Source organism: Actinomadura sp. 6N118 (assembly GCF_044326415.1).
In the GTDB taxonomy this organism is placed as follows: domain Bacteria; phylum Actinomycetota; class Actinomycetes; order Streptosporangiales; family Streptosporangiaceae; genus Spirillospora.
The window spans coordinates 1-229,752 of the sequence record NZ_JBIRAZ010000017.1 but is presented as its reverse complement, the minus strand read 5'-3'; the positions used below and the strand labels follow the sequence as shown (position 1 = coordinate 229,752).

Below are 229,752 nucleotides of genomic sequence, written 5' to 3'. Positions count from 1 at the left end.
GTCGCCGGTCAGGGTCTGCAGGTCGGCGATGACAGTGACCCGGGTGTCCCGGTGCCCGCCCGCCAGCACCGTCGACAACGCCGCCGCCGTCCGCTCAGCCAGATCGCGGCGGTCGCCGGTCCCCGCGGGTTTGGCCAACGGCGCGAGGGTGCCGTCCAGGATGGCGGTGTCTTCGGGGTTGAGCCACCCGTGCAGGTAACAGCCGCCATCCAACGACCGGCTCACGGTCACCCACGACCGCTCATACCCCCGCGCCGCATCCTCCGGCGGCTGATCGGTGCCGGTGAGTTCGGCGACCAGGTCATGGACTCTGCGGCCCAGCCGCGCCAGGTTCCGCGCCGACACCCCGCCAGCCACCGCGTCCAACAAAATGCCTTCGGCGGCGGCGCAGTCGTCATCGTTGAGGCGTTGTACGGCGTCGGCGATGGTGGCGGCGTAGCCGTAGGACAGGGCGCCGGTGGCCAGTTGCTGGTTCACGTGCTGCAGGCGGGGGAGTTGGCGGGCCAGGGTGAGGCGTTCTTGGGCGCGGCCCTCGCGCATCCCCAGCCGGCACCGCAACCACGCCTGAGTCGACGCCAGACCCCACCGCTTGGGTTCCCCGGTCCGGTCCACCACCGCGATCAACCCCGCCAGCACCTGCTCACCCTGATCCAACGCGGCAGCGAACTGTTCGGCCAGCTCCATGCAGGCGGTTCCGGAGTCGGGTGCCGATCGTTGGGCGAGTTGGGTGGTGATCGCGGCGGCCGCTTCCACCAAGTCAGCGGTGGAAGCGGAATCTAGACCCGCCACGATCGAATCCATGCTGTTATTCTATCGTCACGTTCGGTGATATTGCAAGGTGTTGAGTGCCGATTGCCGACGGTATCCGGCCACCTTTTTATGCCGGGTGCGATAGGTGACCGTCCCACGATTTCCGTTGATCAGGAGCGGTGAGCGGAAGGTTATGTCGACGTCATTCGCTGGGATCAGCGTGTCCGTTTGTGGTCGTCTTTGTGGGTGGTCGGGCGGGGGTGTTGTCCCACGGTCGTTGTCGGTTGCGGGCGGGTGGATCGGGGATTAAGTCGGCTGGTTTGGGTGGGTGGTTGAGCGGTGCCGAAATGACCGTTTGCGGGTTTGTGCGGCTTTGTCGTGTGTTGCGGTCACGTTGGTTGCGGTTAAGGGAGTCCAGCCATGCGCACAAGGGTGAGGGCGGGCCGCTACCTGGGGTTGTGGCACATCCCGCGCTCCGCGCGGGCTCAAGGTCGAACATCAGCCACCAGCAAACCCACACAACACCCACCAGCCGCACCACCGCCTACCTTCTTGTCGCCGCGCTTTTAGACCTTCAGCCCCAACCGACCGGCTGCCGGGCGGGGCGCGGAGCCAAGGGGGTGACCGCTGCCGCCAACCTCGCAGCGGCACGAAGTAGGCTGCCGCCCGGAAACCTGTGCGTACGCACCTGCCGCGCCCACCGCCTACCTTCTTGTCGGCGCCGCTTTTAGACCTTCAGCCCCGCCCCGCCCCACCCGCTGGCCGGGCGAGGTGCGAGCCAAAGGGGAGACCGCTGCCGCCAACCGCGAAGCAGCAAAGTGTAAGCCACAGATGCACAGGTAGACACAACACCCAAGCCCCCAAGCAATTTCTCTTCGCTGCCGACATTTGAAGTGAACCTGCGCCGATCTGCAGTCGGATGGCCGTGCCAGCCAAGGGGCGACCGTGCCGCTACTTTCACGTGAACTTCCTAGCGTGTCGCTTCCGGCTACTTCCCTTCCGGCATGGCTACCCAGGCCAGGACGAGCGAGCAGCCGAAGCGACTCGCGCGGGTCGTTCCTTAAAAGAGGATTTGGAAGCCGATGAAGACGGCCTCTTCTGACCTCCGACTGCCGGTTATGACGGCGCACTTGGGCTGATAGTGCCCTCTCCGCCCTGATCAGTTCAGCCGGTGACGTCCCAGCCTGTGGTGTAAGTGCTCGGTCTGTTCGGCGTGGTGACCACGCTGGGGAGAGCCATCGTGTGATGGTCAGCGAAACCCACGCCAATGGTTTTCGCGAGAAGGACACATCACACGATGGCTCTGGACCAGTCTGCCCTGCTGGAAGTACTTGAGGCACTCAAGGGCGCCGATGTCGAGGAACGGATCCGCCAAGCGGCCACGACGATCTACCAGGCTCTGATCGAGGCGGAGCTGACCGCGGTGATCGGTGCGGCGCCGCATGAGCGCAGCGATGCCCGGACCGGGCTGCGGAACGGTCACCGACCCAAAACGGTCAGCACGACCGCGGGTGATCTGCAGTTGCAGATTCCCAAGCTGCGTGCGGGGTCGTTCTTCCCCTCCCTGCTGGAGCGCCGCCGGCGGGTGGACCAGTCGCTGTTCGCAGTGATCATGGAGGCGTACCTGCACGGCACCTCCACCTGCAAAGTCGATGATCTGGTCAAAGCCCTAGGCGCCGACAGCGGCATCTCCAAGTCCGAGGTGAGCAGGATCTGTGCCGGGCTGGATGTCGAGGTCGCCGCGTTCCGTGACCGGTCCCTGGCCGACCAGCCGTTCCGGTATGTGTTCCTGGACGCCACCTACTGCAAGGCCCGCGTCGACCACCGTGTGGTTTCCCAGGCCGTCGTGGTCGCCACCGGGGTCGCCGCCGACGGACGCCGCGAAGTACTCGGCTTCGACGTCGGAGACAGCGAGGACGGCGCGTTCTGGACCGCGTTCCTGCGCACGCTCAAGACCCGCGGCCTGCACGGCGTGCAGTTGGTCATCAGCGACGCCCATGCCGGCCTCAAAGCCGCGATCGAGGCCGTGCTGCTGGGCGCGAGCTGGCAGCGATGCCGGGTTCACTTCCTGCGCAACGTCCTGGCCCAGGTCCCCAAAGGCCACGCCGAGATGGTCGCAGCCGCGATCCGCACCATCTTCGCCCAGCCCGACCCCGACCACGTCCGCGAACAACTCGACACCATCGCCGGCATGCTCGGACGCCAGCTCCCCAAGGTCGAAACCATGCTCCGCGAGGCCACCAACGACGTCACCGCGTTCGCAGACTTCCCCCTCTCACACTGGAAGAAGATCTGGTCCACAAACCCGCTGGAACGGGTGAACAAGGAGATCAAACGCCGCACCGACGTCGTCGGGGTCTTCCCCAACCCCGCCGCCCTGCTCCGACTCGCCGGCTCCGTCCTCGTCGAAACCCACGACGAATGGCAGGTCAGCGACCGCCGCTACCTATCCGAAGGCTCCATGGCCCTACTCGACCAGCCCACCGACAACCCCGAGGAGGTAGCAACACAAGCCCTACTCACGGCATGATCAGCACAACTCGCTGACCCGCACACGGTGACGACCATTTACACCAACAAGCGGGACGTCACCTTTCAGAGCCCGATTCAGCACCGGTTCCGCCAGCGGCAAACCCCTCGTCCACTCGACTTAGCAGACGGCAAAGACTGATTCGCAGGTAATCGACGAACTGGGCCTGACCTGTCACCCGTCGAGCCAATACGACCACAGGGCGGGTGCGGTGCCAGCCTGACCTATAGACCTTCCTGCCGGGAAAGGGTTATCTCAGGCCGGGTCTCCGAAGAACGGGGAGAGCTCACAGGTACGCCGGACAGCCGGGCGCACCAGACCACTTGGTGGCCCGAGCGAGCCAGTTGCGCTCAAGAGCCAGGAATGCCGGGGGGCCGACTCCGCCGGATCATCAGGCATGCCTGACCGAGCAGGCTAGGTGCGCTGGTCAGCCGGGGGCGCCAGATCCACCGGCGTGTCAGACCACCAGGCAGCAGCCTGGACATCAAATGCGCCAACAGGCCAGGCGCACCGGATCATCAGACGTGCCCGGCTGCCTAGCCGATCGAGCAAGCTAGATGCGCCGGACAGTCGGCGCGCGAGACCACCAGGCAGCCCGAGCAAGCCAAGTACTCCAACAGAACGGGCATGCGCCAGATCACCAGGCGTGCCCGACTGTCTGGCGGCGCGAGCAAGGTCGGTGCGTCGGATGGCTGGGCATGTCAGATCGTCGCGGTCGGTCGCATGCGCCGGAGGGGTGGCGCACCAGGAGACTGAATGTGCCAGACCGGCTTGGTGGGCCTGGCCATGTCGGTGTAGCGGCGGCTGAGGCATGGGGTGCTGGCGGGAGTCGTTTTCGCGGAATCTTGAGGTTACTGCGCGCGGTCGGCTGGTCTTAGGTGTTGTGCCATTCGCCGCCCTCGTACTGGACTAGGCGGGGGTGGATGAGGGTGTTGATGTCCACGTCGCGGTGGCGGAGGTCCTTGCCGAAGACGGTGGCGGCGCGGAGGACGTCGGAGTCGAGGAAGCGCAGGTTGGGGGTTTCGGGCGCCAGTTTGAGCTCGGGGCGGGTCGTGCCGGGCTCGGCTAGGACGTAGCCCCAGTCGCCGAAGCTCGGCACGTCCGCATGGTACGGGCTCGTGGCGAAGCCGGCCTCGCGGATGGTCTTCTCGATGCACCAGAACGACTTGGGCGCGAAGTACGGGGAGCCGGACTGGACGACCATGCGGCCGCCCGGCGCCAGGGCGCGCTTGACCAGGCCGTAGAACTCGACCGAGTAGAGCTTCGCGGTGGCGACGTCGTCCGGGTCGGGCATGTCGACGATGATCGAGTCGAAGCTCTCGGTCTGGCCGCGGAGCCAGGAGAACGCGTCGGCGGTGATCGTGCGGACTCGGGGGTCGTCGAAGGCTCGTTGGTTGAGGTCGGCGATCTCTCTGTAGGTGCGGGCCAGGCGGATCATCTCGGGATCCAGTTCGACCAGGGTTGCGCTGCGGACGTCCTTGTAGCGCAGCACCTCGCGCAGGGCCAGGCCGTCGCCGCCGCCCAGGATCAGGACCTTGCCGCGGGCTTCTGAAAGGGCCGGGTGAACGAGGGTCTCGTGGTAGCGATATTCGTCCACTGACGAGAACTGCAGGTCGCCGTTCAGGAAGAGACGGAGATCAGGCTGGCCCGAAAGCGCCATGCGGCGGGTGATGATGATCTCTTGGTACGGCGTTCTCTTGGCCAGGGCGATCGGGTCGCGGTAGAGCGCCTGGCGGGCGGAGACCTCGAAGCCGTCGGCCAGCAGGTAGGTGCCGGTGAGGGCAAAGAGGACGGTGGCCATGCCTGCCCACAGGCTGATGCGGGCGGCGCGGCCGATCTGGTGGCGGAAGAGCCACAACACGACGGCGATGCCCGCGACCGCGTTCACCACGCCGACCAGGAGCGCGCCCTTGATGTGCCCGAAAGCGGGCAGGAGGACGAACGGGAAGGCCAGGCCGCCGATCAGCGCGCCCACATAGTCGGCGGCGAACAGGTCGGCGACCGCGCTGCCCGCGTCCTGGCGCCGGATGCGTTGGAGCAACGTCATCAGGAGGGGGATCTCCGCGCCGATCAGCGCCCCGACCAGGAACGCCACCACGATCAGCGCGGGGACGTAGAGATTGAGCCAGGCGAACGCCGCGTACAGCGCAAGGACCGAGAGGCCCCCCATCAGTGCCAGGGCGCCCTCCACGATCGCGAACGCGGCGATGGGCCAGCTCTGCAGTGGCTTGGCGGCCAGCGAGCCGATGCCCATCGCGAAGACCATGACCGACAGGACGATCGACGCCTGCGTGACGGAGTTGCCGACGAGGTAGCTGCCTAGCGCCACCAGCGCCAGTTCGTACACCAGGCCGCAGGCTGCGCACGTGAAGACGGCCGCCAGGACAAGGGCCCTGGCGGCCCTGGCGGGCAGTCGCAACGACGACGGGTCGGTCGTGGTCTCCACCAGCGGACCGGTCGTGGTCTCCATCAAGGACCTCCCCCGGTGCGGTCCCTCGGCGAACTCAGGAAACGGCGCCCGCGACGATGGCGGCCACCGCGAGGTCGGCGGCGGCGACGACCCATCCGGCCGGGTGGATCGCCGTCCCCTCGACCAGGGTCGCGCCCAGCTTGCCGGGTGTGCTCGCATCGAGCAGGTAGAACGCGACGACCATCAGCACGATGCCGAGCAGGCCGAAGACCGTCGTGTCGATGAGCCCCTGCCCGAGGTCGTTGTCGCTGGTCACGATCGCGGTGGTGACGATCGCACCCACGCCGAGCAGCTTGGCCGACAGCAGCAGGGCCGCGCCGCGGTTGCCCTCGCTCCAGATCTGGTGGCCCAGGCGGCCCGGTGTGGTCACCTCCACGACCAGGTAGCCCAGGGCCATCAGGGCGATGCCGAGCGCGCCGAACGCCAGCGTGGCCCCGGCCTCCTCCAGGACGTCGTTCATCCGAAGCTCCTCACTTGCCTGATCCGGGTCCGCCGCCGCGGAAGGACGCGGTGCCGTTGCGATTCCAGCCGCCGCTGCCAGGACTCGTCCAGCGGGTGCCGATGTACGAGTGGTAGCGCCGGTAGCCCGAGTCCGGTCCGTCGACCGTAATCCGGCTGCCCGCGCCATCGGGCAGGATCCCGACAACCGTCTTGGGGTATTGCAGGAAGATCCCGCCCTGGGCCGCCACCACGTTCAGCGGGACGGCACGTCCAGCTTGGATGCTCACTGGGGCGTCCTGTGTGTCCACTGGGACGCCCTGAGCGCTCACGGGGACGCTCTGAGCGCTCACGGGGCTCTGAGCGCTCACCGGGGTGGCGGGCATGCCTTGCCCGCTGGCCAGCGCCAGCGCGTCCACCCGGTCGATCGGCTTGAACTTCTTCGCGATCTCACTGGCGACCTTCTGCGGGCTGTTTCCCGAACGGTAGGTGTCGACGCTGAGCTTGTTGTACTTCTTGGCGATCCAGCCGCCCGGGTCGTCGTCGCCCTTGACGAGGACGGCGATCAGGACGATCACTCCGATCACCGCGGCCACCACGCCGCCGATCAGCCATTTACGGTTCACGATTCGCTCACCAGCCGGCTTCGCGTCATGACGATCTCCCGGGTCTGCGGATAGGCATGCCAGGTGCGCCAGCCCAGCCCGTTGTCCGCCAGGGCGAGCGCGGTCACTGCATAGGGGGAGCCAGGGAAGGTCCCGGTCAGGGCGTCGGCCCGGTCGGCGAGGCGGGCGCAGAGGTCGTCGACGGCGGTGCCGAACGCGGCGTCGTCGTCATGGCTGACCGTCGTCGCGCCGAACTCGTACGACCAGCCGGGCAGCGCCTCGTTCACCTCGTCCGGCAGCGGTCCGGGACGGCCCGGCAGGCATGCGACGGTCTCGCTGACCGGGCCCACGAGCACCTGGTGGGACGCGCCGAGCAGCCGCAGTTCCACGGCGAGCCCGGCGCGTTCGGCTGGCAGCACGGCCAGCGCGTCGAGCGCGGGCAGGCCGAGTGCGAACGACAGCGCGTCGGCGCGCGTGTCGGTGTAGGGGGTCCGGAGGGTCGCGAGCAAGGGATCAGCTGCCCGGGTAGATGGTCAGGGTGCCGGTGGGCACGCGTTCGCCGGTGCCGAGCTCCCAGGGGCCGTCGCCGTAGCGCTCGAACGACAGGTAGCGCCCGCCGGAGCCCTCGTAGTCGACGTACTCGACCCGGCCGCCCTCGCCCACGCCGGTCGTGCCCTCGCTGCCGTAGTCGGCGGTGCCGTGCTCGTCGCGCCGGTATTCGACGCCGTCGACGACCAGCGTCTTCTGGTCGGGCTTGAGCTCCCCGACCTCGTGCTCGGTCCACCAGACGACCTCCAGGTCGGGGTCCTCCTCGACCGAGATCCAGACCTTCTGGTCGACGGTGTCGGCGTCCAGGAGGTGCTCGCTCCAGGTGAAGCCGCCCTCGCGCATGCGCAGCGAGCCACGTACGAAGTAGCGCACGCCGAGGTATTCGATCATGTCGCCGGCCTTGATCGTCCGCGGGTCGCCGCCCACCTCGTCCTCGGCGGCGAACGGATCGCGCGGCACAGCGCGTTCGGCGGCCTGCTCGGCGGCGCCCCCGCCCGCACGCCGGCGCAGCATGACCACAATGATCACGACGAGCGCGATCAGAATGAGCGCCAGCAGAACCGGTATGACCGCCCCGCTCATGCGTCCTCCATCGGTGCCTTGGAAACGCCGGTGTCCGAAAATGCCAGTGACCAGCGGATCTTACAGACATCCGGCGCCGCTGGATATGTGGATCTTCTACTGTCCGTTCCCGGCCGGTCCACCAGAGTGATCAACAGGCGTTCAGAGGCGGGCGGCGGCCTCGGCCACACGCTCGTCGGTGGCGGTGAACGCGATGCGCACGTGCCGCGCCCCGCCGGGTCCGTAGAACTCGCCCGGGCCGACGAGAACGCCACGTTCGGCCAGGTAGGCGACGGTGTCCCAGCATTCCTCGCCACGCGTCGCCCAGAGGTAGAGCGAAGCCTCGGAATGGTCGATCCGGAAGCCGTGACCCTCGAACGCCGCGCGCAGGACGGCACGCCGGCGGCCATAGCGCTCGCGCTGCTCGTCCACGTGTGCGTCGTCGTCGAACGCGGCGATCATCGCGGCCTGGATCGGGCCGGGCACGATCATCCCGGCGTGCTTGCGTACCTCCAGCAGCCGCTTGACCAGCGTCAGGTCGCCCGTGACGATCCCGGCGCGGTAGCCCGCCAGGTTGGACCGCTTGGAGAGCGAGTTGACGGCCAGCAGGCCCTCGTGCAAGCCCTCGCAGACGTCGGGGTGCAGGATCGAGACCGGCGGATGGTCCGGCTCCCAGCCGAACTCCAGGTAGCACTCGTCGCTCACGACGATCGAGCCGCGCTCGCGCGCCCAGGCGACGACCTTGCGCAGGTGCTCGGCGGGCAGGACCTTGCCGGTCGGGTTGGACGGCGAGTTCACCCAAACGATCTTGGGAGCGGCCGGGCCGAGGGACAGCAGGCCGTCGGTGGCGACCGGCTCGGCCCTGGCCAGCCGGGCACCGACGTCGTACGTCGGGTAGGCCAGCTCGGGGAAGACCACCTGGTCACCGGGGCCCACGCCGAGCAGGGTCGGGAGCCAGGCCACCAGCTCCTTGGTGCCGATCACCGGCAGCACGGCCGCCGGATCCGCACCGGTCACGCCGATGCGACGCCGCAGCCAGCCCGCGACCGACTCGCGGAGCTCAGGGCGGCCGTAGGTCATGGGGTAGCCGGGCGCGTCGGCGGCGGCGGCCAGGGCGGCACGGATCGGCTCAGGAGTGGGGTCGACCGGGGTGCCGACCGACAGGTCGACGATGCCGCCCGGGTGCCGGCCGGCCAGTTCCTTGTACGGCTCCAGCCGATCCCACGGGAAGCCCGGCAGCGTGAACAAACCCACTCCTCCTCAGACGAGACCTCCAGCAGAGGCCCCTGGATGAAGCCTCCAACAGGAGGCCCTTGGATCCTCCGGCAGAGACCTTGGACGAAGCCTCCGACAGGAGGCCCTTGGACTAGGCCTCCGGCAGAGGCCCCTGGACGAGGCCTCCAACAGAGGCTCTGACGACCTCAAGGCCGTGACCCGTCCATCACGGTGTCACGGCCTTGAGGTTACGCAACTGTGCCTCGGTCCCGAGCCGGTGGGACGTCGGTCAACCCGGTCAAACCCGGTCAGTCCCGAAGAGAACCCGGTCTCTTCGGGACTGACTCAGTCGTCCTGCGACTGCGGAGGCAGCGCCGCGACGATCGGGTGGTCCTTGTCGATCTTGCCGACCTTGGAGGCGCCACCAGGGGAGCCCAAGTCGTCGAAGAACTCCACGTTGACCTTGTAGAAGTCCTTCCACTGCTCGGGGACATCGTCCTCGTAGTAGATCGCCTCAACCGGGCAGACCGGCTCGCACGCACCGCAGTCGACGCACTCATCCGGGTGGATGTAGAGCTGACGCTTGCCCTCGTAGATGCAGTCGACCGGGCACTCTTCAATGCATGCCTTGTCGAGCAGGTCCACACAGGGCTGCGCAATGACGTAGGTCACGTTCGTGACTCCTCTCGGGTTTCCCGGCCCCGCCGTAGGCCACGGCTCACCGCAAGCTCGCTGTGAATAGTATTGCCACCACGGCTCAGTCGATTCGACATGGGGGTCCTCACATGTCTGGCCGTTTCGCCGCCCGGCTGGTCGTCTCGATCACCGCCGCAGACGTCGGCCAGCGGATCTCGCTGCGTCGCCGTCTGCCTACGGGAGAGTACAGCGACGTGGTCGGCGTCCTCGAATCGTGGTCGGACGGGACACTCCAGGTCCGCCGCCGCACCGGCGAGCTGGTCGAAGTACCCGAGGGCATCATGGTGGCCGCCAAGGTCGTTCCGCCCACCCCACCACCCCGACGCCGCCGCCGCACTGATGACTGACTCTACGGCTGGGCGGTTCAGGGGTTAGTTGAGTAGGGCGATGGCGATGGCGCCTATGAAACCCAGGGCCAGCGCGGTCTGCACCAGATAGGCCACCACGGCTTGGGCGGGCTCGGGGGTGTGGACAGGCACCGGCTCGCGACCGCCACCGGGCATGCGCGTGAGCTCGTCCAGCTGATCTCTGAAGCCCGGGCTGCGCATGATCAGGCCGGATCGCGGCGCGGCCAGGCTGATCCGGGCTCCGTCGCGCTCCTCCGCCTGAACGAGGCGGCCGAACACCGTCGGCACCACGACGAGCCGGACGACCCGTTCCCAGGTCACCTCCGCTTGCCGCCCGGCGAGCCGGTTGGTCAGCCCATCGGGCCACGCCTCCGTGACGCCACGGTTAAGGATCACCATGCTGCGCACCGCGCCGGCGGTCGCGCCGAACCCGGTGATCAGGGCGGTGGCCGAGGGGTCCAGAACGCCCGCGAGCAGCAGCACGGGCCCGGCGGCCAGCGCCGGGAGGGCGATGAACGGGCTGCGCCACTCCGGGCGCAGCCGGAGCACGGGTTCTCCGGAAATAGGGCCCATTTCCATCCCGATGATCGTCTTGAGGCAACCCCAGGCAAAGTCTTGGCGATAACTGATTGACGATGACTGGGCCGCCGTCGCAAGCCCCATGGTCGCCACCCCGACCGAGCTGCACAAGGTGTGCAGGCCCGGGCGCGGGTCGGGTCGGGTCGGGTCGGGTCGGTGTTACGCCGGGCTTGGGCGCAGTGGGGGCGGATGTCACGCCGGGCGGGGTGCGGCATGGGCTGGTGTCACCCTGTGGACGGACCGCAGTGCGGGTCGTCGTGGTGTCGGGCCGTGGCGGGGGTGGTCGGATAGGGCGCGGACGGGAGGAACCGCGCAGCGCTGTCTGGGAGCGGGCGCGGACGGGAGGAGCGGCGTCGCGCTGTTAGGAAGCGGGCGCGGATGGAAGGAGCGGGGTCGCGCTCCGCGTTCCCGGCGGTGACGGGTGGGGCGGGGTTCCGGTCGGAGCGCCGCTGGGGATCTCGCTTGGGGCGCCGCTCGGGGTGCTTGGGGCGCCGCTCGGGGTGCCGCTCGGAGCACCGGATGGGGTGCCGCTAGGAGCGGCTGGTTTGGGCTTGGGCAGGGGCCGCTCGGCCTGAAGGTATTGGTGGCCGGGCTTGAGCTTGTGCCCCTGGAAGAGCTGGGAGACGGTCACGAACGTGAAGCCTCGGCGTTTGAGTCCGGACAGCACGTGGGGAATCGCGTCCACGCTCGCCTTGTGAATGTCGTGGAAGAGCACGATGCCGCCGGTCTTGGGCTCGCTCGTTCCGATGCGGATGTTCGTGCTGACGCTGCGGTGCTGCCAGTCCAGCGAGTCGACGCTCCAGAGGATCTGCGGCATCGCCACGGCACGTCCCACTCGGGCATCGGTCGCCCCATACGGCGGTCGGAACATCGTCGGTCTGACGCCGGACGCCGCCTGGATGGCATCGTTGGTGCGCTGTACCTCCCAACGCACGGCGCCTGACGACAGTTTGGTCATCTGCGGATGCGACCAGCTGTGGTTGGCGACCTCATGCCCCTCCTGGACCATGCGCTTCAGCAACGCCTCGTTGCCCATGATGTTCTGGCCCAGCATGAAGAACGTGGCGTACGCTCCGGCCGCCTTAAGGCCGTCCAGAAGGCGCGCGGTGTATTCGCCGGGTCCGTCGTCGAAGGTCAGCGCCACACACCTGGCCCTCATGCAGTCGACCTGCGGCGCCGTCGGTTTCGGTGTCGGCGAAGGTCTCATCGTCTTGACCGCTCCCCGCTGCCGTGCCGTCTGCTTCTCCCGGCCGTTCGTGTCTTCGCAGGCGAGTACGGCCAGTATTATCCCGGCCGCGACGAGAACAACGGAATACCTGCTTCGCACCACGAACCCCCGAACGTGTCGCTCCGTGCGAGTGAATACCCTCCGTCGCTCTAGTCACACACATCCGCAAAACCCGTTCCGTACCTGCAGGGGCGATACGACCGCAGGGCGGGGCGCACAGGTGATCGGGTGCCGGGCGGCGGTTGTGGGGTCGGCTGCGTAGGCGCCCGGCGCCCGCTTCAGGCTTTATCGAAGCGGCCAGTCGGGTACTTCGGCAGGAAGGTCGGTGCTGACCCGCATCGGAAACTTCGCTGGGCGCTTCTCCAGGAACGACGTCACGCCCTCGTTCGCATCCGGGGCGCCCCCCAGCGCTGCCATCAGCCTTGAATCGGCGGCGTGCGCTTCCCACGGCGAGGAGGCTGACAGCCCCGACCACATGAGGCGCCGGATGGTCGCCACCGACACGGCCGACGTGTTGTCTGCGATCTCCCTGGCCAGTTCGTACGCCGCCGGGAGCAGTTCGTCCGGGCCGTACAGCCGCGACACGAGGCCACCGTTGAGTGCCTCTTGAGCGTCGAAGACCCGCCCGGTCGCGGCCCACTCCATCGCCTGGGCGATGCCGACGAGGCGCGGCAGGAACCAGCTCGACGCCGCCTCGGTGACGATGCCGCGCCGCGCGAAGACGAAGCCGAACTTGGCCTTCTCGCTCGCCAGCCGGACGTCCATGGGCAGCGTCATCGTCACGCCCACGCCGACCGCCGCGCCGTTGAACGCGCCGATGACCGGCTTGAGGCAGCGCGCGATCCGCAGCGCGACCGTGCCGCCGCCGTCCCGGGGCGTGCCGTCCTCCAGGACGTCGTCCTCCCCGGCGAACATGTCCTGCGACTTCTCCTTGTTGAAGGTGTCGCCGCCACCGCCGAGGTCGGCACCGGCGCAGAACGCCTTGCCCGCCCCGGTGACCACCACCACCCGCACGTCGTCGTCCGCGTCGATCTTGTCGAACGCGTCGAGCATCTCCGCGCGCATCACGTACGTGTAGGCGTTCATCCGTTGCGGCCGGTTCAGGGTGATCGTGGCGATCCCGTCCTGAACCCCGTACTCGATCTCGGTGTACGACACCTGCGACCCCTCTCGCGCCAACGTTTAGAACGACATTCTAGGAACAGTCGTCGGCCGGGAGTTCCGTCAGGTGGTGGCAGCGGGGAAGAGCCGCGCCAGGACATCGCGGCGCCACTCGTCCAGCGAGCCCTCGAAACCGTGCGGTGGCAGCGGGATCAGCTCGCCGTTCTCGACCTTGAGCTGGATCGTGACGCCCGGCGCCAGCTCCATTTGCTCGGGCACGTCCTTGCCGCCGGCGGCCAGGCGTTGCGCCAGCGCGCCCATCACCTGGGCCCAGCCCTGGCCGAGATAGGGCGGCAGCGCCACAACGCGGAGCTCCGGCAGACCACCCGCCGCCAGGCCGTGCGTACGCAACATCAGGCCGTCGTCACGCTCGATGCCCGCGACTCTGACCTCTTCTCGCTCGCCCATATCCGTGACCCTACGCCGAGCGGCGTTCGGGCCCGTCCCCGGGCTGAGCTGCGTGATCAACATCACCGGTGAACAAGCTGGATGGGCCAAGGTCGGGCCGGGGTGGCCCTTTGTCGGATAAATTACGACAGTGAATTGGGCCGTGACGACGTACGACTCCGCGTTCGGGTATGTATCCGCGCACGGCGCCCCGCTGGTCGATCTGCTCGATCCCCAACCGGGGGAACGGGTCATCGATCTTGGCTGCGGCACCGGCACGTTCAGCGCGGAGATCGCCGAGCGCGGTGCCGAGGTGCTCGGCATCGACGGCTCCCTCGAGATGGTCGCGCAGGCGACGGCCCACTACCCGGGCCTGTCGTTCGCCGTCGGTGACGCCCACAACTTCACCACGAGCGAGTCGTTCGACGCGGTGGCCTCCAACGCCGCCCTGCACTGGATGACGCGCGACCCCGACGCGGTGATCGCCAGCGTGCACGCCGCCCTCCGTCCCGGCGGCCGCTTCGTCGCCGAGATGGGCGGCGTCGGCAACTGCGCCGAGTTGATCGCCGCGATGCAGACCGCGTGGCGCGTCTTCGGGCTCGGTGAGCCTGAGTTGCCCTGGTATTTCCCGAGCCCCGCCGAGTACACCAACCGCCTGGAGGAGGGCGGCTTCACCGTCCGCCTCCTGGAGTACGCCGACCGCCCCACGCGCATGACGGAGGGGCCGAACGGCGCGGCCGACTGGGTCCGCACGTACGCCGCGGGTGCCCTCGCAGACGTACCGCCTGAGCTCGTCGATCCCCTCCTCGGCCGCATCAACGACCTCGCCGCCCCGGCTCTCCGGCGCGAGTCCGGCTGGGTCGCCGACTACGTCCGCCTGCGTTTCGCCGCCGTCCGCAAGCCGGACGGCAAGAGCCCTCTCGATGTCCTATGAAGCTGTACGACCATCGCACCGGCCAGGTCGAGGAACTTCCCCGCAGGCTGCACATACATGTGCCGTCCGGTGCGAGCCGGGTCCTCGTCGTGGCCGATCTGCTCCGCCGCGTGGCCCAGCGGGCCAAACACCGCCCAGTGACCGTGACCCGCGCTGCCGCCGTCCCCGTCGCCTCGGCCTTCAATGTCCCCGACCTTGAGATCGCCGCCGCCCCACCCGACGCGATCGAGGTATCCCCTGCCTCCGATACGAGTCTGGTCGTCCACGAGGCAACCCGCGAGCGGACCGCCGACCCTCTGACCATGCGCCTGGCCTGGCTCCGCATCCACCACCTCGCCCCGGACAACGTCGACCCCCACAAGGCCGAAAGTGACCTCGCTTCCTGGCGCAGATTGGTAGCCGACTGGGCAACCGCCCCCGGTCGTCCGTTGAACCGGGAGTACGTGGCGGAGGCCGAGACCGCGCTTGCGAACGACTTGGACAGCCCCACTGCCCTGGCCGTCCTAGACCGCCTGATCGCCGATCCCGACGTGCAACCTGGCGCCAAACTCGAAACGGTCATCCACCTGGACATGCTCCTGGCGCTGGACCTGGTCCGCGACATAGGCCGCACCTAACCACCCGCCACGTACCCCTGCCGGAAATGGCAGGGAAAACTGCGCGAAGCATGGGTGAACGAGCAGATCCGGATGTATCCCTGACTCCCCCACCGCCGCTCCCCGGCCTCGCTAGCGTGCTGCCGATCTGACAGCGTGGAGGAGGGCACATGAGGGGCACGCTGCTGCTGCCGTTCTTGCTCCTCATCAGCGCCTGCACAGCTCCCGCGGGCGCGTCGGGCACCTTCGAGCCCAGCGGCACCTACGAGCCCTCTCAGGCCGCGCCCCAGCCGCCGGGGAGCCAAGCCGCCCTAACGGCCTACCGCCGCTTCCACGAGGTCTTTGAGCGCGCTCTGGAGACCAACGACGCGAGCCGCATCCCCGAGGTAGCCGCCGGCCCTCAAGCAAGGCACCTACACAAGGTCATTCGCGCCAACCGCCGCGCCGGCCTGATCCAGCGCAGCCACGCCGTACCGCACCCTCGCCTAGCTGCCCTTCGCGGCCCCACTGCCCAAATCATCGACTGCGTCACAACATCCGGCCTGTGGACGTACCGAGCCCGCACAGGAGCCCGCGTAGGCGCCCCGCCCAAGCCGCAACGCAATCTCCTCTACGCGACCCTCCACCTGACCAACGGCACCTGGAAGGTCTCCAACATCACCCACCCGCGGAACCCCAAGTGCTAACCCACCCAAGCGCCACCCAATCAGCCCCGCAATTGCCCACCATCCAGGCCTCATCGTTCCGCCCCGACCTGGCACCCGCGTCGTTGCGCCCCGACCTGGCACCCGCGTCCCAGGCCCGCAGCCGGGTGGCGTGGGGTCAGCCAGTCGCGGCGGCCGGTGGCCCCAGGCCGACCAACCTCGATGTCAGCCCAACCCTCGGATCCCAACTGCCGCCGGCCCAGGTCCATCGTCATAGCCAGACACTCGGCCGTCGACCGCAAACTCTGAGACCAAGGCATGCCACGTTCTGCTCCACCGCCGCGCGAGCTTTGGAACGCAGGAAGCACATCCCACTCACCGCAGCGACACAAGCCGTAGTCGCAGCCGCACTCCTCATCGCAGCGACATTCTTCGTAGCGCCAACGTCAGCAGCCGCAGACGCCGGCTGCAGCCGCCCAGGTGGCGGCGACTGGCTCTGCAACATCTCCGCTGGCAACAACCACTCCGCTCCCAGAGGAAGCGGCAGTTCTCCTAGGGGAGGCGGCAGCGCCCCCAATAATGACGGCGGCCCCTCGATCGAGGTTCAGCCCATGTGCGCTCCCACAGGCGGCGCCGACCACTGCATAACGCTTCCGGAAGCGCCTCGTACGAGCACAGCCGATGTCGCGCAGATGGCCATGGACGCCATCGTCCTGCCCGCTCCGAGGCCGCACACGAGCCCGAGGGGCCGTACTTGGGTCGGCCTCCTTACGTTCCTTTGGATCGACCGAAACGCCTGGCGCCCCCGCCACGCCAGCGTCGCCGTAGACGGCCAAACCGTCAGCATCACCGGACGCCCCACCCACGTCGTCTGGGACATGGGCGAGGCCAGCATCACCTGCCAAGGCCCCGGCGTTCCCCACAAGGACACGTGCTCGTACACCTACCGCCGAGTTGCTTCACACCAGGTCAGCGCCACTGTCTACTACGCCGTCTCGTGGACCTGCGTGGGTGCGTGCGACACACCGGGCGGGACGTTCGGCCCGCTTCCGGCTACCACAAACCTCCGGCTAGTGATCGGCGAGATCCAGACTTCGACACGCTGATCGACCGGATCCGGCCGGAACCACCACCGTATTTTCGGACAAACAGCACCATCCGCCACCAGCGAGACATGCACCACTAAATATTGACCTTGACGCATACCTCCCAGTACCGGTTAGCTTTCCCGCTCGAACCCCCCTCAAAGCAAGCTCCTTTACGGAAGGCAGCAGGTTGCGTCTTTCATCCCCTCGAATTCTGATCGCGGGCGCCTCGGTTGTGGCACTGGCGGCTGCCGGCGGCGTGGCCGTCGCGGCCACCGGCGACACTCCCTCCAAGCCCGCCGCCAAGACGGGTGCCGCCACACAGGCGGACCCCAACCTGGCACTGACCACTTACACGGAGCCGACGTCCGAGAAGGCCCTCAAGGCCTACTGGACCGCGGCCCGCATCAAGTCGGCCAAGGCGATTAAGCCCGTCAGCATCGACGCCGCGCCGGCCACCGACAACCAGGTGTCCGCACTCGGCGCCGGTGAGTCCATCGAGGGCGCCCCGACCGAGCCCGAGGTCAAGGGCAAGGCCGGTAACGCCTCCGCGCAGGGACTGGCCTCCGCCCAGGCGGTCGTCGAGGCCCGTGTTTGGAAGAGGCACGGCGTCGCCCCGGCCAGGACGATCGGCAAGCTGTACTTCGACGTGCCGGGCGGCCGTGGCAGCTGCAGCGCCACTGTCATCACGGCCAAGAACAAGCGGACCCTCTGGACCGCTGGCCACTGCGTCCACGGCGGCAAGGGCAAGGGCTTCTACAAGCGCTTCGCCTTCATCCCGGACCTGCCGGCCAAGCGGACCGCCTGGAGCGTCAAGAGCATCGTGGCGCTCTCGGGCTGGACCAAGAAGTCCGACCCCCGCTACGACATCGCGGCGCTCGTCACCAACCGCCGGATCCAGTCGTCCACCGGTAGCCAGGGTTACGCCTTCGGCTACAAGGGCCGCCGGTACTCCATGTACAGCTTCGGCTACCCCGCCGACCGCCTCCCCGGTGGCAAGCGGTACGCGAACAACAACCTGCTGCGTTACTGCCAGGGCAAGACGTACCCCGTCAACTACGGCGGTGGCCACATCGCCCTCGGCATGAACTGCACCATGGGCCACGGCGCCAGCGGCGGCCCCTGGATCTACGGCATGAACCGCAAGGGCTACGGCCGCATCGCTGCCCTCAACAGCATGCACAGCCTCCGCACCAAGGCCATGTACTCCCCGTACCACGGCTCTGCTGCGGTTGCCGTCTACAAGGCAGCCTCCAAGAAGTAACCCAGCTCCACAAAAGGAACGCCCCCGCCGATCCGGCGGGGGCGTTCTGCCGTCCGAAACAATTCGATGTCGCTCTACAAGCTGATCTCGACAATCTCGCAGATCTGCCGTTTGCTCTTGTCTTGCGCCACTTGACCTGACGCCACGGCGAAGCCTCCTTCCCTGTCGGCGGGTCGTGTCATCCCCTCCGGCGCAAGGGCTCCGCCACCTCACGGGCAAGCCCGGCTCGATCCAGGCCGAATCTCGTCAACTGCTCGTCCAAGGCAAGGCTCGGTCTGCCAAGCGCTCCCAGCAACAAAGTCTCCACTGTGAAAAGGTCTTCGCGACGTGGGCTGTGCCCCAGGATCGTGGCGGCCCTGCGGTGCCCCTCCTTAACGACGGGCAGAAAATAGGTCGCGACGCGGCTCATTACAGGCGCGGGGAGGTCCGCCACAATTTCGGCGGTCATCCCGCTCTCCACGAGCGGGATGACCGCGGGAAAGCATGACTCCCACCCCGCTCCGAACTGCGCATCGTCAGCGCTCAATTCTTCGTAGACCGCGAGCATCGCGGCGACTATGTGCTCCGGTGCGGCGGTCGCGGTCCGCTCCGATGTCGCCGCGAGCAGCCCACTCCGCCAGGGCAGGTCTCCAGGGCGCCCGGGGTGTTCATATGGGCCGGCCCGCAACGCCCAGCGGAGGACGTGGCCCGCCGGACTCACACCGCCGTCAAAGGGCCCGATCGCCCTCGGGCCATCGGAGCCGTATGCCTCGGTGACCTCCCTAAGCAGCCGGTCCGGCGACACTCCCAGCTCGATCAGCGCCTCACGGGCCGTGCAGTCGGCATGAGCCAAGAGAGCCAGTAGCTGAGCAGCCCGACTATTGTGATCACTCAAGAGCACAGAACGCATCGCCGTCGTCCAGCGAGGCCGTGGCAGGTCGGGCGGATCCGGACGGCCAGGGGGCACGAAGAGGCCCATGAGCTTCCAGATAGGGCCCCGACGCCACGTGGTCGAAGCGGACGGGTGCCCTTGGAGTGATACGGCCGGGTCAACGGGCTCGGCGTGCTCTTCCAGCCATGATCCCTGTGACAACAGGGCGTTCAACGCCGCGTAGGTCACACCACTCTCAAGCAACGCACGGCTCCCGACAGGGTCTCCTTCCCCGACCAGCGCCAGCAATAGGTGCGCCGTTCCTACCTGGCTGTGGCCACGGCGCCAGGCATAGAGGAACGCGTCGTCCACGCACACATGGAGCCCGAACATCTTGGCATTCATCGCCGTCACCATTCTCGTCACCAAGTCAATGGCTAAAGAGCCGACATTATTGGCCGCATGTGATCTTGGGTGGGCCAACTAAAGATCAGTCAGGGCGATCTTTGACGCAAGGGGCTTGACCAGAGGCGGACAGGGCTGGTCACGGGCACGGCGGGCGGTATAGCACTCACCGAAGTACAACCGTTCGGCAACTGTCGCGGTCAAACATGACGCAGCGTTATCTCCGAAAACCAAAAAGTGAGCACTTCTAGTAGTTGCCTACCAGAAGTGCTCACTTTTGCGCGGAGGGTCAGGGGAGGTGGGGTGGGGGTGTTGGCATTTCTACGGGCTTTGCTTGGTCGCGGCGTTCTTGGGTCCAGTACTTCTCGGCGTCGGAGGAGTCGTTCTGGACCACGGGCTTGGTGGGGTTGTCACGCTCGGGCTCGGCGGAGCCCATGGTCGCGAAGCCCACGATGGCGGCCGCCGCGGTGGCGGTGGCGAGTCCTGCCAGGACGACGATGCGCCGTCGACTCATGCGCTTGCCTCCAAGATCGGAAGTTGTCCGAAACAGCCTAGAGGATTGACTCAATCGTGATCTGGGGTCACCAAGATCTCTTCAACCCCGTTCGCACTCCACATACAGGGAGTCTCTCTCCGTGACCCGCATGGGCCGTACGGCCGGAGTCCTGATCGCATGCGCCGCCGTCGTCGTTTCGGGGTCCGCCCCGGTGCAGGCGGTACCCAAGAAGATCAGCTGGAAGAAGTGTGCCGACGATCGGACGGCGCAGTGCGGCTACGTCAGCGTTCCCATCGACTGGGCCAAACCCAAGCGGGGGCGCATCAAGATCGCCGTGGCGCGGGTGAAGGCGAAGAATCCGAAGAAGCGGCTGGGTGTGCTGTTTGTGAATCCCGGTGGGCCTGGGGGGTCAGGGATCGACTTCGCCCTGGATCGGGCCGGGTTGTCCAAGCAGCTACGGGAGCGGTACGACATCGTCGGCTTCGACCCGCGGGGTGTCGGCCGCAGCCATGCCGTCAAGTGCGGGAAGGTCGGGAAGGCGCCGCGGAGATATCCGTGGAGTCAGAAGGACTTCGGGAAGCTGAAGGCGTTCCAGGGCAAGCTCTACAAGGCCTGCAGGAAAAAGACCGGGCTGCTCTATGACTTCCTGGGGGCGGGGAACGTCGCCCGGGACATGGACGCCATTCGGGCAGCGCTTGGGGCTCAGAAGGTTACGTATTACGGGCGCTCGTACGGGACGTGGCTCGGCCAGCGGTACGCGGAGATCTTCCCCAAGCGGGTAAGGCGCGTCGTCTTCGACGGCACCATGAACCACCAGGTGAAGGGCGCGCTGGCCTTTTCGGTGGATGAGGCCAAGGGACTTGAGGCTGGGTTTCTTCAGTTTGCCAAGTGGTGTCCTACGTCGAAGCACTGCGGGTTGAGGGGCAAGGACCCAGTCAAGGTGCTCGACGCGTTGATGCTGCGGGCCGAGAAGGGGCGCCTGCACGAGATCGGCGAGCCCAAGGTGCGGTTGCATCCACCCGAACTGGCGCAGATGGTCCGCAACTCGATGTACGAGCCGATCGCCTGGGCGCAGCTGAGCGAGGAGCTGAAGGAGCTCAGCCGGCAGAAAAGCCGGGTTGTGAAGGGGAACGCGACGAACGTCGATCCGGACGGGATGTTCGCGGGGATCCTTTGCTCCGACTGGTCGTTCCCGATCAAGAACTACAAGGAGCTCGCGGACGTGCGGGCCAAGACGCGCCGGGCCGCTCCGCACGTACGGCTCAATCCGCTGGGGTGGGAGGCCATCACGGCGTGCATCGGACGGCCGCGTGGCGCCTGGGACCCGCAGCGGCCGTACCGGATCAAGGGTGTGCCGCCCATCCTGGTGGCGGGCAACCTGGGTGACCCGGCGACTGTGTATCCGTGGGCGGTCGGCGCCCAGCAGGGCATCCCCAGGGCCTCGCTGCTCACATACGAGGGCGCTGGGCACGGGGCTTACGGACTGAGTGGATGTGCGCGCAAGACCATCGACACGTACCTGCTGAACGGAACGCAGCCCGCGCCGGGCGCGCGCTGCCCGGCGCGGATGCCTGACTTCAGCCAGACGAGCGTGGTGGAACGGCCACGCGACTCCGTTCGGCGATTCTGATGACCTTCCGGTATCTGTGGTGTCGCACAGGGGCGGGGTCGGCCAGGCGCAGGATCCAGGCGGCGACCTCGTCGGGTTCGCCGCCCGCGGCGGCCAGGGCCTGGCTTTCGGCCGGACCGGGAGCCAGGGCGTTGACGCGGATGCCGTCGGCGGCGAGTTCGACCGCCCAGCTGCGGGTGAGGCTGGCCGCGACACGGTCACGACCTGAGCCGCCGCCCAGGCGATGCAGTGCGTTGCCAGACAAGGTGGGTCAGCCCTCGTAGAGCGTTCCGTCGGCTAGGAGATCTGCGATCGAACGTGGGAAGACGTAGGCCGTGCCACCGCCAGGCTGGTCGAACCACGGCACCGCGATGCCTGTCAGCACCCGGCACGGTCGCTGCAGGCGGTAGGAGTGGTACGCGTGACTTGCCCACTCTGGCGGCAGGGATCGTTCGGCGAATGGCGTCCTTAGCGCGTAGGTGACGTTGCCTGTCGGTGCGCCGTAGCGGTCCACGATCGTGCCTGCCGGGAGCTCGATCTCCTGCCGGTCGCGGAAGAGGCTTAGCGGCGGCTCGCCAGGGAGGGGACTGATGGGTCCGGTGGCGGCGGAAGGCGCCTGCTGGTGCTGCTCGGCGGTCGGAACGAAGAGCAGCGAGCCGAGGAGGTAGGCGGCGGCCTTGTCCGCAGCGTCGAAGTCGGCTGACCGCGTGCGTTCACCGTTATGGAGGGCGAACACCGACCAGCGGTTCTCCTCGTAGACCATGCACCACACGCCCTCAGCCGCCTCCTGCAGGCGGTACGCGGTCGGCGGCACGGCCAGGTCGCCTAGCCGCTGTTCCAGACGGCGGAGCACCTCGGCGGGGCTGGCAGGTCGGTTGGGCGGCGGCGCTGTCTGTGGCTGAACGTGGGGTGCGGGCGCCGGACCGGGCGGGGGCGCAGGTGGCGGTGGCGGCATGACGGGCTCGGCCAGCGGCTCGAAGACCGTAGCGGCGGCGGCCGGTGGAGGCGGCGGCGGGGAAGGCTGCTGAACGGACTGCGCCACCTCGGCGGCGGGCTGGAAAACGGTGGCCGCGGCAGGCGTCTGCCCGGCCGACGGTGCAGCCGGTGGCTGTCCGGCCGACTGCGACTGCGCGGCGGGCTCGAAAACTGTCGCTGCGGGAGGGACCTGCGCGGCGGCAGGGCTTGGTGCGGGAGGCGGCGGCGCGGCTGAGGGTGCGGCGGCGGGCCAAGGCTCGCCGGAAGGCGGAGGTACGGGGGCATGCCCGGCAGGTGACGCGAAGGCAGCGGGCGGGGCGGAAGCCGCCGACGGCGCGGGCACGGCAGGCGGTGGGGGTGGAGGCGGGATCACGGGGATCGGTGGCGCGTCCGCGCCTACAGCTGGAGAGGGCCCAGCCGGAGGCGCGGCGACCGGGGGCGGCGGAGGTGCAGAGGGGGGCGGCGACGGGGACATGATGAGGTCGCTGGCGGCGCCCATGGTGTCGTTGTCGACCTCGGGGACCTGGAAGCCCATGGCGCGGATGTGTACAACCAGTTCGGGTTCCGGCGGGATGCCGTGTTCGCGCAGGTAGTAAGCCGTGCCGCCGGACCAGACCCAGGCGCCGTCGGTGTGGAAGGTGAGCGGCACCTTCTCCCCTCGCGACGGGTCGACCATGTCCTTGCCGTACGAACGGGCGGCTAGGACGACAGGGGCCTTCCGCAGGTATTCGACGACCTGCTCGACCTCCTCCGCCGGGACCGCGCGCCGGGAGACCGACGGCTGATCACCATTGGGCCCCATGTCGTCGAAGAGGCGCGCCTCACGCAGGCCCTGCGGCGCGCCGGGCTGGGGCGCGCCGGGCTGCGGCGCGTTCGGCTGCGGCACGTTCGGCTGCGGGGACTCGTTCAGGCGACGGGTCATCCACTCCGGAACGTCCGTGCGCGGGAAGCGCTCAAGCTCTCGCCGGACGTCCTCCGCGGTCGGCTCGGGGCTGAAGGCGGGTTCCTCGTCCCACGTGTACTTGGCCTGGCACGACACCTGCGAGTTCTCGAACACCACCTGGAAGTCGATCCGCGACCACGCACTCCCCCGGTTGTACATGCCGGCTCGCAGGCGGTCGAAGAGCACTCCGGCCGAGGTGGGCGGGGCCGGGAAGGCCATGGTGCCGTCGGACTTGTGCACCAGCAGCGGCGGGAACTGCACGTTCTCCCCCACCGCCTGGTAGTGCCCAGAGATCATCCGCCACAGCGGCGGTGCGTGGTCGGCGAGGACGAGCGAGATCTCGTTGGAGAGCAGTTCCATCTGCTCGATCGGGTTGAGCGGCTGTACGTTCTGGGCGAGCCCGTGGTCCGGCTCGCGTCCCTCCAGCCGTGCGCGCAACCAGTCCGGCGTGTACGGGGCGTCGCGCGGCAGCACGATCTGGTCGCGGCGCCAGGCGTCCTGCGGGATCGGCGGGTTCCACTCCGGGTCGTAGTCGAAGTTGTAGAGCCGCTGCGGCTCCGATCCAGGCTCGATCAGGAACAGCACTGAGAACCACGTGCCCCGCTCGGGAACGTAGTGCGCGCGGCGCAACTCCCCCAGCAGGTCGGTGAGCTCGGACGGCACGGACTCGGCCGTCGCGGCCTTGCCGTTCTCCTGGAGGATGGTCAGCGCGATGTCGTTCACCGCGACCGTGGCAAGGCAGTGCAGGTCGATGCGCTGCCAGCCGGGAGGCGCCAACTGGCCCCCGAACCGGATGATCTGATCTTCAAGCGCCGCGATGCGCTCGTTCCGCCCCGACACAGATATGTCCCCTTCGGCTCCCGATTCGTCGCGTTCGGCAGGGTATCGGCATCCGGGCCGACCAGGCCGCTACTCCCTCCCGATCAGGTCGCCAGTCCGTTTCTGAGCAGGCCGCCCCTCCACCAGGACGATCCTCCTTCACTCTCGCGGGGGAACATGATCACCCCGCGGTGGGAGTCCTGGCCGGTGGTCGCCGCGAGACCGTGAAGACGTCCGGGCGGCCCGCCTCGGGAACGCCGTTCGGGTGGCGCACCTCGGAACGCCATCCGGGTGGCGCGCCTCGGAACGCCGTCGGGGCGGTGCCTCGGACCACTCCCAACTCGGACTGCTACCACAGGGAAGGCCTGACATGACTCGTCTCGCACGTACCGCCACCGTGGCCGGACTCGCTGCGGCGCTCACCATGGGCACGCTGACCGCCAGCGCGGCAGCCGCCGGCACCGCGGCCGACGACGCACCGGTCGCGAAGCCCCAGAAACCAGGCTCGTTCATCGTTGGCTCGGCGGGCGGCAAGCTCGCGTGGGAGGGATACAAGGACCACCCGGTGCGGTTCTCGGTCAATGCCCGCACGCCGCCGGACGGCAACCCGCTCAAGGTCAAGGGCCGGTTCCGCGTGACTCACAAGACCGCAACCGGCGGGCCGTTCGCCGACTTCCGGGGAGAGATCGACTGCCTCGTGGTCGGCGGCAAGACGGCCGTCCTCACCGGCGTGATCAAGGACGGCGGCATCCCCGCCATGCCCGACGTCAACGTCATCGGCAAGCGAGTCGGCTTCACCATCAGCGACGAGGGCCGCCGCGACCGGATCGGCTGGAGCTGGGCGGTCGCCGGGTTCGAGAGCGTGCCGCAGTGTATGAGCACCGCGCCGTTCTTCCAGACCACGACGGGTGATTACCGCGTCGGCGGCAAGAGCCTCTGACCACGCGGCAAGGGTCTCGGCCCACACGGCAAAGAGGCCTCTGAGCCACCTAGATTCCGGCGGTCGCCGCTAACCGCCCGATACGGCGGCCGCCGGTTCCCGCTACTTGGTACCTAGGAGTGGGTGGCCTCCAATAACGTGATGCGTCGTGTCCAGTGATGCCACCGCCCCCGCTTCGGCGCCCGCCGCCGAGTCCCCCCAGCCGACCAAGCGACGCCGTCGCCGAGGCAGGCTGATCATCTCCGCCGTCGTGGCGCTCGTTCTCGTCCTCGGCGCGACGACCGCGGGCATCGGCTGGTACTTCTCCGGTGTGGCGATCGAGGTGAGCCACGAGGAGGAGTATCCGCTGACCATCCTGGACACGGCGCCGGGTTCGGTCACCCTCCCCAAGGACGAGGCGACGGCGCTCTCCGGAACGTGGGCGCTCGCCTGGGAGGGCGGCCGCGCGATGCTCGGGCCGGTGATCAGCAACACCGCCGAAAGGGTCGTACGGAAGGTCACCGCGGTCTCCCAAGGCACCCTCACCAAGGGCACCAAGGTCTACCTGGATCACTGGATCTACACCGGCGACCCCCAGACCGCACTCGGCCTGGACTTCCAGAAGGTCACCTATCCGTCGAAGCTCGGCCCCATGCCCGCGTGGCTGGTCCCCGGCAAGGCCTACAACTCCACCTGGGTGATCGGCGTCCACGGGCGTAACGCGGACAAGCTGGAGACCATGCGGGCCATCCCGGCCGTCCACCGCCTCGGCCTCCCCATGCTCTCCATCGCGTACCGCAACGATGTCGGCGCGCCCGCCTCGCCCGATCGCCAGAACCATCTGGGCGGCACCGAGTGGAACGAGGTCGCCTCCGCCATCGCCTACGCACGCTCACGCGGCGCGACCGGCGTCGTCCTGTACGGCTGGTCGATGGGCGGCGCCATGGTCATGACGACGCTCCGCAAGACCGCAGACCCCGCGTTCATCCGCGGTGTCGCCCTGGACTCGCCGGTCATGGACTGGAGCGCCACGCTCGACAAGCAGGGGGCCGAACGCGATCTGCCCGGCTTCGTGACCGACGCCGCCAAGCTGATCCTCCAGCAGCGCATCGGCATCGACCTCGACGACTTCGACCAGCGCCGGTACGCACGGCAGCTCAAGACCCCGACGCTCCTCTTCACCACGAACGGCGACACGACGATCGACAACGGCCCCTCCATCACGTTCGCCAAGACCGCGCCGCCCGGAATGGTCACCCACATCGCCACCCCCGGCGATCACACCGACGCGTGGAATGTCGACCCTTTGGCATACGAACGGGCACTCACGGGCTTCCTCGATAAAGTCCAATAGATGGAGCCGCTCACCACCCCTCGGCTGCTGCTGGATCCCTGGCGGGAACGCTACGCCGCCGACCTCGTCCGGATGTCGTCCGACGAGAAGGTCATGCGCCACATCGGCCAGGGCGTGTGGAGTCCCGCGTACGCCGCCCAGCGTCACGCCGCCGCGCTCGAACACTGGTCGCAGCACGGCTTCGGCTGGCGCGCCATCCTCGACCGCGCCGACCGTACGTTCCTCGGCCTCGCCGCCCTCAGTTGGCTCCGCGACCCGATCCCGGGCATCGGCATCCCCGCCGTGGAGATCGGCTGGTGGACCGAACCGCACGCGTGGGGCCGCGGCGTCGCCACCGAGGCCGCTGAGGCCTGTGTCAGCGACGCGTTCCACCGGGTCCAGGCCGAACTCATCGTGGCCCGCTGCACCCCCGACAACGCCGCCTCGCAGCGCATCATCGGCAAGCTGGCCATGACCCGCCACCCGCACGACGCCCACAGCCTCTACGGCGACCTCGTCCAGGTCTATACCCTGTCCAGCCCGTCCACCGGGGAATGATCTACCGCCTGGGGCGGGTTGGTACTGCTCGTTCATGAGGTCGGCAGGAAGAGGGGCAAGGATGGCGGGGCCGTCAGGTGAGGCGGGCTGCCTCGCCGAGGAGTTCGGTCTGGCGGAGGCGGTCCTTTGGGAACGGCATGCCGGTGATGCGATGTGCGCCGGCGGCGGCGAGCTCGGCGAAGTGTTCGGCGGCCTGGGCGGGGGTGCCGGTGATGAGGCTCGCGCGGGCGTCCGCCTCGGTCAGGCCATAGCCGGTGAGACCGCGTACCTGCGCGTCGATCTCCGCCTCCGTCACGTCGCCCAGGCCGATGCTGACGGAGACGGTGATGCGGGGCACCGGACGGCCGTGCTCGGCGGCGAGCTCGGCCAGCCGCCCGGACAGCTCGGCGATCTGACCGGGCGTGGAGAACGCGGGGTAGCACCCGTCGCCGTGGCGGGCGACGCGTCTCAGCATCGCCGGACCGCTGCCGGCGATCAGCACGGGCGGCATGGCGGCCCCCGGCGTGAGCGCGATCTCCACACCGTCGATCACGGCCGGCTTGCCTTCGACCAGGCCGGGCAGCAGTTCGAGCGCCGCGTCCGTACGCCGGCCACGTTCGGCGAACGGGACGCCGACCGCACGCCAGGCCACGTCGCCGTGCGGCTCGCCGCCTGTTCCGACGCCGAGCAGGACCCGGTCGCCGGACAGGTGCTGCAGGCTCGCCACCTGCTTGGCGGCCCATGCCACCGGGCGCAGCGCCAGCACCATGACGCCGAAGCCGACCTTGACGCGATCGGTCACGGCGGCCGCGGTCGCGAGGACGAGCGTGCTGTCGAGGAACGGCTTCACGGGACGCAGATGGTCGCCGACCCAGACCGATTCGAGCCCGGCCGCCTCGGCGAGCCGGGCGTGCTCGGCGACACCGGCCGTCTCGTCCACACCGAAGGAGGGCAGGTTGGCCCCGACGTGGATCACGAGTCCACCTCGAGCAGGGTCTTGCCGACGGTGGCGCGCGTCTCGATGGCCGTGTGCGCGTCGGCGGCGCGGTCGAGTGGGAAGCGCTGGCCGATCACGGGCCGGAGCCGCCCCGCCGCGCCCTCGGCGAGGGCCTTCTCGGCATAGCCGCGCAGCAGTTCTGGGGTGAACGTGGGCTGGATGATCGTCACGCCGCGTTCGGCCGCCGTCTCGGGGTCGATCCCGGCCCATTCGCCGCTGGCCAAGCCGAAGTTGATGATCCGCCCGCCCTCGCCGAGCAGCTCGAACGCGGCGCGCCCGATGTCGCCGCCCACCGCGTCCATGACGATGTCAACGCCACCGGTGGCCTGCTTTACCTGCTCAGTCCAGGCGGGGGCGGTGTAGTCGACCACGATGTCGGCACCGAGCTCGGCGGCCAGCGCCGTCTTCCGTTCGCCGCCCGCCACCGCGACGACCGTCAGCCCGGCCGCCTTGGCCAGCTGAACGAGCAGCGTCCCTACGCCGCCCGCGGCCGCCTCGATCAGGATTCGCTCCCCGGACTTCGGGGTGACCGCCGTGAGCATCATCATGGCCGTCCGGCCGTCGGCGAGCAGCGCGACCGCGTCGTCCAAAGCGAGCCCGTCGGGCACTTCGAGGAGCGACGCGGCGTCCACGACGGCCTTCTCGGCGTAACCGCCCTCGCCCCGCAGGCTGCTGATCACACGCTTGCCGGCCAGCGCCGCGTCCACGCCCTCGCCGACTTCGGCGACCACGCCGCCGACACCGTTGCCCGGGATCATCGGCGGCTGTGCCTTGAACGGCCCCGGCAACCCCCTGCGGAACTGCGTCTCGACGAAGGTGATGTTGGCGTACGCCACGTTCACCAAGACCTGCCCCGGGCCCGGCACCGGGTCGGGTGCCTCGCCCGCGACCAGCACCTCGGGTCCGCCGAACTCCTTCAACCACACAGCCCGCATCTCACCGCTCCTCAATCCGCGTCGCGCTTACGCGATCAAGGTTGCAACCTCAACTCATCTTGAGGTCAAGCGGCGATCCCGCCGGGCCCTCAGAGGGTGATCGTGTCGTACGCGGCGCGCAGGGCCGCCAGGCGTTCGGCGTCAAGCTCCTCGCCTCGCTCCAGCGCCCGGTGGATCTCGCGGAAGTAGTTCTCGTAGCCCGACGGAGTGAGCAGGAAGAGGCAGCGGGCCCAATCGTCGGAAGCGTTCCGGAAACCGTGCGGTGCTCCCTTCGGCACCGAGACCGCCCCACCCGCGCCGACCGCCACGGGACCGTCCGCCAGGTCGAACGTGACCTCCCCGTCCAGGACCTGGAAGTGCTCTTCGTGGCCGTGGTGGATGTGCGGGGACGCGCCGACCGCGCCGGGCGGGAACGTGTACTCGACCACGGCCAGCGAGCCGCCGGTCTGTTCCCCGGAGAGCCGTACGACGTACTCCCCCGCCGGAGCCCGCAACCGTTCGGCTCCATCGGGGGTGGTCAGCGCGATATCGGTCATACCGCGCAGTCTCCCATCCTGCGGCCCAGGCCCATCCGCCCGGTCGGCCCCCGGTCGGCCCCCCGGTCGGCCCCCCGGTCAGCCCCGGTCGGCCCCCGGTCGGCTCAGGTGATGTCGCGGCGGATGGTGGTGGCGGTGGCGATTGCGGCGAACGCGAAGCCGTATGCCAGCAGGACGAGCACGCCGCCCCAGGCGGGGAGCGTGGGCAGGTCCCCGGGGCCACCGAAGCCGCCCGTCGTGTGGGTGATCGCGCGTACCGCCCCGGCCGGCAGCCATTGCCCGACGTCCGGCACCGCGAACGTCAGGATGGCCTCGACCAGCTGCACCCAGGCGACGGCCACAATGATCGCCGCGATCTGGTTGCGGATCAGCGCCCCCAGGCCGAGGCCGACGAGTGCGTACAACCCCATGGCCAGCACCGTGCCGCCGAGGATGGTCGGCACGTCGTGGTCGAGCAGCGATGTCGAGCCGCCCTTGATGGCGAGCGCGGGCAGCGCGACCGCCACCGTGACGAGCACGGTCGCGAGACCGAACACGAGGCCGAAGAGGAAGTACGACACGAGCTTGGCGCCCAGCACCCGCCCGCGGCGCGGCGTCGCCAGGAACGCCTGAGTGATGGTCTGGTGACGGTATTCGCCGGTGATCCCCATGATGCCGAGGATCATCATGAAGAGCACGCCGGAGCTTGCGTTGGCGTAGAACGCGCGCACAGTGTCCGGTTCGGTTACCGGCGGGATCGCCGATTCCCCGTCGAACTCGGTGCCCGCCAGCGCGATCAGGAAGACCAGCCCCAGCAGCGCGAACCCGACGCTGAGCACCAGCATGCCGATCCACATCCGGGTCGATCGAATCTTCAGCAGTTCCGCCCTGACCAGCCGGATCATCGTGCACTCCCCGGCTCGTCGCCCGCCACCACAGAACCGCCCGTCTCCGCGCCCGCAGCGCCCGTCTCGGCACTTGCGGCCTTTGCCTCCGCGCTTGCGGCCTCCGCCTCTGAGCTCGCGGCCTCCGGTCCGTTCGGCGGCGGTGGTGGTGGCGGCGGTGGTGGCGGTGGCGGCGCGCTCAACTCGGCCATCGTCAGCTCCAGGAAGATCTTCTCCAGGCCGGAGCGTTCTTCGGTGAGTTCGGTCAGGACCGACTGGGTTTCCAGCGCAGCGCGGCCGACGGCGGAGGCGTCCAGACCGGTGACATACAGCCGGTCGTTCTCGTGGCGTACCGTGCCGCCCGCGTTCTCCAGCGCCGCGGCCAACCTGCGGGGATGCCCCTGATCCGCACTCTCCGCCGCCTCCGCCGCCTGCTCAACGCTGACCCGGAGCTCGTTCCTGTCGCCGACCAGCTCGGCCAGCGGCGCGTCGCGTACGACCTTGCCCCGCGTCACGATGACAACGTGGTCGGCGATCTGCTCCACCTCCGACAGGACATGGCTCGACACCAGGATCGTGCAGCCGATGTCGGCCAGATGGCGCAGCATGGCCCGGAGCCAGTGGATGCCCGCGGGGTCCAGGCCGTTCGCGGGCTCGTCGAGGATGAGCACGGGCGGCTCGCCGAGCACGGCGGTGGCGAGGGTCAGGCGCTGGCGCATGCCGAGCGAGTAGCCGCCAACCCGGCGGTCCGCGGCGTCGGCGAGACCCGTGAGTTCGAGAACGGCGTCGACCCGCTCCATCGGCAGCCCGGCGGCCATGCACGACACGCGCAGGTGGTCGCGCGCGCTGCGGCCCGGATGGAAACCGGTCGCCTCCAGCGCCGCGCCGACCTCCTTGGCCGGGTGTTCAAGCTCGGCGAACGTGCGCCCGTTGATGAGCGCCTTCCCTTCGGTCGGCCGGACGAGCCCGAGGAGCATACGGAGCGTGGTCGTCTTTCCAGCACCGTTCGGACCGAGGAACCCGGTGACCGAGCCCGCCTGCGCGGTGAACGTCATCCCGTCCACCGCCCGCACGGGGCCGAAGTTCTTGAAGAGACCCTCAACAGTGATCACAGGGCAGCATCATGACATTCGGAATGCCCGCGTTCAGCGGGAACGACCGAACGCGGCCAGGTCACTACTCGCTCCTGAACGCCCGTACACCCAGCGCATAACGCACCGTCTGCGGCAGCAGAAGCCTCCCGTCCACCGCGCACAGCACCTCGGCCGCCTCGCACGCCAAGCGCCGAGCCTCTTCACGACGATCTGCGGGGATGCGGTCCAGCATCCCGCGGTAGCCGCTCGCCCACATGTACCGCCACCACTCGTCCGGATCGGCTAGCCAGATGTCGAACGGCTCGTCCACCACCCTCACGTCCCCGAATCCGGCCTCGGTCATAAACTCCGCCAGGCGTTCCGCAGGGTCGAGCTCGACGACCGGTGGAAGCGTCGTCGCAGGGGCCATGAACGACTCCAGCAGGTCACGGACGGGCTCCCACTCGGATCCGAAGGTGGACGCATAGATCGTCGCGCCGAAGCGGCCCCCGGGTCTCAGGACCCGCGCGTACGAACGCAGCGCCGCCGCCGGATCGGGCAGCAGACGCAGGACGAAGCCCGACAAGACGGCGTCGAACGTGCCCTCGGGGAAATCGGGCGCTTGGGCATCCCCGACGTTCACAATGACGTCAGCGAGCCCTCGCCGTTCCGCGTCCGCCCTCGTCAGGCCCACCATCTCGGGCGAAAGATCGACGCCGACGACGCGTCCGCCCGGCATGACGGCCTTCGCGGCCGGAAACAAACACGCCCCGCGTCCGCACCCCGCATCCAAGACCTCCTCGCCCGCGGCGACACCTACCCGGGCCACGAGCCGCTCACCGTTCACGGCATAGAACGGCGGCCCGACCTGGTCATAGTCGGCGGCGGCGTCGCGATAGATCCTGGCCACTCTGGCTTGCTGCTCCTCGTACAACGAGTCCGCCCTTTGTATGCCGGAGCCGAAAAAACCGGATGTGGACCCTACCTCCGTGTCCATAAAATGGCGACATGTCCACGCCCCGGATCTCTTAGCTCAGGACCCGCTTCCACGCCACCCGTGTGTCCATAAGCTATTCCGGAGCGTCATTTCATGATTTCTTTCCGTGATGTCGACGTGCGCGCCGGCTCGCGTCTCCTTCTGGCGGGCGTCACGTCCCATGTGGCCCCTGGCGACCGCGTCGGGCTGGTCGGCCGCAACGGCGCGGGCAAGACCACGCTGATGAAGATCCTGGCTACCGGGGCTCGCTCGTGATGGTCACCCACGACCAGGACGCCGTGGAGGCGTTGCGGCCGGACCGCGTCCTGATCCTGCCCGACGCCGTCGAGGACCTCTGGGACGACGGCTACGCCGACCTGATCACTCTCGCTTGAGGACAAACCGCACCGCGGTGGCCGGAGATCAGCGGCTCACGGCCCCGTACCGTTGCGCAATGGCGGTCAAGGGCAGCACGATACAAGCGTGCTCCTTGCGGCGATGACGCCATGATGGCGGACCCACATCCACCTCCGGTGACCGACGCCCAGCGGGCGGCGCTGGCCGACGAACTGGAGATGCGCGGGTCGCCCCTGTGCGACTGCGCCGGCGCCGGCCCGCCTCCGATCAGCCCCGTGACCGGCGGCACCGTGGCGCACCACTGCGAGTGTGCGGCCGTACGGGCCTCCGCCCTGGTCCGGCGAGCCGCCAGCCGCACCCGTCACGCCGCCGAATGCGGCTGCGGGCTGGCCGATGAGGTCGCAGGCCGGTTCTGGGACAAAACCACCCTCGCCGAACGCCCCGGACCACGCGGCCCTGGCCTGGGCGCCTGCTGACGGCACCGACCCATAAATCAGTTGCCGCCACTCCCCCACCTGCCGCAGGATCTGGCGCCATGACCACGTTCTCGCCCTTGCTGCCGCTGACCACCGCCACCCTCCCGGTGCGCGGCCAGCAGCAGCCCGGCGGACCCTGGAGGCCGACGCTCTCCCGAACGTGATCGCCGCCCTCGTCGCAGGGCTCCTCGCCGGATATGGCATCGCCATGCCCGTGGGAGCGGTCGCGACATACCTGGTGGCTCTCACCGCCCGGACGACATTGAAGGTCGGCGTCTTCGCCGCCCTCGGCGTCGCCACCGCGGATGGCCTCTACGCCCTCATCGCCGCAGTGAGCGGCTCCGCGCTCCTCCCCGTACTGCAGCCGATCACCCAGCCCCTGCGCTGGTGCTCGGCCCTCGTCCTCATCGCCTTGGCGGTACGAGGCGCAGCCAAAGCACTCAAGAAGCCCGCCGACATCGAAGAGACCCCGGTCAGCCCCTCACGGGCGTACCTCACCCTTCTCGGCATCACGATGATGAACCCCACCACCGTGATCTACTTCGCCGCCCTCGTGCTGGGCGGCGGCACGACCACCGGCTACCTCGAACAGACCGTCTTCGTCACCGCCGCCTTCGCCGCCTCGGCCAGCTGGCAGTTGATCCTCGCCGCCGGCGGAGCCCTCCTGGGCCGAGCCCTGACTGGCCGCCGCGGGCAGCTCATCACCACCCTGACGTCCAGCGCACTCATCTCAGCCCTAGCCCTACACCTCGTCCTGGCCTAGCACCTCGGTGTTCTGGCAAGCCACCAACAGCCATTGCCCGTCTTCCTTGGCCATCACATACAAGGGAGTCCCGGGGTTGCCGATGAGTTGCCCATCAAGCGTGAGGAGCCGCGCATTCACCTTCACGGCCGCCACGTCAGGACGTACGAAGACCACGTCCACCACCTCGTACGTGGCGGTCGAGCCCTTCATCGCCCCCGGGAGCACCTTGTGCGTGAACGCCGAGATCTCATCCCGCCCGGTCAAACGCTTGCCATGCCCCGTCGTCCAGATCGCATCTTTCCTGAACAACGCCACGAACTCATCCGGCAACTCGTTCACCTGAGCGTGCTCAAGCCGCGCGACAACGTCCTCGATCGCGGCAATCTCGGCCGCCTGCGTCTCAGTCATGCCGCCACCCTGGCACCTCAACCAATCTTGAGGTCAAGCCTCGACTGGTAGATCCCCAAGGCGACGGAAGCCTTGCGGGTGAGAACCTTTCCGCAACGAATCTCTTTTCTCGCCACATTGACCTCTGTAAGCTTCCAGCCGTACTCGCCCCGTTGTCGGCTGGTTGATCAGGTAACGCGATGCACGCCCGGTTGGTACGTTCCGTCCCCCTTCCCGGGCCCCGCCGCGCGCTGACAGGAGCCGCCGCGGCCCTCCTGACTCTGACCGCCTGCGGCACCAGCGGCTCCTCCAGCGGCGACTTCAATCCCGACGGCGCCCCCTCCAATGCCCGCCCCGCCACCGACCCCACCCCGCAAGCCGTCCCGCCCCCCACGATGTCGCGCCAGCAGATCGACAAACTCGTCCTAGACCGCTACCGCGAATACCAACGCGTCTACAAGCGGGTGTACGAGACGAACGACCCGGCGCAACTCGCCACCGTCGCGATGGACCCGCTCCTCACGACCGTCACCGCGGATGTCGAACGCACTAAGGCGAAGGGCGTCATCTGGCGTTTCACCAACATCTCCAACCCACGCGTCTACGCGCGCTCCAAGGACGGGGCCAACGTGTACGTCGTCGATTGCATGCGGACCCTCGCCGGTTACCGCTTCTCGGCGAAGACCGGCAAGCGCACCGCCGGCGGCACTGGCTCGGCGTACCTCTACCGGACCGCCGTGACCTACAACGCCGGGGTCTGGAAGGTCTCAGACACCAAGCGGGACAACAAATGCTGACCGGCCGCTCGCCGCGCCGATCGGCGACACGCAGGGAAGGACACGAGATGCCACCATCGGTCGGGTTCCGAGGCTCGGTTCAAGTGGCTGCGATCGCAGGCGCCGCCACCTTGGCCGTCTCGTTCCTTGCGCCGCTTCCAGCAAGCGCCGATCCGTGCACGGGGCAGGGCCGTGACCTCAAATGTGCCGAGGAGGATGGCGGAGGCGGCAGCGGTGGAGGCGGCGGTGGATCCGGCGGCGGAGGTGGAGACGGCGGGATTCCCACCCTGCCAGGATTCGGAGGCGGTGGCCTTGGCGGCGGCAACGGAGGTGCTCCTCCGCCAGCGCCTAACACGATCGACCTGGCTCAACAAGCCAGGACGTCTGCCCAACTCCCCATCCCCAAGACGCACACAGCGCCCGATGGCAAGACTTATGTAGAAGTCCGGACCCGGCTGTGGGCTGAGGGCTTTGTGCAGGTATCCACCCCACCGCTCACCGTGGGTGCTCAGACCATCCAGATAACCGCGACACCGAGCAAGGTCGTATGGAACCTCGGTGAAAAGGCCCTGGAGTGCCTGGGGGCGGGGAGCAAGGACAGCGATTTCTGTTCCTATACCTACAAACGTTCCTCAGCCGGGCAACCTGGCGGTGCCTATCAACTCTCCGCGACCATCTCCTGGGACGTGGCTTGGACTTGCAACGGCGCGGACTGCGACGCGGGCGGCGGCACCCTCGATCCTCTGGAGTTGACTTCCGTTCCCGAACCTCTGGTGGTCGGCGAGATCCAGACCCGATCACGCCAATGAGAGGGGCTCCAGCTCAGCGGATGACTCCGAGTCGAGCAGTCGCGCTGCTCGGTACTGCGGCGATGCTTCTCGCAAGTTGTGGTGGCGAGGACAAACAATCACGCCCTTCAGCCACCCCTACTCAGAGTGCCCCGGCGGTCGCCCCTCCGCCTAACCTCTCGACGCAGCAGGTCAAGGCAGGACTGCTCTCGTCCCGGGAGGTCGGCTCGGAGATCAAGCAGACCGGTATCGCTGTTGAAGCCATCCAGAAGAAGCAAGCGCCGATGTGCTCGCTTTCCGGCATCAAACTGCCTGGGCAGCCTGAGACGACCATCCGCCAGTTCAGCAACCCCGCCACCGGGAAGGGCGAGGTCAAGTACGCGCAGCTAATCGCTCGCTATCAGGATGCCCCAGGTGCCGCCAATGCGTACGCGGCACTTCAGAAGGCCGCGCGTGCCTGCCCATCCAAACAACACGTCCCGCCCAAGAAGGTGAACGCGAACTTCACCCTGTTCGCACACGATGACACGTGGAGGGTAAGCGAAGACAGTCTGGCGGGGTGGACCCATCTCCGTGGATTCGAGCGGCAGAAGTACTCCGCCTCAGCGTCCAAAGAAAACATCTTCTACTTCACGTACGACTATGCGGTGCGCGGCAACCTCGTTATCACGACCCTCTATTGGGAGCGCACCTCGCCGTCCAAGCCATCGGACCCGATCAGCAAGCGAGCTGCCGAGCTTCTGGACAAGCAGCTGAAAAAACTGGGCTGACCGGGGCGGCTCATGACCTCAGACACTCCGTTGGCCAACTGGCGGATACCTGGTTATGCCGAGCTGCAGGAGTTGGGCGCGGGGGCTCAGGGACGCGTCGTTCTGGCTCGGCAAGTGGCGTCCGGGGCAGTCGTTGCGATCAAGTACCTGGCCCCGGAGCTGCTGGGTAACACTCATGCTCGCGTCACCTTCCGCGCTGAGGCGGAGATGCTCTCCCGCCTCGCCGACCCGCATGTGGCGCGCCTGCGCGGCTACACGGAGGCCACGGACGGCGCTGCGATCATCATGGAGGCGGTGCACGGGCAGTCGCTTCGCAGGCTGCTCGATGAACGCATGGCGCTCGTCCCCGAGGCCGCTCTGACGGTGCTGAAGGGTTCGCTGCTCGGGTTGGCCGCCGCGCACTCTGTCGGCGTGGTCCACAGGGACTACAAGCCCGCGAACGTCATGGTGCAGGACAACGGGCAGAGCAAACTGATCGACTTCGGCGTCGCCGTTCTCGCCGGCCAGGGCAGCATCGTGGGGACCCCGGCATACATGTCACCGGAGCAATGGCAAGGCGTGCCGGCGACCGCTGCGACCGACATCTATGCGGCTACCTGCGTCTTCTTCGAGTGCGTTGTGGGCGGGCGGCCATTCCAGGCGGACACCACTGAGGCGTGGCAGGCCGAGCACACCTTCGGCACCATTCCGCTGAACGCTGTGCCAGAACCACTACGTCCGCTAGTCCTTCGTGGGATGGCCAAGGATCCGGGTCAGCGCTTCCAGAACGCACGCGAGTTCGTTCACAGCCTTGAAGTCATCGCCACGACCGCATATGGCTCCGACTGGGAACAGAGGGGCTGGTACGCCCTCGGCACGGCTGTGGCCTTGTTCACGGCGGCGTTCCCTCTGACGTTGCTTGGCGGCAGCGGTGTAGCCGGTGCCGGTGCCGGTGCGGCCGTGACGGGGACCACGGCAGCCAATGCCGCCAACACCGTGGCAGGGACCACGGCTGCGCAGACGACCTCCGGGGTCGGCCACGCAGCTGGAGGCAGCGGTGTGATCAGCAAGGTCGGCGGCGTGAAGGGCGTCGCCGGAGCCGGAACGGCGGTCACCGGCGCGATCGTCATCGCCATGGTGCTCTGGCCTTCCGGCCCCACGGTAGGCGGCGAGTCCCGTGGTTCCATCCGCGCCTCCTTCACAAACCCGGGTGTGCTGTTGGGCCAGCCGAACATGCCGGCTTCCGAATCTCCGTACATGAAGCTGGACATCACCGTGTCGCCCGGGCGGATCAAACCCGGGACTCAGGTGCACGTCACCACCCGGTTCCAGGCAAGAACTCCGCAAGGCGTGAAGTACCTACCAGGTGGAACGCGTCAGTGCTTCGGCGAGAAAGCCAGGCGCCGAGACCTCAACAGCGGCTACAACTACTCGCTCGGTCAAAGCCCCACCGCAGCAAAGGAGGGCCAGGGCCAGGTTTGGTTCTACCGGACCGCCAAGTCCGGCAGTGCAGGACAGCCAAACCGCAACGGAACGTTCGTTATCACCACGTCAAAGACCACGGGCGAATCCCAGCCCTACGTGCCCGGAGAATGCGCCTTCATCAGCTCATGGACCGACACCCGGAGCTTCAAGATGCCGGACACCGATGAGCTGCCTCCAGGCCATTACTTGATATCGCCCTCAGACCCGCCCCGCCTCATGGAGGTCGAGAGGGACAACACCAAGATCTCCCTCGAGTCGGTCGGCCCGAGAACGGACGTGAGCCTGCCCAAGATCAGAGTCTTCTGGGACTGACGGCTCCTGGGTTGGGGTTGACGGGCTGGGTGGGTGGGGGGAGCGTCGCCTGTAGGTGGAGGCAGGCCGCTTCATCGATCCCCATCGGCTCAGCAGAGGAGCGGGCACGATGAAGATTCTGGTTTTCGGGGCGACGGGCGGTACGGGGCGGCGCGTCGTCGAGCAGGCTCTGGATCGGGGGCATGAGGTCACCGCGTTCGTGCGCGATCCGGCCAAGCTGGGCGTGGAGCATGAGCAGCTCAGGGTCGCGCAGGGCGATGTCATGGACTACGAGGCGATCGAACGGGCCGTGCAGGGGCAGGACGCCGTCGTGTGCGTGTTGGGGGCGCCGGCGCGGAAGACGGGGACGGTGCGGTCCGAGGGCACGCAGAACATCATCCGGGCTATGGAGAAGGCCGGGGTGCGGCGGCTCGTGGTTCAGTCGACCATCGGCATGGCCGACAGTGCTGAGATGCTGCCGTTCCAGTACAAGTACGTGCTTGTGCCGCTGATTCTGCGGTCGGCGTTCGCGGACACCGCGCGGCAGGAGGAGTACGTGCGGCAGAGCGGGCTGGACTGGACGCTCGTGCGGCCGGGTGCGTTGACCAAGGGGGAACGCACCGGCGCCTACAAACATGGGACGGGGGTGACCACGATCATCAAGTCGAAGCTCTCCAGGGCTGACGCGGCGGACTTCCTGCTGAAGCAGTTGCAGGATGACGCGTACGTTCGTGAGGCCCCGTACGTGTCGTATTAGGGCGGGCCTAGCTCGGCGCGGACCAGGGCGCCTCCGGATGGGGCTGTGCCCAGGGTGAGGTGGCCGCCTGAGACTTCGGTGACCCGGCGGACGATGTCCAGGCCCAGCCCGGACGAGCCGCCGCCGCTGCGGCCGCGCCGGACGCGGGTGTCAGCGAAGCCTGGGCCGTTGTCGGCCACCTCCAGCACCGCACCGCCACCGGGCTGCGGGACCAGCGTGACCGAGAAGTCCGTGCCGCCGGGCGTGTGGCTGAAGATGTTGGAGATCAGGACGTCGAACGCGTCGGCGAGTTCAGCGCTGGACGTGGCGACAGGGAGAGGGCCGGGGGTGATTTCGCCTCCGATCGAGCGCCCCTGCTCGGCGGCGAGGACCGACCAGAACTCCATACGCTCGGCGATCACCACCGTGGCGTCGCAGGTCCCCGGTCCGGTGTCCCCACTGCGGACGATCTTGATGGCGTCGGTGACCGTGCTCTCGACCTGGTCGATGGTGCGGTTCACCTTGGTGCGTTCCGTCTGGTCTTCGAGGAGGTCGGCTTCGAGGCGCAGGGCGGTGAGGGGGGTGCGGAGCCGGTGCGAGAGGTCGGCGATGCGTTCGCGTTCACCCTTGACCAGTTCGGAGATCCGGCGCGCCAGGGAGTTGAGCGCGGCGGCCACCTCGACGAGCTCGACCGCGCCTCCGCCGCGGGCCCGCGCGGCCAGGTCGCCGCGGCCGAGGCGGCGGGACACCTCCGACAGTTCGAGCAGCGGCCGCGTCAGCCGGGTGGCCAGAGGGAACGTGACGAGGACGCCGATCAACAGCAGGAGAAAGGCCAGCAGCGCGAGCGTGGCCAGCGCCACGTTCACACCCTCGTACATGACGGAGTCGCTCACGAACGCGCGTACGACGACCGGCCCGTCGTTGCGGACGATGACCGACAGCAGCACCTCGCGACCGCCCGGCACTTCGGCGACCAGGCTGTAGCCGCGCTCGGCGAGCCGGACAGCGTCGGAACGTGCAGCCGAATCACCGAGCACGCGACCGGACGGGAGGAAGACGGAGAACGTGTCGGCCTCCCTGGCCGCGAGGCTGTCGACGGAGAGCGCGAGCGTCTCGGTGTCCTCGCGCATGAGGATCGGGACGAGAGACTCGGCCTCGACCACCGTCTGGGCGACGCTCTCGTCGGCGGAGATGGAACGCACCGTCGCCACGAGCGGCAGGAAGAACGCGACGAGGACCAGCAGGATGATCAGGACGACCAGGGACATCAACTGCCGCCGGATGGTCGTGAGCGTCACGCCCCTTACCCTAGCTGACCTGCATTTTCATCACCGTGTGTTGACTCGGGGCTGACCTCTGGGATGCCACGCTTGCTCGCGTGACCGCGCGTACCGCCACCCTGGTCGGCATCTGGCTGGCCATCGCCGTGCTCATGGTCGCGGTGGGACTGGCCGCCGTACAGATCACCAACTGGATGCTGACGGGCGGCGTCGTCCAGCCGATGTCCAGTGGGGAGATCCAGAGGCGCCTCGACACCCAACCTGCGATCACCCCCGATCCGGAGAACTCCGTAGCGGGCGCGGGCGAACCGCGGGTTTTCACGAGCCCGGGCGGGCGAGTTCTCGCGGTGTGCGTCGGCCAAGACCAGGCGGCCCTCACCGGCTGGAACCCGGCCATCGGCTACCGTAGCCATCTCGTTCAGGACGGCCCCGCCCGGGAGGCAGTGGTCCTTTTCCGGCACGAGGACGGCGCCACGGTCAGGGCCGCCGTCCGCTGCACCGGCGGCTTCCCGAGGCTGCTTCCCTGAGGCCGCAGGTGCGGTGGCATTTCCCAATGCGGGCCCCGGAAAGCAAAAGAGGCCGTACCGATTTTGCTTCGGTACGGCCTCAGGTGGAGGTCGGGGCGCGGGGTCTGTCACGAGACGCGGCGCAGAGTCATGACCTTGCGGGGCCGTCGGCGGCGTTCCGGGATTCCAGGATCGCCTGCGGCCAGCAGCTGCTTGAGCGAACGGGGGACGATCTCTTCCGCGAGGTGCGTGTTCATGATGTTTCTCCTTCACAGGTGCCGGGCCGTTCACAGGTGTGGAGCCGCTGGTCACGCGGCGACGGCGAGGCCGAAGTAGGTGGTCTCGACCGCGTCGCCGAAGTACGCGGTCTGGATCGCGTCGAGCGCCCAGCGCATGCGGGCGGCGTAGGCCTCGGGGTGGTCGCCGGCCTCCTGGGCGACGCGGGCGAGGCAGGTGGCGCAGTCGTCGCCGCACTCGGCGAGCCGCGTGTCGACGGCGGCGCGGACCTGCGCGGAGGAGGGGCCTGCGGACGCCTGGAGCGGGGAGGTGAAGAGGATCTGGGCCAGTTCGGAGACGCTCATCGTGGTCGACATCGCGGGCCTTCTTCCTTGTTCGGCTCTGCTCTGAGCCTATCAGAACGGAATACTTTGTTCCATAGCCCGAGCCGTCGGATTTCCGGGAAAATCGCGGTGGTTCCGGCTGGTCGAGAGCCCTCCGCCGAGCCTCGCTGGTTCGTTGTCGTGCTCTCACAGAGGTAGACCACGCCCCCTCCGAGAACTCATCGCCTCCGGCGCCGAATTCTCAAAAAACTTCTGCCGTGGCCAGCGTGGGCGGACGGGAGCAGGCAGGGGCAGGCGGGGTAGCGGCTTCTGCCTTGGCGCGGCTACAAGCCGAGGCGGGCGGCGGCGACCTTCTTGGGCACGACCATGCGCCAGGCGTCGATGACCAGCTCGCGCATCTCGGGTTCGTCGAGCTCGGCGGTCCAGGCGTTCACCCAGTTGAAGCGCTGGTCAGAGAGGCGCGGCAGGTGGAACTTGGTCGGCTCGGACTCGATGAGCGCGGCGCGCTCCTCCTTCGGGAACGCGAAGCCCATGATCGTCTCATCCGCGGAGAACGCGACGTAGACGATCTGGCCGACCCGGAACTTCACGCAGTCCCTGATGAGGTGTTCCGACGTGCGGGGCAACGTCAGCGCCAGGCGCCGCACGTCCTCGACGGTGACCATCCCCCATTATGGCCATCCGCCCGGTACAGAATTGACGATCTTGGTAGATTGCGGGACAAAAGAACAGAGCAAAGTGCGTCGGGGAACGGGGTGCGCGTGGACGAACTCGTGCGATGGCAGACCGACCAGGGACCGGTGATCGTCGAGGTCGACACCCGGGAGCCGGGGTTCCAGTCGGTGTCACGCCCCGACCACGGACTCATCTTCAACGCCGCCGAGCGGCTGGAATCGGCCCTCGACCACGTGCGCGGCGCCGCCGAGTCCGCGCTCCGCACCCTCCAGGGCGGCAAGCTCAACCCGGACATGATCGAGCTGGAGTTCGGGGTCAAGCTGAACGCCTCGGCGGGCGCGGTCATCGCCAAGACCGCCGGCGAGGGCCATCTCAAGGTGAAGCTCACCTGGGGCGGCCCGGCCGGTTCCGGCCAGGCGTCGACCGAGGAGGAAGGCTGACCGCACCGTGCACGACTGGCAGTGGCGGGCCTGGGTGGGCGAGGCCTCTGGAGAGTCCCGCGCGTCGGCGTTCCTGATCACCCCCACCAAGCTGCTGACGTGCGCCCATTCGGTGACCCGCCGGAGCAGCACGTGGGTCGGCTTCCCGGGGCTGAGCGGCCCGCTGCCGGCCAAGATCGTGTCATGCGGCGACTGGCAGCGGCCGGGCGACGAAGGCGACGTGGCGGTGCTCGAACTCAGCACCCCGGTCACGTTCACCCCCGCCCGGCTCGCCGCGCCCGACATCCTGGACCGGCCGGCCCCGCGGGCTCCCCACGGACCCGTGCCGTACGGCGGGCAGCGTGTGCTCGGGACGTACGGCTTCCCCCATCCCCGCGAGCCGGACGAGCGGCACATCACCGTCACCACCGGGCCGTCGATGGTGCAGCGGCAGGAGTGGTGGCAGCTCAAGGCAGAGCCCGGCGACCAGATCCTGGAGGGATACAGCGGCGCGGCCGTGTACGACCAGTCCACACGCGAGGTCGTCGGGATGATCACCGACTCCGATCTGCGCGGCACGGACGGCGCGGTGGGCCGGATGTTGCCGCTCGCCGCCATCCGCCGCTACTGGGAGGAGCTCGACGACCACCTGCCCCTGACCTGGCTGACGCCGCCCGCGCGGCATTCGCTGAGGCGTCTGCTGACCGGCGCCGCCACCGCCGCGCCCCTCGCTGAGCTCGTCGCCGAGGCCGTCGGCCCCATGCCGGGGAGGCCCAGGTTCCGGTCGGTGTGGGATTCGGTCCGGAGCGTGGCCGAGGGCTGGCCGGACGACCCGGACCGGCTGGCGCGCTGGATCGCCGTTCTCCAGCGCCACCTGTCCGACCGGGATCTGGCCGGCTGGTCCCGGGCGCACCTGCCCCGCCCACGCGCCGGCACCACCCAAGACGGCACCGAAGACGGCACCGCCTCGGTGATCGTCCGGTTGGAACGCGTGACGCACGACAACGCCTACGACGTGACCGTGCACACCTGGATCGACGGCGCGGAGGGTGCCCGGCAGGAGACGGTCCGGGTCCCGGAACGGGCCGTACGGCAGGCGGCGGAGACCGGCCTGGCCAAGGCGCGCGGCGCGATGGTGGGCCGGACCGACTGGATGATCGAGTTCGCGGTGCCGGAGTCGTGGCTGGGCAAGCCCTTCGAGGAGTGGTACGTCGAACGCGAACACCAGCTGCCCATGGGCATGTATCCGGTCGTGGTGCGGGACGTCGAACGCCTCCGCCCCGACTCGATCCGCCGCGACCAGGCCCACCGCCGCTGGCGTGTGCTGCGCGAGCGCGGCAGCAGCGAGCCGGAACGCGTCGACTGCGGCAGACCGCGCGCCAAGAGCGCGTTCCAAAACTGGCTGATGGCCAACTCCGACGTCTGCGTCCTGGTCTACGGGGCGCGTCCTGCGAAGGCCTGGGTCACCGCCGCGCTCAACACCGGCATCCCGGTCATGGCCTGGCCCCGTACCCGCTGCACCCCCGGCTGCACCGGCCGGCACCAGGTCGACGACCTCGCCGACGCCCTCGCGGGCCACCCCGACCACCTGCCGGCGCGGGTGATGGAGCTGCGCAAGCAGGCCCTCGTCGCGCCCGCCCACGAGCCGCACTGCGGCCGTGAGCTCACCCTGCTGTGGGACGACCCGTCCCGTCTTCCTGATCCGCCCCTCGCTATGGAGGTATGAGGTGCCTGACTGGCTGCTGTACCGCGGGACCCGCGAGCCGCACGACGGCATCAACAGCCTCCCGCCACCCCCGCCGTGGCGTTCGTTCTCCGGCGGGCCGACGCTGGACATCCCGCCCGCGGGCCCCGCCGGACACCACCAGGCGACCACGTACCGCCCGTCGGACGACGCCGTGCAGCAGGTGAACGCGGCGCTCTACCTGCGCCGCCCGCTCCTGGTGACCGGCCCGCCCGGCACCGGCAAGTCCACCCTCGCGTACGCGGTGGCGCACGAACTCGGGCTCGGCTCGGTCCTGCACTGGCCCATCACCAGCCGGGTCACCCTGCGCGACGGTCTCTACCAATACGACCCCCTCACCCGCCTGTACGCCGCGAGACGCGAGGGCACCGTGAACGGGGGCGAGCCCACGCCCGACGACATCGGCCGCTACATCCGCCTAGGACCCCTCGGCACCGCGCTCCTCCCGTACGCCCGGCCGCGGGTCCTGCTCATCGACGAGATCGACAAGAGCGACATCGACCTGCCCAACGACCTGCTCACCATCTTCGAGAAGGGCGAGTACGAGATCCCCGAACTCGCCCGCCGCGCCGAGCCCACCGCCGAGGTGATGACCGCCGACGGCTCGGACGCCGACCGCGTCACCGTGACCCGCGGCACCGTCCGCTGCAACGCGTTCCCCCTCGTCGTGATGACCAGCAACGGTGAACGCGAGTTCCCGCCCGCGTTCCTGCGCCGCTGCATCACGGTCAAGCTCAGCCAGCCCGCCGACCAGGCCGAACTCGCCGCCATCGTCCGCGAGCACCTGGGCGACCTGGCGGACCGGAGCGACGACCTCATCGGCCAGTTCTTCGAACGGGCCAAACAGGGCACGCTCGCCACCGACCAGCTGCTGAACGCCGTCTACCTGTGCCGTTTCTCCGACGCGGCCGACCGCCGCGACCTCGCCGACCGCATCACGCCGTATCTGGCCGCCGGTCCAGATGAAGATTGAAAGACTCCACCAGGCCCTGGACTCGCTCGGCCAGCCCACCGACGCACGCGAGCTGAGCGAGATCCTCTGGCTCGCCTGCCACACCTCGTCCACCCAGACCGCCGAAGCACCGCCCGCGCCCGACACCACCCACGACGACCTGCCACCCCCCGAAGACATCTCCGAGAGCCCTCAGGCTCCCCATAGTCCGCCCCAACAACAGCCCGACCAACTCACCACCGAACTCCACCCGCGCCCTCCCGAATCCCAGAGCGGCAGCGACGCCAGGGAGATCCTCGTCCCGACGGCGCCGATGCTGACCAACCCCCTGGGGGTCCAGCGCGCGCTCCGCCCCCTCAAACGCCGAGTCGCATCTCCCCTCCGCACCGAGCTGGACGAGGACGCGACCGCCGCCCGCATCGCCGAGACCGCCCTGTGGGTGCCCGTCCTGACCCCAGCGCCCGAACGCTGGCTCTCCCTCAACCTGGTCGTGGACACCGGCCCGTCCATGAGGCTCTGGCAGCCCCTAGGCCGCGAACTCGCCGAGACGATCGTCCGCCAAGGCGCCTTCCGCGACCTACACCTCACCTACCTGAACGAGTCGGGAGGTATCTCGTCCTCCCCCACCGGTCCCGCCCGTTCCCCCACCACGCTCCTGGACCCCGCCGGACGCCACACAACGCTCGTGCTCAGCGACTGTTCCGGCCCGCACTGGTGGAACGGCCGCGCCCCGCGCGCTCTCCGCCGCTGGGCGCAGACCGGCCCGACGGCGATCCTGCAACCGCTCCCCGAACGTCTGTGGCGCCGCACCGCCGCCCCCACCACCCCCGGCCTCGCCTCACTCCCCCGCCCCGGCGCGCCTAACACCAAATTGGACTTCACCCCGTACGACGGCGAGGCCCCCGACGGCCTACCGATCCCCGTCTTGGAGATCGCACCCCGCTGGCTCTCCGGCTGGGCGAACCTGGTCGCGGGCGCAGGACCCCAACCCGCCGCCATGGCCACGCCCACCGCCACCACCGCCGCGCCCGTTCAACGCGAACGCGAACTCCCTCCAGAGGAACGTGTCCGCCGCTTCCTGGTGACCGCCTCCCCCGAAGCCGCCGAGCTGGCCGCCCATGTCGCGGTCTCCATCCCGCTCCTCCCGGTGATGCGCCTCATCCAGCATCGCGTCCTGGGCGAGTCCGGTCCCGGCCAGCTGGCCGAGGTACTCCTGAGCGGCCTCCTGCGCCCCGTCGACCACTCCATCGGCCATTACGAGTTCGTCCCCGGCGCCCGCGCGGCCCTCCTCGCCAGCCTCCCGCGCCCCGAGGCCTGGCACACCCGTCACGTCCTCGAACAGGTCTCCGCCGAGATCGAACCCCGCATCGGCTCGGCCGCAGAGACCTTCCGCGCCCTCCTCCCCTCCGCCCAAGGCGACCAAGCCCTCCCCGACCGCCCCTTCGCCCTCATCAGCCCGGAGGCAAGAGCCCTCCTAGACCGGACGATCACGCCCCCGCCGCCCCCCGCGCCCGCGGTCCCGCCATTCCCAAACATCGCGAGTGTCGCTTCCCAGCCGCCACCGCCACCGCAAGTCCAGGCTCCCCCGATCGCCGCTCGCCCCGCCGGTAGCGATGTCGTGCACTTGAGCGGCGTCCGCATGACCGATTACGTGGATGGCAAGCTCAGCGGCGAGGAACTCGTCCGCGCGCTCGCCCATCTCGCGGACTGCGATTCATGCCGCCAAGAAGCCGACGTACTGCGGCTTGTGAGGGATCGGGTGCGGGGCACGGCTAGTTCCCCGCCAAGCAACGCCGCTGACGATCGCCCGGAACCGGCGCCGGGGGGCCGGATCCGCCGCTTCATCAACAGGTTCCTGCCCGGCTCCGCCGAGGCTCCCTCGGATCGGGCTTCACTGTTCCAAACCCCCGCGCAACCGATCCCGGACTGGACGCGGCGGGTGGACGAGTGGGAGCCGGTCACCCTCGGGGCGAACGATGACGGGCCGGTCAGGCTCGACGTTATGGACGGCTTCATGCCCGGCCACGGCCTGATCATCGATCGGCAGCTGTCCGGCCGCTCTCAGCTCGTGCGGACACTCGTGACAGAACTAGCCGTCGCCCATCCGCCCGCGCAACTCAACTTCCTGTTGGCGGACTACTCGGCGGGCAGCACGTTCACCGGCGGGATTGAGGAGCTTCCTCACGTTGCCGACGTGATCACCAATATCGCGAATGAGCTCTCGCTGGCCGACCGGCTGGGCGAGGCACTCGTTCACGAGCTGGACCGGCGGCAGTCCCTCCTCGACGCGGCACGTTCGATCGCCTGGCACCACTACCAGTCGTCGGTGACGCAGGGCGAGCCGATCCCGCCGTTGCCAGCCCTCTTCGTGCTGGTGAACGCGGCTGACATGCTGTTCGTGGCCAAGCCGGAGCTTCAAGACGTGATCCGGCAGGTCGTGGAGCGCGGTCCCCTGCTCGGCATGCAGGTCACCATGATCTCCACCCGAAGGAGGAGGTTCAACTTCGACCATGCCCCTTCCTGGTACATCACGGTTTCCGCAGAAGGTTGCCGCCTGGACGTGGGCCGTGAATCCACCGAGTTCAAGCTGTTGCCCAGGACGAACGTGCGTGCACTGGCACGGACACTATCCGAACGCGAGCCGCAAGCGCATTGGCTGATGCCAAGGCGGCAGCCGGAAGCGGCGACCGTCGAGAGTGCTCCCGGAACCGATCTGCAGTTGCGGGATCTCGGACTCGGCGCGCCGCTGGGTACAGGCGGGATGAGCACCCTCTACTCGATGGTCTCGGTGAACGATGAACTGCTCTACAAGGAGTACCGAGGTCGGTTCGCCGAAACCGACGCCGACGCCGTCGCGCGTCTGGTGTCGTTCCCCGCCACTCTCTCAGCGGGCGAGAGAAAACTGCTGCTCAGTCAGACGGCCTGGCCAGTGGCGCGTGTGCTGGACGGTGACCGGGTCGCGGGTGTCGTCATACCGCGCGCTCCGGAGCGCTTCTACGGACGGTTCGGGCCGCGCGGCGCCGATTCGGTGCGCGTGCGTGAGCTCAGCTACCTGCTGTCTGACCGCCGGACCACCTGGGGCGAATCCGAGACCCCGCCGGAAGCCGGCGATCGGCTGGAGATAGTCCAGCGGATCGCGGCGCTCTTCCAACTGCTGCATTCACACTCGTTGGTCATCGGGGACGTGACGACACGCACCATTCTTTGGGCCTCACGACCTGCGGAGATCTATCTGCTCAACTGTGACGGAATGCGCTTTGCTGGGACGCCAATGGGCCAGGACTGGCATGATCCGCTGGGCGCCGATCAGGACGCGGATCCGGATGGCGATCGTTACAAGCTGGCGCTGCTGATCGTCCGCGTCCTCGCCCAAATCCCGCACCTGCGGCCGGGCGACAGGATCGAGTTTGTGGAGGGGATCCCGCCGCGCATCGCCGCGAGCGTCTCAGACCTCTTCCGGGAGGCTCGCGGGCCTGTAGGCACCCGTCCCACCGCTGACCAATGGGTGCAGGCGCTCGGCGTGGAGACGTAGGGCCTACCGTCAGCGCATGGCGGCGATGGAGGTGCGGAGGCGGCGCAGGTCCCGGATGCGGTGCTCGTACGTCGCGCCCGCGAAGAGCAGAGCCAGCCCCGTGACTGCGATCGGTGCCCAGCGCGGTCCCTGGCCGACGAGGTCGAACAGCGCCGGGCCCAGTTCGTGCGCCGCGTTCAACACCAGCACGCCGCCACCCAGCAGGAGGGGCGCCTGGAGCCGGGTCCACGCCCCTGCCAAGGTCGCGGTGAACGCGGCGACGCCCAGGAGAAGCGGGCGGGTCAGGCCCAGGTCGGTCCATGTGACGACCAGGCTCGGTACGAACGTCAACGCCAAAGCAGGCCCGTAGACCGCCCAAGAGGAGGTCGCGGGGCGGATCCAATGCGCTACGACGACGCCGGCAACGGTCAGCGTCACCGTGTAGGCCTCGGGCGCCGTCACGTCGGCCACGGCTAGGCGCAGCCACAGTGCCAGTTGGAGCAACGCCAGCCCGGCCCATGCGGCTTGCCTGCGATCGGGCCGCAGGGCAGTACCGAGGGTGATCAGGCCCGCGACCGCAAGGGCGAGGCTCGTCCAGGCGACGTCAGCTGCCGTCATCACCACCGCGACGACGCACAGCGCGTTCGCGGTGATCTCGACCGCGACCGTCCGGAGCTCGGCCGCCAGCAGGAGCGCGGCGGCCGCCGTGGCGAGGACGGCGAACGCGGCGTGCGTGGCCGAGGCCCCGGCCGCCAGAGAGGCCGCGGCGGAACAGCCTGCGACGGCCATGACCGCCACCGCCGATGCACCCTCGCGCACATATGAGCCGCGTGCGTACACGGCGCAGCCTCCGGCGAGGACAGCCAAGCCACCGAGAACGAGCAACGTCGAGACGCGGTCGGCCAAGGACCAGGCGATCGTGAGGGTCGCGAGCCATCCGGCCATCACGCCCGCGACGTTCGCGACCGGGCCGGTCGCACGGCACGCCTGGACGGCGAGCGCGATCACGAGAACGGCCACGAAGGCCGGCGCGAACGAAGGGCGGAGATGCGCTGCGAGGGGCAGGAGGGCAACTGGAGCGGCGATCGTGGCCGCGATGACAGCGTGCCCGGTCAGGACCCGGACCGAGGCGATGGCCGTTCCCGCGGCAAGCGCGGCCACCGCTGCCGCCACGGGTTCTCCCGGGTCGAGGTCTCGCGGGCCGGTCCAGACTCGGTCGATCCAGAGGTACGGCCCGACCATCGCCTCTGCGAACGTGGGCAGGTGGAGGAGCAGCGCCGTGGCAACAGTCAGCAGGCCCGCGACCTGCAGTCCTATCCACTTGTGGGAGGCCACCAGGGCGAGACCACCGGCGGCGAGCACGAGGGAGAGGGGCTCCGGATGCGGCACGGTCATGCCTGCGGAGACCACAAGCAGGACGGCTCCCGTGCCCAGAAGCGCGTTCCGCACGACGGCAGTGAGATGCCCGGCTGATCGGAGGACGAGCACTGCGATGGCCAGCACGACGAAGGCCGCGTACTCGCGCGGCAGCCCCTCCGACAACGCGATCGCGGCCCCCTCCGCACCCAGGGCGAGCGACGCGACGGCCGCCGCCACACCGGCTTCCGGGGTATGCCTGCCCCAGAGGGCGAACGCGGCGGCGATCAGCGCGAGCATCGCCAGGACCACCAGCGTGGCGGGCCGTTCGGCGAGGGACCATGACGCGGCGAGGGACGCCGACCAAAGCGTCGCCACCCCCGCCGGTCCTCGCGCGATGGCGGCCCAGCAGGCCAGGCCCGCAGTGACGGCGACCAGGAAGGCCAGCGCGGCCCAGTAGGGAAGATCGGCGGCGACGGGCAACGGCATGAGCACGACGGGGAGAAGCACTCGCGCGACGCCGGTCGCCGCCCGGCCGGCATGGGCGGCGACCGCGAGAACGGCGGCGGACGCGGCGAGCAGCAGGACCGGCACGAGCATCGGCTCCGGGTGCCAGGCGGGTGAGTCCGGAGACAACGCCGCTCGGGCGTTGTCGGCGGCGGCTCCGGCCCCGACTCCGTGCCAGCTCTCTCCCATCCAGGCGTACGGGCCGGTGAGGGCGGTGAAGAAGGCCTTGCCCAGCGGCAACGGCGCGCAGAAGGCCAGGGCGGAGGCGGCGATGACATGTACGAGGCGCAACGGGCCGCTGCTCGTCCATGCTCCGGCGGCCACCAGCACGGCGGCGATCGCCCAGGTGAGCGCGAGGAGCCCGCGATCGGCGGGAACGTAGAGGACGGCCGCCACGGTGAGCACCTCGGCCGCCAGGTGGAACGCGCGCACCTGCCCGGGCCGCCGCGATCTCCAGGCCGGGAGCGTCACGAGGGCGAGGGCGGAGGCTCGTACGGCGAGCAGCAAGAACGGAACCACCGCCGACCTGCTGTCAGCCGACTGCCAAGCCCAAACCGCCCATGCCAAGCCGCCCGCCGCGATCACCGCCCCGGAGGCGCCGGTCACGCGCGGAATCTCCGTACGAGCCAGAGCGGCGAACGCGATGAGAAGCACGAGCACGATCCCGACGACGAGCACCGTCGAGTCCTCGCGTACCAACGAACCAGCCACCGCGAGCAAGGCGGCGAACGCAACAACGACCGTGCTCGTCGCGGCCAGCCTCTCAGCACGGGTGCGCAATGCCACGATCGACAACGCCCATGCAAGCCCGAGCGGGACCGCGATGGCGGCGGCGTGTGACAGGTCTCCGGAGATCGGAAGCGTGAGCACGGCGACCGAGCCCAACACCAACGCCGCAGGCACCATGCCACGCCGCCGAACGGACACGACTCCGGCCACCAGAGTCGACGCGGCAAGGACCACCGGAACAGCCGGTGCGCCATGCCACATGAAGTCCGGCCAGGCCGTCTCACGAGCCCGGACAGGCGAACTCGCCCATATCGATGCCACCCAGGTCAGCGGACCGAAAAGCGCCGTCACGACGTACGGCGTCATCAGCAGCCCGGTCAGCGCGAGTGCGAGCAGGCCGGCGCCGACGAAACCCGGGCGCAGCCAGTCGGGTGCCGGCAGTACGCCAGCGGTCAGAACGACCAGGCATGCGGCTGCATACGCGGCCGGGTCCCAACCATCGGGCAAGACAGCTGCGACCGGTGCCGCCAAGGCCGCCACAAAGCAGATGCCGGAGACCGCCTGCGCCACGTACGAACGCGGCAAGCCCGGACCAAGGAGAAGCAAGCCTGGGCCAAGGTGACGTGCGGTCAACCCCGCCAGGACAGCGGCGAAGACCAGAACGGCGGCGACCCGCACAGCCCCTCCGCCCGAGCCCGGAACGAACGAGACGACCAGCGCGAGACCAACGCCTGCGCCCGCCGCCAGCACTCCGGCCACCGCGATGACGGTTCGCTCGACCTGTACGTGCCGAGGTGCCAGCGCGTGCAGAAGAAGGTCGAGCGCAGCGGTGGCGCACAGTGCGAGCGCCATCCCGGTCGGCGTGAGCCCGACGGCGAACGCGGCCAGCGGAAGCGGAGCCTGTGCCAGCACGATCGCCGTCGGGTACGGCAGCCGGAGCGGGGCGTACCTGCCGTACCAGGCCCATCCCGCCGCCATCAACGCCATGGCCAGCGACGCGCCCCAGAAGGTGGCGGCGTCGCCATCGGCGACTCCCCGCGAACCAGCGGGTGCCTCGCCGCCCCCCAGCGCCTTGCCGATCGCGACGGCGTCCAGGGGCACGAGCACAAGACCGATGAACGCGATCGTCTCGGCGGTCGCGGCCAGTCCCCGCCGCGCGAGCGGCCAGGGCACCGCGAGCGTGATCGCGGTGATCGTCACCAGGACACCCGCGCGGATGCTCAGATGTCCCCAGCTGACCACGGTGAACACGATCGCCGCGACGGCCAGCAGCAGGCCTCCGAAGAGGAGCAGCAGGTTCTGGACCGCTCGCTGGGAGACGTCGCGTCGCCGCCGCACCGGCTCGGCCGCGCGCGGCGCCTCCGGCCGATCCGGCAAAGGCGCCGTGAGCGTCGGAGGTGCCGAAGGTTCCGGAAGTGCCGAAGGTCTCGGAGCAAGGGCGGCGGCGGCCGCGTGCCGGGCGTAGTCGAGGCCTGAGAGCAACTCCCGCTGCCTGTCACACAGGTGTGCGCGTTCCTTCTCGATCTCCAGCAGGCGGGCGTTGATCCGGGCCAGCTCCGCGCTGACGGCCTCGGTGTCGGGGAGCGGCGGACCCCAGTGCCAGCCGGGATCGCGTCGATGGTCGGTGTCCATGGACCAATCTCTGTCGATCTTCAGGTGCGGTGCGGGCAGCGTATGACGCGGACGGCCGCCGGACCCATGAACGGCGTAAATTGGACAGGCCACGATTCCGTTTTGCACTGATCGATCCAAAACTGTTAAGGTCGGGCGCATGGCACGACCGAGGCAGTTCGACGAGGAGCGGGCGGTGGATGCGGCGATGCGCGCGTTCTGGACCGCGGGCTACGAGGGCACCTCGACGCAGGACCTCTGCGAGGCGACAGGGCTTGGGCGCAGCAGCATCTACAACACGTTCAAGAGCAAGCACGACCTCTTCGAACGGGCACTGCGCCGCTACATGGACGGCAAGAACGCGGCGATCTTCGAGCTCCTGGAGGGCGACACCCCGGCCAAGGACAAGGTCTGGGCCCTCCTGTGGCAGGTGATCGAGGCTCCGGCGGACGATCCGATCGGCTGCCTCGTGGTCAACTCGACCGTCGAGCTGGGCCCGCACGATCCGGCAGTCGTCGCCGTGCTGCGGAGGGATCTGGAGCGACGGCTCGACGCGTTGACGGCGACGATCGAGGACGGGCAGCGCCGAGGTGAGATCGGCACCGGCAAGGACGCCAGGGAGCTCGCCCATTTCGTCAACGCCACGATCAGCGGGCTACAGGTGGCGATACGCGGTGGCGCTGGGAGAAGCGCCCTGGAAGGGATCGCTCGCACCGCACTGAGCGCCCTTTGAAACTCAGCGCTCTTTGAAACTGAGCACCCTTTGAACGAGGCGGCCCTCAAAGCCGCCTTTTCTTCCGCGCAAATTTTGAACTGATCTATCCAAAACAGGAGGGCACACCGATGCCGTTGGCCATCTACATCCTCGGACTGTCCATCTTCGCCCAGGGCACATCGGAGCTCATGCTCGCCGGGCTGCTCACCGAGATGGCCACCGACCTGGGCGTCTCCGTCCCGCAGGCAGGCCTGCTGATCTCCGCGTTCGCACTCGGGATGCTCGTCGGCGCGCCGGTCTTGGCGGTGGTGACGTTGCGATGGCCACGCCGGGACGCACTGCTCGTGTTCCTGGCGGTCTTCATCGTGGCGCACATCGTGGGCGCACTGACGCCTGGATACTGGGTGTTGTTCGCGACCCGCGTCGTGGGCGCCTTCGTGTACGCCGGGTTCTGGGCGGTGGCGGCGACGACGGCGCTCAGCCTCGTTCCGGCGAACGCGCGTGGCAGGGCGATGAGCATCGTCGCAGGCGGGCTCACCGTGGCCACGATCGCCGGCCTTCCGGCGGGCACCGTCATCGGCCAGCACCTCGGCTGGCGTGCCGCGTTCTGGACGGTCGCCGCCCTGTCGGCGATCGCGATGGCGGGCGTGGCCGCCACGATCCCCGGCGGACGCCCGGAGGAGACGCCGGAGCTGCGGCGCGAGCTGCGGACGATGGCCCGGCCCCGGCTCTGGCTCGCGTACAGCACGACCGCTCTGTCCACCGGCGCCCTGCTCGTGACGTTCGGCTACCTCGGCGCGCTGCTGACCGAGACGACCGGCGTGGCGGACCGCTGGGTGCCCGCGGTGCTGGCGGTGTACGGGGCCGGCGCGCTCATCGGCATCACCACCGGCGGCCGCACCTCGGACGTGCACCCCTTCCGCACTCTGTTCGCGGGCGTCACGGGTCTGACCGTGATCTCACTTGCGCTCGCGCTGACAGCAGGGATGGCGATCCCGGTGGTCGCGCTGGTGTTCCTGCTGGGCGCGTTCGGGTTCGCCACCAATCCCGCGCTCAACACCCGGGTGTTCGCGCTGGCCGAGGGCGCTCCGACGCTCGCCGCCGCAGCCAATGTCTCCGCGTTCAACGTCGGCATCACGGCCGGCCCGTGGCTCGGCGGCCTGGCCATCGGCGGCGGCCTCGGCTACCCCTCGGTCGCCTGGATCGGGGCGGCGCTGGGCCTGGCCGCGCTCGGCACGGTGGCGTGGGCGGGCGCGCTCCAACGCCGTAGGGCCGGCACGAAGCAGGTTCACTCCGTACCGGCCCTCAGCGACGCATGATCAGCGCGTCAGCGGCAACCCTTGGCAGGCATGCCGTAGAGCACTCGCCCCTGCCACTTGCCGTTCTGCGTCTGCCGCTTCTCAGGATGTTCGGCGACGGTCCAGACCTGGTGCGTACCCCGGTAGCAGGACATGTCCTCCGGGCCGTACGAGATCGTCGACCTGGAGAGAACGGTGAACCCGCCTGCGTACTTCGCCCGGACGAGCTGGCCGCGGTTGCGCACGGTGCCAGGTTCGAGTGGCTTCTCCTGCTTGAACACGTTGCGGGTGAACCACCAGTTGCCGCGCGTCCCGACACCGCCCTGGACGTTCGTCACCGGCAGGTTGGCCACGTACGCGGGGTTGGCCCGCCCGTTCTTGTCCATCACCAGGTCGCTGCCGCCCTTGCTCCCGATGGGGAAGGCGGCGACACGTCCGCCCTCGCCCATGCAGAATTCGCCCGAGATGAGCTTGTCCTTGCCCGCGCGGTCGATGGCCAGCCACGAATGGTTGGGCGTGCCGGTGGCAGTGCAGGGCTTGCCGGAACGTGTGTTCGGCACGTACGAGGCGACCTGCGGCATCACGTAGCGATAGCCATGGCCGTAGTACGTCTTGCCGTGCAGGCCGATCAACTTGGGCTTACGGGTGGAGCCGTTCTTGCTCTTGCCCAGGTCGAAGATCTGCCGCATGTCGAAGACGCGGACGCCCGTGCTGGTGTCGGCGACGTAGAGCCTGTTGCCGTACCACGCGAGTCCGCCGGCGTGGATGCCCTTGTCGGTGCCGTGGGTGCCGACGGGCTCGTACGTGGGCTTGCCCTTGGCGTTCTTGTACGGCCAGACCAGGATCGCGTGGCGGTAGGTGTTGTTCTTGAGATTGATGAACGTCACCCGCGCGCTCTTGTGATAGCCGTCCTTGCGGTTGTCGTACCAGCTGACGAGCAGGGCTTTTCCGCCCTTGCCCCATGAGCCGCCGGCCTGGGCGTCGGACGTTCCGGTGACACCTTGCGGGTACCACTGGACGGACTTGGTGTCGGCCGAATTGAAACAGAACCAGTCACCCTGCTTGGGGGCCGCGGCCTTGGTGGCGCAGGCTCCCTTCCGGGAACCCTTGCGGTTGCCCGCCTTGTCGTTGAGCAGTGCGGTGACGCTGCTGGTCTTGAGGTTCTTCGCCATGCCGCCGAGGGCGGCGCCGGCCGGGGCCTTGCCGACCTTGAGCACGTAGGCGCTCTTGCTGGGCGTGGCCGCGGCCACGGCTTCGGCGTTACTTGCTTTATCTGAAGCCACGTAGGCGTATGTAGGAATACCGGCTGTCAGCGCCGCGAGGGAGGCGACGATGACGAGGGGGAGCCGGACATTCATGTGATCACCTCCAGGGGATCATGGAACGTAACATTCACCTACTCTCCGTTAAAAGATCACTAATCGTGTTAAAACGATCACTCTGGGAGAGATCGCCCAGGTCGGCGGCCGATCTTTGGCACGGTCCACAAATGCGCGCCGAACGTGAGGTTCCTAACAACGCACAAGGGCCGGTCCCGATCGGCACGATCGAGACCGGCCCTTACGCCGGTGATGCCAGTGCTGCGGACGAGTTGGACGTCCTAGCGGACGCGGCAGTTACCGGTGTCGACCTTGGTCGGGTCGCTCTCCGAGGTCGCCTTCAGCACGAGCTTGGCCTTGCGGTCGGCGCCGGGCGCCGCCTTGGCCCACACCTGCACCGTGGTGGTGCGGCCCGCCTGGGCGGTGGCCAGTGCGTTCGGCAGCACGGTCGTCCAGCCCTTGCCGGTCGCCGAGGCGCTCAGCCGGTAGACGTCGGAGCCGTGGTAGCCGGTGCCGCCCTTGCCGGAGTTGCGCAACGGCACGGTGCACTTGACCCAGCCGGAGCCGGCCGGACGTGCGGAGCCGTTGTCCACCTTCACGCCGCGGCGCTGCTTGCCGGCTCCGTCCAGCGAACGCACGGCGACGGTGTAGGACAGCACGCCCTTGCGGTCACGCTTGAGGTCGAGCACGTAGAAGTGGAGGCGGTTGGCCGTGTCCACGTGCTCGTACTCGCTGCCGGAGTTCGTGCCCGCGTGCATCAGCGCGTCCGACAGCTGCCGGTAGTCGCCGATGGTCATCTTGACCTGCTGGCCGTTCGGCAGCACGTAGTCGACCTTGTCGATGTCCTGCGGGTTGGAGTCCTTGACCCAGATGAACGGCGCGTCGTCGGCGTCCTTGGTCTTGGACAGCAGCACACCGGAGTCCGGCGTGAACGAGTCGAAGCCCATCCGGTCGACGACCTCGACCGTGTAGTTGTTGTACTTGCCGCCGTCGCACAGCGGGTCCTTGGAGGTGTCGCAGGGCGGGCTCAGGTCGGCCTTGTCACCCGCGCCCAACCGCACGTTGATGCCGGTAAGCCCGTCCTTGCCCGGCTGGACGGCGCGCGCGGTCACCTTGGCGACGGCGGTGCCGTCCGTCGGCAACGTCGCCCGGTCGAGCTGGAGCACCTTCTTCGTGTCGACGATGCCCAGCTTGAGCTTGTTGCGGAGCGTGTGCTGCGCACCCATCGACGCGCCGCCCGTCGCCGGGATCATCCAGCGGCTGTGCGGGCCGCCGGGGCCGTTGAAGCTGCCTCGGCTCAGCATCTCCCACGGGCCGGTGTACGCCCGGCGCGGCGGGTTGCCGTACGGGTTGTTGTAGTTGTCGAGGATCCCGAGGATGTGGCTGAACTCGTGGGCGAAGACCCCCATGCCGGAGCTCTCGGCCTGCGTCGAGCTCCGCGGCGGGGCACCGATCACCGCGTTCGGCCAGTGGTTGGACGCGGCCTGCCATGACGTCCAGGGCACATAGCGCGTGTTCGCCCAGTTGGGCATGGCCGTGTCCGGCGGGCCCCACTCGTCGGTCACGTCCTCCTTGGTCGGGAACTTCATCATCCCGAACTCCTGCCAGGTGGCCGACTCGTCCTGCCCGGCGGTGAGGAAGAAGACGAACTCGTACTGGCTGGCCACCTCCTCACCCACGTCGGCCACCCAGGCCGCCCGCGCGTCAGCACGGATGTCGCGACCACAGGTGTCACCGGACGGGCAGTCGCTGGCCTGCTGGAACTGGCCGATGCCGTACTCGTGGTCCTTGGCCTTCATGGTGTACGCGCCGAACGCCTTCAGGTCGACGCCGTACCGGCCGCCGGAGTCCTCCATCCAGTACTCATGGAGGGTGTGGCCCTTGTTGATTGTCTGGGGCTTGTTGAGGAAGTCCTGGTAGAACTGCGCGACCTTGTCGTTCGGCACGTTGCCGACAAGGCTCGGGTTGCCGTAGATGGTCGAGTTCTTGGGCTGGGTGACCACGAACGGCTGGTTCGGGTAGTCGACCAGGACCACGGCACCCTTGAAGTTCTTGATCGACCCCTTCTTGGCCGGATCGGACCACGTCGTGCCCGGGATCGGCTTGTAGTCGTCCCAGGTCATCGTGTCGGGGAGCTCGTAGTTCTGCGGGTCGATCGGCTTCGGGGCGCCCGGCGCCGCGAACGTCCGCGCCTGCTGGCCCTCCTGCCATGGCTGGGTCTGCGGCCAGTGCCGCATCTGCCAGGGGTTGGGGGTCGGTTTCGGGATGGGCGCCTTCGCCTGCGCGGTGGCCGGGGCGGCCGCCAGGCCCGCGGACAGCATCAGCGCTGCCACTGCGGGTGCCAAGAGAATCTTTTTGGCTCTCATGTCTCCCCTGTCTCAAATGTCATCCGAGACGGTAGAGACGGCCCCTTTCATGATCAAGGGCTGTTGTGGCCGACGTTCACGGTGGCGTGCTGGCAGGTGACGACAGCTCTGAGGAAGCTCTGCGGAAGCGTTGAGGATGCCCTGAAGAAGCTCCGACGAAGCCGTTCCAGCGGGCGTCAGCAGGGACGACGCCGGGTATCGATGCCGCATGAGCACCAAGACCGTGGCCGAGAAACTGGGCATCAAGCCCGGGCACGCCGTGCACGTGATCAACGCGCCCGGTGACTACGCGCAGCTGGTCGGCGGGCTGCCCGAGGGAGCGGAGGTCACCACGACCGTGCCGGCCGACGCGGTGCACCTCTTCGCGGAGGGCAAGCTCGAACTGGACGCCTCCATCAAGCAGGCCATCGACGCCGTGCGCCCCGGCGGCCTGCTGTGGGTCTCCTATCCCAAGGGCGGCGCGTCCGACATCAACCGTGACAGCCTCTGGCCCACGTTCACCCCGTACGGCTGGCGTCCCGTCCGGCAGATCTCGGTCGACGCGCGCTGGTCGGCCCTGCGGTTCCGGCCGGACGGCGACGTGCGCGGGACCGGCGACCGCTTCACATAAGAAAGGGCCTGTCAGACGAGCTTGCGGGCGGCCACGACGATGCCGTCCTCGTCGCTGTAGAGCCAGTCGTTCTCGCGAAACTCCACGCCGCCGAAGCTCACCGGCTCGTCCACCTCGCCCGCTCCGTCCTTGGCGCTCTTGCGCGGGTTGGAGCCGAGCGCCTTGACGCCGAGTTCCATCGTGCGGAGCGCCGCGACGTCCCGGACCGCGCCGTTGATGACGACCCCCAGCCAGCCGTTCTTCACCGCAGCCGCCGCGATCATGTCTCCCATCAGGGCGGACGCGAGCGAGCCTCCACCGTCCACGACCAGCACCCGGCCTTCGCCGGGCGTGTTGAGGAGCTGCTTCACCAGGCCGTTGTCACGGAAACAGCGCACGGTCGCGATCGGCCCGCCGAACGTGGTGTGCGCGCCGTACTGCCGGAACTGCGTCTCGCAGCTCTGCAGCTCGTCCCCGAAGTCGTCGATCAGGTCAGCGGTAGCGAAGTCCATGAGCGGATCCTACTCGCAGGTAACTCCCGGCTCCTGTGCCGGTTCGAGGGCTGAGGACCTGACAGCGGGTGCGGATGTTCGATAGAACCATGGACAAACTCCACCAGGAGGTCACAGATGGAGCCCGCTGCCCGGCCGACCCCGGCCTTCGCACCGCTCGAGGCGGGCGATCCGCCGCTCATCGGTGGCTACCGGGTGCTCGCCCGGATCGGGTCGGGCCGAGTGGGCCAGGTCTACCTGGCCACGACGCAGAGCGGACGGTGGCTCGCGATCAAGGTTGCGCATCCGGAGTTCGCGGGCGACGTGGAGTTCCGGCGGCGCCTCCAGGAGGAGATCAGGGCGGCGCAGCGAGTGGCACACCGCTACGTCGCCACGGTCGTCGACGCGCATCCGGACGGGCCGGAGCGCCCGTGGGTGGCCACCAAGCACGTGCCGGGCCCTTCACTGGCGCACGCCGTCGCCGAGCACGGCCCCCTGCCGACCGACACCGTCCGGGCCTTGATCGCCGGGCTGGCCAAGGGGCTCCGGAAATTCCATGACGCGGGCCTCGTCCATAGTGACCTCAAACCCTCCAACGTCCTGCTCGCGGCGCGCGGTCCCGCCATCGTCGACTTCGGAACGGCCCGTGCCGCCGCGGCGGTCCAGGCGACCGGCTCGCCGTTGTTCATGGCCCCCGAGCAGGTGGAGGATCATGATGTGACCCCGGCCGCCGACGTCTTCGCGCTCGGTGGCCTCGCGTTCTACGCCGCCACCGGACGCACCGCCTTCGAGCCGGCCGCAGACAAGACCATTGCCTACGACGAGCCCGACTTGGCGGGTTGCCCGAGCGTCCTGCGCGACCTGGTCCAGCGCTGCCTGGCGCCGAGCCCCGGCGACCGGCCGACCGTCGAAGCCGTTCTCGCCGAGCTGGAACAGGACCCGCCCGGCGAGGGCTGGCTCCCGGCCGCGGTGGCCGCCCAGCTGCCGCTGTACGAGGCGGACCCTCCGAAGCCGACCCCGCGACCGCTCCCGCCACCGCATTCGGCCGACTCATCGGAACCCCTCGTGACTGAGAAGGCGGCCCCCGGCGCCGTCCAAGTGCTGCCCCCTCCCCTGGCACGGCCGCAGATCCTGCCGCCGATCGAGGCTCCGGTCACACGCCCGGAAGGGGAGTGGCCCATGCAGGGCGCCGCACCGGCGTACGGGACGCCGCCATTTCAAGCGCCGTATCAGACGCTGCCGGTCACGCCCAGGCAGGATTCCACCGGACTGATGATCGCGATGACCGTGCTGGTCGTGGTCGGAGCTGTCTGCTCGTTCGTGCTGCTCGCAATCCTGCTCTGAGCACGGCCCGCTTGCATACGGCGTCAGGACGCGGGGGCGTCAATGGGACGGCCTATCAGCCGTGACAGGACGATCGCGGTCTTGGTCGCGGTGATGTTGTCCTCGCGGCGGAGGCGTTCCAGGCACTGTTCGAGATGCTGGATGTCGCGTACCCGGACGTGCACGAGGGCGCTGGCGTCACCGCTGATGGTGTAGGCGGCGACGACCTCCGGATGCTTGCGGATGCTGGAGTAGATCTCGTCCGGCGACGTCGCCCCCGTACAGAAGATCTCGATGAACGCCTCGGTCGTCCAGCCGAGCGCGGCCGGTTCGACGACCGCGGCGAAACCCGTGATGACGCCGTCCGCACGGAGCCGGTCGACCCGTCTTTTCACCGCCGGAGCCGACAGTCCGACGCGGTCACCGATCTGCGCGTAGGACGCGCGGCCGTCTTCGAGGAGCTGCGCAACGATTCGATGGTCAAGCTCGTCAATACGCAATGAATATCTCCCCCCAAGTTCTCTTTCGTCATTGGTCGTCGGTTAATCCCGAACATACGCTGGCCCCGGGACCGATGACCACCACCCCCGTCGGCCCGACCCCCGTCGGCACCGGGACACCCACCCGGTGTCACTAGCGACCCCGGCCGAGCCCCGGCCGGGCCGACCGGTGCAAAGGAGCGTCGTGAGCAAAGCCGACGAACTGCGGGCGATGTCTGAGGAGCACAGCGCGCACAATTACCACCCGCTCCCCATTGTGATCGCAGAGGCCGACGGGGCCTGGGTCACCGACGTGGACGGCAACCGATACCTGGACATGCTCGCCGCCTACTCCGCGGTCAACTTCGGCCACCGCAACCCTCGGCTGACCGAGGCCGCCAAACGCCAGCTCGATCAGGTCACGCTGGTGAGCCGGGCGTTCGACCACGACCAGTTCGGGCCGTTCGTCACCGAGCTGGCCGAGCTGTGCGGCAAGGACATGGTCCTCCCGATGAACAGCGGCGCCGAGGCCGTGGAGACCGCACTCAAGACGGCCCGCAAATGGGGTTACGAGGTCAAGGGCGTCCCCGCCGGCGAGGCCAACATCATCACGTTCGAGGGCAACTTCCACGGCCGGACGACCACGATCGTCAGCTTCTCGACCGACGCCGACGCCAAGGACTCCTACGGCCCGTACACGCCGGGGTTCCGGACCGTGCCCTACGGCGACGTCGAGGCGCTCAAGGCCGCGATGGACAGCTCGACCGTGGGTGTGCTCATCGAGCCGATCCAGGGCGAGGCCGGTGTGAACGTGCCGCCGAGCGGGTTCCTGCGCGCGGTGCGCGAGCTGTGCACGGCGAACGGCTCGCTGATGCTCGCCGACGAGATCCAGTCGGGGCTCGGCCGGACGGGCACCACGTTCGCGTGCGACCACGAGGGCGTCGTGCCGGACGTCTACATCCTCGGCAAGGCGCTGGGCGGCGGCATCATGCCGGTGTCCGCCGTCGTCGCCGACTCCGGCATCCTCGGTGTCTTCAAGCCCGGCCAGCACGGCTCCACGTTCGGTGGCAACCCGCTGGCGTGCGCGATCGCCCGTGAGGTCGTGGCGATCCTCAAGTCGGGCGAGTTCCAGGAGCGGTCGCGGGAGCTCGGCGCGCACATGCACGAGCGGCTCGGCCGGCTGCCGAACGACCTCGTGCGCGAGGTGCGCGGCCGTGGCCTGTGGGCCGGTGTCGAGCTGCACGGTAAAGCTCGTCCTGTGAGCGAGCGCCTCATGGAGCTCGGCGTACTGGCCAAGGAGACGCACGACACCACGATCCGCCTCGCCCCGCCGCTGGTGATCAGCCGCGCTGACCTGGACTGGGCACTGGACCAGCTGGAGATCGCTCTGAAGGCCTGACACTCTCCACGGCACACTCTCCACAGCACAGGCTCCCCTTCCACAGGGGACTGAACGAGGGCTTCCCACAACGGCGTGGGAAGCCCTCGTCGTCGTTTCGCCGCCGGGAAGGTGACAGCCTCGTCCATCTGGATTAGTCTGGATGGACTAATCCATATCGGACTAAGGCTGACATGTCATGGCACGACCCATCACACCCCTCGCGCTGATCGTGCTCAGGATGTTGCACGAGCAGCCCATGCATCCGTACGAGCTGCAGCAGCAGATCCGCATCCGCGCGTATGACGTGGCGGTGAAGCTGACCCATGGTTCGCTCTACAACACGGTCGAACGGCTGGCCGCCGCCGGGCTCATCGAGCCCATGGAGACCAGCCGTGAGGGCCGCCGGCCGGAGCGCACCGTCTACAAGATCACCGAGGCGGGGCGGGACGCGGCGTCCGCCCGGCTGACCGATCTGCTCGGCCGGTACGTTCCGGAGTTCCCGCTCTTCGGCGCGGGCCTGGCCATCATCACCCTGCTCCCGAGCGCCGAGGCGCTCATGCACCTGCGCTCCCGCTCGGTGCAGCTCGAGGCCATGGTGGCAGCCGAGCAGACGGCCTATGACGCCCTGCGCAAGCGCGGGCTGGAACGGTGCAGGCTGCTGGACGGCGAGCTGAAGATCGCCCAGCTGCGCACCGAACTGGAGTACGTCCAGGGCCTCGTCACGGACATCGCCGCAGGTCGGGTGGACTGGGAACCGGTCGTCATCAACAGCCGCATCGACAGCGTCGACACCGACAGCGACACCGGCGGCGATGCCGACAACGGTGCCGAACGCGAGACCAGCAGCGATGCAGACCGCGACGCCGACAAGGAGCACGCATGAGCAAGTGGCGCGGCAACCCGTGGGCGATCCTGCTCACGCTGTCCCTCGGGTTCTTCATGACCCTGCTCGATCTCACGATCGTGAACATCGCGATCCCCAACATGATCGACAAGCTGCCCGCGACGCTGGACCAGGTGTTGTGGGTGAACAACGCCTACATCCTCGTGCTGGCCGTACTGCTGATCACGGCGGGCCGGCTCGGCGACCTGTGGGGCAAGAAGAACCTGTTCATCGCGGGTGTGACGCTCTTCACGCTGGCGAGCCTGGCCTGCGGTATCTCCCAGGACCCGGCCCAGCTCATCGGCGCCCGCGCGATCCAGGGCCTGGGCGCGGCGATGCTGATGCCGCAGACCATGTCGATCATCATCGACACGTTCCCGGCCGAACGGCGCGGCACCGCGCTCGGCGTCTGGGGCGCGGTCGCCGGGGTGTCCACCATCGCCGGTCCGACCCTGGGCGGCCTGCTGGTCAGCACGCTGGACTGGCGGTGGATCTTCTTCGTGAACCTGCCCATCGGCATCCTGGTGCTGGCGATGGCGGTGCTGATCCTGCCCGCCAACGCGCGCACCGTCCGGCATCGTTTCGACATCGTCGGCGTGGTGCTCGCGTCGGCCGCGCTGTTCTGCCTGACGTTCGCGCTCACCGAAGGCCAGAAGTACGACTGGAACGGCTGGATCTGGGGTCTCTTCGGCGCCTCCGCCGCGCTCTTCGCGGTCTTCCTGCTGCACCAGCGCGGCAAGCAGGACAATGAGCCTCTGGTCCCGTTCGCGCTGTTCAAGGACCGCAATTTCTCGATCCTCAACTTCGTCGGCGCGACCGTCTCGGTCGGCATGGTCGGCATGTTCCTGCCGATGACGATCTACCTGCAGTCGGTGGAGGGCTTCAGCGCCCTGGAGGCGGGGCTGGTGATGGCGCCCTCGTCGGTGGTGTCGATGTTCCTGGCCCCGGTGGCCGGCCGGCTCTCCGACAAGATCGGCGGCAGGTTCATCCTGATGGGCGGGCTGACGTTGTACGCGATCGGCACGTTCTGGATCCTGTCCATCGCCGACGTCGACACGCCGTGGACCTCGTTCATGTTGCCGTTCATCCTCTGCGGCATCGGCGTCGGCGGGGTGTTCGCGCCGATGGCCACGGAGGCGACGCGGAACGTTCCACCGCGCCTGGCGGGGGCCGCGGCCGGGGTCAACAACACCGTCCGCCAGGTCGGCTCGGTGCTGGGCAGCGCGGCGGTCGGCGCCGTCCTGCAGAACCAGCTCGCGAGCGCGCTCAAGGACCAGGCCGCCGAACGTTCGGCGGCGCTGCCCCCCGACGCCCGGGCGCCGTTCGTGGACGGCTTCGCGCAGGCGGCAAAGGGCGGGCTCGAAGTCGGCGCGGGCCAGCACGGCGCGCCCCAACAGCTCCCGCCGGGCACGCCGCCCGATCTCGCGCAGCAGCTCCAGCAACTGGGCGAGGCGGTCTTCAAGCACGGTTTCGTGGACGCGATGAAGCCGACCATGCTGCTGCCGGTCGTGGTCGTCCTGCTCGGCGCGGCCGCGTGCTTCGGCGTCAAGCGCTACCGGGCACCGTCGGCGAGCTCGAGCGATCAGGCGAGCGAGCGGTACGTCCCGTCATAAAAGATCAGCGGTTTGCCGCTCGGGTCGGGGATGTCGAGATTGAGCACCTCGCCGACCACGATGCTGTGGTCACCGCCGTCGTGGACCGCGTGCGTGCGGCACTCCAGTGCCGCCACCGCGGCCGTGAAGACCGGCGCGCCGGTGATGGGCCCGCGGGTGTGCGGCCAGTCGTCCAGCTGGCCGTCCAGGACACGCCCGCGGGTCGCGAACCAGTTGGACGCGTCCCGCATCTCCTCGGCGAGCACCGAGACCGCCCAGAGCCCGCTGTCCAGCACGAACTCGTGGAACCGCGAGATCTTCTCGGCACAGAACAGCACGAGCAGCGGGTCCAGCGAGACCGAGGTGAACGCGTTCACGGTCATCGCGTGGTCGGCGCCGTCCGCCACGGTGGTCACGACCGCCACTCCGGTGGCGAAGCGGCCGACCACCTGCCGGTAGAGCGCCGGATCGACGTGGGGCTCGGGTCTCACGGTGCGCCCCGGCCCTACCCGCGGGTACGGCCGGGACCCCCGAGCAGCCAGTCGCCGGGCTGCCGCGGGGACGGCACCATCGAGATGGCGATCACCGCGGCCACCAGCCCGCCGATGAGGAAGACGTAGCCCGCCAGGCTGCCGGGAATGACCAGATCGCCCTCGGACCGCTGCTGCGACGCCATGAACACGACCGCGGTCCAGGTCAGCGTGGGGATGACCGCCCCCATCCGGCCGCCCATGGCCCAGCCCGCCAGCCGGATGAAGCCGAAGTTGAGGATCACGAGGAGGACCGCGGCGACCGGGACCGAGCCGATCGTCCAGTCCTGGAGGAACGAGCCGACCACGCCGAGCAGGGCTCCCAGCAGCCCGAGCGCCCCGTACGCGGCGCCGCCGATGAACGCCTCGGCTCGCGGCCCCAGAGCCGGGCCCGCTGTGGCCTCCGGATCGGCCGGGCCGGCCGGAGCCGGTTCGTAGCCCTCGATCGATCCCACGGGGAACTGCTCCGGGGGTGACGGGTCACCCGGCGTCGTGCCGGGCGGTGCGTCGCCGGGTGACGCGTCGCCGCGCGCGGCGTCCTTGGCCAGCGACAGCTGGGCGTCCTCGTCCTTGTCCACGGTCGTCAGGGTATCCGGGTGTGCAGCCGCTCAGCCCTGCCGCGTGGCGGGTCCGGCGAACAGATCGGTCTCCCGGCCGCCGGGAGCCGCCGGGCCGCGCTCCCCCGCCAGCAGGATGAAGAACTCGGTGCCGAAGGCCTGCTGGCCCAGGCCGTTGGACAGGGCGAAGAACGGCCCCACCTCGTCCGGCGCCACCACCACCTGGGTGCGGTGGGCGCGGAGGGCGGCCAGCTTCGCGGGCAGGTGGGGGCGGGCGTCGACCATCGTGGTGATCCGGTCGTCGGGAACGCCCGAGCCCAGTTCGTCCAGCCCGGCCACACGGTCGAACGGGAGCTTGGCCTCGCGCATCACCGCAATGGCCCGTGCCAAAACCGTGCGGGGCGTGGCGTACGCGTAGAACTTCGCCACCTGCCACGGCTCGCCGCCCACTTGGGCGGGATCCGCAGAGGCGGCGTCCACGGTAGCCGCGTCAGCGGAAGACGGGTCGGCGTAGGACGGGTCGGCGTAGGACGGGTCAGCGGCCAGTTCGAACGCCCGCCAGGCCACCCGATGGGCCTGGATGTGGTCGGGATGCCCGTAGTTGCCGCGCTCGTCGTACGTGACGATCACCTGCGGGCGCACCTCCCGGATGATCTTCACGAGCTCGCCCGCCGCCTCGTCGACGTCGGCGCGCCAGAAGCAGCGCGGGTCGTCGTTGGTGGCGCCGCCCATCATCCCCGAGTCGCGCCAGCGCCCCGCGCCGCCGAGGAACCGGTGGTCGGCCACGCCCAGGGCCGCGCACGCGTCCGCCAGCTCGCCGATCCGGTATTCGCCGAGGCGGTCCTCCTTGTCGGAGGCCAGGTGGCGCAACTCCTCGGGAATGATCTCACCCTCCTCACCCAGCGTGCAGGTGACGAGGGTGACATGGGCGCCCTCGGCCGCATATTTGGCCATGGACGCACCGGTCCCGATGGACTCGTCGTCCGGGTGCGCATGGACGAACAGGATCCGCGGCTGGTTCATAGCTAACGAGCGTACTAACGCCGCAGCCCCAAGCGGATGTCCGCCCTCCCGACCACCGTCCTCAGCCCCCACCTACCGCCGTCAGCCGGAACCGCCGCCCGCGTTGTTGCCGGTGCCCGTGCCGGTGCCGCCACCCCCACCGGGGTCGCCGCCACCGCCGCCGTTACCGTCGCCGTCACCACCACCATCGCCGTCACCACCACCGCCGCCGCCGGTGGCGGGCGGGCTGGAAGGCGTGGATGGCGGCGAAGGGGTCGGCTCGTCCGAGGTCGGCGGCGTGCTCGGCGGCTCCGAGGTCGGCGGCCGCTCGGTCGTCGGCTCGGTGGTCGGCTCCTGCGTCGGAGTGTCCCTGGTCGGCGGCGCCTCGGTCGTCTCGTCCTCGGTCGGCGAGACGGACTCGGACTCGCTGGTCCCGGGTGTCGCAGGGATTTCCGGCTTCTTGTCGCCGGTGGACGCCATCACCACACCGACGATGACCGCGATGAGGAGGATGGCCCCGACCCCGGCGACGATCGGCCAGGCGTTGCGTTTGCGCTCCGGTTGGTAGTAGCCCTGCCTGGCCGGCGGGATCGGCGGGGCCGCCCCCGGAAGCGTGGCGCCGCCCGCCGCCCCCATGCGCTGCGTACGCTGGTCGTAGGCCATCGTCTGATCCGCCGCCGACACCCCGGCGGCCCCGCCCGCGGCTCCCGCCGCGCCCGCGGCCATCATCCGCGTGGCCTGCGCCGCGTCGTCCATCCGGGTCTCCTGCGGCCCGGTGCCGATCAGCGTCATCATGATCTGCTGCGCGGTCGGCCGCCGCTCCGGCTCCTTGACCAGGCAGGCCGAGATCAGCCCGCGCAGGTCTTCGGGCACTCGGTCGACCGAGGGCGCCTCGTGCAGCACCCGGTTGATCACGGCCATCACGGTGTCGTCCCCGAACGGCGGCGTCCCGCTCGCGGCGTAGACCATGGTCGCAGCCCAGGCGAAGACGTCCACGGCCTCGGTCAGCGTGGCCCCGGCGACCTGCTCGGGCGCCATGTACGAGGGCGTGCCGATGGCCTTGGTCGCCGCGGTCTGGCCCGCGTCCAGCGCCCGGGCGATCCCGAAGTCGATCACCCGTGGCCCGTCTGGCGCCATCAGGACGTTGTGCGGTTTGAAGTCGCGGTGCACGATCCCGGCCTGGTGGATGGCCACCAGCGCGGTCGCGGTGCCGATCGCGAGCCGCTCCAGCGCCGCGCCGGCGATCGGCCCCTGCTCCTTGACCTGCTTGTACAGGCTGGGCCCGGGCACGTACTCGCTGACGATGTACGGCTGGTCCCCGACCATATCGGCTTCGATCATCTGCGCCGTGCAGAACCGGGCGACCTGCTTGGCCGCCTGCGCCTCCCGCACGAACCGGTGCCGCGCCGACTCGTCCTCGGTCAGATCGGCTCGCAGCAGCTTGATCGCAAAATCGTTCCCGGAGGCGTCCCTGCCGAGGTAGACGACGCCCTGGCCACCCTCTCCGAGGCGTTCGAGCAGTTCGTACGAACCCAGCCGCCGTGGATCACCCGGCTGTAGTTCCGGCATGGACCTTCTCCTCTGACGGTGACGTTGCGTAAAGCGGGAAGCCTTGAGCCTACGCGACCTTAAAACGCAATCATGGGTTGTTCCCCATCCACGGAGAACAACCCATGATCTTTAAACCGGTCCCTCAGGCCCCGTACTTCCAGATCACTCCGGTATCCCAATTCTCTCTGTTGCGCACCGCGCCGGTGGCCCACAACGAGCGTGTCCCGGGAATCCGCAGGAGGGAGCTGACCTGACCTTCCCCGGCCCCCGTTCCCGTTCCCGGCGCCTTGATCCGCGCGGTCACCTTGCCGCCCACATAGTGGAGGAGAACGGCATCCCAGGACTGCGCCCAGAAGCCGCTGCCGCCGTCGCTCTCGATGTGCCGCAGGCTGTCCTTGGCGTTGACCGGGGCCGGGGCCGGACGAATGATCGTCCGGCTGGGGTGATCGAGAACATTACCGGCGGATGCTGGTGAGGTGGACCGATTTTCGTGGCCGGACGCGCCGCGGTGGAATGACCACGAGGGGGCTGCTGGCACACTTCTGTGTCATGACCATCAGCTATCCGCGGCAGAGTGCTCGCACCCGCCGGTTCACCCTCGGGGTACCGCGGGCCTTCCAGGTCGCGGCGGACGAGTCGTACGCGGTGTTCCTGCGGACGAAGGCCGGGGACGACCCGGTCACCTGCCTGTGGACGCTCGACACCGCGACGGGCGCCGAACGGCTGATCGCCGATCCGACGGCGCTGGACGTGCCGGGCGAGGAGAACCTGCCGGCGGCGGAGCGCGCCCGCCGCGAACGGGCGCGGGAGCAGGCCGGCGGCATCGTCGGGTACGCGGTGGACCGCGAGGTGCGGCAGGCCACGTTCACGCTCGGCGGGCAATTGTTCGTCGCCGACCTGCGGGCCGGGACGGTGCGCGGCCTTGAGGCGCAGACTCCGGTGTTCGACGCGAGGCTCGATCCGAGCGGGCGCTGGGTGGCCTACGTCTCGGGTCGCACGCTGCGGGTCATCGAACTGGCCAGCGGCGAGGACGTGGCGCTGGTCACGCCTGAGAGCGACCAGGTGTCGTACGGGCTGGCCGAGTTCGTGGCCGCCGAGGAGATGGACCGGATGCGCGGCTACTGGTGGGCGCCGGACGGCGGCTCGCTGCTGGCAGCGCGGGTGGACGAGACCCCGGTGAACCGCTGGTCCATCGCCGACCCAGCCAACCCCGACCGGCCCGCGACCGAGATCGCGTACCCGGCGGCGGGCACGCCCAACGCGATCGTGTCGCTCGTCCTGCTCAAGGTGGACGGCCGGCGGGTCGGCGTGGCGTGGGACCGCGGCGAGTTCCCCTACGTCGTGACCGCGTCGTGGGACAGGCAAGGGCTCCTGATCGTCGTGCAGTCGCGCGACCAGCGGGTCCAGCGGGTCCTCAAGGTCGATCCGTCGAACGGCGAGACCGTTCTGCTGCACGCCGGGCACGACCCCATCTGGACCGACATCGTGCCCGGGCTGCCCGCCCGCACGGGCAACGGCGACCTGGTGTGGGTGTCCGAGGACCGGGAGACCGAGACTCGGCGGATCACCGTCGCGGGCAAGCCGGTCACGCCTGGCGGGCTGCAGGTACGGTCGATCCTCGGTGTAGAGGGCGACTCGATCCTGTTCACGGGGTCGGAGGAGCCGACCGAGGTGCACGTCTATGAGTCCGGCCCGGACGGCGTCACCCGGCTCACCGAGGGCCAGGGCGTCTTCAGCGGAACACGTTCCGGCGGGACCACCGTGCTGAGCGGCTCCCTCCTGGACCGGCACGGCGTCACCGTAGAGGTCCGCACGGCAGACCGAACACACAAGATCGAGTCCCGCGCCGAGACCCCGGTCATCAACCCGAGCGTGGAGTTGTTGCGCGCCGGAGAACGTGAGATCCGCACCGCGGTGGTGCTGCCGACCGGCTGGGAGCCCGGCCACGGGCGCCTGCCCGTGCTGATGGACCCGTACGGCGGCCCGCACGCCCAGCGCGTGCTGGCTGTGCGGCGTGCCTACTGCGAGGCGCAATGGCTAGCTGACCAGGGCTTCGCCGTGGTGATCGCGGACGGCCGCGGCACCCCCGGCCGCGGGCCCTCCTGGGACCGCGCGGTCCACGGCGACTTCGTCGGCCCCGTCCTGGAGGACCAGGTGGCCGCGCTGGAGGAGGCCGCCCGCCGCCACCCCGCGGCCCTCGACCTCGGCCGCGTGGGCATCCGCGGCTGGTCGTTCGGCGGCTGGCTCGCGGCCCTGGCGGTGCTTCGCCGCCCCGACGTGTTCCACGCGGGCATCGCCGGCGCCCCCGTCACCGACTGGACGCTGTACGACACGCACTACACCGAGCGCTACCTCGGCCAGCCCGACGAGGAGCCGGACAACTACAAGTCCAACTCCCTCATCGAGGACGCCGGGAAGCTCGAACGCCCACTGCTGATCATCCACGGCCTCGCGGACGACAATGTGGTCGCGGCCCACACCCTGCGCCTCTCATCGGCCCTCCTGGCCGCCGGCCGCCCCCACAACGTCCTCCCGCTCTCAGGCGTAACCCACATGACGCCGCAGGAAATAGTCGCCGAAAACCTCCTCCACCTGCAGGTTGACTTCCTCAAACGCAACCTGTCCTAAGCCGGGCAGGCGCCTGATTTTCCGGCGGAACGGATCATTACCCGCAAGGACCACATCGCGGACACATAGCCGTAAGACGCCCTCCGGGGATGCACAATCGTGATCTGAGACGCTATGGTCGGTGCAGTACGGAGCGACGTTTTCCGCTCCATGAGCCGGGAACCCCGGCGGCTAAGCAGCAGCCGCCTCCCCGGCGCGGTCCGTTCCGCCGGACTTGGCCCCGTGGGGGTCTCCGCAGCGGTCAGACCGTTGTGGGCGCCGAGCTTGCCTTGTCAACGATCGCCACCGCCATCCCAGCGAAGTCCGGAAACCGGTACCTCTGTGAGCACCATCAGCCATCACCCGCATCCCGTCGCCCAGGGCACCGAAGACAGGATCGACCTGCTCCTCATCGGCCACGACTCGGCCGACGTGTTCCTGGTCGAGAAGATGCTCGCCGAGACCGGCCTGACCGTGCAGATCACCGTCGCCGAGGATCTCACGGTCGCGCGCCGGAAGCTGACCCGCCGCACGCAGTGCATCATCGTCGACCTCTCCGCGCCCGGCATCAACCGCATCGAGGGCCTCCGCCACGTGCTCGCGCTGTCCGAACGGGCCGCGGTCGTGGTGCTGACCGGCATCGACGACGCCCATCTCGGTGTCCAGGCGGTCGCGGCGGGCGCCGAGGACTACCTGGTCAAGCAGGAGGTGGACGGGCCGCTGCTGGCCCGCGCCATCCGCTACTCCGTCGAGCGCAAGCGCGCTGAGGAGACCGAGCGGCGGCTCGTCGAGGCCCGCATCATGGGCCGCGAGAACGCCCGCCTGGAGCGCGGCCTGCTGCCCGTCCCGCTGATCGACGACCCGACGCTGCGGCATGCCACCCGCTACCGGCCGGGCCGCCGCCGGGCGCTGCTGGGTGGTGACTTCTACGACACGGTGCAGACCGAGGGCGGCGCGGTGCACCTGATGATCGGCGACGTCTGCGGCCACGGGCCGGACGAGGCGGCGCTCGGCGTCCAGCTACGGATGGCCTGGCGCACGCTGGTGCTCGCAGGGCACTCCGGCGAGCAGCTCCTGGGCACCCTCGACACCGTCCTCGGCCACGAACGGCGCAGCGAAGAGATCTTCACGACGCTCTGCATGGTCACGATCGCGCCGTCCCGCCGTACCGCCCGCATGCATCTGGCGGGCCACCCCGCACCGCTGCTGTTCAGGGCGGACGGCAAGGGCGGGCCCGAGGTCGGCGCGCTCCCGGAGTACGCGCACGGCCCGGCCCTCGGCCTGGTCCCCGGCGCCGAATGGCCCACGACCGAGATCGACCTGGGCGAGTCCTGGAGCCTGATGCTCTACACCGACGGCCTGATCGAGGGCCGCGTCGGCGACGGCGCCCACCGCCTCGGCACCGAGGGCCTGGTCGATCTGGCCGCGCAGGCCCGCGCCCGCGGCGCCACCGGCCGCAGCCTGATCGACGAGCTCGTCACCCGCGTCGAGGAGCTCAACGGCGACGCCCTCACCGACGACCTCGCCGTCCTGCTTGTCTCCAGGGAGAGATCGGCCTGAGGCCGGTTCGGAGTTCCTGCAGGTCGTGTGAGGTCTCTCACCTTTAGGGACGCCGGAGAACGAGAAAAGCCCGGCGCGGCACGGTTCATAGCCTGGGGCTATCGAAACGAGTGCGGTGATGACTTGGATCCGTTCCGCACGCCGGTCTTACCGTGCGAACTGTGGCTATAGCGATACCTGCGATCTACCGGTCGACCGTCGGGAAGAAGGCGGTCATGGCCGTCACCGGCGGCATCCTCGTGCTGTACCTGATCGCGCACATGGTCGGGAACCTGAAGATCTTCGTGGGCGCGGAGGACTTCAACCACTACTCCCACTGGCTCCGTACCCTCGGCGAGCCGGCGGTCCCCTATCGGACCGTCCTGACGGCCATCGAGGTCGTCCTGGCCGTCTCGATCGTCCTGCACATATGGTCGGCGATCTCGCTGGCCAAGCGCGCCGGGCAGGCCCGCCCCGTCAAGTACAAGTCGAAGAAGAAGTCGCACGCGCAGGGCTACGCGGTCCACACCATGCGGTACGGCGGCATCATCATCGCGCTCTACGTGATCTGGCACCTGCTCGACATGACGTTCCTCGTCGTGAACCCCAAGGGCAGGGACGCCACCCCGTACGAACGCGTGGTCGCCGACTTCCAGCCGTCCCACTGGTACATCACGCTCTTCTACATCGTGGCCGTCCTGCTGGTCGGGCTCCACCTCCGGCACGGGGTGTGGAGCGCGATGCAGACCCTCGGCCTGCGCTCCCCCCGCAACGACCGCGTGCTGCGCGCCCTCGCCGCCACGATCGGCGCCGTGGTGGCCCTCGGCTTCATCTCGGTGCCCGTCTCCGTCACCTTCGGATGGGTGGGCTGACCATGACCAACGACAGCTTTGAGAACAACGGCGACAACTTCTACATGAGCGGCGAGCCGATCGCCGACGCCAAGGCCCCGGCCGGCCCGGTCGAGGATCGCTGGACCACGCGCAAGTTCCAGGCCAAGCTCGTCAACCCGGCCAACAAGCGCAAGAAGAAGATCATCATCATCGGGACCGGGCTGGCGGGCGGCTCGGCCGGCGCCACCCTCGGTGAGGCCGGCTACCACGTCATCCAGTTCTGCTTCCAGGACAGCCCGCGGCGGGCCCACTCGATCGCGGCGCAGGGCGGCATCAACGCGGCCAAGAACTACCGCAACGACGGCGACAGCGTGCACCGCCTCTTCTACGACACGGTCAAGGGCGGCGACTTCCGCGCCCGCGAGTCGAACGTGCACCGTCTCGCCGAGATCTCCACGCAGATCATCGACCAGTGCGTGGCGCAGGGCGTGCCGTTCGCCCGCGAGTACGGCGGCCTGCTCGACAACCGCTCGTTCGGCGGAACGCAGGTGTCGCGCACGTTCTACGCCCGCGGCCAGACGGGCCAGCAGCTCCTGCTCGGCGCCTACCAGGCCCTCATGCGCCAGGTCGACGCCGGCAACGTCGAGCTGCACGCGCGGCACGAGATGCTCGACCTGATCATCGAGGACGGCCGGGCGCGCGGCGTCGTCGTCCGCGACCTGATCAGCGGCGAGGTCAAGAGCTACACCGCCGACGCGGTGGTGCTGGCGTCCGGCGGCTACGGGAACGTCTACTTCCTGTCGACGAACGCCATGGGCTCCAACGTCACCGCCTCCTGGCGGGCGCACAAGCACGGCGCGTACTTCGGCAACCCGTGCTACACCCAGATCCACCCGACCTGCATCCCGGTCAGCGGTGACCACCAGTCGAAGCTGACCCTGATGTCGGAGTCGCTCCGCAACGACGGCCGCGTGTGGGTGCCCAAGCAGCGCGGCGACACCCGCAAGCCCGCCGACATCCCCGAAGACGAGCGCGACTACTACCTGGAACGCATCTACCCCTCGTTCGGCAACCTGGTCCCGCGTGACATCGCCTCCCGCGCCGCCAAGAACGTCTGTGACGAGGGCCGCGGCGTCGGCCCCGGCGGCCTGGGCGTCTACCTGGACTTCGCCGACGCCATCGAGCGGCTCGGGCTGAAGGCGGTCGAGGCCAAGTACGGCAACCTCTTCGAGATGTACGAGCGGATCACGGGCGAGAACCCGTACGAGATGCCGATGCGCATCTACCCCGCCGTGCACTACACGATGGGCGGCCTGTGGGTGGACTACGACCTGGAGTCCACCATCCCGGGGCTCTTCGTGATCGGTGAGGCCAACTTCTCCGACCACGGCGCCAACCGCCTCGGCGCGTCCGCGCTGATGCAGGGCCTGGCCGACGGCTACTTCGTCCTCCCGACCACCGTCGGCAACTACATCGCCGAGCACAACCTCGGCGAGGTCGGCGAGCAGCCGGCGGCCGAGGCGGAGCAGCGGGTCAAGGACCAGATCGACCGGCTGCTCTCGGTCGACGGCGACCGCACCGTGGACTCCTTCCACCGCGAGCTCGGCCACCTCATGTGGGAGTACTGCGGCATGGAGCGCACCGAAGAGGGCCTCCGCAAGGCCCTGGACCTCATCCCGGCCCTCCGCAAGGAGTTCTGGGAGCGGGTCAAGGTCACCGGCAAGGGCGAGGAGCTCAACCAGCAACTGGAGAAGGCCGGCCGCGTCGCCGACTTCCTGGAGCTGGGCGAGCTCATGGTGATCGACGCGCTGCACCGCGCCGAGTCCTGCGGCGGCCACTTCCGCGCCGAGAGCCAGGACGAGGACGGCGAGGCCAAGCGCGACGACGCCAACTTCGCCTACGTCGCCGCCTGGGAATGGGCCGGGGAGGACGAGCAGCCCGTCCTCCACAAGGAGGCCCTCGAGTTCGAATACGTCAAGCCGAGCCAGAGGTCGTACAAGTAAATGAAGCTCAAGCTGCGCGTCTGGCGCCAGGACGGGCCCAAGGGCAAGGGCAAGATGGTCGAGTACAAGCTCGACGACATCTCCCCCGACGCGTCCTTCCTGGAGATGCTGGACGTCCTGAACGAGGAGCTCATCGCCAAGGGCGAGGAGCCGGTCGCGTTCGATCATGACTGCCGCGAGGGCATCTGCGGCATGTGCTCGCTGGTCATCAACGGCACCCCGCACGGGCCGGAGAAGATGACCACGACCTGCCAGCTGCACATGCGCAAGTTCAAGGACGGCGAAACCATCGACGTCGAGCCGTGGCGGGCCAAGGCGTTCCCGGTCGTCAAGGACCTGGTCGTGGACCGTTCGGCGTTCGACGACATCATCGCCGCCGGCGGCTACATCACCGCCCCGACCGGAACCGCTCCGGAGGCCCACGCCACACCGGTGCCCAAGCCGGACGCCGACAAGGCCTTCGAGGCCGCCGAGTGCATCGGCTGCGGCGCCTGCGTGGCGGCCTGCCCGAACGGCTCCGCGTCGCTCTTCCTCGGCGCGAAGGTGAGCCACCTCGGCCTGATGCCGCAGGGCCAGCCGGAGCGCTGGGACCGCGTCGTCAACATGCTGGAGGCCCACGACGACGCGGGCTTCGGTGGCTGCACCAACACCGGCGAGTGCACCGCGGCCTGTCCGAAGGGCATCTCGCTGGACTTCATCAGCCGCCTCAACAGCGACTACCTGAAGGCCACCGCGGGCGGCAAGAAGAAGTAACCGTCGCGATATGCGGAAGGCGCCCTGGACCGTAGCGGCCAGGGCGCCTTCTCGTGTCCGGTGGCTGTTACTCCAGTTCGTGGCCGTCGTGGGCGTGGCGGAAGGCGGTGGCGGCGGCGTCCTCGACTGTGCCTGGGAACTGCTCGAACGTGTCGGGGTCGAGGCCGTACACCTTGCCGGTGGAAAGGTCGTTCAGCATGTTGGTCAGGCCGGCGGTGACGGCGCGGGTGAAGCGCTCCGACATCTGGTGGCCCATCGTCTGCGTCTGGCCGCGCACCTCGAACAGGACGGTGCCGGTGCCGATCATCGCGAGCGAGCAGCGGGCCTGGCCGGGCAGGTCGCGCGTCGGCGCGTGCGGGTAGCGGGCGCCGATGTAGCCGCGCTTCTCGATGCCGCGGAACGCGCTGATGGCGAGTTGCTTGGAGAGCTTCTTCGCGTACGTCTTCGCGTACGGCGCGTACTTGCCGCCGGGCTCGAAGAACTTGTCAGGCAGCGGCGGGTAGTCGACCGCCACGTCGAGGAGCCGGTTTTGGGCGTCCTCCCGTACGCAGGCGCCTTGGTGGTGGAGGTCCACGTAGACATCGACCTTGCCCTTGCGCGCGCGCAGCTTGGTGTAGATGTCGCGCAGCGTCTGGGATTCGGGGTTGAGGAACCAGCCAGGCAGCGCCGACTCACCTGGCACGTCCGCAGCCTTGGGGACGTACTTGAGGTTCGGGTTGAAGTCGCGGTTGAGGTCGAACCCTGGGCGCTTGGTGTAGTCGTCGCCCTGGAGCGAGGTGTTGAGGTAGTTCCACGCGGGCGGGCGTCCGGCCAGTTGCGGGAAGTCCTTCTGGACCTCGGCCCAGGCGTTGTCGTTGCCGCGCCGGTCGAGCTCGGCGCCGTCCGGGTTGATCTTCGGTACGGCGACGAACGTGACGGTGCGGCGCAGGCGCTTGGCCTCGGGGGAGCTGGACGTGCCGAGCCACTTCAGGATGCGCAGCAGCGAGGTGGTCCCGGTCTTCTCGTTCCCGTGGATCTCGCTGGTGACCAGGAAGACCTTCTTGCCGGTGCCGACCGTGGCGGTGTAGATCGTACGGCCGCGGTTGGACGTGCCGGCGGCCTTGACGTCCACGCGCCCGCGGCTGATCCGTTCGATGTGGGCGAGTTCGCGGCGCATCTCCCTGTAGTCGATGAACTTCCAGGTGGGGAGATCGCGGGGGTCTTCGTTGCACTCTGGCGCCGCCCCAGCGCCCGTGGCCGGCGCAGAGGATGCGGCGGGCGTGGCCGAGGCGGGCGGTGCGATGAGCGCCGAGAGCGCGACGGGAGCGATCAGGAGCGGAGTCAGGCGGCGGAGGGGCGGATGCATGACGTCTCCGAGGGGATAGAGATCGTTTTGCGTACACGCCGGACACTAGGTGCGCAGGCCGGAGCGGGGGCCCGCAAGAAGCGCCGAGAGCCGCTGCCGAGAATCGGTGAAGCTTGTCGTTGACGGGCCTCAGGCAGAGGTCGTCGGGCGTCAGGCTGGGGTGGGCACCAGTGACTCGACCCCGGCGGGGAGGCTCCCGGCCAGGGCGGCCTCGACCAGGAAGGTCTCCAGCGTCTCCTGGAACGCGCGGGCGGCGTGGGTGAGGTCCACGTCCTTGCGGTGGGCCAGCGCGATCGTCCGGAGCAATCCTGGCCCAGGCTGGCCACGGCGGACGGCGGCCTCGTCGGAGTGCTCGGTCAGGACGAGCGGCGTGCCCCGCAGTCCGGGCCGGCCCGCCAGCACCATGCTCGGCACGACGGCGATCCCCAGTCCCGCCTCCACGAACCGCAGCACCGCGTCCATCTCGCCGCCCTCGACGGCGAACCTCGGCTCGAAGCCGGCCGCGCGGCAGGCCCCGATGGTCGCTTCGCGCAGGTCGTACCCCGGGCGGAACATCACCAGCGGCCGGTTTCGCAAGTCCTCGATGCGGAGATACGGGCGGCGGGGCACTCCCGAACCTCCCGCCGGGGAGGCCACGACAAGGTGCTCGCGCAGGATCGGCCTGGTCTCCAGAGGCGCGTCCCCATGCAGGGGCAGGATCACGAGAGCGAGATCCAGCGAGCCGCGCGTCAGCTCACGGACCAGGTCACGCGAGCCGCCCTCCTCGACCAGCAGCTGTACGCCCGGATACGTGTCGTGGAAGCGCCGCAGCACATCGCCTAGGAGGCCCGCGCACAACGAAGGCGTCGCCCCTAGCCGGACACGTCCACGCCGTAGCCCCGCCAGCTCCTGGACCTCTAGCCGAGCCGTGTCGACGTCCGCAAGGATCCGCTTTGCCAGCGGCAGCAACGCCTCTCCTGCCGGAGTCAGCGTGATGTTGCCCCGGGCACGGCTGAACAGCGAGGCGCCGAGTTCGGTCTCCAGTGCCCTGATCTGCTTGGAGAGCGACGGTTGTGCGACGCGCAGCAGCTCGGCCGCCTGGGTGAAGTGCCGGACCTCCGCGACGGCGACGAAGTACGCGAGCTGCTGCAACTGCACGCTTTATAGCGTACGGCTATCGAAAACGGCGCTCCTATGCCGCCCTGTCCCTTAGCGCGCGTGGCGCCGGAGGGCCTGCAGGTCGTGCACGATCACCCGTCGCCGGCCGGTCTCGATCCAGCCGTGCCTGCGGAGGGTGCGGAGGGCCTTGCTGACCGCCTCGCGGGAGGCCCCGACCCACCCCGCCAGCTCCTCCTGCGACAGGTTGAGGGTGATCCGGACGCTCTCCCGCTCGTGGGGGACACCGAACCGTTCGGCCAGCTCGACCAGTCGCTGCGCCACCCGGCCTGTCGCGTCGAACATCCCGAACTCGACCCGCTTGCGGTCGGCGTCGCGCCACCGCTGGCACAACGTCCGCATGATGAGGATCGACACCCGGCCGTGCGCCTGCAGGAACGCCATGAACTCGTCGGCGGTCAGCGCCACGGCCCGCGCCGGCTCCAGGGTGGAGACCGTGGCGGAACGCGGCAGCCCGTCGATCGCCGCGACCTCGCCGAGGAGCGCGCCGGGGCCGCGCACCGCCAGCAGCGCCTCGCCGCCGTGCTCGCGATAGGAGTACGCCTTGACCCGGCCGGCCAGCAGGACGGCGACCCAGGTGGACCGCTCACCCTCGGTGAACAGCACGTCCCCACGGCCGAAATCGCGCACCCGGCCGCGCGTTTCCAGATCGGCGCGTTCCACCGCCGTGAGTTCCGCGAGGAACGAATCCGGCTCGAGGGGGGTCATGGTCTCACGCTAGAGCGATCCCGACGGCTCGTAATCCTCTGCGGAATCACGAATGCATCACGCGTTGTGTGTACTTCTCCCTATTCAGGCCGCGACCGCGGGTGAAGGATGACCCCGGCGCGTGCGGCCGCGGGGGCCGCTCGCGCCTATGACGTTCACGGGGAACGGCGGTACGGCGGGCGGCGGTGACGGGGGCACGCCGCCCGCCGACGTACCCGCCGTCCGTCCGACGTACCCGCCGCCCGCCGTCGTACCCGCCGTCCACCGAGCGCCGTCCGGTCAGGCCCCGCAGGTCAAGCGGATGGGGTGTCCTGGCCCTTCTTGACGATGCCGAGCTTGGAGCCGAGCCAGACCACGGGGTCGTAGCGGCGGCCGACGACACGTTCCTTCAGCGGGATCAGGGCGTTGTCGGTGATCTTGATGTGCTCGGGGCAGACCTCGGTGCAGCACTTGGTGATGTTGCAGAAGCCGAGGCCGTGGTCCTCCTGGGCGATCTCCCGCCGGTCGGCGGCGTCGGCCGGGTGCATCTCCAGCTCCGCGATCCGCATGAGGAAGCGCGGGCCCGCGAACTCGGGCTTGTTCTCCTCGTGGTCACGGATGACGTGGCAGACGTTGTTGCACAGGAAGCATTCGATGCACTTGCGGAACTCCTGCGAGCGCTCGACGTCCACCTGCTGCATCCGGAACTCGCCCGGCTTGGTGTCGCCCGGGTCGAACGAGGGGATCTGGCGTGCCTTCTCGTAGTTGAAGGACACGTCGGTCACCAGGTCGCGGATCACCGGGAACGTGCGCACCGGGGTGACCGTGATGGTCTCCTCCGGCTCGAACGTCGACATGCGGGTCATGCACAGCAGGCGCGGCATGCCGTTGATCTCGGCGGAGCAGGAGCCGCACTTGCCGGCCTTGCAGTTCCAGCGAACGGCGAGGTCCGGCGCCTGGGTGGCCTGGAGGCGGTGGATGATGTCGAGGACGACCTCGCCCTCGTTCACCTCGACGGTGTAGTCCTTGAGCTCGCCGTCGCCGTCGTCGCCGCGCCAGACCCGGAACTTGGCCTCGTAGCTCATTCGTTCTCCTCGGTCTCAATCGCGTCGCCGCCGGTGTCCTTGACCGTGCCGGGCAGCTCCTCGGCGGTGAGGTACTTCTTCAGCTCGTCGGTCTCGAAGAGGGTGATCAGGTCCTCGCGCATCGGCTCCATCGGCTGGCGCTTGAGCTCCACGCGCGGGCTATCGGGATCGCCGGTGACGCGGCAGACGAGGTTGACCTTCCGCCAGTCCGCCGACATGCCCGGGTGGTCGTCGCGGGTGTGCCCGCCGCGCGACTCCGTCCGTTCCAGCGCGGCCTTGGCGATCGCCTCGGAGACCAGCAACATGTTGCGCAGGTCGAGGGCGAGGTGCCAGCCGGGGTGGTAGCCGCGGCCGTCGTTGACGGCGACCGGCTCCACGCTGACGTTGGCCACGCGTTCACGGAGCTTGTCGAGGGACTCGAGCGCCTGCTCCAGTTCCCCCTCCTTGCGGATGATCCCGACCAGCTCGTTCATGGTCTGCTGGAGCTCGGCGTGCACGGCGTAGGGGTTTTCGCCGCCCTTGCGCTCGAACGGGGCGAGGGCCTCGGTGGTCGCCGACGCGACCTCGGCCTCGGGAACGGCGGGGCGCCCCTCGCCGAGCGAGTCCACGTACTCCGCGGCGCCGAGCCCGGCGCGGCGGCCGAAGACCAGCAGGTCGGTGAGCGAGTTGCCGCCGAGGCGGTTGGAGCCGTGCATGCCGCCGGAGCACTCACCCGCGGCGAAGAGGCCCGGGACGAGCGCGGCGCCGGTGTCGGGGTCGACCTCGACTCCGCCCATCACGTAGTGGCAGGTCGGGCCGACCTCCATCGCCTCCTGCGTGATGTCGACGTCGGCCAGCTCCTTGAACTGGTGGTGCATCGCGGGCAGCCGGCGCCTGATCTCCTCCGCGCCGCCCGGCATGCGCCCGACGACGGTCAGGAAGACGCCGCCGTGCGGCGATCCGCGACCCTCCTTGACCTCGGAGTTGATGGCGCGGGCGACCTCGTCGCGCGGCAACAGCTCCGGCGGGCGCCGGTTGTTCTCCGGGTCGTCGTACCAGCGGTCGGCCTCGTCCGGGGTGGTGGCGTACTTGTCCTTGAACACCTCGGGGATGTATTCGAACATGAACCGCTTGTCGTCGGAGTTCTTGAGGATGCCGCGGTCACCGCGTACCGACTCGGTGACCAGGATGCCCTTCACCGACGGCGGCCAGACCATGCCGGTCGGGTGGAACTGCACGAACTCCATGTTGAGCAGCGTGCCGCCGGCGAGCAGCGCGAGCGCGTGGCCGTCCCCGGTGTACTCCCAGGAGTTGGACGTGACCTTGAACGCCTTGCCGATGCCGCCGGTGGCCAGCACGACCGCCGGGGCCTCGAAGACCACGAACTTGCCGGTCTCGCGGACGTAGGCGAACACGCCGGCGATCCGGTCGCCGTCGAGGAGGAGGCGGGTGACCGTCGTCTCGGCCCACACCTTGAGGCGGGCGTCGTAGTCGCCGAACTCCTTGTGGTCCTCCTGCTGGAGGGCGACGATCTTCTGCTGGGCGGTGCGGATCAGCTCCAGGCCGGTCCGGTCGCCGACGTGCGCCAGCCGCGGGTACTCGTGCCCGCCGAAGTTGCGCTGGCTGATCTTGCCGTCCTTCGTACGGTCGAACAGCGCGCCCCAGTGCTCGAGCTCCCAGACCCGGTCGGGGGCCTCCTTGGCATGGAGCTCGGCCATGCGCCAGTTGTTGAGGAACTTGCCCCCGCGCATGGTGTCGCGGAAGTGGACCTGCCAGTTGTCGTTGGGGTTGGCGTTCCCCATCGCCGCGGCGGCGCCGCCCTCGGCCATCACGGTGTGGGCCTTGCCGAACAGCGACTTGGAGATGATCGCCGTCTTCTTGCCCTGGAGGCGGGCCTCGATGGCGGCGCGCAGCCCGGCGCCGCCCGCGCCGATGACGACGACGTCGTACGAGTGCCTCTCGATCTCAGTCATCAGCCGGCTTCCTTAGTTGAAGATTCGCAGGTCGGAGATCGTCTCGCTGGCCACCAAGGCGACATAGAGGTCGGCGACGACCAGCGAGCCGAGCGTGATCAACGCGTACCGGCCGTGCTGCTGGTTGAGCTTGGAGACCTGGCCCCACATCCAGTATCGGACGGGGTGCTTGGAGAAGTTCTTCAGCCGCCCTCCGACGACGTGGCGGCAGGAGTGGCAGGACAGTGTGTAGATCCACAGCAGGATGACGTTCGCCCACAGGATGATCGTGCCGAGGCCGATGCCGAAGCCGCCGTCCTTGCCGTGGAACGCCAGGATCGCGTCATAGGTGTTGATGAGCGAGATGGCGAACGCGGCGATCCAGAAGTAGCGGTGCAGGTTCTGGCCGATCAGCGGGAAACGGCGTTCGCCGCTGTACTTCTTGTGCGGCTCGGCCACCCCGCACGCGGGCGGCGAGGCCCAGTACGAGCGGTAGTAGGCCTTGCGGTAGTAGTAGCACGTCAGCCGGAACAGCAGCAGGAACGGCAGCGACAGAGCCGCGAACGGGATCCAGCCCCTGGTCGCGGCCGGCAGGAACGTGCCGAACTCCGCCGCGTCCCCGGTGTGGCCGTTGACCGTGACGTTGTTACAGATCTCGTTCACACACGGCGAGTAGAACGGCGTGAGGTAGTGATACTCCGGGACGTAGAAGGCGGCCCCCCAGAACGCCCGGATGGTCGCGTACACAACCCACGCAGTGAAGATCACAACTGTGGTGATCGGATAGATGCGCCAGTTGTCCTTGCGGAGCGTACGTTCCTTGATCTGGGCGCGCTCCTTGCCGGGCGCCTCCACAGTGCTCATCGATCGCTCTCCTGAGCTCGGGTCATCGGGTCCCCGTACCACGGTCGGGCGCACGCATGCCGCCATGCCGCTGCATGCCGCCGATCGTCACCTGACAACTCCGCCACGGCCGGGGAAGCCGATCCGGTCGCCCGGTCGCGGCCGTCGCGGCCGTCGCGCTCCGGCCGCGGCAAGCTGGTGAGACAGGCGTCGAAGCAGACGGTGACGCCTCGTGTGCGCTTCTAGCGAAGCGACCCTACGCCACCAGCCTGGCACTGTGACATACATAACAGCCAGGCCCTCATGTGACCCTGACCACAGAGTTTGGACGGTCCCATCGTCCGAGTCATGGCTACGCAGCGGTTATGGCCGTGCGGAATCGAGACGAGCACGATATGGCATGGCGAAAGCAGGTCCAGGCGCAGATAAGGGCACCCTAACTACCGCCCCTCTGCCGATCATCGCCATCACGGCCGTCGCTTCGCAGGTGCAACGGGACGGATCGGTCCAAATTTTCCGCCGGACATGTCAACACATCGGGTGGTTCGCGCATCCAACATCAGAGGCCCCGCCACGCCGACCTGCCGCCGCTAGGCGCCACATAGCGCTGCATAAACTGGCAAACCCCGCCTACCACTGCAAACTTCGCCCCGTGGGGCCTGCCCGAGACGGAACCGGATGAGCGACAAAGACCCCCGCAGCGAAGACCTCACGGGGGACACCGCCGCCCACAGCGCACCCGTGGAGACCGCTCCCGAGCGACCCGGCCGCAAGCCGTGGACCCGCAAGCAGAAGATCCTGCGCGGCACGGCGATCGGCGCCGCGGTCGTGGTCCTGGCCGCCGGAGCGGGCGCGGCAGGGCTCTACTACGACCTCAAGGGCGACATCGACCAGAAGAGCGTCAAGGACCAGCTCGGCACGAACCGCCCCCAGAAGCTCAACAAGTCCCTCAACATCCTGCTGCTCGGCTCCGACACGCGGGAGGGCGACAACTCCCGCTACGGGGCGGGGATGCTCGGCGCCCGCTCGGACACCGCCGTCCTGCTTCACCTCTCGCCGAACCGGGACCAGGCCATGGGGATCAGCTTCCCCCGCGACTCGATGGTGAAGATCCCCGACTGCAAGAAGGAGAAGGGCGGCACGGTCCCGGCGCAGTTCGGGATGCTGAACGCCGCGTTCGCCTTCGCGGGCCCGACGTGCACCTGGAAGACCCTTGAATCGCTGACCGGCATCCACATCGACCACTTCGTCCAGGTGGACTTCTCCGGCTTCAAGCGCATGGTGGACGCACTCGACGGCGTGGAGATCTGCGTCGACAAGCCGGTGAACGACCCGCGCGCGGAGCTCTCCCTCAAGGCCGGAAAGCAGACCGTCAAGGGCGAGCAGGCCCTCGGCTACGTCCGCGCCCGGTACTCGCTGGGCGACGGGGGTGACCTGGGCCGCATCGAACGCCAGCAGAAGTTCATGGCGTCGGTCGTCGACAAGGCCACCAGCAGCGAGGTGCTCACCGACCCCGCCAAGACCTACAAGTTCCTCAAGGCCGTGACCAAGTCGGTGACCACCGACGACGAGCTCGACCTGTCCACGATGAGGAAGCTCGCTGAGGGCCTGAAGGGCATGAGTGCCGGGCAGGTGAGGTTCGTCACCGTTCCGGTGAAGGACTATGCCCCGGACCCCAACCGCGTTCAGTGGGACATGGACCTCGCCAAGCCCATGTTCGAGGCGATCCGGCATGACAACGATCTGCCCGCCGCTCCGCCGCAGAAGTCCGCCAAGCCCGAGCAGGCCGTCGCTCCGGGCAAGGTCAAGGTGACGGTCGTCGACGCGGGCGGCAAGCGGGAGCTCATCGACCGCATCGTCAAGCAGCTCGGCAAGCGCGGCTTCGACGTCGTCAAGAAGGTCGAGAAGGGCTCCAAGAGCGCCACCAGCCACATCGCTTACGCGCCCGCCGCTGAGGGCCAGGCCACGGCGCTGGCCCGCGTGGTGCCCAACGCGGAGCTGACCGCCGACGGCAAGGCCCCGGCGGGGGGCGTACGGCTCGTCATCGGCGAGCAGGGAGTCCGTCTGGCCCCCGACCCGGCCGCCCTCAACAAGATCCAGGGCGGCGTGAAGCCCGGTCAGAACCTCTGCAAGTAGTCCCGCTGGTCCCGCTGGTCCCGCGACGACGGTCAGCGCGAGAGGGCCTCGCAGCTGGTTTCGTCGGGGAGCAGGGGCCGTGCCGTGACACCGTACTGGCGCCCTTGGCTGACCCAGTGGGTGTTGGGTGAGGCGGACTCGAAGAGCTGGGCGACAGTCGCGGCCTCGGCGTTTGTGTGAAGGGTGCAGCCGCCGGACGACAGGGGCTGCAGCGGCCAGGGGCGGATCGGCGGGCTGGAGTCCGTGTTCTTCGTGGACACCTCGCGTGGCAGGAGGGCGACGCGGGTGGGCTCGTACGGGCGGGAAGGGCCTACCAGATCACTGCGGGGTGGCTCGCCCTTGGTCTTGCCGACGGCCAGGCGTTCCAGGAGCTGGTTGATCAACCAGACCCGCAGGCCGTCGGCTCCAGTGTGCAGAGTCGTCACGTGGTGCCGGCCCTTGGCCAGGAGCGTGATCTTTGTCAGGCCGCCGTCGAGGATCTGCACGTCGCTCTTGATGGCGCGGGCGTCGGCGAGACCGGCCAGCCGGGCGTCGCGATAGATCTCGCGGTAGGCCCGATCGGTGACGCGCATGTCCCTGACCAGCTCGCGCGCGGGAGCCTGGTCCAGGTCGAGTGACGTGATGATGAGCCGGCCGTCGCCGTACAGGGACAGGTCCGGGACCGGGCGTGCGTTCACGGGACCCATGCCTCCCACGAACTGCACACGCAGCACGAGCGAGTCAGGGTCGCGAGGCGGGTCGGGTGCCCACCACAGGCGTAGGTGGCCGAGCGCGAGGACCCCCGCCGCCATGAAGACGGCGAGGGCCCCGGCGATGATGGTTCGCCGCGTCCGCATTGACACGCGGCTTGGACGAGGTTTGGCGGGTGCTGGTTCCCTAACAGGTGAAATCGATGTCGAAGAAGCTTCGGTAGTGGTTGGCCGTGTAGTACATGCCGTTGTGGCCCTCGCTGCCGGACGTGACGATCCGGCGGGCGCCGCGCGTCTCCGAGCCGGGGGTCTTCACGGTGTACTCGCGGTAGAAGCCGCGCGGCTTCTGGGGCAGCAGGCCTTCGCGGTTCTGGAAGACCGTGCCGTCCTTCGGGTAGGGGTACGGACCGCCCTTGTCGATCAGGCGGATGGTGTCGCCGGCTTCCTTCGGGAGCCGCGATTCGCAGATCGGCTCGATCGCGGCGGCGGATGCCGGGGCGAGGGCGGCGGCAGAGAGCCTGCCGGCGGACGCCGCCTCCACGGCGGTGGCGGGGAGCCCGGAGGCAGACGCCGTTTCCACCACCGTGCCGGAGAGCCCGGCGGCGAGCCCTGCGGCGAGCAGGGGGACGAGGAGCCTTGAGCGGACAGGTTTGCGTGGGCGGGGGGTGACCATGTGTCGATCCTGTGCCGCCGGACCGCCCTCAGGTCAAGACAGGCCGGAACAATTCAGCAGATATTGATGATCTTGCTACCTGGATTTCGGCACGGTCGGCGCGGTCCACACGGTCGGAACGGTCCGCGCGGTCGGAACGTCGGCGCGGTCAGCGGACGCGGCGGCGGCCGACGATGAGGAGCACCTCGCGGAGGGCGTCGGCGGCCTGCCGCATCGTCTCCTCGGGGACACCCGCCATCACCTCCCGGTGAGCTCGGCCGGTGACCTTGAGGCCCGCCTCAGCCGCGCTCAGGCCCTCAGGGGTCAGCCGCACCCATCGACTGCGGGCGTCGTCGGGGTCCGCGTCACGTTCGACGTAGCCCTCCTTGGTGAGCCGCTGCAGCACGTTGCTCGTGCCTCCCGACGTCAGGAAGAGCGCGCGGGTCAGTTCGGTGGGCTTGAGGCGGTACGGGTCGCCCGCGCGGCGCAGCGCGACGAGCACGTCGAACTCGGCGTAGGTCAGGCGGAGCTCGGCCAGTTCGGCGCGCATCGCCTGTTCGAGCAGGTTGCTGAGCCATGCCGCCCGTTTGGTGAGTTCGAGGTTGGCGATCGCCGCAGACGACAGCCCGTCCTCTTTCCACTTGGGCACCAGCGCGTCGACGACGTCCTTGTTCTCGGCTTCCTGCACGTCCCCGAGGATACTCGGCAGATAGGTTGCTTTTTAGAAAGCTTCTTCTTAAGGTTTTCACTATGACATCCATCCTCCTCAAGGGCGGCGTCGTCATCGACACCGACCCGTCCCCCACCGTTCTCGGCGTCTCCGATGTCCTCATCGAGGACGGGCTGATCGCCGCCGTGGCCCCGGACCTGCCCGGCGAGGCCGGCACCGAGGTGATCGACGCGAGCGGCACGTACGTACTGCCGGGGTTCATCGACACCCACCGTCACACCTGGCAGGCCGGACTCCGCGCGATCCTGCCGGACAGCACCCTTCCGGTGTATCTGGAGCGGATCCTCTACGGCATCGCCCCGCGCTACGAGGCGCGCGACGTCTACGCGGGCGTGCTCGGCGGCGCCCTCGAATGCCTGGACACCGGGATCACGACGCTGCTCGACTGGTCGCACATCCAGCTCACGCCTGCGCACACCGACGCCAACATCGAGGCGCTCAAGGCGTCCGGCATCCGCTCGGTCTTCGGTTACGCATACGGAGGGGGGCGCGACCTCGACGCGATGGCCGCCGAGACCCGCCGTGTCCTCCGCGAGCACTTCGCCGGCGACCCGCGTTCCATGGCGCTCGCCGCGTTCGGCCCGGAGATCAGCGCCGAACGAGGCGTCGCCGAGTGGCGGCTCGCCCGCGAACTCGATCTGCCGGTCACCGCGCACATGGGCGGCCACGGCACCGAAAGCGCCGAGCAGGGCCTGGCCCTGCTCGAAGGCGAGGGGCTCCTCAGCCACACGGCGACCTACGTCCACGCCAACTTCTACACCGACGACGCGTTCAAACGGATCGCGGCGAACGGCGGCAGCGTCTCGATCACCCCGACCAGCGAGACGATGCTGAACATCGGCTACCCGCCCACCGGCCGCGCCCGCGCCGCGGGACTCCCCACCTCGCTGAGCGGGGACACGGTGACGACCGGGCCCGGCGACATGTTCAGCCTGATGCGCGCCGCGTACATGTTCGAACGCGTCCGGCCGGACGAGGCGGGCATGGGCTTCACGACACGGGACGTGCTGCGCATGGCGACCATCGAGGGCGCCGAGGCGCTGGGCCTGGCCGACATCACCGGCTCGCTCCGCCCGGGCAAGCAGGCCGACCTCATCATGCTCCGGACCGACACCCTCGGGATGGCCTCGGCACACGACCCGATCGCGGCCGTGGTCCTGTCCGCCGACACCAGCAGCGTCGACACGGTGCTGGTCGGCGGCCGGGTCGTCAAGCGCGCCGGCCGCCTCGTCCATCACGACGTTCCCGCCGTGCTGGCCGGCATCGCCGAGTCCGCCGCCCGCGTGAACCAATAGCCGTGAACCGATAGCCGTGGGCCGAACGGCGGTTGGCCAATAGCCGTGGGCCGATAACTCGGAGGTGACGGAGGGCGGCCGCGTGGCATGCTGGCGACGTGGACGACCTGGACGACAATCAACCAGCCGTACAGTTCGAGATCTCCGAAGAGCTGATGCCGTTCCTCCCCGCGTCGCGGCGGCGCGCACGGCAGCGGATCGCCTACGACGGAACGTCGACGATCGGTCACCTCGTCGAGGCACTCGGCGTTCCGTTGCCCGAAGCCGGGCCCATCACGATCGGCGGCACCGCTGCCGAGCCGTCGCACCGGCCTGCCGCGGGCGACGTGGTGCAGGTGGCGCCCATGCCCAGGCCGCAGCCGGTGCCGCTGGAGCCGGGACAGCACGCGCCGCGTTTCCTCCTCGACGTGCACCTGGGCACGCTGGCCCGCCGGCTGCGGCTGCTCGGCCTGGACACCGCGTACCACAACGACATGGACGACCCCGCGCTGGTCGTTCAGGCGAACGAGGAGCGGCGCGTCCTGCTGACCCAGGACCGCGGGCTGCTGCGGCGCCGTGCGTTGTGGCTCGGCGCGTACGTGCGCGGGTCGCGGCCGGACGACCAGCTCGGCGACGTGCTCGACCGGTTCGCACCCGCGCTGCGGCCCTGGACGCGCTGCACCGCCTGCAACGGCGTGCTCGTCACCGTCGGCAAGGCGGAGATCGAAGCCCAGGTCCAGGCGGGCACGCTGCGCAGCTACGACGTGTACGGGCGCTGCGCCGACTGCGGCCAGGTCTACTGGCGCGGCGCGCACGGCGGCCATCTGGAGCAGATCGTCGAGCGGGCCACCCAGGCCGTCGCGGCGTCCGGGGCCTGAATTGGCTCACACTTCACTCCTTCCACTCCATCCCGTCCGAGGAAGAGAGGGATGATTGGCCGGAGAGGTGATGACCATCAATGTTGTCGTAGGTGCCGCGATCATCCGGGACGGCCGCCTGCTCGCCGCCCAGCGGGCCGAACCCGCCGAGCTGGCGGGTGGCTGGGAGTTCCCCGGCGGCAAGGTCGACCCGGGTGAATCCGATGAGGACGCGCTGGTCCGGGAGTGCCACGAGGAGCTGGACGTCAAGGTCGCGCTGGGTGGGCGCATCGGCGGCGACTGGCCGCTCGGTGCGGAGAGCGTCTTGAGGGTCTGGACGGCCGATCTCGTGGAGGGCGAGCCGCAAGCGCTGGAGCATCTCGCGCTGCGCTGGCTGAGCCGCAACGAGCTCTACGAGGTCGAGTGGCTGCCCGGCGACCTCCCCGTAGTCGAGGCCATCGCTTCTTACCTGCGCTGATCTAACGCTTCTTACCTGCGCTGATCTAACGCCACAAGCGGCCGCAGAGTCCTCACTCCGCGGCCGCTCTCACGTTCAGACATCACGACTGGAACTGCTGCGGGTCAGGAGATGCGGTTGGCTCCGGCGTAGTCGGAACGCTCGGAGAGCTTGGAGATTTTGACTACGTCGCCTGTCTGCGGGGCGTGGAGGTAGTGGCCGCTGCCTACATAGATGCCCATGTGGTGGAGACCGCTGCCGAAGTAGACCAGGTCCCCGGCGCGCAGGTCGCCCTTGTCGACCTTGCTGCCGAGCTGGAAGAGGTCGCCGGTGTAGTGCGGAAGACCGGACTTGCCGACCTTCGCATACGCCCAGACGACCAGGCCTGAGCAGTCGAAGCTGTTCGGGCCCGCAGCCGCCCACACGTACGGGCTGCCAAGCTTGGTGACGGCCTTGCGGGTCATCTTGGAGGGCAGGTCGTTGCCCTTGATGACGGCGGTGAAGCCGGACTTGGGGTCCTTGACCTTGGTGGTCGTCAGCTTGTCGAGCTGCTTGGTGACCTCGCCCACCTTGGCCTTGGCGGCCGACCTGGCCTTCTCGGCCTGGGTGGCGGCTTGCTGGGCGGCCGTGTTCTTGGCCTGAGCGTCCTGCTGGGCCTTGGTGGCCTGGTCGATCCGCGCCTGCAGCGCGTTCACGACGGAGGCCTGGTTCTGGACCAGATACGCCGAGCTCGCCAGCCCTTCGGTGGTGTTGCCGGAGGCGGCCATCAAGTCGGGGCCGCCGGTCATGTAGTTGCTGGCGGCGAGGCGGGTGAGCTGGTCGCGGGCGGGGGCGGCCTGGGCCGTCAGGACGGCGGCCTGCCGGGTGACGTCGCGCAGGGCGTTCTTGGCCTTGCCGAGCTCGACCCGAGCCTTGTTGTACTGCTCGGTCAGCTTCTCGGCCTCGGTGTTGAGGGCGTCGAGCTGCTTGCGCAGCTCGCGTTCGGTGGGCTTCCCGGTCGTGCCGGGGGTGGGAGCGACGGCGGCGGTGCGTCCAAGGGTGGACGGCGCGGCCTGTGCGGGGGCGATGGTGGCGCCGATCGCGATCACCGCGGCCGCGGAGGCCGTGGCGGCGATGGGCACGACGAAACGGCGCCGCTGGGGGTCCGGTGCCAAGCCGGTGTTCTCCTCTCCTCGTCCGCCTACCGGGTTAGCTGACGGGCTCGGGCCAGGAGTCGCCCTACCGCGTCACGTGAACGCGGATTCGCCCCGGGGGGATGTGGGTCCCCGGCTCCCCCACGTGGGGGGACTCGGCGGTCCGGCCGCCGCCCTCGACAGGGCGTCGAGCAGCCGGATCCGCAGGAGCGTACAAAGAAATGGCAAAGTACGCCAAACGGGACAACTGTGGTGAGTGGGGCAGCAGCGAGACTTTCGCCACATCTTCCGTGGTCAGGGATGGTCACTCTCCGCTCACCTCGCACGCGTCGTTCGGGTGAACGACGTACAGCCACCTGGCGAAGAACGCGATGGCGACCGCAGCGGCCACGCCGGGCAAATGTCACAAAGGGCGCCAATCAGGGCGTAAGATACGTCGGTTGTGCGGCGACCGGCCGGTACTGGTTGGCGCGGCAAGTAGAATCGGTATGGCCGCACGTCTGCGGCGACCTCCACTCCTTCACCCAAGCGAGTTCGCATGCCCTTCTCCACGCGCGATGACCTGCGTAACGTCGCGATCGTCGCCCATGTCGACCACGGCAAGACCACCCTGGTCGACGCCATGCTCTGGCAGTCCGGCGCCTTCCGCGAAAACCAGGCCGTCGATGACCGCGTCATGGACTCCAACGACCTGGAGCGTGAGAAGGGCATCACCATCCTCGCCAAGAACACCGCGGTCCGGCACAACGGGATGACGATCAACATCATCGACACCCCAGGCCACGCGGACTTCGGCGGCGAGGTCGAGCGCGGCCTGTCCATGGTCGACGGCGTCGTCCTGCTGGTGGACGCCAGCGAGGGTCCCCTCCCCCAGACCCGGTTCGTGCTGCGCAAGGCCCTGGAGGCCAAGCTGCCGGTCATCCTGGTCGTCAACAAGACCGACCGGCCCGACGCGCGCATCGACGAGGTCGTGGACGAGACGTACGAGCTGTTCATCGACCTCGACGCCGAAGAGGAGCAGATCGAGTTCCCGATCGTCTTCGCCTCCGGCCGCGCCGGGCGCGCCTCGCTCAACAAGCCCGGCAACGGCGAGCTGCCCGACAGCGAGGACCTGGAGCCGCTGTTCGAGGTCATCACGAACACGATCCCGGCGCCCTCGTTCGACCCGGACGCCCCGCTCCAGGCGCACGTCACCAACCTCGACGCCTCCAGCTACCTCGGCCGGATCGCGCTCTGCCGCATGTACGCGGGCACGATCAAGAAGGGCCAGCAGGTCGCCTGGTGCCGCCATGACGGCAGCATCGAGCGGGTCAAGATCACCGAGCTGCTGATGACGGACGCGCTGGAGCGCAAGCCCGCCGACGAGGCCGGCCCCGGCGACATCATCGCGATCGCCGGCATTCCGGAGATCATGATCGGCGACACCATCGCCGACCCCGACGACCCGCGCCCGCTGCCGCTGATCACGGTGGACGAGCCCGCCATCTCCATGACCATCGGCATCAACACCAGCCCGATGGCCGGCCGGGAGAAGGGCACCAAGGTCACCGCCCGCATGGTCAAGGACCGCATCGAGCGCGAACTGGTCGGCAACGTCTCCATCCGCGTCCTCGCGACCGAGCGTCCCGACACCTGGGAGGTCCAGGGCCGCGGCGAGCTCGCGCTGGCCATCCTCGTCGAGAACATGCGCCGCGAGTCCTACGAGCTCACCGTCGGCAAGCCCCAGGTGGTCGCCAAGGAGATCGACGGCAAGAAGCACGAGCCGGTCGAGCGGCTCACCATCGACGTCCCCGAGGAGCACCTGGGCGCAGTCACCCAGCTCATGGCGGTCCGCAAGGGCCGCATGGAGCACATGATCAACCACGGCACCGGCTGGATCCGGCTGGAGTTCCTGGTCCCGGCGCGCGCCCTGATCGGTTTCCGTACCGAGTTCATGACCGAGACCCGCGGCACCGGCATGGCGCACCACGTGTTCGAGTCGTACGAGCCCTGGTTCGGCGAGCTGCGCACCCGCCCGTCAGGCTCCCTCGTGGCCGACCGCACCGGCCCCGCGACCGCGTACGCCATCACCAACCTGCAGGAGCGCGGCACCTTCTTCGTGGGCCCGACCACCGAGGTGTACCAAGGCATGATCGTCGGCGAGAACTCGCGTTCCGACGACATGGACGTCAACATCACCAAGGAGAAGAAGCTCACCAACATGCGTTCGTCCACCGGTGACGAACTCGAACGGCTCACCCCGCCGAAGATCCTCTCCCTCGAAGAGGCCCTCGAGTTCTGCCGCGAGGACGAATGCGTCGAGGTCACCCCGGGCGCCGTCCGGCTGCGCAAGGTCGTCCTGGACGCCAAGGACCGCGAGCGCACCCGCGCCCGTGCCAAGCGGTCCAGCTGACCGCATACTCTTAGGCACACCCTCCAGGGGTGTTTCGAAGCCCCGCGGGGTACTCGAACCCGCGTTACGGCGGACCGAACGCTGCGACCGACCGCGGCGGACCGAGCGTTACCGGCCGACCGAGCGCCAAGGGAACGGGGGCCGTCCCACCAAGGGACGACCCCCGTTCTCCTTTTCCAGGCTCAGGCCAGGCTTTCCAGGCTCAGGCCAGGCTTTCCGGGCTGGGCCGGCTTTCCGGGCTCAGGTCAGCTACCGGCCTCAGGTCAGCGGACGTCGACGAACGTCGACTTCAGCGGGAAGTCGTAGTAGTGCGTCGCGTTGCCCTCGTACCACCACTGGAAATAGGTGTCCTTGGAGACCCTGAAACGGGCCTTGAAGGAGCCCTTGGAGTTGGTCTTCGGGCGGGCGTACCAATACCACTTCTTCTGGCCCTTGATGCGGCCCACGATGTAGACCCGCTGCCCGCCGAACGGCACGTACTTGTTCTTCGGGTCGTGCGTGAGCACACCGCTGAACGTGACGTACCCGCCCTTGCGGAGCTTGCGCGGCGTCACCTTCCACTTCTTGGCCAGGGCGTTGATCCGGGTGTCGCGGACCACGGGGCTCACCGTGGGCTTGAGGACCGGGCCGCCGGCGAACCTGATCCGGTACCAGCCGTGCGCGAAACCCGCGTAGTACCTGCCGGAGAAGGCGCCGCCCTCGCGGGTCTTGAGCTTGATCGGCTTCGCCTTCTTGGACAGCGGCATGCGGTACCACTTGTTGGGCTTAATGGCTGGCGCGTTCTCGATGATGAGGTCCTTGCCCGCGCTGACCGTGCTGCCGTCGACGGCCGTCAGCCGTCCTGACACGGTCAGCCACGCGTCCTTGGTCGTGGAGACCTTGAAGTCCACGATCTTGCTGGCCGCCGGCTCAGCGGCCGCGTGGGCGGTGGCGGGCGCGACCAGCGAAGCAGCCAGCGTGGCGGCGCCGAGTGTGCTGAAAGTTCTGCGCATGAAGGTTCTTCCCCGGGGGAGTAGTGCATGCGCATCACGGTTGAGGCGCATGCACACAAGACGCCCACCCCGACCACGGGGTTGGCCCCCGGATGATCACGGAACCACAACGTCCCACAAGTCCAATGTCAGCTGGGTGAGAGCTGCCGACAGGCCGCGGCCGGCGGCCGAAGCGTGGAAGGGCGGCCAGCCGACGGCCGGGCCCCTGGAAGGGCTGTCAGCCGACGGCCGGGACGCTGAAAGGGCGGCCTCCCCGGTGGGAGACCGCCCTTGCGCTAGCCGGCTGTGCCGTCTAGTTGAGCTGGACGGTGCCTGTCACGTCGGCGGCCAGGCGGAGCTGGTCGCCGTCGCGGAGGGGGGCCTCGACGCCGCGCGGAAGGCGTTCACCGTTGACGAACGTGCCGTTGGTGGAACCCTCGTCCCGTACCCAGGCGGTCCCTGACGGGTCGAGCCAGACGGTGGAGTGGCGCCGTGACACGTTGTCGTACTGCGTGAACGTCGCTGCCACCGGCGACTGGCCTGCGTCGCGGCCGAGCACGAGGTGCTGCCCGACCGAGACCTTCAGCTCCCCGGTCGGGAAGTGCACGCGCAGAACGGGCGTACCCTGCGCCGGAAGAGGCCGCAGGCACGAGTCGCACTGTGAGGCACCCGGGTTGCTCAGCACCGCCTCGCAGTAGGGGCACATGAACGCCGTGTTGTCGGCTCCCGGCCGCGGGGGCTGACCTATCTGCTCGGGCGGGAGCAGGGTCTGCTCACGTCCGGGCGGCGGCGGCATGTGCTGCTGCGGAGGCGGCGGGAACGCGTGGTCGCCCGGCATGGGCGGCTGGTGCTGCTGGTCCGGCGCCGGCGGTGCACCCCAGCCACCCTGCACCGGCGGCGGGGGCGCGCCCCACTCCTGCTGCTGCTGCGGTGGTGCCGGAGGCGTGTGACCGCCCGGGTGGTGGTGCGGCGCCTGCTGCTGTGGCGGGGCCTGCTGCTGGGGCGCCTGCTGGTATTGGTCGGGCTGGTACTGCTCCGGCTGGTATTGGTCCGGCTGGTATTGGTCCGGCTGGTACGGATCCGGCGCCTGCTGCTGCGGCGGGGCCTGCTGCTGGGGGGCCTGCGGCATCGGCGCACCCCATTGGTCCTGCGGGGGCTGCTGGTGCGCGGGCTGCTGGTGCTGCTGCTGATCATGCTGCGGCGCGCCCCAGGGGTCCTGGGGCGGCGGAGCCTGTTGCTGCGGCGCCTGCTGCTGGTACGGGTCCGGCATCGACGGGGCCTGCTGCTGAGGAGCCTGCTGATACGGGTCCGGCGGCTGCTGCTGGTACGGCTGCTGAGGCGGCGCCTGCTGGTAGGGCTCCTGCTGGTAGCCCCCTTGCTGCTGGGGTTCCTGCTGGTAACCCTGCCCGTACTGCTGCTGCTGCGGAGGCTGCGGCCCCCCGTAGGGCGGCGGAGACTGAGGCATGGGAGGTCCTGGTGGCTGGTTTTCGTACCCACCCGGGCGGCGGCCGCCACCGGCGCGGGCCAGATTGGCTCCGCAGCTCAAGCAGACCAGATCGCCAGGCTGGAACGGCTCATCACAGACAGGACAGTTCAAGGTCGCCATGACACATCCCCGGCGCGCACCCCGGCGCGGTCGAGCGTCGATGTGAGGTGATCCATGTCACCCCTTCGCGGGATCCCGATGTAGTACACCCGCCTTCCCTCCGGCCCCTCGTCCACGGACACCTGAACTCGGGGTCCTGCGTGTTCCTTTTCCCTATCGCCGTCGGCGACCGCCCCGTACCGGCGGCGTCCCAGAGAGGACAGCGGCACGATCCGCTGGTTAGCCGACCCCTTCCAGAGTAGAGAGCCACTCTCAGGGTGTCGCCCCCCGGGATTGAGCCGGTCGACGTACGGCCCCGTTATGACAGCGTCACACATTTCCAGGATCTCGCGTGCCTGCGGGTCGCGCGAGAGCCGGGAGTAGACATATCCGCTGTAGACGAGAATGTCCAACCTAATCGTCTCACGTGCTGGGTCGTCCCGCCACGTACGGATTCCCGTGACCAGCGCCGCCAGGGCGGCCGGCTGCTGGAACGGTTCCCCGCCGGAGATCGTCACGCCGTCCACCGGGCCGGGCAGCGAGGCCAGCCAGCCCAGCACCGCCTCGACCGGCACGGCCGTGGCGGGGTCCGCCTCCCAGGTGTCCCTGGACAGGCATCCCGGGCAGTGAAGCGTACAACCCTGCATCCAGATCCCGGCCCGGATCCCGGGGCCGAGAGTGGTCACCGGATAGTGAGCCTTTGCGAGCAACATCACTTCCCCGCCCCCACTGGGGACTTCGGGGGGTGGAGTGGTCACTGGAGATCCAGGCTGACGATGCTGCCCTCGCGGTGGATTCCGGAGACGGTGACCTTCTCGTCGGGGACCAGTTCGCGGTCGAAGAGGGCGCGGGCCAGCGGGTTCACGAAGTACGCCTCCAGGGCCATCCCGATGCCCCGGCCGCCCTTGTCGAGCTCGCCGGTGCACCATTCGCGGAGCGTGGTCAGAGCATCACCCTTCACGGCCAGGACGAGCCGGTGCTCCTCAGTGACTCGCCTGCAGATGTTGCCGAACTGCAGATCGAAGATCTTTTCCGCGGCGGCGGCGGAGATGAAGTTGAACACCACGATGTTGTCGCCGAAGCGGTTGAGCAGTTCCGGCCGGTTGAGCACGTCGGTGAAGTGCTCGGCCACCGCGCCCTTGATCCGTCCCTCGACCTCGTCGTACGTCATGCCGGGTGTGATGTTCTGCACTCGGGTGGGCGCGGGGTGTGCGGGGTCGGGACGGACCGTGATGTCGCGTGCCTGGGTGTACATCCCGAGGTTGGACGTGAAGATCAGGATCGACTCGGAGAAGTGCACGGTGTTGCCGCGGCCGTCGGTGAGGCGGCCGTCCTCCAGGATCTGCAGGAACTTGTCCAGGATCCGCGGATGAGCCTTCTCGATCTCGTCGAAGAGGATCACCCGGAAGGGGTCCTCGCGGACCGCGTTGGTGAGCTCGCCGCCCGCCTCGTGGCCGACGTACCCGGGTGGCGACCCGATCAGCCGGTCCCCGGATCCCTCCCCGGAGAACTCGCTCATGTCGAAGCGCAGATACGCCGACTCGTCCCCGAAGACGAGCTCGGTGATGGCCTTGGCCAGCTCGGTCTTGCCGGTGCCGGTCGGCCCGGCGAAGAACAGCACGCCGCGGGGACGGCTCCCGGACTTGGTGGCCTGGGCGCCGGAGAGACCCAGAACGGCACGCTTCAGGATGTCGAGCGTCTTGGTGACGGCCTGCGGCTGGCCGATCACCCGCTCCGGGACGCGCTTCTCCCCTTCGAGGACACGGCGGCGCAGGTGGCCGCGGCTCCACGGGTTGTCGAGCACACCGAGCTTGTACGTACGTACCGCATCCGGAAGGTCTCCCAAAGAGACGTTGCGTTCCTTGGCGAGCCGGGTCACCTCGATCATCGACTGCAGGGTGAGCCCGTCGGCCTGCTCGGCGAACGCGTCGCACGCCTCGGCCGCGGCCTGGTCGGCACCCACGTCCGAGACCCCGAAGGCACGTGCCAGCAGCCGGGCCGTCTCCTGCCGGTCCCCCAGGTGCGGCCGGGGGATCGTGATCTCGCGGATGTTCTCGTTGTCGGCGGTCATCCAGGGCGGGAGGTCACCGGGCCGTTCCACCAGCCACAGGATCGGGTTGTAGAGCGGTTTGGGACGCGCGCCCACGACGCGTACGGGACGGGCGGACCGCGACAGCTTCGTGCAGATGCGGAAGAAGTCGCGCTCGGCCGGCTCCAGGTCGATGGGCGTCCGGGCGATCCGGGACGCCGAGTCGATCACGAACGCGCCACGGACGTTCTCCTCGGGGCGCGCCACCGACGCCAGGTGCTTGGTCAGGCCCTCCAGGGACGGCTTCTCGTCGGCCTTGAGCTTGCCGAGCAGCTGCTCGGCGGCCTTCGCGGCCTCGTCGCCGATCTCGTCGTCGGTGTCGGGCAGCACCTGCAGGCCGTCCACCGGGTCGTACACGATCATGCAGGAGAACCCGCTGGACCGCAGCGACTCCCACAGCAGGTCACGCAGCGGCAGCAGCCGGGCCGCCCCGCCGGGCTCCAGCGGAGGCGCCAGGAAGCTGTCATAGAGGTTGCCCGACAACACGTACTGGGAGTGCACCGACAACGTCGCGTCCAGTTCGCGGATGAACGGCGGCCAGCCCGGCAACCGCCCCCCGAGGGTCGGGGATTCAGTCATCACTCACTCCGCTCACGTTCCCGACGGCGTTCTCGTTGTTCGGCTCGCGTCCTAGTCTGCCGTGCCCCGGCGCTGACAGGCAGTTCCTGGACGCCCGGGTCGATCCGCCATGTCACGTTCGACCTGATCCCGGCTTCGGCCAGCTTGTCCCGGGCGGCCTCGAACGCCTCGCACCACTCCCGTTCGCGTTCGGCGTCCAGCCGCCGGTCGTCCTCACTCTCAGCTGGCCGTTCACGCCGCATCGCAGCCCGGATCAGCCGTTGCCGGGAACCTCCGCTGCCAGGATCCCCACCGCCAGCCTCACCACCGCCGCCCGGAACGCCACCGCTGCCGGGCACACCACCACCCAGGCTGGCGCCTCCGCCAGCCACCGCGCCCGCTTCACCCGTCTCGTCGATCCGCATCTTGACGCTGTGATCAGGCCAGGTGCCCTTGGTGAGAACGACCGTGCCGTCCTTGGCGGTCAGCGTCTCGAAGCCCGTCTGCACCTCGTATCCCATCTCCTCGAAGGCCGAGGTGACGGAGTCCAGCACGTACCGGCGTTCGGCCTCCGCCTGCTCGGCCGCCTCGCGCTCGGCGGCGTGGCGGCGTTCGGCGGCCCGGTGCTCCTCCGTACGGCGGTTGGCGTCCTGGATGCGCAGCCGTACCTCCGTGAGGATGCCCTCCGCCTCGGCCTCGCTGGGCGCCTCTGCGATCAGCTGGGCCGCCTCCGCGACCGTACGCCGGTCATCATCGGTGGCATCCGGCAGCAGCCGCGCCAACACACGTTCAAGCGTTTGCTGAATCTTCGTCAAATCGCGGTCGTACGCCTTCGGACCTCGGTCGTACGCCGCCGCGTCGGTCCGTTCCGGCCCCGGCGACGCGGAGGTGTCGGACGTGAGGCCTTCGGCGGGAACGGCGAAGAGCTGTGCGGTCACATCGGCAGCGAGGTGTTCGGAGATCTGGTGCTCGGCGGTGTCGAGGGCCGTGTCGGTGGCGGCACACCAGACGGTGAGCTCGTCGAGAGGCTGCTGCTCGTCCGGCGCCAGCGGTGCGGGCAGATCCACGTCGGCCCCGACCCGGTCACGCGTCTTGGCGAGCGCGGAGATGCGCGCATTGCGTTCAAGAACGGCACGCAACGCCTGGTCGTACGCCTCGATCTCGGCCAGCGCCGCAGCGCGCGCCTCCGCCTTGCCCGCGGCGAGGGCGGCAAGCGCCTCGGCGCCGCGTCCCGCGAGACCGGCGGTGCGCCCCAGCACTCGGTTCATCCCCAGGCTGAGGACGACCGCCGCGTCCAGTGCGATATCGGCCTCGACGCCGCTGCTCACGTGCCGCCTCCTTGGTCACAGGTCGTACGCATCGAACGTGCCACACAGCTCACCGGCTCACCGGCGGTCAACACCATCCTGAAGGGCCTTCTGCTTCTCCCCTTCGAGCGCCTGCCGCCAGCGGTGCAGCCGTACCCCCGCGCCGACCGCGTGCGCCACGGGTGCGGCGATCAGGAGCATCAACCAGAGCAGGCTCGCGACCGGGGTCACCGCGGCCAAGAGAAGGAGAATGATCAGCAAGGGAACTGTGACCGCGAGGAGCAACAACCCACAGCCACGTCGCCCAGTCCGTTGCGCTGCACCGGACAGCGTCTGCGAGGCCTTGGAGAGACCGCGTCCACCCACTCCGAGGAGCCGCGACATCAACGACCACGGCCCGTACGGCAGATAGTCACGGCCCTGTGCGCGCGCCAAAGCCACCTCGCTGCCGCATTGCACCGCCCAGGTGATGAACGACAGCACCGCCAACACAACGAACGGCACAACCGAGCTTTGCTGAACGCCGCCGACAGACTTCGTACCGCCATCGTCGCCGCCGAAGAGCTCCCCGACGATCCAGCTCCCTATGAGCCAGAACGCGAGCAACGGCAACGACCACGCCACGGCACGAGTCACGGCGGCTCCGCGACCTGCGAGCCGGGCGCGTTCCTTCTCGTCCCAGCGTGTCCGCAGCGCCTGCGCCTCTTGCTCGGCGGCATGGCGGCCCCGAACACGGGCCTCCGCGTCCACGACCGCCTCGGGCGCCGCGCGCACCACCGTCAGGAGACGCAACGGATCGTCTCCTGCGCCCTCCACCAGCCAGGTGAACCACGGCACCTGCTCGGGCACTGCTGCGCGCGCCCGTTCCGCCGCCTCACCCAGCGAACGCCGCGTCTCGGCAGGCCGCGCGGCCAGGGCGAGCAGCGTCAGCAGCACAACAGGTGGATCGTCCGCCACAACAGCGGCCTTCCCGGCGACGCGCTCATCAGCGAGCTCCCCGGCGTCGGGCAACCTGGAGGCCAGCCGCGGCGGTGTCGACTCGTGTTCGCGCAGCCACCCGGCGAGGCGGTTCCAGGACGCGACATGCGAACGCCACTGTTCGTCGATCCGCGTGAGGTCCCGGCCGCCCTCGAACCCGGACAGCACCTGCAGAAGGTGCTGGTCCCAGAGCTCCCTCCCCAAAAGGCACGCCGCTCGATGATCGGGATGCGCCGGGTCGTTCGCCAGGGCCGCCAGTCCCGGCAAATCCCCCGAGGTGACACGCCGCCCCAGAAAGTGCGGTGGCAGCGTCGGATCGAGCCACCGCACCAAGTGCAGCAGCTTCACGTCCGGCGCCAAACCCGTAGTCAGATAACCGTCGATCAGCCCAATGCGGCTGTCATCAAACTCCGACAGCCACTCCCGAAGCGTCCGCCAGGCCTCCCCTGCCTCGCCCCGCCCGAAGAAATACAGCGCCGCATAATCCCACTTGTCAATAAGCGCCCGCGCCAGCTCCGCACGTTCCGTATAGCGCTGCCCGTTGAACGGCAGCCCCACCCCCTCCGGCGCCGTTGGATGGGCCGGCTCGTGAGCGACCGCAGGCGCACCCCCGTTCAGCCACTCGGTGACCTCGGCGTCCGTCCACCTCCGGCGCGGATCCCGCGTAAGCAGTCCCTGGCACAACGACCGAAACCGGGGATCGGGCACTTCATCCGCAGGCACCGGCCGCGTCGCCAGGTGGTCCACGACCGCCGTCTCACTCAACCCCAGGAACGGAGGCCGCCCGGTAAGCAACTCCCGCACGATCATGCCCAGCGACCACCAGTCGCGAGCCGGCGACACCTGCCCCGACAACGACTCGGGCGCCGCATAAGCCAGCGTCCGCGACGACGAAGCGAACACCACGCTCTGGTCAAGCACCTTGCTCAGCCCGAAGTCAGTGATGGCCACCCGCAACGGATCGGCGCTCATTATGAGCACGTTCTCCGGCTTGAGATCGCGATGCACGATCCCCACCCCATGCAACGCCGCAAGCCCCGCCGAGAGCTGGCCAACGATCCTGGTCACCGCCTCCGCCGGCAGCGGCCCCGCCATCAACCCCCGCAGATTCCCATCCGGGGCATAAGCGGTGACCTCATAATCCCGCCCGTCCGCGTGCCCGGTCTCCAGAATCCGCACAACATTCGGCGACTCCAGCCCGGGAAGCTTGGCCCATACCTCCCGGTCGGCGTTGTAGCCCCGCCGGAAGACCTTGACGACGTGCTCCGCCCCCAAGGCGTCCCGCACCAACAGCAGATCCGACTCCGCCCCCTGAACCGGCAGCTCAGCGACCAGCTCAAAGCGCTCCGCCAAGCCGGACGGCAAACGCATAAGCGGCCCACCCGGCCGCCCCGGCTGATCCCGCCGAGTCTCCCCTGGCCGCGGCCCCGGCACCCCCGGATCCCGCCCCGTCACGCCCGGGTCCCGCCGTGTCTCCTGGAAGTCGGCCACCTGCACTGCCCCGTCTATATGTCCACGTGCCCCCGCGAGCCTAACGCCGCCGCCTAGATCTTGTCCTTGATCGCCCTGAGGTGCTCAACCCCCTTGAACCGCACCACCACCGCCTCCATGAAGATGCGCGCGAGGATGGCCTCGAACACCCAGATGACGGGTGAGGCACAGATGACGATCAACCCGAGGAGCCAGCCATTCCTCAGCTGAGCGATCCAGATGCCGGTGGCCAGCACCATCAAGGCGGACAGAGTGATCAGCAGGAGGGACAGCACGTACGAAGCCTTGATGAGCTTCGGCGTGACTAGGTAGTTGAAGTTGAAGTCGAACAGGGACGCCACAAGTCCCTTGCCCTCGACCGCAGCCGGCTCAGGACCCCATGGCGCCTGGCCAGGCCCACGCTGGGCCGCCTCTTGACCAGGGTGCGGCTGCTCTCCTGGCCCATGTAGCCGTGGACCAGGAACCTGCCCAGGCCGCGGCTCCCGCGGTCCCGGCTGACCGTACGGGCCGGGCGGCGGAGGGTACTGCGGCTGTCCGGGGTCGGACGGGTTCGTCATCGCTGTCTCCTGGGGGCTCATCTGGGGGCAGCCTTGCACAGCCGACCTTAGAACGATTCCCATCCCTGCGGCGTGCTCCACAGCCAGGGCCACAGCAGATAAGGGTCACACCGCCAATATCGGGTTTATGCCCCTGTCGGGTATTGCAATACGGCGTCCCGGGAACGCGCGGCGTTGACGCTGTGAGTCTGGTGCGCTAACTCTGGCGGTACGGGCGGAAGGGACGCACAGAAAATGGTCGCCATGCGGCGCTGCCGGGAGCCAGGGGCGGGCCGGTGAGCCGGGCGGAACAGGCGGCGGCGCAGTTGCAACGGGTCAAGCAACTGGCCGAAGAGCACGGTCCCGCCCTGAGACAGGCGTTCGCAGTGCTCCTGGAAGGTGCTCTGATCGGCCCTGCCGGTGCACGGCTCTTCGACGGCCTCGCCGAACGTCACCGTGGCACACGTTCAGACTTCTACGCCGCGTTCGACGCGGTAAAGGACCTCGCGGCCGAGGCCGAAGGCGGCCCACCACGCATCGGCGATCCATACATCCCCGGCCCACCTCGCGGAGGCCTCCGCTCCAGTGACGTACGAGGCGGCTCACCCGGCGCACTCCATCGCCTAGGGCAAGAGCTGGATCGAGCAGGGCGCGCCTGGCAGGAGACGGGTCAGATCCTGTCCAACATCCTCAGCGGCCTAGGCCTCAACACCTCTCCGGCCCAGAACATCACCCGCGCCGGAGGTTGGGTCGCCGGCCAGAAACACGACATCACCCGCCGCCGCGACGAACTCCTCAAGTCCGACCAGCAACAACTACTCCAAGCCACCTACGGCACTGTCCGCGGCCTAGCCCAAGCCCTGGGCCAAGACGACTCCAGGCCCCTGAGTAAGGCCTGGAACGACTATGCGCATCGCTACCTGCCGGGCCTATGGGAAGGCACCAAGGACATCGGGCTGGCTGGGCTGGCCACCAATCCATTCACTGCACCCGTCTATGCGATGGCCAATCCCCGCAGCTGGATACAACGCGGCCCGATCGGCCAGTTCAAAGGCCTAATCAAGGGTGCCCAACACCCCGTCGCCTTCGCCAAGGCAATGATCAACTGGGACCTCTGGAAAAGTGACCCGGTTCGCGCGTACGGCCAGACCGTCCCGTCCATCATCATCGGAGCCCTAACCCTGGGCACTGGCTCTGGCAGCGGCGCTGCCAGCCGCTTCTCCACCGCTCTCCGCCAGACCGGAAAAGCCAAGACCCCGACCGCCGACACCGGTGCCGCCGTCCGCGCGCTAGACGAGGCAGCCGACCAGGCGGGCAAAACAACCTCCCTCGGGAAACAGAACACCCAAACACCACCTCCCCCGCCCTCAGCCGCCAACAAGCCGCCCAAAACACCACCCACCGGCGACGCCGGGGACGTCAAGCTGGTCGGCAAAGGCGTGAGCCCACCTCGCCCCAGCCCACACCCCAAAGAGACCGTCTACACCACGCAGAAGCTCCGTGAGATCGCCGACTCAGTCGAAAGCTTCCAGGAGATGCTAGATCGGTATGGCGGCAACGCGACTGGGCAGGTCATCGGAGCCGACGCACGCAAACAACCGCCAGGTTCGCGCAAGATGCGGATACTCGAACGCCTTGGCGAGATTCGCGGCACGCAAGGCCAGACCGTGGAGGTTCTGCTCGCGGCTTCGAAAAGAGCCTTCAACAACGCGACCACAGTCAGACTCCCCAGCGGCGACGTCGCAGTCGTGCCCACCCAATTGCAGGTACTCGACACGTTCATCGTGTCGAGGGATGGCATAGTGACTGTGCGCAAGACCAGGCGCTGGTACGAAGGCGGGGATCTGAGAGTTGAATTCATCGATTAATCAGGAGCGAACGAACTGATGGGAGCCGTCACAGGACCGCGCGTCAGGGAGTATCAGCTCTATCTCCTGCGAACGATGACAGACGCACCGAGCGAGATGATCGACCGCGCGCTCCTGAGTCTGGGCTCCAGCGAGGAGGAGATGGAGACTGAGTTCGAAGAAATAAGTCGACTTACCGACATCGTGGTTCCTGGAACCAACCGACTTGCACCGGTCTTCGATACCATTTCCCAGATCTTGGCTCCGGTCGTCAACAAAGCCATCCGGCAAACCGAGCCCGGCGAGACCCGCGTCAACCTATACTCCCTCCCCATGTGGCCTCAGTTCTTGTTCGAAGTCTCGGGGACCGCCGAAGGCTACCTAGAAGGTTGCCGATTCGTGAGAGCACCCGGAGAAGAACCTCTCCAAGCAAGCAACCCCGCTCAACTCGGCGCCTGGATGGCCACCCAGGACGAGGTCGAGACCTTGTTCGGTCCCCTCCAGGAACTGGAAGTATGGCCCCCGTTCGAAGCCTTCTCCCTCATCCGCTCAGCACCGGACGGATCACCACAAACATACGAGTTCGTTTTCTCGTGGAAACTCCTCCAAAGCGTTCGACTTACCGAGACCTGAGCCTCGACATTTCCTGAGGCTGAGGATAGGGATTATCCTGTCATGTCTTCCCTTAAAGAGGTCACCCACGTCTGGGTGCCGGCCGCGGCTACCGGTGCCGTGCCGGTCTTGCACACCGACGATCGGCGCATCGTCGTTGCGTTCACCTCAGAGGAGAGCTTGCCGCCGGAGCTCCCACCCGACTGCGCCGAATGGCAACACCTGCCGGTTGAGCAACTGGCGCTGGTCTTTCCCGAGGACGTGGTGCTCTTTCTGGAGCCGGGCGGACACATCATGGACCTCGATGAGCCCCGGAAGCGGGCCACGGCCCTGGTGAACGCAGCCACGCAATACCTCGACAAGCAGATCAATGCCGAGGATCTGGTGGACGCCTTCCGACAGTCGATCGTCTACTGCCAGGCGGGGGACAAACCAGGGTTTCTCGCACACGCCGAGACGATCGCGGTCTTCAGCTCTCTGATCACTTTCACGGAGTCCCTCGGCGACACGGCCTGGTTCTCCACCACGGGACAGGACGTCCTTGACCAACTCGACGACAGGTATGAGCTGTTCCTCGACCCGTGGACACCCCACGCCACCGAGATCCCGCGAGTCGCGCAGTCAACGGAGACGTATCAGCAGCGGGCACCCGAGCGTTATCAGCCTCCGGTGGGGCCACCAGCCTGAGCTTGGAGTTCGGCCAGCTTCTTCTTGATGTCGGGGCGGGCCAAAGGACGGGTCGAGCCGACCCAGTCGGAGCGCTTGTAGGGCTTCACTCCGATGTTGGGCACGCACGTCGAGCAGCTGGCAACGATCATCTTGTTGGGGCCGATCACCATGCCGACGTGGCCAGGACGGTCCGCCGACGTGCCAGGGCCCGAGTTGAAGAAGACCAGGTCACCGGGCTGCTCGGTGCCCTTTACCACTCGTACGCCGAACGGCCATTGGCCCCAGGTGGCGGGTGGGATCGTGATGCCGACCTGACGGTAGGCGGCTTCGAGAATGCTGGAGCAGTCCCAGGCGTCGGGGCCGTTCGCGCCGAAGACGTAGCGCTTGCCGCGCTGTGCCATGGCGAAGGCGATGATGCGCTGCACGACGCCTTGGACGTTGGCGGGAAGGTTGTTGTCCTGGCACTCGACGCCGTTGGACTGCACGACCTTGAAGTCGCCGCCGCCGTACTTCTTGGCCCAGTCGAGGACGAGGTTCACGTAGTCCCAGGAGTGGTTGTACATGAAGAGCGCCGTGCGCATACGTTCTGGGGCGCCGTTGTGCTTCAGGTAGCGGGCGGCTGAGGGGATGGCGTCTTCAGGGTCGTAGCGGCTTTTCTTGGTGTCCTTGTTGCCATCTACTGCGAAGGCCTTGAACGTGGCCTCGAGGAACTGCATGGGCCCGCCTGCGCCCGCGTAGTTCTCGCCGCTGCTGACACCAGGGAGCTTGGACGTGCCGTGGCTGGTCTCGACCTTGCCGATACCGGCCAGGACGTTCCACGGGATGCGGTAGTCCGCGCCCGCCTTCTTGTAGAGGGCCAGGTAATTGGACGGGATCGCACGCGCGTCGACTGCGGCTGCCGGCTGGGCGCCTGCTTGCGAGACGTCGACACAGCCACCGCTGCCCGCACCGCCTCCTCCGTACATGAATTGGCTGGCGCCGAACAGCACAGGCAGGATCATCAGTGCGACGAAGAGCATCGAGACAGCGCCGATGGCGCCAACGAGGAGGAGGTTGCGGCGGTTCATCCCGTGTCACCTGCTTGCCCGGCATCGGCGGGCTCGAAGGCGTAGACCTTCAGGGAGGCGCCATCTCTCGCAACGGTGACCGCATATTGCTGACTGTCCGTGCTCTTCTTCCCGGATTTGGTGACCTGCTGTTTGCCGGTGACCAGGAAGATGATCGAGTTGTCCTCGATATCGCGGACACGGTCGAGCGTGGCGGTGCCCTCCGCGACGATTTGCTGCGCTCTGCGTTCATCAAGAATCCCGGGTGCGGCCGCACCGCGTTCGATCTCGCCTCGCAACTGGTCGGTGACCAGGCTTGCCAGGCGGGCCGTGAACACCTTGGGGTCCTCGTCGAAACGATATGTGCCCTGAGCCGCGATGAAGCGCTGCGCCAGGTCGGCTGCCGTGGTGAACTCACGCTGCGAGAACGGCAGCAGACGGTAGATGTCAAAGCCGCTCGGCGCGACGGCTCCAGAGATGCCCGGCGGCGGTGAAGCAGGTCCCGTCGGGCCGGAGGACGCCGCCGTTGTCGGGGTCGTACGAGAGGTCGCGCTGTCCGACGAGTCACGGTCAGGCGCGGCGACCGTCAGGTAGACGCCGACGACGGCGAGTGCCACCACGAGTCCCACGAAGAGGAGCTTGCGTTGGCGGTCCGTCAGGTTCATCACTCTTCCCGTTCTGACTCACGTTCGACCGGACGCAGCCAGAACGGTATCGGTGGGCCAGCCTCGGCACCACGCTTGCCCCACAGGGGCGGCGGCTCCTGCCTACTGCCCGAGCCACCAGATCCGCCCGATCCACTGGACCCGCCGGATCCGCCGCCAGTGCGAGGCTTCGGGACTCCAGAAGCCGGATCGGCCTTGCCCCTGGCTGGGGCACCGTTACCAGAGCCGCCGCCACCGTTCCGGCCGCGAGCTGGGCTGCCGGACGATCCGGCGCCGCCACCTGCTCGGCTACGACCTCGGCCGCTGCTTGCAGCTCCGCCGGACGAACGTCCGCTGCCCTTGAACCAGCCTCCGCCTGCCGCCGCAGCACCGCCTGCGCCTGCTCCGCCAGCGCTTGCACCTGCTCCGCCACCGCTTGCTCCGCCAGTTCCGGCGCCACCGGTACCGCCTGAGCTAGGTGCCCCTCCGCTCGAAGGACGTCCGGTCCACGAAGTCGGGCGGCTGATTCCGATGCCGGAACCGGCAGACTTCCTGCTGTCCCCGCCTCTCGTTCCACCGGCAGGCGGGCCGTCGGACCCTCGGGCCGTCGGCGCGCTTGAGCCCTCTCGGCGGGAGTCGCCTGCCACGCCTGCCCGGGTCGGCAGGTTGAGCGGCGGTGCGCCACGTCTCGAACGGCCCTGTGCGGCGGCCGCGCCACTGCGGGGCTTGGCGGCCAGCACCGGAGCGGCGTCTGGCGAGGCGCCTTCTCCCGCGCCAGCCGCGCCGATGGCGCTTCGCCGATCGGTGACGGCACCCGTACCGGCTGCTGAGGCGTCTGCGGTAGCACCAGCCTCGGCTGCCGCGTCACGCTTGCCCCAACGGGCGAGGCGATACCCAGCGGCGCCGGGAACGGCTGCTGTCGCCACCGCTGCGGTGCTCTTGCGAGCCTCAAGTATCGACTTGTCGAGTTGTGCCTCGCCCTTGTCACGCGCGCCCACCGCTGAATAGCCCACAGCAGAGAAGAGATGCTGGAACGGCTTGCGGTAGATGAACGCGGCGAACGTCACGAGTGCGATGAGCAGGATCTGCAGACCCCACGGCAACGTCTCGCCGAGGATCAACCCGTACGCCCAGAGCAACAACGACAGGACGCCGATGAGCGCCGCCTGTTTGAGGAGCATCGACAACAGCAGTTCGAGCCAGCGTATGGCGATCACCCGGCCTATGCCCGGATGGATGCCGATGCCCAGGAAGATCGGCCCGGCGACCAGCAACAGCAGGAACGCGATCTTCACCACGATGAGCGCGATCGCGATCACCATGATCAGCATGCCGGCGACAAGTGCGGCAAAGAGCCCGCCAAAGGACACAGCCAACCGGCTGGTCCAGTTCTTCCCCTGGAAGACCGGATAGACCCCTGCGTGGTTCTCCTTGATGTCCTTGGAGACGGCCTTGTACGCGTCGGCCTTCTTGCCCAGGTCGACCTTTTGACCTCCATGGGTCTCGGGCAAATCGACCGCCTGTGCCCAGAGAAGCTTGTCGGCGTTGTCCTTGACCACCTTGGCGTTGGGGTCGGTCGTGCCGAACTCGCCCATGAGCCACGGCTTACAGACCAGCGCTACCCAAAGGCCATTGGCGTTGCGCGTTGTGGCGTCGACTTCTGCCGACTTCAGCGGATCCGGCTGGCCTGGTGGTGTGGGAATGCAGGTGCCGCCCTTGGTATCGCTTTGTGGCAGGGCTGCGTTGAACGCGGCGCTGGTCGCTTCGGAGACCTTCGTTCCCAGCGTGGTGAAGTCGGCCGGACGGGCGACCAGCCAGATCAGGGCCACCATGGCGGCGACCATCCAGATGACGCCTTCGGTGACCTTGCTGGCCCGTTTTCGGACCAGCCCCCACCAGGCGAGCCACATCGCGCCGAGGATGACCACCCACGACCAGTAGCGCGCGTTGAAGGTCTTGCCGATCCCGGTGATGACACCGTCGACGGTGTTCTTGAGCCAGCTGAGGAGCGACTCCGACGCAGCAGCCTGGTAGACGCTGATGGTCGTACGGTCGATCGCCCGGACGAGGGTGAACGTGGTGTTGGCGAGGGCGTTGCCCATCATCGCCATGGCGTCCGAGCAGCCCATGTCGACCGCGTACCAACTCTGGCCCGCCGTCCCGTACCGGTCGTAGTACGTGAGGTCCTGGACCGGAGTGGTCTTCAGCTTCTGGTTCGGATAGTCCGGCGGCTTGATCAGCCCGTCCGTACCCGACCCGTACTGCTCGGGCGCGGGATTGTCCGCAGGGCGGCATGCATCCGTCGGGCTGGGCAGCGGAATGTCCGCCACCGCTGGCGAGACGGGGCTCAGCAGGAACAGCGACATCAGGACGAGCAGGACCGCCGAGCGGCGGTGGCGCCTTCGTCGCGGATGCACCGCAGCTCGGACTCGAGGTCGCCGGGGGCGGCCTGAGCGATCGAAGAGGGCGGACCTATCGAGGCCCTCCTCGGGCGACCGCTGGATGCGGACCTCCCGATGACGGGGTCGCCTCATCGATTGACCTCCTCGGCCTCGGTCCCCGCGGCTGTCAATTCCGACGACCCCGGATGAGACCGGGTCGGGTTGGTGTCGAGCCAGCGCTGCAGCTCTTCGGAGATCAGGTCGACGCCGATGCGCCCCGCTCGGCCGTCGAGATCGCGGAAGATGCATTCGCCGTTGCCCAGGTTGCGCAGCACGGCCTTGTGCTCGTCGGACGCCTCCACCCCCAGTAGCGACATCACGTTGCCGACCTCGACCCGTTCGGACGAACGGAAGGAGAACACCGAGGACAGGCAGTTGGTCACCTGTTCATTCAAGAGGTCTCCGGCGTTCTGCGAGACCAGGATCAACGCAGTGTTGCGAGAACGCCCCATTCGCGACACTTCCGGCACCAGCTTGGCCCCTTCCGGCGTCGATGTGATGGCCCAGGCCTCGTCCAGGAAAATCGCCTTGGGCAGGCGACGGTCGAGGCCGTGCATGAGGCGCCGCGCGAACTGCGACACCAGGTACATGAGCGCCACCGAGAGGCGCTGTTCGTACGAGTAGTCCTCGCGGCCGATCGCCACGTCGGGCAAGGTCAGGCCGCCGAGCGTGAAGACCGTCGTCCATCCTGCGGTGTCGATGCGTTCGCCGCCGGACGGGTCGAAGCACAGCCGCGCGAGCCGCATCTCGGACATCGACCGCAGGACGGCGCCGAGGTTCTTGGACGCCGGGTCGTCGGAGCCTTCGAGGTAGTCGACGACCCTCCCCAGCGACGGCCGGTCGGCATTGGCCACGGCGCCGACCGCCTGGATCATCGCGGACTCGCGTTCCTCCGACATCCTCGGCAGCAGCAGCCGCAGCGTCTCCGTCGCCATCGTCTTCTTGGCGGCCAGGTCGTCTCCGAACGAGAACGGATCCAGCAGCCCGGGCGCGGCTGACCCCAACGGGAGTATTCGTGCCTTCCGGCCCCGCGCCTTGAGCAGCTCCACCAGCGACTCGGCATCGCCCTTGGGGTCGATCGCCGCGATGGTGACCCCGCGCAGCGCCATCTGATAGAGCAGCAGCAGCGCCAGTGTCGTCTTGCCGCCGCCCGGCTCGCCGGTGATCGCAACGGCGGTGGGACGGTTGCGGGCGGCCGCGACCAGCGGGTCGAAGTGCACGATGGCGCGTGCCCGGCCCAGGGTCTCGCCGATGTACGGGCCGACCCAGCCTTCGGAGTTCTCGTCCGGCCGGTCACCCAGGTCGACCGTGGCGACGGGCATACCGCCCGCGATCGTCCGTAGCGGCTGGCGCTGGGCGTACGCGTTCAACCGGATGCGATCGCCGGGCAACGACTCCAGGAACAGCGAGAACTGGTCGCCGGTGGAGTTGACCACGTCGATGCCGATGTCGCGGTAGTGCTCCACGACCGCGTCCACCCGTTGCGCTAGCAGCTCCGCCGTGGGCGCCGACACGATCATGCGATGCCATCCGTACACGAACGGCAGCCGCTCTTTGGTGATGCCGTGCTCCAGCATCCGCGCCGCGTCGATCTGCTCGGCCAGCGCGATCGGCGCCTCGGCGCCCGCCTCCCGGATGTGCTGGTCCATGTCGCGCGCATGCGCCAGCTTGCGCGACACGTCCTTCGACGCCTTGGCCGGGGGGATCAGCTTCATGCGGGCGCTGATCTCGACTGGGAACGGCAGCGCGTCGGCGTAGTGCAACCACGGCTCGCCGTCCGGGAACGGCATCAGGTCCGGAAAGCGCGCGAACGACAGGTACGCCACGTACGACTGGGCGATCGGGCCTCCGCCGTTGCCGCTGGTGTTGGGCTGCTCGACCTTCAGGTACGAACGGCCGTTGTGGATCGCGCCCTCGACGAGCGCCTCGATCTCGCCCTTGCCCCACGTACGTCGCGCGACGGCCGACGGCGGCGGATCGGCGAGCGACGCCGTCACCGCGTGCTGGAACAGCCAGGCCACCTCCGTCGAGGCAGCATGCCTCGCGTACAGCGCCGACCCGCCCAGTGCCCGGCCGACCCGTTCCGCCTGCTCGGTCCAGCGCGCGATCTCCTTCTTGTCGATCGCGTCGTCCTCGATGCCCAGCGCCTGCTCGCTGCGCTTGTAGAAGCCGAGCAGCTGCGGCAGCACGCCGCCCGAGAGCTGGGCGCCCATGCCGCGCGGCCCTAGCCGTACGCCCAGGTAGACCTCCTTGGTCCAGAAGTCCTTGGCCCAGACGTGCGCGTACGTCTCCTCCAGATAGTCGCGCCACCCCGCGCCGGCGTCCGAGGTCTTGTCGAGCGCGAGCGCCCAGTCAGCCGCCGGATAGGTGCGGTGTGCGATCCGCAGGTGGACTTCGGCGTCCTGCATCCGGATGCCGGCCAGCGCGATGGTGATGTTGGTCGCGAGCGCCTCGCGTTCCTCGCCCGTCGTGAACTCGTACGACACCGTCGGCAACCGGAAGTACGCCCAAGCCGCGTGGTCGGTGAGCAACACCCGGTCGTCGAAGTACCGCACGGCCAGCCGGCTGGACCGTGCCTTCGATGCTCTGTTCATTGCCTCGCTCCGCTCAGCGGCTCGCACGCTGGGCGCAAGCTCCCGGCGCTCCTCGGTCCAGCCGCCGGGCGGCGGCTCGCGGGGCTCATCGAGTGGCCTCCTGCTCCTGCTCCTGAAGCTCCTGATAACGCTCGGGCATCACGGTGAAACCACCCGCGACAACACCGGCTAGAGCGAGGTAAGCACGCCGCGTCGGCGCCCGCAGCGACTTCAGCTCGTTACGGGGCGCGCGATCCATGCTGAGGTGATCGTCCCACGGGATCCGCACCAGGGCACGGCAACGGCCACGAGCGACGGCCTCGGCCTGCTCGACGTCGTCCATGCTGCGCCGGCTCACCCCGTTGATCACGGTGACGGCCCGGGATCTGAGCTCGTCATAACCATGGCCGTCCAGCCACTCGAACGTCATCGACACCGCCCGCGGCGCGTCCGAACTCGCCGGCGCGACGAGCACGATCTGGTCCGCGTACGGCAACACCCGCGCCACGACGGCCGCCGCCGTGTCGAGGAGCGTCACCGAGTAGAAGCGGTCGATCGTACGGATCGCCAGCGCGTAGTCCCGGTCGTCCAGCGCCTGCAGCGGATTGCGCCCGGCCGCGATCACATCCAGCCCGGACTTGGCCTGTGAGGTGTAGCGCCGCATCGCGGTCAGGCTGTTGACCTGGTCGGCCCGCGTGATGAGCCCGGTCAGCGTCTCGTTCGTCTCACTCCGCGTCCTGCGCGCGAGCGCACCGGGCCCGGGATTGACGTCGATCGCCACGACCGGCTCGCCGTTGTGCTGCGCGAACGTGTGACCCAGCATCAGCGCGGTCACCGTCTGCCCCGCACCGCCCGTACAACCGAGCACGACGATGTGCCGCGTTCCATGGAACGGCTGCTGCAGCCGCGCCTCGTACTCCGCGTCCGCCTCACCATGGCCGCCGCCGACAGCCTGGATGAGCCGCCGCAGACCGCCCGTGCTCACCTCGTGGTCGGGCCCTGGCGGTGTGATCGCCGGCTCGGAAGGGGGCGCCGCCGGAGGAGGCGGCAACGGCCGCGGCCGCACCGGTGACGCCGGCCCCGAACGAACCTCACGCGGCGGTGGAGTCTGCTCTGCCGGAACGACCGGCGGCTTGACCGGCGTCCCCTGCGGAGGCCGAGGCGGCGGCCCGGTGAACCGCTGCGGCGTCTCTGGCCCCTCGCGCCGAGGAGAAGCTCCAGGAGGCCACACCAACGCGTCCGTCGCCGATGCCCTCACCGGCTTCGACAGCCCCTTGGACCAAGGCTTGGGCGGCTCCCTCCGAGCCCCCTCACCCGTTTGCTCGTCCGCCGAAGCCGCAGGCATCTCAGGCTCAGCCTGTGCTCCCTGCCCCCATCGAGGCTGCTGCCCCCACTGCGGCTGACGACCCCGCTCAGGCACACCCTGCTCCGCCCCCGGACCCGACTGCCGCCCAGCATCCGACTCCTGCCGATGCGCACGCCACGGCCCCTGCCCAGCCTGCGGACCACCCTGCGCGCGCCCGGCCTGCCGATCTGCGTCCGACACGGCCCCAGACCGCTCGCCAGCCCGCGCCTGACCACGCTGCTGCGCCTGCTCCCGGCCAGCCTGCGAACCCTCGCCAGCCTGCGCCTGACCACGCTGCGGCATCTGCTTAGGCTGCTGCTCCCGGCCCGTCTGGGCCCCGGCCTGCACCTCGCCCTGCCCAGGCTGCTGCGTCTGCTCCCGGCCTGCCTGTGAACCCTCGCCAGCCCGCGCCTCGTCGCCGACCGGCTGTGACGGCTGGGCGGCCTGCGCATCTGGCACACCCTCGGGTCGACCACGTAGCGGGGCCTGCTCAGACCGCTGCTCCTGACCGACCTGCGGCTCCTCGGCCGACTGCGCCTCCTGGCCGGCCTCCGCTCCAGACGCACCCTCCGGTCGCGCACTCGGCGCCGCCTGATCCGGCTCCTGTCCCTGGGCCTGCTGCGGTTGCTGGACAGACCCTGCCTCCTGAGCGCGAGGCGGCTCTTGTTCGCCCTGCGGCTGCTGCGCACGGTGCGGCCAGGGGACTGCGCCGGGCCATCCCTCCGCGGGCTGTCCCTTGCGTGCTCGCCGTGAGGCACGTGCGCTTGGCGTTTCGCGAGATTCGCTGGCGGGCGTCTCGGGCTCCGTGCCAGCGGACTCTTCAGCCTGCGCCTGACTCTTTGCCGCCTCGCGGGCGCCGTCGTCCGACGCACCGGCATTGGGTGCGGCTGAACGTTCACCAGCGGTCTCACCCTCACGGTGAGGTCCCTCGTCACCTGCGGGCTGCGTAACATCGACCTGAAGCTCTTCCGCTGGACGTTCGGCTGCGGGCTGCTCCTTGGCAGGACGCCATTCGGTGTCGCCCTCGGCCGTCCCGGTGCCGAAGGCGCCAGGGACCTTGGGGATGTCGGGCCTGGTAGCGGGTGGCGTGGCTGGAGTTTGAGGAATGTCCGGCCGCGTTGCGGACGAACGTTGCTGCTGGATGTCGGGACGGGTGGCGGATGCGGGTGGGGTGGCCGACGCCTCGCCGGTCTGCGTCTCCGCGGGCTGGTTGATGGCCTTCCAGAACTCCGCTGCGGCACCCGGACGCCGGACACCTGAGGCGAGCGCGCGCTTGCCCGAGCCGACAGGTTCCTCGGCGGGCTGCTGTTCGTGGGCAGGAGGGACTTCGAGTTGAGGCGTCGCGGGAGGGCGGTCGATGTCCGCAGGCTCCTGCGCCACGACCTGGACATCGTCCTCATGCGCGATCTCACGGGTCGTACGACGCCAGGGCTTGGCCGTACGTACCGGCGCGCGCTCTGGGGCCGGACCCGCCACGCGCACGTCGTGCTCCGTGCCGAGCGTGCCTGGCGCGAGAGCAGGCTCCCGCTCTCCGTTTTCGGCAGCGGCCCGTCGCACACCAGTTCGCTGCGGCGCGCCCTCCGTGGCACTGACTCGCTGAGCATGCGGATCGGCAGTCTGCTGGACGGGCATCGGCAGCGCGGCCTGAGCGGGCGGAACGTGCTGAGCGTTCGGATGTTGCGCCGCGTACTCGGCAAGCGGCTGCGGTGCGTCGACTAGGGCTGGGCCGGGCAGCAGGGAGGCCGCAGTCGGCACGGTGACCTCTTGGACGACCGGCTGGGCGGTCTTCTTCGCCTTGCGGGCCTTCCGGCGGGACTTGATGGCGGCGCGTTCAGGCGCGGCCACCGGCGCCGGCGCCTCCGGACGCCGCCAGACGCGGGCGACGATGACGACTTCGCGTGGCTCCCGGATGGGCGTGAGCCGGCACCAGGTGCGCGGCTCCGCCACGTACCGCCCCTGCGAGATCAGCAGCTCGGTCAGGCGCTTGCCCTCGATGACCGGCCGCGTCGACAGCCAGGTCAGGACGCCCGGCGGCACAATGTAGACCACGTGCCAGGGGGACTCGAACGGGATCCCGACGAACAAGAGCAACAGGATCCACGGCACGAACACACCGGCGAACACGCCGATCTGGACCAGCGGCAGAGGCATCGGAAGCCGCAGGTCGTACAGCTTGTAGAGCCTCTTCTCAATGCGCCATATGTTCGTGTACGTGGGTAGATCCACGCCCCTACTCCCCTAACTGTGCAAGCACAGCGTCGCCTGCCGCAGCCCCGTACAGGGCCGCCCCGACCTCGGTGTCCGCCATCCGGGGGTCAGGTCACGTCCACTCCCAGGGCCTTGGCGATCGCTTTGGCCATGGTTTCGATGATGTTGGGCACGTAAAAGACCACTCCAATTCCGATCGCCAGAACGATGAATTGCACGAAACGCGTGATCTCGCGGGTGAACAGAAAAAATATCGCCACAATGGACACGATCACCAAGAACAACGGACCGAAGAACTGCCGCAGAAAGTCTGCGAGGTTGTCGGTTTTGAGCTCGTCGTTCGGCGGCGCCGCCAAGACCTCGTGGGGAATCGACGCCATGATGTGGTGCAGCATCGACCACTACCTTCCTAGGTCGGCGGGATATGAGGGGAAGACCAGACCCCGGGGTTGTCTCACGTCGCGGCCTCTCATGATGCGCCCTGTCCGGGTGTGCCGCGGATGTCTCTCACGAACCAGTTCGCGCCCTTCTTTACCATCTCGAGCTGGTATGCCTGCTCAAGCTCACCACCGTTGCCGGCTCCGGTGCCGGGGATCTGCCACACCACCGTCGCCGTGACCGTACGCTCGCCCACCGGACCCTTGGGTGCGATTACCTCCTTGACCTGGAAGTACGTCACCGAGCCAGCAAGACCCGAGAGCGCCTTGCCGTCGGCGTAGCGTGCCAGCGCCGCCGGCTCCCCCAGTGCGTAGGCCTGGAAGAACGGCCCCAGCACCTTCTGCAACTCGGCCTCCAGCGCCTGGTCACGATCGCGTACACCGGTCTGCGGGAGCGCCGCCCGCACAGGCGGCGGGAGCAGCGCCGGACGACCCGAGATCACCAGCGCGCCGTCCTTGGCATAGACCGGCACCGCCAAGCGGAACCACTTGTCCTGACTGCGGGCGAGGACGGTCACGGTCGCATTGTTGGCGTCCCGCGCGTCCACTCCGGCAACCTGCACTGAGTGAACCTGTAGCGTTCCGACGCCGTTCCAGCCGAATTGACCGTCCGCGCCCTCGGGGATGAACGCTCGTATTTGGGTCTCGCGCGCAGGCGCCGTCTTCTGATCGTAGTTGAGGTAGACGGTCGCGAACTGCATCGCGAACGCGCTCGCGGCACTGGCCGGGAACTGCGCGGCCTTGCTGGGCTTCGATGTTGTGGTGGATCCGGATTCGCTCGCGGTGAAGCGCTCGAATGGGGCCCTGATGCCGTTGAACAGGATGACGAGGATGAGCGCCCACAGGACCGCGCGTCCGAGCCAGACCCACCAGCGTCCACCCGAGCCACCCCAGCGACCGCCACCCCGGCCGCCGCCGTGCCGCTGCTTTGGAACGTCCCAAGGGTCGGCGGACGGGCCGAGGGAGGTCGCCGGGACCTCCTCGACAACAGCAGTCTCACGACCGTGTCTCACGGCCGACCTGCGAGCCATCACGCCTCCGCTCGCGCCTCGCCCCCGGTCGGCGCGTCGTCCTGTCCTGATCCTGTGCCGGTGTGGGTCATTCCGGACCCCACCACAGGCCCAGAGTAACCACGAGCGTCAATTGTTCCAGCGCATCGCGGCGAAGCACAGCCCCGGCACGCGGTTGTGGATAACGCAATCCACCTCAGTCCGAACCGGGAAGATTGCCAAACGGTGACGATCTCCTGTCCACCCGGGCGAAAGACGCGTCGCACTCCTATCCGCACAGGTACTCCGCCACGCCAGTTGCTTGTCGACCGGATGTCCATCCCGGACGACATCTCTTTCCCACCGAATCCGTCACTGTGTCGCTTTCGGGACAAACCTCCCTGCACACCCCGTACGCCACCCAACACCCCGCGTACAGAAACCGCTTAGTGGAACTCCATCCCCACCAACGCCCGAACGAGCCCGATACACGCGCGGCATGCAGCAGCGCCATACACGGATCCCCGCACAGACGTTGTATATCAGCGCTCCACACACACGACGCACGCACCCGCAGCACCCACCGCGCCCGAACAACGTCCAACCGCAGGTGACCTGCACCAAGCTGTGGGAGCAGAAGGCACACAGAGGGCCACCCGCGCTCAGGCAGCATGCGCGCGTGGAGGCCACGGCTGGTCGGCCCACAAGCAAAGGCCACACGAACGGAGAGATGCACGCGAGGGAAGGCTATGCGCACAAGAGCGGGCCACACACAGGCGGAAGGCCCACGAGAGTAACCGCACGCACGCTTGAAGGCCGCACGAGCACATGCGAGGAAGGACGACGCGACAGACGGGGCCACACGCGCGGGGATCGCACACCGTTGAGGGCCGCGCACGGGACACATGCGTGCACATGGCCTCGAGAACGGAAGGCGATACACGAGAGAGGCACCCCCGGCGGAAGACCGCACAGGTGGTGACACACGCGTAGGAAGCGACGCGCAGGCAGAAGGCCGCACGCGAGAGTAGGTCGCACGCGGGCGGGCCGCGCGTACGCGAGTGGGCCGCGCATGTGGGTGGTAGACGGCCTGTACGCGCGCATGCAGGCGTGTACGCGCGCATGCACGGGCAGGGGACCGCACGCGCGCATGCACAGGCAGAGAGCCGCACGGGCGCATGCACGGGCAGAGGGCTGCACGGGCACATGAGAGTGCTTCGCACGCGGGCGGGGCGGCGTGTATGGCGGTGGCTCGTACGGGCGGTTACGAGGCTGGGTTGCCGGGGTGGGTCGTGCGCATGAGTGAAGAGCTGCCTGGGGGCATGGGCGGTAGAACCTTGCGCTCGTGGACACGGGAGGCGTGTACACGGCACAGACCTGAACCACGCCGTTGGTGCAGAAGTGAGGCATATGAACGCTGTGCATCCAGCGTAGGCAGCGGCATACGGGAGTCATGTAGGCGACGCGTGCCTCAGGCTTTCCAGCACAACGGCACGCGACGGTCTTTGCCCGAGCCGGGATGGTGCGCCGAGCGAGATGTCAGCGCCTGGACATCGCGCGCTGAACTCAATGCTTGGCAGGCGGGCAGCACAACGCGGGGCCGCGTACGAGGTGAACGCCCGAGTCACACGAGCGGGACTGAGGGATAGCGGAGTAGCACGCAGCGGTGACATCCGGGCTCGTGGAGACCGTGCGGCCACGTCGTTAGACGTTGAAGCGGAATTCGACTACGTCGCCGTCTTGCATGACGTAGTCCTTGCCTTCCATGCGGACCTTGCCGGCGGTGCGGGCGGCGGCCATGGACTTGGCGGCCATCAGGTCGTCGTAGGAGACGATCTCGGCCTTGATGAAGCCGCGCTGGAAGTCGGTGTGGATGACACCGGCGGCCTCGGGGGCGGTGGCGCCCTTGCGGATCGTCCAGGCGCGGGATTCCTTGGGGCCGGCGGTGAGGTACGTCTGGAGGCCGAGGGTGTCGAAGCCGATTCGGACCAGCTGGGACAGGCCGGACTCCTCTTGGCCGAGGCTCTGGAGCAGCTCTAGGGCCTCGTCGTCGGGGAGTTCGATGAGTTCGGACTCGATCTTGGCGTCCAGGAAGATGGCCTCGGCCGGGGCCACGAGGTCGCGGAGCTTGGCGCGGAGGGACTCGTCGCTCAGCTCCTCCTCGTCCAGGTTGAAGACGTAGAGGAAGGGCTTGGCGGTGAGCAGGTGCAGCTCACGGAGGAGGTCCAGGTCGACCTTGTCTCCGGCGGCGAAGAGGGTGGTGCCCTCGTTCAGGATCTGCTGCGCGGTCTGGACGGCGTCGACTACGGCGAGCTGTTCCTTGTCCTTCTTGGTGCGGGCCTCTTTTTCGAGGCGCGGCAGGGCCTTCTCGATCGTCTGGAGGTCGGCGAGGATCAGCTCGGTGTTGATGGTCTCGATGTCGCGGGACGGGGCGACGTCGCCGTCCACATGGGTCACGTCGGGGTCGTCGAACGCCCGGATGACCTGGCAGATCGCGTTGGTCTCCCGGATGTTGGCCAGGAACTTGTTGCCCAGCCCCTGGCCCTCCGAGGCGCCCTTGACGATGCCGGCGATGTCGACGAACTCGATGGTGGCCGGGATGATCTTCTGGGAGCCGAAGACCCCGGCCAGTCCCTCCAGCCGCGAGTCGGGCACCCCGACCACACCGACGTTGGGCTCGATGGTCGCGAACGGGTAGTTCGCGGCCAGCGCGTCGTTCTTGGTCAACGCGTTGAACAGGGTGGACTTGCCTACGTTGGGCAGCCCGACGATTCCGATGGAGAGGCTCACGGCGGTCAAGTTTATTGGCCCGCCAGACCTCTTCCGCGCACGAACTCGGCGATGTGGCGGAAGGCCGCCTTGCCCTCGGGCATGTAGTCCGCGAAGACGTGGACCAGGCCGTCCCGCTCCTGGTAGACGGCCTCCACACCGGCGGCACGGGCTCGTTCGGCTACGTTCCGGGTGTCGTCGCGGAGGATCTCCGAGCCGCTCGTGCCTGCAGGCTCGGCGGGCGGCCGGCGATACTTCCGATTCACGGTCTTAGTAAACAGTGAGTCTAATTGTCGGGCGCGGCCGCCACCCTCGGCGCGTCGCGCGGATACTCCCCGTGTCCGCTGTCACGATGAACGGATGGATCTCGCGCTGCTCGTCGGCCTCGCCATCGGGGCGGCCTTCGGCGTGGTGGTCGGCTTCGCGCTCGCCACCGGGCGCCAGGGCGCCCTGATCGCGCGGGCGAAGGCGGCTGAGGAGAAGCTCGCCTATGCCGAGGAGCGCATGGCCGAGCACTTCGAAAGCCTCTCGTCCAAGGCCCTGGACGCCAGCAACCAGCGTTTTCTCGAACTCGCCGACGCGCGGCTCAAGGCCGCCGGTGTCGAGGCGGCGGGCGAGCTCGAACGCCGCAAGCTCGCCGTCGAGCACCTCGTCGCCCCGCTCCGCGAGACCCTGGCCAAGGTCGAGGAGCAGCTCCGCGAGGTCGAGACCGGCCGCCGCGAGTCCCATGCGATGCTCGCCCGCCAGGTGGACTTCGTACGGCAGAGCTCTGATCAGCTACGCGCCGAGACGCAGACCCTCGTCCGGGCGTTGCAGCGTCCCGAGGCGCGCGGCCGCTGGGGTGAGCTGCAACTGCGCCGGGTGGTCGAGCTGGCGGGCATGACCCACCACTGCGATTTCGACGAGCAGGCGAGCGCGGCGGGTGAGAACGGAACGGTCCGGCCCGACATGGTCGTCCGGCTGGTCGGCGGCAAGAACATCGTCATCGACTCGAAGGTGTCGCTCGCCGCCTACCTCCAGGCCGCCGAGACCGGTGAGCCCGTACGCCTGGACGCCCATGCCCGGCATCTCCGCGATCACGTCGAACGGCTCGCGGCCAAGTCGTACTGGCAGGCGTTCAGCCCCGCGCCCGAATTCGTCGTGCTCTTCATCCCCGGCGAGGCGTTCCTGGCCCCCGCGCTCGAACGCGACCCCAGCCTGCTGGAGTACGCGATGAGCCGGCGTGTGCACATCGCCACGCCCACGACGCTGATCACGATGCTCCGTACGGCCTCGTACGCCTGGCAGCAGGAGGCGCTCTCGCGGAACGCGCGGGCGGTGTTCGAGCTGGGCAAGGAGCTGTACGAGCGGCTCGGCACGATGGGCCAGCATGTGGACGAGCTCGGCCGCTCGCTCACGAACGCGGTCAAGTCGTACAACCGCACGGTGGGCTCCCTGGAGACGCGGGTGCTCGTCAGCGCGCGCAAGCTGAACGAGCTCGGCGTCGTGGAGACCACCCTCGACGGGCCGAGCCCGATCGAGGAAAGCCCTCGTTCCCCCTCCGCCGCCGAACTCTCCGGCGACCTCACCGCGGACCTCACCGCCGAAGAACACACCCATCTGGACGAGCTCACCACCAAGGAACAAGAACATCTGAACGCGCTCGCCACCAGATCCCGACGCTCCCCCCAGCCCTTCGACGACGGCGTTCCCGACGGCGAACACGCCGCCGGCGAGGCCCGCGAGGGCGAGCGACACCGACCCGGCTCAGGCTCGGAAACGGTAAGTTTCGGCGGACGGGCCATCCCCGAGCAGATTGATCGCAGGGAGAGGTGGCAATGAGTACATCGGTACGCGACGCGTCGGGTGACGCCTCGCCGGCTCCGGGGGGACCTGTGCGACGTGAGAGCCGCGCCTCGCGCTCCGCGGCCTCCGGAGGCGGGCCGATCGCCCTCACCGGGCGCGGCGGCATCGTGGTCGTGTTCGGTACCGGGCTGCTCGGGGCGCTGTTCGCCCGCTGGTTCGACCTGGCGATCCTGGCGGGCCTCGGGTTCACCGTCGGTTGCGCGCTCGCCGCACTCATGACCCGCCCGGCCGATCTGCTCACGCTCGCCGTCAGCCCGCCGCTGGTCTTCTTCGCCGTCACGCTCCTGGCCGAGGTCATCACCACGCTCGGCCAGGGTTCGCTGGTACGCGGCGTGACCGTCGGCCTGCTGACCACCTTGGCGGGCACCGCTCCCTGGCTGTTCCTGGGCACGATCCTGGTGATCGTCATCTCGGTCCCGCGCGGCCTCGTCACCGCGTTCAAGGACCTGCGCACCAAGCTCGCCGGTATCCGCCTCTTCGAGGAAGAGGAGAACGAGAACCCGGTCCGCTGGGACGAAACGCCCGCGACCCGCGGCCCGCGCCCGCGCCACGCGCGCAAGGAGGACCAACTCCCCCACAGCGAGGTCGACTAGACCCTGCCGAAACCCACTGAGGTAGGGCGGGTACGGAGGTCCCCTATGGGGTCAGGCGGCGCGGAGGTCCCTTACGGGTCAGGCGGTGCGGAGGTCCTTGCGGAGCTCGTGCGGGAGGGCGAAACGCATGCTCTCCTTGACGGACTCGATCTCCTCGGCGTCGCCGTAGCCGCGTTCGTCCAGCCAGGCCAGCACGCCCTGCACCAGCTCGTCCGGGACGGAGGCGCCGCTGGTGACACCGACCGTGCTGACGCCCTCCAACCAGGCCGGATCGATGTGCTCGGCGTAGTCGACCAGGTAGGCGTTGTCTGCGCCGTGCTCCTTGGCCACCTCGACCAGGCGCACCGAGTTGGAGGAGTTGGTCGAGCCGACCACGATGACCAGCTGGGCCTGGGCGGCCATCTCCTTGACGGCGACCTGCCGGTTTTGGGTGGCGTAGCAGATGTCGTCCGACGGCGGGTCCATCAGCTTGGGGAACCGCTCGCGCAACTTGGCGACCGTGGCCAGGGTCTCGTCCACCGACAGGGTCGTCTGCGACAGCCAGGCGACCTTCTCCGGGTCGCGGACCTTCACGTTGGCCACGTCGTCGGGCCCGTCCACCAGGTGGATGTGGTCGGGCGCCTCACCGCTGGTGCCGATGACCTCCTCGTGGCCCTCGTGGCCGATCAGGAGGATGTCGTAGTCGTCCTTGGCGAACCGTACGGCCTCCTTGTGGACCTTGGTCACCAGCGGGCAGGTCGCGTCGATCGTCTTCAGGCTCAGCCCGCGGGCCTCCTCGTGGACGACCGGCGCCACGCCGTGTGCCGAGAAGACCACGATGGACCCCTCGGGCACCTCCTCGGTCTCCTCGACGAAGATCGCGCCCTTCTCCTCCAGCGTCTTCACCACGTGCACGTTGTGCACGATCTGCTTGCGCACGTAGATCGGCGCCCCGTACTTCTGCAGGGCGATCTCAACTGCCTCGACGGCGCGATCGACACCGGCGCAGTAACCACGCGGCTTGGCGAGCAGGACACGGCGCTGGCTGGAGGAGGTCATGCCCCTATCGTACGAGGCGTCCCAGGCGACCCGCACCGCGTGCGCCATCACCCTCCCATGTCCCGGAGGCCCGGCGGACTAAGCTCAGGTGAAGCCCGCGATGTGACTCACTCCACGCCCTCTTTGGACAGATATCCATTAGGGCGGGGTGACCGGATTCGCACCTATGCGGCAAAGTGATGTTTGACAGACGGTGCCGAATCGACCCAGTCCAGTGATCAGGACAGCAGGGAGATGGAGAACGATGGTGAAATCGCCGCGCCGCCTCAAGCAGCAGGTGCAGGACACGGTGGGTGAACAGGTCCGTGACCTCCCGCTGCACGCGGTCCGGCTGGCCATGTTCGGCGTCGGCCGGGCGCTGCTGCTGAGCGACCGGGTGACCAAGGACTACAAGGAGATCACCGAGGGCGGCGGCGTCAAGCCCGTGCTCGGCAGGCTTCGCGACGATGTGCAGCACACCGCCGTGCAGGTGGTGGGCCGTGTGACGGAACGGGTACGCGGCACCGAAGAGCCCGATCCCGCACCGGCCAAGGCTTCCCGTACCGCAGTGACCGAGCCTCCGGCCCGTTCCAAGGCCACGGCGCGCACCGGCGGCTCGGAGATCGCGGTCGGCAAGCCGCAGACCGCCGCAAAGCCACAGGCCAAGCCCGCTACCGAGGCCAAGCCAGCCGCTCAAGCTAAGCCCGCCGCTGCGCCCAAGCCCACCGCTGAAGCTAAGCCCGCGGCTGCGCCCAAGCCTGCCGCTGAAGCTAAGCCTGCCGCTCAAGCCAAGCCCGCTGCCGCGTCCAAGGCCAAGCCGAAGCCCGAGCCCGAGTCGAAGCCTGCGCCGGAAGCCGCCACCGAGGCCGCTGAGCCGAAGGCCGAGTCCAAGCCCGAGTTCGAGCCGAAGCCCGAGGCCAAGCCCGCCGCGCCGGCCGAGGCGGAGAAGATCGCGGCTGAGCTGCCGGTGCCGAACTACGACGAAGCCACGCTGCCGCAGCTGCGCGCACGCCTGCGCGGGCTCTCGGTCGACCAGGTGAAGCTGCTGCGCGAGTACGAGCGCAAGCACTCCGCCCGTGCCGACGTTCTCAAGATGTACGAGAACCGCATCGCCAAGCTCAACGGCACCAGCTGACCGGCTGCGCTCAGGCACGACGAACGGCCTCCGGGAATCCGGGGGCCGTTCGGCTTTCTTCACACGATCACGGCAGGCGGGCGGCCCAGATGCCGCGTACGTGCCGGAGGTGATGGCGCATCAGTGCCTCGGCGGCGGCTGCGTCTCCGGCGGCGACGTGGTCGAGGAGTTCCAGGTGTTCGGCGGCCGAGGGCACCAGCTCGCCGCGTTCAGCGAGTGAGGGCACGCCGTAGAGACGCGAGCGGTGCCGCAGGTCCCTGACCACGCCGATGAGGTGGGCATTGCCGGCCAGGGCGAGGACCTCCAGATGGAAGGCCTGGTCAGCTTCGATGTACGCGAGGATGTCGCGGCGTTCGGCGGCGACGACGATGGCCTCGGCGAGCGGGCGCAGCGCGTGGACGGCCGAGACCGGCACCTCGGCGGGCACCGCGGCGGCGATCCTGCCGATCGTGGGCACCTCGATCAGCGCGCGTACCTCGGTGATCTCGTCCAGATCGCGTTCGGACAGCGCCGTCACCCGGAAACCCTTGTTGCGCACCGCCGTGACCAGGCCTTCCTTGGCCAAGTCGAGCATCGCTTCCCGCACCGGAGTGGCGGAGACGCCGAAACGTTCGGCGAGCGCGGGCGCGGAGTAGACGACACCCGGCCGCATCTCCCCCGCCACCAGGGCGGCGCGGAGGGCGTCGGCTATCCGTTCACGTACGTTCCGGCGCGCTCCGAGATCGGGCAGGTTCGGCTCGTCCCGTCCCGGCATGGCCGCTCCCTCGCTTCCCAGTCCCGTCGCCTCCCGGATGCCCGGCTCAGACACCGCCCAGATAGGCCTCCACCACGCGGGAGTCTTCGGCCAGCTCGGCCGCCGTGCCGTGCAGGACCGTGGTGCCGTTCTCGATCACGTAGGCGCGGTGCGCGATTTTGAGGGCGGCCTTGGCGTTCTGCTCGACCAGGAGGACGGCGGATCCGGAGGCGTTGATGTCGCGGATCACGTCCATCACTGCGGTCACGATCAGCGGCGCCAGGCCCATGGACGGCTCGTCCAGCATCAGCAGCCGGGGTCGCGCCACCAGTGCACGGCCGATGGCCAGCATCTGCTGCTCGCCGCCCGACAGCGTCCCGCCCTGCTGCCCGCGCCGCTCGGCCAGACGAGGCAGCAGCTCGTACACCTGGTCGATGCGCCGCCGCAGCTCACGCCCGTCCCGGACGAGGTGGCCTCCGAGCTGGAGATTCTCGTGAACGGTGAGAAGGCTGAAGATCCGGCGGCCCTCCGGCACGTGGACCACCCCGGCCGCGACCACCTTCGGCGCCGTGGCCTTCGTCAGGTCACGGCCGCCGAGCGTGATCCGTCCCGCCGCGGCACGGACGAGGCCCGAGATCGCCGAAAGCGTCGTCGTCTTACCGGCGCCGTTGTTGCCCAGCAGCGCGACGATCTCACCCTCGGCAACCGTGATGCTGAGGCCTCGAAGCGCCTGCACCCCGCCATACCGGACGTCGAGGTCGGTCACGTCAAGGAGGACCTGGTCGTCTGCGTGGGGCTGGTCGTCTGCCTTCAGGGACTGGTCGTCTGGCTTCACGGACTGGTCGTCTGGCTTAGTCGGTTCCACCGCGCACCTCCTCGCGGGCGGCGGCGAGTTCCTCCTCGTCGGCGTCCCGGCCCAGGTAGGCCTCGACGACCGCCGGGTCGCGGCGTACCTCGGCCGGGCCGCCGACGGCGATCTCGCGGCCGAAGTTGAGCACGACGACACGTTCGGAGACCTCCATGACCAGGCCCATGTCGTGTTCGATGAGCGCGATCGCGGTGCCCAGGTCGCGGATGCGCCGGATGAGGTCGAGAAGCTCGGCCTTCTCGGTGTGGTTGAGCCCGGCGGCCGGCTCGTCGAGGAGCAGCAGCTTCGGCCGCCGCGCCAGCGCCCGGGCGATCTCGACGCGGCGCTGTTCTCCGTACGGCAGGTTGCGGACGAGCCCGGCCCGTTCGCCGCGCAGCCCAACGAAGTCCAGCCAGCGGTGCGCCTCGTCCGTCGCCTCCTGCTCGCTTCGGCGGTAGCGCGGTGTGTGCAGCAGCGCGTCGAGGACGCTCTGCCGCAGCCACAGGTGCGTCCCGGCGCGTACGTTGTCGAGCACCGACAGCTCCGCGAAGAGCCGCGGGTTCTGGAACGTGCGGGAGACGCCGAGGGCGGCGATCGAGGCTGGACGGCGGCCCGTCACGGGCGTCCCGTCCAGCAGAACGCTGCCGCCGGTCGGCTTGTAGAAGCCGGTGACGCAGTTGAACGCGGACGTCTTGCCCGCCCCGTTCGGCCCGATCACCGAGACGATCTCTCCCGCGCCGACCTCGAACGACAGCCCGTCGATCGCACGCACACCACCGAAGGAAAGCCGCAGATCCGTCACCTGGAGCAGAGTCATGAGACGGGCTCCTTCGAACGAGCAGCAGTCCGCGCGGTCTCCTGCGACCGGTGCGGCCAGAGTCCCTGCGGCCGAACGATCATCACCAGGATCAGCAGCACGCCGAACACGAAGAACCGGTAGTCAGCCAGGTCGCGCAGCAGCTCCGGCGCCAGGCTGATGAACACCGCGCCGACGACCACGCCGGGCGTCGAGCCCATCCCGCCGAGCACCACCGCCATCAGCACCAGCGCCGACCACAGGAACGTGAAGCTCGGCGGCGAGATCGCGGTCAGGTGCGCGGCGAACAGCACGCCCGCCAGCCCACCCCACACGGCCCCGCCGATGTACGCCGCGAGCTTGACCTTGTACGTGTGCACGCCCATGGCCTCCGCCGCGTCCTCGTCCTCGCGGACGAACCGCCACGCCCGGCCCAGCCGCGACCGCCCGAGCCGTGCCGCGAGCAGCACGGCGACCGCCACGATGAGCACGGTCACGTAGTAGAACGCGGCGGGCTCGGTGAGGACGTCGTCGCCGAAGAGCCCCGGGATCCCGTAGATCCCCGACGGTCCACCGGTGATCTCCAGGTTGTTGGCGCAGATCCGGATGATCTCGCCGAAGCCGAGCGTCACGATCGCCAGGTAGTCGCTGCGCAGCCGCAGCGTCGGCGCGCCGATCACGATGCCCGCCACGACGGTCACGACGAGCACGGCCGGCACCGTGGCGATCAGCGGGATGTCCAGCTCGGCCGCCATGACGCCGCCGGTGTACGCGCCGACGGCGAAGAACGCGGCGTATCCGAGGTCGAGCAGCCCGCAGTACCCGACCACGATGTTGAGCCCGACCGCGAGCATCACGAAGATCGCGGCGCTGGTCATCACGTTCAGCGCGTACGGCGTCGCGATGATCAGCGGTGCGCCGAGCGCGATCGCCAGCCCGATCCAGCCCAGATACCGCGTCTCCATCAGCCGCGTGATGAGCGACGGCCCGCGCCCGCGCACCGGCTTGACCGGCGGCCCATGCTTGACCTGCGGCGTTTCGTCTTGCGACGCGTTCCCGGCGCTCATACGCGTTCCGTCACACGTTCACCGAGCAGGCCGGTGGGCCGCACGGTCAGGAAGAGGATCAGGCAGCCGAACGCGAACACGTCACGCCACTCACCGCCCAGCAGGTCGGTGCCGAACGACTCCAGCAGCCCCAGCACCAGGCCGCCGAGCATCGTGCCCTGCATGTTGCCGATGCCGCCGATGACGGCCGCGGTGAACGCCTTGAGCCCGATGATGAAGCCCATCAGGAAGTCGATCTTCCCGTAGTAGCCGCCCGCCATCACCCCGGCCGCGCCCGCCAGCGCCGACCCGATGAAGAACGTGCGCGCGATGACCGCGTTGACGTCGATGCCCATGAGCTGCGCGGCCTTGGGGTCCAGTGCGATCGCCCGCATCGCGCGCCCCTGGCGGCTGCGCATCACCAGCCAGTTGAGCGCGAACATCAGCCCGATCGCGATCCCGACGAGCACGAGCTGCTGCACCGTGATCCGAGCGCCCAGGACGTGGATCGTCGTGCCGCCGAGTCGCACCTGGTAGACCCGTGGATTGGGCCCGGCGACGATCCGCGTCCCGTACTCCAGCGCGAACGAGGCGCCGACCGCCGTGATGAGCAGCGACAGCCGGGGCGCGCCCCGGAGCGGCCGGTACGCCAGCCGCTCCAGCGCCACCCCGCCCATCCCGGTGACCGCCATCGTCGCGATCAGGACCAGCAGCAACGCCAGCAGCGACTGCGACTCGACGAGCCCGCCCATCGCGCCGAGCATCGCGAAGCCGGAGAACGCCCCGAGCATGTAGAGGTCGCCGTGCGCGAAGTTGAGCAGCTTGATCACGCCGTAGACCATGCTGTAGCCCAGCGCGACCAACGCGTAGAACGACCCGACGAACAACCCGTTCCAGACGAGCTGCGCCACTACAGCTTCTCCTGAAGCACGAACTTGCCGTCCTTGACGACCTGGATCTCGAAGCCGCCGACGATGGTGTGCTGCGGCGTGAACTTCAGCGGCCCGCTGAAGAGCTTGAAGCCGTCCATGCCCTCCAGCGCCTTGACGATCTTGTCGCTGTCGGTGCTGTCGGCCTTGGTGATGGCCTCGGCCGCCAGCCGGACGCCGTCATAGGCCTGGGTCGAGTACGGGCCGGGATCGGCGCCGAACTTGCTCTTGTACGAGGCGATCCAGCCCTCGGCACCCTGCAGGGTCGTGGGCGTCGGGGTCATCGTTGCGTACACGCCCTCCGCGTTCTTGCCGCCCGCGATCTGCGCGAACTTGTCGGCGACCGCGCCGTCCCCCACCAGGAACTTGCCCTTGTACCCCGCCTGCTTGAACTGCCGGACGAGCAGCCCGCCCTCGGAGTAGTAGCCGGTGAAGTAGATGTAGTCCGGCTTGCCCTTGAGCACGCTGGTGACGGCCGCCGAGAAGTCGGTCTCCTTGGGCGTGATCGCCTCGTTCGCGGTCTTGTCCGGCGCGCCCGGCTTGTCGAGCTCGGCGGCCGTACGGTCGGCGATGTCCTTGGAGTACGAGGTGTTGTCGTGCATCACCGCGACCTTGGTGGCGCCGTCCTTGCTGAGCCACTTGACCGCGGCGGCAGCCTGCTGGTCACCCGTACCGTTGATCATGAAGACGTGCTTGAGCTTCTGCGCCGCGAGCTCGGCGGAGTTGGCCACCGGGATGATCATCGGGATCTTCGCGCGGTCGAACACCGGCAACGTCGGCAGCGTCGCACCCGAGCAGTAGCCGCTCACCGAGACCTTCACGCCCGCCGAGACCAGCTTGTTGGCCGCCGCGACCGCGGTCTTGGGGTCGCACGCGTCGTCCTCGGCCCGCAACTCCAGCTTCCGGCCGCCGAGCACTCCGCCCTTGCCGTTGATCTCGTCGATCGCCAGCTGCGCGCCGTTCTTCATGTACGGCCCGATCTCGGCGCTGTCGCCTGACAGCGGGATGTCCATGCCGATGAGGATGTTGCCCTTGTCCTCATCGTCGCCGCCGCCCAGCAGTCCCTGCCCGCAACCCGACGCCGCCAGCCCACCGGCCAGCACGACCGCGAGAACGCTCCGACTCCGCTTCATGGGGATTCAGCCTCCTTGGTGAGATCCTCCCCCGACCTGACCCGGCGCTGTGCTGTGTGACATTGCACACAGGGACATTGATACCCCTCTCCCTGAATGCGGTCAATACCACAATCGCCACTCGGCCTGGCCGCAATCAGCCGTAGGCTTCCGCCATGGCGATGGAGACCTCTGCGGAATCACCCGTCCCCGTCCGGACCGTCCTCCAGGCCGTCGGGGGCTGGATCGGCAAGCTGGGCCGCATCTGGGTCGAGGGCCAGATCACCGACCTCAACGCCCGCGGCGGCACGGTCTACCTCACGCTCCGCGACCCGGTCGCCAACATGTCGGTCCGCGTCGTGGGCCCCCGCGCTGTCTTCGAAGCCGCAGGCCCAGCCGTCACCAACGGCGCACGCGTCGTCATCCACGCCAAGCCCGACTTCTGGATCAACCGCGGCACGTTCTCCCTAAGTGCCATCGAGGTCAAACCCGTAGGTGTGGGCGAGCTACTGGCCCGCCTAGAGCGCCTTAAACAGCTCCTGGCCTCCGAGGGCCTCTTCCGCCCCGAACGCAAGAAGCCACTCCCCTTCTTGCCCCACAAGATCGGCCTGATCTGTGGCCGTGACTCCGACGCCGAGCACGACGTCCTCAAGAACGCCCGCCGCCGCTGGCCGGCCGTCGCGTTCCAGGTGGAGAACACCGCCGTCCAGGGCCACTACGCCGTAGGCGAGGTCATGGAGGCCCTCCGCAAGCTCGACGCCGACCCCGACATCGAGGTCGTCATCATCACGCGCGGCGGCGGCTCCATGGAGGATCTCCTCCCGTTCTCCGACGAGGCCCTCATCCGCGCCGCGTCGTCCGCCCGCACCCCGATCATCAGCGCCATCGGCCACGAGCAGGACAGCCCGCTCCTGGACCTCGTAGCCGACGTCCGCGCCTCGACCCCCACCGACGCCGCCAAACGAGCCGTCCCCGACGTACGCGAGCAGCTCCAACTAGTCCGCCAGCTACGTGACCGAGGCCGCCGCTGTCTTTCCGGCAACCTGGACCGCGAAACAGCCTGGCTCACAGCGATGCGCTCCCGCCCCGCCCTAGCCGACCCCATCCGCGAGATAGAGCGCCAAGCCGAGCAGGCCGCATCTCTCCGAGACCGAGCCCGCCGCTGCCTGTCCTCAGCCCTCGACCGTTCATCCGACGAGCTCTCCCACACAAGAGCCCGGCTCCTGTCCCTCTCCCCCGCCGCCACCCTCAACCGCGGCTACGCCATCGTCCAGCGCGCCGACGACTCGGTCGTCCGAAGCAACACCGACGTCAAACCCGCCGAGCCCCTCCACATCCGCCTCGCCGAAGGCCACCTGAACGTGACCGTCACAGAGGAGCCATAAGGTAAACGGCGTGGCCGAAGAGAAGCTGACCTACGAACAGGCACGCGACGAACTAGCCGACGTCGTCCGCCGCCTAGAAGCCGGTGGCCTGACCCTGGAGGAGTCGCTCTCCCTCTGGGAACGAGGCGAAAAACTAGCCACAACCTGCGAAGAGTGGCTAGAAGGCGCAAGAGCCCGCCTAGCCGCCGCCCTAACAAAGCCCGCCGAAGGCGAAGAACCGCCCAGCAACGGCACCCCCTTCTGACTCCAGGACGGCGAACGGGCCGGTTCCCCTTCCGGGGAGCCGGCCCATTTCACTGTGTCTGTCGTGCTAGGTGCTTGCTAGGTGGCTATCAGCCGCAGTGCGACCAGCCGCTGTACCACTTGGTGTTGCCGATGGAGCCGCCCCACCTCACGCACTTCTTGCCCGCAGCCACCTTGACGGGGCCTGCGTACTGCGTGAAGTTGCCGGTGTCGGTCTTGGCCTTGCCGCCCTTGGGCTGGAGGAAGGCCGACATCTTGACCTTCTTGCCCTTGCCCTTGACGGTGATCACGCAGTTGTTCTTGTTGGCCTTGTTGTAGCCCAGGTAGACCCGGCCCGCCCTGCCCAGGGCGCGCGAGTCGATCTGCTTGAAGCCCTTGCCGCAGATCTTGGCGACGGGGCTGGCGGGCGGCGGGGTGCCGCCGCCACCGCAGGACTTCAGGTACGCCGGGCCCGGGTACGGGAAGCGGCGGCCCTCGAAGGACACGGCGATCGGCGGGTAGGAGTTCGGGCTGCGGCGCAGCTCGTAGTGCAGGTGCGAGATCATCTTGTACTTGGCGCTGGAACGGCCGACGGCGCCGATCTTCTGGCCCTTCCTGACCGTCTGGCCCACCTTGACCGAGCGGTACTTCAGGTGCGCGTAGACGGTGGTGTAGCGACCCGCGTGCTGGACGTAGATGACGTTCCCGTAGCCGCTCGAGGTGCTGTAGAACGAGCGCACCACCTTGCCGGCCGCCGAGGAGACCACGGTCTTGCCGTTGTCGGCCTCCCCGCTGTTGCCCCAGTTCCAGTCGATCTCGTACCTGGTGTGCGCGCCGCTACCGGTGCTGCCGCGCCAGGTCTGGCCACACGGGAACGGCATCTGCAGCCGCGGCATCGCGGCGGCGGAGGCGTCCTGGGCAGCGATCTTGGCGGCGGGCTTGCTCGCGGGGGCGTCCGAGCTCGTCGCGACGCCCACGCCGGTGGCGACCAGCCCGGCGGCGGCCACACCGCCGCCGATGAGGATCGCGGTCTTGCGCTTGATGTTCATATGTGTTCGTGCCTCTCGTCTGACCCTTGATGAAGCAGGCGAAACCGACGCGTTGCCGCGTTCAGATCTCACGGACGTGTCGTCAGCCGCAGTGGGACCAGCCGCTGTACCACTTGGTGCCGCCGATGTAGCCGCCCCACTTCACGCACTTGTTGTTCGCGGCGGACCGGACCGGACCTGCGTACTGCGTGAAGTTGCCGGTGTCAGCCTTGGCCTTGGCACCCTTGACCTGCAGGAAGGCCGACATCTTGACCTTCTTGCCCTTGCCCTTGACCGTGATCACGCAGTTGTTCTTGTTGGCCTTGTTGTAGCCCAGGTAGATGCGGCCCGCCCTGCCCAGGGCGTGCGAGTTGATCTGCTTGTAGCCCTTGCCGCAGATCCTGGCGACCGGGCTGGCAGGCGGCGGAGTGCCGCCGCCGCCCTTGCAGGCGGTCAGGGTGACGCCCGGGCGGGGCTGCGGGTACGGGAACCGCTTGCCCGAGAAGTACGCGGCGACCGGCGGGTACTGGCCGTTCTTGCGGACCTCGTAGTGCAGGTGGGCGGTCATGCCGCTGTTGCTCGGCCGGGTGGTGCGGCCGACCGCGCCGATCTTGGTGCCGGGCTTGACCTTCTGGCCCACCTTGACCGAGCGGTACTTCATGTGGGCGTACCAGGACTGGTAGCCGCCGGAGTGCTGGACGACGACGTGGTTGCCGTAACCGCTCTGGTTGACGTGGCGCGTCGAGCGGATGACGGTGCCCGCCGCGGCGGCGACGACCGTGCGGCCCTCGTCCACGTTGGACAGGTCCCGCCCCTGGTTGAAGTCGATCTCGTACTTCGTGTGGGCGCTGCTGGCGGTGGTGTCACCGCGCCACTTCTGTCCACAGGGGAACGGGAGGCGGAACGCGGGCATCGCGGCGGCCGAGGCGTTGTCCGCGGAGACCGGGGTGGCGGTCTTCGGGGGTGCCGCGTTGCCGGATGTGGCGACCATGCCGCCGATGACGAGGCCGGAAGCCACGGCCACGCCGCCGGTGGCGACGATGACCTTGCCCTTCCAACTGCTCAAAATATGTGTCACTGCATCGTCCTTCGGTTCTGACCCTTGGTGCGTGCATGTGATCATGCAGATGCGCATGAGATCATGACAAACGCCGGGGGTCAGTGGGAAGCGAACCCGCAACTTTGTGACAAATATTGTTTAAATCGCCTGGTCTGGACAAATATTGCCAGCGTTTGGACATTTGCTGTGACCAGTCAGGACGCCGGAGTCGACCCCGCTGGGAGCTTGGCTCCCTGCTTCGGCTGCGGCTTGAGCGCGGCTGCGAGCACCGCGAGCTCCTCGTACGGCGCGGTGCCCGTCACCACGAGCGACACACCGTCGGGCAGGGTGCGCGCGAGGGAATTGGCCTTCTTGTCCTTGCGGTAATACGTCGTCCAGGTGATGCCATTGACCTGCATCGAGCCGTTCGGCTTCTTGTTGTTGGTCATTCGGTGGACGTACTGGGAGGCCTTCTCGTTGCTCTGTTCCAAAGCGGCATAATGCCTGCCCGGCGTCATGAAGCCGAGGTGCCAGGCGACCGGCCCCTTGCCGTTCAAACCGTTGATTCTTGAACTAGTCGGCCGCCACGTCGCGGGCAGTCCGGCCGGCGCCCACACGGTGTACGGGGCGTCCGTGGCCATCGCCCACTGCTGACCGCTGTAGTCGACGGTCGGCAGGACCTCTTTGTCGCTGCGCGGAGTGATGAGGTAGATCACGCCCACCAGGACGAGGCACGCCGCCATCGCGAGCGTGAAGCCCCCCAGCCCGGTCGTCAGCCGCTTGTAGACCCCCGGCGCCACCTCCACCGTCGGCCGTCCACCGGTCACCGGAGCCTGAGCCGAGGCCGCCTCGGCAGCCGGGGCTCCGCCCTCACGTCCGGCGGCCGAAGCGTCGCCCGGGCCCTCAGCCTCCCGGGCCTCGCTCTCGTGCTCGGCGGCCGGGGTCTCGCCTTCTCCTTCGGCGGGTGCCGGGGGGCCCGCGGGCTCGTTCGGCGCCGGAGCGGCGGCGGGGTCGGTGGATGAAGGGGTCTTGTCCGTCACCTTCCCAGGATCCACCACGGTCAGGTCTGCTCCGTACCGGGGTTCCTGATCGTGCCGACGATGGCCATGATCTCGTCGGCCATGCGGCGGGAGGCCTCTTCGTCGTCGCTCAGGGAGACCTCGGAGACCGCGCCAGCCATGGCGCCGGTGAGGACCACGACCAGGGCCTCGTCCACGCCGCCGTCGGCGGTGTGGAAGAGGGCGGCGTTGCGGCGGGCCCACTTGTTGAGGCGCTGGCGCATGACCCGGTCGAATCCGGGCGGGCCGTCGCCGGAGATGAAGAGGCGCGCCACGCCGCGTTCGGCCAGGCAGCCGTTGAGGTACGCCCCGGCGCCGGCGATGAACTGCCGCATCGGGTCGGTCTCGCCCGCCTCCCGGACGGCGTTGATCGCCTCGCGGGTGCGCTCCTGCTGGCGGACCTGGAACTCCTCGAACAGCGTCAGGTAGAGGTCGGCCTTGCCGTTGAAGTGGTGGTAGAGGCTGCCCACGCTGGCGCCGGCCTTCGCGACGATGTCGGTGACGGCGGCCTGGGCGAAGCCCGCCTCGCAGAACACGTCCCGCGCCGCGGCCAAAAGCGCGTTGCGCGTGGCGGCCCCGCGGTCCGAGGTCGTCCGGGCGGGCGTGTCGGCTTCCGTGGCCGGCCCGGCGGACGGGACATCGATCTCGCTGCTCATGAACCGAGAGATTACGCCCTCTCACGCTGCTGGAACGATCCCTCCCTCTCCGCGGCCGGGAAAACACACGTCGCGGTGGGTGACGCCGCCTGCCTGGTCTGGTCCAATTTGAATCCCAGGGCAGGTCACACGGAGAATCCGAGTCATCCGCCGACCTAAGGGGCTGCTTCGCATGTCCGACGAATCCACCGTCTCCTCGCCGCTCGCCACCGAGCCTGCGGCCCCGGACCGGAACCTGGCGATGGAACTGGTCAGGGTGACCGAGGCCGCCGCCATGGCCGCCGCGCGCTGGGTGGGCAGGGGCGACAAGAACGGCGCCGACGGCGCCGCGGTCAACGCCATGCGCCAGCTGATCAACACCGTGTCCATGCGGGGCGTGGTGGTGATCGGCGAGGGCGAGAAGGACAACGCCCCGATGCTCTACAACGGGGAGGAGGTCGGCGACGGCAGCGGCGCGGAGTGCGACGTGGCGGTCGACCCGATCGACGGGACCCGCCTCACGGCTCTGGGCATGAACAACGCCATCGCGGTGCTGTCGGTGGCCCCGCGCGGCTCGATGTTCGACCCGTCCGCGGTGTTCTACATGGAGAAGCTCGTCACCGGCCCCGAGGCGGCCGACGCGGTCGACATCCAGCGGCCGATCGCCGACAACATCCGGGCGATCGCGCGGGCCAAGCACTCCACGCCCGAGGACGTGACGGTCGTCATCCTGGACCGGCCCCGCCATGACGGCATGGTCAAGGAGATCCGGGAGGCCGGCGCCCGGGTGAAGCTGATCACCGACGGCGACGTGGCCGGGGCGATCATGGCCGCCCGCGAGGGCACCGGAGTGGACCTGCTGCTGGGCATCGGCGGTACGCCCGAGGGCATCATCGCGGCCTGTGCGATCAAGGCCCTGGGCGGGGTGATCCAGGGCCGGCTGTGGCCGCAGGACGACGCCGAACGCCAGAAGGCGATCGACGCGGGGCACGATCTGGGCCGGGTCCTGACCACCGATGACCTGGTCATGTCGGATGACGTGTTCTTCGCCGCGACCGGCATCACCGACGGCGAGCTCGTCGACGGGGTCCGCTACAGCAAGGGCACCGCGTTCACCCACTCCCTGGTGATGCGGTCCCGCAGCGGGACGATCCGCACGGTCTCCAGCGAACACCAGCTCAACAAGCTCCGCGCCTACAGCGCGATCAACTTCGACACGGCGGTCTAGCCGGCAGAACGGCCGCGAGATCGGCAGGAGGGGCCGCGAGATCGGTCTCGCGGCCCTGATCTGTTACGGCTCTACCTGTTGCGGCCCAGGCGCCCGCGGAAACGCTGGCGGAAGGTCTGCTTGGGGGCCCGCGCCCGGATCGAGCCGAAGATCATGGTGCCGCTGATCTCGACCGTGGGGCCCTCGTGGGCGGGCCGGGTACGGAGATCCCGGGTGCTGACGAACGTCCGGCCGGTCACGTCCACCCGCACGCCCTCGGGAACGAGGATCCGGATCCGGCCGCCGAGGACCATCGAGTCGAGCACGACGTGCCGCCGCTGGAGCACCGCCTCGCGCAGGTCCAGCTCGACCGTGCCGAAGAGCGCGACCAGGGGCAGGCGGACGGGGACCACCCAGCGGCCCTCGCGGCGCGTACGGCCGAACAGGATCGAGATGGGACGGTCGTCGACCAGGATCGGCTGGGCCTCTTCGGGGCTGAGGTCGGTGGTGAGGCCGGTCAGCTCGCCCAGAGTCCGCGCGGCGTAGGCGGCCGAGGTGCGCTCGGAATGCTCCTCCATGGTGAGCCGCCCGTCCGCGAGCGCCTCGCCGAGCACATCGACCACGCGCTCCCGGTCGGCGTCGGAGGCGCGCAGATCCCGTACGGGGGTCGCCTGATCAGCGGGGGGACGTCGGCTCGGCAGGTCCACGTTATGAAGGGTAGAGGACGACGACCGGAGCGAAGCGAGGATCGTCGTCCGACCACGCGGGGGTGTGGGGGTCGCCCCCCACAAAAGCAGGGACGACGACCGCAGCGAAGCGAGGATCGTCGTCCGGCACCTGCGGGGGTGTGGGGGTCGCCCCCCACAAAGGCAGGGACCGAGGCCGTTGATCGGCTGACCGTGAATGGACGGAAAATCTGTGGGGATTTGTCTGGTCCTGTGCTTATCGTGGCGAACATGCCGGTGCAACGGACCGAAGCCATCTCGATCCAGCGAGCGACCGAGCCCGCGGTGGCGATCAGCCTGCGGGGGGTCGTCAAGCGGTTCGGCGGACTCACGGCCGTCGACGGACTCGATCTGGACGTTCCGAACGGGATATGCCTGGGGCTGCTAGGCCCGAACGGCGCAGGCAAGTCGACGACGATGAAGCTGCTCACCGCGCAAGCCATCGCGGACGAGGGCGCCATCGAGGTCCTCGGCTTCGCCGTCCCTCGCGAGTCCAAGCGCGCGCGGGCCGCGATGGGGGTCGTGCCCCAGCAGGACAACCTCGACGAGGAGCTCACCGCCCGCGAGAACCTCGAGGTCTTCGCCCACCTCTACCGCGTACCGCGCAACGACCGTCCCGCGGCGGTGGACGACGCGCTGGAGCTTGCGCATCTGACCGACCGGCAGCGGACCAAGACCGGCGATCTGTCCGGCGGTATGCGGCGGCGGCTGCTGATCGCGCGGGGTCTGGTGCACCGTCCCGCCCTGGTGCTGCTGGACGAGCCCACCGTGGGCCTCGACCCGCAGGTACGGGCGGAGCTGTGGGGGCTGATCGACGGGCTGCGGTCGCGCGGCACCACCGTCCTGATGTCCACCCACTACATCGAGGAGGCCGAACGGCTGGCCGACGACTGCGCGCTGATGTCGCGCGGCAAGGTCGCGGCGCGCGGCGCGCCCGCCGAGCTCATCGCCGAGCACGCGGGTGAACGCGTCGTCGAGCACTACGGCCCGCCCGAACGCCTGGAGACCGTGGAACGGCTGGCGCACGCAGCCGGGCTGCCCACCCGCCGTACGGGCACGTCGGTGTCGGTGCTGAAGGCCGAGACCATGCCGCACTCGCTGATCGACGACCTCGGGCCGGACGGGGTGCGGCGCGCGGCCAATCTGGAGGACGTGTTCGTGGTGCTCACGGGAGAACGAGTCGAATGACCGACGGCACCGTCCGGATCACCGACAACGAGGCGCCGCGGCTGCGGCGCTTCGAACTGGCCCCCGTCAAGGGCGTCTGGCGGCACGAGATCGCGCTCTTCAAGCGCTACTGGCGGTCGGCGTCGTTCGCGTCGATGTTCGAGCCGACGTTCATGATGCTGGCCTTCGGCTACGGCTTCGGGTCGCTGGTGGCGGTAGTGGGCGGCTTCCGCTACCGCGACTTCGTCGGCACCGGCATGGTCGGCACGGCCGCACTGTTCACCTCGGTCTTCCCGGGGATGTTCAACGGCTACATCCGGCGGGTCTACCAGCACACCTACGACGCGATGCTGGCTGCGCCGGTGGACACGCACGAGCTGGTCACGGGCGAGGCGCTGTGGATCGCGTCGAAGTCGGCGCTGTACTCGTGCTCGCCGATGGTGGTGGCCATGTTCTTCGGGCTCGATCCGGCCCTGGGGATGGTGCTGGTGCCGCTGATCACGTTCGTCACCGCGCTCGGCTTCGCGCTCTTCGGCATGTGGGCGTCGGCGGTCGTGCCGTCGATCAACTCGTTCGACTACGTGATCACCGGGGTGGTGACCCCGCTCTTCCTGATCGCGGGCACGTTCTTCCCGGTCGACACACTGCCCGGCTGGGTGGAGGTGGTGGCGCGGCTCAACCCGCTGTTCCACTGCGTTGAGCTGGTACGGCACGCGGTGTTCGGGCTGGAACCACTGGCCGACCTGGGGCATCTGGCGGCGCTCGGGCTCTTCGCGGCGCTGATGTGGATCATTGCGGTACGGGCCATGCGCCGCCGCCTGATCGCCTGATCCGGCACCGCCCGGGTCCGTGACCACGGTCATGTTTGACCTGCGGCCTCGCCCATCTCTACGCTGACGCGAAAATCTCTCACCTTAACCCCGCAGCTCAGAGAGGTGGATGCCGCATGTCAGCGTCGGCCCGGCAAGGCATCACCGGTGACGTCTCGGAGCGGGACCGCCAGGCGCGGTTCGCCACGTACGCCGCGTTCGCGATCCAGGGACTGTGCTTCGCCTCGCTGGTCACCCAGGTCCCGAAGATCCAGAAAGCCCACGACCTCAGCGACGCGACGCTCTCGCTGGTGCTGCTCATGGTCCCGCTGGTCGCCGGCGTGGGCAGCGTGGTCTCGGGCTTCCTGTTCGCCCGGCTCGGCAGCAGGCCGGTCCTGCGGATCAGCCAGCCCGCCGTCTGCCTGACCATCGTCCTGATCGGGCTGGCCGGCGGCAACGACGTGGTCCTGTACGTGGCGGTGGCGCTGTTCGGGCTCTTCGTCGGCGGCGTGGACGCCTCCATGAACGCCCAGGCCGTCGCGGTCGAACGGCGTTACGGCGTCAGCCTGATCACCGGCTTCTACGCCGTCTGGAGCGTGGCCGGCATCCTCGGCGGCCTGTGGTCCTCCCTGGCCAACAAGATCGACCTTTCGCTGCTCACCGGCTTCGCGATCGCCGCCGCGGTGGGCGCCGCCGCCTCGCTCGCCACCGGGCACCGGCTCTACGGCAAGACCGAGGAGGCCGCCGGGCAGCCCGCGCCCGAGGACCTCAAGGCCGCCGGCCGCAGCGTGCCATGGCGCCCGATCCTGATCGTCGGCACCGCCATGGGCGTGTTCTACCTCGCGGACGCGGCGATCTCCAACTACGGCGCCAAGTACCTGGAGGACGAACTCGACAGCAGCGACTGGGTCGGCCCGCTCGGCTACGTCGCCTACCAGGTCGCCATGGTCTTCAGCCGTGCGGTCGCCGACTTCGGCGTCCGCCGCTCCGGAGCCGTCCCGGTCGTGCGCCTCGGCGCCCTCGTCGGGCTCATCGGCATGATCGGCGTGGTCGCCGCGCCGAGCGCCTACATCGCCATCCCCGCGTTCGCCGTCGCGGGCCTGGGCCTCAGCGTCATCGCCCCGGTCTGCTTCACCGCGGCGGGCCGCGTCGACCCGACCGGACTGGGCATCGCGGTCTCCCGCGTGAACGTCTTCAACTACGTGGGCTTCGTCCTCGGCGCGGCCGTGGTCGGCGCCATCGCCCCGGTCAGCAGCGAGAACGGCATCCGGCTCGCGTTCATCGTCCCGACGGTGCTGATCCTGATCATCTTCACCACCGCGCGCGGTTTCGATCCCAAGCCCGTCGCCGGCGCCCGTCCCGACACGCCCGTTGCGGAACGCCCCACCGTCTGACATGCGTGAGCCTGGCCTCCGAGCAGGAGACCAGGCTCACGTTCCGTCAAAGACCTCTCGGATTCAGGTCGGATTCAGGCTTCTTCCAGAGCCGCCACTGCGAGTTCACCCGCCGACTGCGCCTGCTCCGGGGACATGTCCTCCATCGCACGTGCCAACGCGGTCGATGCGGCATCCGCTGCTGCGCGGGCCGTGACCACATGCTCTTGAGCCCGTTCCAGATCTCCCAGGCCCACACAGTCGAAAGCCACCTGGGAATCGTGAGCGGCCATCTTGAGCTGCCGTGCTGCTTCTTCCAGACTCATCCGTCGCCTCCTCCGCTGAGATGGGCTACCTACCCGCGAGCCTCCTGGGCAATCGCCCTTCCCAGCAGCTCGGCCGCCTGCGTCAGGCGGGTTTCACTGAGGCGGCCATAGCCGAGTACCAGCGCGGGCGGGGCCTGTCCCGAACGGGCCGGCGACCACATGGCGGAGGCTCCCGCCACCGAGACGCCGAAGTTCGCGGCGGCCATGACGACCGCGTCCTCGTCGCAGCCGGGCGGCAGCTCGACGTAGAGATGGATGCCCGCCGAGACGCCGTGCACCTTCACCGAAGGCGCGTACTTGCCGAGCGCTTCGACCAGCACGTCCCGCCGCGCCCGGTACTGGCGGCGCATCGTGCGCAGATGCCGGTCGTACGAGCCGGTGGAGAGGAGGTTCGCGAAGGCGTACTGGTCGAGGACCGGCGCGCCCAGGTCGTTCTGCGCGCGGTACGTGCGGAGCCGGTCGGCCAGCTTCGGCGACGCGGCCGCCCAGCCCAGGCGCAGCGCGGGCGCGAGCGCCTTGCTCACCGAGCCGAGCAGCACCACCCGCTCGGGGTCGACGCCCTGCAGGCAGCCCACCGGCTCGCGGTCGTAGCGGAACTCGGCGTCGTAGTCGTCCTCGATGATCAAGCCGTTCACGTCCCGCGCCCAGGCGATCAGCTGGGCCCGGCGGCCGGGCGACAGGACCACGCCCGTCGGGTACTGGTGGGCGGGGGTGACGAGGATCGCGCGGGCCTGCGTACGGGCGAGCGCGGCCACGTCGACGCCCTCGGAGTCGACCGGGACGGGGGCGAGCCGGACGCCGGTGGCGTCCAGCATCGGGACCTGGCGGCTGCTGGTGGGGTCCTCCACCGCGAGCTCCCGGTGCCCGTCCCCGACCAGCATCCGGACGATCGCCGACAACCCGTGCGCGACCCCGTTCATGATCACGATCTGGTCGGCGTCGGCGTGCGCGGCGCGGACCCGGCCGAGGTACCCGGCCAGTTCGGCCCGCAGCAGGGGCGCGCCGCCCGGGTCGGGGTAGCCCAGGTCGTCCTTGGGGAGCGTGCGCAGCGACGCGCGGACCGCCGCGAGCCAGCGTTCCCGGGGGAACGCAGCGAGGTCGGGCTGGCTGGGCCACATGTCGTAGGGGAACGAGGCGTCGGGTGTCTCCAGTGATGGTTCCGCCGCGGGCTCGCCAGGCCAGAGAGGCGGTCGCGCGGCGGGCTGGGGCGCGTCCGCGCGGGCCAGCGGCGCCACCCGGGTGCCGTCGCCGCGGCGGGCGATCAGGAAGCCCTCCGCGATGAGCTGCTCGTAGGCGGTGACCACGACTCCGCGGGAGACGTCGAGATCGCGGGCGAGGTCGCGGCTCGAGGGAAGCCGGGTGCCGGCGGTCAGCCGCCCGGTCCGGACGCCCGCGCGGAACCCGGCGGCGATCTGCGCCGCGAGGCGTCCGGCGGTCCGGTCGAGGGTGAGATGCAAGTCGGTCACATAGTGCTCAGCGTTCGGAGTGTGGCTGGGCGTCACCGTCGCATGCTTTGGTCCATGGTCCAGCGGTCCGATTGGCCCTGTATCGAGGTCCAAGCAACTCCTAGCGTCCCATGTCATGACATCCACGACCAGCGCCAACACAAACACCAGGGGCGTCCTGGGCGCCGGAAGCGCCATGTTCTGCGTCGGCACCCTCACCGCGGTGTCGGCCACCATCGCCGACTATCCGGTCTTCGGCGGCCAGGCCGTCCGCTACGCGGTCGCCGCCGCGATCCTGCTCTTCGCCGTGCGGCTCGTTGACCGGCGCCGGGACCGGCCCCGGCGCACCCCGCGGGATCTGACAACGCGGAGTCTGACAACGCGGAATCTGACACTGCGGGACCTGACACTGCGGGACCTGGCGTTGCTGACGGCGCTCGCGGGCACCGGCCTCGCCGCGTTCAACGTGTTCATCGTGGCCGCGACCCGCGACACCAGCCCGGCGACCATCGGCACGGTGATCGCCACTGTGCCGATCGCCCTGGCCTTGGTCGGGCCGATCCTCGAACGGCGCCGGCCGTCGCCGGTGATCGTCGTTTCAGCCGTCGTGGTGACGCTGGGCGCGGCGCTCGCGAACGGCCTAGGCAGCGGGACCCCGCGCGGGCTCCTGCTGTCGCTGGGCGCCCTGGGCGGCGAGGTGTGCTTCTCACTGCTCGCCGTGCCGCTGCTGCCGAAGCTCGGCCCGCTGCGGGTGTCGGCGTACTCGGCGGCCTTGGCGGCACCGATGCTGCTGGTCATCGGGCTGGTCGCCGACGGTCGCGCCGTCCTGCGCGTGCCGACGGTGAGCGAGGTCGCCGGCTTCACCTACCTGTCGGTGGTGGTCACGACCGTGGCGTTCCTCCTCTGGTACGACGCGATCGGACGGCTGGGGGCCGACAGAGCCGGGCTCTTCGCGGGGGTGATCCCGGTGAGCGCAGTGATCACCACCGTCGCGCTCGGCCTGGGCAGCCCCGGCCCGGCCGATCTGGCGGGCGCGGCCCTGGTCGCTGTGGGCGTGGTGATCGGGTTGCGTCCCGGGCGGCGGCGCCCGGTGCCCACGCCGGCCCCCGAACCCGCCACCGCGGGCTGCTAACCGAACCGAGCCCTGTCAGCCGGATGGCAGGCGGAGGGCCGTAATCTGTAGGGCGCCCACCCCATCAGAACGTGCGCGAGGATCTTCGATGCCTGAGTTCTCCTACACCGACCTGCTGCCGCTCGGCGCCGACGACACCTCGGGGGTGGCGGGGCGCAGCCAAGGGGGCGAAACACAGTACCGGCTGCTCACCGCCGACGGCGTGTCGACGTTCGAAGCGGGCGGGCGGACGTTCCTGCAGGTCGAGCCGGAGGCGCTGCGGCTGCTCACCGAGACCGCGATGCGCGACATCTCGCACCTGCTGCGGCCCGCGCACCTCAAGCAGCTCCGCAAGATCCTGGACGACCCCGAGGCCTCGCCGAACGACCGGTTCGTGGCGCTGGACCTCCTCAAGAACGCGGGGATCGCGTCCGGCGGCGTGCTGCCCATGTGCCAGGACACCGGCACCGCGATCGTGATGGGCAAGCGCGGCCAGCATGTCCTGACCGACGGGCGGGACGAGGAGCACCTCTCGCGCGGCGTGTACGACGCGTACACCAAGCTCAACCTGCGCTACTCGCAGATGGCGCCGGTCACCATGTGGGACGAGAAGAACACCGGCACCAACCTTCCCGCCCAAATCGAGCTGTACGCGGCGCCTGGCGACGCCTACAAGTTCCTCTTCATGGCCAAGGGCGGCGGCAGCGCCAACAAGTCTTTCCTCTACCAGGAGACCAAGGCCGTCCTGAATCCCAAGCGGATGCTCACCTTCCTGGAAGAGAAGATCCGTTCCCTCGGCACGGCCGCGTGCCCGCCGTACCACCTCGCGATCGTCGTCGGCGGCACCTCCGCCGAGTACGCGCTGAAGACGGCGAAGTACGCCTCGGCGCATTACCTGGACACGATCCCCACAGAGGGTTCGCCGCTGGGCCACGGCTTCCGCGACCTGGAGCTGGAGCAGCAGGTCTTCGAGCTCACCCAGAAGCTCGGCATCGGCGCGCAGTTCGGCGGCAAGTACTTCTGCCACGACGTGCGCGTGATCCGGCTCCCCCGGCACGGCGCGTCCTGCCCGGTGGCCATCGCGGTGTCGTGCAGCGCCGACCGGCAGGCCCTCGCCAAGATCACGGCCGAGGGCGTGTTCCTGGAGCGGCTGGAGACCGACCCCGCGCAGTACCTGCCGGACACCACCGACGAGCACCTGGACGACGAGGTGGTGCAGATCAACCTCAACCGGCCGATGGACGAGATCCGCGCCGAGCTCACCAAGTACCCGGTCAAGACCCGGCTGTCGCTCACCGGCCCGCTCGTCGTGGCCCGCGACATCGCGCACGCCAAGATCAAGGAACGGCTGGACGCGGGTGAGCCGATGCCGCAGTACCTGCGCGACCACGCCGTCTACTACGCGGGCCCCGCCAAGACGCCCGAGGGTTACGCCTCCGGCTCGTTCGGCCCGACCACGGCAGGCCGGATGGACTCCTACGTCGAGCAGTTCCAGGCGGCCGGCGGCTCGTTCGTCATGCTGGCCAAGGGCAACCGCTCGCAGCAGGTCACCGATGCCTGCAAGGCGCACGGCGGCTTCTATCTCGGCTCGATCGGCGGCCCCGCGGCCCGCCTCGCCCAGGACTGCATCAAGAAGGTGGACGTTCTGGAGTACGCCGAGCTCGGCATGGAGGCCGTCTGGAAGATCGAGGTCGAGGACTTCCCCGCGTTCATCGTCGTGGACGACAAGGGCAACGACTTCTTCGCGGACACCACCGGCCCGGTGCTGACAATCGGCCGCCGCTGAGCCGGCAGCTGAGCCCCGGCCTCGTGGCCGTTTCCGGCCACTTCCGGCCGGTCGTCGCACGCGCGTGCCGGCGGCCGGCCGGGGTCGCCGATCTTCATGATCACGGCGGTCTAACGATTCAGCGGGTGAGACGCCCGTCAGGGGCACCATCCATGATCAAAACGCATGTCAGACGTGTCACAAACGCGAAGATCGTACGCATTGGTCAGATTATTGGCCCCAAATCCAAGTTGGTGACCAGGTCTCCAATATGACCGCATCGCCACTCCGGTATCTTTTCCGCCATGTCTCAGTCAGGTGGCCTCGTACTCGCGACGCGCTACCGGCTGGTATCGGAACTGGGTTCCGGTGCCAACGGCACCGTGTGGAGAGGCCATGACGAGCTCCTCGATCGCGCTGTGGCTATCAAGGAGCTGCGGCTCCCCGAGGACCTCTCCGAGGACGACCGGGTCGTCTTCTACCGCCGTACCCTGCGCGAGGCGCGGGCCCCGGCTCAGTTGCGCTCCCCTGCCATCGTCGAGGTCTACGACGTCGTCATAGAGCAGGGCCGGCCCTGGATCGTGATGGAGCTGATCGAGGCGCCCAGCCTCGAGCAGCTCGTCGAACGGTCGGGCCCCATCTCGGCCGCCCAGGCCGCGCACATCGGCCGCCAGCTGCTCAGCGCGCTGGCCGTCGCGCACAAGGCCGGGATCGTCCACCGGGACCTCAAGCCGAGCAACGTGCTGCTCGACGGCGACCGGGTCGTGCTCACCGACTTCGGGCTGGCCTACTCCTCGGGGTCGGTCAGCCTCACCAAGACCGGCCACTTCATGGGCTCCCCCGCCTATGTGGCGCCCGAGGTCGCCGCCGGAGACAAGGCCACTCCGCAGTCGGACCTGTGGTCGCTCGGCGCCACGCTCTACGCCGCCGTCGAGGGCCGCCCGCCGTTCGAGCGCGAGAACGTCATGGCCACGCTCAGCGCCCTGGCCAACGAGAACGTCGCCACCCCGCAGAACGCCGGCGCGCTCACCTCCGTGATCACCGGGTTGCTGGAGAAGAACCCCACCCGGCGGCTCAGCCACGCCCGCGCGTCCGACCGCCTCGAACGCGCGCTGTCCGGGCCCCGCTCCGGCCGGCGGCCGCCCGCGCCGCGCTACCGGCTGGCCACCATCATCGCGATGATCGCCGCCATCCTCGCCTCCTGCGGCATCGGCGCCACCGCGCTCATCGTCGGCATGGACCGCGAGAGCCCCGGCCCGTCCCCCACCGCGCCCTCCTCGTCGTCGACCGGCAACCCGGCGGCGGCACCTCCGGGCGTGGGCTCCAACGCCCTGGTGATCCGGGCGCTCACCGAGACGTGCCGGATCTTCGTCTCGGTGCCCGGGCAGTCGATCAACGTCCTGGCCAACGAGACCCTGGTCAAGGGCGACACCCGCCAGTACGACCAGCCCCAACTCAACGTCGTCCTGCACGACGCGGCCGCCTGCGAAATCTGGATCAACGGCGCTCAGCAGCCGCCGGGCCGGGCGGGCACAACCCATCGTTTCCCGGTTAAGAAGGCCACCTCCGGGGGATGACCTCACCTCTCCAGGGGCCGATGCCGTCCCTCGCGGGAATGCGCGAGACGGCCTCGAGGCTGGCACTGGAGGCAGGGTGACATTCACAGACGGAGGTGGGCTGAGCCATGGCCGAGCAGGGATTCCGGATCGAGCACGACTCCATGGGCGAGGTGCGGGTACCGGCGACGGCCAAGTGGCGGGCCCAGACACAACGGGCCGTCGAGAACTTCCCGATCTCGGGCCGCGGGCTGGAGGCGGCCCACATCGCGGCGCTCGGCCACATCAAGGCGGCGGCGGCCACGGTCAACTCCGATCTCGGCGTGATCGACAAGCGTCTGGCGGCGGCGATCAGCGGGGCCGCGCTGGAGGTGGCGGCGGGCAGTTGGGACGACCAGTTCCCGATCGACGTGTTCCAGACCGGCTCGGGGACCTCCTCGAACATGAACGCCAACGAGGTGATCGCGACGCTGGCCGAGGAACGGCTGGGCTTTCCGGTCCACCCCAACGACCATGTGAACGCCTCACAGTCGTCGAACGACGTCTTCCCATCCTCGATCCACATCGCGGCCACCGGAGCCGTCCTGAACGATCTGATCCCCGCGCTGCAGCATCTTGAGGGGGCGCTGAACCACAAAGCGATCCAGTTCGCCGCAGTCGTGAAGTCGGGCCGGACCCACCTGATGGATGCCACGCCGGTGACGCTGGGACAGGAGTTCGGCGGCTACGCGGCCCAGATCAAGCTGGGCGTGGAGCGGGTGAACGCCGTGGTCCCCCGGCTGGCCGAGCTGGCTCTGGGCGGTACGGCGGTCGGCACCGGCATCAACACCCCCGAGGGCTTCGCCCAGCGGGTGATCGCGGAGATCGCGCGGGTGACCGGCCTGCCACTGCGGGAGGCGCGCAACCACTTCGAAGCGCAGGGCGCGCAGGACGGGCTCGTGGAGACCAGCGGTGCGCTCCGCACCGTCGCGGTGAGCCTCATCAAGATCGCGAACGATCTGCGCTGGATGGGCTCGGGACCGCGGGCCGGGCTGGCCGAGATCCGGCTGCCCGACCTGCAGCCGGGGTCGTCGATCATGCCGGGCAAGGTCAACCCGGTGATCCCCGAGGCGGTGGCCCAGGTGGGCGCCCAGGTCATCGGCAACGACGCGGCGATCACGTTCGGCGGCGCCTCGGGCAACTTCGAGCTCAACGTCATGCTGCCGATGCTGGCCCGCAACGTACTGGAGTCGATCAGTCTGCTGGCCAACGTCTCGCGCCTGCTGGCCGACCGCGTCATCGAAGGCATCGAGGCCGACGTCGAACGCACGCGCGAGTACGCCGAGTCGTCGCCCTCGATCGTGACGCCCCTCAACCGCTACATCGGTTACGAGGAGGCGGCGAAGGTCGCCAAGCAGGCCCTCAACGAGCGGAAGACCATCCGGCAGGTCGTCCTAGAGCGCGGCTACGTCGACCAGGGCAAGCTCACCCTGGAGCAACTCGACGCCACCCTCGATGTCCTGAGCATGACTGGCACGCAGGGCTAATACCAACACGCAGGGCTAATACCAACCGGTGGCCTGGAAGTGGCCCCAGGCGCCGCAGGGCGTCCCGTAGCGGTGCTTCACGTACCGCAGGCCCCACTTGATCTGTGTGCGCGGGTTCGACCGCCAGTTCGGGCCCGCACCGGCCATCTTGGAGCCTGGCAGCGCCTGCGGGATGCCGTGGGCGCCGGACGACGCGTTGTGGGAGTGCTGGTTCCAGCCGCTCTCCCGCGTCCACAGCTGTTCCAGGCAGCGGAACTGCGCCGGCTGGCGCCAGCCGTGCCGGGCCATCAGGGTCTTGGCGATCAGCTTGTTCGCCTGCCTCCGGCCGTGCTTGCGCTGCTTGACATGGATCAGTTTCGAAATCCGCTTCTCGTGGATCTTCTTCTGGGCGGCCACCATGACGGTGTGCTGGGCCTTGGTCACGGCACCCTCCACGGGGTCCATGACCATGGGACCGCCGACCACCGCGGCGGCCACCCCAAGAGCGATCACTCGGAAGCGGTTACGTATGTGAGGTGACACGTCCCGTAGCGTGCTGCTGATCAGCCGGTGATAATCAGCAGATCCGGTCATCTGTGCCAGGGCTTTGCCGACCTATTGCCCCGCGCCGCCCGTCGGGTAGGACAAAAGGGGCGGGCCGGAGCCCGCCCCTCGTTGTGCCGCCGGGGCTCGACGCCCTGGCTGAATCAGGCACTAACAGTGCCGATCAGTAACTATCGGTGCAGATCAGTACCAGCCACGTGAGTTGGAGTGGCTCAGCGCGCGGCAGGGGGTGCCGTAGCGGCCCTTGATGTAGCGGAGACCCCACTTGATCTGGGTCTTGGGGTTGGTCCGCCAGTCCTTGCCGGCGCTGCGCATCTTCCGCGCGGGCAGGGCCTGCGCGATGCCGTACGCACCGGAGGAAGGATTGCGGGCCTTGTGGTTCCAGCCGCTCTCGCGCTGCCAGAGCTTCACCAGGCACTTGTACTGCCGGTTGGACCAGCCGCGCTTCTTGACCATGGCCTTGGCGATGGCCTTGTTCTTCTGGGCGCGAGTCTTCTTCTTCGCCTGGGCCTTGGCGGCGACCACAGTGGCCGTGGTGGCCGTGGTCGGGGCAGAGGCCTGGGCGGGGACCGTTTCCGCGACGACGCCGAACGTCAGCGTGGCGGCGAGCGCCAGCGACGCGGAACGACGGAGTCCATTGGTCGTGGAAAGACGGGACTTGCGAACCAAAACGAACCTTTCGTCGTGCCAGGCGACCGGTCGGCCTGGCGTTCTTCACCTCGTTGGTGCGGCCTCGCACGGGGGCGGGGCGACCGGGCACCGGAAACGTCCAGGTGGACGCGGGTACGTGCGGGCAGCACCCGGCGAACGGGTGGCCGTGCACGGTTTCCGAGGTGACGGCGGGACGCCAGGTGCGTCTCCGCCTGAGATGTGGGCGTCCGGCGCATCTTCACGCCGCCGCCGTTTTGTGGGCCCGTCGAGGGGCCGGCCGCATCAGCGCGGCATCGTTCGTCGCGGGATCGGCGTCCCGCGCTCAGAGGACTCTCTGGCCCTCACCGGGCGGCCGCGATGAAGGCCGCCCGGAGTTCGTGGTGGGCGGCTAGTACCAGCCCTTGTCGAGGAAGGCGCCCCAGGCGCCGCAGGGGGTCTTGTAGCGGCTCTTGATGTAGCCGAGGCCCCACTTGATCTGAGTGCGGGGGTTGGTGCGCCAGTCGGACCCGGCGCTGGCCATCTTGGAGCCGGGCAGAGCCTGCGCGATGCCGTACGCACCCGAACTCGGGTTCTGGGCGTAGGTGTTCCAGCCGCTCTCCTTGTTCCACAGCTTGACCAGGCAGCCGAACTCGCCCTTTCCGGTGAAGCCGTAGCTGGGCAGCATCGACTTGGCGATCGCCTGTGCCTTGCCGGCCGGTACCGGGTCGCCACCGGTCGGCGGGTCACCGCCGCCGTCGTCGCCGGGCTTCTTGGTGGGGATCGGGGAGCCCTTGGGGCGCAGAACCGGGGCCTTGCCCGGCGAGGTGCGGACCGCACGCGAAGCGCGATCGAGGGCCTGCTTGCGGCGCTGTGCCTCCAGCGCCTTGGTGTCCACCTGGGGCGCGTCCGCGGCGAGCTGGGGCGGGGCCGGGGAGACCGTGCCCTTGCCGGCCGACTTGCCGTCACCGGAGTCGCCGGTCAGCGCGAACGCCGCGACCGCGCCTCCGCCGACCAGGACGGCCACGCCGGCCGCCACCGCGACGATCTTGAGTCCGACACCGGACGGGACGGTCGCGCGGCGCGGCGAGCGGTCACCGCCGATCTCGTCACGGCCGATCTGGCCTGGGCCGTTCGGGTCGGGCGGGCCGTTCGGGCTGACGGTCAAGGGCCCGGCGGGGAACGCGTCGACGCGCGTCGTCTCCGCGTCGGCAGGCTCACCGGGCATCTGCTCGCCGGGCACCGCCTGCATGCCCATGGTGTCGCCGGCGGAGGCCGGGAACCGGCCAGGGGCCGGGGCGCCGGACGAGCCTCCCGCGACCTTCACGTCGTCGTCGTGGCCCGGGGGGTCAAAGCTCTGTCGATCGTCTCGCCTAGGGGACCTGGGGTGGTCTCCGTTCAAGGCGGTCCTTCCGACGGTCGCACGCGCATGGACACGCGTACGAGGTGCGTCCACCCCCGGCCCGGCCACTCGCCCGTGAAGGCGGCCCGGACCCGGAGCGGAGCGTCGCCCGCACGGCCTTTCAGGGGGTGCCACGCGCGCCTGCACCGCTCGGGGGGTGCTTACGAGGAGACACAATGCCCGAGGTCGAGGAGTGCTCCGCAACCAAAACGAGACAGAAGCTCTAGGTGGGGCGTTTGTCAACTCGCGGCAAAGTTTCCCAAAACAGCGTGTGGACCTGGGCTTCCTTACCTTCTCGTTAGTTCGTGTGACCTTCATCACTAACTGACCGAGAGATGATCGATCATCACGTGGAGTGACGAATTCCGTACAACGCGAAGACGCCCCGGCGACGGTCAGACCATCGCCGGGGCGCCCTTCGTGAACGTGCTGGTCAGCCGAGCGGGGCTCCCTCTGACCAGGTGCCGGTCAGGTGCCGACGTCGCCGAGCATGTCGGTCACCAAGGCGGCGATCGGGGACCGTTCCGAACGCGTCAGCGTCACATGCGCGAACAGCGGATGCCCCTTCAGCCGCTCCACCACCGCCGCGACGCCGTCATGCCGCCCGACCCGCAGGTTGTCACGCTGCGCGACGTCATGAGTCAGCACCACGCGAGAGCCTGCCCCGATCCGCGACAGGACGGTCAGCAGGACGCCGCGTTCGAGCGACTGCGCCTCGTCCACGATCACGAACGCGTCGTGCAGCGACCGGCCGCGGATGTGTGTCAGCGGCAGGACCTCCAACATGCCACGGTCCAAAACCTCGTCGATGACCTCCGGGGTGGTCACCGCCGAGAGCGTGTCGTAGACCGCCTGGGCCCACGGCGACATCTTCTCGTTCTCCGAGCCGGGCAGATAGCCCAGGTCCTGCCCGCCGACCGCGTACAACGGCCGGAAGACCACCACCTTGCGGTGCTGGCGGCGTTCCAGGACCGCCTCCAGGCCCGCGCACAGGGCCAGCGCCGACTTGCCGGTGCCCGCCCGGCCGCCGAGCGAGACGATGCCCACCTCGTCGTCCAGGAGCAGGTCCAGCGCGATCCGCTGCTCGGCGGACCGGCCACGCAGCCCGAACACCTCCCGGTCGCCGCGGACGAGCCGCACGGACTTGTCGGCCTGCACCCGGGCCAGCGCGGAGCCGCGCTCGGACAGCAGCCGCAGACCGGTGTGGGCGGGCAGGTCACGCGTCTCGTCCAGATCGGCCCGCCCCGACTCGTACAGCTCCTCGATCTGCCCCGCCGGCACCTCCAGCTCGCGCATCCCGGTCCAGCCGGACTCCACCACGGCGAGCTCGGCGCGGTATTCCTCCGCGGTGAGGCCGACGGCGGAGGCCTTCACCCGCATCGGCAGGTCCTTGGAGACCAGGACCACGTCGCGGCCTTCCTTGGCCAGCCAGCTCGCCACCGACAGGATCCGGGTGTCGTTGTCGCCCAGCCGGAAGCCGTCGGGCAGCACGCTCGGGTCGGAGTGGTTGAGCTCGACCCTGATGGTGCCGCCCTGCGCGCCGATGGGCAGCGCCTCGTCCAGCCGGCCGTGTTCCAGTCGCAGGTCGTCGAGGGTGCGCAGCGCCTCCCGGGCGAAATAGCCAAGCTCAGGATGGTGCCGCTTGGCCTCGAGTTCGGAGATGACGACGATGGGGAGTACGACCTCGTGCTCCGCGAACCGGGTCATCGCCCCCGGGTCGGCGAGCAGGACGCTGGTGTCGAGGACGTACGTGCGCCGGTCCGGGCCGATGGGCCCGGGGTTCCCGGAGGCGGGACGGCGCGTGGAGGATGTGGCCACTCGATCTCCCTGTTTCTGGGGGAACTACACGTGGCGCGCCGGCCCCTGGCCCAGCCACCCGCCCCCGTACGGCCGGATGAGCCGTGGAGAGGGCAGGGGAGGTGGGCGTAGATCAGGGGTGGATGATCCTTAGGAACCGTAGCGCCGGTGCCGCGCGGCATACGAGCGGATCGCCCGCAGGAAGTCGACCTTGCGGAAGTCCGGCCAATGGACTTCGCAGAAGTAGAACTCCGAGTGGGCGCTCTGCCAGAGCATGAAGCCGGAGAGACGTTGCTCCCCCGAGGTACGGATGACCAGGTCGGGGTCCGGCTGGCCGCGCGTGTAGAGATGCTCAGCGATGTGCTCGACGTCGAGGACCTCGGCGAGTTCCTCGATGCTGGTGCCTTTGCCCGCCTGCTCCAGGAGCAGAGAGCGCACCGCATCAGCGATCTCACGCCTACCTCCATACCCAACCGCGACGTTCACAATCAGGCCGGGAGCACCGGATGTTGCTTCGCCGGCATCTTTAAGGACACAGGCGGTTTTGTCGGGCAGGAGGTCGAGGGCGCCGACCGGCTTGACGTGCCAGCCGTCGGCGGCCAGGTTGCGGACCGTCTTCTCGATGATTTCCAGGAGCGGGTCGAGCTCCTTGGCCGGGCGGCCCAGATTGTCGGTGGACAGCAGCCAGAGGGTGACCACCTCGACTCCGGCCTCGGTGCACCAGTGCAGCAGCTCGGAGATCTTGTCGGCGCCGCGCTGGTGGCCGGTGTTGACGTCGGCCATCCCCATCGAGCGCGCCCAGCGCCGGTTGCCGTCCAGGATGACCCCGACATGGCGGGGGACGATGTCGGTGGGCAGCGACGACTCCACGCGGCGCTCGTACATCCGGTACGCGACGTCCCGCACCGCTCCGTACACGACGCTGCTCTTGATCGTGCCGGTCAGTCTCGCGCGCCGCCCCGTGCCCATGTGCTCCCCGTCCCGCCGTGTTCCATCTAGAACGCCGCTCAATTATGGCCCGGGCGTGATGGATGTCCCACCTTCTGCGGTATTTACCCGGGCGGCCAGGCCTGGTCACCTGCTCCAGACGATCAACGGCGGGTCAACGGCGGGTCAACGGCGATCAGCGACGGTCAGTGTGACGATCAGCGGTCGGCCGGTCAGGCCTGCGGGCCGGCTGCGCGGGCGCGTTCGACGTACTCAAGGGCAGTGCGCAGCTCGCCGAGCCACTCGTCGGTGTTCTTGCCGACCAGGCGCACGCACCAGGCCAGCGCGTCGCTGCGGCTGCGCGCCACGCCCGCGTCCACCAGGGTGTCCAGAACGCGGCGTTCGGGCTGCCGGAGCCGGGTCATGACCGGGACCGAGAGCGTCGTGAACATCTCCCGCTGCTCGTCGCACTCCACCCCCCACGAGACCTTGTGGCCGAAGCGGTGCTCGGCTTCGCGGGCGATGGCGATGCGCTGGTCGCGGGTCTCCTCGCGGAAGCGCTGGATGTGGCCTGCCACTGCGGCGGCCCGTTCGGTGCCTGCGAGGTTGTCGGCGGCACCGGGGAGCGGCAGCCGTCCGACGACGCTGACCTCTTCCCGGTCCAGGACGATCTCGGGCACCGCCTCGAACCACTTCTCGGGAAGCCGCCCGGAGAACCAGGCCCGCACCGTCTCTGCTGCTTCACTCGTATTCATGTAATCAAAATTACACGCTCGCTTGACCTTCCTCCAAGGGACCACCGATATTGACACTTCCCATCTTTTGAGAGTTACTCTCATTTACGAGTAACTTCTATTTGGAGGTGGCGGTTATGGCAGTGCACGGCTCGCGGCGGTGGTGGGGTCTGGGCGCGCTCGCGCTGAGCCTGCTGGCACTGGGCTTCGACCTGACGATCCTGAACGTGGCGCTGGCGACGCTCTCGGCGGACCTGAACGCGAGCACCAGCCAGCTGCAATGGATCGTCGACTCGTACGTGCTGGTCTTCGCGGCGTTGCTGCTCCCCGCCGGGCTGCTGGGCGACCGGTTCGGCCGCAAGCGCCTGCTGCTCGTCGGCATGGCGGTCTTCGGCCTGGCCTCGCTCGGGGGCGCCCTCGCCGACAGCCCGGGGAGCGTCATCGTCGCCCGCGCGTTCATGGGGATCGGCGCGGGGATCATGATGCCGCTGTCGATGTCGATCCTGCCGGCGATCTTCCCTCCGCACGAGCGCACCCGGGCGGTCGCGATCTGGTCGGCGTCCATGGCGCTGGGCCTGCCGCTCGGCCCGCTGCTCGGCGGCTGGCTGCTGGAGCACTTCTGGTGGGGCTCGATCTTCCTGATCAACGTGCCCGTGGTCGCCGTGGGCGCGATCGCCGTGGCCGTCCTGCTCCCCGAGTCCCGCGACACGAGCGCCCCCCGCCTGGACGTGGTGGGGACGCTGCTGTCGGTCAGCGGCCTCACGGGCCTGGTGTACGGAATCACCGAGGGCCCGGCGGACGGCTGGAGCGACCCGCTCATCATCGGCACGATCGGCGCCGGTCTCGTCCTGCTCACCGCGTTCGTCCTGTGGGAGCGGCGCCTCGCGCAGCCCATGATGGACGTCAGGCTGTTCCAGGATCCCGCCTTCACGTGGGCCGTGATCGCCGGAACGCTGGGGACCGTCGTCATGGCGGGCACGCTCTTCGTGCTCCCGCAGTACCTCCAGGTCGTGCAGGGCAACGGCGTCTTCGACACCGGGCTGCGGCTCATCCCGATGCTCCTCGGCCTCATGGCCGGCGGCCTGGCGACCGAACGGCTGACCGCGCGCACCGGCCACAAGCCGCTCATCGTCATCGGGCTCTTCCTGCTGGCCGCGGGCCTCGGCTGGGGCGCGCTCACCGAGACCGGCGACGCCTACTCCTCGACCGCGATGTGGCTGTCGGTCCTGGGCGTCGGGGTGGGGCTGACCATGATCCCGGCCATGGACGTCGTGCTCGCCCGGCTTCCGGACGACCAGGCCGGCCGGGGCTCGGGCCTGGTCCAGACGCTGCGCCAGACCGGTGGCGCACTCGGCATCGCCGGTCTGGGCAGCCTGCTGTCGGTCGTCTACCGGGACCGCATCGACCTCGACGGCCTGCCGGCGGAGGCCGCCGGCACGGCCCGCGACTCGATCGGCGGGGCCGCCGCCGTGGCGGAACGGCTCGGCCCACCTCAGAGCGCGAGCCGGCTGCTGGCCTCGGCTCAGGATGCCTACGTGCACGGGATGAACGCCGCGCTGGCGGTCTGCGCGCTCGGCGCCCTGATCGTGGCGCTGCTGGTCTGGATCTTCCAGCCGCCGCCGGAACGTGCGCGGCCGGCCGCCGATAGCCCAGAATCAGACCATGAGCACGTCGCTTCCTGAGCATGCCATCGACCGACTCCAGGACCGGCTGGAGCGGCTTCCGCTCCGGGAGCGCAAGAAGCTGAAGACCCGGAGGGCGATCCAGGAGCACGCCCTCCGGCTCTTCACCGAGCAGGGCTACGACGAGACCACCGTCGAGCAGATCGCGGAGGCGGCGGAGATCTCCCCCAGCACGTTCTTCCGCTACTTCCCGACCAAGGAAGACGTCGTCATCACCGACGAGTACGACCCGATCATGGCGGAGATCTTCCGGGCCCAGCCGCCCGGGACGGGCGTCATCGACGCGCTGCGCGCCACGTTCCGCGAGATCCTGCCGCAGATGCTCGCCGGGGACATGGAGACCGTAACCGCCCGGATGCGGCTGACCGCCCAGGTCCCCGCGCTGCGCGCCCGCACCACCGAGTCACTGCGGGAGGGCACGCACGCCGTGCTCAAGGAGATCATCGCCGAACGGATCGGACGCCCGGAGGACGACCTGGACGTCGAGACGTTCACCTGGGCGCTCCTCGGCGTCCTCCAAGCGGCGATGTACGCGTGGCTGGACGGCAAGGTCGAGATCGAGGGCCTCCCGGACCTGATCGACCACAACCTGGAGCTCGTCGCCACCGGCTTCCCGCTGTGACGCCTCTCAGCCCGCCGGCGCAGCCCGCGGCTCAGCCCGCGACGCGGGCAGAGAGGCGCGGGTTGACGCGGACCGCGCCGCGCATGTTGCGGGTGTAGACGTTCTGGATCTGGACGACCGTGCCGCGCCGCGGGGCCGCCAGCATCTTGCCGTCGCCCAAGTAGAGCGCGATGTGCGAGATGTAGCCCGGCGCGGTCGGGTCGTTCGCCCAGATGAGCATGTCGCCCGGCTGCGCCTTGCTGAAAGGGATCACCCAGCCGGCGCGCGCCTGGTCGGCGGCCACGCGCGGCAGCCTGATACCTGCCCTGGCGAAGGCGTACTGCATCAGACCGGAGCAGTCGTAGCCGCCCTCGGACTCCGACTCGCCGCCCCACACGTAGGGCCAGCCGAGGCGGGTGTGAGCGGCGCGGATCACCGTCTGCACCTGCCGCGCGGTCATCACCTGGCCGTTGGCGTTCGGGAGCCTCTTCGCCTCCGGGTAATCGATCTTGGGGCTGACCTCGACCGCGCGGGCCTGCTTGGGCAGCAGTTTGCGGAGGTCCTTGATGAGCTTGGCCGTCTTGAGCTTCGGCGCGCTGATCAGCATCGCGTTGGAGGCCGGTACGCCGAGGGACTGGGCGGTGGCGTGCGAGACCACCGCGTCCACGTCGGCGATGCCCATGGTGGCGTAGGCGCCGACGCGCACCGTCGACTGCTTCTGTTTGCCGCCCACCGGGATCTGCGCGCCGAGCTGCACGCCGCCGTCATTGCCCATGGTGAACGAGATCGCCACGTCGCCGCCGGCGATGTTGCGCCACAGCGCGTCCGACTGGGCGGTCGGCTTGGGCGTGTATTTGCGGAACGTGGACGGATCCACACCCAGCAGTCCCACCCGCTTGCCCGCGACCATCGCCTGGACCGCGTCGACGATCTCGACGCCCTGCACGCCCTTGATCTTGCGCACCCTCTCGATCACCGCGGGCGGCAGCGAACCGGGCGCGGCGACCATCACATGCGGAGAAAGGCGCTTGCCGAGCGGGGCGATGGCGGTCGGTGACAGCTGGTAGCTGCCCGAGGCGGCCACGAACCGCTGTTGCGAGGTCTGCGGGGTGGCCTGCGGGGTGCCGTCCTGCCCGTGCGCGACCAGCACCGCCGTGTTGGCGGCGAGCGTGGTCAGCACCGAAACGCCGATGATCGTCGGAAGGACCCGGCGGTCCGGCCTGCGCACGGCAACACTCCCTCAAGGTCGGCCTTGAACGACTATGGCCCAGAAGCGTGACCACCGTCCAGATACCCAGCGCACCGTGCACCATCCTGAAGCGGATGGCCGCGAACAGTCACCTCTGTCTCCGTTACCCATTGGTAACACCAAGCGCCACTGAGATCAAGGTCACCCGGTGACAAAGTGGCTGCGACAAAGCAGCCACGACAGAGCGACCACCGCGCCCGTGCGCCCGCGGATCCGGGCCGTCCGCGTCAGGGCGCCCGACCTCGCAGCTCATGGACCAGATCGGCGGTGGTGGTCACCGGCAGGTGGCACACGAAGCCCCTGCATACATAGGCCGCCGGCGCGCCGTCCACGAGGCCCCGCCCTTCGAGCAGCGGAATGTCCGACTCTCCCGGCGCGCCCACGGTCACCACGGCGCCGGGCGAGACCGCCATCAGGGCCGTCTGGTGCAACGTCCTCGTACGTTCGTCGTCGCGGGCGCCCACGACGGCGACCTCCAGCGGCCCTTCCACGTAGGCCTCCGTCACCGCCAGGCCCCATCCGGCGAAGCGCGCTGCCTTCTCGGCCAGCATCGCCACCGGTCCGAGCGCCCCGGCCACCGCCTCCCGGTGCCGCTCCGACCCGGTCAGCGCCGCGTACGACAGCAGGGCCCCCGCCGCCGCGAACTGCCCCGACGGGGTCGCGTTGTCGGTCGGGTCCTGCGGCCGGCGGAAGAGCCGTTCCGCGTCGTCGGCGGTGTCGAAGAACCCGCCCGCCCCGTCCCCGAAGCGTTCGAGCACCGTGTCGAGCAGCTCACCCGCCAGCCGGACCCATTTCGCCTCGCCCGTGACGCCCTGAAGCGAAAGCAACCCCTCGGCTACATCTGCATAGTCTTCGAGTACGCCTGCATTGGCGCCCGCGACACCCTCACGCGACGTCCGTACGAGCCGCCCGTCCTTGATGTGCAGCCGTTCGAGCAGCCGTGCGACCTCCTCGGCGGCGGCCACCAGGTCCGGCCGGGCGAACAACGCTCCGCACTCGGCCAGCGCCGCGATCGCCAGGCCGTTCCAGGCCGCGACGACCTTGTCGTCCCGCGCCGGGGGCACCCGCCGCTCCCGCGCCGCCAGCAGCTCCGCCCGGACCCGCGCGTACTGTTCAAGGTCTTCGGGGTCGATCGGCAGCTGCAGGACCGACGTCCCGTGCTCGAAGGTCCCCGTGACCTCGAACAACTCCACGGCATAACCACCGTCTTCGTCGCCCAGCAGGACCCGCAGTTCCTGAGGGGTCCAGACATAGAACTTGCCCTCGACGCCCTCGCTGTCGGCGTCCAGGGCAGAGGCCAGCCCACCCTGCTCCGTACGCAGGTCGCGCAGCATCCAGTCGCATGTCTCCAGTGCGATCCGGCGCGCGAAGGGGTTACCGGTCAGCCGCCACCAATGCGCATAGACCCTCGCCAGCAGCGCATTGTCGTACAGCATCTTCTCGAAGTGGGGAACGACCCACGAGTCGTCCACCGAGTAGCGCGCGAAGCCTCCGCCGAGCTGGTCGTACATCCCGCCACGGGCCATCGCCTCCAGGGTGTGCCCGGCCATCGCCAGGGCATCGTCGTCACCCGTACGCGCGTGATGCCTCAGCAGGAACTCCAGCGCCATCGACGGCGGGAATTTAGGCGCTCCCCCGAAACCGCCCCGGGCCTTGTCGTACGACCCCGCCAGCGACCGGACTGCCGCCCCGAGCAGCTCCTCCCCTGGCGGCTCCACCCCGCCCAGAGCGGGCCGCTGGGCGCCGAGCGCCGTCACGACCTGCTGTCCCTGCCCCACGACCTCGTCCCGCTGCTCTGTCCACGCCTTGTGGACGGCGTTCAGCAGCGCCTGGAACTGGGGCCGGGGGAAGTACGTGCCGCAGTAGAACGGGTGCCCGTCCGGCGTCATGAACACCGTCATCGGCCAGCCGCCCTGGCCCGTCATGGCCTGGGTGGCCTCCATGTAGACGGCGTCGACGTCCGGCCGTTCCTCTCGGTCCACCTTGATGTTCACGAACAACGAGTTCATGAGCTGCGCCGTCTGAACGTCCTCGAACGACTGGTGTGCCATGACGTGACACCAGTGGCAGGCGGCGTAACCGACCGACAGGAGGATCGGGACGTCCCGCCGCCTCGCCTCGGCGAACGCCTCGTCGTTCCACTCCCACCAGTCGACAGGGTTGCCGGCGTGTTGCAGCAGGTATGGGCTCGTCGCGTCCTTGAGGCGGTTCATGTCCCGATCCTGCCCCATCCGGCTCCGGCATCACTCCGCGAGGCGAGATCGATGGTGAACGCGGCCCCCGCCGCCCGCCGCCGAGCGCCGGGCGGTCAGCGCGGGCGCTTGTAGATCTTGACCCAGTCGACGTGCATGGTGACCCACTTGGGGGTACCGCGGGTTCGGCAGAAGCCGGGCCCGCGATCGCACACCTGGTCGTTCTGTAGTGCGAGGCCCATCGTGCTGCGCTCGGGCGTCAGCGGGCCTCGGTAGCTCCACACCTTCTTACCGTCGATCCAGAACGTCAGGCTGCGCGGGAGCCAGTCGACCGCGTACGTGTGCCATCGGGTCGCGTCGCGCCTCACGTTGCGCTGGGCCATGCGGTTGTCCGGCCCGTAGTGGATGAAGATCCCCACGTTCTGCCGGGACGAGTCGATGACCTCGGCGAAGTCGATCTCCGCGTGCTCGGGTTTGCCGAAGACCTTCGGCCACAACAACGCGACCGCCGAGTAGCCGATCCCCTTCTCGGCGCGCATGCGCACCTCCCAGCGGCCGTGCCTCTGATTGAGGTGGGAGGCGATGCCGCCGGACAGGTCCTTGCCCTGGTAGACGCCGCCGGTGAGCTTGAGTGTGCCGTCCTCGACCTTGGTGGCGGCCTTGGTCCGCGGATTGACCCGGGCGTCGGGGTAGTCGTAGACCAGCCACTTGGAGGTGTCGACACGATCGCCGTCGAATCCGTCCACGAGCACCGGCTTGCCCCAGAAGCCCGGTGTCCCCGGCTTGGCCCTCCGGACGGGACGCGGGCTCGGCGGCGGAGTCTCACGGGGATGCGACCGTACGGAATCTGACGGCCCTGCATCTGACGGCTCTGCGGGCGCGCTCCGTACGGGGGACGAGGTCCGTTCCGTCTCCGCAGAATCACAGGACGCAATGGTCAGAACCACGAGAAGCGCGGCGGCACTCCGGGTCGGCGACATGGACTCATCACAACAGCGCGTGATGAAAGAATCACTAAAGATGCCGATAGTCGCCGGTCTCTTGCCATACAGCCGATCAAGTGCTCAGCCGCGGCGCCGTGGTGGCATGACGACACGGTCCAGATCGTGCACGAGCACGATGTCCCCGCTGTACGCAGCGGCTGCCTGTTCGACGAAGCGCAGCTCGTCCTCCATGCGGTAGCGCTCCGAGATGTGGGTCAGCACGAGGCGCCGCACACCGGCGGCCGCCGCCACCTCGCCCGCCTGCCGCGCGGTCAGATGGCCGTAGCCGGCCGCCAGCGCGGCGTCCTGGTCGAGGAACGTGGACTCGATGATCAGCAGGTCCGCGTCCGCCGCGAGTTCGTGCACGCCGTCACACAGCCGGGTGTCCATGATGAACGCGACCTTCTGCCCGGGCCGCCGGACGCTGCACTCCGCCAAGGTCACCGTGCGCCCGTCCGGGGCGACGACGGCGCCCTCCTCCTGAAGCCGCCGGACGAGCGGGCCGCGCACCCCGCGCGCCGCGAGCACGCCCGGCTTCATCGTCACGCCGTCCGGCTCCTCCAGCCGGTAGCCGTACGCCTCGACCGGGTGCGACAACCTGCGTGCGGTCAGGCTGAACGGCGCGTCGCCGGTGTCGAGCCGCATCCGTTCACCCGAAACGGGCTGCTCCTTGATGACCTCGGTGCCCCGGAAGGGCGTCGCGTACCGGAGCCGTTCCCAGTACTCGGCGCCGCTCGCCGGGAACGCCGCGTCCACCCGGTGCTCGACGCCGTCGCGGGCGATGCGCTGCACGATCCCCGGAACGCCCAGGCAGTGATCGCCGTGAAAGTGCGTCACGCAGATCCACGTCACGTCGGTCGCGGTCACGCCGGCGAACGCCATCTGCCGCTGTGTCCCCTCGCCCGGATCGAACAGCAGGCCGTGCCCGTCCCAGCGCAGCAGATAGCCATTGTGGTTACGGGACTTGGTGGGCACCGCGCTGGCGGACCCGAGCACGACGAGATCGCGGACGGACATGCCCCCATGGTGCCGCCAGGAGGCCGTGCAGCCGAACGATATTCTGCCGGGAGTCGCCGCAAGCACGCCCTTACCCCGGAGGTACGCCCGTGGGCAGCACCAAGCGAGACAAGATCAAGATGACGCCCGCCGAGACCGCGGACTTCCTGGCCTCCTCGTACAAGGTGCAGGTGGCCACGGTCAGCAAGGACGGCGAGCCGCACCTGGTCACGATGTTCTACGCGCTGCTCGACGGCAAGATCGCGTTCTCCACGTACAAGTCCTCGCAGAAGGTCCTCAACCTGCGCCGGAACCCCACCATGACGTGCCTGGTCGAGGACGGCGACGAGTACGGCGAGCTGCGCGGCGCCGCCCTCTACGGACAGGGCCGCATCATCGAGGACCCGGAGACCCGCCTCCAGGTCGGCGCGGTCGTCGACGCCCGCCTGGCGGGGATGCCGGTCCCCGAGATGGGCGCCCCGATCGACCCCGAGTTCGCCGCGGCGCTCGAACAGTCGCTGGCCAAGCGGGTCATCATCGTGATGGAGCCCGACCGGGTCGTCAGCTGGGACCACCGGAAGGCGTGAGGGCCTCGGCCTGCTTGCGAGCGCAGCAGGTCAGGCGGGGGCGCCGTTCTCCTTCTCGGCAGGCTTGGCGTCGGCCTTCGCGGCAGGCGTGGCGTCGCCCCTCGTGGCGGGCTTGGCGGCGGGCTTGCCGTCGGATTTGGCGGCCTGCGCCGCCTCCCACTCCTGCTGCTTGAGGTCGGCCTCGCGTGGCGCCTGGATCCTGCCGATCTGCTTGTTCATCGAACGGATCAGGAAGACCAGGGCGACGACCAGGGCGAGGAAGACCCCGAAGCCGAGGAAGCCCGGCGTGACGGTGTCATCGTTCAACGGCATGGCCAGTGGGAACACTACAAAGCCACCTTCTCCCGGATACCGGCGAACAGATCGTCCTCCGGCAGCTCGGTGTCGACCAGGGACCTGGCCAAATGGTAGTCCTCCGTCGGCCATGCCTCACGTTGGAGGTCCAGTGGGCATGCGAACCAGAAGCCGTTCGGGTCGATCTGGGTCGCGTGGGCCAGCAGCGCCTGGTCGCGCGTCTCGAAGTAGTCGGCGCACGGCACCCGGGTCGTCACCGCCCACGGCTGCGGCCGTTCCTCCATGCTCTTCAGCCAGTCCCCGTAGGGCGACTCGATCCCGGCCTTGCTCATGGCGGCGTCCAGCGCGACCAGCCGGTCCTTCGTGAAGGTCATGTGGTAGTAGAGCTTGAGCGGCTGCCACGGCTCGCCGGTCCCCGGGTAGCGGTCCGGGTCGCCCGCGGCCTCGAACGCCTCCACTGACACCTCGTGGGTCTTCACGTGGTCGGGGTGCGGGTAGCCGCCCCTCTCGTCGTACGTGAGCATCACGTGCGGCCGGAACTCCCGGACGGCCTTCACCAGCGGCTCGGCGGCCACGTCGAGCGGCTCCAGCGCGAAACAGCCCTCGGGCAGCGGCGGCAGCGGGTCTCCCTCCGGGAAGCCGGAGTCGACGAAGCCCAGCCAGCTCTGCCGGACACCGAGGATCTCGCGCGCCCGCGCCATCTCCTCCTCCCGGACCTTGCCGATGTCGGCCTTGACCTCGGGACGGTCCATGGCCGGATTGAGGATGTCGCCGCGTTCCCCGCCCGTGCAGGTGACGACGAGGACCTCGACTCCGTCCGCGACGTACCGGGCCATGGTCGCCGCGCCCTTGCTCGACTCGTCGTCAGGGTGGGCGTGCACGGCCATGAGCCTCAACGGTTCGGACACCTGCTCGGGCACCTCGGCATCTCCCTTTTCGGAGGCTTGGCGGGACCCCGGTTCGGAGCACGCGCCACAACGGAAGAGAATTGTCCCTGACAACGTCCGCACCCCGCACGGAGATTCCCGCGATGGCCACGAGCGCCCCAGCAGCACCGACCTCATCCCGCCGCGGCCGGCTCGGCCTGGTGGTGATCGGCCTGCTGGCCGCCGTCTGCGCGGGCGGCTGGTCGATCATCGTGGGGTACGCGGGCCAGCAGCCCGGTATCGCCAAACAAACGATCACCTACAGCGTACTCAGCGACTCGGCCGTGCAGATCAAGTATTCGATCTCCAAAAGCGAGTCCGACAACGTGCGGTGCGTGGTGGACGCGTTCGACGTCGATTTCGCGATCGTGGGAAAGCGGGAGATCTCCGTGCCGCCCGGGACGAAGACCATTACGCGGACCGACGTGCTGCCGACGTCCAAGCGGGCCACCGGCGCCCGTGTCGAGAGCTGTCACAAGGTGTGAAACGGCTGGTAAAAGCCCACCAGTGATTGGCCGGTTGCACAGGGCTTCAAGGGGGAACCTTTACCTCCACACACCGGATAGGCTAGAGGTTTCACCCGGCCGCATTTCATGTGGATGAGGAGTATCCGTGACCGAGACCCGCGCTGACAACGTCACCTGGCTGACCCAGGAGGCGTACGACCGGCTCAAGTCTGAGCTGGACCATCTGTCGGGCCCGGGCCGCATCGAGATCGCAGCGAAGATCGAGGCGGCGCGGGAAGAGGGCGACCTGCGCGAGAACGGCGGCTACCACGCGGCCAAGGAGGAGCAGGGCAAGATCGAGGGTCGCATTCTCCAACTGCAGAGCATCCTGGAGAACGCGCGCGTCGGCGAGGCCCCGCGCACCGAAGGGGTCGTCGGCCCGGGCATGACCGTCACGATCTCCTTCGAGGGGGACGACGAGGAGGTCACCTTCCTGCTCGCCTCCCGCGAGGAGAGCGGTGCTCCCATCGACGTCTACTCCCCCAAGTCCCCGCTGGGCGCCGCGATCAACGGCAAGAAGGTGGGCGAGAAGGCGTCGTACTCCCTGCCCAACGGTCGCAGCATGACCGTCGAGATCCTGGACGCCACGCCGTACCAGGGCGCATAACCTTCCAGGCCGGGAAAGCCAAGCCTCTAGACGGTCCGCCGCTCCATCCGGGGCGGCGGACCGGCGGTTTTCCCCGGCCTTCTGGCCGCCGCCCTGACCAGCGGCAGCGTGCGCTGCCGGACCTGGGTGGCCAGCGAGATCACTGAGGACGCCCGCTCCACGCCCTCCACATCGACGATCATGTCGATGACCCGTTGCAAGTCCTGGTTGCTGCGGGCCACCACGCGGCAGAGCATGTCGCCGCCGCCGGTGATCGTGTGCGCCTCGATCACCTCCGGCACCCCGGCCAGCCGTTCCGCCACCGGATCGTGCCCGCCCGCTTGCCTGATCTGCAGGGTCACGAACGCGGTCACCCCGTAACCCAGTGCGGCCGGATCGACCTCCGGCCCGAAGCTCCGGATCACGCCGTCCCGCACCAGCCGGTCCAGCCGCGCCTGCACCGTGCCGCGCGCCACGCCGAGCCGCCGCGACGCCTCCAGTACGCCGATCCGCGGCTCGCCGGCGAACAACTCCAGGAGCCGCGCGTCCAGGTCGTCGATCCCCACCCCGGCCCTCCCATGGTCACCATGTACAGAAAGTCCGGCACTACCCGCTAGTTACTAGGCAGATTGCCCAGTGTTTCAGACCACTGTTGCGCACTCTGTAGGCGATTGTCGACATTGGGGGCATGGATGAGTTCCCGGTCAAGGGCATGGACGCCGTCGTTTTCGCCGTCGGCAACGCCAAGCAGGCAGCGCACTACTACTCGACCGCTTTCGGGATGCGCCGGGTGGCCTATCGCGGCCCCGAGAACGGCAGTCCCGACGAGGCGGTGCACGTTCTGGAGTCCGGCGGCGCCCGGTTCGTCTTCCGCGGCCCGGTGCGGGCGGGCACCGACCTGGGCCGTCACGTCGCCGAGCACGGCGACGGCGTGGTGGACCTCGCCATCGAAGTCCCCGACGCGGAGGCGGCCTACCGGCACGCCCTCGCCATGGGCGCCACAGGCCTGGCGGAGCCGTACGTCATGGAGGACGACCACGGCAAGGTCGTGCTCGCCGCCATCGCCACGTACGGCGAGACCCGGCACACCCTCGTCGACCGCAGCAACTACTCCGGGCCCTACCTGCCCGGCTTCGAGGCCGCCGACCCGATCGTGGAACCCCCCGCGACCAAGCGCTACTTCCAGGCGATCGACCACTGCGTCGGCAACGTCGAGCGCATGAACGAGTGGGCCGACTTCTACCACCGTGTCATGGGCTTCACCGACATGGCCGAGTTCGTCGGCGACGACATCGCCACCGAGTACTCCGCACTGATGTCCAAGGTGGTCGCGGACGGCACCCGCAAGGTCAAGTTCCCGCTGAACGAGCCCGCCGAGAGCAAGCGCAAGTCCCAGATCGACGAGTACCTGGAGTTCTACGGCGGCCCCGGCGTCCAGCACATCGCCCTGGCCACGGGCGACATCCTGGCCTCGGTCGACCAGATGCGCGCCGCCGGCGTCGAGTTCCTGGAAACCCCGGACTCCTACTACGAGGACCCCGAGCTCCGCTCCCGCATCGGCGAGGTGCGCGTCCCGGTCGAGGAGCTCCAGCAGCGCAAGATCCTCGTCGACCGGGACGAGGACGGCTACCTGCTGCAGATCTTCACCAAGCCCGTGCAGGACCGCCCGACGGTCTTCTTCGAGCTGATCGAACGGCACGGCTCGCTGGGCTTCGGCAAGGGCAACTTCAAGGCGCTGTTCGAGGCCATCGAGCGCGAGCAGGAGCGCCGCGGCAACCTGTGAGCCGGGACTGATCCACTTCTGGTCCTCGTTCGGGAAAACCTTGCCCTTGACGAGGCGTGTCGGTGTTTGAACAGCCGGGCGCGGGCTCACCTTGTCGGCATGAGCCAACCGCCGCACGATCCCGCGCCCGGGGAGCAGCCGGATGACAAGCCCGAGCAGGACAAGCCGCCGTCCTCTAACAAGCCGGGGGACCAAGGTGAGCAGCCGCCGCAGCTCCCGGTTTACGGGCGGACAGCTCCCCAGCCGCTGCCGCCTTTCGGCGAGCAGCCGCCCCCCTCGTACCAGGAGCAGCGGGATTACGGGCAGGTGCCGTCATACGGACAGGCGCCCGCGCCGGGAAGAACCAACGCCCTGGCGATCGGGAGCCTGATCGCGGGGATCGTAGGAATCCTCGCGGGATGCGTGTTGATCGTGCCCATCGCGGCGATCGTGCTGGGGCACCTCGCGCTCAGCCAGATCAAGAAGACGGGCGAGGCCGGGCTGGGGCTGGCGATCACGGGCCTCGTCCTGGGGTACGTGGGGCTCCTGGGGTGGATCGCCTACTGGCTCCTTTTTGTGATCGGGGCGGCCAGCGAAGACGTCGCCATGCTGACGGGGTCAATATCGGGTTAACGCCCGTCCATATGTGCACTCGGGTGCGTTTGTGAGCCTGCCCGCACGCCGACCTTTTCGGCATGAACCAACCGCCGCACGATCCCGCATCCGGGGAGCAGCCGGACGACCAGCCGCCTTCCCCAGGAGATCAGCCGTCGCACCCAGGAGACCAACCTCAGACGCCGCCTCCGTACGCGGGCGGCTATGGAGGCGGGCAACAGCCTCCGCATGGCGACCAGCCGCCTCCCGGCGAGTTGCCCAGCTACGGGGGCGGGGACAGCGGTTACGTCGATCCCGTTGCGGGACTGGCGAGCATCGGCCGGCGTCTCGGTGCCGGTCTGATCGACTTGCTGCTGCTCATTGTCGTGACCAGCCTCGTCTCGCTGCCCCTCGTCGACCGGCGCGTGCTCGACCCGGGCGCGGAGACGGTGACGTACTCGCCCGGAACGGGCCTCGCGAACCTCATCATCCTGGCCCTGGTGTTCCTCTACTTCTGGTTCATGACCCGCAAGTACGGCCAGACGCTGGGCAAGAAGGCCCTCGGCATCCGGGTCGTCCGGGAGGAGGACGGCGGCGCCGTCGACAACAGCCAGGCCCTCAGCCGTGCGGGTCTCTATACCGTGGTCCTCATAGTTTGCTGCTGCGTGGGCGGGATCATCGACGTGGCGTGGATCCTGGGGGACCCGCGGCGGCAGGCGCTGCACGACAAGGTCGCGCGCACGGTCGTGGTCAAGGTCCAGCCAGGTGCACCCGATCCGTATGCGGCTCGCTGACCGGCAACCGCAGCGAAGCGAGGATTGCCGGTCAGCGAGCCCTTCTGGGGGTGTGGGGGTATCCCCCACAGAGACTGACCGGGTTGGGCGGTTGATCCAAGTTGCCCAGAGTGCCTAGTCGAAGGCAGTCTGGGCAACGTGACTTCGGCCGGACGTTTCCGCAGCCCCCTTTCCCGCCGCCCTGCCTCGCATGGGCTGGCCGCGCTGGCCGTCGCCGGGGCGTTGACGGGCTGCCAGGTCACGATCGGTGACAGGGACTCCGCCGAGCCGAGCCTGCCGGTGGTCCCGACGTCCCCGACGGGTGGGCCGAGCGGGCCGGACAGCGCGGGTGACCGCTATGTCCCGGGTGACGGCAATGGCGGGTACGACGTCCAGCACTACAAGCTGAAGCTCGCCATCACGCCGGGCGGCGGCAAGGAGCTCGACGGCACGGCCGAGATCACCGCCACCGCGACCGAGCGGCTGAGCCGCTTCAACCTCGACCTGACCGGCCTCGACGTCACCCAGGTCACGGTGGACGGGGCTCCGGCGCAGCAGCAGCGGCAGGGCAGCGAGCTGATCGTCTCCCCGGCCAAGGCGCTGGAGAAGAACGCCAAGTTCACCGTGTCGGTGCGCTATTCGGGCACGCCGCAGCCGGTCGTTGACCCGATCCTGGGCCGGTACGGCTGGATCCGCACCTCGGACGGGGTCTTCGTGGCCTGCCAGCCGAGCGGGGCCCACACCTGGTTCCCGAGCAACGACCACCCCAGCGACAAGGCCACGTTCGACTTCGAGGTCACGGTGCCCGAGGGCCTCACGGCGATGGCCAACGGCGAGCCGACGTCGAAGGTGCCGAGCGGCGGCGGCTCGGTCACTCCGGGCAGCGGTGACGGCCCGGACGTCGTCCCGGCTGCGGCATCGGCTGCCAAGAGCCGGCGTGCGGTCACGACGACCTGGCAGGTCAAGGACCCGATGGCCACCTATCTCGCCACGGTGACGGTGGGCCGGTTCGGCGTGAAGACCGGCAAGACCCCGGGCGGCATCCCGATCATCACGGCCGTGGACCCCTCGGTGTCGGCCGTGCCGCTGGACACCTTCCATGCCAAGAACGCCGAGGTCACCGACGAGCTGGTGAAGCTGTTCGGCCCCTACCCGTTCTCCTCCACCGGCGGCATCGTCGACAACGCGGCGGTCAACTTCGCCTTGGAGACGCAGACCCGGCCGGTCTACAGCGCGCTCGGCGCGGACCAGACGATCATCGCGCACGAGATCGCGCACCAGTGGTTCGGCGACAGCGTCAGCGTCACCAAGTGGCAGGACATCTGGCTGAACGAGGGCTTCGCCACGTACGCCGAGTGGATCTGGGCCGAGCGCATCGGCAACGAGACCCTCCAGGAGAAGTTCGACGGCCTGTACGAGGACGCCGGCAACCGGGAGCTCTGGAACGTCCCGCCCGGCAACCCCGGGCGCGCCAACATGTTCGGGCGCTCGGTGTACGACCGCGGCGGGATGACGCTGCACGCGCTGCGCAAGAAGGTCGGCGACGAGAAGTTCTTCAGCATCCTCAAGACCTGGGCCAAGGAGCGCCGCCACTCCAACGCCACGACCCCGCAGTTCATCGAGGTCGCCGAGCGCGTGTCCGGCCAGCAGCTCGACTCGTTCTTCGACGCGTGGGTCTTCAAGCGGGGCCGCCCCGCGCTGTGATCCGTCCCGCACCTTGATCCGGTTCGTCTTCTGCGGGTGAACGGGTGGCAAGAGATCGGGAAAGCCCGGGCAAGTGCCGCGACGTCGCGCCGGTGCGACCAGCAATGTTGGCCGGGTGAACGGGCCTTGGGGACGTATGACCGCGGCGGCCACCGCCGCCGCCGTGCTGGTATCGATCAACGGCAGTGAGACTGCGACGGCTTCAGGATCCGCCGCTCCGCAGGACGCCACACCCTGTCCGCCTACGTCGTCGCCTGCACCTGCACCTGCGCCGGCAGCGACACCGGCACCGGCTGCACCGCCTTCGGCAGCACCGGCAGCGACACCGGCACCCGCTGGGGAACGGCGGTTCCGCCGTATGGCAGTACCGCCGCCCGGGGCCGCCGCACCGACCCGCCTTCCCGCGGCGGAACCCGGCCCTGACACACCCCCAGGGACCAGCACCGCGCTGGGCGAGTGCGATCCGCCGCCGGGCGCGACTCCCGGCCCGGTAGTGAAGAAGCCGGACACCGGCAAGCCGGGATCCGCCAATCTGGGCGACCCGTACTTCCGTGACGCGGGCAACGGCGGCTACGACGCGCAGCACTACGACGTGGCGCTCAGGTACACGCCCAAGGGCGGCAGGGTCGACGCGACCGTGGCCGTCACCGCCATGGCGACGCAGAACCTGTCGCGCTTCAATCTGGACTACCGCGGCCCCAAGATCCTCGACGTCACCGTCAACGGCCAGCGCGCCGCGTACCGCCGCAAGGGCCAGGAACTCACCATCACGCCCGCCTCCTCCCTCGCCTCGGGCACGCGGTTCACGACCGTGGTCCGCTACTCCGGGCGGCCAGGCCCGGTGCGCCATGGCTCGCTCGGCACGTACGGCTGGGTGCCGAGCAGGGACGGCGCGCTCGTCGTCGCCGAGCCGGACGGCGCGCCCACCTGGATGCCGGTCAACGACCACCCGAGCGACAAGGCCACCTACTCCTACCGGATCACGGTGCCCCGCAACCTGCGGGCGATCGCCAACGGCACTCCCGGGCGGACCGTGCGGCAGGGCGCCACCACGACCTACGCGTGGGCCGAGAAGTCGCCGATGGTCCCGTACCTGGCCATGCTGGCGATCGGCAAGTTCCGGGTGAAGCGCAGCATGGCAGGGAGGACGCCGGTCATCACCGCGGTGGACCCGCGGTTCAAGAAGTCCGCCGCGGCCCTGCACAAGACCACGGTCAGCGCCCTCAAGTGGGGGTCCTCGGTCTTCGGGCCGTACCCGTTCGCCACGTCCGGGGGCATCGTGGACGACCCGCGGCTGGACTACGCGCTGGAGACGCAGGAGCGGCCGGTGTACGCCGGGTTCGCGCCCGACGACGCCTTCATCGTGCACGAACTGGCCCACCAGTGGTTCGGCAACAGCGTCAGCCTCAAGAACTGGCCGGACATCTGGCTGAACGAGGGCTTCGCCACGTACGCCGAGTGGTTGTGGCGCGAGCGGGGCAAGAAGGACTCCACCAAGAAGATCTTCAAGCGCTACTACCGGCAGCCGGGCTCGTCACCGATCTTCAATCCGCCGCCGGGCAAACCCGGCCGCCGTGACCTGTTCAGCTTCTCGGTCTACATCCGCGGCGCCATGACGCTGCAGGCGCTCCGCCAGAGGGTCGGCGACAAGGCCTTCTTCACGACTCTCAAGACCTGGGCCTCGACGTTCCGCGACTCCAACGCGACCACCCCGCAGTTCGTCGAGCACGCCGAGAAGGTCTCCGGTAAGCAACTCGACAAGCTGTTCAATGTCTGGCTTTTCACGAAGGGCAAGCCGAAGAAGTGGTGAAGAAGACCGCCGCGACCAGTACGGCCGCGCTGCTCCTGACATCGGCGCTCGGCGCCGCCGCCCTGCCCGACGACGCTCCGGACCGTACCGCCGGACGCCCCGCCCCGGGCCGAACGCCAGGGCCCGAACAGGCGGCCTCCGGGACGTCCTCAGCGGGTGCGCCCGGCATCGGTGACCCGTACTTCCCGAACGCCGGGAACGGCGGCTACGACGTCGCGCACTACTCCATCAGGCTGCGCTACACACCGCGCGGCCAGCATCTCGCCGGCACCACCACGATCACGGCGAACGCGACGCAGAACCTCAAGCGGTTCAATCTGGACTTCATCGGCCACAAGGTCAGCTCGGTGAAGGTGAACGGTGCGGCGGCCTCGTTCGCGCGGCGCGGCCAAGAGCTGGAGATCACGCCACGCGGTGGCATCGCGCAGGGGGCCCGGTTCTCGGTCGCCGTGGCCTACGCCGGGTCGCCGCGGCAACTGAAGGCCCCCGGGCTCGGCCGGTCCGGCTGGATCCCCACCGGCGACGGCGCCGTCACACTCTCGCAACCGGTCGGCTCCGCGTACTGGTTCCCGCTCAACGACCACCCGGCGGACAAGGCCACCTACGCGTACACCATCACCGTGCCCAAGGGACTCAAGGTGGTGGCGAACGGCGAGCTCGAAGGTTCGGCGAACATCGGCCCGACGAGCACGTTCAAGTGGCGTTCCAGCAAGCCGATGGCCGGTTACCTGGCACTCGTCGCCATCGGGCGGTTCAAGACGCTCGACGACCGGTCGCCGGGCGGCGTCCGGTCGTTCGTCGCCGTCGACAGCTCCAACCAGAACAGCCCCAAGCTCTTCCAGGAACTCACCGCCAAGGTGACCGACTGGGGTGTCCGCCACTTCGGGCCGTTCCCGTTCGACTCCACCGGCGGGGTCATCGACGACGTGCGGGTCGGGTACGCGCTGGAGACGCAGAACCGGCCGGTGTACCCCGGCGGTGCGAACATGACGCTGATCGTTCACGAGCTGGCCCACCAGTGGTTCGGTAACAGCGTCAGCATCAACCGCTGGCAGGACATCTGGCTGAACGAGGGTTTCGCCACGTACGCCGAGTGGCTGTGGAGCGAGCAGCACGGCGGACCCAAGGCGGAGGCTCTCTTCGACGCTGCGTACTCAAAGCCCGGCGACTTCGCGGGCTGGAAGGCCCCAACCGGGGCGCCGGGGCGGCAACAGCTCTTCGCGGGCTTCCCTGTGTACACCCGCGGAGCGATGACCCTGCACATGCTGCGCAAGACCGTGGGCGACGACGTGTTCTTCCGGATCCTCCGCACCTGGACCGCCGAGCGCGCGCACGGGAACGCCACCACGGCGGACTTCCGGAAGCTCGCCGAGCGCGTCTCGGGCCGGGAACTCGACGGGCTGTTCGACAAGTGGTTGTTCGCCCAGGGCAAGCCGAGTCTCCGCTGAACGAAGGACCACCCCGCCCGGCTGGGCCGTTGACCGGAAAAGCTGGCCCGAACTGGCCGATTTGAGATCAAATCGCGCTTGCACGCCCATTGATCTCCCGAAATTCTTGGGGCTGTTAAGACGACTCCTCCGAGGACGAGGTCGATGAGCAAATCCCCCAAGGTTCTGGCCACCGTGGCGCTGACCGCCACTGCGGGCCTTCTTGTATCAGCGGCCCCAGCCCAGGCTACGGCCGCCCGTTTCACCCCTGGCGCGCCCGGTGCGGGTGACCCGTACTTCCCCGACATGGGCAACGGCGGCTACGACGTCGCCCACTACGACATCGGACTCAAGTACAACCCGGCGACCAAGAACATCCAGGCCGTCACCCAGATCAAGGCACGCGCGACGCAGAACCTGTCGCGGTTCAACCTGGACTTCTTGGGCCCGCTGAAGATCTCGGCGCTGCGGGTGGACGGCAAGAAGGCCGCCTACAAGCGCACCGGCGCCCAGGAGCTTGAGATCACGCCGCCGAAGGGCCTGCGCAAGGGCAAGCGCTTCGCGGTCACGGTGGCCTACTCCGGCGTGCCGCAGACGGTGAACGACCCGGCGCTGGGCGTCTCCGGCTGGGTGCCGACCGCCGACGGCGCGCTCATGGTCAACCAGCCCATCGGCGCCGCGACGGTCTACCCGGTCAACGACACCCCGCTCGACAAGGCCACCTACACCATCACGCTGGCCGCGCCCAAGGGCCTGACGTCGCTGGCCGGCGGCGACCCGGCCGGCTCGTGGACCAAGGGCGGGCTCGCCTATTCGCGCTGGAAGATGCGCCAGCCGATGGCCAGCGAGCTGAGCATGATCGCGATCGGCAAGTACGACGTGCTCAAGACCCGGCTCAAGACCACGTCGCACGGCACGATGCCCAACATCACGGCCACCGACCAGCAGCTCGGCATCTCGGCGGCACTGGCCAAGGACTTCAACAAGCAGACCGGAGACTTCCAGAACTACCTGGCCACGATCTACGGCCGCTACCCGTTCTCCTCCACCGGCGGCATCGCGGTGAAGGCGGGCATCGGCTACGCGCTGGAGACCCAGGGCAGGCCGATCTACGACCTCACCCGGCGGCCGGGCACGATCCCGCGGCCGGACCTGCTGATCCACGAGCTGGCCCACCAGTGGCTCGGGGACAGCGTGACGCCGAAGCGCTGGGCCGACATCTGGCTCAACGAGGGTTTCGCGACCTACTCCGAGTGGCTGTACTTCGAGAAGTACACGGGCAAGCCGGTCCAGCAGTCCTTCGACGAGGTGTACGCCACGCCGGCCGACAACGACCTCTGGAAGCCGAAGACCGCCGACCCCGGCCGGGACAACATCTTCCACTCGACGGTCTACGACCGCGGCGCCTTGACGCTGCACATGCTCCGCAAGACGATCGGTGACGAGAAGTTCTTCAAGCTGGCCAAGGCCTGGCCGACCGTCAACCGGTACGGCAACGTCAGCACGGCGGACTTCATCCGCTTCGCCGAGAAGACCTCCGGCAAGCAGCTGGACGACCTCTTCCAGAAGTGGATCTATACGAGCGGTAAGCCAACCCTCTGACGCAGGTCTCGGGCGGCTCAGCTCAACGTCAGGTCAGCTCAACGTCAGGGTGTAGCCCTTGGCGCGGAGCCGCCCGAGGACCTCCTCGCCGTGGTCGGAGCCGCGCGTCTCCAGATGGAGCAGCACTTCTGCCTCCTCGACATGGAGGCGCGCGGCGACCCGTTCGTGCATCACGTCCAGCACGTTGACGCCCAGCTCGGCCAGCTCGCTGAGCAGCGTCACCAGGGCGCCGGGGCGGTCCTTAAGGCGGCAGCGGACGACCATGTAGCGGCCCGCCCCGGCCAGCCCGTGGCGCAGCACCTTGGCCAGCAGCAACGGGTCGACGTTGCCACCCGACAGCAGCGCGACGACGGGCGTGCGGACCGCGTAGGAGTGCTCCAGCAGCGCGGCGACGCCCGCCGCGCCCGCCGGCTCGACCACCATCTTGGCGCGCTCGAGGCAGAGCAGCAGGGCCTGTGAGATCGACTCCTCCGTCACCGTGACGACGGCGTCGACCAGCTCGTTCACCAGCTCGTAGGTGAGCTCGCCGGGCGCGCCGACCGCGATGCCGTCGGCCATCGTCGGGTTGACCTCGACGCGGACCGGACGGCCGGCGGCGAGCGACGGCGGGAACGCGGCGGCCCGCTTGGCCTGGGCGCCGACGACCTTGATGTCGGGCCCGCCGCGTTCGCGCGACACCGCCCGCATCGCCGCGGCGACGCCGGACATCAGCCCGCCTCCGCCGATCGCGCCGACGACGGTGCGCACGTCCGGGCACTGCTCCGCGATCTCCATGCCGATCGTGCCCTGCCCGGTGATCACGTCCTTGTGGTCGAACGGGTGGATGAGCACGGCGCCGGTCTCGTCGGCGTAGGTCTGCGCGGCCACCAGGCACTCGTCGACCGTCGGCCCCGGGAAGATCACGTCCGCGCCGTAGCCGCGGGTCGCGGCCACCTTGGGCAGCGGCGCACCCTCGGGCATGAACACGGTGGCCTTGCAGCCGAGCGTGGTCGCGGCCAGCGCGACGCCCTGCGCGTGGTTGCCGGCGCTCGCCGCGACCACGCCGCGGGCACGCTCGTCGTCGCTGAGCCGCGCGATGCGCACGTACGCGCCGCGGATCTTGAACGAGCCGGTGCGCTGCAGGTTCTCGCACTTGAGATGGACGGGGCCGCCGACGATCTCAGACAGCACCCGAGAGTGGATCAGCGGAGTGGGAATGATCACTCCGCGCAGCAGCTCCTGGGCCGCGCGGATCTCATCCGCGCTGACGAGGTCCATGCCCGCATCCTCTCACCCCGGGCGACCCGCCCCGACCAGCGGACGAACCGTTCAGCCGGCTCAGTCCGCGTTCCAGTAACGATCGGAGGCGAAGATCAGGGCGGCCGCCCCGATGAGGCCGGAGGTCTGGCCGAGGGCGGCGGGGACCACCTGCACCTGGCGGGCGAAGCCCATCCGCGCGTGGGTCCGCAACGCCTCTTCCAGCGGGTCGAAGAGCATCGCGCCCGCCTGCGACAGGCCGCCGCCGATGGCGACGACCTCCAGGTCGCACAGGTGCGTGGCCGAGGCGATCGCGATGCCGAGCGCACGCCCGGCCCGCACCATGGCGGATTCGGCGACCGGGTGGCCGCGGCGGGCGTCGGCGGCCAGGTCAACGCCGGTGGCGTCCTGCCGGCCCGGGCGCCACCCCTGCTCCTGCGCCCAGGCCACCAGGCCCGGGCCGCGCGCGATCGCCTCCAGGCAGCCCCGGCCGCCGCACACGCATGGCGGCCCCTCCGGGTCGACGACCACGTGGCCGATGTGGCCGGCGTTGCCGGTGGCACCGTCGATCAGGTGCCCGCCCAGCACCAGCCCGCCGCCCACCCCGGTGGACACCACCATGCCGAGCACGTTGCCGCGGCCGCGTCCCGCGCCGCGCCAGTGCTCGCCGACGGCCACGCAGATCGCGTCGTTGTGGACCCGTACGGGAAGGCCCGCGTACCGCGACCGCAGCCGGCTCCGCAGCGGGAAGTCGCGCCAGGCGGGGATGTTGAGCGGCGACACGTCGGCGGCCGGCCAGGTCATCGGCCCGCCGCAGCCCACGCCGACTCCCGCGAAACCCGAGCTGCCCGCGTCGGCGGCGACCTTGTCCAGCAACGACTCCAGCGTCCGCCAGAGCCCCTCCGCGTCCACACCCACGTCGTTCGGAGTGGCGATCCGGTCGTACGCGGCGATGCGCCCGCCGGGCTCCACCACCGCCACGGCCATCTTCGTCCCGCCGATGTCGATCGCCATCACGGGCGGGCCGGCGGCTTCCCCTTTGCCGGCGGCTGCCCCCTTCCCTGCCGAGGAGAAGCCGGTGCCAGGGTCAGTCATCCCGGCCCGCCGGGCCGAACGCCAGGATCGAGGCGGTGAAACCGTGCACGTGGTTGCGGCCGGCCACCGGGCCGATCTCCCCGGCCGCGAAGAAGCCGCCGACCCCCACGTCCCCGAACATACGGCTCAGGACCTGCGCGTCGTGGTCGGAGTCGGGGAACATCGTCCGGCCGCGCCCGTTGCAGGAGAACAGCAGCGCACCCTCGACCGGGCCGACCTCGAAGCGGTCGAGCAGCGCCGCGAGGTCCTCGTCCGCGGCCCCCGCGTCGCGCACCTGGAACCGCACCGTCCGGCCGACCTCCACCACGTCGCCGATCGCGATGGCGCCGCTGTCGGTGTCGGCGCCGACCACGCCGCGGACCAGGAAGTCGCCGTGCTCGTGCTCCTCGGCGTACTCGTCCATGGCCACGCCGATCAGCAGCCCGCGCCCGGCCAGCTCCTGCTCCTCCTCCGGCAGGCCCAGCACGATCTGCTCCAGCTTGTCCAGCGCGGGCGTGCCGGCCAGCTCGTACAGCACGTTCTCGTCGGCCTTGGTCACGATCATGTCGGGGCCGATCGGGCGGGCGCCCTGGCTGACCACGGTGGCGGCCGTGACCGCGCCGCCCAGCACGACGCCGACCGCACCCGAGTCGAAGATCTCGCCGTTGACGAACACGCGGGTGCCGCCGCGGCCGTCGGGATCGGGGCCGCGCCCGCCGCTCTCGGCCATGCCGCCCACCAGGGGCAGGCCCGGCATCGCGTCGTCGGAGCGCTCGACGAACGCGTCCACCGGGAAGGTGTACGGGTCGGCGAGCAGCACGCCGACCACGTCGTCGTCGTGTCCCTCGGGCATGCCGACCACGATGAGGCGGTCGTCGGTCTTCAGGGTCTCCAGCCGGAAGGACTCCAGCCGGGCGCCGGGCAGCACCGCCGCCCAGGCGCTGACCGCGCTGTCCTCCTCCACACCGCGGCCGGCGCCGATCACCCCGGAGGCGCTGCAGCCGAGCACCACGGCGCCCTCGGCCGCGTTCATGGCGCGGTACGCGGCGGCCTCGAGCTCATCGGGGTCGCTCGTGGAAATGAACACACAGACCAGGTCTGGCGGGGCATCCAGCGGCGAGAGTGCTTGTTTCACCGCCGATTCGGCGGCGTTGGGAAGATCGGGTCCGAGGGCCAGGCCGTCACCGAAGCGCGCCATCGGCCTCCCCTCCTTCGAGCCGTACACCGGATGGGGTCACACCCTCAGTCTCCCTGCTCGATCGCGCTGGCCAAAATAGGCCTCCCCCCAAGCCTCCGCCAAGCCTCGTGCCGAGCCTTGTGGCGATTCCGGCTACCAGGGTGCGATTCCCCGGATCCGCGACGTAATGTCGATCGCGTGCGTCCAACCACACCTCGCGAGATCACACTGGGCGAACTTCGCACCAGCGGTCACATTCAGCGGTCGGTGAAGGCCGAGATCCGTCACAACCTGCTCGTCCGGCTGAGATCCGGCGAGCCGCGCTTCCCCGGGATCGTCGGCTTCGACGACACCGTGCTCCCCCACCTCGAACGCGCCCTGCTCGCCGGGCACGACCTGGTGCTGCTGGGCGAGCGCGGTCAGGGCAAGACGCGGCTGATCCGCACGCTGACCAGGCTGCTGGACGAGTGGACTCCGGTCATCGCGGGCTGCGAGATCAACGACCATCCGTACGAGCCGGTCTGCGTGCGCTGCCGGCGGCTCGCCGACGAGGCGGGCGACGACCTCCCGGTCGCGTGGAAGCACCGCGACGACCGGTACGGCGAGAAGCTGGCCACCCCGGACACCTCCGTCGGCGACCTGATCGGCGACGTCGACCCGATCAAGGTGGCGGAGGGCCGGACGCTGGGCGATCCCGAGACCGTGCACTTCGGCCTGGTGCCGCGCACCAACCGTGGCGTCTTCTCCATCAACGAGCTGCCCGACCTGGCCGAACGCATCCAGGTCGCGCTGCTCAACGTCCTGGAGGAACGCGACGTCCAGGTCCGCGGCTACGCGCTGCGGCTGCCCCTGGACGTGCTGCTGGTCGCCAGCGCCAACCCGGAGGACTACACCAACCGCGGCCGCATCATCACTCCGCTCAAAGACCGGTTCGGCGCGGAGATCCGCACCCACTACCCGCTGGAGCTGGACGCCGAGCTCGACCTCATCCGGCAGGAGGCGGCGATCGACGAACTCCAGGCGGAGGTGCCCGAACACCTGCTGGAGGTGATCGGCCGGTTCACCCGCCTGACGCGCGAGTCGACCGCGGTGGACTCCCGTTCCGGCGTGTCCGCGCGGTTCGCGCTCGCGGGCGCCGAGACCGTCGCCGCGGGCGCCCTGCGCCGGGCCGCGCTCACCGGGGAGGAACAGCCGGTGGCGCGCGTGTGCGACCTGCCCGCCGTCGTGCCCTCGCTCATGGGCAAGGTCGAGTTCGAGGTCAGTGAGGAGGGCCGCGAGCAGGAGGTGCTCGAACACCTGCTGCGCCGCGCGACCGCCGAGACCTACCGCCGCACCCTCGGCGCCGCCGACCTGTCCGGGCTGCTCGACAAGTTCGACGCGGGCGAGATCGTGGAGTCCGGCGAGCTGGTCTCGTCGGCCGAGCTGCTGCGCCGCATCGGCCCGGTGCCCGGCCTCGCCAAGATCATGGAACGGCTCGACCTGTCCGGGGAGTCCCCCGGCCAGGCCGCGGCCGCGCTGGAGTTCGCCCTGGAGGGGCTCTTCCTCACCCGCCGGCTGTCCAAGGACACCTCGTCCGGCCGCGCCGACGGGACCGCCACCTACCGAACGTGAGTCGAGGCCGCTGATGAGCCGTTACCGGTACGGGGCCTACCACGACGGGCCCGACCCGCTCGCCCCGCCGTACGACGTCCGTGACGCGCTCGACGCCATGGGCGACTCGGTGCTCGAGGGCAACCGGCCGGACGACGCGCTGCGCGAGCTGCTGCGCCGGGGGCTGCCGGGAGCCGAAGGGCGGCGCGGGCTGGATGATCTGCTCCGGCAGGTCCGCGAGCGCCAGCGTGCGCTGCGCGACAGCGGCAGGCTCGACGGCACGCTGGAGCAGGCACGCGCGCTGCTCGACACCGCCATCGGGCAGGAGCGCGCGGAGCTGTTCCCCGACCCGGGCGACGAGGCCCGGCTGCGCGAGGCCGAGCTCGACACGCTGCCGCGCGACACCTCGCAGGCGATCCGGCGGCTGTCGGACTACGACTGGCGTTCCGCCGCCGCCCGCGAGACGTTCGAGCGGCTGAAGGAGCTGCTGCGGCGGGACGTCCTCGACGCGCAGTTCCAGGGCATGAAGCAGGCCCTCCAAACCCAGGACCCGCAGATGCTGGAGCGGGTCAAGGACATGATGGCCGCGCTCAACGAGATGCTGGACAAGGACGCGCGCGGCGAGCACACCCAGGACGACTTCGACCGGTTCATGCAGGAGTACGGGGACTTCTTCCCCGACCAGCCGCAGAATCTCGAAGAGCTGGTCGACTCCCTGGCCCGCCGCGCGGCGGCCATGGACCGCCTGCTGGCGTCCATGAGCCCCGAGCAGCGCGAGGAGCTGGCCGGGCTGATGGAACAGGCCATGCAGGACGCGGGCCTGGCCATGGAGATGTCGCGGCTGAACGACGCGCTCCGCGCCCGGCGACCCGAGCTCGGCTGGGGCTCCCCGGAACGCATGACCGGCGAGGACCCGCTGGGTGTCGGCGACGCCACGACCGCGCTGGCCGAGCTCGCCGACCTGGCCGAGCTTGAGGCGGCACTCGGGCAGGACTACCCCGGCGCCCGGATGGACGACATCGACGAGGCGGCCGTCCGCCGCGCGCTCGGCCGTCAGGCGGTCGACGACCTCGCCGAGTTGCGCCGGATCGAGAAGGAGCTCGAACAGCAGGGCTACCTGCAGCGTAAGCGCGGCAAGCTGGAGCTCACCCCCAAGGCCGTGCGGCGGCTCGGGGAGACGGCGCTGCGCCGGGTGTTCGCGCAGCTGGACGCGGGCCGCCGGGGCGACCACGACCAGCGCGACGCGGGGCAGGCAGGCGAGCTGACCGGCTCCAGCCGCGAGTGGCGGTTCGGCGACGAGCAGCCTCTCGACGTGGTCCGTACGATCGGCAACGCCATCCACCGCAATGCCATGGAACGCCCGGCCCTCTCACTGGAGAAGACCGCGCTGGAAAAGGCTCCGCTGGAAGATGCCCCGCTGAAAAGGGCTCGGTCGAACGGCTCCAACGGTGTACGGCTGTCCGTGGACGACTTCGAGGTGCACGAGACCGAACGGCGCACGGCCGCCGCCGTCTGCCTGCTCGTCGACCTGTCGTACTCGATGGTGCTGCGCGGGACCTGGGCCGCCGCCAAGCAGACGACGCTGGCGTTGCACACCCTGGTGACCAGCAAATACCCGCAGGACGCCATCCAGATCATCGGCTTCTCCAACTACGCCCGGGTACTGCACCCGACGGAGATGACGGGGCTCGACTGGGACATGGTCCAGGGCACCAACCTCCACCACGCGCTGATGATCGCGGGACGTCATCTGGACAAGCACCCCGACTTCGAGCCGATCGTGCTGGTGGTCACCGACGGCGAGCCGACCGCCCATCTGCGGTCCGACGGCCGGTCGGTCTTCGACTACCCGCCGTCCGCCGACACGCTCGTGCTGACGATGGCCGAGGTCGACAAGATGACCCGGCGGGGGGCCTCGCTCAACGTCTTCATGCTGGCCGACGACCGGCGGCTGGTGTCGTTCGTGGAGGAGGTCGCGCAGCGCAACGGCGGCCGCGTCTTCGCGCCCGACGCCGAGCGGCTCGGCGAATACGTGGTGAGCGATTATCTCCGAGTCCGGCGAGGGCGCCGCTAGCGGGCCCGCGGCGCACACTAAGGTCGGCGCCATGTCGAAATCCGATCGCCTGTTGCTGATCGTGCACATCGGCTTTGCGATCTTCGCGCTGGGGCCGCTGACCGCCGCGACCATGGCCACGCCGCGGTTCATCCGCAAGCAGAACACCGTCGTGCTCCGGTACCTCAACCGGACGACGCGGATCTACGGGCTGGGGACCCTCGGCATCCTCGTGTTCGGTCTCCTCCTCGCCGACGGCGACTTCGCGAGGGTCTGGCTGACGGCGTCGCTGACGCTGTTCATCGTCGCCCTCGTCCTGCTGATCCTGATCGAACGGGACCAGCGCAAGGCGATCCACCTGCTGGATGTCGCCGCTGCTGAGGCGGCTCCGGCCACCAGCACGGACAGGAGCGCGACCAAGGCCGAAGACCAGGACGAAGGCGAAGGCAAGGACGAGAACAAGGCCGAGGAGGGCGCCGCGTCAGCGGCTCCAGCGCAGAGCGACATCGCGCAGGTGGAGCGCGGCCGGATCGCCTCCCTCTCGGGTGTGGTCGCGCTGCTCTGGCTGGTGATCCTGTTCTTGATGGTCTGGTACGGAGAAGCCGGTTAGGGCATGTCGAGGGTCGCCCTGGGGCGGCGTCACCCCGTCTGGGACTTGATCCAGGACAACAGCGCCGGATAGACCGTCTCGTCGTTCAACAGCCCGTTGCCGTGCATGTCCCCCGGCACGGTCTTGACCGTGACGGGCACGCCGACGCCGCGCAGAGCGCTGGCCAAGCCCGTGCTCTGGGTCACCGGAACGAAGTCTCCCTCGCTGTGCATGAGCAGCATGGGCGCGTCGCCCGGGCTGGCATGGGTCGCGGAGTTGGCGTCGTCCACTCGCCCCCAGCAGGCCAGGTCGGCCTGGCTCGGCACGCAGCCGAGGAGCTGGAGGACCGCGTTGCGCAGGCCGCCCTGGGCACGGGACGCCGTCGCCGCTATGCCGGCCTGGTAGGCCAGGTAGGGCGTGTTGACCGGCGACAGGGCCACCACGCCGCGCACCTGCTGGGAACCGGTGCCGGCGGTGCCCAGCTGCGTCGCCAGCTGCCCGCCCGCGGAGGCACCCACGACGACGATGCGCTGCGGGTCGACGTTCCACGTCTTGGCGTGCTTCTTGACAAACGCGAGCGCGGCCTGCGCGTCGGTGCGCTGGGCGGGCCACTGCGCCATGCCGGACAGCCGGTAGTCGGCCGCGAAGACCGTGAATCCCTGCGTCGTCAGGCGGCGTGCGAAGTACTTCCAGCCGGTCTTGCTCCCCCGGCGCCAGGATCCGCCGTGCAGCAGCAGCACGCCAGGACGGGTCGGCTGCGGCGTTGCCTGCTGGCCTGGCTGGCCTGGCTGAGTCTGCTGGCCTGGCTGAGTCTGCTGGCCTGGCTGAGTCTGCTGGCCCTGCTGAGTCTGCTGGCCCTGCTGAGTCTGCTGGCCCTGCTGAGTCTGCTGGCCCTGCTGAGTCTGCTGGCCCTGCTGAGTCTGCTGGCTCTGCTTGGGCTTCGCCGGGACACGCCAGTAGACGTCGACCCGTTGGCGCGGGTGCCGTCCGTACGCGTACGTGCGCTGCCTCGGCGGCTTCGGCGTCACGATGACCGCGCGCGCGGAGACCACCGACGAGTCGGACTGAGCGGGCGGCGACGGAGCGCCGGTCGTCGTGGACGAGGTCTCAGCACCCTCCAGCACGGGCGCGGGAGGGTCAGCCTGCGCTCCCGCCGGCACGGCCACGGCCGACAGGCAAGTCGCGGCGAAGGCCGCCCCGGCCACCAGTACCTTGCGCACTCGAGCCCCTTTCTCGGCGGAATCTGGCGCGCACATCATAAAGCTTCGATCACGCCCATGACCCCCCGAACCCCACGGAGCCCTCCGGCACCGCGAGGACAGCGCGAGCTCACCCGGCCGTCAGGCGAGGGCCTGCTCCAGGTCACGGAGGAGATCGTCGACGTCCTCGATGCCCACCGAGAGACGGACGAGATCGCCGGGGACCTCCAGCGGCGAACCGGCGGCGGAGGCGTGCGTCATGCGGCCCGGGTGCTCGATCAGCGACTCCACGCCGCCGAGCGACTCGCCGAGCGTGAAGAGCTTGGTGCGCTCGCAGACCCGGACGGCCGCCTCTTCGGACGCCATCCGGAACGACACCATCCCGCCGAAGGCCCTCATCTGCTTGGAGGCGGCCTCATGGCCCGGGTGGGTGGGGAGGCCCGGGTAGATGACCTCGGTGACCGCCGTGTGGCGGCTCAGCATGCCGGCGACGGCCTCGGCGTTGGCGCAGTGCCGGTCCATCCGTACGGCCAGGGTCTTGATGCCGCGCAGAGTCAGCCACGCGTCGAACGGACCCGCGATCGCGCCCATCGCGTTCTGGTGGAAGGTGAGCCGTTCACCCAGGTCGGGGTCCGCGACGATCAGCGCGCCGCCGACCACGTCGGAGTGACCGCCGATGTACTTGGTGGTGGAGTGCACGACCACGTCGGCGCCGAGAGCCAGTGGCTGCTGGAGGTAGGGCGAGGCGAACGTGTTGTCCACCGCCAGCAACGCCCCGGCGTCGTGGGCGACGGAGGCCAGCGCGGCGATGTCGGCGATGCCCAGCAGCGGATTGGTCGGCGTCTCGACCCAGATCAGCTTCGTCTCCGGCCGGATCGCCGCGCGTACTGCGGCGATGGCGTTGAGCGGCACCGGGTCGAACGTCACTCCCCACGGCTCGGCGACCTTCGCGAAGAGCCGGTAGGTGCCGCCGTACGCGTCGTTCGGGATGACGACGTGGTCACCGGGCTTGAGCACCGTGCGCAGCAGCGCGTCCTCGGCTGCGAGGCCGGACGCGAACGCCAGCCCGCGCGACCCGCCCTCTATCTCGGCCAGGCAGGTCTCCAGAGCGGTCCGGGTCGGGTTGGCTGACCGCGAGTACTCGTAGCCGCCGCGCAGCCCGCCGATGCCGTCCTGCTTGTACGTAGAGACCTGGTAGATGGGAGGGACGACCGCGCCCGTCGTGGGGTCGGCCTCCTGCCCGGCGTGGATGGCCAGCGTCTCAAATCCCTGGTGAACGTCCTTGTCCATGAGGACGAGGCTACCTACCCGCGGCGGTACCGGAGGACGAGGGGACCACCCCGCAGGTATCAGGTCGGGGTTGGCTTCACAGCGGGACCACAACTAGAGATCCGATCTTTAGCGTCTTAGTCATCCCCCCGACATCTCAGCTAAAGGACAAGACGCATGTTCGCATGGCTCGCGCGCGTCGTCGTCAGACATCCATGGTGGACGATCTTGGCTTGGCTGGTCGCCGCCGTGGCCATCGTCATGACGGCACCCGCCATCTCCACGCAGGAGGACACGGCCGACTTCCTCCCGAGCAAGTACGAATCGATCCAGGCCGCGAAGATCGCCGAAAAGGCGTTCCCGCAGCAGGACGAGGAATCCGCGCTGATCGTCGTCAAACGGTCCGACGGGGCGCCGCTCACGACCGCCGACGGCGCCAAGGTCACCCAGATCGCCAAGGCGCTGGAGAGCACCAAGCCCCCGGTGGTCCGCACCTTCACCACCGGGCCGGACACGGTGGCGCCCAACAAGGCCGTCCAGATCATCGGCATGCCGATGACGGGTGACGACGACGACAAGATGAGTGAGGCGGTCAGGCAGACCCGCGATCGGCTGCCCGCCCAGTTGTCGGGCAGCGGTCTCGACGCCAAGATCGGCGGAAACGTCGCCTCGTGGGTCGACAACGAGAAGTCGTTCGACCAGTCCTTCGAGATCGTGGGAATCGCGACCTTCGTCCTGATCATCGGCCTGATCCTGCTGATCTTCCGGGCACCGCTCGCGGCCCTGCTGCCACTGCTGGTGATCACGGCGACGATGCAGGTCGTGAACGGGCTGATCGCGTTCGCGGCGAACGCCTTCAACTGGGAGGTCGGCGAGGACCTCGGCATCATCATGCTGATCGTGCTGTTCGGGATCGGCACCGACTACATCCTGTTCCTGCTGTTCCGCTTCCGTGAACGGCTGCGCGCCGGCGACGACAAGAAGACGGCGATGATCCTCTCGATGGAGCGGGTCGGCGAGGTCATCTTCTCCGCGGCGGCGGCCGTCGCCATCGCCTTCCTGGTGATGTTGCTGGCCTTGTTCGGCGGGTTCGGGCCGATGGGCCCGGCGCTGGCGATCGCCGTCACCGTCATGGCGATCACGGCGCTCACCCTGGTCCCGGCGATCGTCTCGCTGCTCGGCACCGCCGTCTTCTGGCCGTCCAAGGCGTGGCGCAAGCACCCCAAGGGCTCGCAGGCCGCCGCGCTCGGCCGGCTGGTCGGGCGGCGTCCCGCGGTGGTCGCCCTCGTCTCCGGCGCCCTGCTGATCGGCCTCGCGGTCGGCACCTTCTCCTTCAAGAGCAACAACGACTTCTTCGCCGGCTTCCCGCAGGACACCGAGTCGGCCCAGGCCAACAAGGACATGCAGAAGGGCTTCCCGCCGGGCCTGACGACGCCGGTCTCGGTGTACGTCAAGCGTGCGGACGGCCAGGCCCTCGACCAGGGACAGCTCGCCGCGTTCAGCGCGAAGGCCAAGGACGTGCCCGGTGTGGGACGCGTCCAGCAGCCGGAGCCGAGCAAGGCGGACCGGTCCGTCGTCCGCGTCGACCTGCTGCTGAAGGAGAACCCGCTTTCGGCGGAGTCGATCGAGCTGGTCCGCGGCGAACTGCGCGACGGGGTGCACAAGGCCGCGCCACCCGGCACCCGAGCCTACGTCGGCGGGGAGACCTCCACGTTCGCCGACATCAACAACGTCATGAACCGTGACCTGTCGGTCATCCTGCCGGTGGCGGCGGTGCTCATCGCCCTCATCCTGGCCCTGCTGCTGCGCAGCCTGGTGGCGCCGATCTATCTGATCGCGGTGGTGCTGCTCGGCTTCGCGGCCACACTCGGCGCGGCGGTCTACACGTTCCAGGGTGCACTGGGCGAACCCGGGATCACGTTCCAGCTGCCGACGATCCTCTACCTGTTCGTGCTGGCGATCGGCACCGACTACAACATCCTGCTGACCGCGCGGCTGCGAGAGGAGGCGAAGGAGGGCAACGACCCGCGGCGGGCCGCCGCCCTGGCCGTCGAGCACGGCGGCCCGACCGTCGCCGCCGCCGGGCTCATCCTGGCCGGGACCTTCTCGGCGATGATGCTGGCGAAGGTCTCGATGCTCCAGCAGATCGGCTTCTCGGTGGCGATCGGGATCGTGTTGTCGGCGTTCGTGGTCTCGATCTTCCTGGTGCCCGCCGTCACCGCGCTGCTCGGCCACAAGGCGTGGTGGCCCGGTCACGGCGACGAGCCGCCGGTGCGGAAGGGCCCGGATCCGCTGGAGGAGCAGTTCGCCAGCTCCGGGCGGCACGCCCGATAGACCCCCGAATGGCGTCATGCCTGGTAGGAGGGATTTGACTCCAGGAGGGTGGACCTAGGTCCACCCTCCTGGAGGAGGAGATCCTCCCCCGGAAGTACAGGTGAGAGTTCGGCGCTCAGGCTGACCACAAACGGGAGAACGTTCCATACGGTTGACCGGTATCGCAGAACAAATCTCACATTGAAGGAATCTGAATGTTCGCACGGCTTGCGCGGTTCGTCGTGAGACACCCGTGGTGGACGATCCTGGCGTGGGTCGTCGCCGCCGTCGCCATCGTCGGGCTCGCCCCCAGTATCGAGACCAAGTCCGACCAGGCCGACTTCCTGCCCTCCAAGTACGAGTCAATCCAGGCAGCGAAGCTTGCCGAGAAGTCGTTCCCGCAGGCCGCGGACGCCACCGCGTTCGTCGTGGTCCAGCGGGCCGACGGCGCGAAGATCACACCCGCCGACAGCACCAAGATCACGCAAGCCACGCAGGCCTTGACCGCCAAGAAGTACAAGACCGTGGTGGCCCTGCAGACCGGCCAGCAGTCGGTGGCGCCCAACCAGGCGTTCCAGCTGATCAACGTGTCGCTGAAGGGTACGGATCAGACCGCCCAGAAGGACCAGGGCGAGGCGATCAAGAACATGCGCAAGGACCTGCCCGGTGCGCTGGGCAGCGGCCTGAACGCCAAGGTCGGCGGCGATACGGCGGCGTTCGTCGACAACGAGGACTCCTTCACACAGTCCTTGGCGCTCGTCACCAGCGGCACGTTCATCCTGATCATCGGCCTGATCCTGCTGATCTTCCGGGCGCCGATCGCCGCCATCCTGCCGATCATCGTCATCTTCGCGACCGAGATCGTGTCGATGAAGGTGATCGGTGCGGCGTCCAAGCTGCTGGGCTTCTCCGGTGACGACAGCCTCCAGATCATCCTGACGATCGTGCTGTTCGGCATCGGCGCGGACTACTACCTGTTCCTGCTCTTCCGCTTCCGCGAACGGCTGCGGGCGGGCGACGACAAGAAGACCGCCATGATCGTCACAGTGGAGCGGGTCGGCGAGGTCATCACCTCCGCCGCGGCCGCCATCGCCGTGACGTTCCTGGTGCTGATGTTCGCCGCGTTCGGCATCTTCTCCGCCTGGGGCCCGTCGCTGGCCATCGCCGTCGTCGTCATGGGCATCACCTCGCTGACGCTCTTCCCCGCGCTCATCTCCCTGCTCGGCACGGCGATCTTCTGGCCGTCCAAGTCCTGGAAGAAGCAGCCCAAGGACAAGGTCTCGGCGGGGATGGGCCGGATGGTCGGCAAGCGCCCCGCGCTGGTCGCCCTCGGTTCCGGCGCCCTGCTGGTCGTCCTGGCCGCCGGCGCGTTCGGGTTCAAGGCCGACTACGACTTCCAGGCGAGCTTCCCGCAGAACACCGAGTCCGCGGAGGCCATGAAGGAGATGCAGAAGGGCTTCCCGCCCGGCCTGACCACGCCGGTCCAGGTCTACCTGGAGTCCACCGACGGGCAGCCGATCACCAAGGCCAAGATCGATGCCTTCAGCGCGCAGGCCAAGTCCCTGCCGGGCGTGGGCGGCGTCCAGCCGTCGCAGGCGGGCACGGGCGGCAACGTGGTCCAGATCGACCTGCTGCTCAAGAGCAACCCGAACAGCAACGCGTCCATCGCACTGGTCAAGGACGAGCTGCGACCGGCCGCGCACAAGATCAAACCGGACGGGACCAAGATGCTGGTGGGCGGTGCCACCGCCGTCTACGGAGACATCAACAAGGTCGTCAACCGCGACCTCTCGGTGATCCTCCCGATCGCCGGCGTGCTGATCGCGCTCATCCTGCTGGTCCTGCTGCGGTCGGTGGTCGCACCGCTCTACCTGGTGCCGATCGTGCTCCTCGGCTTCGCCGCGACGATGGGCTCCGCGGTGTTCGTCTTCCAGGGCGCGATGGGGCAGCCGGGTGAGATCTTCCACCTGCCGATCATGCTGTACCTGTTCGTGCTGGCCATCGGGACCGACTACAACATCCTGATGACCGCGCGACTGCGCGAGGAGGCCAAGGAGGGCCACGAGCCGCGCAAGGCCGCCGCCCTGGCGGTCCAGCACGGCGGCCCGACCGTCGCCGCGGCCGGTCTGGTCCTGGCGGCCACCTTCTCGGTGATGTTGCTGGCGAAGGTCTCGATGCTCCAGCAGATGGGTGGCTCCATCGCGATGGGCATCACGCTGTCGGCCTTCGTCATGGCCATCTTCCTGGTGCCTGCCGTGACCGCGATGCTGGGCCACAAGGCCTGGTGGCCGGGGCACGCCGACCGGCCCAAGGCGGTGCCTCCGAGCGCCGAGGGCCCGGGCGAGACCCGCGAGGACTTCGTCCCGACGGGTTACCGCTCCTAAGACGTTGGATTGCGGCGTGGAGGTCTGAAATAGCCGCCCAGGACCCCACGCCGCAATTCAACTTCGTGAGAAAGCGAAGCGCCGGAGATCAAGCCGATCTCCGGCGCTTCGCCACGTTCAGGGCCTGCCAGCCGCCCGGCGCGCAGGCAGGCAGACCGGTGCCGGCCAGGAAGGCCGGCCTCCAAAGGGTCCGACAGCTTGGCCCGGCCCCTGACCGAGATCTTTGGTCAGCCCTTGGCTAGGAAGACCAACAGGTCCTGACGGGTGATGATCCCGGTCGGCTTACCGTCCACCAGCACGACCGCCGCATCCCTGCCCTCCAGCGCGGACATCATCCGCGACACGGGCTCACCCGACCCGACGACCGGAAGCGGTGGGCTCATGTGCTTGTCCAATGGCTCGTCCGGTCCGGCTTGGTCGGCATACAGCGCGCGCAGCAGGTCCCGTTCCTCCACTGCACCGATCACCTCCCCTGCCATCACGTCAGGGTGCCCCGCTCCCGGTGAGACCACCGGCATCTGCGAGACTCCGAACTCCCTCAGCACCTTCACGGCTTCCTCCACCGTCTCAGTGGGGTGCATGTGGACGAAGCTCGGGATCCCGCCCGACTGTGCCTCTGCCTTCCGGGCTAGTACGTCCCCCACCGTCGCCTCCGTGGTGGACCGATCGTCGCTGAACCCATATTGGCTCATCCACTCGTCGTTGAAGATCTTTGACAGGTAGCCGCGGCCGCCGTCCGGGAGCAGGACCACGATCACCGCGTCCGGCTCCGCCGCGGCGGCGACCCGCAGTGCGGCGACGACAGCCATTCCGCAGGAGCCGCCGACGAGCAGGCCCTCCTCGCGGGCCAGCCGCCGGGTCATGACGAACGAGTCGCGGTCGGAGACGGCGATGACCTCGTCGCAGATGTCGCGGTCGTAGGTCTCGGGCCAGATGTCCTCGCCGACGCCTTCGGTCAGGTACGGACGGCCGCTGCCGCCGGAGTAGACCGAACCCTCCGGGTCGGCGCCGATGATCTTCACCGCGCCGCCGGAGACCTCCTTGAGATACCGGCCGGTGCCGCTGATGGTGCCGCCGGTGCCGATCCCGGCCACGAAGTGCGTGATCCGCCCCTCGGTCTGCTCCCAGAGCTCCGGCCCCGTCGTCTCGTAGTGCGAGCGCGGGTTGTTGGGGTTGGTGTACTGGTTGGGCTTCCATCCGCCCGGGATCTCGGCGGCGAGCCGGTCCGAGACCGAGTAGTAGGAATCCGGGTGCTCCGGCGACACCGCGGTCGGGCAGATGACCACCTCGGCCCCGTACGCCCGGAGGACGTCGATCTTGTCCTTGGCGACCTTGTCGGGGCAGACGAAGACGCAGCGGTAGCCGCGCTCCTGCGCCACGATGGCCAGACCCACCCCGGTGTTGCCGGAGGTCGGCTCGACGATCGTGCCGCCCGGCTTGAGCTCCCCCGAGGCCTCGGCGGCGTCGATCATCCGGACCGCGATGCGGTCCTTGACCGAGCCGCCGGGGTTGAAGTACTCGACCTTGGCCAGCACCTGCGGCGCGGGGCCTCCGGTCACCTTGCGCAATCGCACGAGCGGGGTGTTGCCCATGAGCTCGACGAGCGAATCGTGTACGTGCACGCGACGTCCTTGTCGGGTTTCAAGATGTTGCACCCGTGTTCAATCCGCATGTACTCGTTGTGAACTGCGGCGGGACAGGATGCGGACTCGGATAGATTCCTGTTTCCGACGGTAGCCCAGATCTGCCGTTGGGGGCATCCATGATGGGACGGGGTACACCTTTGTTGATGACGGAGGGTAAGCGACGATGCTGAGAGCGTTGACCGCGCGGCGCATCGCGACCGCGGCCGCGTACGGGGGCGGCGGGATCACGGCGCTGGGCGGGTTGACGTTCGGGTTGATCGTCGTGGAGGCCAGGATGGCCCGGCGGATCATCCAGGCCACCCCCTACGGTGAGCCGCCCGTGGCCGACGATCTCTATGGCGGACGGCTGCCCGGCGAGCCCATCTCCTTCGTCGTGCTCGGCGACTCCACCGCGGCCGGTCTCGGTGTGGCGGCGCCCGACGAGACGCCCGCCGCCCTGCTCGCCGCCGGGTTGTCGGCGATCGCGGCCCGTCCGGTGTGGCTGACGAACGTGGCCAAGTCGGGATCCCGGTCGGAGGCGCTGGACGAGCAGGTCAACCGCGCGCTGGAGGCAGAGCCCGAGATCGCCGTCATCATGATCGGCGCCAACGACGTCACCGGCCGGGTGCCCGCCGCCGAGTCCGTGCGCCATCTGGCGTCCGCGGTCGAACGCCTTCTCGCCGCCGGCTGCGAGGTCGTGGTGGGCACGTGCCCCGATCTGGGCTCGGTCAAGCCCCTCATGCAGCCGCTGCGGTGGATCGCGCGCCGTACCAGCCGCCAGCTCGCCGCCGCCCAGACGATCGCGGTGGTCGAACACGGCGCCCGGTCGGTCTCGCTCGGCGACCTCCTCGGCCGCGAGTTCGCCGCCGACCCGCTCGCGATGTTCAGTGACGACCGCTATCACCCCTCCGCACACGGCTACGCCGCGGCGGCGATGGCGATGTTGCCCTCGATGGCCGCCGCTCTCGGTCTGGAGCCCGACCCCGAAGCGCTGCCCGACCCCCGCCGGGGCGAAGGCGTGCTGCCCGTCTACCTGGCGGCCGCCGAGGCAGCCGAGGAGCCCGGCACCGAGGTCGCGGGCACCAGCGTCGCCGGTCGCGAACGCGGCCCCCGGGGCGCCTGGGCGGCGCTGCGCCGCCGCCGCCGCCCGCTCGCCGACGAGGGCGTGGAGGAATCGCCGTCCGCGGGACGGGCCGTCCCAGGTACCGCGGGCGCCGCCTGACCCGGCGCGACAGAAACAGCTCCGGATCTGTAGTCCCTCTGTTACGTTCTGTTGTTGCGGACGGGGCGCCGCAAGCGCGCGCGGCAGGCCGTGTCGACGCTTTGAGTCGGCCTTCCCCTTGAAATCCCATAGCGCTCGCTGAGGAGCTACCCATGGCCTCGCACACCCGACCACGACCACATTCCGCAATCATTCCGGCACGCATCGCTACAGCGATGCTCCTTCTGGGGGTGGCGGGCTGCTCCAGCGGCCCGGGGGCAAGCGGTGCCTCGGCCGCGCAGGGCTGGTCCGGCAAGGGCGTGAACACGGTCAGCCGGCCTGTCGCGGGCGCGGGCGTCACAGCCGTGACGGGACTGCGGCCCGATGGCACGCTGGAGACGTCGGTGTTCGACCTGTCCAAGGGCCGGAGGTTGTGGTCGCGCCCAGCCACGATGGTCGGCCGGTTGTCCGGTATGGGCGTCCAGCCGCCCGCGGTGGTCGGCCCGCAGGGCAACGGTGTGGTGGTCTCGCTCGAACCGCAGAAGACCGGCAAGTGGAAGGCGACACTGGTCGCCCGTGACGCCCGTTCCGGCGCGCAGAAGTGGGTCCGCCCGGTCGACTCGACGTTCGGCCCGGTGCGCTGTGGCACCTACATCTGCATGTCGGAGTTCACCGCCCGCAGGAACGCCCGGTTCGTCGTGCTCGACCCCGCGGCGGGCGGCAGGCAGTTGTGGAAGATGGCAGGCATCGCCGAGGTCGAGTGGGCCGACCCCGTGAAAGTCGTGGCGTTCCGGATGGCCAAGCATCCGACACTGGAGGCCCACGACCTCAAGACCGGCAAAACGCTGTGGAGCTTCCCGGTCGAACGCGCGGTGGGCTCGGGCGTCAACCTCTCCGGCGGCTGGGCCTTCGGCTCGCTCGGCGACGTGCTCGTCGGCTACATGGCCCCCTACCAGGCACGCAAGGGCAAGCCACTGTCCGCGTTCGGCTTCTTCGGCCTGGACATGGCGACCGGCAAGCCGATCTGGTCACGCAAGCGGCTGCTGCGCGTCTACCCCAGCGCCAACCCGGCCGTCGCTCTGATCACCCGCCAGGTCACCCCGGCGGGCGGTTACGGCGGCTTCGAGCAACTCGACCCCCGGACGGGCCGGACGACCGGCGCGATCACCGCGGACAAGGCGCCCAGGTCCGCCTGGTGGCTGGCCTTTCCCGCCGATCTGACCAAGCTCGGCTTCCTGTCGCTGGGCCGCGCCGGCGCCGCCTACGATCTGCGCAACGCCGCCCAGACCAAGCCCAAGGGCATGCGCGCCTGGTCGTTCTGCACGGTCGACCCCGCCGAGCTGAAGATCAGCGGCCAGCGCGGTTTCTTCCCGGTCGCCCCACTGTGCGCCTACGACCTGGCCGCCGGCAGGAAGATCAGCGAGCCCGGCCCGCCGCCCGGCTGGTACACCGGCGCCGTGGACGGATGGCGCGTCTGGCGAGACGAACGCGGCGTCCTGCACGCAGTCAAGGACGCAAAGGGAACGACCCCCGGTATGTACGGCCTCTGACCACCCGTGCTCTCCAGTGACCGGGCACTTATTGGACTCAACGTCTATAAGGTCACGGCCCCGGCGTGTACGGCTGTACGGGCAACGGCTAGATTTGCTTGTGACCGGTGAGTAACACCGTCGCCGGGTCAGCCACCGGCCGCTCAGACAGGGAGATCCGACATGCCCGAGGCAGTCATCGTCGCCACCGCGCGTTCGCCGATCGGCCGCGCCTTCAAGGGTTCGCTCAAGGACCTGCGCCCGGACGACCTCACCGCCCAGATGATCACCGCGGCCATGGCCAAGGTGCCGCAGCTCGACCCGAGCCAGATCGACGACCTGCTGCTCGGCTGTGGCCTGCCCGGCGGCGAGCAGGGCTACAACCAGGCCAAGGTGGTCGCCACGCTGCTCGGCTGGGACAGCGTGCCCGGCGCGACGATCACCCGCTACTGCTCCTCCTCGTTGCAGACCTCCCGGATGGCGCTCCACGCGATCAAGGCCGGCGAGGCCGACGTCATCATCTCGGCGGGCGTCGAGATGGTCAGCCGCTTCGCCAAGGGCAGCAGCGACGGCCTGCCCGACACCCAGAACCCGCTGTTCGGTGAGGCCACGACCCGCACCGCCAAGTCCGCCGAGGGCGGCACCGGCCTCTGGCACGACCCGCGCGAGGACGGGGCGCTGCCGGACATCTACATCGCGATGGGCCAGACCGCCGAGAACGTGGCGGGCATCCGCAGCGTGAGCCGCCAGGCCCAGGACGAGTTCGGCGTCCGCTCGCAGAACCTCGCCGAGAAGGCCCTCGCCAACGGGTTCTGGGAGAAGGACATCACCCCCGCCACCCTGCCCGACGGCACGGTCGTCTCCAAGGACGACGGCCCGCGGCCCGGCACCACCTACGACAAGGTGTCGCAACTGCAGCCGGTGTTCCGCCCCGACGGCACCGTCACCGCAGGCAACTGCTGCCCGCTGAACGACGGCGCCGCCGCGGTCATCATCATGAGCGACACCAAGGCCGCCGAGCTGGGCATCACCCCGCTGGCCCGCATCGTCTCGACCGGCGTCACCGGCCTGTCCCCCGAGATCATGGGCCTCGGCCCGGTGGGCGCCTCCCAGCGCGCACTGGCCCTGGCGGGGATGACCATCGACGACATCGACCTGGTCGAGATCAACGAGGCGTTCGCCGCGCAGGTGCTGCCGTCCGCGCAGGACCTGGGCGTCGACATGGACAAGCTGAACGTCAACGGCGGCGCCATCGCGGTCGGCCACCCCTTCGGCATGACCGGTGCCCGGATCACGTCCACGCTGCTCAACTCGCTGCAGTTCCACGACAAGCAGTTCGGTCTGGAGACCATGTGCGTGGGCGGCGGCCAGGGCATGGCGATGGTGCTGGAGCGCCTCAGCTGACGCCTCGCCCCTCGGAACGGCCTGCGCATACACGCGCAGGCCGTAACTTTTTATATGAATGATCGTTACGTTATGAATGATCTACGTTACGTAATGGATAGGTCCGCGTTAGGGGGTTGTCACATCCAGGCTGCTGTTGCAGAGTCGGCAGGAAGAGCCCCGCTTCCTGGAGGTGCCAATTGTCTTTGAACCACTCGCCGGAGACGCACACCAAGTTGATCGCCCGCATCCCGCAAGTCACAGGACGTGACATCCCCGAGTGGTTCACCGCCATCGAGAACGGACCGGCCTTCCTCCGATGCGAGGAACGCTGCAACTGGCTCGCCGACGAGCACGGTCTCTCGCACGGCTACGCGGCCGCACTGGTCCGCGAGCACGAGCGCACCCGCCGGGCGCGCCACTACTGAGGCTTCAGAGGACTTCGCGGGATCCCGCCACGGGATGCCCCCCGCCGTCGTACCGCTACGCAGTACGACTGTGGTGAGAGATCCCGCAACTGATTCGCCCCCTGCCGAAGCCAAGTCCGGCAGGGGGCGAGTCACGCCTGTGTCATGTTCTCGATGTCATGTTCCCCGTTGTCACGCTGAGACCGCGCTGGCTACTCGCGGAAGTACGAGAGCAGCCGCAGGATCTCCAGGTAGATCCACACGAGGCTCAGCGTGAGCCCGAACGCGCAGTACCAGGCGAACTTCTCCGGCGCGCCGGCTCGCACGCCCTGCTCGATGGAGTCGAAGTCCAGCAGCAGGAAGAAGCAGCCGACCAGGATGGCGATCACGCTGAACGCGATGCCGAGCGGGCCGCTCTCCCGGATCCCGATGCCCGAGTCGTTGAAGATACCGACGACCAGGTTGACGAGCATGAGCGCGACGAGCGCCAGCCCCGCCGCGACCACGAACCGGGCGAGCTTGGGCGTCACCCGGATGATCTTCAGGGAGTGCACCGCGAGGACGGCGGCGAACGCGAGCGCGGTGCCGACGACCGCCTGGAAGACGATCCCGTTGTAGAGCGTCTCGTAGTAATGGCTGATCGCGCCGACGCCGACGCCGTAGACCGCCGAGAACGTCAGCACGAGCGGCGCGTTGGCCTTGCCCGAGAAGCTGATGAACAGGCCGATGCCCAGCTGCAGCACGAAGGCGACCACCGCGATCGCCAGTGCGGTCGGGACCGGCACGAACGCCCACGTGAGCGCACCGGCGACCACCAGGGCGCCGAGGCTCATGAAACCCCGGATGACGACGTCGTCATACGTCATCGTCCGCTGGGCCGGGGGCGTGTAGGACGGCGCGTCGTACATGTCCTGGAGCTGCTGCGGAGGCGGCGCGCCGTAGCCGCCCCCTTGCCCACCGAAGGCATTGCCCCGGAACGCCGGGTTCCTGCTCTCCATTGCTGCCTCCACTCAGGCGTCCTTGTCCGATCATTCTAGAGCTTGCGGGCGTATTCCGGTGCTTCCGGAGCGTGACGGCTCAGTATCGGAACGCGGTCCGCCGGCCGGCGCCCACTGCCCTCGTCCTCCTAAGGCGCCGGCCGCGATGGTGCCCCCGGTCGGATTTGAACCGACACCTGAGGCTCTTTTAGGGAGCCCGCCTCTGCCGTTGGGCTACAGGGGCGGCGCAATCATACCCAGGCTCATTCACAAACCCACACGCCGCTATTCGACCGAGATCACATTCCTGCCCAATCGCCACCTCATCGCAGGTCAGACCCCCCGGCACAGGACAGAACGCCGGAATGGGGAAGGGCTCATCCGGGCATTACGACGCACCATCGGCATGGACCGCAAACGCCTCGACCATAGTGGCGCCCGCACGCCCATCACGATCACGCCGAATTGCACAGATTTCGTGGACGCCGATCCGGCCGCTCTCACATGCCAGCGCGGAGGCGGCGAGATAGAGCAACCAGACCCTGGCGCGGCCCGCTCCCGCGTGCTCGATGCATTCGGCCCAGTGCCGCTGGAGGTTGGCCGCCCATGCACGGAGTGTGCGGGCGTGGTGCTCGCGCAGCGCGGTGACGCCGCGCACCTCCAGGCCGGCGTCTTCCACCTCGGCGACGATCTCGCCGAGCGGACGCAGCTCTCCGTCCTCGGGGAACATGTAGCTGGTCGTGAACGTCCGCCGGATCTGGTGCTGGCCGGGCCGCCGCACCGGCTCCTGGATCAGGAGCCGGCCGCCCGGGGCGAGCAGCTCGTACAGCCGGGGCATGTCCCGGCCCAGCGCCTCCAGGCCCGCCAGCCCGACGATCGCGTCGTACGGCCCGCCGCCTGCGGCAGCGAGATCGCGGTCGCGCGGCTCGACCCGGTCGGCCAGTCCGGCGGCCGCCGCCCGTTCGCGGACGTACTCGGCCTGCCCCGGTGAACGGGTCAGGCCGACGACGCGCACGCGATGCTGCTCGGCGAGGTGGCACGCGAGGGCGCCCCAGGCACAGTTGAGGTCGAGGACGCGGGCGCCGGGGAACAGGCCGAGCCGTTCGGCCACCGAGTCGAGGGCGGCCCGCTGTGCCGCCTGGAGGTCGACCGCGCCGTCCCACAGCCCGCTGCCGTGTGCCATCCCGGAACCGAGCAGCCGGGTGAAGAAGGCCGCCGAGGCCCCCAGTGGTCCGGTCTCGTCGTCGGCTCCGCGCCGTCCGGACCGGAACTCCTCGGGCGGCGGCTTGGGCTCCGGCCCCACTGCGCCGAGCGTCACCGCCATCCGGACGATCTCGCGCTTGTCGTCACTGCTGAGCCGGATCGGCTCGTCGCCGCTGCGCATGACGCGCTGCACCGCGCCGAGGGCGGCGAAGACGTCACCCTCGATGTCCAGCTCGCCGGCGACGTAGGCGCGGGCGAGTCCCATCTCGCCGGGCTTCCACAGCAGCCGCCGCAGCGCGCGGCGGTGCCGGATGACGAACGCGGGCGCGGCGGCGGGGCCGATCGTGCTGCCGTCCCAGGCGCGTACCCGGATCGGCAGGTCGGCGGCGGCCGGGCCGTCGCCGTCCTCGGCCCCGAGCATGATCCTGGTGAGCAGCGGCGCGAGCCGGGAGGCGACACCATCCTGCACGAAGCGTGCCTCCTCCCAGATGTCCATCTAGTCGTCGTGGCGCCGTCCGGCCGCGAGCTCGAACTCCTGCCGGGGCCGCTCCAGCGCGCCGAGCGAGACGATCTCACGCCGGAAGAACAGCGCGAGTGTCCAGTCCGCGGTGACGCGCATCTTGCGGTTGACCGTCGGCACCCGAGAGAGATGGTATGTGCGGTGCATGAACCAGGCGAGCACGCCCCTCAGCTTGATGCCGTACACGTTGGCCACACCTTTGTGCAGGCCGAGCCCCGCGACCGACCCGACATAGGCGTGCTTGTACGGCTTGCGGGGCTTTTCCCGCAGGTCACGCACGATGTTGTCGGCGAGGACCTTGGCCTGCCGTACCGCGTGCTGGGCGTTCGGCGCGCAGAACTCGCCGGGCTTTGTGAGGTCGGGCACGGCCGCGTTGTCGCCCGCCGTGTAGACCCCGTCGAGGCCGTCCACGGTCAGCTCGGCGGTCGCCCTGATCCGCCCCTTGCCGTCGATCGGCAGGTCGCTGTCGCGCACGACCGGATTCGCCTTGACCCCGGCGGTCCACACCAGCGTGCCGGCGTCGAACTCCTCGCCGTCGCTCAGCACGATGTGACGGCTTTCGGCGGACTTGAGCAGCGTTTCCAGCCGTACCTCGATGCCGCGGCGGCGCAGTGCCTCGACCGTCCACTTCCCCATCTCGGGGCCGACCTCCGGCAGGATCCTGTCGGCGGCCTCGACCAGCATCCAGCGCAGCTCGCTCTGGTCGATGGTCGGGTACCACTTGACGGCGTCGCGGGACAGGTCCTCGAGCTCGGCCAGCGCCTCCACGCCCGCGAAGCCGCCGCCGACGAAGACGAAGGTCAGCGCCCTGCGGCGCGCCGCCTCGTCGTCGATCGCGGACGCGATGTCCAGCTGGTGCAGCACATGGTTGCGCAGGAAGATGGCTTCTTCGACGGTCTTGAACCCGATGCCGCACTCGGCCAGACCGGGGATCGGCAACGTGCGGGAGATCGAGCCTGCGGCGACGACGAGCTGGTCGTAGGCGAACTCCCGTTGCTTCTCCCCCGCCAGGTCGGCACCGGCGGGTCGCACGGTCACCCGGTGTTCGGCGTGGTCGATCCTGGTGACGTGCCCGTTCACGATCGTGCAGCGTTTGAGGACCTTGCGCAGCGGCGTCACCACGTGCCTGGGCTCGATGTTGCCGGCCGCGGCCTCCGGCAGGAACGGCTGGTAGGTCATGTAGGACTGCGGGTCCACCACGGTGATCGTGACATCGCCGCGGCGCAGGTCGCCGCGCAGTTTCTTCTGGAGGCGCAGCGCCGTGTACATGCCGACGTAACCACCGCCGACGATAAGGATCTTCTTGGCATGGTCCGATGTACGGGTAGCTGGCATGTCCGGAGGGGTACCCGGAACTGGCCGGACGTCACCCAGGAAAGACTCCGCCGAAGAATCACCAGGTTCTGGGAAATTGGGCGAACATCTTCGCACTCTCCTGCATCTCACTGGATGTATCGCAAGAACGGCGGCGGGACAGGGCCCGACGGGGGCGCCAAGCGGATGGAGCGGCACGGGGGTGCGAAGAACCGCTCCATCCGCTTGGCCACGGCCCTGCCCCGCCGTTCGCCCTGTTCAGGCAGTCTTCAAGGCCCCGAGCAGGGTTTTCGCGACCTCGCGCCGAGTGCTATCGGCCGCTTAGTCCAGCGAGCGTGCGGGCCCTGGCGAAGACGGTGTCGAGCATGGTCTCGGTGACCCGGCCGGTGAAGGTGTTCTGCTGGCTCGGGTGGTACGTGCCAATCATCGTCACCGGGTCGCCCGCCGGAGATGTGATCTCGATCTCCACCCCGTGGCCGAAGGACGGCCGGGGCCTCGGCAGCACGTAGCCGGCCTGCCTCAGGGCGGGCCATGCCCCCTGCCAGGCGTAGCCGCCGAGCATCACGATGGCCCGCACACTCGGCGCCACCATCTCGATCTCACGTGCCAGCCAGGGCTGGCAGGTCAGGCGTTCGGCGGGCGTCGGCTTGTTGTCCGGTGGCGCGCAGCGCACGGTCGCCATCATCCGGGCGCCGATGAGCCGCTGGCCGTCCCCCGCGTGCACGCTGGTGGGCTGGGCGGCGAGGCCGACCCGGTAGAGCGAGGCGAACAGCCAGTCACCCGACCGGTCTCCGGTGAAGATCCGCCCCGTCCGGTTGCCGCCGTGTGCCGCCGGGGCCAGCCCGATCAGCAACATCCGCGGCTCGTCGTCGCCCCAGCCGGCGATCGGGCGGCCCCAGTACTCCTCGTTCGCGAACGCCCGGCGCCGTTCGACGGCCACCCGTTCCCGCCACTCGACCAGCCGGTCGCAGGCCCGGCACACCGACTGGCGCCCGCACAGGCCGGCCAGATCGGGCGCCTTCTCCGCCAGCGCGACCACCTGCGGCGCGTCCTGCGCCACGGGAGTCTCCGGGGTGGCCGGGTCTTCCGGCCACCCTGTTCCCGGCGGCACGAAGGGCGCATTGGTCATGCCAACGATCCTCGCATGCCCTTCATGTCAGCGAGTCGGGGTGGGCGTGGGCGTGGACGAGGGGGTGGGAGTCGGTGTGGCCGTCGGGTCGCCCGAGGGCTTGGGCGCAGGCATCGGGCTGCCAGGAACGCACGAGGGACTGGGCGACGGCTCCATGTTCGGATCGTCCTGGCGGAGCGGCAACGGGTAGGAGTTGGCGATCGGGGGCGGGCTTCCGCAGCGATCCAGCTGGTAGCCGTGAGCCTCGTAGTCGAGCTGTACGGGGCGGCCATCCTGGTCGTAGAGAAGGATGTCCTTGAGCGGCTTGCCGTCCTTGGAGTACGGGAAGAGGTTCGCGACTTCCCATACCGAGGATTGCGGTGCGGTGGCGGTGGAGGGCCGCGCCTCTCCTACCCCCATCTGCGAGATGTTCCCTGAGGCCAGCTGGGTGAGGCCGAGATTCACCTGGATGCTGAAGAGGAGAAGGAGCGCCAGCCCGTTGAGCCCGACGATCAGGACGCGCGGCGATCGGTCCGGGCGTGCGCGCGACCACTGGCCGAGGGCGATCGAGGCCACCACGAAGGCGGCCAGAGTCGTCCATTGGGCGGCCCCCCAGGGGTCGGCGTGCCAGTCGTCGTCCCAGTACCGCCAGAGCAGCACCGCAGCGGCCCAGGCCCGCACGATCCACCACAACGATCGGAATTCCTTAAGGAAGGCCCACACGGCGCTGAGGACCCTGGAGCCGTCGACCTTCTCGCGAAACCGGGTCTCCATCGATTGGAAGCTGCCCGTGGCAGAGGCCCGTACCGATCGCCGGGTCCGCACCGTTCCGGTGCCGTACGCGGAGCGGAGCTCGGTGGCGTACGCCGCCGGGGTGCCCAGCCGGTTGACGAGTGGCTCGTCCGACTCGGCGGCCACCTCGGCCAGGTGACCCTCCAGGTCCTCCAGCAGTTCGGCGCGGTCGGCCTCCGGAATGTCGGCGAGGGCGGCGCGCACGTCCTCGGCGTACTGCCCGATCTCTTCCTGTCTCTCGATCGGCGAGCTCATGGCGTCCCCTTGTCCATGTCATCCAGCAGGTCGTTCATGGTGTGCGCGAAGGCGGCCCAGGTTTTGGCCGATCCGGTGAGCTGAGCGCGGCCCGCGTCGTTGAGGCCGTAGTACTTGCGGTGCGGCCCCTCCTCGGAGGGGACGACGTAGGAGTTGAGCGCGCCGGCCTTGAAGAGCCGGCGGAGCGTGCCGTACACCGACGCGTCGCCGACGTCGTCGAGTCCGGCCTCGCGCAGCCGCCTGACCACGTCGTAGCCGTAGCTGTCGCTGCGGTCGAGGACGGCCAGCACCGCGAGGTCGAGCACTCCCTTGAGGAGCTGGGTGGTGTCCATAGTGCGGTACACAGTACTACGCATTGCGCAGTACTCCACAATGCCCAGGGTCAATCCATACCGGAACGGGCCGCATGTGGCGCGCGTCGCAATGGTCAAGTCATATCGCCCGCCACGTTCCGCTCGGTACGATGCGACTCGCGCTGCCGGTCGGGGAGGCGGGTGTCCGGCGCACCCCTGCGAAGCGGAGGCATGCCTTGTCGCAACCGGGCTGGTATCCCGACCCCTATGGCAGCGGCAGCCTGCGCTGGTGGGACGGGCAAAACTGGACACAGAACCTGAATCCCCAACCTGCGACGCCACCCCGGCTGGCGCTCCAGCAGCAGCCGCAGCACGTCCCGCAGCAGCAGGGGCAGGGGCAGTACGAACAGCCCGGTGGGTGGGGGCAGCCTGCGGCTCCGCAACCACTCGACGCCAACGTGCGGGGACTCCACCTGCACGCGGACGAGCAGCTAGTGGGCTATGGCAACACCTCGCTCGCCTGGGGCCACGTGCAGTGGGTCGCCTACTGGGCCGCGGTCCCCACCGGGGATGAATACGGCCAGCAGCCCGGCGGCGTTCAATGGATCTTCCAGGTCGGCCGCCATCCGTTCCATGGCGGACCTCGGGTCGAGGTGGTCATCGAGCAGGAGGAGCTCTGGCTCCAGCTGGTCGAGGCGTGCCGCCGGCTGGTCGAGCCGCGGCTGGTCGGGGAGCTGGCCCGCCAGGTGCGCGACGGCGAGTCGATCGACGTGGCGCAGGGGCTGACCGTCCATCCCGGCGGCGTGCGCGGCAACCGGGTCTCGCTGAGCTGGTCGGCGATCTCCGGCGCGACCCTGGAGAACGGCCGCGTCTGGATCCAGCAGGCGAGCGGCTCGGCCGCGGTGTTGTACGTGCCGCAGCAGAACCCGAACGCCGTCCTCATCCCGGCCCTGCTCGCCGCCCTCAAGCAGTAGAAGGCCGCTCGCCGGGCCGGTGACAGACCAGGACGTGCCGGATCAGGCCGGTGACCAGGACGTGCCGGATCAGGCCAGCGACCAGGCGATGCCGTCGAGGATGTCGTGCTCGCTGACCACCACGGCGCCGAAGCCGTACTCGCGCATGATCCGGTCCAGGATGAGCGCACCCGCGCCGATGACGTCCACGCGGCCCGGGTGCATGACTCCGATCGCGGCGCGTTCCGCCCGCGTCGCGTGCAGCAGGTTGCGGGTGACCTCGTGCACCTGGGTGGCGGTGATGCGGGACAGGTGGATCCGTGCCGGGTCGTACTCCGGCAGGCCCAGCGCGATCCCGGAGATCGTGGTGACCGAGCCCGCCAGCCCGACGAGAGTACGCGCCTCGTCCACCGGAACGGTCCTGCGGACCTCGGCGAGCGCCGCGTCGATGTCGGCGGCCGCGGCGGTGATCTGCTCGGGCGACGGCGGATCGCCGTCCTTGAGGTGCCGCTCGGTCATCCGCACGCAGCCGATGTCCATCGAACGGGCCGCCTCGACCGAGTCGCCGCCGAGCACGAACTCGGTGGAACCGCCGCCGATGTCGACCACCAGATAGGGGCGGGCCGGGCGCAGCGCGGCCAGCTCCCGGGTGGCGCCCAGGAACGAGAGCGAGGCCTCCTCGTCGCCGGTGATCACCTCGGGCACCACGCCGAAGATGTCGACGACGCCGCTGACGAAGTCGGCCCGGTTGTCGGCGTCACGGGTCGCGCTGGTCGCCACGACGCGCACCTTCTCGGCCCCGTGGCGTTCGACGAGCTCGGCGTACCCGCGCATCGCGGTGAACGTCCGGTCGAGCGCCTCGGGCGCCAGGCGGCCGGTCTTGTCGACGCCCTGCCCGAGCCGGACGATCTCCATCCGCCGTTCGACGTCGGTGAGCGCCCCGCCGGAACCACCCGCACCGTCCGCGACGATGTCGGCGATCAGGAGGCGGACGGAGTTGGTCCCGCAGTCGATCGCGGCAACGCGGGTCACTGGGCCTCCTCGGAGCGGGCCTCGGGGTCGACACAGGCAGAGTCCACACAGGCACAGGGACCGGAACGCCACCACTCGGGCAGCGCGTCCAGGGCCTCCCGGCCGAACGGGTTGACGCCGGGAACAGCGAGCTCGTGCCCGGCGAGCGCGTGCAGGCACTTGACACGTTCGGGCATGCCGCCGGCACTCTGCATGCCCGCCGGAAGCGGCTCGACGCCGTCCTCGCGGGTCGCCTCGTCACGGCGCCGCAGGTAGTCGTCGTGCGCCTCGGCGTACTTGGCCTTGAGGGATGGATCGTGGGCAAGGCGTTCCTGCATCTCACGCATCACCCCACTGCCTTCGAGGGTGCCGATGGCCGAGGCGGCCTTGGGACACGTCAAGTAGAAGAGCGTGGGGAACGGCGTGCCGTCGGGCAACCGCGGCGAGGTCTCGATGACCGCGGGCAGGCCGCAGGGGCACCGGTAGGCCACCCGGCGGATGCCGCGCGGCTCACGGCCGAGCTGGGCCGCGACCGCGGCCTCGTCTGACTTGCTGATCATTTCCGTCCCCACCCGAGACTGCCCCTGGGGTGTCTCCCCACACTCCAGGGCGTCAGCGTGGTCTGTCCGCGGCCTCCACCGACCGCCAGAGCGACTCGTACCAGGGCGGCCTGCTGGACCGGCCGCCCTGCTGGGCCTGCTGGCCGCCTCCCCCGCCACCGTCAAGAACGATGAAGCACTTCTCCCCCGGATTGCAATAGTGGAGTCTTCGCTTGGCCTCACGCTCAATGTACGACTTATCCCCCAGTCGTTGCTTGCGTTGGGCGAGTTCTTCCACGCGCTTCTGCGCCACCCGCTCCTTGTGTTCGAGGTCGGCGATCTCCTGGCGTTGCGCGATGTACTCGCGCACGGGGTAGGCAAGGCTCAGCGCGATCGCGCACATCACGATCGCCAGGATCGCGGCACGGCTGGTGAGCGCCGGGTTCTTCCGCGTACCGCCGCCCGGGGCGGAGTCCTTACCTCCCCGGGCAGCCTGACGGTCGTCGTCGTTCGCCAAAGCGAGCCCCCCTGCCGTCCAGCGAGAAGCGGGTCAGCCTTCCCAGGTGAAGCGCGGGAAGGCGGCGGCGCCGGCGTAGCGGGCGCCGTCGTCCAGGAGCTCCTCGATGCGCAGGAGCTGGTTGTACTTGGCCACGCGGTCGCTGCGCGCCGGGGCACCGGTCTTGATCTGGCCGCAGTTGGTGGCGACGGCCAGATCGGCGATCGTGGTGTCCTCGGTCTCGCCGGAACGGTGGCTCATCATGCACTTGTAGCCGTTGCTCTGCGCCAGCGACACGGCGTCGAGCGTCTCGGTCAGCGTGCCGATCTGGTTGACCTTGACGAGCAGCGCGTTGGCGGTGGCGGTGTCGATGCCGCGCTGGAGCCGCTCGGGGTTGGTGACGAACAGGTCGTCGCCGACGAGCTGGACCTTGCCGCCGATCGCGGTGGTGAGCTCCTGCCAGCCCGTCCAGTCCTCCTCGTCGAGGGGATCCTCGATGGAGACCAGCGGGTAGGCGTCGACCAGCTCGCCGTAGTAGGCGGCCATCTGCTCGGCGCTGCGCTTGGTGCCCTCGAAGTCGTACGAGCCGTCGGTGTGGAACTCCGTCGCCGCCACGTCCAGCGCCAGCGCGATGTCGCGGCCCGGGGCGAAGCCGGCCTTGCCGATCGCCTCGATGATCAGGTCGAGCGCCTCGCGGTTGTTGGCCAGGTCGGGGGCGAAGCCGCCCTCATCGCCCAGGCCGGTCGCCAGGCCGCGGCTCTTCAGCACGGACTTGAGCGCCTGGTAGGTCTCGGCGCCCCAGCGGACGGCGTCGGAGAACGTCGGCGCGCCGATCGGCGCGATCATGAACTCCTGGACGTCCACGTTGGTGTCGGCGTGCGCGCCGCCGTTCAGGATGTTCATCATCGGGACCGGCAGCAGGTGCGCGTTGGGGCCGCCCACGTAGCGGAACAGCGGCAGCCCGGCGGAGTCGGCCGCGGCGCGCGCGACCGCGAGGCTGACGCCCAGGATCGCGTTGGCGCCCAGCGTGGCCTTGTTGGGCGTGCCGTCGAGGTCGATCAGCAGCTGGTCGATCAGCCGCTGCTCGGACGCCGGGTAGCCGACGAGCTTCTCGTCGATGGTCTCGTTGACGGCGCGGACGGCGTTGCGCACGCCCTTGCCGCCGTACCGCTCGCCGCCGTCCCGCAGCTCGACGGCCTCGAACTGGCCGGTGGACGCGCCGCTGGGCACCATGGCGCGCTGCTCGGTCCCGTCGGCGAGCAGCACCTCGACCTCGACGGTCGGGTTGCCGCGGGAGTCAAGGATCTCCCGGGCGAGTACGGCCTCGATCGACGACACGGGCAACTCCCTTGGTCTTCATTGCGGACGGTCCGCGGGCGCGGACGGCTTCCGGACCCGAGCCTATCGAAGCCTGGCCGCCGTTACGGAACCGTGCTGGACCTGCAACTTGACGAAAGCATTACCTACCTTGTCTACTGTAGCTATCAAACAGACTTGATAAGTAGGGAATACTGACAATGCATCGCAAGCTCCGCGGGCGGATCGCCGCCACAACCCTGATCGTCCTCGCTGGAGCGGGCACGCTCAGCGCGTGTGGCGATGACTCGGGCTCCGGCAAGTCGGGCTCGTCAGCTCCCCTCAAGCTCGGCTACTTCCCGAACGTCACGCACGCGACCGCCCTGGTGGGTGTCGAAAAGGGCATCTTCGCCAAGCACCTGGGCACCGCACCCAAGACCGCGACGTTCAATGCAGGGCCCTCCGCCGTCGAGGCGGTCTTCTCCGGGGCGGTCGACGCCACGTTCGTCGGCCCCAATCCCGCGATCAACGCCTGGTCCAAGTCCAAGGGCAAGGCCATCAAGATTATTTCGGGCGCGGCCTCGGGCGGTGTCGCGCTGGTCGTCAAGCCCGGCATCAAGTCGGTGCAGGACCTCAAGGGCAAAAAGATCGCCACCCCGCAACTCGGCAACACCCAGGACGTGGCGATCCGGTACTGGCTGAAGAAGAACGGCCTGACCGCCAACAAGGACGGCAGCGGCGACGTCAAGGTCGTCCCGCAGGAGAACTCCACGACCCTGCAGACCTTCGCCCAGGGAACGATCGACGGCGCCTGGGTGCCCGAGCCGTTCGCCTCCCGCCTCATCCTTGAGAGCAAGGGTGTCAAGCTCCTCGACGAGAAGTCCCTCTGGCCGGGCGGCAAGTTCGTCATCACCCACCTGATCGTCCGCCAGGAGTTCGCGCGTGAACACCCCGACCAGGTGAAGAAGCTGCTCCAGGGCGTCGTCGAGGCCACCGCCTATCTCAACGACAACCAGGCGGACGCCAAGAAGACGGTCAACGCGGCCCTCAGCAAACTGAGCGGCAAGCCGCTCAAGGACGACGTCCTGGACTCGGCGTTCAAGGAGATCCTGTTCACGACCGACCCCGTCGCTCCCTCACTGGTCCAGGGCGCTCAGCACGCCGAGCAGGTCGGCCTGCTGGAGAAGACCGAACTCGCCGGGATCTATGACCTCGGACCCCTCAACGAGATCCTCAAGGCAAGCGGAAAGGCACAGGTCAGCGACAAATGACACAGGCCGTCAAGGCTGCCCCGAGCCGGACCGCCGCCGCGGTCCGGCTCGACGGCGTCTCCAAAGCATTCGGATCAGGCACCTCGGCGCTGCTGGCACTGGACAACGTCTCGCTGAACGTCGCACCGGGCGAGTTCGTCTGCCTGCTGGGCGCGTCGGGTTGCGGCAAGAGCACCCTGCTCAACCTGGTCGCCGACCTCGATCGGCCGACCGCCGGAACGATCGACATCGAGGGCGCGAGGATCGCCCTGATGTTCCAGGAACCCGCGCTCTTCCCGTGGCTGAACGTCACCGCCAACATCGAGCTGGCGCTCAAGATGCGCGGCGTTCCCCGGCAGGACCGGCGTGCCCGCGCCGCCGAACTGCTCGACACGGTGCATCTTGGCGACTTCGCCAAGAAGCGGCCGCATCAGCTCTCCGGCGGCATGCGGCAACGCGTCGCGCTCGCGCGCGCTCTCGCGCTCACCGTGGACGAGGCAGACAACACCCAGGGCACCGTGCTGCTCATGGACGAGCCGTTCGGCGCGCTCGACGCGATGACCCGCGACCTGCTGCACGACGAAATCGAACGGATCTGGCGCGAGCGCGATCTGACCATCCTGTTCGTGACGCACAACGTGCGTGAGGCCGTGCGCCTCGGCGACCGCGTGGTGCTGCTCAGCAGCCGGCCCGGCCGGGTGGTCCAGGAGTTCCCGGTGCCCATGGAACGTCCCAGACGCATCGACTCCACCGAGGTCGCCTCGCTGGCGGCGTCCATCACCGACCGGCTCCGTGAGGAGGTGAGCCGTCATGGCGCTTGAGGTCGGCAAAAAGCGCGCCGTTGAGCTGGACCGGCAGATCGCGGGCCTGGACGCCCTCGAACTGACCGCGGACACCCGGCCCAACCCGTTGATCCGGTTCTGGTCCGCGCTCTGGCCGATGATCACGGCCGTCGCGATCGCCCTGGGCGCCTGGCAACTGGTGGTGCTGAGCGGGTGGAAGGACCGCTACGTCCTGCCCGGCCCGACCGACATGGCGCCGGACTTCATCGACCAGCTCACCAGCGGCTCGTTCTGGGAGGCCGTCGCGCTGACGATGCAGCGCGCCGTCATCGGGTTCGCCCTGTCCATCGCCATCGGCGTGGCCGTCGGCGTGGTGGTGTCGCAGTCCCGGATCGCGCGCCGCGCGTTCGGCTCGCTGATCACCGGCCTGCAGACCATGCCGTCGATCGCCTGGTTCCCGCTGGCGATCCTGCTGTTCCAGCTGAGCGAGAGCGCGATCCTCTTCGTCGTCGTGCTCGGCGCCGCCCCCTCGATCGCCAACGGGCTGATCGCCGGTGTCGACTACACGCCGCCGATCCTGCTGCGTGCCGGCAAGGTCATGGGGCTGCGCGGGATCAACTTCTACCGGCACCTGATCATGCCCGCGTCACTGCCCTCGTTCGTGGCGGGGCTCAAGCAGGGATGGGCATTCGCGTGGCGCAGCCTGATGGCCGGCGAGCTGCTGGTCATCATCGGCGACACCACCTCGCTCGGTGTCCTGCTGTCGCAGGCACGCGAGCTCAACGACACCCCCGCCATGATCTCCTACATGATCATGATCTTGCTCATCGGCATCCTCATCGACCAGCTCTTCGGCGTGGTCGACCGAGCCATCCGTACCCGCTGGGGCCTGGACTCCACCTGACCTCACCCGCGGCCTTCCGGTCCCCAGCCACGGGCTCCGGAGACGTTCATGAGACGCGGCGGAGACGTCCCGACGACGTGCTCCTGATTGGGTCGAGAGCGCAAAATACGACCCAATCGATCGGAGTAGTGCCGTGGCCAACAGGCTCGTTCCCCTCACTCTGGGATCGCTGGTTGCCGGTGGCGCCCTCGTTCTCGGCACCACGGCTGCGGCGGACGCCGACACGTCGGCGTCCGCTGCCAAGGCCTCCTATGTGGAGCACTGCGGTAAGTACTCGGGCGCCAAGATCAAGGTCTGTGTCGGATACAACTACCGCACCCGCACTCTGTTCATGAACGCCTACAACAACAACGCGAGGAAGAAGTCCATCCGGGTGGATCTCAGCCTGGTCGCCGACAAGCGGCTGGTCGCTCAGGACCGCGGTTACAAGAACCGGGGTGTGGTCTTTCGCGGAAAGACCTGGGAGGGACTGTGGGCCAAGCGCGGTAGCAAGCCGAAGGTCACGTGCGGCAACGTCTACATAACCGGCAACCACATCGTTGCCGTCGGCTACCACTGCTGGAAACTCTGACGTTTCCCGGCTGGAAAGCCGCCTGGACCAGCTGCGGTTGATCCAGGCGGCTTTCCGGGTGCCGTCCCGTACCCGCGGACGGTGTCGGCTGGCCCGGGGAAACATCCGCACGGTGACCGCTGTACCACTGTGCACCACGGCGATCGATCACGAGCGTTCCTTGACCTGTTGAACGGCTGGCATTTGCCCGTTTCAGGGAAGTAATCAGCGCGATGAACGCGCTGCGGCGATGGATCCGGAGGGAGCCCGAGGTCCGGGTCCGGGTCACGGTTTCGGCCGTGCTCATCTCCGGGCTGCTCGCCGGTGCGCTCTACGCGGCGGTGATGGCGCTGATCCACCAGCACGAGGCAAACGACCTGGAACGGAGCCTCGCCCGGACCGGACGCCGCGTGGCCGCCCTCGTCCGCGTGGACCGACTGGCCGAGACCATCGACACGGGCAACGTGGAACTGGTCCAGGTCGTGGACGGCCAACGCCGCGTGCTCGCGGCGACCCCGGCGATGAAGGGCCGTCCCGCGGTCGACTTCCCGGCCCCGGGGTGGGATGACTACCGGCGCGACGGCGTCACCTGCCAGGCGAGTGGCGACCGTTGCTACCTCACGGTGGCCATCCGGGTCGACCACGGGCCCAGCCCGCGGGTGGTCTACTCCCTGGCTCCGCGGCCCGGCCTGATGCCCGACCCCTTGGCCGGCACGGTCCTCGCACTCTGTGTCCCGCTGATCGCCGGCCTGATCGGCTACGGCACCTGGCGCTCGGCGGGCCGCACGCTCCGGCCGGTGAACGAGATCCGGCACGAGCTGGACGAGATCACTGCATCCGACCTCAAACGCCGCGTTCCGGTGCCATCCCACGACGATGAGGTCGCCCGCCTCGCCAGGTCCGTCAACGCCACCCTCGACCGCCTCGAAGGGGCCGTCGCCAAGCAGCGCGCGTTCGTCTCCGATCTCTCACACGAGCTGCGCAGCCCCCTCACCGGCCTGCGCACGGAACTGGAGCTCGCGCTCTCCGACCCGGAGGCGACCGACGTCCGCGAGACCCTCCAGGCCATCCTCAAGAGCACCGAACGCCTGCAGGACGTCGTGGACGACCTGCAGGCCGTGACCCGCCTGGACTCCCAGGAGGGCCTCATACGCGAGCCCGTCGACCTCCATGAGCTCGCCGACCAGGAGATCCTCCGCCGCCCCCGCCGTACCCGGGTCACCATCGAGGGCGACGACACCGTCATCGTCCAGGGCGGCCGCAACGAGCTCGCCCGCCTCTTCACCAACCTCATCGACAACGCCGACCGCCACGCGGCCACCACCCTGACCGTCATCGTCCGAAACGTGCCGGACGGGGCCCAGGTCGAGGTCATCGACGACGGCTCGGGCATCTCCCCCAGCGACCGCGACCGCGTCTTCCAACGCTTCTCCCGCCTAGCCGAAGGCGTCCACCGCGACGCGGGCGGCACCGGCCTGGGCCTCGCCATCGCCCGCGACATCGCCGCCGCCCACGGCGGCACCCTCACCATCACCGACCGCGAGGACAACGCCGATGGTGTCCGCTTCCTCCTCCGCCTCCCCGAGAGCTAGAGATCGGGCTCCGCGAGAGCTGGAGATCAGGCGAGGTTGCCGGCGGTGACGGAGACCTCGATCTCGATCGACGTGTCGCTGCCCATGGCCTGGGCGAGCTTGCGGTGGCGGGCGGCCTCGTCGTGGCGGGACTGGCGCTCCAGCGAACGGGCGAGCGCCTCGTACGCCCAGCCGTTGCCGGGGTCGAGCTCGACCAGCCGGCGGAAGGTCTCCTCGGCACGGCTCAGCTGGGCGCTGTGGAAGTAGGCCCGGCCGAGCAGCTCGACGGCCGCGCGGTTGGACGGGTCGTCGGCCACGATCGGGGTCAGGATCCGCGCGGCCGAGATGTAGTCCTTCGCGTCGAAGAACACCGTGGCGCGCTGGTAGTCCTCGTAGGTCGTCATGCGACCTCCCCTCGATCATGTGGAACGCCCGTACAACCAGCCCGAGGAGTCTTTTGTTCCTCCTGCTCAGGAGGCCGCCGCGACCGGCTGGACGGCCTGGGCGATGGCCTCCCGGGCGGGCCGGGGATCGGCCGCCAGGAGGGTGGTCAGGTCGGTGTCGTGGCCTTCGAGGACGCCCGCCTTGATGTTGGAGAACAGCGAGAGCGTGTGGCCGATCTGGTAGGGCTCCAAGCCGCTGCCCGCCAGCAGGGCACGTGTGTCGGAGAGGGAGACGGTCTGGTAATCGACGGGACGTCCGAGTGCCGTGGTCAGGATGGCGGCGATGTCGTCGCCGCCGATCGCGCTGACGCCTTCGAGCTCGTAGGTCTTGCCCGCGTGCCGGCTCCGGTGGTCCGCCGCGAGGTCTCGCTCGGTCTCGGCCGCGATGCGTACGGCCACGTCGGCGAGGTCCTCCTTGGCCACGACCGGGACGCGGCCGCTGCCGAGCGGGGCCGCGAAGACACCAGAGTCGGCTGCCGGACCTGCGCCCATCACGGCCAGGCCGACCGGCAGGTCGGTGTACAGGCCGTTGCGCAGGATGGTCACGTCGAACGGGCCCTTGGCCAGGCGCGCCTCGGTCCAGCGGTGCGGAAGCGCGATGCTCATGAAGTCGCCCGAGCCCGCGAGGCTGGTGTAGATCACATGCCGGACTCCCGCCGCCGCGGCCGCGTCGGCGACGGCGCCGTGGCGGGCGAGCACCACGTCGTCCTCGGCGAACCCGGCCGAGACGAACACCAGCACGTCCACGCCCTGGAAACCCTCCGCCAACGTCGCCGGGGCGTCGAAATCGATCCGCCGCGCGGTCGTCCCGTCGCCCGCCCGCGTGCCCGCGACCACCTCCAGGCCGTCGAACGCGGACAGACCTTCCAGGATCAGGCCGCCCAGCCCTCCGGACACACCGGTGACAAGAATCATCGGGACACTCCTTAAGTTTGATCTGAAGACGACAGATCCGAGCATCCGCGCAAATCGGCGCGGCCGTAAGGAGGCACTCCCGTGTCAGTCACGAACACGCCCGTAAGCGCCCAGGTCAACGCACCCGCTCCCCTGGGGCCGTGTGGCGATGACGACTGCGGTATCCGCGAGCTGCTCGACCGGATCGGCGACCGGTGGACCGTGCTGGTGCTCGTGGAGTTGTCGAAGGGCGTGCGGCGGTTCCGTGAGCTGGAGCGAGCGATTCCGGGGATCTCGCAGCGAATGCTGACGCTGACGACGAAGCGCCTGTGCCGGGACGGCCTCGTCGAGCGGAACGCCTACCCGACCGTCCCGCCCCAGGTGGACTACCGCCTCACGGAGATGGGACGCAGCCTCGGCGAGACCATCGTCACCCTGTCCGACTGGTCCCGTGAGAACAAGGCCGCCATCGGGGAGGCCCGCAGGCGCTGGGACACCGAGCACCCCGACGCCGAGCCTGCCACGCCAGGAAGACTCTGACCCATCCCGCGGCCATCTCGTCAGAAGCGGATCACGGTCTTGCCGCGGGAACCGCCGGCGCGGGCGCGGGCGATCGTGGCGGGTGCGTCCTCGATCGAGACCTCCTCCTGCACTCTGACGCGCAGCCTGCCCGCGTCGATGAGTCCGGCGATCTGCGCCAGCAGTGCCGGGCTCGCCTCGTTGTCGAAGTTGAGCCCGCGCAGCGCGTGGGCCGCCATCTTGTCCGGGTGCACCCCCCAGACCGAGCTGATGTACGTACCGCCGAGGCGGAGCAGGCCCGCGAGCCGTTCCACACCCGCCTGGTCGCTCACCAGGTCGATGATCTCGTCGATGCCGCTGGAGAGCAGACGGAGCACCTGCTCGCTGACGTCACCAGGCCGATCGGCTCTGCCATAGCCGACGGTCTCGGCGGCACCGAGACGGCGCATCTCGTCCGCCATGTCGCTGTGCGCGGTCGCGATGACCTTGGCGCCGCGGCCGGCGGCCAGCTGGACCGCGGACTGGCCGACGCCACCGGTCGCGCCCACGATCAGCACGGTGTGGCCCACGTCCACCCCGGCCGTCTCGACCATGTTGAACGCGGTCATCGTCGCGGTGGGCACCGCCGCGGCCTGGCTGTAGATCATGCTGTCGGGCATCTTCGCCACGGCGGCCCCCGGCGCCGCGATGGCGAACTCGGCGAAACTGCCCAGCCCGCGCGGCGGCAGGAAGAACTGGCCGTAGACCTGGTCACCCGGCCCGAAGGGTGCCTTCCCCTCGCCGACCGCCTCGACCACCCCGGCCCCGTCCATCCCCATGATCAATGGGAACGCGTGGTCGACCTCGTCCTTGAGCATCCCATCGCAGATCTTCCAGTCGGTCGGGTTGAGGCTGGCGGCGACCATCTTGACCAGCATCTCGCCCGGGCCTGGTACCGGCACCGGCAGGCTCATCAGCGCTGGGGTGGCGCCGAATTCGGATACGGCGATGGCTCGCATGGCGATCCCCCCCGATCAGCGTGCTCTCTGCCCGCCGAATGATCTACCCAGCGAACCGGCAGGTCAAAGCCCCACGGCGGGTCAGTCCGCAGGCCGGATCAGTCCCGCAGGCCGGGTCAGTCCGGCGGCTCCAGGCGTCTCGGGTCCCGGTCGGAGGGCTTCTTCTTGCCACCCTTGCTGAGCCGCAGCGTGATGGTGTCGCCGGGCTCGGCCGATCCCGGGCCGGGCTCCATCTCCGCGACCGTGCCCTTCTTGTACTTGTCGGAGTCCACCGGCCGTCCGAGGCTGACGCGGAACCCGGCGGCCCGGAGCCTGGCGATCGCCGCGCTGAGCTTCATGCCGCGGACGTCGGGGATCTTGACCTTGTCCTCGCCCGTCCCCTTGCTGAAGTAGTGCGAGGGCGGCCGGTGGAACGAGGTCGCGTCCCGGCCCGACAGAGCACCGGCCATGCTGTCCTGCCAGATGGGCGCCGGGATCGTGGCCCCGAAGACGGCGCCGTAGCAGGTGCCGTCCATGCACAGGCTGGTCATCGGGTACCGGTAGCCGCCGCGCGGATCGCCCACCCAGACCGCCGAGGCCAGGTCCGGGGTGTAGCCCGCGAACCAGGCGGCGGAGAAGTTGTCCACCGTGCCCGTCTTGCCGGCGGCGGGGCGGCCGATGCCCATGCCGCGCGCGGTGCCCTTGGTGAGCACGCCGCGCATCACGTAGTTGACGGCGTCGGCGACGCCCTTGTCCATAACCTGCTTGCATCCAGCGCCCGGCACCTTGACCGGCTTGCCGGTCGCGTCGGTGATGCGCTTGATGGCGATCGGCGAGCAGTACTTGCCCCTGGCGCCGAACGCCGCGTACGCCGCCGCGAGCCGCAACGGTGACACCGTGTTGAACCCGAGGGTGAACGAGGCGAACTGCTCCATCGGCTTGCCGCTGGCCTGCCGCATGCCCAGCCGTTCGGCCATCTTGACCGTCTCGCACAGGCCGACCTCGCGCTGCAACGCCAGGAAGAACGTGTTGACCGAGTGCTGCGTGCCCGTCGTCAAGCTGAAGCTGCGGCCGCCCTCACCGTCGGCGCTGTTGCGCAGCGAGGCCGACGGGTCGCCGATCCGCTGGCCCTTGCAGTTGCGGTAGCCGGTCGGGGTGAAGCGGCGCGGCGCCATCAGCCGCGTGCCGAACGGCATGTCGTCCTCGAGTGCGGCGGCCAGCGTGAAGGCCTTGAACGTGGACCCGGCCTGCATGCCGATGCTGGAGCCGTGGCTGGCGTCGGCGGCGAAATTGATCCATGTCTTGCCGCGCACCTTGTCCGAGCCGAGCTTGCGGTCGACGACCATGCCCTTGATCTCGCCGGTGCCGGGCTCGACGAGCGACTCGGCGGCGGCCTTGCGCGCGGAGTTCTTCCGCGGGACGTGGTTGTCGACGGCGCGCTGCGCGGCTTTCTGCGTCTGCCAGTCCAGCGTGGTGTGGATGGTCAGGCCGCCGCGCTTGAGCAGCCGCTCCCGCGCCTTCGGCGTCGCGCCGAACACGGGGTTGGTGAGTATCTCGCGCTGCACGTAGTCGCAGAAGAACGGTGCCTTGCTCGTGACGCAGCCGTTGGGCGTGTCGTGCGGGTTGAGCTTCAAGTCCTGGGCGGCGGTGGCAGTGGCCGTACGGCGGTCGAGCCAGCCGAGGTCGGCCATCCGCTGAAGGACGATGTTGCGGCGTTCCTTGGCGCGGCCCGGATAGCGTGTCGGGTCGTAGGCGTACGGGTAACGGATGACACCGGCGAGCGTCGCGGCCTCGTTCAGGTTCAGCCGGGACGCGGGCTTGTTGTAGTAGTGCCGGGCCGCAGCCTCGATGCCGTACGCGCCGTCGCCGTAGTAGGCGATGTTGAGGTAGCGCCGGAAGATCTCGTCCTTGGAGAACTTCCTCTCCATCGCCACCGCGTACCGCAGCTCCCGGACCTTGCGGACCGCGCTGATCTCCTTGGCCGCCTGTGCCTGCTCCCGTGACTCGGCCTGTGCGAGCAGCAGGTTCTTCACGTACTGCTGGGTGATGCCCGACCCGCCCTGTGTCACCTCGCCAGATCCGAGGTTGCTGGCCAGCGCGCGCAACGTGCCCTTGGAGTCGAGCGCGCCGTGCTCGTAGAACCGGCTGTCCTCGATCGCCAGCACCGCGCGCCGGACGATCGGCGCAATCTTGTTGAGCGGGACGTCGACGCGGTTCTGGTAGTAGAACGTGGCGATCGTCGAGCCGTCCGCAGCCAGGATTTTGGAACGCAGCGGCACGCCCGAGGTGTTGAGGTCGTACGGCTCGCTCTGGAACCACGTCGAGGTGTCGCGCGCCCCGACGCCGACCGTGCACGCCGTGGGCAGAATCATCAACGCGACAAGCACGCCCGCGAGCAGCGCAAGACCACTGAGGCCTCTGATCGCACGGGCCTTCTGCCCGGCGCCTCCACGACCACCGCGCCCTCCGGTCCCAGCCAGCACGCGCTCAGCGTAAACGGACGTACCTCGCAAGACCACCCCATCTACGATCTTGCGCGCCAGATCACGCCATTGGTCGAGCAGATCGCGTGCGATGAGCGCCCCGCGCGTGGTCCACCTGCGCCGGTGTGAACTCCGGCGCCCGGTGAACGTGCCGTCATTCCTTTTGCGCGCGCTCCCAGTCCTGGACACGCTCGCGGAATACCCGCGAGACGGCGCGCAATTCCGCCTCAGGGTCACGGCCTTCCGCGCGTGCCTCACGAACCAGGCCGAAGAGCCGCGCACCGATGTCGTCGGCTTGACCGGATTCGGCCGGGTCAGACGCCGTACTTCCGGACGCCGTACTTCCAGACGCCGTACTTCCAGACGCCGTACTTCCGGACGCCGCGCGGCCAGAGGCGATCTGTTCGGACAGCTCAGCGGGTGCTTCGGCGCGTTCGGCCCGGCGCTGGAGCTGAGCGGCCAGGGTCAGCGCGGGCTGACCCATCGGCACGCCGTCGAAGACGGAGGCGGTCTCGCCGCTCTTGGCCGTCCGCTCGGCGGCCTTGATCTGCTCCCAGTTGGCGTTGACCTCGTCGGCGCCCGACACGGTCACGTCGCCGAAGACATGCGGGTGCCGCCGGACGAGCTTGTCGACGATGCCGGCCGCGACGTCGTCGATGGTGAAAGCCGTCTCGTCGGTGCGTTCCGCGGCGACCACGGAGTGGAACGCGACCTGCATCAGCACATCGCCCAGTTCCTCCCGCAGCGCGCCGAGGTCACCGTCCTCGACCGTGTCGGCGACCTCGTAGGCCTCCTCCAACAGGTAGGGAACGAGCGAGGCATGGGTCTGCTTGGCGTCCCAGGGGCAGTCACGGCGCAGCGTGTCCATGACCGAGACCAGGTCGAGCAGCCGCGCCCCCGGCAGGTCGTACGAACCGTGCAGGACCTCGATGTCGACCGGGTCGTTGAGCACAAGCTGGCCGATCTCGCGCATCAGCCGTTCATCGCCGTCCGGGTCGGCCACCCATACGACACCCTCGCCGGCACGTGCCGCCGCGACCAGCCCGGCGGGATCTGGCTCGGCGACCTGCTCCACGTGGACGCCCGCCTCATGGAGGTACGGCAGCAGCGGATGGTCGTCGCGGGCGAGCACCCGGGCGGCTGAGCGCAGCGTCTCCCACGCTTTCCAGCTGAGCAACCCGGGCGCGACCCGGTGGGTAGTGGCCAGCAGTGTCAGGCTCATCGTCACAGTGTCAGGCTCATGGTCGCAGGGTCAGGTTCATGGTCAGCGCACACCCGATTCGGTGGCGGACAGGCGGGTGGTGACGGGCGTGACGGTCATCCGGCTTTCGTCGAACGAGCCGAAGCGCGGGTTGATCCGGATGTCGAGCTTGCCCGCGGCCTGCTGGAACATCGCCAGGGCCTGCTGCCGCGCCTGGAGCGTCGCAGGGCTCTGCTGGTTGCCGTCGGCCCCGAGCTTCTGCAGGATCAGGCTCTGCGCGGCGTTCATCCGGGCGACGTCACGGGTGAACTCCTTCGGCATCCCGAGGGCCACCACGATGGACTCGGCCGGGGCCTGCTGGCCCATCAGGCCGATCATCTGGTCGACCTGGCCCTCCGTCACCGACACCCCGGCGGTCTTGGCAGCCGCGGCGGCGACCTCGAAATTGACCATCGTGTCGAGCGCGGACCGTGGACTGCAGTCGGCGGGTTCGCCCGACATGGGCTGCTGCTGCCGCTGGCTCTCCAGTGCCGCCCGGACCTGGTTGGCCACCTGGTCGTTCTTGAACTGCCGCTGGCAGTCGAGCACCGCCTGGTCGAGCTTGGAGGTACTGATGCGGTCGTCGCCGACGACCGCCGCGGCGCCCATCTTGACCGGCCCGTCGCCGCAGCCCGCGAGGGCCCCGGTGAGCAGCACCCCCGCGAGCACCACCTTCACAGTTGTTCCCAGCACAGCAGTCCCATCCGATCCGTGACCCCGTCGTTCGTGATCACTTCCGAGTTCGTCAGCTTACAGCCGGGGCTCAGACCCGAGCGGCCTCCAGGAACAGTGCCTCGACCAGGTCTGTGGCCCACTTGAGCAGCTCCTGGTCCCGCAGCGGACGTCCACCGAGCGGTGCCGTCTTGGGGGTGGGCACAAGCAGCGTATTGGTGGCGGGCTTGAGGATGCTCTTGGGGTAGAGCCGCTGCAGCCGTACCTGCTTGGAGTCCGGCAGGTCGGCCGGGGCGAACTTCACGAAGTTGCCCTGCAGCGTGATCTCGGTGAGCCCGGCCTTGCGCGCCTTGGCCCGGAATCGCGCGACCTCCAGGAGGTTGAGCACGGGCACTGGCAGCGGGCCGAACCGGTCCTTGAGCTCCTCGTGCACGGCACCGATCTCGTCGTCGGCGACGATCGCCGCGATCCGCCGGTAGGCGTCGAGGCGCAACCGTTCGCCCGGCACGTACTCGTGCGGCAGGTGCGCGTCCACGGGCAGCTCGACCTTGGTCTCGGGCATCTCCCGGACGCCGCCGCCCTCCTTGAGATCCCGGACCGCCTCACCGACCATCCGCACGTAGAGGTCGAAGCCGACGCCCGCGACATGCCCGGACTGCTCCGCGCCGAGGATGTTGCCCGCGCCGCGGATCTCCAGGTCCTTCATCGCCACGTACATGCCGGCGCCGATCTCGGTGTGCTGTGCCAGCGTCGCGAGCCGCTCGTGCGCCGTCTCGGTCAGCGGCGACTCCGGCGGGTAGAGGAAGTAGGAGTACGCACGCTCGCGGCCGCGACCGACCCGGCCGCGCAGCTGGTGCAGCTGCGAGAGGCCGTACATGTCGGCACGGTCCACGATGAGCGTGTTGGCGTTGGGGACGTCGAGCCCGGACTCCACGATCGTGGTCGCGACGAGGACGTCGAAGTTCTTCTCCCAGAAGTCGACCATGACCTTTTCGAGCTCGTGCTCGTTCATCTGGCCGTGCGCGACCGCGACCCGCGCCTCCGGCACGAGCTGCTGGATCGTGGCGGCGACCCGGTTGATCGACCGCACCCGGTTGTGCACGAAGAAGATCTGGCCCTCGCGCAGCAGCTCCCGGCGGATGGCCGCGGCGATCTGCTTCTCCTCGTACGGGCCGACGAACGTGAGGATCGGGTGCCGTTCCTCCGGCGGGGTGAGGATGGTCGACATCTCGCGGATGCCGGTGAGGCCCATCTCCAGCGTGCGCGGGATCGGGGTGGCGGACATGGCGAGCACGTCGACCTGCGTCCGCAGCCGCTTGAGCTCTTCTTTGTGCTCGACGCCGAAACGCTGCTCCTCGTCGATGACGACGAGGCCGAGGTTCTTGAAGCGAGTCTGCGAGGACAGGATGCGGTGGGTGCCGACCACCACGTCCACGCTGCCCTCAGCGACGCCGCGCAACGTCTCCTCGATCTCCTTGTCGGTCTGGAACCGGCTGATCGGCTTGACCGTGACCGGGAACGCGCCGAACCGTTCGGCGAACGTCGACATGTGCTGCTGCACCAGCAGCGTGGTCGGCACCAGCACCGCGACCTGCTTGCCGTCCTGCACCGCCTTGAACGCGGCGCGCACCGCGATCTCGGTCTTGCCGTAGCCGACGTCGCCGCAGATCAGCCGGTCCATCGGGATCGGCTTCTCCATGTCCTCCTTGACCTCCTCGATGGCGGCGAGCTGGTCGGGCGTCTCCACGTACGGGAACGCGTCCTCCAGCTCACGCTGCCACGGGCTGTCCGCGCCGAACGCGTGCCCCGGTGAGGCCATCCGCGCCGAGTAGAGCCGGATCAGCTCCCCGGCGATCTGCTTGACGGCCTTGCGCGCCTTCGACTTGGCCTTGGCCCACTCGGCGCCGCCGAGTCGGTGGAGACTGGGCGCCTCGCCGCCGACGTAGCGGGTGAGCTCCTCCAGCTGGTCGGTCGGGACGAACAGCCGGTCACTCTTGGCGTATTCGAGGATGAGGTATTCACGCGTCGCGCCCTGAACGGTGCGGCTGACCATCTCTACGTACCGGCCGACGCCGTGCTGCTCGTGCACCACGTAGTCACCGGTGCGCAGCTGCAGCGGGTCGATGCCGCCGCGCCGCCGCCGTGACGGCATGCGCAGCAAGCCCTTGGTGGACGACTTCTGCCCGGACAGGTCGGACTCGGTGAGCACGGCCAGCTTGACCGACTCCATCGTGAAGCCGTGCTCAAGCAGGCCGGTGGTCACGTTGACCAGCGAAGGCTCGGGCGGCTGCGGCAGGTCGGTGAGTCTGGCGCCCAGTCCTTCCTCGCCCATCAGCTGGACGAGGCGTTCGGCCGGACCATGGCCGGGCGTGACGAGGGCGACCCGCCAGCCATCGGAGATCCAGCCCTTGAGGTCGCCTATCACGCGCGCGGTGTCGCCCCGATATGCCTCGGCGGCGTGCACGCTCAGCTGGAGCGCGTCTCCTTCGGGGTTGAGCGCCGTGATGGACCAGCGCGGCAAGCCCAGCTCGTTGCTGTGCTCGCGCACCTCCTCCAGCGAACGGAACGCGGCGGCGCCGAGATCGATCGGCGCCTCTCCCCCGGCGGCCGCGTTGACCCAGCTCGCCTCAAGGAACTCCTGGCTCGTCCGCACAAGCTCGACCGACCGCGTGCGGATGCGCTCCGGCTCGCACACCAGAAGGGTCGAGCCCTTCGGGAGCAGGTCGGTGAGCAGCTCCATGCGGTCGGCGAGGACGGGCGAGAACGCCTCCATCCCCTCGACCGTGTCGCCGTCGGCGATCCGGCCGAGGACCTCCTCCAGCGCCGGGTGCTCCTCGGCGAGCAGCTTGGCGCGTTCGCGCACCTCGGGCGTCAGCGGCAGCTCGCGGCACGGCGGCGCCCACAGGCCGTCCGGGGCGACCTCGAGCGAACGCTGGTCGGCGGCCTTGAAGTAACGGATCTCCTCGACCGTGTCGCCCCAGAACTCCACCCGGAGGGGGTGCTCCTCGGTCGGCGGGAAGACATCGAGGATGCCGCCGCGCACGGCGATCTCACCGCGCTTCTCCACCAGGTCGACCCGGTGGTAACCGGCATCGACGAGCCGCCGCACCACGTCCTCCAGTTCGGCGTCCTCGCCGCCGCGCAACCGCACCGGCTCCAGTTCGCCGAGCCCCGACACGATCGGCTGGAGCACAGCCCGGATCGGCGTCACCACCACATCCAGTGGCCCGCCTGACCCATCGTCCACGGTGGGGTTCGTCAGCCGCCGCAACACCGCGAGGCGCTGGCCGACCGTGTCCGAACGCGGCGACAGCTTCTCGTGGGGCAGCGTCTCCCACGCCGGGAAGTGCGCGACCCGCTCGGGGTCGAGCAGGCTCGTCAACGCCGCCGCGAGGTCTTCGGCCTCCCGCCCGGTGGCAGTGACCGCCAGAACCACACCCCGGTTGTCTCCACCCTCGGGGGGACGACCCCCCGAGCCCCCCGCTGCAAGAACGGCATCCCTTGCTTCGCTGCGGGCGCCGTTCTTGCTGGCCCGGGCCAGGGCTGCACCCAGGATCGGCCAGAACGAGGGCGGCGCCACGATCTCGTGGTCGTCTCGCGCCTGCGAGAGAGCACGCTTCAGCCCAGGGTCGGTACACGCAAGATCAACAAGTCCAGAAAGCGTCATCATCGCCCGTTACTCGTTCACGCCGCCGGGCCACGCCGGCCCGCGCGGACACCCCCCGCACAACCGCGGGGCAGCCCGAAAATCCGGGAAATCCAATGATCCCCAGTAGCACTCTCCAGCCTACGCGCCCGCACTGACACACCGCGCGGGCGACGACCCCGCGCAGGCGACCCAGAATGAGACAACTTCGTGTAGGATGAGACAAAATCGTCTCACTTGGAACGCCGATGTCTAACTCAGAGAAGATCATCGCTGCGGCGATCAAGCACCTGAACAAGGAGCCCACGGCCTCGATGGCCCGGCTCGCCGAGGCGATCGGCACGAGCCGGGCGACCCTGCACCGCCACTTCGCCAGCCGCGAGGACCTCATCCACGTATTGGGCGAACGTTCCCTCGACAGCTGGGAGGCGGCCCAGAACGAGGCGAGGATGGCCGAGGCGGCCGCCTCCGGCGACCCAGAGCAGATCATCGCGGCGCTGCGCACATTGATGCGTCTCTTCGTCATCGACGCCGACCAGTACGGCTTCGCGCTCACTGACTACTTCATAGCCGAGATGCCCGATCTGGTCGCCCGCGCCAACGAGCTCGAAGAGCGCGAGGTCGCCTTCTACGCGGCAGCCCAGCGGGCCGGCGTGCTCCGCTCAGACCTGCCCGTCCGCTGGATCGGCTTCACGGTCTACGGCCTCCTCGTCGCGGCCCGCGACAGCCTCCGCTACGGCAACGTCGCCCGCCGCGACCTGGATCAGCTCGTCCTCGAGACCTTCCTGAACGGCACCGGAGCCGGAGGCACCCCATGACCATCACTCAGACCACCGTCGACGCCGCCGCGGTGCCGCCGCCGCATCCGCGGCGCTGGGCGGGACTGGCGGTCCTGTCGGCGAGCCTGCTGCTCGTCGTCATGGACATGACCGTCCTGAACGTGGCGCTGCCCGAGATCTCGGCCGACCTGCGGCCCGACTCGGTCGGCCTGCTGTGGATGGTCGACGTCTACGCGCTCGTGGTGTCCGGGTTGCTCGTCACCGTCGCCAATCTGGGTGACCGGTGGGGCCGCAAGCGCATGTTGCTCACCGGCTTCGCGATCTTCGGGCTGGCCTCCGCCGGAGTCCTGATCGTGGACAGCACCGTCCAGGTCATCGCGCTCCGGGCGTTGCTCGGCGTCGGCGGCGCGATGATCATGCCGTCCACGCTGTCGATGATCCGCAACCTGTTCACTGATCCGAAGGAACGCGCGACAGCGCTGGGGGTCTGGGCCACGATGGCCGCGCTCGGCGGCGCGCTCGGCCCGATCCTGGGCGGCGTCCTGCTGGAAACCTTCTCCTGGCACTCGGCCTTTCTGGTGAACGTGCCGGTCATGGTCGTCGCGATCGTCGCCGGGCTCATCTTGTTGCCGGAGTCGCGCAACCCCCGGCCGGGTCGCTGGGACGCGCTCGGCACCACGCTGTCCATCGTCGGCATGGTCACGCTGGTGTACGCGATCAAGCACTTCGGCAAGGACGGCTTCGGCGACACCGGAGCCCTGGTGTCGGCGGCGGTCGCGGTCGTGACGCTCGGCTGGTTCCTGCGCCGGTGCCTGCGACGGCCCGACCCCATCCTGGAGATCCGGTTGTTCCGGCGGCCGGCGTTCAGCGCGGGTGTGCTGGCCGCGCTCACCGTCAGCATCGCGATGGCGGCGACCATGCTGCTCATGGCGCAGTGGATGCAGCTCGTCCAGGGCTACTCGCCGCTGGAGACCGGGCTGCGGCTGCTGCCCGAGGCCGTCGGCGCGGCGATCGCGTCGCCGCTGGCGCCAGCGCTGGCGTCCCGGATCGGCGCACGTGTGGTGCTCGCGGGCGGGCTCGCGGTCACCGGTGCCGGCTATCTGGTGATCTTCTTTTGGCCGGAGCCCTTGAACTATCTCGCGGTCGCGATCTCGCTGGGCCTGGTCGGCGTCGGCCTCGGCTCGCTCGCCATCGCGTCCGCCGTGATCATGGCGGGCGCGCCGCCGGAGAAGTCGGGCAGCGCGGCGGCCGTCGAGGAGACCAGCTACGAACTCGGCGGCGCCCTCGGCGTCGCGGTACTCGGCAGCGTGGCCGCCGCCGTCTACCGCAGTGACCTCTCCACCGAGCAGCTCGCGTCCGAAGGTGTCTCCGGGCCGGCCGCCGGGTCCGTCCGCGAGTCGCTCGGCGGCGCCATGGACGTCGCGCGGGAGGCGGGGGCCGCCGGCGCCGAGCTGGCCGCACGGGCCCAGGCGGCCTTCACCGAGTCGCTGCAGTGGGCAGGCCTCGCGGGCGGCGCCCTGCTGATCGCCACCGCCACGGTGGTCTGGCTCATGACCCCGCGTGACCTGGACGTGTCCTCCGGCCACAACTGAGACAGGCCACGACTGCGACCGGCCAAGACTGAGACCGACCACGACTGCGACGGGCCACGACTGCGAACCGCCCCGCCGGTCCGACACGCGCCATGCCAAAGAATGCGGTAAATAGCGGACAGTGCGCAGTCATGCGATTACGCTGAGTACTTGTGACCGATCTGCGTAGGCCGCCGGTCAACGACGGCGATCTGTTCTCCGAACGCGCCCGCCAGTACGCGCATGACAAGCCCCTGCAGCGCATCCACATCCTGGAGGCGGGCTGCGGATGGGGCCATGGCCTGGACCTCGGTGCCCGCGAACGTCAGGTCATCGGGGTCGACCTGGACGCGCCCGCCCTGCGCGCCCACGCCAGCCGGCGCACCGACCTGGACGCGTGGCATCTCGGCGACCTGCGGACGGTGCCGATGCCGCCCCGCGCCTACGACATCGTGCATGCGACCTACCTCATCGAACGGGTCCCGAACGCCGAGCTCGTGCTCGACCGGTTCGTGGCCGCACTCAAACCGGGCGGCCTGCTCCTGGTCCGCATCCGCGACCGCAACACCGCGTTCGGCTTCCTCGACCGGAAGCTGCCCCGGTGGCTGAGCGGCCCCATCTGGAGCCGCCTCCCTGCCCGCGAACGGCACGCACATCCCGATCCGGCACAGAACGAAGAGGATGAGGAGAAGAAGGAGAAGGCCGACGTGGTGGAGGCGGAGACCGAGCAGGGCCAGACCGAGAAGGCCGGTCCCGGTGTCGTGGCCGGCGCCGTGGCCCGCACCGTAGCCGCCGGCACCGTCCTGAACGGGCACACCGACGTGCCGCCACGCGGCATCTACGAGCGGGTGGCGTCGCGGCAGGGCATGCAGTGGTACTGCGTGATGCGCGGCCTGGTGATCGCCGAGGAGTACACCTCGCACGACTCGCTGAACGCCCTCGCGGCCGGAACCGGCCTCGCCGGCCGCCTATGCCGCCTGGTGGCGGCGCTCAGCCGGGGCCGTCTCACCGCCGAGCACAGCGAGACGACGCTGGTCATCCGCAAGCCGGAAAACCGGTTCGCCAGAGTCATCTGAACCACGCCGCTTCCGGCCACGGCTCGCCGGGGTGCAAGCACTGGTCACGCAGCAGTATTTTTTGCGAGGCCTGGGGACATCCTCAGGAGACACTGACCTGCACCAGCCCGGCGTCGTCACCGGGCAGGATCGGAGACCGCGGTGACTGCCGAAGCCGGCCTTCCCGACACACTGCGCGGCCTGCCCATCTGGACCCCGGGGCCGGCCGAGCTCGCCGACCTGGAGCTCCTGCTGGCCGGGGTCTACCGGCCGCTCACCGGCTTCCTCGGCTCGTTCGACACAGCCATGGTGATCGCGGGTGGGCGACTGGCCGACGGCACTCCCTGGCCCGTCCCGGTCACGCTCTCGGTGCCCAAGGAGCTGACGGCGGAGGAGCGCCTCGTTCTCCAGGATCCGGAGGGCGTCCCGCTGGCCGTGCTGCAGGTCGCCGAGGCATGGCAGGACCCCACCACCCAGGCCTGGAAGCTGGCCGGTCCGCTGGAGGCGCTGCGGGCACCCGCGCACGGGCCGTTCCACTCCATGCGCCGCCGTCCCGACGAGGTCAAGAAGGCGGACGGGCCGGTGCTGGCGGTGGCCTCCCGCGATCCGCTCCACCGCAAGCAGCTCGGCCAGCTCAGGCAGGTCGCCGAGCGGCTGAACGCGCAGGTGCTCCTGCTCCCGCTGCTGGGCGGCGAGCATGACGAGGCCCTCGTCCGGGCACTCCTGGCCGTGCGCAAGGAGCTGCCCGAGGGGACGCAGATCATCCCCGTCCCGCTGGTGCGGCACGACATCGACGACGACCGTGACACGATTCTGCGCTCGCACGTGGCCGCCGCGTACGGCGCCACCCACCTCCTCGCGGAGGCCGATGTCGAGGGCACGGCGGTCCCGGTGGTCACGCCGGAGCCCTGGGCGTACGACGCGGACGTCGAGGTGTGGCGGCCGGTGGCCCGCATCGAACCCGACCACGTCCAGGCCGAGCTGTCCCAGGACCAGCTGAACGAGCTGCTCGACCGCGGCGAGCCGATCCCGGACTGGTTCACCACGCCTGCGGTGGCCGCCGAGCTGGCCGTCGCGCGGCCGCCCAAGCACGAGCGCGGTCTCACCGTGTTCTTCACCGGGCTGTCCGGCTCGGGCAAGTCGACGGTGGCGCGCGGCCTGGCCGACGCCCTGGTCGAACGCGGTGGCCGCACGGTCAGCCTCCTGGACGGCGATGTCGTCCGGCGGCTCCTGTCGGCGGGGCTCACGTTCTCCAAGTCCGACCGCGATCTCAACATCCGCCGCATCGGCTACGTGGCCGCCGAGGTCACCCGGCACGGCGGCGTCGCGATCTGCGCACCCATCGCCCCGTACGCGGCCACCCGCGCCGAGGTCCGGCGCATGGTCTCGGCCGTCGGCGACTTCGTCCTCGTCCACGTCTCCACTCCCTTGGAGGAGTGCGAGCGCCGCGACCGCAAGGGGTTGTACGCCAAGGCGCGCGCGGGGCAGATCCCCGAATTCACCGGCATCTCCGATCCCTACGAGGAGCCGGCCGACGCCGATCTGTCCCTGGACACCTCCACGCTGTCCCCCGACGAAGCCGTCCAGCGTGTCCTCGACCTCCTGGTCGCCGAGGGATGGGTCCGAGGCGAGTGACGCAGGTCACTCGCTGAAGCCAGGGGTTCAAACCCGGCTCGCGCACCCCTTACCCTGGTCCTCTATTTTTCCTATATGCCTGGTAGGTCATGCCAATGGACTTCGATTGGACGATGGCGTTCGGCTCGTTCCTCGTGGCCATCGTCGTCGGGCTCACCGGCATGGGCGGCGGCGCGCTGATGACGCCGATGCTCGTGACGTTCTTCGGCGTCAGCCCGCTCGCGGCGGTCTCCAGCGACCTGGTGGCCGCGGCCGTGATGAAGCCGGTCGGCAGCGCCGTGCACTACCGCCAGGGCACGATCAACATGCGGCTGGTCGCCTGGCTGTGTGTGGGCTCGGTGCCCGCCGCGTTCTCCGGGGTGCTGATCGCGCGGGCCCTCGGTGAGGGTGCCGCGGTCGAGGACGTCATCCAGAAGGCGATGGGCGTCGCGCTCCTGATCGCGGCCGCCGGGCTCGTCGTCCGCGGCTACCAGGCACTCGTCGACCGGGCCGCGCGGCGTACCGGCGCGGACCGCCGCACCGCCGCGCCCGGCGAACCGGCCGCCCGCGAGACACCGGACATCACCATCCGGCCGCTCCCGACGGTGCTCGTCGGCGCGATCGGCGGCCTGGTGGTCGGCATCACCTCGGTCGGCTCCGGCTCCCTCATCATCGTCGCGCTGCTGGCGCTCTACCCCACCCTCAAGGCCAACCAGCTCGTCGGCACCGACCTGCTCCAGGCCGTCCCGCTGGTCTTCGCCGCCGCCGTGGGCCACCTCCTGTTCGGCGACTTCCGGATGGAGGTCACCGCGGCCCTGCTGGTCGGCTCGATCCCGGGCGTCTACCTCGGCTCCAAGATCTCCTCCCGCGCCCCGGGCGGCCTGATCCGCCGGGCACTGGGCTTCGTGCTCGTCGCGTCCGCACTGAAGATGTTCGGCCTCGGCGCCGTCCCCCTCGCCTGGACCCTCATCGGCCTCGTCGCAGGCACCGCCGCCGCATGGATGCTGGTGCGCCGCCACCACGGCCTCCCCGCCCTCCCCCGCACCCCCGAACCACCCCCCGAGC

203 protein-coding genes, 1 tRNA gene, 1 pseudogene and 1 riboswitch (1 of these 206 only partly in view) are annotated in these 229,752 nt (G+C 69.1%); of the genes and pseudogenes, 91 read left to right on the top strand and 114 right to left on the bottom strand.

The window, feature by feature from the left end; genetic code table 11:
* Window positions 1-801: the 5' portion of a DUF222 domain-containing protein gene (locus ACH34W_RS37340; RefSeq protein ID WP_395965889.1), read on the bottom strand. The gene continues 462 nt to the left of window position 1, outside the view; the window shows 801 of its 1,263 coding nt (coding positions 1-801); its start codon is at window positions 799-801; the stop codon falls past the left edge of the window.
* Between the two features lie 1,246 nt (window positions 802-2,047).
* Here ACH34W_RS37340 and ACH34W_RS37335 point away from each other — a divergent pair.
* On the top strand, window positions 2,048-3,280 hold the full coding sequence (locus ACH34W_RS37335; protein WP_395965888.1) for an IS256 family transposase: 1,233 nt from the start codon (window positions 2,048-2,050) through the stop codon (window positions 3,278-3,280).
* Window positions 3,281-4,154: 874 nt separating this feature from the next.
* Here ACH34W_RS37335 and ACH34W_RS37330 read toward each other — a convergent pair.
* From ACH34W_RS37330 to fdxA, 7 genes are all read right to left on the bottom strand, one after another.
* The gene (locus ACH34W_RS37330; RefSeq protein WP_395965887.1) at window positions 4,155-5,750 is read right to left on the bottom strand and encodes a polyamine aminopropyltransferase; all 1,596 of its coding nucleotides are present in this window, start codon (window positions 5,748-5,750) and stop codon (window positions 4,155-4,157) included.
* A gap of 34 nt (window positions 5,751-5,784) precedes the next feature.
* The gene (locus ACH34W_RS37325; RefSeq protein WP_395965886.1) at window positions 5,785-6,210 is read right to left on the bottom strand and encodes a DUF350 domain-containing protein; all 426 of its coding nucleotides are present in this window, start codon (window positions 6,208-6,210) and stop codon (window positions 5,785-5,787) included.
* Between the two features lie 10 nt (window positions 6,211-6,220).
* Window positions 6,221-6,814 (bottom strand): DUF4247 domain-containing protein, encoded by a 594-nt coding sequence (locus ACH34W_RS37320; protein WP_395965885.1) that lies wholly within the window; start codon window positions 6,812-6,814, stop codon window positions 6,221-6,223.
* Complete coding sequence (locus ACH34W_RS37315; RefSeq protein ID WP_395965884.1) at window positions 6,811-7,302, bottom strand: DUF2617 family protein; 492 nt, start codon at window positions 7,300-7,302, stop codon at window positions 6,811-6,813. Before ACH34W_RS37315 ends, ACH34W_RS37320 begins: the two co-directional genes overlap by 4 nt.
* A 4-nt stretch (window positions 7,303-7,306) precedes the next feature.
* Complete coding sequence (locus ACH34W_RS37310; RefSeq protein ID WP_395965883.1) at window positions 7,307-7,924, bottom strand: DUF4178 domain-containing protein; 618 nt, start codon at window positions 7,922-7,924, stop codon at window positions 7,307-7,309.
* Window positions 7,925-8,065: 141 nt separating this feature from the next.
* Complete coding sequence (dapC, locus tag ACH34W_RS37305; protein WP_395965882.1) at window positions 8,066-9,151, bottom strand: succinyldiaminopimelate transaminase; 1,086 nt, start codon at window positions 9,149-9,151, stop codon at window positions 8,066-8,068.
* A gap of 312 nt (window positions 9,152-9,463) precedes the next feature.
* Window positions 9,464-9,790: a ferredoxin gene (fdxA, locus tag ACH34W_RS37300; protein WP_131759039.1), complete on the bottom strand. Its 327-nt coding sequence runs from the start codon at window positions 9,788-9,790 to the stop codon at window positions 9,464-9,466.
* A gap of 113 nt (window positions 9,791-9,903) precedes the next feature.
* Here fdxA and ACH34W_RS37295 point away from each other — a divergent pair, with 113 nt between their 5' ends.
* Complete coding sequence (locus tag ACH34W_RS37295; protein ID WP_395965881.1) at window positions 9,904-10,161, top strand: hypothetical protein; 258 nt, start codon at window positions 9,904-9,906, stop codon at window positions 10,159-10,161.
* Window positions 10,162-10,185: 24 nt separating this feature from the next.
* Here ACH34W_RS37295 and ACH34W_RS37290 read toward each other — a convergent pair whose 3' ends face one another.
* From ACH34W_RS37290 to ACH34W_RS37275, 4 genes are all read right to left on the bottom strand, one after another.
* Complete coding sequence (locus ACH34W_RS37290) at window positions 10,186-10,710, bottom strand: hypothetical protein (protein WP_395965880.1); 525 nt, start codon at window positions 10,708-10,710, stop codon at window positions 10,186-10,188.
* Between the two features lie 391 nt (window positions 10,711-11,101).
* Window positions 11,102-11,899 (bottom strand): polysaccharide deacetylase family protein, encoded by a 798-nt coding sequence (locus tag ACH34W_RS37285; protein ID WP_395965879.1) that lies wholly within the window; start codon window positions 11,897-11,899, stop codon window positions 11,102-11,104.
* Between the two features lie 354 nt (window positions 11,900-12,253).
* Window positions 12,254-13,126, bottom strand: coding sequence for an enoyl-CoA hydratase-related protein (locus ACH34W_RS37280; protein WP_395965878.1), 873 nt, complete (start codon window positions 13,124-13,126; stop codon window positions 12,254-12,256).
* Between the two features lie 66 nt (window positions 13,127-13,192).
* Window positions 13,193-13,537 carry a hypothetical protein gene (locus tag ACH34W_RS37275; protein WP_395965877.1) on the bottom strand — a complete coding sequence of 115 codons (345 nt, stop codon included), beginning with the start codon at window positions 13,535-13,537 and terminating at the stop codon, window positions 13,193-13,195.
* Between the two features lie 130 nt (window positions 13,538-13,667).
* Between ACH34W_RS37275 and ACH34W_RS37270 the strand changes: the two genes are divergently transcribed.
* The 5 genes from ACH34W_RS37270 to ACH34W_RS37250 all read left to right on the top strand — a co-directional run bounded on the left by ACH34W_RS37270 (window position 13,668) and on the right by ACH34W_RS37250 (window position 18,039).
* Window positions 13,668-14,450: a class I SAM-dependent methyltransferase gene (locus tag ACH34W_RS37270; RefSeq protein ID WP_395965876.1), complete on the top strand. Its 783-nt coding sequence runs from the start codon at window positions 13,668-13,670 to the stop codon at window positions 14,448-14,450.
* Complete coding sequence (locus tag ACH34W_RS37265; RefSeq protein ID WP_395965875.1) at window positions 14,447-15,067, top strand: hypothetical protein; 621 nt, start codon at window positions 14,447-14,449, stop codon at window positions 15,065-15,067. The genes ACH34W_RS37270 and ACH34W_RS37265 overlap by 4 nt, the downstream gene beginning before the upstream one ends.
* Before the next feature lie 149 nt (window positions 15,068-15,216).
* Window positions 15,217-15,732, top strand: coding sequence for a hypothetical protein (locus ACH34W_RS37260; protein ID WP_395965874.1), 516 nt, complete (start codon window positions 15,217-15,219; stop codon window positions 15,730-15,732).
* 569 nt (window positions 15,733-16,301) lie between these two features.
* Window positions 16,302-16,796: a hypothetical protein gene (locus ACH34W_RS37255; protein WP_395965873.1), complete on the top strand. Its 495-nt coding sequence runs from the start codon at window positions 16,302-16,304 to the stop codon at window positions 16,794-16,796.
* A 214-nt stretch (window positions 16,797-17,010) separates the two neighbouring features.
* The gene (locus tag ACH34W_RS37250) at window positions 17,011-18,039 is read left to right on the top strand and encodes a trypsin-like serine peptidase (RefSeq protein WP_395965872.1); all 1,029 of its coding nucleotides are present in this window, start codon (window positions 17,011-17,013) and stop codon (window positions 18,037-18,039) included.
* 178 nt (window positions 18,040-18,217) lie between these two features.
* Here ACH34W_RS37250 and ACH34W_RS37245 read toward each other — a convergent pair whose 3' ends face one another.
* A complete protein-coding gene (locus ACH34W_RS37245) occupies window positions 18,218-19,294 on the bottom strand; it encodes a Clp protease N-terminal domain-containing protein (RefSeq protein ID WP_395965871.1) in 1,077 nt (358 codons plus the stop codon).
* A 289-nt stretch (window positions 19,295-19,583) separates the two neighbouring features.
* Window positions 19,584-19,808, bottom strand: coding sequence for a hypothetical protein (locus ACH34W_RS37240; RefSeq protein WP_395965870.1), 225 nt, complete (start codon window positions 19,806-19,808; stop codon window positions 19,584-19,586).
* Between the two features lie 130 nt (window positions 19,809-19,938).
* Between ACH34W_RS37240 and ACH34W_RS37235 the strand changes: the two genes are divergently transcribed.
* Window positions 19,939-21,420, top strand: a complete 1,482-nt coding sequence (locus ACH34W_RS37235) for an alpha/beta hydrolase (RefSeq protein WP_395965899.1) — start codon at window positions 19,939-19,941, stop codon at window positions 21,418-21,420.
* Here ACH34W_RS37235 and ACH34W_RS37230 read toward each other — a convergent pair.
* Complete coding sequence (locus ACH34W_RS37230; protein WP_395965869.1) at window positions 21,368-21,664, bottom strand: SDR family oxidoreductase; 297 nt, start codon at window positions 21,662-21,664, stop codon at window positions 21,368-21,370. The two genes, ACH34W_RS37235 and ACH34W_RS37230, sit on opposite strands and share 53 nt — an antisense overlap.
* Window positions 21,665-21,670: 6 nt before the next feature.
* Window positions 21,671-24,157, bottom strand: coding sequence for a TNT domain-containing protein (locus ACH34W_RS37225; RefSeq protein ID WP_395965868.1), 2,487 nt, complete (start codon window positions 24,155-24,157; stop codon window positions 21,671-21,673).
* A 349-nt stretch (window positions 24,158-24,506) separates the two neighbouring features.
* Between ACH34W_RS37225 and ACH34W_RS37220 the strand changes: the two genes are divergently transcribed.
* The 3 genes from ACH34W_RS37220 to ACH34W_RS37210 all read left to right on the top strand — a co-directional run bounded on the left by ACH34W_RS37220 (window position 24,507) and on the right by ACH34W_RS37210 (window position 26,946).
* Complete coding sequence (locus ACH34W_RS37220; RefSeq protein WP_395965867.1) at window positions 24,507-25,076, top strand: hypothetical protein; 570 nt, start codon at window positions 24,507-24,509, stop codon at window positions 25,074-25,076.
* Between the two features lie 148 nt (window positions 25,077-25,224).
* Window positions 25,225-26,409, top strand: a complete 1,185-nt coding sequence (locus ACH34W_RS37215) for an alpha/beta hydrolase family protein (RefSeq protein ID WP_395965866.1) — start codon at window positions 25,225-25,227, stop codon at window positions 26,407-26,409.
* The gene (locus ACH34W_RS37210; RefSeq protein ID WP_395965865.1) at window positions 26,410-26,946 is read left to right on the top strand and encodes a GNAT family N-acetyltransferase; all 537 of its coding nucleotides are present in this window, start codon (window positions 26,410-26,412) and stop codon (window positions 26,944-26,946) included.
* A 73-nt stretch (window positions 26,947-27,019) separates the two neighbouring features.
* Here ACH34W_RS37210 and ACH34W_RS37205 read toward each other — a convergent pair whose 3' ends face one another.
* From ACH34W_RS37205 to ACH34W_RS37180, 6 genes are all read right to left on the bottom strand, one after another.
* The gene (locus tag ACH34W_RS37205; RefSeq protein WP_395965864.1) at window positions 27,020-27,901 is read right to left on the bottom strand and encodes an LLM class flavin-dependent oxidoreductase; all 882 of its coding nucleotides are present in this window, start codon (window positions 27,899-27,901) and stop codon (window positions 27,020-27,022) included.
* Window positions 27,898-28,857, bottom strand: a complete 960-nt coding sequence (locus tag ACH34W_RS37200; RefSeq protein WP_395965863.1) for a zinc-binding dehydrogenase — start codon at window positions 28,855-28,857, stop codon at window positions 27,898-27,900. Before ACH34W_RS37200 ends, ACH34W_RS37205 begins: the two co-directional genes overlap by 4 nt.
* An 89-nt stretch (window positions 28,858-28,946) precedes the next feature.
* Window positions 28,947-29,393 (bottom strand): cupin domain-containing protein, encoded by a 447-nt coding sequence (locus ACH34W_RS37195; RefSeq protein WP_395965862.1) that lies wholly within the window; start codon window positions 29,391-29,393, stop codon window positions 28,947-28,949.
* 104 nt (window positions 29,394-29,497) lie between these two features.
* On the bottom strand, window positions 29,498-30,277 hold the full coding sequence (locus ACH34W_RS37190; protein ID WP_395965861.1) for an ABC transporter permease: 780 nt from the start codon (window positions 30,275-30,277) through the stop codon (window positions 29,498-29,500).
* Window positions 30,274-31,368 (bottom strand): ATP-binding cassette domain-containing protein, encoded by a 1,095-nt coding sequence (locus ACH34W_RS37185; RefSeq protein ID WP_395965860.1) that lies wholly within the window; start codon window positions 31,366-31,368, stop codon window positions 30,274-30,276. Before ACH34W_RS37185 ends, ACH34W_RS37190 begins: the two co-directional genes overlap by 4 nt.
* 64 nt (window positions 31,369-31,432) lie before the next feature.
* The gene (locus tag ACH34W_RS37180) at window positions 31,433-32,239 is read right to left on the bottom strand and encodes a class I SAM-dependent methyltransferase (RefSeq protein WP_395965859.1); all 807 of its coding nucleotides are present in this window, start codon (window positions 32,237-32,239) and stop codon (window positions 31,433-31,435) included.
* Window positions 32,240-32,419: 180 nt separating this feature from the next.
* Here ACH34W_RS37180 and ACH34W_RS37175 point away from each other — a divergent pair.
* From ACH34W_RS37175 to ACH34W_RS37160, 4 genes and pseudogenes are all read left to right on the top strand, one after another.
* Window positions 32,420-32,563: pseudogene (locus tag ACH34W_RS37175) on the top strand (ATP-binding cassette domain-containing protein); the annotation flags it as partial.
* Window positions 32,564-32,577: 14 nt separating this feature from the next.
* Window positions 32,578-32,700, top strand: coding sequence for a hypothetical protein (locus tag ACH34W_RS37170; RefSeq protein ID WP_395965858.1), 123 nt, complete (start codon window positions 32,578-32,580; stop codon window positions 32,698-32,700).
* A gap of 138 nt (window positions 32,701-32,838) precedes the next feature.
* Window positions 32,839-33,138 (top strand): hypothetical protein, encoded by a 300-nt coding sequence (locus ACH34W_RS37165; RefSeq protein WP_395965857.1) that lies wholly within the window; start codon window positions 32,839-32,841, stop codon window positions 33,136-33,138.
* Window positions 33,139-33,298: 160 nt separating this feature from the next.
* Entirely contained in the window at window positions 33,299-33,901 is a 603-nt protein-coding gene (locus tag ACH34W_RS37160) for a LysE/ArgO family amino acid transporter (RefSeq protein WP_395965856.1), read from the top strand.
* Here ACH34W_RS37160 and ACH34W_RS37155 read toward each other — a convergent pair.
* On the bottom strand, window positions 33,881-34,291 hold the full coding sequence (locus ACH34W_RS37155; protein ID WP_395965855.1) for an SgcJ/EcaC family oxidoreductase: 411 nt from the start codon (window positions 34,289-34,291) through the stop codon (window positions 33,881-33,883). The two genes, ACH34W_RS37160 and ACH34W_RS37155, sit on opposite strands and share 21 nt — an antisense overlap.
* Window positions 34,292-34,470: 179 nt before the next feature.
* Here ACH34W_RS37155 and ACH34W_RS37150 point away from each other — a divergent pair, with 179 nt between their 5' ends.
* The 5 genes from ACH34W_RS37150 (at window position 34,471) to ACH34W_RS37130 (ending at window position 39,116) form a co-directional block, all read left to right on the top strand.
* Entirely contained in the window at window positions 34,471-35,067 is a 597-nt protein-coding gene (locus tag ACH34W_RS37150; RefSeq protein ID WP_395965854.1) for a hypothetical protein, read from the top strand.
* 452 nt (window positions 35,068-35,519) lie between these two features.
* Window positions 35,520-35,855: a hypothetical protein gene (locus ACH34W_RS37145; RefSeq protein WP_395965853.1), complete on the top strand. Its 336-nt coding sequence runs from the start codon at window positions 35,520-35,522 to the stop codon at window positions 35,853-35,855.
* 62 nt (window positions 35,856-35,917) lie between these two features.
* Window positions 35,918-36,604, top strand: coding sequence for a hypothetical protein (locus tag ACH34W_RS37140; protein WP_395965852.1), 687 nt, complete (start codon window positions 35,918-35,920; stop codon window positions 36,602-36,604).
* A gap of 12 nt (window positions 36,605-36,616) precedes the next feature.
* Entirely contained in the window at window positions 36,617-38,380 is a 1,764-nt protein-coding gene (locus ACH34W_RS37135) for a serine/threonine-protein kinase (protein WP_395965851.1), read from the top strand.
* A 109-nt stretch (window positions 38,381-38,489) separates the two neighbouring features.
* A complete protein-coding gene (locus tag ACH34W_RS37130; protein ID WP_395965850.1) occupies window positions 38,490-39,116 on the top strand; it encodes an NAD(P)-dependent oxidoreductase in 627 nt (208 codons plus the stop codon).
* Here ACH34W_RS37130 and ACH34W_RS37125 read toward each other — a convergent pair.
* A complete protein-coding gene (locus ACH34W_RS37125; protein ID WP_395965849.1) occupies window positions 39,113-40,393 on the bottom strand; it encodes a sensor histidine kinase in 1,281 nt (426 codons plus the stop codon). The two genes, ACH34W_RS37130 and ACH34W_RS37125, sit on opposite strands and share 4 nt — an antisense overlap.
* Before the next feature lie 80 nt (window positions 40,394-40,473).
* On the opposite strand from ACH34W_RS37125, the gene ACH34W_RS37120 reads away from it, so the two are divergent.
* The gene (locus tag ACH34W_RS37120) at window positions 40,474-40,902 is read left to right on the top strand and encodes a hypothetical protein (RefSeq protein WP_395965848.1); all 429 of its coding nucleotides are present in this window, start codon (window positions 40,474-40,476) and stop codon (window positions 40,900-40,902) included.
* 107 nt (window positions 40,903-41,009) lie between these two features.
* On the opposite strand, the gene ACH34W_RS37115 is transcribed toward ACH34W_RS37120, so the two are convergent.
* From ACH34W_RS37115 to ACH34W_RS37105, 3 genes are all read right to left on the bottom strand, one after another.
* A complete protein-coding gene (locus tag ACH34W_RS37115; protein WP_395965847.1) occupies window positions 41,010-41,138 on the bottom strand; it encodes a hypothetical protein in 129 nt (42 codons plus the stop codon).
* A 51-nt stretch (window positions 41,139-41,189) separates the two neighbouring features.
* Entirely contained in the window at window positions 41,190-41,474 is a 285-nt protein-coding gene (locus ACH34W_RS37110) for a hypothetical protein (protein WP_395965846.1), read from the bottom strand.
* Between the two features lie 290 nt (window positions 41,475-41,764).
* Window positions 41,765-42,106: an MmcQ/YjbR family DNA-binding protein gene (locus ACH34W_RS37105; RefSeq protein ID WP_395965845.1), complete on the bottom strand. Its 342-nt coding sequence runs from the start codon at window positions 42,104-42,106 to the stop codon at window positions 41,765-41,767.
* A gap of 96 nt (window positions 42,107-42,202) precedes the next feature.
* Here ACH34W_RS37105 and ACH34W_RS37100 point away from each other — a divergent pair, with 96 nt between their 5' ends.
* The 4 genes from ACH34W_RS37100 to ACH34W_RS37085 are packed head-to-tail and all read left to right on the top strand — an operon-like array spanning window position 42,203 to window position 48,763.
* Entirely contained in the window at window positions 42,203-42,556 is a 354-nt protein-coding gene (locus ACH34W_RS37100; protein ID WP_395965844.1) for a CU044_2847 family protein, read from the top strand.
* A gap of 7 nt (window positions 42,557-42,563) precedes the next feature.
* A complete protein-coding gene (locus ACH34W_RS37095) occupies window positions 42,564-44,261 on the top strand; it encodes a hypothetical protein (RefSeq protein ID WP_395965843.1) in 1,698 nt (565 codons plus the stop codon).
* 1 nt (window position 44,262) lies between these two features.
* Entirely contained in the window at window positions 44,263-45,252 is a 990-nt protein-coding gene (locus ACH34W_RS37090; protein WP_395965842.1) for an AAA family ATPase, read from the top strand.
* Window positions 45,242-48,763, top strand: a complete 3,522-nt coding sequence (locus ACH34W_RS37085) for an SAV_2336 N-terminal domain-related protein (RefSeq protein ID WP_395965841.1) — start codon at window positions 45,242-45,244, stop codon at window positions 48,761-48,763. The genes ACH34W_RS37090 and ACH34W_RS37085 overlap by 11 nt, the downstream gene beginning before the upstream one ends.
* Before the next feature lie 9 nt (window positions 48,764-48,772).
* Here ACH34W_RS37085 and ACH34W_RS37080 read toward each other — a convergent pair whose 3' ends face one another.
* Window positions 48,773-52,966 carry an SCO7613 C-terminal domain-containing membrane protein gene (locus tag ACH34W_RS37080; protein WP_395965840.1) on the bottom strand — a complete coding sequence of 1,398 codons (4,194 nt, stop codon included), beginning with the start codon at window positions 52,964-52,966 and terminating at the stop codon, window positions 48,773-48,775.
* A 139-nt stretch (window positions 52,967-53,105) separates the two neighbouring features.
* On the opposite strand from ACH34W_RS37080, the gene ACH34W_RS37075 reads away from it, so the two are divergent.
* Together ACH34W_RS37075 and ACH34W_RS37070 are read left to right on the top strand one after the other, a co-directional pair.
* The gene (locus tag ACH34W_RS37075) at window positions 53,106-53,678 is read left to right on the top strand and encodes a TetR/AcrR family transcriptional regulator (protein ID WP_395965839.1); all 573 of its coding nucleotides are present in this window, start codon (window positions 53,106-53,108) and stop codon (window positions 53,676-53,678) included.
* A 110-nt stretch (window positions 53,679-53,788) separates the two neighbouring features.
* Window positions 53,789-54,979 (top strand): Cmx/CmrA family chloramphenicol efflux MFS transporter, encoded by a 1,191-nt coding sequence (locus tag ACH34W_RS37070; RefSeq protein WP_395965838.1) that lies wholly within the window; start codon window positions 53,789-53,791, stop codon window positions 54,977-54,979.
* 8 nt (window positions 54,980-54,987) lie between these two features.
* Here ACH34W_RS37070 and ACH34W_RS37065 read toward each other — a convergent pair whose 3' ends face one another.
* Together ACH34W_RS37065 and ACH34W_RS37060 are read right to left on the bottom strand one after the other, a co-directional pair.
* Window positions 54,988-56,316: a hypothetical protein gene (locus tag ACH34W_RS37065; protein ID WP_395965837.1), complete on the bottom strand. Its 1,329-nt coding sequence runs from the start codon at window positions 56,314-56,316 to the stop codon at window positions 54,988-54,990.
* A 242-nt stretch (window positions 56,317-56,558) separates the two neighbouring features.
* A complete protein-coding gene (locus ACH34W_RS37060) occupies window positions 56,559-58,643 on the bottom strand; it encodes a M6 family metalloprotease domain-containing protein (RefSeq protein WP_395965836.1) in 2,085 nt (694 codons plus the stop codon).
* A 208-nt stretch (window positions 58,644-58,851) separates the two neighbouring features.
* On the opposite strand from ACH34W_RS37060, the gene ACH34W_RS37055 reads away from it, so the two are divergent.
* Window positions 58,852-59,253 (top strand): hypothetical protein, encoded by a 402-nt coding sequence (locus tag ACH34W_RS37055; RefSeq protein WP_395965835.1) that lies wholly within the window; start codon window positions 58,852-58,854, stop codon window positions 59,251-59,253.
* Between the two features lie 11 nt (window positions 59,254-59,264).
* Here ACH34W_RS37055 and rraA read toward each other — a convergent pair whose 3' ends face one another.
* Window positions 59,265-59,744: a ribonuclease E activity regulator RraA gene (rraA, locus tag ACH34W_RS37050; protein WP_395965834.1), complete on the bottom strand. Its 480-nt coding sequence runs from the start codon at window positions 59,742-59,744 to the stop codon at window positions 59,265-59,267.
* A gap of 117 nt (window positions 59,745-59,861) precedes the next feature.
* Here rraA and ACH34W_RS37045 point away from each other — a divergent pair, with 117 nt between their 5' ends.
* Window positions 59,862-61,067, top strand: a complete 1,206-nt coding sequence (locus ACH34W_RS37045) for a serine/threonine-protein kinase (RefSeq protein WP_395965833.1) — start codon at window positions 59,862-59,864, stop codon at window positions 61,065-61,067.
* 23 nt (window positions 61,068-61,090) lie between these two features.
* On the opposite strand, the gene ACH34W_RS37040 is transcribed toward ACH34W_RS37045, so the two are convergent.
* Window positions 61,091-61,546 (bottom strand): Lrp/AsnC family transcriptional regulator, encoded by a 456-nt coding sequence (locus tag ACH34W_RS37040; protein WP_395965832.1) that lies wholly within the window; start codon window positions 61,544-61,546, stop codon window positions 61,091-61,093.
* A 211-nt stretch (window positions 61,547-61,757) separates the two neighbouring features.
* Here ACH34W_RS37040 and rocD point away from each other — a divergent pair, with 211 nt between their 5' ends.
* The 3 genes from rocD to ACH34W_RS37025 all read left to right on the top strand — a co-directional run bounded on the left by rocD (window position 61,758) and on the right by ACH34W_RS37025 (window position 65,402).
* Window positions 61,758-62,924, top strand: a complete 1,167-nt coding sequence (gene rocD / locus ACH34W_RS37035; protein ID WP_395965898.1) for an ornithine--oxo-acid transaminase — start codon at window positions 61,758-61,760, stop codon at window positions 62,922-62,924.
* 178 nt (window positions 62,925-63,102) lie between these two features.
* Entirely contained in the window at window positions 63,103-63,789 is a 687-nt protein-coding gene (locus ACH34W_RS37030; protein WP_395965831.1) for a PadR family transcriptional regulator, read from the top strand.
* On the top strand, window positions 63,786-65,402 hold the full coding sequence (locus tag ACH34W_RS37025; RefSeq protein WP_395965830.1) for a DHA2 family efflux MFS transporter permease subunit: 1,617 nt from the start codon (window positions 63,786-63,788) through the stop codon (window positions 65,400-65,402). The genes ACH34W_RS37030 and ACH34W_RS37025 overlap by 4 nt, the downstream gene beginning before the upstream one ends.
* Here ACH34W_RS37025 and ACH34W_RS37020 read toward each other — a convergent pair.
* From ACH34W_RS37020 to ACH34W_RS37000, 5 genes are all read right to left on the bottom strand, one after another.
* A complete protein-coding gene (locus tag ACH34W_RS37020) occupies window positions 65,372-65,872 on the bottom strand; it encodes a flavin reductase family protein (protein WP_395965829.1) in 501 nt (166 codons plus the stop codon). The genes ACH34W_RS37025 and ACH34W_RS37020 overlap by 31 nt on opposite strands.
* 14 nt (window positions 65,873-65,886) lie before the next feature.
* Window positions 65,887-66,489: a DUF6113 family protein gene (locus ACH34W_RS37015; RefSeq protein WP_395965828.1), complete on the bottom strand. Its 603-nt coding sequence runs from the start codon at window positions 66,487-66,489 to the stop codon at window positions 65,887-65,889.
* A gap of 30 nt (window positions 66,490-66,519) precedes the next feature.
* On the bottom strand, window positions 66,520-67,491 hold the full coding sequence (mshB, locus tag ACH34W_RS37010; RefSeq protein ID WP_395965827.1) for an N-acetyl-1-D-myo-inositol-2-amino-2-deoxy-alpha-D-glucopyranoside deacetylase: 972 nt from the start codon (window positions 67,489-67,491) through the stop codon (window positions 66,520-66,522).
* A gap of 81 nt (window positions 67,492-67,572) precedes the next feature.
* The gene (locus ACH34W_RS37005) at window positions 67,573-69,039 is read right to left on the bottom strand and encodes a serine/threonine-protein kinase (RefSeq protein ID WP_395965826.1); all 1,467 of its coding nucleotides are present in this window, start codon (window positions 69,037-69,039) and stop codon (window positions 67,573-67,575) included.
* Window positions 69,040-69,163: 124 nt separating this feature from the next.
* Window positions 69,164-69,559 (bottom strand): hypothetical protein, encoded by a 396-nt coding sequence (locus tag ACH34W_RS37000; protein WP_395965825.1) that lies wholly within the window; start codon window positions 69,557-69,559, stop codon window positions 69,164-69,166.
* A gap of 11 nt (window positions 69,560-69,570) precedes the next feature.
* Here ACH34W_RS37000 and ACH34W_RS36995 point away from each other — a divergent pair, with 11 nt between their 5' ends.
* The 5 genes from ACH34W_RS36995 to ACH34W_RS36975 all read left to right on the top strand — a co-directional run bounded on the left by ACH34W_RS36995 (window position 69,571) and on the right by ACH34W_RS36975 (window position 76,756).
* Window positions 69,571-71,649 (top strand): prolyl oligopeptidase family serine peptidase, encoded by a 2,079-nt coding sequence (locus ACH34W_RS36995; RefSeq protein ID WP_395965824.1) that lies wholly within the window; start codon window positions 69,571-69,573, stop codon window positions 71,647-71,649.
* A 321-nt stretch (window positions 71,650-71,970) separates the two neighbouring features.
* Window positions 71,971-73,188 (top strand): PP2C family protein-serine/threonine phosphatase, encoded by a 1,218-nt coding sequence (locus ACH34W_RS36990; protein ID WP_395965823.1) that lies wholly within the window; start codon window positions 71,971-71,973, stop codon window positions 73,186-73,188.
* Between the two features lie 161 nt (window positions 73,189-73,349).
* Window positions 73,350-74,039: a succinate dehydrogenase cytochrome b subunit gene (locus ACH34W_RS36985; protein WP_395965822.1), complete on the top strand. Its 690-nt coding sequence runs from the start codon at window positions 73,350-73,352 to the stop codon at window positions 74,037-74,039.
* A gap of 2 nt (window positions 74,040-74,041) precedes the next feature.
* A complete protein-coding gene (locus ACH34W_RS36980; RefSeq protein WP_395965821.1) occupies window positions 74,042-76,003 on the top strand; it encodes a fumarate reductase/succinate dehydrogenase flavoprotein subunit in 1,962 nt (653 codons plus the stop codon).
* Complete coding sequence (locus ACH34W_RS36975; protein WP_395965820.1) at window positions 76,004-76,756, top strand: succinate dehydrogenase/fumarate reductase iron-sulfur subunit; 753 nt, start codon at window positions 76,004-76,006, stop codon at window positions 76,754-76,756.
* A 67-nt stretch (window positions 76,757-76,823) separates the two neighbouring features.
* Here ACH34W_RS36975 and ACH34W_RS36970 read toward each other — a convergent pair whose 3' ends face one another.
* The 6 genes from ACH34W_RS36970 to ACH34W_RS36945 form a co-directional block, all read right to left on the bottom strand.
* Window positions 76,824-78,101, bottom strand: a complete 1,278-nt coding sequence (locus ACH34W_RS36970) for a M14 family zinc carboxypeptidase (RefSeq protein ID WP_395965819.1) — start codon at window positions 78,099-78,101, stop codon at window positions 76,824-76,826.
* Window positions 78,102-78,251: 150 nt separating this feature from the next.
* On the bottom strand, window positions 78,252-79,238 hold the full coding sequence (locus ACH34W_RS36965; protein WP_395965818.1) for a LysR family transcriptional regulator: 987 nt from the start codon (window positions 79,236-79,238) through the stop codon (window positions 78,252-78,254).
* 51 nt (window positions 79,239-79,289) lie between these two features.
* Window positions 79,290-79,964: a Crp/Fnr family transcriptional regulator gene (locus tag ACH34W_RS36960; protein ID WP_395965817.1), complete on the bottom strand. Its 675-nt coding sequence runs from the start codon at window positions 79,962-79,964 to the stop codon at window positions 79,290-79,292.
* Window positions 79,965-80,257: 293 nt separating this feature from the next.
* Window positions 80,258-81,028, bottom strand: a complete 771-nt coding sequence (locus ACH34W_RS36955) for a succinate dehydrogenase/fumarate reductase iron-sulfur subunit (RefSeq protein ID WP_395965816.1) — start codon at window positions 81,026-81,028, stop codon at window positions 80,258-80,260.
* Window positions 81,025-82,980 carry a fumarate reductase/succinate dehydrogenase flavoprotein subunit gene (locus ACH34W_RS36950; protein WP_395965815.1) on the bottom strand — a complete coding sequence of 652 codons (1,956 nt, stop codon included), beginning with the start codon at window positions 82,978-82,980 and terminating at the stop codon, window positions 81,025-81,027. The genes ACH34W_RS36955 and ACH34W_RS36950 overlap by 4 nt, the downstream gene beginning before the upstream one ends.
* A 12-nt stretch (window positions 82,981-82,992) precedes the next feature.
* On the bottom strand, window positions 82,993-83,823 hold the full coding sequence (locus tag ACH34W_RS36945; RefSeq protein WP_395965814.1) for a hypothetical protein: 831 nt from the start codon (window positions 83,821-83,823) through the stop codon (window positions 82,993-82,995).
* Window positions 83,824-84,480: 657 nt separating this feature from the next.
* Between ACH34W_RS36945 and ACH34W_RS36940 the strand changes: the two genes are divergently transcribed.
* Window positions 84,481-85,938, top strand: a complete 1,458-nt coding sequence (locus tag ACH34W_RS36940) for an LCP family protein (protein ID WP_395965813.1) — start codon at window positions 84,481-84,483, stop codon at window positions 85,936-85,938.
* Between the two features lie 32 nt (window positions 85,939-85,970).
* Here ACH34W_RS36940 and ACH34W_RS36935 read toward each other — a convergent pair whose 3' ends face one another.
* From ACH34W_RS36935 to ACH34W_RS36925, 3 genes are all read right to left on the bottom strand, one after another.
* Entirely contained in the window at window positions 85,971-86,774 is an 804-nt protein-coding gene (locus ACH34W_RS36935; protein ID WP_395965812.1) for a hypothetical protein, read from the bottom strand.
* Between the two features lie 40 nt (window positions 86,775-86,814).
* The gene (locus tag ACH34W_RS36930; protein ID WP_395965811.1) at window positions 86,815-87,300 is read right to left on the bottom strand and encodes a ribonuclease domain-containing protein; all 486 of its coding nucleotides are present in this window, start codon (window positions 87,298-87,300) and stop codon (window positions 86,815-86,817) included.
* Window positions 87,301-87,448: 148 nt separating this feature from the next.
* Window positions 87,449-87,967, bottom strand: a complete 519-nt coding sequence (locus ACH34W_RS36925) for a MarR family winged helix-turn-helix transcriptional regulator (protein WP_395965810.1) — start codon at window positions 87,965-87,967, stop codon at window positions 87,449-87,451.
* Window positions 87,968-88,029: 62 nt separating this feature from the next.
* Between ACH34W_RS36925 and ACH34W_RS36920 the strand changes: the two genes are divergently transcribed.
* The 3 genes from ACH34W_RS36920 to ACH34W_RS36910 all read left to right on the top strand — a co-directional run bounded on the left by ACH34W_RS36920 (window position 88,030) and on the right by ACH34W_RS36910 (window position 90,618).
* Window positions 88,030-89,304: an amidohydrolase family protein gene (locus tag ACH34W_RS36920; RefSeq protein WP_395965809.1), complete on the top strand. Its 1,275-nt coding sequence runs from the start codon at window positions 88,030-88,032 to the stop codon at window positions 89,302-89,304.
* Window positions 89,305-89,411: 107 nt separating this feature from the next.
* A complete protein-coding gene (locus tag ACH34W_RS36915) occupies window positions 89,412-90,161 on the top strand; it encodes a Mut7-C RNAse domain-containing protein (RefSeq protein WP_395965897.1) in 750 nt (249 codons plus the stop codon).
* Window positions 90,162-90,231: 70 nt separating this feature from the next.
* A complete protein-coding gene (locus tag ACH34W_RS36910) occupies window positions 90,232-90,618 on the top strand; it encodes a (deoxy)nucleoside triphosphate pyrophosphohydrolase (protein WP_395965808.1) in 387 nt (128 codons plus the stop codon).
* 104 nt (window positions 90,619-90,722) lie between these two features.
* Here ACH34W_RS36910 and ACH34W_RS36905 read toward each other — a convergent pair whose 3' ends face one another.
* Window positions 90,723-91,751, bottom strand: a complete 1,029-nt coding sequence (locus ACH34W_RS36905; protein ID WP_395965807.1) for an NlpC/P60 family protein — start codon at window positions 91,749-91,751, stop codon at window positions 90,723-90,725.
* 7 nt (window positions 91,752-91,758) lie between these two features.
* Window positions 91,759-91,901, bottom strand: a riboswitch (cyclic di-AMP (ydaO/yuaA leader).
* A 367-nt stretch (window positions 91,902-92,268) separates the two neighbouring features.
* On the opposite strand from ACH34W_RS36905, the gene typA reads away from it, so the two are divergent.
* Window positions 92,269-94,122, top strand: a complete 1,854-nt coding sequence (gene typA / locus ACH34W_RS36900) for a translational GTPase TypA (protein ID WP_395965806.1) — start codon at window positions 92,269-92,271, stop codon at window positions 94,120-94,122.
* A gap of 263 nt (window positions 94,123-94,385) precedes the next feature.
* Here typA and ACH34W_RS36895 read toward each other — a convergent pair whose 3' ends face one another.
* The 7 genes from ACH34W_RS36895 to ACH34W_RS36865 form a co-directional block, all read right to left on the bottom strand.
* The gene (locus ACH34W_RS36895) at window positions 94,386-95,114 is read right to left on the bottom strand and encodes a hypothetical protein (protein WP_395965805.1); all 729 of its coding nucleotides are present in this window, start codon (window positions 95,112-95,114) and stop codon (window positions 94,386-94,388) included.
* 292 nt (window positions 95,115-95,406) lie between these two features.
* Complete coding sequence (locus ACH34W_RS36890; protein WP_395965804.1) at window positions 95,407-96,558, bottom strand: FHA domain-containing protein; 1,152 nt, start codon at window positions 96,556-96,558, stop codon at window positions 95,407-95,409.
* A 128-nt stretch (window positions 96,559-96,686) separates the two neighbouring features.
* Window positions 96,687-97,391: a 4Fe-4S single cluster domain-containing protein gene (locus ACH34W_RS36885; protein ID WP_395965803.1), complete on the bottom strand. Its 705-nt coding sequence runs from the start codon at window positions 97,389-97,391 to the stop codon at window positions 96,687-96,689.
* Between the two features lie 41 nt (window positions 97,392-97,432).
* Window positions 97,433-99,346, bottom strand: a complete 1,914-nt coding sequence (locus ACH34W_RS36880; RefSeq protein WP_395965802.1) for an AAA family ATPase — start codon at window positions 99,344-99,346, stop codon at window positions 97,433-97,435.
* Window positions 99,346-100,653, bottom strand: a complete 1,308-nt coding sequence (locus ACH34W_RS36875; protein ID WP_395965801.1) for a response regulator receiver protein — start codon at window positions 100,651-100,653, stop codon at window positions 99,346-99,348. Before ACH34W_RS36875 ends, ACH34W_RS36880 begins: the two co-directional genes overlap by 1 nt.
* Window positions 100,654-100,710: 57 nt before the next feature.
* Complete coding sequence (locus ACH34W_RS36870; RefSeq protein ID WP_395965800.1) at window positions 100,711-103,107, bottom strand: serine/threonine-protein kinase; 2,397 nt, start codon at window positions 103,105-103,107, stop codon at window positions 100,711-100,713.
* A 47-nt stretch (window positions 103,108-103,154) separates the two neighbouring features.
* On the bottom strand, window positions 103,155-103,442 hold the full coding sequence (locus tag ACH34W_RS36865) for a DUF4282 domain-containing protein (RefSeq protein ID WP_395965799.1): 288 nt from the start codon (window positions 103,440-103,442) through the stop codon (window positions 103,155-103,157).
* Between the two features lie 491 nt (window positions 103,443-103,933).
* Here ACH34W_RS36865 and ACH34W_RS36860 point away from each other — a divergent pair, with 491 nt between their 5' ends.
* Genes ACH34W_RS36860 through ACH34W_RS36850 form a run of 3 tightly spaced genes read left to right on the top strand, consistent with a single transcriptional unit; the run spans window position 103,934 to window position 106,783 of the window.
* On the top strand, window positions 103,934-105,505 hold the full coding sequence (locus ACH34W_RS36860) for a hypothetical protein (protein ID WP_395965798.1): 1,572 nt from the start codon (window positions 103,934-103,936) through the stop codon (window positions 105,503-105,505).
* An 18-nt stretch (window positions 105,506-105,523) separates the two neighbouring features.
* On the top strand, window positions 105,524-106,117 hold the full coding sequence (locus ACH34W_RS36855) for a hypothetical protein (RefSeq protein WP_395965797.1): 594 nt from the start codon (window positions 105,524-105,526) through the stop codon (window positions 106,115-106,117).
* A 42-nt stretch (window positions 106,118-106,159) separates the two neighbouring features.
* Window positions 106,160-106,783 carry a hypothetical protein gene (locus ACH34W_RS36850; protein WP_395965796.1) on the top strand — a complete coding sequence of 208 codons (624 nt, stop codon included), beginning with the start codon at window positions 106,160-106,162 and terminating at the stop codon, window positions 106,781-106,783.
* On the opposite strand, the gene ACH34W_RS36845 is transcribed toward ACH34W_RS36850, so the two are convergent.
* From ACH34W_RS36845 to ACH34W_RS36805, 9 genes are all read right to left on the bottom strand, one after another.
* Window positions 106,756-107,832: an NlpC/P60 family protein gene (locus tag ACH34W_RS36845; protein ID WP_395965795.1), complete on the bottom strand. Its 1,077-nt coding sequence runs from the start codon at window positions 107,830-107,832 to the stop codon at window positions 106,756-106,758. The two genes, ACH34W_RS36850 and ACH34W_RS36845, sit on opposite strands and share 28 nt — an antisense overlap.
* A complete protein-coding gene (locus ACH34W_RS36840) occupies window positions 107,829-108,476 on the bottom strand; it encodes a hypothetical protein (protein WP_395965794.1) in 648 nt (215 codons plus the stop codon). Before ACH34W_RS36840 ends, ACH34W_RS36845 begins: the two co-directional genes overlap by 4 nt.
* A complete protein-coding gene (locus ACH34W_RS36835) occupies window positions 108,476-110,872 on the bottom strand; it encodes a type IV secretion system protein (RefSeq protein WP_395965793.1) in 2,397 nt (798 codons plus the stop codon). The genes ACH34W_RS36840 and ACH34W_RS36835 overlap by 1 nt, the downstream gene beginning before the upstream one ends.
* Window positions 110,873-110,985: 113 nt before the next feature.
* The gene (locus ACH34W_RS36830) at window positions 110,986-113,490 is read right to left on the bottom strand and encodes an ATP-binding protein (protein WP_395965792.1); all 2,505 of its coding nucleotides are present in this window, start codon (window positions 113,488-113,490) and stop codon (window positions 110,986-110,988) included.
* An 85-nt stretch (window positions 113,491-113,575) separates the two neighbouring features.
* Entirely contained in the window at window positions 113,576-117,040 is a 3,465-nt protein-coding gene (locus ACH34W_RS36825) for a TcpE family conjugal transfer membrane protein (RefSeq protein ID WP_395965791.1), read from the bottom strand.
* Between the two features lie 89 nt (window positions 117,041-117,129).
* Complete coding sequence (locus tag ACH34W_RS36820; protein WP_395965790.1) at window positions 117,130-117,417, bottom strand: hypothetical protein; 288 nt, start codon at window positions 117,415-117,417, stop codon at window positions 117,130-117,132.
* A gap of 74 nt (window positions 117,418-117,491) precedes the next feature.
* On the bottom strand, window positions 117,492-118,472 hold the full coding sequence (locus tag ACH34W_RS36815) for a conjugal transfer protein (protein WP_395965789.1): 981 nt from the start codon (window positions 118,470-118,472) through the stop codon (window positions 117,492-117,494).
* Window positions 118,473-120,152: 1,680 nt separating this feature from the next.
* On the bottom strand, window positions 120,153-121,238 hold the full coding sequence (ychF, locus tag ACH34W_RS36810) for a redox-regulated ATPase YchF (RefSeq protein WP_395965788.1): 1,086 nt from the start codon (window positions 121,236-121,238) through the stop codon (window positions 120,153-120,155).
* An 11-nt stretch (window positions 121,239-121,249) separates the two neighbouring features.
* Window positions 121,250-121,483, bottom strand: a complete 234-nt coding sequence (locus ACH34W_RS36805) for an alpha/beta hydrolase (protein ID WP_395965787.1) — start codon at window positions 121,481-121,483, stop codon at window positions 121,250-121,252.
* A 94-nt stretch (window positions 121,484-121,577) separates the two neighbouring features.
* Here ACH34W_RS36805 and rmuC point away from each other — a divergent pair, with 94 nt between their 5' ends.
* Both rmuC and ACH34W_RS36795 read left to right on the top strand, forming a co-directional pair.
* Window positions 121,578-123,038 carry a DNA recombination protein RmuC gene (rmuC, locus tag ACH34W_RS36800; protein WP_395965786.1) on the top strand — a complete coding sequence of 487 codons (1,461 nt, stop codon included), beginning with the start codon at window positions 121,578-121,580 and terminating at the stop codon, window positions 123,036-123,038.
* On the top strand, window positions 123,035-123,655 hold the full coding sequence (locus ACH34W_RS36795) for a DUF6542 domain-containing protein (protein ID WP_395965785.1): 621 nt from the start codon (window positions 123,035-123,037) through the stop codon (window positions 123,653-123,655). Before rmuC ends, ACH34W_RS36795 begins: the two co-directional genes overlap by 4 nt.
* A gap of 78 nt (window positions 123,656-123,733) precedes the next feature.
* On the opposite strand, the gene ACH34W_RS36790 is transcribed toward ACH34W_RS36795, so the two are convergent.
* Entirely contained in the window at window positions 123,734-124,693 is a 960-nt protein-coding gene (locus tag ACH34W_RS36790) for a 4-hydroxy-3-methylbut-2-enyl diphosphate reductase (RefSeq protein WP_395965784.1), read from the bottom strand.
* A 244-nt stretch (window positions 124,694-124,937) separates the two neighbouring features.
* On the opposite strand from ACH34W_RS36790, the gene ACH34W_RS36785 reads away from it, so the two are divergent.
* Window positions 124,938-125,807, top strand: coding sequence for a hypothetical protein (locus ACH34W_RS36785; protein ID WP_395965783.1), 870 nt, complete (start codon window positions 124,938-124,940; stop codon window positions 125,805-125,807).
* A gap of 67 nt (window positions 125,808-125,874) precedes the next feature.
* On the opposite strand, the gene ACH34W_RS36780 is transcribed toward ACH34W_RS36785, so the two are convergent.
* The 6 genes from ACH34W_RS36780 to ACH34W_RS36755 are packed head-to-tail and all read right to left on the bottom strand — an operon-like array spanning window position 125,875 to window position 131,291.
* Entirely contained in the window at window positions 125,875-126,561 is a 687-nt protein-coding gene (locus tag ACH34W_RS36780) for a GntR family transcriptional regulator (RefSeq protein WP_395965782.1), read from the bottom strand.
* 46 nt (window positions 126,562-126,607) lie between these two features.
* Entirely contained in the window at window positions 126,608-127,354 is a 747-nt protein-coding gene (locus ACH34W_RS36775; RefSeq protein ID WP_395965896.1) for an ABC transporter ATP-binding protein, read from the bottom strand.
* A 37-nt stretch (window positions 127,355-127,391) separates the two neighbouring features.
* On the bottom strand, window positions 127,392-128,204 hold the full coding sequence (locus ACH34W_RS36770) for an ABC transporter ATP-binding protein (RefSeq protein ID WP_395965781.1): 813 nt from the start codon (window positions 128,202-128,204) through the stop codon (window positions 127,392-127,394).
* Window positions 128,201-129,250 (bottom strand): branched-chain amino acid ABC transporter permease, encoded by a 1,050-nt coding sequence (locus ACH34W_RS36765; protein ID WP_395965780.1) that lies wholly within the window; start codon window positions 129,248-129,250, stop codon window positions 128,201-128,203. The genes ACH34W_RS36770 and ACH34W_RS36765 overlap by 4 nt, the downstream gene beginning before the upstream one ends.
* Entirely contained in the window at window positions 129,247-130,140 is an 894-nt protein-coding gene (locus ACH34W_RS36760; protein WP_395965779.1) for a branched-chain amino acid ABC transporter permease, read from the bottom strand. Before ACH34W_RS36760 ends, ACH34W_RS36765 begins: the two co-directional genes overlap by 4 nt.
* Window positions 130,140-131,291 (bottom strand): branched-chain amino acid ABC transporter substrate-binding protein, encoded by a 1,152-nt coding sequence (locus ACH34W_RS36755; protein WP_395965778.1) that lies wholly within the window; start codon window positions 131,289-131,291, stop codon window positions 130,140-130,142. The genes ACH34W_RS36760 and ACH34W_RS36755 overlap by 1 nt, the downstream gene beginning before the upstream one ends.
* Before the next feature lie 155 nt (window positions 131,292-131,446).
* Between ACH34W_RS36755 and xseA the strand changes: the two genes are divergently transcribed.
* Both xseA and ACH34W_RS36745 read left to right on the top strand, forming a co-directional pair.
* Window positions 131,447-132,655 (top strand): exodeoxyribonuclease VII large subunit, encoded by a 1,209-nt coding sequence (gene xseA, locus ACH34W_RS36750; RefSeq protein WP_395965777.1) that lies wholly within the window; start codon window positions 131,447-131,449, stop codon window positions 132,653-132,655.
* 10 nt (window positions 132,656-132,665) lie between these two features.
* Window positions 132,666-132,899 (top strand): exodeoxyribonuclease VII small subunit, encoded by a 234-nt coding sequence (locus ACH34W_RS36745; protein WP_395965776.1) that lies wholly within the window; start codon window positions 132,666-132,668, stop codon window positions 132,897-132,899.
* An 88-nt stretch (window positions 132,900-132,987) separates the two neighbouring features.
* Here the strand turns inward: ACH34W_RS36745 and ACH34W_RS36740 are convergent, their stop codons facing one another.
* The 4 genes from ACH34W_RS36740 to ACH34W_RS36725 all read right to left on the bottom strand — a co-directional run bounded on the left by ACH34W_RS36740 (window position 132,988) and on the right by ACH34W_RS36725 (window position 136,658).
* Window positions 132,988-133,926, bottom strand: coding sequence for a M23 family metallopeptidase (locus ACH34W_RS36740; RefSeq protein WP_395965775.1), 939 nt, complete (start codon window positions 133,924-133,926; stop codon window positions 132,988-132,990).
* An 82-nt stretch (window positions 133,927-134,008) separates the two neighbouring features.
* Window positions 134,009-134,983 (bottom strand): M23 family metallopeptidase, encoded by a 975-nt coding sequence (locus ACH34W_RS36735; protein ID WP_395965774.1) that lies wholly within the window; start codon window positions 134,981-134,983, stop codon window positions 134,009-134,011.
* Between the two features lie 176 nt (window positions 134,984-135,159).
* Complete coding sequence (locus tag ACH34W_RS36730) at window positions 135,160-135,984, bottom strand: DUF4245 domain-containing protein (protein ID WP_395965773.1); 825 nt, start codon at window positions 135,982-135,984, stop codon at window positions 135,160-135,162.
* Window positions 135,985-136,004: 20 nt separating this feature from the next.
* A complete protein-coding gene (locus ACH34W_RS36725; protein ID WP_395965772.1) occupies window positions 136,005-136,658 on the bottom strand; it encodes a TetR/AcrR family transcriptional regulator in 654 nt (217 codons plus the stop codon).
* A gap of 172 nt (window positions 136,659-136,830) precedes the next feature.
* On the opposite strand from ACH34W_RS36725, the gene glpX reads away from it, so the two are divergent.
* The gene (gene glpX, locus ACH34W_RS36720) at window positions 136,831-137,865 is read left to right on the top strand and encodes a class II fructose-bisphosphatase (protein ID WP_395965771.1); all 1,035 of its coding nucleotides are present in this window, start codon (window positions 136,831-136,833) and stop codon (window positions 137,863-137,865) included.
* Between the two features lie 71 nt (window positions 137,866-137,936).
* On the opposite strand, the gene ACH34W_RS36715 is transcribed toward glpX, so the two are convergent.
* Window positions 137,937-138,551, bottom strand: a complete 615-nt coding sequence (locus ACH34W_RS36715) for a DUF1707 domain-containing protein (RefSeq protein WP_395965770.1) — start codon at window positions 138,549-138,551, stop codon at window positions 137,937-137,939.
* Window positions 138,552-138,800: 249 nt separating this feature from the next.
* On the opposite strand from ACH34W_RS36715, the gene ACH34W_RS36710 reads away from it, so the two are divergent.
* From ACH34W_RS36710 to ACH34W_RS36700, 3 genes are all read left to right on the top strand, one after another.
* Window positions 138,801-139,757, top strand: a complete 957-nt coding sequence (locus ACH34W_RS36710) for an ABC transporter ATP-binding protein (RefSeq protein ID WP_395965769.1) — start codon at window positions 138,801-138,803, stop codon at window positions 139,755-139,757.
* The gene (locus ACH34W_RS36705; RefSeq protein WP_395965768.1) at window positions 139,754-140,566 is read left to right on the top strand and encodes an ABC transporter permease; all 813 of its coding nucleotides are present in this window, start codon (window positions 139,754-139,756) and stop codon (window positions 140,564-140,566) included. Before ACH34W_RS36710 ends, ACH34W_RS36705 begins: the two co-directional genes overlap by 4 nt.
* 116 nt (window positions 140,567-140,682) lie before the next feature.
* Window positions 140,683-141,939: an MFS transporter gene (locus ACH34W_RS36700; protein WP_395965767.1), complete on the top strand. Its 1,257-nt coding sequence runs from the start codon at window positions 140,683-140,685 to the stop codon at window positions 141,937-141,939.
* A gap of 74 nt (window positions 141,940-142,013) precedes the next feature.
* Here the strand turns inward: ACH34W_RS36700 and ACH34W_RS36695 are convergent, their stop codons facing one another.
* Together ACH34W_RS36695 and ACH34W_RS36690 are read right to left on the bottom strand one after the other, a co-directional pair.
* Window positions 142,014-142,244, bottom strand: a complete 231-nt coding sequence (locus tag ACH34W_RS36695; RefSeq protein WP_395965766.1) for a hypothetical protein — start codon at window positions 142,242-142,244, stop codon at window positions 142,014-142,016.
* 29 nt (window positions 142,245-142,273) lie between these two features.
* Window positions 142,274-143,710, bottom strand: a complete 1,437-nt coding sequence (locus ACH34W_RS36690; RefSeq protein ID WP_395965765.1) for a PLP-dependent aminotransferase family protein — start codon at window positions 143,708-143,710, stop codon at window positions 142,274-142,276.
* A gap of 115 nt (window positions 143,711-143,825) precedes the next feature.
* Between ACH34W_RS36690 and ACH34W_RS36685 the strand changes: the two genes are divergently transcribed.
* From ACH34W_RS36685 to ACH34W_RS36670, 4 genes are all read left to right on the top strand, one after another.
* Window positions 143,826-144,821, top strand: coding sequence for a DMT family transporter (locus tag ACH34W_RS36685; protein ID WP_395965764.1), 996 nt, complete (start codon window positions 143,826-143,828; stop codon window positions 144,819-144,821).
* 88 nt (window positions 144,822-144,909) lie between these two features.
* Window positions 144,910-146,586, top strand: a complete 1,677-nt coding sequence (locus ACH34W_RS36680; RefSeq protein ID WP_395965763.1) for a fumarate hydratase — start codon at window positions 144,910-144,912, stop codon at window positions 146,584-146,586.
* Window positions 146,587-146,870: 284 nt separating this feature from the next.
* Window positions 146,871-148,142 (top strand): serine/threonine-protein kinase, encoded by a 1,272-nt coding sequence (locus tag ACH34W_RS36675; RefSeq protein ID WP_395965762.1) that lies wholly within the window; start codon window positions 146,871-146,873, stop codon window positions 148,140-148,142.
* A 107-nt stretch (window positions 148,143-148,249) separates the two neighbouring features.
* The gene (locus ACH34W_RS36670) at window positions 148,250-149,647 is read left to right on the top strand and encodes a class II fumarate hydratase (protein ID WP_395965761.1); all 1,398 of its coding nucleotides are present in this window, start codon (window positions 148,250-148,252) and stop codon (window positions 149,645-149,647) included.
* 15 nt (window positions 149,648-149,662) lie between these two features.
* On the opposite strand, the gene ACH34W_RS36665 is transcribed toward ACH34W_RS36670, so the two are convergent.
* The 6 genes from ACH34W_RS36665 to ACH34W_RS36640 form a co-directional block, all read right to left on the bottom strand.
* A complete protein-coding gene (locus ACH34W_RS36665) occupies window positions 149,663-150,139 on the bottom strand; it encodes a lytic transglycosylase domain-containing protein (protein ID WP_395965760.1) in 477 nt (158 codons plus the stop codon).
* A 234-nt stretch (window positions 150,140-150,373) separates the two neighbouring features.
* A complete protein-coding gene (locus ACH34W_RS36660) occupies window positions 150,374-150,859 on the bottom strand; it encodes a transglycosylase SLT domain-containing protein (protein ID WP_395965759.1) in 486 nt (161 codons plus the stop codon).
* 370 nt (window positions 150,860-151,229) lie between these two features.
* Window positions 151,230-152,144: a transglycosylase SLT domain-containing protein gene (locus tag ACH34W_RS36655; RefSeq protein ID WP_395965758.1), complete on the bottom strand. Its 915-nt coding sequence runs from the start codon at window positions 152,142-152,144 to the stop codon at window positions 151,230-151,232.
* Window positions 152,145-152,687: 543 nt separating this feature from the next.
* Entirely contained in the window at window positions 152,688-154,037 is a 1,350-nt protein-coding gene (locus ACH34W_RS36650) for a PhoH family protein (protein WP_395965757.1), read from the bottom strand.
* A gap of 129 nt (window positions 154,038-154,166) precedes the next feature.
* Window positions 154,167-154,985: an isoprenyl transferase gene (locus tag ACH34W_RS36645; RefSeq protein ID WP_395965756.1), complete on the bottom strand. Its 819-nt coding sequence runs from the start codon at window positions 154,983-154,985 to the stop codon at window positions 154,167-154,169.
* A 191-nt stretch (window positions 154,986-155,176) separates the two neighbouring features.
* A complete protein-coding gene (locus ACH34W_RS36640; protein WP_395965755.1) occupies window positions 155,177-155,698 on the bottom strand; it encodes a hypothetical protein in 522 nt (173 codons plus the stop codon).
* A 116-nt stretch (window positions 155,699-155,814) separates the two neighbouring features.
* Between ACH34W_RS36640 and ACH34W_RS36635 the strand changes: the two genes are divergently transcribed.
* Entirely contained in the window at window positions 155,815-157,359 is a 1,545-nt protein-coding gene (locus tag ACH34W_RS36635) for a DHA2 family efflux MFS transporter permease subunit (RefSeq protein WP_395965754.1), read from the top strand.
* A complete protein-coding gene (locus ACH34W_RS36630; protein ID WP_395965753.1) occupies window positions 157,340-157,981 on the top strand; it encodes a TetR family transcriptional regulator in 642 nt (213 codons plus the stop codon). The genes ACH34W_RS36635 and ACH34W_RS36630 overlap by 20 nt, the downstream gene beginning before the upstream one ends.
* Before the next feature lie 31 nt (window positions 157,982-158,012).
* Here ACH34W_RS36630 and ACH34W_RS36625 read toward each other — a convergent pair whose 3' ends face one another.
* The 4 genes from ACH34W_RS36625 to ACH34W_RS36610 form a co-directional block, all read right to left on the bottom strand.
* On the bottom strand, window positions 158,013-159,188 hold the full coding sequence (locus ACH34W_RS36625; RefSeq protein WP_395965752.1) for a C40 family peptidase: 1,176 nt from the start codon (window positions 159,186-159,188) through the stop codon (window positions 158,013-158,015).
* A 248-nt stretch (window positions 159,189-159,436) separates the two neighbouring features.
* Window positions 159,437-161,422, bottom strand: a complete 1,986-nt coding sequence (locus tag ACH34W_RS36620) for a thioredoxin domain-containing protein (RefSeq protein WP_395965751.1) — start codon at window positions 161,420-161,422, stop codon at window positions 159,437-159,439.
* A gap of 95 nt (window positions 161,423-161,517) precedes the next feature.
* Window positions 161,518-162,147 carry a glycoside hydrolase family 16 protein gene (locus tag ACH34W_RS36615; RefSeq protein ID WP_395965750.1) on the bottom strand — a complete coding sequence of 210 codons (630 nt, stop codon included), beginning with the start codon at window positions 162,145-162,147 and terminating at the stop codon, window positions 161,518-161,520.
* A 318-nt stretch (window positions 162,148-162,465) separates the two neighbouring features.
* Window positions 162,466-163,401: a ribonuclease Z gene (locus tag ACH34W_RS36610; RefSeq protein ID WP_395965749.1), complete on the bottom strand. Its 936-nt coding sequence runs from the start codon at window positions 163,399-163,401 to the stop codon at window positions 162,466-162,468.
* 89 nt (window positions 163,402-163,490) lie between these two features.
* Between ACH34W_RS36610 and ACH34W_RS36605 the strand changes: the two genes are divergently transcribed.
* Window positions 163,491-163,967 carry a pyridoxamine 5'-phosphate oxidase family protein gene (locus tag ACH34W_RS36605; protein ID WP_395965748.1) on the top strand — a complete coding sequence of 159 codons (477 nt, stop codon included), beginning with the start codon at window positions 163,491-163,493 and terminating at the stop codon, window positions 163,965-163,967.
* Window positions 163,968-163,997: 30 nt separating this feature from the next.
* On the opposite strand, the gene ACH34W_RS36600 is transcribed toward ACH34W_RS36605, so the two are convergent.
* Together ACH34W_RS36600 and mca are read right to left on the bottom strand one after the other, a co-directional pair.
* Window positions 163,998-164,294 carry a hypothetical protein gene (locus ACH34W_RS36600; RefSeq protein ID WP_395965747.1) on the bottom strand — a complete coding sequence of 99 codons (297 nt, stop codon included), beginning with the start codon at window positions 164,292-164,294 and terminating at the stop codon, window positions 163,998-164,000.
* On the bottom strand, window positions 164,294-165,169 hold the full coding sequence (gene mca / locus ACH34W_RS36595) for a mycothiol conjugate amidase Mca (protein ID WP_395965895.1): 876 nt from the start codon (window positions 165,167-165,169) through the stop codon (window positions 164,294-164,296). The genes ACH34W_RS36600 and mca overlap by 1 nt, the downstream gene beginning before the upstream one ends.
* 122 nt (window positions 165,170-165,291) lie before the next feature.
* Between mca and ACH34W_RS36590 the strand changes: the two genes are divergently transcribed.
* Together ACH34W_RS36590 and greA are read left to right on the top strand one after the other, a co-directional pair.
* Complete coding sequence (locus ACH34W_RS36590; protein ID WP_395965746.1) at window positions 165,292-165,672, top strand: DUF4307 domain-containing protein; 381 nt, start codon at window positions 165,292-165,294, stop codon at window positions 165,670-165,672.
* Window positions 165,673-165,799: 127 nt separating this feature from the next.
* On the top strand, window positions 165,800-166,300 hold the full coding sequence (gene greA, locus ACH34W_RS36585) for a transcription elongation factor GreA (protein ID WP_151565612.1): 501 nt from the start codon (window positions 165,800-165,802) through the stop codon (window positions 166,298-166,300).
* A gap of 26 nt (window positions 166,301-166,326) precedes the next feature.
* On the opposite strand, the gene ACH34W_RS36580 is transcribed toward greA, so the two are convergent.
* A complete protein-coding gene (locus ACH34W_RS36580; protein ID WP_395965745.1) occupies window positions 166,327-166,845 on the bottom strand; it encodes an Lrp/AsnC family transcriptional regulator in 519 nt (172 codons plus the stop codon).
* Between the two features lie 122 nt (window positions 166,846-166,967).
* Between ACH34W_RS36580 and hppD the strand changes: the two genes are divergently transcribed.
* From hppD to ACH34W_RS36545, 7 genes are all read left to right on the top strand, one after another.
* Window positions 166,968-168,062 (top strand): 4-hydroxyphenylpyruvate dioxygenase, encoded by a 1,095-nt coding sequence (hppD, locus tag ACH34W_RS36575; protein WP_395965744.1) that lies wholly within the window; start codon window positions 166,968-166,970, stop codon window positions 168,060-168,062.
* 99 nt (window positions 168,063-168,161) lie between these two features.
* Window positions 168,162-168,674, top strand: a complete 513-nt coding sequence (locus ACH34W_RS36570; protein WP_395965743.1) for a DUF4190 domain-containing protein — start codon at window positions 168,162-168,164, stop codon at window positions 168,672-168,674.
* 62 nt (window positions 168,675-168,736) lie between these two features.
* The gene (locus ACH34W_RS36565; RefSeq protein ID WP_395965742.1) at window positions 168,737-169,429 is read left to right on the top strand and encodes an RDD family protein; all 693 of its coding nucleotides are present in this window, start codon (window positions 168,737-168,739) and stop codon (window positions 169,427-169,429) included.
* Window positions 169,430-169,567: 138 nt separating this feature from the next.
* A complete protein-coding gene (locus ACH34W_RS36560) occupies window positions 169,568-171,112 on the top strand; it encodes a M1 family metallopeptidase (protein WP_395965741.1) in 1,545 nt (514 codons plus the stop codon).
* A gap of 358 nt (window positions 171,113-171,470) precedes the next feature.
* Window positions 171,471-172,922: a M1 family metallopeptidase gene (locus ACH34W_RS36555; protein ID WP_395965740.1), complete on the top strand. Its 1,452-nt coding sequence runs from the start codon at window positions 171,471-171,473 to the stop codon at window positions 172,920-172,922.
* Window positions 172,919-174,370, top strand: coding sequence for a M1 family metallopeptidase (locus ACH34W_RS36550; RefSeq protein WP_395965739.1), 1,452 nt, complete (start codon window positions 172,919-172,921; stop codon window positions 174,368-174,370). Before ACH34W_RS36555 ends, ACH34W_RS36550 begins: the two co-directional genes overlap by 4 nt.
* 144 nt (window positions 174,371-174,514) lie before the next feature.
* The gene (locus tag ACH34W_RS36545; protein ID WP_395965738.1) at window positions 174,515-175,951 is read left to right on the top strand and encodes a M1 family metallopeptidase; all 1,437 of its coding nucleotides are present in this window, start codon (window positions 174,515-174,517) and stop codon (window positions 175,949-175,951) included.
* A 33-nt stretch (window positions 175,952-175,984) separates the two neighbouring features.
* Here ACH34W_RS36545 and ilvA read toward each other — a convergent pair whose 3' ends face one another.
* The 3 genes from ilvA to ACH34W_RS36530 are packed head-to-tail and all read right to left on the bottom strand — an operon-like array spanning window position 175,985 to window position 179,459.
* The gene (ilvA, locus tag ACH34W_RS36540) at window positions 175,985-177,208 is read right to left on the bottom strand and encodes a threonine ammonia-lyase (RefSeq protein WP_395965737.1); all 1,224 of its coding nucleotides are present in this window, start codon (window positions 177,206-177,208) and stop codon (window positions 175,985-175,987) included.
* A 60-nt stretch (window positions 177,209-177,268) separates the two neighbouring features.
* Complete coding sequence (locus tag ACH34W_RS36535; RefSeq protein ID WP_395965736.1) at window positions 177,269-178,282, bottom strand: ROK family protein; 1,014 nt, start codon at window positions 178,280-178,282, stop codon at window positions 177,269-177,271.
* A complete protein-coding gene (locus ACH34W_RS36530; RefSeq protein WP_395965735.1) occupies window positions 178,275-179,459 on the bottom strand; it encodes an FIST N-terminal domain-containing protein in 1,185 nt (394 codons plus the stop codon). Before ACH34W_RS36530 ends, ACH34W_RS36535 begins: the two co-directional genes overlap by 8 nt.
* Window positions 179,460-179,636: 177 nt before the next feature.
* On the opposite strand from ACH34W_RS36530, the gene ACH34W_RS36525 reads away from it, so the two are divergent.
* From ACH34W_RS36525 to ACH34W_RS36515, 3 genes are read left to right on the top strand one after another with little or no spacing between them, the layout of a single operon-like run.
* On the top strand, window positions 179,637-181,049 hold the full coding sequence (locus ACH34W_RS36525; protein ID WP_395965734.1) for a sigma 54-interacting transcriptional regulator: 1,413 nt from the start codon (window positions 179,637-179,639) through the stop codon (window positions 181,047-181,049).
* Window positions 181,050-181,062: 13 nt separating this feature from the next.
* Window positions 181,063-183,102 carry a hypothetical protein gene (locus ACH34W_RS36520; protein WP_395965733.1) on the top strand — a complete coding sequence of 680 codons (2,040 nt, stop codon included), beginning with the start codon at window positions 181,063-181,065 and terminating at the stop codon, window positions 183,100-183,102.
* A gap of 31 nt (window positions 183,103-183,133) precedes the next feature.
* Window positions 183,134-183,691, top strand: a complete 558-nt coding sequence (locus ACH34W_RS36515; protein WP_395965732.1) for a hypothetical protein — start codon at window positions 183,134-183,136, stop codon at window positions 183,689-183,691.
* Window positions 183,692-183,720: 29 nt separating this feature from the next.
* On the opposite strand, the gene ACH34W_RS36510 is transcribed toward ACH34W_RS36515, so the two are convergent.
* Both ACH34W_RS36510 and ACH34W_RS36505 read right to left on the bottom strand, forming a co-directional pair.
* Window positions 183,721-184,890 (bottom strand): alpha/beta hydrolase, encoded by a 1,170-nt coding sequence (locus ACH34W_RS36510; RefSeq protein WP_395965731.1) that lies wholly within the window; start codon window positions 184,888-184,890, stop codon window positions 183,721-183,723.
* Window positions 184,891-185,010: 120 nt separating this feature from the next.
* A complete protein-coding gene (locus tag ACH34W_RS36505) occupies window positions 185,011-186,159 on the bottom strand; it encodes a cystathionine gamma-synthase (RefSeq protein ID WP_395965730.1) in 1,149 nt (382 codons plus the stop codon).
* A gap of 156 nt (window positions 186,160-186,315) precedes the next feature.
* Here ACH34W_RS36505 and ACH34W_RS36500 point away from each other — a divergent pair, with 156 nt between their 5' ends.
* Window positions 186,316-188,472, top strand: a complete 2,157-nt coding sequence (locus ACH34W_RS36500) for an MMPL family transporter (protein ID WP_395965729.1) — start codon at window positions 186,316-186,318, stop codon at window positions 188,470-188,472.
* Window positions 188,473-188,666: 194 nt separating this feature from the next.
* Window positions 188,667-190,835, top strand: coding sequence for an MMPL family transporter (locus ACH34W_RS36495; protein WP_395965728.1), 2,169 nt, complete (start codon window positions 188,667-188,669; stop codon window positions 190,833-190,835).
* Between the two features lie 227 nt (window positions 190,836-191,062).
* On the opposite strand, the gene ACH34W_RS36490 is transcribed toward ACH34W_RS36495, so the two are convergent.
* On the bottom strand, window positions 191,063-192,457 hold the full coding sequence (locus tag ACH34W_RS36490) for a cystathionine beta-synthase (protein ID WP_395965727.1): 1,395 nt from the start codon (window positions 192,455-192,457) through the stop codon (window positions 191,063-191,065).
* A gap of 187 nt (window positions 192,458-192,644) precedes the next feature.
* On the opposite strand from ACH34W_RS36490, the gene ACH34W_RS36485 reads away from it, so the two are divergent.
* The 4 genes from ACH34W_RS36485 (at window position 192,645) to ACH34W_RS36470 (ending at window position 197,001) form a co-directional block, all read left to right on the top strand.
* Window positions 192,645-193,682, top strand: coding sequence for an SGNH/GDSL hydrolase family protein (locus ACH34W_RS36485; RefSeq protein ID WP_395965726.1), 1,038 nt, complete (start codon window positions 192,645-192,647; stop codon window positions 193,680-193,682).
* A 215-nt stretch (window positions 193,683-193,897) separates the two neighbouring features.
* Window positions 193,898-195,211 (top strand): PQQ-binding-like beta-propeller repeat protein, encoded by a 1,314-nt coding sequence (locus tag ACH34W_RS36480; RefSeq protein ID WP_395965725.1) that lies wholly within the window; start codon window positions 193,898-193,900, stop codon window positions 195,209-195,211.
* 162 nt (window positions 195,212-195,373) lie between these two features.
* Window positions 195,374-196,594 carry an acetyl-CoA C-acetyltransferase gene (locus tag ACH34W_RS36475; RefSeq protein ID WP_395965724.1) on the top strand — a complete coding sequence of 407 codons (1,221 nt, stop codon included), beginning with the start codon at window positions 195,374-195,376 and terminating at the stop codon, window positions 196,592-196,594.
* Between the two features lie 179 nt (window positions 196,595-196,773).
* A complete protein-coding gene (locus ACH34W_RS36470; RefSeq protein WP_392602123.1) occupies window positions 196,774-197,001 on the top strand; it encodes a DUF4287 domain-containing protein in 228 nt (75 codons plus the stop codon).
* 191 nt (window positions 197,002-197,192) lie between these two features.
* Here the strand turns inward: ACH34W_RS36470 and ACH34W_RS36465 are convergent, their stop codons facing one another.
* From ACH34W_RS36465 to ACH34W_RS36435, 7 genes are all read right to left on the bottom strand, one after another.
* Window positions 197,193-197,978, bottom strand: coding sequence for a Bax inhibitor-1/YccA family protein (locus ACH34W_RS36465; protein ID WP_395965723.1), 786 nt, complete (start codon window positions 197,976-197,978; stop codon window positions 197,193-197,195).
* 146 nt (window positions 197,979-198,124) lie between these two features.
* A tRNA-Leu gene (locus ACH34W_RS36460) sits at window positions 198,125-198,201 on the bottom strand.
* Between the two features lie 144 nt (window positions 198,202-198,345).
* Window positions 198,346-199,656 (bottom strand): class I SAM-dependent methyltransferase, encoded by a 1,311-nt coding sequence (locus ACH34W_RS36455; RefSeq protein ID WP_395965722.1) that lies wholly within the window; start codon window positions 199,654-199,656, stop codon window positions 198,346-198,348.
* Entirely contained in the window at window positions 199,657-201,015 is a 1,359-nt protein-coding gene (locus ACH34W_RS36450; protein ID WP_395965721.1) for an NAD(P)/FAD-dependent oxidoreductase, read from the bottom strand.
* 289 nt (window positions 201,016-201,304) lie between these two features.
* A complete protein-coding gene (locus ACH34W_RS36445; protein ID WP_395965720.1) occupies window positions 201,305-202,123 on the bottom strand; it encodes a uracil-DNA glycosylase in 819 nt (272 codons plus the stop codon).
* Window positions 202,124-202,150: 27 nt separating this feature from the next.
* Window positions 202,151-203,149 carry an HAAS signaling domain-containing protein gene (locus ACH34W_RS36440; protein ID WP_395965719.1) on the bottom strand — a complete coding sequence of 333 codons (999 nt, stop codon included), beginning with the start codon at window positions 203,147-203,149 and terminating at the stop codon, window positions 202,151-202,153.
* Entirely contained in the window at window positions 203,146-203,505 is a 360-nt protein-coding gene (locus ACH34W_RS36435; protein ID WP_395965718.1) for a PadR family transcriptional regulator, read from the bottom strand. The genes ACH34W_RS36440 and ACH34W_RS36435 overlap by 4 nt, the downstream gene beginning before the upstream one ends.
* Before the next feature lie 107 nt (window positions 203,506-203,612).
* Here ACH34W_RS36435 and ACH34W_RS36430 point away from each other — a divergent pair, with 107 nt between their 5' ends.
* The gene (locus ACH34W_RS36430; protein ID WP_395965717.1) at window positions 203,613-204,416 is read left to right on the top strand and encodes a DUF2510 domain-containing protein; all 804 of its coding nucleotides are present in this window, start codon (window positions 203,613-203,615) and stop codon (window positions 204,414-204,416) included.
* A gap of 69 nt (window positions 204,417-204,485) precedes the next feature.
* Here ACH34W_RS36430 and ACH34W_RS36425 read toward each other — a convergent pair whose 3' ends face one another.
* From ACH34W_RS36425 to eno, 4 genes are read right to left on the bottom strand one after another with little or no spacing between them, the layout of a single operon-like run.
* A complete protein-coding gene (locus ACH34W_RS36425; protein ID WP_395965716.1) occupies window positions 204,486-205,427 on the bottom strand; it encodes an exopolyphosphatase in 942 nt (313 codons plus the stop codon).
* Window positions 205,424-205,966 carry a DUF501 domain-containing protein gene (locus ACH34W_RS36420; protein ID WP_395965715.1) on the bottom strand — a complete coding sequence of 181 codons (543 nt, stop codon included), beginning with the start codon at window positions 205,964-205,966 and terminating at the stop codon, window positions 205,424-205,426. Before ACH34W_RS36420 ends, ACH34W_RS36425 begins: the two co-directional genes overlap by 4 nt.
* Window positions 205,967-206,018: 52 nt before the next feature.
* On the bottom strand, window positions 206,019-206,462 hold the full coding sequence (locus tag ACH34W_RS36415) for a septum formation initiator family protein (RefSeq protein ID WP_395965714.1): 444 nt from the start codon (window positions 206,460-206,462) through the stop codon (window positions 206,019-206,021).
* 33 nt (window positions 206,463-206,495) lie between these two features.
* A complete protein-coding gene (eno, locus tag ACH34W_RS36410; RefSeq protein ID WP_395965713.1) occupies window positions 206,496-207,779 on the bottom strand; it encodes a phosphopyruvate hydratase in 1,284 nt (427 codons plus the stop codon).
* Window positions 207,780-207,958: 179 nt separating this feature from the next.
* Here eno and ACH34W_RS36405 point away from each other — a divergent pair, with 179 nt between their 5' ends.
* From ACH34W_RS36405 to ACH34W_RS36385, 5 genes are all read left to right on the top strand, one after another.
* Window positions 207,959-209,008: an ABC transporter substrate-binding protein gene (locus ACH34W_RS36405; RefSeq protein WP_395965712.1), complete on the top strand. Its 1,050-nt coding sequence runs from the start codon at window positions 207,959-207,961 to the stop codon at window positions 209,006-209,008.
* Window positions 209,005-209,808, top strand: coding sequence for an ABC transporter ATP-binding protein (locus ACH34W_RS36400; RefSeq protein ID WP_395965711.1), 804 nt, complete (start codon window positions 209,005-209,007; stop codon window positions 209,806-209,808). Before ACH34W_RS36405 ends, ACH34W_RS36400 begins: the two co-directional genes overlap by 4 nt.
* Window positions 209,798-210,673 (top strand): ABC transporter permease, encoded by an 876-nt coding sequence (locus ACH34W_RS36395; RefSeq protein ID WP_395965710.1) that lies wholly within the window; start codon window positions 209,798-209,800, stop codon window positions 210,671-210,673. The genes ACH34W_RS36400 and ACH34W_RS36395 overlap by 11 nt, the downstream gene beginning before the upstream one ends.
* Before the next feature lie 133 nt (window positions 210,674-210,806).
* Window positions 210,807-211,244: a hypothetical protein gene (locus ACH34W_RS36390; protein WP_395965709.1), complete on the top strand. Its 438-nt coding sequence runs from the start codon at window positions 210,807-210,809 to the stop codon at window positions 211,242-211,244.
* A gap of 212 nt (window positions 211,245-211,456) precedes the next feature.
* Window positions 211,457-212,815, top strand: a complete 1,359-nt coding sequence (locus ACH34W_RS36385; protein WP_395965708.1) for a sensor histidine kinase — start codon at window positions 211,457-211,459, stop codon at window positions 212,813-212,815.
* A 26-nt stretch (window positions 212,816-212,841) separates the two neighbouring features.
* On the opposite strand, the gene ACH34W_RS36380 is transcribed toward ACH34W_RS36385, so the two are convergent.
* On the bottom strand, window positions 212,842-213,198 hold the full coding sequence (locus ACH34W_RS36380) for a tetratricopeptide repeat protein (protein WP_395965707.1): 357 nt from the start codon (window positions 213,196-213,198) through the stop codon (window positions 212,842-212,844).
* 66 nt (window positions 213,199-213,264) lie between these two features.
* Complete coding sequence (locus tag ACH34W_RS36375; RefSeq protein ID WP_395965706.1) at window positions 213,265-214,152, bottom strand: NmrA family NAD(P)-binding protein; 888 nt, start codon at window positions 214,150-214,152, stop codon at window positions 213,265-213,267.
* A gap of 81 nt (window positions 214,153-214,233) precedes the next feature.
* Between ACH34W_RS36375 and ACH34W_RS36370 the strand changes: the two genes are divergently transcribed.
* Window positions 214,234-214,671, top strand: a complete 438-nt coding sequence (locus ACH34W_RS36370) for a winged helix-turn-helix transcriptional regulator (protein ID WP_395965705.1) — start codon at window positions 214,234-214,236, stop codon at window positions 214,669-214,671.
* A 20-nt stretch (window positions 214,672-214,691) separates the two neighbouring features.
* Here the strand turns inward: ACH34W_RS36370 and ACH34W_RS36365 are convergent, their stop codons facing one another.
* The 5 genes from ACH34W_RS36365 to mfd all read right to left on the bottom strand — a co-directional run bounded on the left by ACH34W_RS36365 (window position 214,692) and on the right by mfd (window position 223,689).
* Window positions 214,692-215,648 carry an NADP-dependent oxidoreductase gene (locus tag ACH34W_RS36365; protein WP_395965704.1) on the bottom strand — a complete coding sequence of 319 codons (957 nt, stop codon included), beginning with the start codon at window positions 215,646-215,648 and terminating at the stop codon, window positions 214,692-214,694.
* A gap of 116 nt (window positions 215,649-215,764) precedes the next feature.
* Window positions 215,765-218,110 carry a penicillin-binding protein gene (locus tag ACH34W_RS36360; protein WP_395965703.1) on the bottom strand — a complete coding sequence of 782 codons (2,346 nt, stop codon included), beginning with the start codon at window positions 218,108-218,110 and terminating at the stop codon, window positions 215,765-215,767.
* Between the two features lie 154 nt (window positions 218,111-218,264).
* Window positions 218,265-219,332 carry a MazG family protein gene (locus ACH34W_RS36355; RefSeq protein WP_395965702.1) on the bottom strand — a complete coding sequence of 356 codons (1,068 nt, stop codon included), beginning with the start codon at window positions 219,330-219,332 and terminating at the stop codon, window positions 218,265-218,267.
* A gap of 42 nt (window positions 219,333-219,374) precedes the next feature.
* Window positions 219,375-220,028 (bottom strand): SurA N-terminal domain-containing protein, encoded by a 654-nt coding sequence (locus ACH34W_RS36350; protein WP_395965701.1) that lies wholly within the window; start codon window positions 220,026-220,028, stop codon window positions 219,375-219,377.
* 85 nt (window positions 220,029-220,113) lie between these two features.
* Entirely contained in the window at window positions 220,114-223,689 is a 3,576-nt protein-coding gene (gene mfd / locus ACH34W_RS36345; RefSeq protein ID WP_395965894.1) for a transcription-repair coupling factor, read from the bottom strand.
* Between the two features lie 227 nt (window positions 223,690-223,916).
* Between mfd and ACH34W_RS36340 the strand changes: the two genes are divergently transcribed.
* The 5 genes from ACH34W_RS36340 to ACH34W_RS36320 form a co-directional block, all read left to right on the top strand.
* Window positions 223,917-224,486 (top strand): TetR/AcrR family transcriptional regulator, encoded by a 570-nt coding sequence (locus ACH34W_RS36340; protein ID WP_395965700.1) that lies wholly within the window; start codon window positions 223,917-223,919, stop codon window positions 224,484-224,486.
* Window positions 224,483-226,039 (top strand): MFS transporter, encoded by a 1,557-nt coding sequence (locus ACH34W_RS36335; protein ID WP_395965699.1) that lies wholly within the window; start codon window positions 224,483-224,485, stop codon window positions 226,037-226,039. Before ACH34W_RS36340 ends, ACH34W_RS36335 begins: the two co-directional genes overlap by 4 nt.
* A 152-nt stretch (window positions 226,040-226,191) precedes the next feature.
* Entirely contained in the window at window positions 226,192-227,094 is a 903-nt protein-coding gene (locus ACH34W_RS36330) for a class I SAM-dependent methyltransferase (RefSeq protein WP_395965698.1), read from the top strand.
* Between the two features lie 141 nt (window positions 227,095-227,235).
* Window positions 227,236-228,708, top strand: a complete 1,473-nt coding sequence (cysC, locus tag ACH34W_RS36325) for an adenylyl-sulfate kinase (protein WP_395965697.1) — start codon at window positions 227,236-227,238, stop codon at window positions 228,706-228,708.
* 95 nt (window positions 228,709-228,803) lie between these two features.
* On the top strand, window positions 228,804-229,752 hold a 949-nt coding region (locus tag ACH34W_RS36320; RefSeq protein ID WP_395965696.1), incomplete at its 3' end, for a sulfite exporter TauE/SafE family protein.

What these genes read in the sequence shown, in the direction of transcription:
- ACH34W_RS36520 (WP_395965733.1), top strand. Translation starts at nt 181,063, where the DNA reads ATGAGCCGTTACCGGTACGGGGCCTACCACGACGGGCCCGACCCGCTC.
- ACH34W_RS36630 (WP_395965753.1), top strand. Translation starts at nt 157,340, where the DNA reads ATGAGCACGTCGCTTCCTGAGCATGCCATCGACCGACTCCAGGACCGG.
- ACH34W_RS36530 (WP_395965735.1), bottom strand. Translation starts at nt 179,459, where the DNA reads ATGGCGCGCTTCGGTGACGGCCTGGCCCTCGGACCCGATCTTCCCAAC.
- ACH34W_RS37070 (WP_395965838.1), top strand. Translation starts at nt 53,789, where the DNA reads ATGCCGTTGGCCATCTACATCCTCGGACTGTCCATCTTCGCCCAGGGC.
- ACH34W_RS36855 (WP_395965797.1), top strand. Translation starts at nt 105,524, where the DNA reads ATGGGAGCCGTCACAGGACCGCGCGTCAGGGAGTATCAGCTCTATCTC.
- ACH34W_RS36840 (WP_395965794.1), bottom strand. Translation starts at nt 108,476, where the DNA reads ATGAACCTGACGGACCGCCAACGCAAGCTCCTCTTCGTGGGACTCGTG.
- ACH34W_RS36980 (WP_395965821.1), top strand. Translation starts at nt 74,042, where the DNA reads ATGACCAACGACAGCTTTGAGAACAACGGCGACAACTTCTACATGAGC.
- ACH34W_RS37335 (WP_395965888.1), top strand. Translation starts at nt 2,048, where the DNA reads ATGGCTCTGGACCAGTCTGCCCTGCTGGAAGTACTTGAGGCACTCAAG.
- ACH34W_RS36480 (WP_395965725.1), top strand. Translation starts at nt 193,898, where the DNA reads ATGCTCCTTCTGGGGGTGGCGGGCTGCTCCAGCGGCCCGGGGGCAAGC.
- ACH34W_RS37025 (WP_395965830.1), top strand. Translation starts at nt 63,786, where the DNA reads ATGAGCAAGTGGCGCGGCAACCCGTGGGCGATCCTGCTCACGCTGTCC.
- ACH34W_RS36420 (WP_395965715.1), bottom strand. Translation starts at nt 205,966, where the DNA reads ATGATCAGCAAGTCAGACGAGGCCGCGGTCGCGGCCCAGCTCGGCCGT.
- ACH34W_RS36395 (WP_395965710.1), top strand. Translation starts at nt 209,798, where the DNA reads ATGGCGCTTGAGGTCGGCAAAAAGCGCGCCGTTGAGCTGGACCGGCAG.
- ACH34W_RS36680 (WP_395965763.1), top strand. Translation starts at nt 144,910, where the DNA reads ATGCCTGAGTTCTCCTACACCGACCTGCTGCCGCTCGGCGCCGACGAC.
- ACH34W_RS36960 (WP_395965817.1), bottom strand. Translation starts at nt 79,964, where the DNA reads ATGACCCCCCTCGAGCCGGATTCGTTCCTCGCGGAACTCACGGCGGTG.
- ACH34W_RS36695 (WP_395965766.1), bottom strand. Translation starts at nt 142,244, where the DNA reads ATGAGTCTGGAAGAAGCAGCACGGCAGCTCAAGATGGCCGCTCACGAT.
- ACH34W_RS37150 (WP_395965854.1), top strand. Translation starts at nt 34,471, where the DNA reads ATGCACGCCCGGTTGGTACGTTCCGTCCCCCTTCCCGGGCCCCGCCGC.
- ACH34W_RS37130 (WP_395965850.1), top strand. Translation starts at nt 38,490, where the DNA reads ATGAAGATTCTGGTTTTCGGGGCGACGGGCGGTACGGGGCGGCGCGTC.
- ACH34W_RS36505 (WP_395965730.1), bottom strand. Translation starts at nt 186,159, where the DNA reads ATGGACAAGGACGTTCACCAGGGATTTGAGACGCTGGCCATCCACGCC.
- ACH34W_RS36845 (WP_395965795.1), bottom strand. Translation starts at nt 107,832, where the DNA reads ATGAACCGCCGCAACCTCCTCCTCGTTGGCGCCATCGGCGCTGTCTCG.
- ACH34W_RS36945 (WP_395965814.1), bottom strand. Translation starts at nt 83,823, where the DNA reads ATGAGCACTGTGGAGGCGCCCGGCAAGGAGCGCGCCCAGATCAAGGAA.
- ACH34W_RS37055 (WP_395965835.1), top strand. Translation starts at nt 58,852, where the DNA reads ATGAGCACCAAGACCGTGGCCGAGAAACTGGGCATCAAGCCCGGGCAC.
- ACH34W_RS37265 (WP_395965875.1), top strand. Translation starts at nt 14,447, where the DNA reads ATGAAGCTGTACGACCATCGCACCGGCCAGGTCGAGGAACTTCCCCGC.
- ACH34W_RS37325 (WP_395965886.1), bottom strand. Translation starts at nt 6,210, where the DNA reads ATGAACGACGTCCTGGAGGAGGCCGGGGCCACGCTGGCGTTCGGCGCG.
- ACH34W_RS36675 (WP_395965762.1), top strand. Translation starts at nt 146,871, where the DNA reads ATGTCTCAGTCAGGTGGCCTCGTACTCGCGACGCGCTACCGGCTGGTA.
- ACH34W_RS37140 (WP_395965852.1), top strand. Translation starts at nt 35,918, where the DNA reads ATGCTTCTCGCAAGTTGTGGTGGCGAGGACAAACAATCACGCCCTTCA.
- ACH34W_RS37260 (WP_395965874.1), top strand. Translation starts at nt 15,217, where the DNA reads ATGAGGGGCACGCTGCTGCTGCCGTTCTTGCTCCTCATCAGCGCCTGC.
- ACH34W_RS36495 (WP_395965728.1), top strand. Translation starts at nt 188,667, where the DNA reads ATGTTCGCACGGCTTGCGCGGTTCGTCGTGAGACACCCGTGGTGGACG.
- ACH34W_RS36440 (WP_395965719.1), bottom strand. Translation starts at nt 203,149, where the DNA reads ATGAGCTCGCCGATCGAGAGACAGGAAGAGATCGGGCAGTACGCCGAG.
- typA (WP_395965806.1), top strand. Translation starts at nt 92,269, where the DNA reads ATGCCCTTCTCCACGCGCGATGACCTGCGTAACGTCGCGATCGTCGCC.
- ACH34W_RS37240 (WP_395965870.1), bottom strand. Translation starts at nt 19,808, where the DNA reads ATGAGTCGACGGCGCATCGTCGTCCTGGCAGGACTCGCCACCGCCACC.
- ACH34W_RS37085 (WP_395965841.1), top strand. Translation starts at nt 45,242, where the DNA reads ATGAAGATTGAAAGACTCCACCAGGCCCTGGACTCGCTCGGCCAGCCC.
- ACH34W_RS36935 (WP_395965812.1), bottom strand. Translation starts at nt 86,774, where the DNA reads ATGCGGACGCGGCGAACCATCATCGCCGGGGCCCTCGCCGTCTTCATG.
- ACH34W_RS37110 (WP_395965846.1), bottom strand. Translation starts at nt 41,474, where the DNA reads ATGTCGACCACGATGAGCGTCTCCGAACTGGCCCAGATCCTCTTCACC.
- ACH34W_RS36465 (WP_395965723.1), bottom strand. Translation starts at nt 197,978, where the DNA reads ATGGAGAGCAGGAACCCGGCGTTCCGGGGCAATGCCTTCGGTGGGCAA.
- ACH34W_RS36635 (WP_395965754.1), top strand. Translation starts at nt 155,815, where the DNA reads ATGGCAGTGCACGGCTCGCGGCGGTGGTGGGGTCTGGGCGCGCTCGCG.
- ACH34W_RS37135 (WP_395965851.1), top strand. Translation starts at nt 36,617, where the DNA reads ATGACCTCAGACACTCCGTTGGCCAACTGGCGGATACCTGGTTATGCC.
- ACH34W_RS36385 (WP_395965708.1), top strand. Translation starts at nt 211,457, where the DNA reads ATGAACGCGCTGCGGCGATGGATCCGGAGGGAGCCCGAGGTCCGGGTC.
- ACH34W_RS36895 (WP_395965805.1), bottom strand. Translation starts at nt 95,114, where the DNA reads ATGCGCAGAACTTTCAGCACACTCGGCGCCGCCACGCTGGCTGCTTCG.
- ACH34W_RS37275 (WP_395965877.1), bottom strand. Translation starts at nt 13,537, where the DNA reads ATGGGCGAGCGAGAAGAGGTCAGAGTCGCGGGCATCGAGCGTGACGAC.
- rmuC (WP_395965786.1), top strand. Translation starts at nt 121,578, where the DNA reads ATGGATCTCGCGCTGCTCGTCGGCCTCGCCATCGGGGCGGCCTTCGGC.
- ACH34W_RS37245 (WP_395965871.1), bottom strand. Translation starts at nt 19,294, where the DNA reads ATGAATGCCAAGATGTTCGGGCTCCATGTGTGCGTGGACGACGCGTTC.
- ACH34W_RS37060 (WP_395965836.1), bottom strand. Translation starts at nt 58,643, where the DNA reads ATGAGAGCCAAAAAGATTCTCTTGGCACCCGCAGTGGCAGCGCTGATG.
- ACH34W_RS36485 (WP_395965726.1), top strand. Translation starts at nt 192,645, where the DNA reads ATGCTGAGAGCGTTGACCGCGCGGCGCATCGCGACCGCGGCCGCGTAC.
- ACH34W_RS36620 (WP_395965751.1), bottom strand. Translation starts at nt 161,422, where the DNA reads ATGAACCGCCTCAAGGACGCGACGAGCCCATACCTGCTGCAACACGCC.
- ACH34W_RS36700 (WP_395965767.1), top strand. Translation starts at nt 140,683, where the DNA reads ATGTCAGCGTCGGCCCGGCAAGGCATCACCGGTGACGTCTCGGAGCGG.
- ACH34W_RS37220 (WP_395965867.1), top strand. Translation starts at nt 24,507, where the DNA reads ATGACTCGTCTCGCACGTACCGCCACCGTGGCCGGACTCGCTGCGGCG.
- xseA (WP_395965777.1), top strand. Translation starts at nt 131,447, where the DNA reads ATGGCGATGGAGACCTCTGCGGAATCACCCGTCCCCGTCCGGACCGTC.
- ACH34W_RS36355 (WP_395965702.1), bottom strand. Translation starts at nt 219,332, where the DNA reads ATGAGCCTGACACTGCTGGCCACTACCCACCGGGTCGCGCCCGGGTTG.
- ACH34W_RS37045 (WP_395965833.1), top strand. Translation starts at nt 59,862, where the DNA reads ATGGAGCCCGCTGCCCGGCCGACCCCGGCCTTCGCACCGCTCGAGGCG.
- ACH34W_RS36765 (WP_395965780.1), bottom strand. Translation starts at nt 129,250, where the DNA reads ATGAGCGCCGGGAACGCGTCGCAAGACGAAACGCCGCAGGTCAAGCAT.
- ACH34W_RS36610 (WP_395965749.1), bottom strand. Translation starts at nt 163,401, where the DNA reads ATGTCCGTCCGCGATCTCGTCGTGCTCGGGTCCGCCAGCGCGGTGCCC.
- ACH34W_RS36910 (WP_395965808.1), top strand. Translation starts at nt 90,232, where the DNA reads ATGACCATCAATGTTGTCGTAGGTGCCGCGATCATCCGGGACGGCCGC.
- ACH34W_RS36880 (WP_395965802.1), bottom strand. Translation starts at nt 99,346, where the DNA reads ATGACTGAATCCCCGACCCTCGGGGGGCGGTTGCCGGGCTGGCCGCCG.
- ACH34W_RS36435 (WP_395965718.1), bottom strand. Translation starts at nt 203,505, where the DNA reads ATGCGTAGTACTGTGTACCGCACTATGGACACCACCCAGCTCCTCAAG.
- ACH34W_RS37235 (WP_395965899.1), top strand. Translation starts at nt 19,939, where the DNA reads ATGGGCCGTACGGCCGGAGTCCTGATCGCATGCGCCGCCGTCGTCGTT.
- ACH34W_RS36785 (WP_395965783.1), top strand. Translation starts at nt 124,938, where the DNA reads ATGGTGAAATCGCCGCGCCGCCTCAAGCAGCAGGTGCAGGACACGGTG.
- mshB (WP_395965827.1), bottom strand. Translation starts at nt 67,491, where the DNA reads ATGAACCAGCCGCGGATCCTGTTCGTCCATGCGCACCCGGACGACGAG.
- ACH34W_RS37105 (WP_395965845.1), bottom strand. Translation starts at nt 42,106, where the DNA reads ATGGTCACCGTCGAGGACGTGCGGCGCCTGGCGCTGACGTTGCCCCGC.
- ACH34W_RS36590 (WP_395965746.1), top strand. Translation starts at nt 165,292, where the DNA reads ATGGCCACGAGCGCCCCAGCAGCACCGACCTCATCCCGCCGCGGCCGG.
- rocD (WP_395965898.1), top strand. Translation starts at nt 61,758, where the DNA reads ATGTCTGAGGAGCACAGCGCGCACAATTACCACCCGCTCCCCATTGTG.
- ACH34W_RS36725 (WP_395965772.1), bottom strand. Translation starts at nt 136,658, where the DNA reads ATGAGCAGCGAGATCGATGTCCCGTCCGCCGGGCCGGCCACGGAAGCC.
- ilvA (WP_395965737.1), bottom strand. Translation starts at nt 177,208, where the DNA reads ATGGACCTCGTCAGCGCGGATGAGATCCGCGCGGCCCAGGAGCTGCTG.
- ACH34W_RS36450 (WP_395965721.1), bottom strand. Translation starts at nt 201,015, where the DNA reads ATGCCAGCTACCCGTACATCGGACCATGCCAAGAAGATCCTTATCGTC.
- ACH34W_RS37065 (WP_395965837.1), bottom strand. Translation starts at nt 56,316, where the DNA reads ATGAATGTCCGGCTCCCCCTCGTCATCGTCGCCTCCCTCGCGGCGCTG.
- ACH34W_RS36535 (WP_395965736.1), bottom strand. Translation starts at nt 178,282, where the DNA reads ATGACTGACCCTGGCACCGGCTTCTCCTCGGCAGGGAAGGGGGCAGCC.
- ACH34W_RS36380 (WP_395965707.1), bottom strand. Translation starts at nt 213,198, where the DNA reads ATGACGACCTACGAGGACTACCAGCGCGCCACGGTGTTCTTCGACGCG.
- ACH34W_RS37115 (WP_395965847.1), bottom strand. Translation starts at nt 41,138, where the DNA reads ATGAACACGCACCTCGCGGAAGAGATCGTCCCCCGTTCGCTCAAGCAG.
- ACH34W_RS36755 (WP_395965778.1), bottom strand. Translation starts at nt 131,291, where the DNA reads ATGAAGCGGAGTCGGAGCGTTCTCGCGGTCGTGCTGGCCGGTGGGCTG.
- ACH34W_RS36515 (WP_395965732.1), top strand. Translation starts at nt 183,134, where the DNA reads ATGTCGAAATCCGATCGCCTGTTGCTGATCGTGCACATCGGCTTTGCG.
- ACH34W_RS36500 (WP_395965729.1), top strand. Translation starts at nt 186,316, where the DNA reads ATGTTCGCATGGCTCGCGCGCGTCGTCGTCAGACATCCATGGTGGACG.
- ACH34W_RS37080 (WP_395965840.1), bottom strand. Translation starts at nt 52,966, where the DNA reads ATGGACACCGACCATCGACGCGATCCCGGCTGGCACTGGGGTCCGCCG.
- ACH34W_RS37285 (WP_395965879.1), bottom strand. Translation starts at nt 11,899, where the DNA reads ATGAGGGCCAGGTGTGTGGCGCTGACCTTCGACGACGGACCCGGCGAA.
- ACH34W_RS37310 (WP_395965883.1), bottom strand. Translation starts at nt 7,924, where the DNA reads ATGAGCGGGGCGGTCATACCGGTTCTGCTGGCGCTCATTCTGATCGCG.
- ACH34W_RS36555 (WP_395965740.1), top strand. Translation starts at nt 171,471, where the DNA reads ATGGCAGTACCGCCGCCCGGGGCCGCCGCACCGACCCGCCTTCCCGCG.
- ACH34W_RS36790 (WP_395965784.1), bottom strand. Translation starts at nt 124,693, where the DNA reads ATGACCTCCTCCAGCCAGCGCCGTGTCCTGCTCGCCAAGCCGCGTGGT.
- hppD (WP_395965744.1), top strand. Translation starts at nt 166,968, where the DNA reads ATGGATGAGTTCCCGGTCAAGGGCATGGACGCCGTCGTTTTCGCCGTC.
- ACH34W_RS36375 (WP_395965706.1), bottom strand. Translation starts at nt 214,152, where the DNA reads ATGATTCTTGTCACCGGTGTGTCCGGAGGGCTGGGCGGCCTGATCCTG.
- ACH34W_RS37030 (WP_395965831.1), top strand. Translation starts at nt 63,103, where the DNA reads ATGGCACGACCCATCACACCCCTCGCGCTGATCGTGCTCAGGATGTTG.
- ACH34W_RS36705 (WP_395965768.1), top strand. Translation starts at nt 139,754, where the DNA reads ATGACCGACGGCACCGTCCGGATCACCGACAACGAGGCGCCGCGGCTG.
- ACH34W_RS37075 (WP_395965839.1), top strand. Translation starts at nt 53,106, where the DNA reads ATGGCACGACCGAGGCAGTTCGACGAGGAGCGGGCGGTGGATGCGGCG.
- ACH34W_RS37295 (WP_395965881.1), top strand. Translation starts at nt 9,904, where the DNA reads ATGTCTGGCCGTTTCGCCGCCCGGCTGGTCGTCTCGATCACCGCCGCA.
- ACH34W_RS36780 (WP_395965782.1), bottom strand. Translation starts at nt 126,561, where the DNA reads ATGCCGGGACGGGACGAGCCGAACCTGCCCGATCTCGGAGCGCGCCGG.
- ACH34W_RS36740 (WP_395965775.1), bottom strand. Translation starts at nt 133,926, where the DNA reads ATGAACATCAAGCGCAAGACCGCGATCCTCATCGGCGGCGGTGTGGCC.
- ACH34W_RS36770 (WP_395965781.1), bottom strand. Translation starts at nt 128,204, where the DNA reads ATGACTCTGCTCCAGGTGACGGATCTGCGGCTTTCCTTCGGTGGTGTG.
- ACH34W_RS37005 (WP_395965826.1), bottom strand. Translation starts at nt 69,039, where the DNA reads ATGCCGGAACTACAGCCGGGTGATCCACGGCGGCTGGGTTCGTACGAA.
- ACH34W_RS36970 (WP_395965819.1), bottom strand. Translation starts at nt 78,101, where the DNA reads ATGCATCCGCCCCTCCGCCGCCTGACTCCGCTCCTGATCGCTCCCGTC.
- ACH34W_RS36995 (WP_395965824.1), top strand. Translation starts at nt 69,571, where the DNA reads ATGACCATCAGCTATCCGCGGCAGAGTGCTCGCACCCGCCGGTTCACC.
- ACH34W_RS37255 (WP_395965873.1), top strand. Translation starts at nt 16,302, where the DNA reads ATGTGCGCTCCCACAGGCGGCGCCGACCACTGCATAACGCTTCCGGAA.
- ACH34W_RS36940 (WP_395965813.1), top strand. Translation starts at nt 84,481, where the DNA reads ATGAGCGACAAAGACCCCCGCAGCGAAGACCTCACGGGGGACACCGCC.
- ACH34W_RS36950 (WP_395965815.1), bottom strand. Translation starts at nt 82,980, where the DNA reads ATGACTGAGATCGAGAGGCACTCGTACGACGTCGTCGTCATCGGCGCG.
- ACH34W_RS37195 (WP_395965862.1), bottom strand. Translation starts at nt 29,393, where the DNA reads ATGACCGATATCGCGCTGACCACCCCCGATGGAGCCGAACGGTTGCGG.
- ACH34W_RS36445 (WP_395965720.1), bottom strand. Translation starts at nt 202,123, where the DNA reads ATGACCAATGCGCCCTTCGTGCCGCCGGGAACAGGGTGGCCGGAAGAC.
- ACH34W_RS36645 (WP_395965756.1), bottom strand. Translation starts at nt 154,985, where the DNA reads ATGGGCACGGGGCGGCGCGCGAGACTGACCGGCACGATCAAGAGCAGC.
- glpX (WP_395965771.1), top strand. Translation starts at nt 136,831, where the DNA reads ATGTCCGACGAATCCACCGTCTCCTCGCCGCTCGCCACCGAGCCTGCG.
- ACH34W_RS36955 (WP_395965816.1), bottom strand. Translation starts at nt 81,028, where the DNA reads ATGAGCTACGAGGCCAAGTTCCGGGTCTGGCGCGGCGACGACGGCGAC.
- rraA (WP_395965834.1), bottom strand. Translation starts at nt 59,744, where the DNA reads ATGGACTTCGCTACCGCTGACCTGATCGACGACTTCGGGGACGAGCTG.
- ACH34W_RS36430 (WP_395965717.1), top strand. Translation starts at nt 203,613, where the DNA reads ATGCGACTCGCGCTGCCGGTCGGGGAGGCGGGTGTCCGGCGCACCCCT.
- ACH34W_RS36640 (WP_395965755.1), bottom strand. Translation starts at nt 155,698, where the DNA reads ATGAATACGAGTGAAGCAGCAGAGACGGTGCGGGCCTGGTTCTCCGGG.
- ACH34W_RS36670 (WP_395965761.1), top strand. Translation starts at nt 148,250, where the DNA reads ATGGCCGAGCAGGGATTCCGGATCGAGCACGACTCCATGGGCGAGGTG.
- ACH34W_RS36930 (WP_395965811.1), bottom strand. Translation starts at nt 87,300, where the DNA reads ATGGTCACCCCCCGCCCACGCAAACCTGTCCGCTCAAGGCTCCTCGTC.
- ACH34W_RS36400 (WP_395965711.1), top strand. Translation starts at nt 209,005, where the DNA reads ATGACACAGGCCGTCAAGGCTGCCCCGAGCCGGACCGCCGCCGCGGTC.
- ACH34W_RS36975 (WP_395965820.1), top strand. Translation starts at nt 76,004, where the DNA reads ATGAAGCTCAAGCTGCGCGTCTGGCGCCAGGACGGGCCCAAGGGCAAG.
- ACH34W_RS36405 (WP_395965712.1), top strand. Translation starts at nt 207,959, where the DNA reads ATGCATCGCAAGCTCCGCGGGCGGATCGCCGCCACAACCCTGATCGTC.
- ACH34W_RS36890 (WP_395965804.1), bottom strand. Translation starts at nt 96,558, where the DNA reads ATGCCTCAGTCTCCGCCGCCCTACGGGGGGCCGCAGCCTCCGCAGCAG.
- ACH34W_RS37330 (WP_395965887.1), bottom strand. Translation starts at nt 5,750, where the DNA reads ATGGAGACCACGACCGGTCCGCTGGTGGAGACCACGACCGACCCGTCG.
- ACH34W_RS36365 (WP_395965704.1), bottom strand. Translation starts at nt 215,648, where the DNA reads ATGCGAGCCATCGCCGTATCCGAATTCGGCGCCACCCCAGCGCTGATG.
- ACH34W_RS36565 (WP_395965742.1), top strand. Translation starts at nt 168,737, where the DNA reads ATGAACCAACCGCCGCACGATCCCGCATCCGGGGAGCAGCCGGACGAC.
- ACH34W_RS37210 (WP_395965865.1), top strand. Translation starts at nt 26,410, where the DNA reads ATGGAGCCGCTCACCACCCCTCGGCTGCTGCTGGATCCCTGGCGGGAA.
- ACH34W_RS36820 (WP_395965790.1), bottom strand. Translation starts at nt 117,417, where the DNA reads ATGCTGCACCACATCATGGCGTCGATTCCCCACGAGGTCTTGGCGGCG.
- ACH34W_RS36685 (WP_395965764.1), top strand. Translation starts at nt 143,826, where the DNA reads ATGACATCCACGACCAGCGCCAACACAAACACCAGGGGCGTCCTGGGC.
- ACH34W_RS36830 (WP_395965792.1), bottom strand. Translation starts at nt 113,490, where the DNA reads ATGAACAGAGCATCGAAGGCACGGTCCAGCCGGCTGGCCGTGCGGTAC.
- ACH34W_RS36570 (WP_395965743.1), top strand. Translation starts at nt 168,162, where the DNA reads ATGAGCCAACCGCCGCACGATCCCGCGCCCGGGGAGCAGCCGGATGAC.
- ACH34W_RS37190 (WP_395965861.1), bottom strand. Translation starts at nt 30,277, where the DNA reads ATGATCCGGCTGGTCAGGGCGGAACTGCTGAAGATTCGATCGACCCGG.
- mfd (WP_395965894.1), bottom strand. Translation starts at nt 223,689, where the DNA reads ATGACGCTTTCTGGACTTGTTGATCTTGCGTGTACCGACCCTGGGCTG.
- ACH34W_RS36850 (WP_395965796.1), top strand. Translation starts at nt 106,160, where the DNA reads ATGTCTTCCCTTAAAGAGGTCACCCACGTCTGGGTGCCGGCCGCGGCT.
- ACH34W_RS36920 (WP_395965809.1), top strand. Translation starts at nt 88,030, where the DNA reads ATGACATCCATCCTCCTCAAGGGCGGCGTCGTCATCGACACCGACCCG.
- ACH34W_RS36455 (WP_395965722.1), bottom strand. Translation starts at nt 199,656, where the DNA reads ATGGACATCTGGGAGGAGGCACGCTTCGTGCAGGATGGTGTCGCCTCC.
- ACH34W_RS36710 (WP_395965769.1), top strand. Translation starts at nt 138,801, where the DNA reads ATGCCGGTGCAACGGACCGAAGCCATCTCGATCCAGCGAGCGACCGAG.
- ACH34W_RS37200 (WP_395965863.1), bottom strand. Translation starts at nt 28,857, where the DNA reads ATGCGGGCTGTGTGGTTGAAGGAGTTCGGCGGACCCGAGGTGCTGGTC.
- ACH34W_RS36545 (WP_395965738.1), top strand. Translation starts at nt 174,515, where the DNA reads ATGAGCAAATCCCCCAAGGTTCTGGCCACCGTGGCGCTGACCGCCACT.
- ACH34W_RS36340 (WP_395965700.1), top strand. Translation starts at nt 223,917, where the DNA reads ATGTCTAACTCAGAGAAGATCATCGCTGCGGCGATCAAGCACCTGAAC.
- ACH34W_RS36475 (WP_395965724.1), top strand. Translation starts at nt 195,374, where the DNA reads ATGCCCGAGGCAGTCATCGTCGCCACCGCGCGTTCGCCGATCGGCCGC.
- ACH34W_RS36795 (WP_395965785.1), top strand. Translation starts at nt 123,035, where the DNA reads ATGAGTACATCGGTACGCGACGCGTCGGGTGACGCCTCGCCGGCTCCG.
- ACH34W_RS36885 (WP_395965803.1), bottom strand. Translation starts at nt 97,391, where the DNA reads ATGTTGCTCGCAAAGGCTCACTATCCGGTGACCACTCTCGGCCCCGGG.
- ACH34W_RS37155 (WP_395965855.1), bottom strand. Translation starts at nt 34,291, where the DNA reads ATGACTGAGACGCAGGCGGCCGAGATTGCCGCGATCGAGGACGTTGTC.
- ACH34W_RS36335 (WP_395965699.1), top strand. Translation starts at nt 224,483, where the DNA reads ATGACCATCACTCAGACCACCGTCGACGCCGCCGCGGTGCCGCCGCCG.